Genomic DNA, 186,987 nt, shown 5'->3' with positions numbered 1-186,987 from the left:
AACACAAAAAAACCGCAGAGTCAGCGCCAGCCTTCCTTCAACACTCAAATATTAAGGAAATATCATCAGGCAACGTCTCAACAACGGCCACCTCGCTATTACTTAGGTGTGCATTCACCGCCTGCTGCACATTGCTCGATCTGAGCAATCGTTTTCGGTTCTGGGTTGGCGAATGCAAACGCGTAGCACGGGTCGACACTGAAAATCAGTTCGTCCTTCGTTTGCAGCACATAAGCCAGATAATCCGTGTTTGGCGATAAACGTGCGCACCATGGCCCGGCACAGCTTAGCGAAACGGTCACCGGAACCTTAATCTCATCCGTAAAGCCACCTCCTGTTAGTAGCTTACCATTGAAAATCGTTGCAATTTCAACATCCACTGGCGGGCCGCTCACGTCTGGTAATTTTTTAGAGCTAAAATCGAACTCCCCATGGAGGACGACGAAGCTTTCCTTAGCCTCAGACACGGCATTAAAAGCCGCAACAGCATGAGGCCGCTGACAAGAAAGAGCACTGGCGGGACCGGCGGCAATGGCAAAAGCCAATGCTGCAAAGGCGATAGGTTTAATCATACAAGAAGCCTATAGGAATGGACGGAAAGCCTCGATAACTTTTTGGTAAACATCTTGCTTAAACGGCACGATATTGCCGAGTAATGTTTCAGCGTCCAACCAACGCCATTCTGAAAACTCAGGAATTTCAGTAGCAATGTTAATATCGGCATCGGTTCCGTGAAACCGCAGAAGGAACCACTTCTGCTCCTGTCCACGATAACGCCCTTTCCACAACTTGGGCACCAGATGGTGCGGCAAATCATAAGGAAGCCAGTCATCGGTTTGGGTTTTTACCGTGACTAACTTGGCAGGCACACCCGTTTCTTCCTCAAGCTCGCGCAGTGCCGCAACTTGCGGATCCTCGCCTTTTTCAATGCCACCTTGGGGCATTTGCCATGCAGGGATATCACTATCAATGCGTTGAGCGGCAAAGATAAGGCCCGCGTCATTTACCAACATTACGCCAACGCAGGGGCGATAAGGCAGCTTCAAAATTTCATCAGGTGTCATGTGTAAATGGAGGGCGGGTTGCCCCGCCCCATTCCTTATTTTTGAGCTGGCGCAAGCGCGCTAAGACCCTTTAGCACGTCAAGCGCATAGGCCAATTGGTAGTCTTTCTTACGCAATTTGGCGACTTCTTCCGCCTTTTTCTGCTCGATTTCGAGTTGAGCACGCTCATCCTCGGAGATGGCATCATTATTGCTGAGCGACCCGCGAAGGTCTGCCTCGGAACGACGCTTGATAAGCGCCTCTTCCTCTGTGTCTTCCACCTCGGGAAGCCGCGGAGGCTGGACAACAATAATATCAGGGGCAACACCAAGGGCCTGAATAGAACGACCCGATGGCGTAAAGTACCGCGAAGTCGTCAGCCGCATGGCCCCGTCACCGCGCACGGGCACAACAGTTTGCACCGAGCCTTTACCGAAGGATTTAGTCCCGATAACCACGGCACGGCGGTGGTCTTGCAGCGCGCCCGCAACGATCTCCGACGCGGAGGCAGAACCGCCGTTGATCAACACAACCAGCGGCTTGCCATTCGACAAATCGCCCTCCGTCGCGTTGTAGCGTTCACTGTCGCGAGAATTACGACCACGGGTCGAGACGATCTCACCCTTATCCAAAAACGCATCCGATACCGCGATGGCTTGGGTTAACAAACCACCGGGGTTATTGCGCAGATCCAACACGATACCGTTAACCTTATCTTCGCCACCAGCCTCTTCAATCTGTTTGGCCAACCCGTCTTTAAGGTTCGGATATGTTTGGCGGTTGAAAGTACTGACCCGCAATACAACGCTATCACCCTCCAAACGCGACCGAACAGCCGTCAGTTTGATGGTGTCGCGAACGATCGACACATCAAAAGGCTCGTCCACGCCTTCGCGCACAACCGTCAAAATGATCTCCGAACCAACCGGACCGCGCATCAAATCGACCGCTTCCTCTAGGTTCAGCCCCAACAGGCTGCTGCCATCGACGGCGGTGATGAAATCGCCTGACTCCATGCCTGCCTCGTCGGCGGGGGTGCCATCCATGGGCGAAACCACTTTGACGTAGCCGTCCTCTTGCGTAACCTCAATGCCAAGGCCGCCAAACTCACCCGAAGTTTGGGTGCGCATGTCGTCAAAATCTTTAGGCGGGAGGTAGGAAGAGTGCGGATCAAGAGACGTCAGCATCCCGTTGATCGCAGCCTCAATCAAATCGGCCTCGTCGACCTCTTCCACGTATTGCGCGCGGATACGCTCGAAGATGTCGCCGAACAGGTCAAGCTGTTCATAAACACTGGACTTCTTTTCCGCCTCCTGCGCGATCAAAGGGCCTGCGAATTGGGTCGTCACCAGCACGCTTGCGGCGGTGCCCAATGTTGCTGCCATCAGAAATTTTCTCATACGCGTGTTATTCCTTGTTCGTGGCGAACCAAATGGCCGGATCGACCGGATCGTCGCCTTGTCTAAGTTCTATATAAAGCGACTCTTGCTGATTGCCGCCACCACCTTTGGCTGCTGCGATCAAAAAAGCGTCAGTATTTGGGGGCAAACCGCCCATTAAGCCGACTGGCGCACCTTGATCGAGGACTTCACCGACTTCACCAAAGGTTTGGCCTAGCCCAGCCAGAATCAGTAAGTGGCCTTTTCCGGGCTCTAGAATGACCACATTTCCATACTCAAGAAGCGGACCAGAGTAGCGCAACGTGGCGGGCCAAGGTGTGGTCACCAATGTTTGAGCGCGCGTTGCCAAGACAAGACCGGGGCGCTTCACACCAGCAGCATCTATATCATTAAAGTGATGCAGGATCGTCCCAGAAGCCGGCAATTGAAGATCGCCCTTTGCGGCTTCAAAATCTGCGGGATTGCTAAGATCAGACGGATTAAGAGCAGACAGACCAGACGCAAAGCCTTGCAACGTGTCACTGCTTTGTATCAGTGCCAGCATTTTCTCTGAATCAGCCGTAAAGCTACGTGGCAATTCCACACGATCTGCTATCGCCTTTGACAGCGACGATCTGGCAATTTGAACCTCGCTTAGGGATTGGGTCAGTTGCGTTGCTGCACTTTGTTGTAGGCTGCGAATGTCGCGCACCTGTTCAAGCTGTTTGCGCAGGATTAGAGCCTCATTTTGCAAAGCGGGTGTGACTTCCGACAAGATCATGCCTGAGCGCGCAGTGCCAATGGCGCCTGTCGGGTGCATCATAAGAAGCGGGGCCGGGGACGTACCAATGGTTTGCAGTATTCCCAAGAGACGCGATAAGCGATCCCGCTTTGCCTCGAACACCAAAGCAATGCTGCGTTCCTGAATAGCGGCGCGGCGTAATCCCTCACGCAGGGCGGATAAGCCCTCCTCATAAGCACGAACAGTCTCGGTAAGCGCAGCAACCCGATCGGCAGCATTTTGCGCCTCGGTCAACGTGGTTGCCGCAGCCTCCAACATCTGGCTGGCACGTTTTGCAGTCGTCACCGGATCACTTTGCGCAAAAGTGGGCGTGGTGAACGCTAGCAAGACCATGAGGATGAATAAGTGCTTCATATGTGGATCAAAGACGCCCCGGTCATCTCTTTGGGTTGAGGCAGTCCCATCAATTGCAGCAAAGTCGGTGCCAAATCAGCGAGCCTGCCGTGATCCAATTGAGCGCCAACTGGCCCTCCGAATAGAATAACGGGCACGGGATTAAGTGTGTGCGCAGTGTGCGGACCGCCAGTTTCAGGGTCGATCATAGTCTCGCAGTTGCCATGATCAGCAGTCACGATCATCGCCCCGCCAGTGGCTTTCAGGGCTTCAATAGCCTTGCCTAGACCCAAATCCACGGCCTCACAGGCCGCGATTGCAGCGCTTAAGTCACCGGTATGACCAACCATGTCGGGGTTTGCGAAATTAACCACGATAAGATCGTATTGTGCATTAATTGCCCCAACCAAATCGGCAGTTACCTCATCCGCCGACATCTCGGGCTGCATGTCGTAAGTTGCGACCATAGGGCTTTTGGGCATATGGCGATCTTCGCCAGTTTCCGGGGCTTCCGCGCCCCCGTTCAGAAAGAAGGTCACATGGGGATACTTCTCGGTCTCAGCCACGCGAAACTGGCGCAAACCATGCTGCGCGACCCATGCCCCTAACGTGTTCGTAATCTTTTGCTTGGGGAATACTGCTTCCATGAATGCATTATGCGCGGCCGAGTAATCGACCATGCCAAGGCATTGCGCCAACTGCGGACGGCCAGTGACGTCAAACGCCTCAAAACTTGGATCAGCAATTGCTGACAAAATTTCACGCGCCCGATCAGCCCGGAAATTAAGGCAAAAAATACCGTCCCCGTCCTGCACTCCTTGAAAGCTTCCAATAACCGTAGGAAGCACAAATTCGTCCGACTTACCGTCTGCGTAGGATGCCTCAACCGCAGCGCGCGGGTCATTGGCAGCATTCCCTTGGCCAAGGATCATGGCACGATAAGCCAATTCCACACGATCCCAGCGCGTATCTCGGTCCATCGCATAGTAGCGGCCTGAAACTGTTACGATGTTAACAGCTTCAGGTAGCTTTGCTTCCAAAGCCTCAAGGTAATTTAGCGCAGACTTGGGGGAAACATCCCTGCCATCCGTGATTGCGTGTAAAACAGTATCTATTCCTGCATGATTTAATGCATTTGCAGCAGCGGCTATATGTTCGATATGGCCATGGACGCCCCCATCGGACACGACGCCCATCAAATGCGCAGTGCCACCAGTTTTTTTCAACTTACCGATGAACGCTTGAAGCGCATCTTCTGTTTGAAAGGTACCTTCCTCAATAGCGAGATCAATCTGACCTAGATCCATCGCAACAACACGGCCAGCACCAATATTGGTATGCCCAACCTCAGAGTTTCCCATCTGCCCTTTTGGCAGCCCCACATCTGGCCCATGAGTGATCAAGGTCGCATTCGGGCAGGTTGCCATAAGCCAATCGAAAGTCGGCGTCTTTGCCTGAACTGGCGCGTTGCCTTCAACCGCATCAGACAGCCCCCAACCATCAAGAATACAAAGGACAACGGGTTTTGGAGTGGGCATGAATACGCTCGCTTTAGGTTTACCTTCTATTAAGGTGAGTGACGCGGGTCTTCAACCACCGGCCCGTCTGGTCGGCATGTTTCTGCGGCACATCCAACGGCCACGCGCACCATTTCTGCCGCCCTCCACAACCGAAGGCGGGCCAATATGACTATCCCTCCCCATCGCTCTTGGGGTGAACTAAGGGACGAGGACACAAGGATGCGGGGAATATGGTAAGCAATAGAAACAGGCATCAACGCCGCACGAAGATACCACATAACGTCCGGGGCTGCTGCTGCGCAGTGAACTCCGTAGCTTTCCGAGGTGATCCGGCGCCATTTATCGCGCAACTGTGGCCAGGTTTCGCGGGCCGGATGAAAGACGCCTAGACCGGGCTCAAATACAAGCTTGAAACCAAGTTTGATCGCCCTGTGACACCAGTCGAGATCCTCGGACACCCCCGTTTGAAACGGGCCGGTTTTGGCGAAAACTGCTCGTGTTGTGACAAGGTTGGCAGTCACGGAGAACCCTTTCTTCGCAACATACTCTTGCTGGTTAAAGGCAAACACATGCTCAAAAGCTTGAATTCCGTTTTTCTGACCCTCAATCGGGGAAGAAAGCGTGATGGCCCCGCCGATGATATCATGGGTCAACCCTGCCTTAATTGCACGCTCTAAAAACTCAGGACCTACAATGCAATCACTATCTGTAAAGATCAGAATTGGACCCTTGGCAGAGGCAACACCCGTGTTTCGCGCGTGGGCTGCTCCTTGGCGGCTCTCATGAAAGAACCGGACGTTGGGGTGCCTCCCAACGAACGAAGCGCCAAGCGTCCGTGGGCCATTATCAACCACGATAATTTCAACCAATGCGCGCCCTACACTCTGCCCTAAGGACATCAAACAACGATCCAACCGGCAAGCATCGCGGTAATGCGGAATAACTACCGATGCCTCGGGGGCGGATTTCATCGTCGCCCGATCACGCGGGCTGGGACACCTGCAAATACCTCGCCAGCACCGATATTTCTGCTCACGACAGCCCCCGCAGCGACGACAGCCCCATCCCCAATTTGCACACCAGGCAAAATAATCGCCCGAGCACCGATCCAGACATTGCGCCCGATCCGGATACTTGCCTCCTCCATGCTTTGGTCCGTTGTTGGGCTTCCATCTCGGAACCGATAGCTGGCGGCCGTAATCATCACATCTGGGCCAAGCAAAAGGTCGTCACCAGCCTCAATCAACCCATACTTCGGACCTGCCCAAAGATAGCAGCCAGACCCAACATGCGCACGCGCACCTAAACGAATGCGGCTGGCGTTGGCGAATTGACATGTCGGACTGATGGCGGCATCGGGGCCAAGTGATAACTCACGGCGCGGAATGACATGGGTTTGATTGTAATGGTTCAGCAGCCGAAACCCATGCAGATATACCCGCGGATCAAGAATTGACTGTAGGAACCTCGCAACACGCCGCCGCGCGGTCAGCGTGGGCTTGAACGCGGGTTCTAGCGTAGTACAGTCTGCTTCATTCATCAGGCGAAAGTCCTGCGCCGTGGGGGAACCGGCACGCATTTAAGACCACTCCAAGGCAGGTTGTATTTTCTGCAATTGCACGCTCTGCCATGTCAATTTCAGCTATAGTTGACTTATCAGCACGCGCGACCAGCAAGGCGCAATCTGCCAAAAACAGCCCAGAGATAGCGTCATCCATCGGATGCAACGGTGGCAAATCAAACAACATCAAATCAGGGGAAAAGTCTCTCTCGATCTGATCCAACAGGGCAACTGTCTTGGCATGTGCCAGATGTTCGGCAGCATCCGCAATGGGCGTCGCATTCAAGCTAAGGGCCAGATTTTTTCCAACCCGCAGGCAAGTGCTGTCAAAGTTGCGCCTATGCCCAGTAAGAGCCGAGAACCGCGGACCATGTTCTCTCAGCCCCAATGTGTGAATAAGCTGTGGGTCGCGCAAGTTCAGGTCAATAACCATAATTCGAAGGTCACTTTGCCGGGCCAGACTAAGCGCAAGGTTGGCAACCAACGTCGAGCTACCGCAGCCCACAGTAGGAGCCGTGATCGCAATTCGCTTGTGATTTGCAGCACGCATATGAGCCAGCATTCGCGTGCGAAGCCTATCAAATGGCGCGGATTGCGGGCTGGGTGCCTCGGTCAAAACATGATGGCGTTTCAGCACCACCGGATCAAGCGTGGTTTCGGTCAATCGCGCCCAGCTTTTTGCCGGATCGCCAATGTCTTTCAAGCCCAGCTTTGCATCAATCTGTTCAAGCTCATCTTGCGCAGAGCGAATGATTTCATCAGGGTTTTTAATCTGTTCCAAAAAAATCTCCTAGCCAAGACTCGGGCCGAGATCCGGCAATGTTGCGAATGGAGTTATCCCTAAGGTCCGTTTCAAATCCACGGGACGGCGTAGGCGTTGATCGGTCCTGATCCGCAGCCAAATGGCACCCATCGTAACCAGCAGCGCAGCGAGCGCCAAAACAACAAATAAGGCCATACGCTTACGCGCACCCCCATCATTCTCCAAAGTCGCGGTTTGCACTTCTTTCAGGTGCATCGAATTTGCCTCAGCCCGAAGCTGCGCGGCATTTAGCATTGTTAGGGCTTGATTGCGCCCCGTGGTCGCAACGGCAACATCTTGCTCCAAAGATTTCTGGATCAAAAATGCAGCATCCGCCGTCTCGATACGGACCTCTATCTGGGAAAGCCGCGCCGCAAGCGCAAACCTCGTCGCATCATCCAACTCCGAAGATTTTTGTTGCGACAGCTCTTGTGAAATGCGTGACCGGATCAACCGCACCTTCGGATGTAGATCCGAGTACAACCCCTTCGCAACAGCAAGGTCGACATTCAGCTTTGCCAAAACAGGGCTTTCAGGCAATCTCTCAACAGCCAGTGACGAGGCCTGCGAACGCAACTGTGCTGCCAGAACCCTTAGCTCTGACGGCGTGTGAGAAGGAACATTTGCACCATATGCAGACACCTCTTGCTGCGCGCGTTTCAACCCGTCCTTCTGGGCCACCAATTGATCACGCAGCTTAGCGAGAGAGACCTCAACACGAGCTTGTTGCAACATGGCACTATGTTCGATCGCTTGGTCGGATATTTGAGTTGCCAGCGCAGTGGCAAGGATCGGGTCAGAGGCCTCAGCCTTGATTTCAAGGTAGGTAGGTTTGCCGCGATCAGACTCAATTTTCAGGGCGAAACCTTCATTAGCAGCAGGGGGCGCACTTGGGTGTTCCGGCGCCATAACCGTTTCAGGCCGGATCTTAGACTTCAGGCTATGACTGACGATCTGTAGATGCTGAATGTCCTCTGCATTGCGCTGCAACTTTGGTGTTTCTGACACCCCGATCGGGCGCTCCAACACTAACCGCGCTGTCGCATAATGTCGGCTAGGCATGGCGCTTACCGCCGACCAAATAGCAAAACTGAAGCCCGCAAGTAAAACCATTGCAAGCGGAAGGTTTCGTAGTACTTGCCAACGCCAGTACCCCCAATCCATCATAATCATCTCCTGCCAAGATTCCCGAGCTTAAATTACCTAAGCCTATTCAGACCCTTGAAAACTTAAGACATAATTAATTCATCTAGGTTTTTGTTAACCCTACCCCTTTGTACTGGGCCAACAGGTTCAGATTGCCTCAAATGTCGAGGGCGGGATTGTAGGAGTAGACATGAATGCACAGCTGAAGACCCCGTATGATGACGCACGACCTGCCGGGCAAAGCACAGCCTGGAGAGCAAAGCGCTCCCTTAGCGCAAAGCAAGGCTACCGCGTTTCATGGAAGCGTCTGCTCGACATTGTGTTGGTGATTGCAACCGCCCCAATTTCAGTTCCGCTTGTAGTATTAGGCGGCTTTCTAGCGATGCTCGACGGTGAAACGCCTATATTTTTACAACCCCGTGTTGGGCAAAACGGGCGCGTGTTCCAAATGGTTAAACTGCGTACAATGCGGCGAAATGCAGAACAGCTTTTAAACGACATACTCATGCACGATTTCCGGGCAGCCGCAGAGTGGCAAAATACGCAAAAGTTGCGCCACGATCCAAGAATAACCCGTGCGGGTCGTTTTTTACGCAAGTCCTCGCTTGATGAGCTGCCGCAACTTTGGAATGTGCTGCGCGGCGACATGTCTCTGGTCGGGCCGCGCCCGATGTTACAAGAACAAGCAATCCTATATCCGGGCACTGCGTATTTTCGTTTGCGTCCCGGCTTAACCGGCCCGTGGCAAGTCTTTGCTCGCAACGAGGAAAGCTTCACCTCACGCGCAAAATATGACGCCATGTACGAGCGGGAAATAGGGCTTACATACGACCTCTCTTTGATTGCCCGAACCTTTTGGGTAGTCCTTTGGGGGACCGGACATTGAAACTATTTCAACGAATAATATGCATGATAGCAATTGCTGTTGCAGGCCCTCTCTTAGCCAAACCCTACGTCCTGAAACCTGGTGATTTACTAAGAATCGAAGTCATTGAAGACACTAGCCTGAATAGAAACGCGCTGATTTTACCAGATGGAACCATCGCATTTCCAATGGTCGGCCTCGTGCAGGCAGCGGGCTTAACTCTGTCACAAGTCCGCAAAGAGCTAACCACTGGCCTTGCTCCGAACTTCGCGCAAAAGCCAAGTTTACACGTCGCGGTTGCCGCCGTCGCGCAACGAAAATCTCAAACAGCAAGGGCGCGCACAGTGGTCCCATCAAAAGCCAAGGATAAATCCATTTCCGTTTTTGGCATGGGGGAATTGAGCAGGCCGGGAAAGTTGCAAGTCGCCCCCGACACAACATTGCTTCAATTTCTATCTCAAGCAGGTGGCACCACAGCGTACGCCGCCTTAAAGCGGGTGCAAATTCGTCGTACCGACCCTGTTAAAGGAAGCGTAATATCCTACCAAGTTAATCTCAAACAGTTGATGCGCGACGGAAGCGGAAAGAGCTTTCTACTCGCACCGGGAGACGTGGTAATCATCCCAGAACGAAAGCTATTTGAGTGAACGCCTTTACAACCGCTTTCATTATAGCGCTGTGGCTAGCGTTCCCAGCCGTGGCTGATGAAAAAGGTGGAGCCAATGTAGGGCTAACGCTTGGGTTTGGCGGAACTTGGGACAAGGATCCCAACTTATCCGGCGCAAAAGGGTCAAGCCTTCATGCCCTAACATCCCTAAACTTTAACCTGTCCTCGATCACCCGAACGCAAGCATTGAAATTCAACCTATCGACCAAGAAAATTGGGACGTTTACCGCCCGAACAGGCATTGGTCTGGAGTATGAAAAACAGTCCAGAAACGCTAAACTGCACGCCTCTATCTCGAGACAAGCCCTACCGGCCGGCGTTCTGGACTTCACCCAAAGTGAGAAATCCGATGAGCGTTTTAGTGACGCATTTGACCTCTCTCCTCGTTTATCGAAAACGCGAAAAACTGCTGCTACATTGCGCTTCCAAAGCGGTCTTGAGCGGCCGGTTGGAATAGATTTTCGCTATGGAATTCACCGCCAAAAAGTAGATGCCTTGGCGGCAACAGGCGCTTTATGGACCGATAGACAAGCCCTTAAAGCGAAACTGAAACTACGCTTGGACGCACGAACAAAAGGCAATATTGCACTTGAAGCCGTGAAGTTGAGAACCTCCGGATCTTCCTTTCTCCATCAAGACAGCCATAGGCTAGGGGCTGGTTTTGAGAGGGGTTTTTCTCAAACCACCAAAATTGATTTTCAACTCGGCTGGAAAGAAATCGAGGCTCAGCGCACCACCACAGTGATCAAAACATCCGGGTTTGAATGGCAAGGCACGCTCTCTCACAGGCAAAAGGGGAGCCATTGGTTTGCACAAATAGCCGGAGAGCCGGTGATACAGGGGCGCGTGACTGAGTTGCAGTTCGGATATGGCCGCACAGCCAAGAAGAGAAACCTAAATATCGCCGTGGGAGTCGCAAAGGTTTCCGGGGGCAGTGCCAAGCCAACATTCACGCTTGGCTACCGCGAAGAGTTGGACACCGGAATCGTTCTGGCGACGGTTAAGCGAAGGTTTGTTGGATCAGACGAGACCGGAGAAACCCGCATGGTGACAAAAGCCGCACTTAGTTACCAACATGATTTTGGCATAAAAAGCCGATTGGACCTAAGTCTCGACTATCAAAAAACAGATGCAACTCCGCTCACTACTTCAAGAAAGGCAGGACGTTTAAGGGCCGCCTATCACCACCATATAAAACGCGACTGGAGCATGGTTTCTGGCGCTCAAAGACGCCTGCGCCAAAATGCTACGGGGCGCAAAATTGGCTCAACATCTGTGTTTGTCACCTTCGAGCATAAGTTCTCAGGAGGTTTATAAAATGACCCATGTTCTCGCCGTCTCCTCGGGAGGAGGTCATTGGCAGCAACTCATGCTGCTCGCGCCCTCATTGGCAGACGTAAATGTGACATTCGCTTGCAGCGCCGAGGTCAGCGACCCATCTGTTATCCGCCTACCCGACTGCAATGCCCGCGCGCCCTTTCGGCTGATCGTGAGCGCGACTACTATCGTCAAAACATTGTGGGTAATCCGCCCGGATGTGGTAATATCTACCGGTGCAGCCCCCGGAGCTTTGGCGTTGATCTTCGGTAAATTTATGGGATGCCGCACCATATGGATTGACTCGATCGCCAATGTTGATCGGATGTCACTCTCAGGACGACTAACCCGCCGGTTTTCTAATTTATGGATAACCCAATGGCCTAGCGTGGCGGATCAAACCGGAGCTACCTACGCAGGGTCCGTATTGTGATATTCATCACAGTTGGCACACAACTCCCGTTTCCCCGATTACTTCGACATATGGAGAGCCTTTCAGTCGGCTCCTCTGAGAGAATTGTTGCGCAAACTGGCGACACCTGTAGTTGGGAAGGGCTAGAAGCGCGCGCCAACTTCTCAAAAAGTCACTTTGAAAAGGTCATGTCTGAATCCCGCCTAGTGATCTCTCACGCAGGAATAGGGTCTATTATTTCTGCCAAGCAGGCACAAAAGCCCATAATAGTCGTTCCGCGCAGAGCTTCTTTTGGGGAACATCGCAACGATCATCAATTGGCAACAGCGGCAGCATTTGAGGGGCGTTGCGGATTGCGCGTCGCATGGGATCTCGAGAGTATCGCGCTGCTTATAAAAGGAGAAATTGAAATGCCAGACATTAACAACGACCCGGCCACAGTGCCGCTTTTGGACGCAATCAGACAGTTTGTAGCAGCCTAACCCGATGTAGAAATTGCAGAAGCAACTGATTTTCCCGGGGGCAATCCGTGAAGTGCGCGCAAGATTGCAGGGGCCACAGATACTTGGCCACGCAACAGGTGTTGCACCAACTTACCCCACCCAAACAGATAGGCTATAGGCAAGCGCTTCGGGTGATATATGGCCATAAACCGCATCCGTGCACGATGCTTGAAATACGCGGAAACCTGCGATGGCCCGCGCGATAATGTGGGCGAGCCTATAGACGCACCCGCACTGTGAAAGACCTGCGCCTGATCACAAACCTTCATGGGTAGATGCTCCCGGCATTGGGCCCAATCCACCTCCTCATAGTACAGGAAATAATGCTCCGGCATTGGCCCCGCCAACTCAAGAAAGGCACGGGATGCCACCATGCTGGCCCCCGAAATAAAGTCCAGATCTACAGCTTCAGGAAGTGGCGTCTCGATAGCAGGTTTTCCGATGTTAATGTTTTGTGTTGCCCCAGTCCAACGGTTGATCCGGCCCCCGTCAATTTGAATGCTATCCCTAGGGCCGTCATACATTATCCGCCCGCCTAGTAACGAGAACGGAAGCGCAGCTTTGGCCAGTGCAACTGGTGTTGTAGAGGGAACAATACAGTCCGGGTTTAGAACCCAGAACCTATCCAATACTGGATTTTCACAAAGCCACTTTAAGCCGATGTTCACGCCTGCCGCAAAGCCAGAATTCTTGCCGGTTTCAAGGATTTCAACCTGAAGGTCATGATCTTCAACCCAGCTGTATACCCGCTCTATGGTATCGTCCCGGGAACCATTATCGACAACGACAATATGCAACCTTACGCCTTTCGCCAGCGACAAGCTTTGCAGGCAGTCAATAATTTGCCCGGCAGAATTAAAGGTGACAATAACGCATCCCATTTCCAACCTCATACGGGCACCGCTGGAAAGCGTGTATGCTGGGCTAGATCGCGGGTTAAATCAGGTGTCTTTGATGCGCGTGGCGTATCCAGCATCCACAAACCAGCCCCAAATAGGAAAAATACAAATGAGAAAATAGATGTCCAAATATGGACAGTACATAGCGTGAAGGTCAGCCCGATGAAGCATATAACCCACCCCCTACGCAAATCGCGATAATCGCGTGGAAGGGTCGCAAACGCGACCCGTACGAGACCTGACAAATATGCAGCGGCAAACAGTGCGAACCCCGGAATTCCGTACCTGACGGCCAGAACCAGCCAGTAGTTATCCATACTCCCAGACCGCATATAATGAGGCCGTACCCAGTCGTTTAGCCCGATACCGAAAACGGGATTTTGCCAGACATTGATCATCCCCCACTCGAAAATTATCCCCCGCCAATAAGCGTTATGAGCCGAGAATGTTGCATAGCTAAAAAATACCCTGACAGGCGTTCGGTTGGAGGCAAAATCGATGAATATGTATGAGGCCACACAAACGGCCAACAACATGATCCAGCGCGACTGAACGCGCAGGAAAACCAACGCCCAAGCAATTAAAAACAGCTGTAAAATGACCGATAGAAACGCTCCGCTTGAAAGGGCCAGAAAGCTGGCTGTTACCCCTGTGGCCAGCCCGATTAACCGTGCTGTGAATGACCATCGACCAGCGGTTCCAATATAGATCAGCGCAGTCAGGGTTGAGCCGAACAAACCGTAATGAATTGGATGCGCGAACATGACTTGCACACGCTCAAGGCCTAACCGTGGCTCAATATTAACCGTGGCAACAGAATTTAGGCCCGGTATCGCATTAATCGAAGCAATAAACGGTGGATACCCAGTTTGGCTCTCAACAACTGCGAAAGGAAGCGAGAAAAGCACGACAATCAAAGTGAACTTGATGACTGCAACAAGCTGGTCGGCTGTGCGAATATAACAGCGCGCCAAAAAGAAGCCCCCTAACAATTCAAGGGCCAAGGCTCCGCCATTTTCCAATGCATGTGACGGCGAGGTTTGGGACAAGGCAACACCAGCCCACATCACAAACAGCACCATTAAAATATCGATGCTCAGCCCTCGCTGAGGCAGTTTGCGAAGGTAGATGACCACCAGCGGAATGAATATGATTGCAAGATAGGTTCGAAGCCCCGTCATCTGCACCGGACCAAGAGAGTAGCGAACTGGCAAGGCAACGGCCACGATATACAGGGCCACCAAAAGAGGCAGTTGGCTACGTGGTTTTGCTGGGGGAAAAGACCGGCTGTTCATTTGTCCACTGAATTCATCTGGCGCTCAGGATCGGTGGGATTGGATAACGATAGGTTAACAAGTGGGCATCGATTATGCTTAAGCAGCAATTAACCTCGGATTCATAAATTTCGATGTAAATTAAAGACGGCCCTGAGGCCCTGCCCTAAAACGGGGCATTTGCGTGGGTGGAGAGACATATCGCATGGAACACCTCTATGACGACCAGCCTCCCGTCCAGTCCTGTCAAAATGCAGGCGCAGCTATCACAGACCCGGTTCAGGCCTCGATGCCCACGTTGTCAAAAGCGCGGCGGCGAGGTCTGAACCGGTTGTTCTGGCTGCGAAATACACTCGTTTGGTGCAAGCTATTTATATGTCGGCGCGTGTTTGGCATGGACCTACATCCAAGCGTGCAACTGTCGCTCTCGGCACGGCTTGACCGGACTTTCCCCATTGGCATCCATATCGGCGAAGCTAGTTATGTCGCCTTTGAAGCCTGCATCCTAACCCACGACCGAACGCGCGGGCTATATTTGCACACATGGGTTGGCCGCCACTGTTTCATCGGCGCGCGCTCAATCATATTGCCGGGGATTCGTGTCGGGGATGGCTCTATTATAGCCGCCGGTGCTGTTGTCACCAAAGACATTCCCGCAGGCAGTATTGCAGCGGGAAACCCAGCGCACATCATCAGGCAAAATATCCAGGCCGGTCCTTATGGGCGCTTGGATGCCGCCGACATAAATGAGGCGAAATTAGCGCAAGCCGGGCTTACCTAAAGCCAGCGCCCGCAAATCCATGACTGCGGCAACACCCGCGCCTCTTGTGTTATGGGCAAAGCCACGACGCGGCAGGGGAACCTGTCAAGATTGAATGCAGGAGAAGCTTCGCATCCTTAGGGGAGGCGCTCTGCTGTGGCTATCGCTCCGGTGCTTGGCCCCTTTCTCCGCAGGGTGGTTGCACGGGAAAGGTGACCAATGACGATTTTTCTAGGACTAGGTATCGGGACGGCCCCAATTCGTGACAGCGCACCAGTGGTTGCGCAAACGACAATCACGCTAAACCCGTTTTCACGGGACCGTACATTATTTGACAGCGGCGCGGCTTTTGGGCGCGACGAAGCCCTAATCTCGCTCAGCGGAACCGGTACAGAGGGTGAAACGGTGCAACTGCGTTTCCTATGCGAGAACGGGACAGTAACGGGCTGGGCCGACGCGACAACCATTCCATCCGGTGGGGTGTGGCAGACAACGGCCCCACATTCCCGCCGCGCTGACTGGATCAAAGCAGAGGTTCGCATCAAGTCCGAGCCCTTCACCCGCGCCCTTAGCTCCAACAGGTTTGGCGTCGGGCACGTCATTGCCTTATGGGGCCAGTCTGAAATCGTCAGGATCAGATCAACCGCCCATAACCTAATTCCCGCCGAGGCCCTGCTAACTGATGACATGGTGCAAGCCATTTGGAATGACGGCACGCCCACGGTGAAACATTTAACCAATGCCGATTCACACACCGCAGCACTTGCAGCAATGGCCAATGTGTTCCTTGCAGAGCGGCCAAACGACAAGATCGCACTGGTCTTTCAGGCCACCTCTGGCACAGGTTTTCGCGAGTTGGTAGATGACAGCAACGCGGGCCGAAACTGGAGCGACGACGCAGCTTTGCATGGGTTTTCCACAGCAGATGGGCAGCACGTCGGGATGCCCTCAGTGTCATGGTTCGCCTCTCCCGGATCCCTATCAGACAGCTATGACGACGCCCTATTCCCGCTGTTCACTGGCAAGCAACTGAATGGCAGCGCGGTAACATTTCCCGCGACCATTACCTATGGCGCGGCCAGCAGCTTCACTGCAAATCACTGGTTTGGCGAGCTATACGACCCCGCTCACACCCGCTGGGTGCCCTATGGCCCGCATCGGTTCGACATCAGCACAGACATGCAAAACGCAACGGTCACCTCACTTGGCGCAATACACGACAACCTCAGCAACAAACAAACCGCACGAGAGGCCTGGCGCGATATGGTCGCCAACCCCAACGCCGGAACATGGTTCTTGCCTTTGGGGTTAGAGCCACTGTCCTACCGAAACGGGGTATCCGACGGGCTTGGCAGCTGGACTGACCACAGCCATCCCTCCGGCGACAGCGACGACGGAACCGCCCTCTTTGCACGCCTGATTGCCTATGCCATTTTGCAATCCAGCGGATTGGTCACATGGGCTGTGCCAGAGTTTGACCAGTGCCTCTGGGAGCCATCCGGCGCTTATGTCGAGGCGTGGTCAAGCACCGGCCCAATCACCACATTGCGCGCCGCTCGAAGCGAAGCAGCCCTTGGCGGCGGCTACCCGCATTGGACCGACGTCTTTGGCTGGCAGATCAACGGCGCACCCGCCTCGCGGGCAGAATTGGTGTCAGGTCGGGTTCGCATTTACCCACAATCCGGCGTGTTCAGCGCCTCTGATCTGATCAGTTTCGGCGAAGGCGGCGCGACAGGGGCCGTGAAATTCCCCGAGGATTTCTACGCCCAGACTTACAAAAACACACCAATCGTCGATGTCGGCGCTGCGCGCGTTGCCGGTATCTCGGTACGGCCTTTGCCGTCCGATCTGGTCTTGGCCAACACCTTGCCTGCCGTAGATCCCAGCTTTGTGACCGGAGCCACGGGGCCGCATTTCAAGGATACAGTGTCGCTCGGGACTGGGGTCGCAAACCTCCAGGTTGCGCTTGATCTCGCTATTACAATTCCAGTCTCAGGCGCACGCACCTTGGCCACCACCACGGGCAATTACCTCAAGCTTGAGGTTCTTCCCAGCAGCACTCTACGCGTTCGCGTTCGCGACAATGACGGCGTGGTAAAGGTGAATAACGTGCAAACCGCATCAGGTGTCGTGACCTCCATGGCGCGCATGAGAATTGTTCTCGCAGTCGATATGGTCATCGGCTTCGCCCGCATTTGGGTGGATGGCACACAGGTCATGAATGAGGCATTCACACCGGGCTCGGGTGTGCTGCCCAACAACCGGATTTTATTACTCATGGCCACCGCCAATGGGTCTTACCAGATCGAGGGTACAACATATCAACTCGACGTTTGGAAATCCGCAACCACAGATGGCAGCGATCCCGTTAGCGCGCCATATAAGACCATAACCGGGCCTGCGGCTGTGGTAAATTCCGATCCATGGAAGCTTGGGAGCGATGCAACTTAAGGGTAGTTTGAAAGGTCTAAACCCTTCCCTGTGAGTGCATCAAGGCGGCGATTACTTTCAGTGAAACGGCCTTTGAATTCAGACTTAACATAGTCCGTTATAGACGTCCGGCCTGCCAAGATTACCTTGGCGGGTCGGCTCTTCGCACCAGCACAGATTGCGCGGTACAGCCAACCCTGCTCCTTTGAAAGTGCGATAACCGGACTGGGGTTCAATGTGCTTTGGCGCAGGTGATTTGCCCGCCGCAAGAGCGGGGCCATTCCTTGAGACAGCGACGGCGAAACGCGTGCCTTGCGCGACTTATCTAGCGGACCAATCATGCGCCCCATAACTGGGCTAAACAGGGCCAAGGCCTCATTCGGATTGCTCGACAGGTGTTCGTAAGTTGTCACATGAACTGTATCAAATAGGCTCTGATACAGCGCAACTAGCCTATCATAGAAGAAATGCTCCACCTCAAATCCGGGGTATCCAAAGCCTCCGACCCCCTTGAAAAACTCCTGCATTCTCAGCGTCCCGCCACGCTGAAGGTACTGCATATAGACCGATGGCAGCATGGTTTCTTGTGACCGGACAGAGATCAAGATTTTCGCATCCGGGGCTACCTGTTGGAGTCTATGTGCCAATGTGGCACTCTGTTTTCCGCCAAAAAATGGATGCCCAGATAGGTTCTCCGAGGACACTATATGACATGTATTTGGCGGCGCAACGACACGGCTGGCCTGAATGGCCACGCGCGCAAATTCGGGATCGAAATCCAAATCATGCGGTTGGATAATAAGCTGGTCAACCTCTGCGTGATCCAGCAATTGTCGACACCCCATCTCCGGCACAAAGACCTGCCGTTGCAGCCATGTCGTTGCCGTTTTGTGATACCCAATGTGAATACAAAAACTCATGCGAACGGCCTCATTGGTGAAAATTTCTCGCGGCGCGCCCACGCGCCCAAACATAGCCCCAGAAATTCGGCGCTGATGGCAATCGTAATCAGTGTCTCGATAGAGCCCCCGCGCGACAGCGCCACCCAGACAATTGGCGCGGCCAAAAGTCGTGGGATGTTTGCCAAAATGGGCAGGTATGTACGCCCTTCCGCCAGCGCTAAAGTAGCAAGGGCAGACTTGGGAACCCGCAGGGCCGCAAGGCAACTTAACGCGGGCAACAAGGGCAGAATGGCCTCAAATCGTACCCCAACAATTGGCAGCACAAGCGGGGCAATCAAGGACAGTGTAACCGCCAATGCCACGCCTAAAATCACCCCTTGAGCCAGCACTTGCGACGCGACGCCGCCCTTTCGAAGTCTGGGAAGATGATAGGCCTGAAAGCTCCGCGCCAAGATCAACGCCGGGGTCATCGTTAGCGTCCCTCCCATGGCCAGTAGTCCCATGTCGGACAGGCCCAAAACAGACCCTGAAATTAGCTTTTCGGCGTGCAGGACCATGAACAACAACACCCCGTTTGCGGCCAGGGGCAGTCCGTATTTGAAAGCAATCGAAGTGTATAAACCTTCAATCTGAAAGCGGTACGCGCGGCGGGCTACTAGATGCGATATGATCATGGTTGCAGTGGCTTGAAAGACCAGAAGGTATATCATTACCTCAGGGCCGGTTTTCCAATTCACTATCGCCAAAAGCACCAGCAACGACAGCACCGCAGGCACCGCCAAAACCAGCACTTGCGGGCGGTGTTTTCGGTGGCGTTGTGCCCGAGCCATGTCAAGATGGGTGGCGCTTAAAATCAGTGGCACCAAAGCTGCCGTTCGCAAGGTATCAGCCGCGCCCGGCGCATCCAACGCCATAGCCAAAGGCTGTGCCACCAACAAAATCATCACAGCCCCAAGAATGCCGCGCATAATCTGCAAACCATGTAGGGTAGCCTGAAAAGCCCGCGTGCCACCTTTAGCATGGCTAACGATAAGTTGCGGCAGGCCCAGCGTGGTTGTCATCTCGGCGGCAGCCACAAGGACAACAAGCGTTATCGCCAGCCCATAGTCTTGCGGCCCCAACAGCCGAGCCAAAACCAAGTTTCGCACCAATGCTGCCAACGCGGTCAGCGCATGGCCAGATAATAGGGTTGTGATGCGGGTCAAGGGGGGCACTCCGGCTCAGATTTACGGCCCATTAACCACTCTGGTGTTTAACGGTTGGTAAATGCGTGAGCGAAAATTAGGAAAGCAGGCCCTCGATTGCCCGACCAAATAACCCAAGTGCTGGATGCGGGGCTGTGTTCCGGGTGCGGTGGCTGCGCTGCAATCGCCCCAAATGCAGCGCAGATGAAAATGACGCAAAGTGGTTTTCTACGGCCTCATTTCTCCCGCGCGCTACAAGCCTCCGAGGCCCGAAACCTAGCACAAATTTGCCCCGGAATGTCCCAAACTCTCGACGCTGAAGACCGCCGACTTGATCCCCTCTGGGGTCCGTATATTACCGCGCGCACAGGTTTCGCCTCAGATCCCAAGGCCCGCCATCACGGCGCATCAGGTGCTGCACTATCAGCGATGCTGACCCACTTGCTGAAAAGCGCACAAATCGACGGGGTTATTCACGTCACCGCCAACCCCGATGCCCCGTTAGAAAATATCACCACCGTGTCGCACACTGCCGACCAAGTTCTTAATGCGGCGGGGTCGCGATACGCGCCCTCCAGCCCGCTGGACATGCTCCAAAACCTACACGATGATGGCCGCCGCTATGCTTTTGTTGGCAAGCCCTGCGATGTCTCCGCATTGCATGCCTTGCGCCGTATCGACCAGCAAACCGCGCAGATGGTGCCAATACTTCTGTCGTTCTTTTGCGCCGGCGTGCCCGCGCTCAAAGGGGGCCAAGAGATCACCCGCCAGATGGGCGTCGCCACCACTGATCTGGCCCAATTCCAACACCGCGGCGAAGGCTGGCCCGGGCGCGCAACCGCCACCCTAAAAGACGGCTCCAAACGCACCATGAGTTACGCAGACAGCTGGGGCAATATCTTGTCTAAACAGATACAACACCGTTGCAAAATTTGCGCCGATGGCAGCGGGGTCTTTGCTGATGTGGTCTTTGCTGATGTGTGGGAAACCGACGCCGCCGGATACCCTGATTTCGGTGACCGCCCGGGCCAAAGCCTGGTCCTTAGCCGTACGTCATTGGGCGAGCAACTGGTCCGTGACGCACAGGCCTCACATCATCTCACCGCGCGCCCCTACGACCTCAGCGCCCTAATGCGGGTTCAACCCGGTCAAACCCGCCGCCGCCGCGCATTACTGGCGCGTTTGGCCGCACTTTGGGTCATGGGCCAGCCAATTCCACGCTATCGAGGCATGGGGCTTTTAACCATGGCACGCGCTGCATCTTTCCATGACAACTTGCGCAATTTTGCGGGCATGGCCCGGCGAATATGGCGCACTCCCAGCACACACATAAAGGAAGAACGCTCATGCTGACAGTTGGGCTGCTGTTTCATTCGTCAAATTCTGACAACTTGGGCGTCGGAGCCTTAACCGTGTCACAGGTTGAAATTCTGCGTAGCATTGCCCGTGCCACTGGAATCGAAATATCCATAACGCTGTTCGATTGGGTCGGGCCTCGCACCCCTTACATCGAGGGGGCAGACATCTCAATTACCCCCCTAAGCGGTGAAATCATGAAAGACCCGCGGCGCGTCATAGCAATGTTTCGAACATGCGATTTAATTGTCGACATCGGCGCAGGAGATAGCTTCACAGACATCTACGGCCCAAAACGGTTGCAGCGGATGATCTACCTTAAATATCTGGCACATCTGGCGCGCCGCCCGGTAGTGCTAGCTCCACAAACCTTTGGACCATTCTCTTCTTGGTTAACGCGCCCTTTCGCGCGGGACTTACTCCGGCGGGCAACCCTAATCGCAACCCGAGATGACATCTCGACCTCAACATTGCGCAAGCTGGGTGTAACCCGGCCAATCACCACAGCCAGTGATGTAGCGCTACGCCTGCCACCTATCGGCGGCAAACCGGTTTGGGCGCGGCCCACGATCGGACTAAATGTATCAGGGCTGTTAATGGCAGGTGGCTACACTGGGAAAAATCAATTCCACCTCAAGGATGATTACCCGTCCGTAATGCGAACGCTCATCGCACGACTTTTAGCATTACCGAACCGCCCCGAAGTGGTTTTGGTGCCGCATGTAATCAGCCCCACCGTGCCGCAAGAGGACGACATGGCCGCCGCGCTGAACCTGCAAAAGGAATTCCCCGAAGTCATCGCCGCTCCGGCCTTCCAATCACCGGGTCAGGCAAAAGCGTATATTTCCAGCATGGACTTTTTTGCGGGCGCACGGATGCACGCCTGCATCGCCGCATTTTCCTCAGATGTGCCGGTCGTACCCCTCGCCTATAGTGGTAAATTCGCGGGGATGTTCAACTCACTTGGCTATGAGGCCACCGCCGAGTGCCGAACTTTAGATCTAGAGGGTTTGGTCAGTGCCGTGGTTAACGGATACCAACAGCGCGATATTCTAAAACGGCAAGTCATGGTGGCGCGCCATATGGGCGAAGATCGCCTGCGTGAGTATTCCGACGCCTTAGCAAGCGTGATCAGCGGGGTGGCCTTACGCAAACGATCCGAAGGCCAGAACATGCTTAAAGCTGGCCCTCGGTTGCGTGCTCTGGATGAGCGACTTTAGAGGGCTACCATAAGGCCAGAATAGAGGCCGCAGTCGTTTCTGTCGCCATCACTTTACTGGCGCGAATAGGCAGCAAGCTACCAGCCGGGACACCCTCGAATGTCACAACGTCGCCGTCTGCCAACTCGACAGCCAACGCGCCAGCCTGCCCCACATAGATTGCGCGGCTGATGTGAGGCAGATCAGTGCCGTCATTTGGCACCACTACCGAGGCAGAGCGGGCCGGAGAAATAGGGGTCGTCGGGAAGGCGGAAAAGCTGTCCATGGGAATATCCTGTCATGCGATTAAGTCGGCACTGGTTGTCACAGGATGGCGTTAAAGATAGGTAACCCCACCGCTCGCAGGGGTGCCCACAGAGCTTACTCAAACGCGGTGATAGGGCGAGCCTGAAAGGATCGACGCCGCGCGGTATAGCTGCTCGGTCAGCATAACGCGGGCCAGCATATGCGGCCAAACCATTTTGCCAAATGATAGAGACGTATCCGCTTGCGCGCGCAGTTCTTTGGCCAACCCATCGGCACCGCCAATGATAAAAGCCAGGTCGCTGGTGCCGCTGTCACGCCAACCGCCCAGCATCTTGGCAAACTCTGGCGACGTCATCACCTTGCCACGCTCGTCCATGGCGCAAATCGTAGCCCCTTTGGGCAGAGCGCGTTGTAGCAACACAGCCTCCGCCGCCATGCCGCCACCCTTCTTGTCCTCCAACTCAACAACTTGCGCAGGCCCCAACCCAAGGTTGCGGCCCGTGCGGTCAAATCGCTGTAGGTAGTCTTTGATCAAATCCAGCTCTGGGCCTGCCCGCAGGCGGCCAATCGCGCAGATCGTGACCCTCACCGCGCCGCCTTAGGTATCAGTGTCGGCACTGGTGCGAATGTCGGCACTGACTATGACATCGTCATGCGCACCGGGCAGCCACATCTTTTCCAACTGGTAGAATTCGCGGACTTCAGGGCGGAAAATGTGGACAATCACGTCGCCTGCATCCAGCAAAACCCAATCGCCAGAGGCCTTGCCTTCCAGCTTGGAAAACCTGCCAAAGTCCAACTTGATCGTATCCGACAACTTCTCTGCCAGTGCCGTAACCTGACGGGTCGAGCGGCCGGAGCAGATCACCATGTAATCGCCAATCTGAGAGCGCCCGCGCAGATCAATCTGCACCAGTTCTTCAGCTTTTTCACTGTCGAGAAATTCCACGATCCGCGCCAGCAATTGCTCGCTGGTGCCAGAATCAATTGCGGGATCATTCCCGGGGGCTGGTTTGGCCGTCATTTCAACGGACTCGTCAGCTTCATTTGCATGTTGAGACAGAGCTCAAACCTCCTGTGCAGGGCGCCACGTGCAGACAATCATAAACATATGATAGCAGCGTAACGTAAAAATCTCAAACCGCGCGCTTACAGGGCTATGACCATATGTACAAGCCACTGATCAATGTTCCGCTGCGGCCATACAAAAACTGGGACCAATTGGCGCATATTTACCAACACCCTCAGCTATGGACCAAACTGCCAAAAATCCAGTCCGAATGTTCCCGCAGGTAAATCAACAACCACGCAGTATAGCGCTCCGGATGACGCTCCACATCTTGCGCCAACTCAAAAACAGGCACCCACTTCGTCGCCATAACCTCGTCAGGGTTCAACGCCAACGCCAAATCAGTCGCGGCATCCGCAAGGAACACATCCACCAGCTCATGCTCGATCAGTCCCTCCCCTACATCAGCGCGATATTCCAACTGATCACGAAAAATTGGCTGCAACCCCTCAATCCCCAGTTCCTCAAGCAAACGCCGCTGAACGCAATCCGCCGGGGCCTCGTCCCAAAGCGGGTGGGTGCAGCAGGTGTTCGCCCACAAACCGGGGCTGTGATATTTACTCATCGCACGCTGCTGAATCAGCACCTTGTCGCGGTGCATCACAAACACCGACACCGCCTTATGGCGCAGCCCCTCGCGGTGCACCTGCATCTTCTCAACAGGCGCAAGACTGCCCTCAACCCATGCCGGAATCATGTCGTGGTTGGTGCTCATCCGCACAATTCCCTAGCTACGCAAGGCGGGCAAACCCACGCCTGTGCATTCGAATCCCCCATCTGCTGCGATCGTCTGCCCGGTCACAAAACTTGCCTTGGGCGAGCATAAAAACGCGATGACATTGGCAATCTCCACCTCCGACCCATACCGGTTCAGCGGGATAGCATCATGATATGCATCAATAATCTCTTGGCTGTGCACCGCCATCGCCAATTTGGTGCGCACCGGGCCGGGGGCCACGCAATTGGCCCGAACGCCAAATTCGCCCAGCTCGACCGCTTGCTGCTGCGTCAGTTGAATAACCCCCGCCTTCGAAGTGCCATAAGCAACCCGCAGGGTTGAAGCTCGCAAGCCGGAAATCGAGGCAATATTCACGATGCTCCCCTGAGTTTTCTTCAGGGCGGGGGCCGCCGCTTGCGTGCACAAAAACACCCCGTCAAGGTTCACAGTCATGACCGCGCGCCAGCGTTCAAAATCAGTCTCGGCCATCGGGCCAAAATCAGCCACACCCGCATTATTCACCAAATGGTCAATGCGCCCATATTTCTTCAGCGCCTCGGCGACCATCACGTCAACATCCTCTGGCTTCGAAATATCCAGATCCAACGCCAACACATCCCCAAGCCCTTCGGCAGCTTGCATCAATGTCTCACCGTCCCAATCAACCATGACAACAGACACACCTTCCTCAAGGAATACTTTGGTGGTGGCAAGACCGATGCCGCGGGCGGCTCCGGTGACAATAGCAACTCGTTTCGACACGTTGGATTCTCCGTTAAATCAAGGGTTTCCCAAGACGTAGCGCAAAGCGTTCCCTTTGGCGAGGCATGTCAATTTGACACCCCTGCGGCGTCAAATTGACCCGCTCACGCAAAAGTAACAACTAATTGGAGGTATTCTAACTCTGCATAAGGTACTAAACTAAAAGAATAGATTTTCGAAATGGAGCCACATACATGAAATTTACAATGATTGCCGCTGTAACCACCGCCCTTTTTGCAGCCCCTGCGTTTGCTGATGGCCACGCATCCGGGGACGCCGAAGCCGGTGTGAAGGTCTTTAAAAAATGCAAGTCCTGCCACATGATCGTGGACGGGGATAACGTTATTCAAAAGGGCGGCAAAACAGGGCCAAACCTGTTTGGTATCAACAACCGTGTGATCGGGGCTCAAGAAGGTTTCAAATATTCCAAATCTATGGGCAGCTTGGCCGATAACCCGGAAAACGTCTGGAACGAGGCCGAATTCATTGCATGGGTGGCAAACCCTAAGGGATACCTCAAAGAAAAAACTGGCGATAGCAAAGCCAAATCCAAGATGTCGTTCAAACTGAAAAAAGAAGAAGACGCAGCCAACCTGTGGGCCTATTTGGTCTCGGTCGGCCCCGCGGAATAACTCTCTGCTACATTAAGATATTTAACGGCGGCTCCAGCATGTGGGCCGTCGTTTTTATGTCAGCTGCCAACTCTAGCAGGCCGTCTACATCTGCGGGTGATGCCGGATCCAGTCCGTTGCCTGCTCGTACGCACGCCCCAAGGCCAACACCTTAGCATCTGCGCCCCGGTGCCCGATCAGTTGCATCCCCATCGGCGTGCCGCCAAGGCCAAACCCTACGGGCACCGACAAGGATGGCAATCCGGTCAGCGAAGCGGGAACCACCACTTCCATCCAGCGGTGATACGTGTCCATCGAGGCGCCAGCGATGTCTTTCGGCCAATCCCAATCCGCAGGGAACGCAAACATTTGCGCCGAGGGCAGCGCCATCACATCAACGTTCAGCGATGCGGTTTTGCGAAACCAGTCTGATCGTATCTCGCTGGCTTTGAAAACCTCATGCGCTAACATGCCCAAGCCACGCTCGATCTCCCAAATAGCCTCGGGTTTTAGCATCGCGCGCTTTGCTGGGTCATCATATAGCGGGCGCATTTTCTCGGCCACGGCCCAGCTTCGCAAAGTGGTCCATGACTGCCAAAGCGCCGCCGCCGAGAACGGCGCATCAAGTTCTACGATCTCGTGGCCCAGCCCATCCAGCACCGCCAAACCGCTCTGGCATAACTCCAGCACTCCGTCCTCCATCGCGTACGCGCCGCCCCAATCGCCCAGCCAGCCAATCCGCAGTTGGCCAAGGTTTTGTACGCGCTCAAATGGCCCGCAGGAGTGTGGATGCGCCGGATCAAATCCCGCCTGCACTCCCAGCAATAACTCCAAATCATCCATATGCCGCGCCATCGGGCCATTGGTGGAAAGTTGGTTGAAAAACACCTCCCCCGGCCCGCTATTGGCAACGACACCATAGGACGGACGGAAGCCGAAAACATTGTTCCACCCCGCCGGGTTTCTCAGCGACCCCATCATGTCGGACCCATCCGCCAAGGCCACCATGCGCGTGGCCAGTGCCACCCCCGCGCCACCGGACGATCCGCCCGCGGATTTATCCAAATCATACGGGTTACGCGTGACGCCATAGACCGGGTTGTAGCTGTGCGACCCCAAGCCAAATTCTGGCGTGTTGGTCTTGCCAATAACAATCGCCCCCGCGCGCTTCAATGCCGCCACCATCGGCGCGTCAACCTCCGGCTTAAAGTGCTCGAATATTGGCGACCCAAAGGCAGTCGTAATCCCCGCCGTTTCCGCTAAATCTTTGATTGCAATCGGCAAACCCGCCAAAGGTCCGGCTGCCTTAACATCCGCCTCTGCCAGTAAAGCATCGCGATCTCTCAGGGCAACGATAGCATTTACCCGCCCGTTCCGCGCCTCGATCCGGTCCAGCGTTAGGCCCATCAATTCACGCGGTGACACCTCGCCTGACGCCAAAGCTGCAATCTGCGCCGTGGCGCTTTGGTCCAGTAAATCAGTCGAGGGCAATTGCCTTCTCCTTCCCCAGAACCTTCACTTCCCGTTGCGGGAACGGGATCGAAATGTCGTTCTCTTTAAACGCATCCCATAGCGCCAAATACACATTACCGCGAATGTTGGTCAGACCTTGCGTCGGATCCCTGATCCAGAACCGCAAAATGTAATCCACAGAGCTGTCCCCGAACCCCACAATATGGCAAACGGGCGCCTTAAAACTCAGCACGCGGTCCACAGATTTCGCCGCCTCAATTGCCAGCTCACGCACGACATGCGGATCGTCGCCATAAGCGGTCCCAAAGAAAATATCGAGCCGCACAAAATCATTCGAATGCGACCAGTTCACCACTTGGTTCGTGATCAAATCCTCGTTCGGGATCAGGTACTCCTTGCCGTCGCGCGTCACCACCGAGGCATAGCGCGCCCCAAGCGTGTTGATCCACCCAAAGGTCTCGCCCAGTGAAATCACATCGCCGGGCTTGATCGACTTGTCGAGCAGAATAATAACCCCCGACACAAGGTTCGACACCACCTTTTGCAAACCAAAACCAAGGCCCACACCGATGGCACCCGACAAGACTGCCAACCCCGTCAAATCCAAGCCGATGGCCTGTATGCCGACGTAAAACGCTAACCCGTAAAAGCTGATCTGTATCACTTTAACGATCAAAACCCGCATCGACGGCGAGATGTCATCATTGGTTTGGATGCGCTTTGACGTCGCCGCGGTCATGACCCGAGCCAAGGCCACCAACCCGCCCACGATCACGATCGCCTGCACAACTAACAACAAGGACAAGCGGAATTCTCCGGCCTCCAACGCGGCGCTGTCCAACACCCGTGCTGCCTCAGACGTCAGCCCCAAAATATGCAACGCGCCATAGGTCCACGCGCCGTATCGTACAACGCGGCGTAGCAGCTTCGAGCGGATCAGCCGCGTTGCAAACACCACCACCAGCCACGCGATTGCCAATGTGGCAATGACCCCCAAAAAGTAAGATCTGCTCGGCCAGGTAAGCTCGCGCATAACCGCCACAGTGATCCACAATAGCAGCACAAAAAAGATCGGACGCAACCGCTGATGCACCACCACAAGAATACGCATCCGCCACTTGGGCCAGCCGTCACGGGTCGCCATCCATGCACGGATATAGGGGCCAAGACCGGCCCGCAAAATATGCGCGACCACCCAAAGACCAATCGCAATGGCAATCTGGTAGGCGTTCCACGGGCGCAACAAAGACGTCATCAACGCGTCTGCCTGCCCAATCAAAGATTGGCCAACATCAATCAACTCTGCAACGGGCTCTGTCCCAATATCTGGCACTAGATCAGGCACCAATTCTGGCCCCTCACCTGTGCCGGCTCCATCCCCTAGGGACGAATCCATCGCGCCGTCTATTGCGCCAAGTTCATCCGCGCCTGTGCCACTATGATTTGCCATGCTGCTCCTTGGTGCACATTTTGACCCAGACTTGCATGACACAAGCCCCTCCCGCAAGCACACGCTCTTGCGGGAACAGCCCTGCGCGTGTATCCAGCCCACATGACACTTGTGTTCGACATTGATGACCGTGCCCGCCTTCGCGAACGCTTCTTCGGCGCGCGCTTTGCGGCTTTTGCTCATCAATAGGGCCTGCGCGCCCGTCAACACACCCATCACACCTAATTACGGGAGAGGACCATCATGTCCCCCAAAACACTCTACGATAAAATCTGGGATGCTCATGTCGCCCATGAAGCCGAAGACGGCACTTGCTTGCTCTACATTGACCGCCACCTTGTTCACGAGGTAACCAGTCCGCAGGCTTTTGAAGGCCTGCGTATGGCAAACCGTCCGGTTCACTCGCCCGATAAAACCATCGCGGTGCCTGATCACAACGTGCCAACCACGCTCGATCGCGCCGATGCGTCCAGCATGACCGAGGACAGCCGCATTCAAGTCGAGGCCCTCGACAAGAACGCCAAGGAATTCGGCATTCACTACTATCCTGTGTCTGACGTGCGCCAAGGTATCGTGCATATTGTTGGCCCGGAACAGGGTTGGACCCTGCCCGGCATGACCGTTGTGTGCGGCGACAGCCACACCGCCACCCACGGCGCTTTTGGCTCGCTCGCCCATGGCATCGGCACCTCCGAGGTGGAGCACGTTCTGGCAACACAAACGCTGATCCAGCAGAAGTCCAAAAACATGAAGGTGGAAATCACCGGCAAGCTACGCCCCGGCGTCACCGCCAAAGATATCACCATGACCGTTATCGGCAAAACCGGCACCGCTGGCGGCACGGGTTTCGTGATCGAATATTGCGGCGAGGCCATTCGTGATCTGTCCATGGAAGGCCGCATGACCGTCTGCAACATGGCAATTGAGGGCGGCGCGCGCGCTGGCCTGATCGCCCCCGACGAGAAAACCTTTGAATACTGCATGGGTCGCCCGCACGCCCCAAAAGGCGCCCAGTGGGAAGCCGCTTTGACATGGTGGAAAACTCTGTTCACCGACGAAGGCGCGCATTTTGATGAGGTCATCACCATCAAAGGTGAAGACATCGCGCCCTCCGTCACTTGGGGCACATCCCCCGAAGACGTCTTGCCAATCACCAGCCTTGTGCCGTCACCGTCAGATTTTGAAGGCGGCAAGGTAGACGCGGTTCAGCGCTCGCTTGACTACATGGGCCTGACACCGGGCATGGCCTTGTCCGATATCAAAATCGACACCGTGTTCATCGGCTCTTGTACCAATGGCCGGATTGAAGATTTGCGCGCCGCAGCGGAAATCCTGAAGGGCAAGAAAGTCAAAGACGGGATGCGCGCTATGGTCGTTCCCGGCTCTGGCCTAGTCCGCGCGCAAGCCGAGGAAGAGGGCTTGGCCCAGATTTTCCAAGACGCCGGATTTGAGTGGCGTCTTGCTGGCTGCTCCATGTGCCTCGCGATGAACCCCGACCAATTGGCACCGGGCGAGCGCTGCGCCGCAACATCGAACCGTAACTTTGAAGGCCGCCAAGGTCGTGGTGGGCGCACACATTTGCTGTCCCCGCAAATGGCTGCTGCTGCCGCAATCTCCGGCCACCTAACCGACGTGCGCGACGTGATGTAACTGGCACTTTGTACGCTGTGAGGTAAATAGCGTACCTCATGTACAAAATTAGCCCGGCGCAATCACTTGCGCCGGGCTTTTTCATAGTTTCGGGTCAGCTTAGGTCGCCTGCATCGCAACCGGCTTGGCACCGCGTTTGAAATGCTTGGCATTCAAGATTACCAGCAACGCAATCGTGGCGAATTGCAGCACCAGCGCAGGGGTGCTCAGCAACCAGTAAGCTGTTGAAAATTTTGCAACTAACCCCATGCCAACCAGACCTTTATTCACAAAGAACTGCAACATCACTGACATCGCCACACCAGGGCAGATCAGCGCGTAGCTACCGGGCGATAGGTGCTCACCAGTAACATATTTGCCAAAGTAGCCCTGAGCGCGCAGTACCACGATCCCAAACAGCGCAAAGGCAAATTGCACCATCACAATTGGGGTAAGCAAATTGAAATTATCCGCCACCGAGCCATGAGCACCAAAGTGTACATGCAGGCCATGTGCTTGACGCATAAGGGCAATTCCGATCACCGTAAGCAGTGGAATACCGATCAACAAGGTCGGTGCAGAGTCCTCATTCGCCCCGTGATCCATCATCGAATGCACCCCCAAGATCATCGCAACACCCGAAATCAGCGCCGCAACAATGATGAAGAAAGACGAGATCACCAGACTAATCCCAACAGTCGTCGGGTTCATACTCATCGCCGCTGGTGCCGCCATACCAACGCCAACCATGGCAAATGCAAAGCCCGGCAGCACTTGCGCGAAGGAGTTATTCTTAGAGTTCTCAAACCCACCCGACGTCAGGATGCGTCCTAAAAATTTGCCGTAAAGGCGCAACGCATAAAGACCAATGGCCGCGAATGTCAGCAGCGCCAGCGGGAATAAGTACTCGACGACCCCCCAAAGGCCCGGCACAAAAACCAGCCCAAGAATAAAGCCACCATTGACCAACATCGCCAAAGCCAATGGAACCGCCATCATCTGTGACTCGGCATTTCCCGTGTGAAGCGCTTGAAATGCTGCGCTTTTTTTGAATTCCCCCATCTCGCGAAGGTTCCAGATGATCATCTGGATCATCAGTGCCGCAAAGATCGCAATGCCAGCCCACGCGACCACAACCATCGCCTTAGCGACGAGCGACCCTGACGCCAAGACCGCAAGCATGTCTTCAAACACAGGCACAGGGCGGCCTGCATGCGGCACCCAAAATAACAGGTACAAAAAGAACGTCACGGTAAGGCCCCCGGCCCCCAGTGACGCGAGAAAGTAAAGCGGCCCATAGGTTGGCCGTGAACCTGTTTGTTGTGTCGACATCGACTCAGCTCCTATCATATTTCATTTCTTGAATATGATAGGAGCTGCAAGCTCGGTTTGATTCAGATCAATCAGCTTAAAAGCTAGCCACATCAATGCGCGCACAGCGATATACCGATGATGCCTAGACTGTGGGCGACCACTGAGCTGCACGAGTGCGACAAAACTCAAGATGAAATCCGCGAGGAACTGAACGAGGATTTGGCCACTATCGGCGTCAAACGGCCATCCGCAGCGCTTGCAGAACAAGGTCAGTATATTGGCGGCGAGCCCTTGGCATCATTTATAAAGATGGCGATTGCGGCAAGAATATCGCGGGTTAGAACCTGGCAAAGATTGTGCCTGACGTGATGCTGTACTGCTTTGCGTAACCTTTGCACTTATATAATCGCCACTGACCACTAGCATCATCGTATGTGGTGAATTTACTCCATAATGGCGCACTTTTAGGGAAGAAGGTGTCTACAAATCTAGAGGATATTCATATATTCTTGTCGCGACGATTACACGCTCTATCAAATAACCCCAAAGACCCGCGTATCGGGCTATTAACGGGTGCAGGTTTTCTAAGTATTTCGTGACGCGAGGCTGACATCGCTGTCCGCAATAAAACACCAGATCTGCAAGGCTTAACCAACAAGCGGATCGGTCAAGTTAGTTTCGTGATCTATGGCGGAATTGGATATTGCACCTCTCGCCCCGGCACATTTACCGAAAACAGATACTCGTGCGAGCTTTAAGGCGCGCCGTCCCAACTCATACTGGCCCTAAGTAATCGAAAACTAAGGCCGAAACATCATCATCAAATTCTGAAGTCTTTGTATGGGTTTCAAGCTCAGTCAGAATACTACTCAATGTATCCGGACCATTTAGACTGCGGGCCTTTGCAAGTATTGCGCAGAACCCTTCTTCTTCCAGCATTTGTTCTTGCGGATCTTCAGCTTCAGTTATTCCATCCGAGTAGAGGACAACTCTGTCTCCCGGGTAAAGTCGCGTTTCAAAGCTCTCGAATGGGGCCTCCGGTATCAAGCCAACTGGCATCCCCCCCTCGCCAAGCATTCTTGGTGCCTCACCGGGGCGCTGTAAAACTGGATGTGGATGACCCGCCTGTACCGTCCGCATGACGCCAGTGGTGAGATCTACAATACTAAGCGCAATCGTAAAATAATGTTCCGTTTCCAGCTCTCGGAGCAACAATTCATTCAAGTTGCTAACAGTTTCAGCCGGGTCTCGTGCGACATAACTGTCATCATTCAAACGACGAAGAGCCATGTTTTGCGCAGGAGTTAGACCACTCAAATAACCCGCCAGCCGAGCGGTCATCAACGCCGAGGTGACACCATGCCCAGACACATCAAGGGAAAATATACCAATCTGATGTTCATTTACGCGAAACTTCCCGACAAGATCTCCACCGACATGCCCGCTGGGTGTCAAGTTAAGCGCAACCCGACCTTCCGGCAGCTGAATATCAGTTTCCCGTACAAGCGATTGCTGCAAATGCCGAGCTTCGGATAAATCATGGTTCAACGCGTCGTAAAGGGTTTCGATCCTTTGAAGTGCTGCATTAACAACTTCATTTCTGTCGACCAAGGCAGCTTGCATTTGCAGCACACGCTCCCCAGCCCGAAGGCGAGCACGCAATTCACCAGAGTTTACCGGCTTCGTTAAAAAGTCATCCGCTCCAGAATTCAACCCTTCGGTAATTTCAGTGCTAGACCCTTTGCTGGTAAGCAAAATGAAATACCCGTAGTCCTCTCGGCCCAAGGATCGGAAAGCATGGCAAAACTCAGGGCCTGACATGCCCGGCATCATCCAGTCACTTAATATAAGCGACACATCATGCCGCGCACACATCTCCAATCCTTCGGCCCCAGACGCGGCTTCCAGAACATCATACCCCCACTTGCGCAGACTGGCCGTGAGAAGCTTGCGCTGCATCCGACTGTCGTCAACCACCAAGATTTGCAAAGGATGTGCAGGATTCGTATCGGAAGCATCCTCCCAGTCAGGGTGGTGAGACTGCTTTTCTTGCAGGCTTTCTGGCAACAATGGAATAGGGCGTAACATGGGCTCAGTAAGACATCGCGACACATTAAGGAGAGATGAAAGATCAACTTGTAGAAATTACAATTGGACAGGTTACACTTCCTTAACTCACACCCCAAAGAATAGGCCTATGAGACAACTTCTAAGGACTAGAAGATGATAAACTGGTCGCGTGTTACAGAACTGCAAGAAGACCTTGGCGTCGAGGATTTTGAGGAAATAACAAGTTTATTTCTGGAGGAAGTAGAAGAAAAACTAGGTACACTTATCAACAAGGAAAGTGATTCCATAGCCGACGATCTACATTTCATCAAAGGCAGCGCAGCTAACTTAGGATTCGAAGAATTACGTGCATTATGTGAGCACATGGAGAACGACATGAACACGGCCCCTGTCGAAGACTTGGTGGCTGTGTACCAACAATCGAAGATTGTTTTCTTCAAAGGAATACCTAAGCAATCGGTAGCCTAGATCAGAAACTCCGCCAAAACATCATCATTCGTGATATCACGGTGCTCAAAACCACCCTCATCCATAGCCTTAAAGAGACGGGCAAAGGCCTTTGGTTCTTTTGTTTCAATCCCAATCAAAACCGAGCCAAAATTGCGGGCAGACTTCTTCAAATACTCAAACCGCGCGATATCATCATCTGGGCCTAATAGAGCCAGAAAGTCTTTCAACGCCCCTGGTCGCTGCGGCATTCGGAGTATCAAATACTTCTTAAGACCAGCATATCTTTGTGCCCGCTCCTTCACTTCTGGCAAGCGTTCAAAGTCAAAATTTCCACCGGAGGTCACACAAACAATCGACTTTCCCTTGACCTGATCTGCCAATTGATCCAGCGCGTCAATAACAAGGGCGCCAGCAGGTTCCAACACAATGCCTTCGACATTTAGCAGCCGCAACATTGTTCCACATATACGATTTTCCGGCGCAAGAAGAACATGATCCGGGTTCACATTTTTCAACACATCAAAGGTGTGAACCCCTATTTGGGCGACCGCAGCACCATCAACAAACGTATCCACATAGGGTAGCTTTGTTGGCTCCCCCTTCTCCAATGCCGCAGTTAAGGAAGCGCCCCCTTCCGGTTCAATATACCTAAATGAAATATCGGACCCGCTTTCGGTAAAGTAGCGTGTCATTCCTGATGAAAGCCCGCCCCCGCCAACCGGCAAAACAATCATGTCTGGCAAAACCGCCAATTCCATCTCAATTTCCACGGCAACCGAGGCCTGCCCAACAATGACATCAAGGTCATCAAAGGGTGACAAAAAATGTGCACCTATATCCGCACAGTGATCTTGCGCAGCGCGCAATGTCTGATCGAAGTAATCACCTATCAACCTAATTTTTACATGATCGGAACCGAATACTTTGGTCTTTTCGATTTTCTGTTGAGGGGTGGTAATTGGCATGAACACTTCGCCCGTTACACCAAAGTAGCCACAGGCGTACGCAAAGCCCTGAGCGTGATTGCCCGCGCTTGCACACACGAAATTGGTTTGCTCTGGATGAGAGGCACGACGCTTCGACATCGCATTGAACGCCCCTCGGATTTTATAAGATCTAACCGGTGATAAATCTTCCCGCTTAAGGTATATTTTGGCGTCATATTTCTTTGACAGGTAATCACTAAGTTGCAGTGGAGTTGGCTCAAAAAGACAACGCATTGCCCCTGTCGCAGCACGGGCTGCGGTCGTAAATTCAGTCATTTTGCACCGTTGGACAAAGACGGAGAATAGCAACAAGCCAGCCAGTCCCCATTAGCAATAGAAACCAAGACGCAACCATGCCCCCTATTGCCCCGGGGATGAGAAGACCCGATAGAAAAATAGACGGCAAGAATAACAAAGCCGCAGTAATAAACGCCAAAACGGAGGCAAACCACAGCCCATTACCACCCGAACCGGACCATGCTTGTGTAAGTGACATGACTTGGCCTGCCGCTGCGCCGGGAATAGCGGCCCCTAATCTGAACAAGAACCAAATCAATAATACGCCCACCAACATCGGATAGGCAAAAAGGCCTACAAGCAAAGGCATAACCGGCAACGCAAATGACCCGATGAGGGACAGAATAAAGCCGAATGCACCGACAGATGCCGTTACCAAAACCACAGTTAGCAAGTGACCACCGAACGAGGCCCCCTTAAGCGAAGGGAATATCCCGGATGGAACGTCAGCCCCTAAACAAAATCGGCTCCAAATCAAAGTAACCCAACTTACAGCGAAGAGGTTTATAGTAAGTGCGACCATGGAGAACGTCGCAGACAAATCAGGCATCTGCCCCTCCGCATCGGGCCGAAGTCCCGTTAATCCGACTGGTTGACCAACCATGAAATAGCCAAAACCGTAAATAACCAAACTAGCGGCTAACCAGACTAACCCAGTTAGTCGCAGAGCTGCACCAAAGTTGGTAAACAGCTGCGTTATCCCGTAGCTGAAAATGTCGATTGCGTGCTTCATAATGCCCAGCGCCCGTCTGTTTTTTCTTTCATACGACCCTGCGACCAAAAGAGCCTAGGGTCAATCGCAGCTACACCTGCACTTGCGTCCCTGTGACATTGGCGCTATCGCCCGAGGCGACCTTACGTTCAGCCGGAGACACCTGATATGTCCGCCCCTAAAAAAGTAGTGCTCGCCTATTCTGGTGGCCTTGATACCTCGATCATCCTGAAATGGCTTCAGACCGAATATGGCTGTGAAGTGGTGACATTCACTGCCGATCTTGGCCAAGGTGAAGAACTAGAGCCTGCCCGCAAAAAAGCCGAACTTCTGGGGATCGCGCCCGAGAACATCTATATTGAGGATGTGCGCGAAGAATTTGTGCGCGATTTTGTCTTTCCGATGTTCCGCGCCAATGCGGTTTATGAAGGGCTATATTTACTGGGCACCTCGATTGCCCGCCCCTTGATTTCCAAGCGCCTGGTAGAGATTGCGAAGGAAGTCGGCGCCGATGCGGTGGCTCATGGGGCGACTGGCAAAGGCAATGATCAGGTTCGTTTCGAGCTGGCCGCCTACGCACTGAACCCTGACATCAAGGTGATCGCACCTTGGCGCGAGTGGGAATTATCATCGCGTACTAAGCTTTTGGAATTTGCCGAAGAGAACCAAATCCCGATCGCAAAAGACAAGCGCGGCGAAGCACCGTTCTCGGTAGATGCGAACCTTTTGCACACTTCCTCTGAGGGTAAAGTACTGGAAGATCCAGCCGATGAAGCGCCAGATTATGTGTATCAGCGGACAGTGAACCCAGAAGATGCTCCGGACGAGCCAGAAATGGTGGAAATCGGGTTTGAACGCGGCGATGCCGCCTCAATTAATGGCGTGGCAATGAGCCCGGCTGAAATCCTAACCAAGCTGAACGAGCTTGGTGGCAAGCACGGGTGCGGACGCCTTGACCTTGTCGAGGGTCGCTTCGTTGGCATGAAATCACGTGGTGTCTACGAGACGCCGGGTGGCACATTACTGCTAGAAGCGCATCGCGGGATCGAATCAATCACGTTGGATCGCGGCGCTGCGCATCTGAAAGATGAGCTGATGCCAAAATATGCAGAGCTGATCTACAACGGGTTTTGGTATTCCCCAGAGCGCGAAATGTTGCAGGCCATGATCAACAAGTCACAAGAGCATGTCACCGGGACCGTGCGCTTGAAGCTGTATAAAGGTCTGGCGCGGACTGTGGCACGTTGGTCGGATCACTCGCTTTATTCCGAGGCCCACGTGACCTTTGAAGATGATGCAGGCGCATATGATCAGACCGATGCAGCAGGCTTCATTCAACTGAATGCCTTGCGGTTGAAGCTTTTGGCCGCCCGCGACATTCGATTGAAAAAGTAGAACGACCTCACAGGCTTCTATGTATACGATTTGGGGTAAGCTTTGAATGAAGGCTTACCCCTTTTTCTACTCCGCTCGTAGGCGTTGGCTGCGCAGGATCGAATAGCTGGGCATGGCATCTTCACACAGCTCGGCCAGATCATCCGCCAAATCAGGCAACGGACCCTCGGCACCCGCGAAACCAGTGCTCGCGTGAACCGCACGATACCAGTGGCGCGCCCAGATACCGTCAGCAGCATGACCACCCGCAGGCCAACTTAACATCTCAGTGCGAAAATCAAGATCAAGTGCGGTGCATAAGGCCCGCAGCATCCCTTCAGGGTTGTCGCGGATATCGGCGCTATCAATAACAATGCCACCTAATGCTTGATAGAGATCGATCTGCTGCTCCACCCCGATATCATCAAGCGAAACTTCTTCATGCTTAGCCGCGTAACTGGCAAGCACGCGCGCGGGGTGGCGGATTAAAAAGACATGCGCGCAATCACTGGCCCACTCCATCGGGATCGTATCGAGAATATGGTGACACATATGCTTTTGATAAACATGCGGCGCACCATCGGCGGCACAGGCCGCAGCGATTTTGTCGGCATCAGTTTCATGGGCCGAGATTATTTCACTGTGCATCGGATGCTCAAGCCCGGTTTCGGCTAAGAAATTGCCGTAAAACGGCTCGTCCATAACGGTAAAATCGGGGCGGTTACCAAAGCTGTACATCATAGCGGTGGACAGGTTTCTTGGGCCAGACCAGCAAGCAATTTTCATGTGGTAACGCTTTCAATCAGCTCTTTGTAGAGCGCGCGGATGTGTGTCGTGACAGGGCCAAGTTTGCCAGCCCCAATAATGCGCCCGTCGATTTCCGACACCGGGGTTTGCGCGCCAAATGTTCCCGTCAGAAACGCCTCATCCGCCGAATAAGTATCAACGAGGGAGAAATTCCGTTCATGGCATGGAATTCCGTTGGCGTGGCACAGATCAATGACCTTCTGGCGGGTAATCCCGTTCATGCAATAATCGCCAGTCGAGGTCCAAACCGCACCTTTTTTGACAATGAAAAAGTTGCACGCGTTCGTGGTATTCACAAAGCCATGCAAGTCCAGCATCAGGGCCTCGTCTGCGCCAGCTTTCTCGGCGGCGATACAGGCCAAAATACAGTTCAACTTGGAATGCGAGTTCAGTTTGGGATCTTGGGTCATTGGCAACCCGCGCAAATGCGGCACCGTGGCAAGGCGGATGGGGCGTGGCAACTTAGGCTGGGAATGCTCCATGATGATCACAAAGGTCGGGCCGGATCGGCTAAGCGCCGGATGTTGGAACGGGCGGTGCTTAACGCCCCGCGTCACCATCAAACGGGCATGCGCATCGGTGCGCATCTCATTGGCTACGCGTGTTGCTTCAAGGGCTGCAATAACCCCCGCACGATCTAAGCCGATATTAAGGTCGATAGCTTTAGCAGCCTCGAATAGACGGTCGAGATGCTCATCAAGGAAGGCCCAAGTGCCATCATAAAGACGTAACCCCTCCCAAACACCATCGCCCAGCATGAAGCCGCTATCATAGACGGAAACCGTGGCCTCGGCCTTGGGTTTGATCTGACCATTCACATAAATGAGGATCGCGTCATTGCGCGCGTCTTCTTCAGCTTGGTGGGTAGTTTGATGATCTGACATGAGTGCCTCCTGCGCAACCATAGACCCATAATTCACACCAGAGGCCAGCGAAATTCACTGGCACTGAAAGGGATTCACAAATAGGCGTAGTTTAGTTAATGATTACGAATAGATGATATTCATTGAGTTGAAGGAATTTACAATGAGTGAGAGTTTACCCGCAGACGCGAAGCCGTTTGAATTTAAAGGCAACGCCAAGGAGTGGTTCGGGATTTGGATCGTAAACTTGTTGCTGAGCATTGTCACACTGGGGATTTATTCCGCGTGGGCCAAGGTGCGCAGCAAGAAATATTTCTACAATCATACTTACGTTGAAGGTCGGAACTTTGACTACCACGCAACCGGCAAGCAAATCTTGATCGGGCGCTTGATCGTTGTTGCAGCGTTCATCGTACTTCAGTTTATGACAGCTTTACTGCCCGTTTTGGGCATTGTTTTGCTGATTGCACTACTGTTGGCTTATCCATGGCTGATCGTGCGCTCAATGATGTTTAACGCACGCATGTCCAGCTTCTCGAATGTGCGCTTTAGCTTTGTCGGGACTGTGGGGCAGGCCTTCATGGTCTTCTTTATATACCCGATTGCAACAGCCCTGACACTTTACACAACCTTTCCTTTCCTTGATCGCGCACTGAAAAAGTTTTCGATCAACAACCACAAGTTGGGGCAAGCTAAGTTTAACATGGAAACCAGTATCGGGCCCTTCTACAAGGCACTTTTGATCGCATTGGCATGGATCATTGTAGTCGGCTTAATTGGCATAGTCGTAACCGGGTTTAGTTTCTCGGAGATGGCCTATGCGATGGACAGTGCGGATGCGAATCCCAGCGCCGCGCTGAAAATAATGGCACTGTTCTACCTGATGTTTTTCGCCGCGTTCTTGCCGGCGGCATTCATCTACCAAGCGCTGACACGCAATGTTGTGTACAACAATACCACGCTGGACGGCGGCCACCGCTTTGCCTCCAACGTAACTGCGCCACAACTTTTGTGGTTGGCAGTGTCCAACATGGTTGTCGTGGTCTGCACTTTATTCTTGATGCTGCCTTGGGCGGAAGTGCGCATGGCCAAGTATCTGGCATCGCATACCGGGTTCATTCCGGGCGGTTCAATGGATGACTTCATGAGCCAGCAACAAGATGCCAGTGGCCCGATCGGAGACGCATTCACCGACCTGGAATCCATCGACATCGGATTGCCGATCTAAACCAATGGGTAACGCGCCGCACCTTCGAGGCCTGCAAGGCCATGCTTACGCGGCGCGTTCCTCGTACCGCCAACCCGCACGTCTTTTGACGCGCGAGGCTGGTGAGGACTTTTGGGTCGATATTCATGGCGAGGAGCATGCCGTTTTGGGCAGCGCCTATCTGCGTGACATTGTGGTCGACCCACCGCTGGGGCAGGCCCCGCGGAAAATAACATTTCCAGACGGTACAGTCTTTGAAACCGATGATCACGCTGCCATTGAGGAGCTAACAGGAGCAACACGCGGCTCTTTGTTGCACCACTATGAAAGCTTCAAGCCCCGGTTGGTTGGGGTGGTTGCAGTATGTCTTGCTGCGGCATGGCTGATGTGGCGCTATGGGTTGGATATTATGGCCGCGGTCGCGATCGCCTTTACACCGCCTGTGATCATCGAGCAAATCGACAAAGGCTCAATGCAGACCATCGACTTCTCAATGTCGAAACCGTCACAATTGAGCGACGAACAAAAAGCAGATGTTGAAAGTATTTATCGGCGGATGGTGCGCTCTCTCCCCGATGAGGTTCAGGAGAAACACAGCTTCGAGCTGTTGTTCCGCGACATGCCCGGGATGGGACCAAACGCATTTGCCTTGCCGGGCGGCACCATGGTGATGACTGACGCATTCGTGAAACAATTCCCAGACCCGAATGTAATGGCAGGGGTCTTGGGCCACGAGATCGGGCATGTGGTCGAAGAACATGGCCTGAAGCGGATTTACCGCTCACTAAGCACCTATATTCTAATCGCGTTTCTTGCAGGTGATACTGGTCCAATCTTGGAAGATATCGTTCTGGAAGGAAACCTGCTGCTGTCTTTGTCATTTAGTCGCGCGCAAGAAACTTCAGCGGATGAGTTCGGGCTGACGCTTTCTAATGAGGCGGGGTTTGACCCTGCTGGGTTGAAGGTGTTCTTCAACAAGCTGCACGAGGAATACGGGGATAAAGAGCCTGCACAATGGATGTCCACCCACCCATCCAGCGACCAGCGCGCAAAGGCAATCGACGCCTTCATTGATAAGCTCTAATCACACTCCCTCACGCGGACTTTAATTGCGTCTCCATGTATGGTCGGTATTTCTTACCCATCAGCCGCAAGGAGAGACATCATGAAGCCTGCCACAATGACCTACCATCGACTGGCAATTTTAACCTTCACCGTTCTAGGCGGGTTAGCAGCCCAGACAGAGCGCGCAGACGCCGCAAAGATCACAGTAGCGGGAGGGTGTTTTTGGTGTGTGGAAAGTGATTTCGAAAATGTCTCGGGGGTTTCTGAGGTGGTATCCGGCTTCACCGGCGGTAAAGTTAAAGACCCGACTTACAAGCAGGTCGTAAAAGGTGGAACCGGCCATCTTGAGGCAGCGCAGATCGACTATGACCCTGCAAAGATAAGCCTCAAAACACTGTATAGTCTGTTTTTTCGCTCCATTGACCCAACAGATGCCGGCGGGCAGTTTTGTGACCGTGGTGCCAGCTACACTTCTGCAATCTTCGTGAGCACTGATGCTGAGCGCAAAGCCGCAGAGGCCGCCAAAGTCAAAGCTGAGGCCGCATTAGGCCAAAAAATCGTAACCCCTATTCGCAACGCGGGAGAGTTTTACCCCGCTGATGCGGGGCATCAAAATTACTACAAGCAAAGCAGCACCGTGCTGACGCGCTTTGGCCTCATCAGCAAGGCTAAGGCATACAAAAAGTACCGCAAAGCCTGCGGCCGCGACCAACGAGTAAAACAGCTATGGGGCGTAGACATGCACGGGCGTTCGGGCCATTCCCTGTAAACTCCCTACCTACAATAGAGAGCGCTTTGGGCGTCCGGAACTTGCCCCGCCACACATGCGGCGAGGCGCTTAGCCTATTCCTCTTTCTTAGGGCACTCTTCGACCAAAGGCAGGGCCTTATTGGCAGCGCCAGATAAGGTAGGCACCTGCGCAGAGCCGGAGCCCCCCATAGACACCATGCCTTTGAGGTCGATTTTAGCAGCCTTCAACTCAATCCCTGAAGCGCTGATCGTAATCGAGCCGCCGGGACCTTTGATGGTGAATTTATCGAAGGCCATCAAGGTGTGCTTGCCGGTATTATTGGTAATGCTATCGACCACGTTCAGGGTGTATTTCCCCGAAACTTCCTGTTCCACGTTACGGCCCACTTCAACTAAGTGATCGGCGTAAATGGTTTGCTTGTGGATGTTGCCGACGTTGACAACATGGTCTTTACCATAATTCTCGATCTGGTTCGCACCAACCTTGTAGTCGACGTTATTGCCAATAACATGCCGAGCATCATTGCCGACGCTTTCCGTGTGATCATGGCCAACCGAGATTGTCTTGTCATTTCCAACGGTCTCAAACTGATCATGATCCACCCGTTTTTCGCGGTCATTTTCAATGTGGATTTCTTGGTCTTTCTGACCATGCATATAGATCTTTTCTTGATCTTTCTGGTCCTCAAAGGTCAGCTCGTTGAAACCGCTGCCTTGGTGAGTGTCGGTCTTAAACACGGATTTGGTCTTGTTGGATGGCAATGAATAAGGGGCATTGTTTTTACCGTTATAAACGCAGCCAGTAACCAACGGTTGATCAGGGTCACCCTCAAGAAACTCGACCACAACTTCCATGCCGATACGCGGAATAATCATGCCGCCCCAGCCTTTGCCTGCCCAATTTTGAGATACGCGGCACCGCATCGAATACGCTTTGTCACGATCCCAGTGAAAGTGGACCCAGATGCGGCCATATTCATCGCAATCAATCTCGCCTTCGCCGACAACTGTTGCGGTTTGGGGGCCGTGCACGATGGCGCGTGGAGTGACACGCTCCGGCTCAAAGGGTTCTTCTACGGGGGTCATGACATAGCTGGCCGTATAGGCATAGCCATCGTCTTTTTGCCCGCCGGACCCATAGGCCTGCGAGCGGAAACTGTAATCCACGCGCGCACACAAGAATGACTCGTCCAGGATGCCAGGCACTTGTTGGCCACCAACCTTAACGATGCACCCGGCATTCAATGACACCACATCGCCTACCGCCGAATGGAAGTGGTCGTTGGAGCGTTCTTGCAGCGTACGAAGCTTTACAACCTCTGTGCCCTGACCACCGTCTGGATAAACGCCGGGGTAATCAAAGCTCTCGATCTGGCCATGTTCATAGGCGGCATCGCCGACTTGCTCCGTCAACATTTGCGACACTGGCGTTTTAAAGTTGTAATCTGTCAATGTGACAGCACCAGTGGTCAAGAGGCGACGAGGCTGCCAATGCCAGAAGTGCTCTTCCGGCGGGCGGTGTTGGCCGTCGATCGGATAGAACGGCACCGTCACTTGATCAACCACCGGGAAGTTATCCATATCGTCATTCAGGACAAGCTTGTGAGAGCCGTCTTCATGCACAAAGAAGTAGTGGATACCAAAGCGTTCCAGCATGCGGGTCACAAAGGTAAAATCGCTCTCGCGATATTGCACCGTGTATTCCAGATCAGGATAAGACTTACTGAGGTTAATCTCGTAAGGCGTACCGCCGTGACCTGAATAGTCACCGAAAACTTCCTCAACAATGTCGACTACGGTCATGTTGTGGAAAATGCGCTGGTTGCGGCGACGTGTGGCCAACCAGAACCAAGGCCGCAACACCAGATTGTAAGTGTTGCCGTTCTCTTGGACACCAGTCCATTCGGCCTCGGTCACGACGCCATCAAAGAAGGATTTTTCGCCTGACATGGAATCAAGCTCAACAGTAGCGTGAGTACCGATCAGATCATTGAAGTCGATGTTTGCCTCGTGGGACAAAGCCTCGACGGTGAATTCAAACAGGTCGTTAATACTGCTATGTCCGTCGAATCGCAGCAGAACTAAATGGTCTGCGCCAAGCGACGTATGGAGTTTACCGGCCTTGTTGTCTTGGGAAAATGGCTTGTTCATAAAAATAGAACCCGATTAAAAAATGAAATATGTACCATGACGGTACTCTTGTCGCGGCAATTTGCCAAGAATTGATGCGCAGTAGGCGCGTATTTACAGGGTTTTGATCGCAAAAAAGTAGTAGATAAGCTCTTTGGAACGACTTTCAGGCCCCATCCGAAGTCCAATATGGGGAAACTTCGGGGCCCTTACTGCGCACCAGCAATATTATCATAGAAGCAACACCTACATCGAAATGCCGAATATAGAGTGCAACTTGCGTCGGCCTACCCTCGAGGATTTACGAGCTTTGCAAGCACCGTATCGCGGGTAACTTGGCCGATAAGTTCGCCATCGCGAGTAACGCCTATAACGGGGGTGTCGCTCATCAGATCCATGATGGATTTTACATCGGTGTCGGCGTCAACGGTTACCTTGGGCTTCCCCTGCACCGGCTCCACCATATCGCGGGCACATAAAACCCCAAGTGGATTCATATGCGCTACAAAATCGGCCACGTAATCGTTCTGTGGGCTGGTAAAAATCTCTTGTGGTGTACCACATTGCACGATCCGCCCGCCTTCCATAATGGCGATGCGATTGCCAATTTTGAACGCTTCATCCAGATCGTGAGAAACAAAGATGATCGTGCGTTTGAGTTTTTGTTGCAGCTCCAGCAACTCGTCTTGCAAGCGGGTGCGGATCAGCGGATCAAGCGCTGAAAACGGCTCGTCCATCAGCAAAATCGGCGCGTCAGTAACGAAGGCGCGCGCAAGGCCCACGCGTTGCTGCATACCGCCTGACAAATCACCAACTTTGCGGTCCGCCCAGTCAGCCAGCCCCACAAGATCAAGTTGCTCCTCAACCTTAGTGTTTCGCTCTGCCAGCGGCATGCCGCCCAACTCCAGCCCAAGGCCCACGTTTTCGCGCACACTGCGCCACGGCAGCAGCCCGAATTGCTGGAACACCATCGCAATGGTGCCAAGACGCATGCGGCGCAGAGTCTTAGAGTCGGTATTGGTGATGTCCACCATGACGCCATTGTCGTTCACTTCGACTTGACCGCGCACAACAGGGTTCAACCCGTTTACCGCGCGCAACAGGGTCGATTTGCCTGAGCCAGAAAGCCCCATGAGGACCAAAATTTCGCCCTCTTCCACCGTGAGGGAGCAGTCATGCACACCCAATATTTGGCCAGTGGCTTCTTGAATTTCAGCGCGCGTTTTGCCCTCGTCCATCAGGGCCAGCGCGCTTTGTGGTTTATCACCAAAAACAATCGAGACGTTTTGGAAATCTACGGCGCTCATTCGGTATACTCCTGTGGCTCAAAACGAAGCACCCCGATCACGCCGGAATGGCCAGTATCAGTGGGGTGGTTTTGACCGTCATTCACAATCACTTCGCGCAAGAATGGCGTCTCGCCCTCAAGACATGCGAGACTTATGCCCAACTCATCAGGGTTCGAGCGGCGTTTATGGTGGGTATAGATGCCACAGGTTTTACAGAAGTAGTGCTCTGCTTGCATCGTGTTGAATTGGTAAAGTGACAGATTGTCCGCACCCTTGGTGTAGGTGATTGCCCCGGCCGAGGCGGTTACAGCTACCGCGCCACGGCGCGCGCATAGCGAGCAATCGCATCGCCGTGCTGTTGCAATCCCGTCGGTTAGCGTCACTTCGAACTGCACAGCGCCGCAGTGGCAGGCCCCTTTTACAACGCTCATTTATCGCCTACCCGCAGCATCCGGTCGAGCATGATAGCCACGACAACAATCACAAAACCAGCCTCAAACCCAAGGGCGGGGTTCACTTGGTTCAAGGCGCGCACCACCGGCACGCCAAGCCCATCCGCCCCGACCAGTGCCGCGATAACGACCATGGACAGCGACAACATAATGGTTTGGTTCAAGCCAGCCATAATCTGGGGCAAAGCATAGGGTAGCTCTACCTTCCACAGGGTTTGGCTGGGGGTCGCCCCAAAAGCTTGGGCCGCCTCCAGCAAGGGTTTCGGGGTGGAGGACACGCCCAAATGCGTGAGCCGGATCGGCGCAGGAAGCACGAAAATCACCGTGGCAATCAGACCCGGGACCATACCGATACCAAAGAACACAATGGCAGGGATCAGGTAGACAAAGGTTGGCAGGGTCTGCATCAAGTCCAAAATGGGGCGCATGGCGGCAAACAGGCGGGGCCTATGAGCGGCGGCGATACCAATCGGGGTGCCTACGGCCATGCAAACCACGCAGGCCGATAACACAAGTGTCAGGCTTTCCGTGGTTTCTTCCCAATAGTCTTGGTTGAGAATGAAGAGGAAACCCAAGGTCACAAACAAGCAAGTTTTCCAACTCCGTTGCAGCACCCAAGTCAGGGCGACAAAGGCCGCAATAGTAATAAACGGATGCGGAGATTGCAGCACCCATAGAATGGCGTCAATCAACGCCTCCATCACAAGTGAAAGGCTGTCAAAGAATGGCTCGCCCGCGTCTTTAAGCCACTCGAAAAGTGATTTTGCGGTCTTCCCGATCGGGATTTTGGTGTCTGTAAGCCAGTCCATGATATCTTTCCAAATAGGTGTGGCGATCATGACCGCAATCAGCCGCGACCGGAAGTCGAATTATTACGGCTATTTGGGGGTAAGGTGCCAAATAGCCTCGCGCGCGGCCACGACCCCCTTCAACCCACCCAAGACGTCAACGCACTTAAGGCATCTTAAGTGGAAACCCGCATCATAGTGGCCACGTATCTCGGCCTCGGACACTGAAAACGGGGGGCCATTTATTTGGGACTGGTCATATTCGAATGAGATCAGGAGCTGAGGTGCTTTCTCTGTGATGACAGAAAGGTGCTCCGCATAATCAGCACGCATAGCAGCCGGCATAGCAACCATGGCTGCCCGGTCATAAACAGCATCTACAGGGCCGAACATATCCTTGGTAACTTCAAAGAAATCACCGACAAGGATGTCGATATTAGGGGAGCTGAACCGCTTTATCAGCCCTAGGTCTTCAATCTCTGGCGTCAGCTTCATTTCAAGGAATAACTGCTCTATTGCCAATGTGCTTAGCTCCACCCCTGTGACACGAAACCCCTCCGACACCAGCCATGCAATATCGCGTGTTTTTCCACACAGAGGCAAGAAAACATGACTTCCCGGTGAAAGAGCCAACTGCGCGAGCTGTGTGCGCAAAAGTACATTAGGTTGGCCCTCGTGAAACGCTATTTTTCCAGCATCCCAGCGTGCGTGCCAAAAGTCAGCGTCCATATGTGTTCTCCTTCGGGATGCAAAAAAGGCCCAAGCGTGAAACGCTCAGGCCTTTGATTTTTTACAAAGCGCTCACAGGTTAGAGACCCAATGCAGCTTTCGCAGCTGCAACAGCATCGCCACCGTCTTTGGTTGTCACACCATCGAGCCAGCTCATAACAACGTCAGGATTTGCAGCCATCCATGCAGTAGCTGCATCATCTGCATCTTCACCATCATTCAGGATGGCACCCATGATCTCGTTTTCCATTGCCAATGTGAATTTTAGATTGCCAAGCAGTGCGCCGACATTCGGGCAATCCTCAACCAAGCCCTTACGCGTGTTGGTGTAGATAGTTGCCCCGCCTAAATCTGGGCCGAAGAACTCGTCACCACCGCTTAGATAGCCCATATCAAAGTTGGCATTCATCGGGTGAGGCTCCCAACCAAGAAAAATCATCGGCTCGCCCTTCTTGGTGGCGCGCTCTACTTGTGCCAGCATCCCTTGCTCGGACGATTCCACGACCTCGAAGCCTTTCAGGCCGAAACTATCACCGTCAATCATGGACTGGATCAGGCGGTTACCGTCATTGCCAGGCTCAATGCCGTAAATCTTACCCTCAAGCGCATCTGAATTGGCGGCGATATCTGCAAAGGTTTTAATACCTAGCTCCTTGGCCACAGAATTCACTGCCAGAGTGTATTTTGCGCCTTCCAAGTTTTCGCGAAGCGTAACCACCGTGCCAGCTTCACGGTAGGATGCAATGTCACCCTCCATGGTTGGCATCCAATTGCCCAAGAACACATCAATATCGCCTTCAGCCATAGACGTATAAGTGACGGGAACCGATAGTAGTTTAATGTCTGTTTCATAACCCAGCGCATCCAGCAGCACAGTGGTTGCAGCAGTGGTGGCTGTAATATCCGTCCAACCTACATCAGAAAACGTGATTTCTTCGCATGCGGCGAATGCAGGTCCGGCAATTGCAGTGATTGCTAGTGCGGAAAGGGTGGTTTTGATGGACATTTGGTAGTCTCCCAGTTCATGTTTTAATTTGTGCGCAAGGCTATACCGCTCGTGGCGGGTGTAAAGCCGGAAGTGGTAGGAGAACGACATGGGCAAGGTAGCAGTCTTGGGGATTTTCGTAGCAGACGCGGCCTTTCGGGCCAATCGAATGCCGCTGATTGGGGAGACAATTTTAGGGAACTCCTTTGCTCTGGGACCGGGCGGTAAAGGGTCTAATCAGGCGGTAGCGGCCGCCAAAATGGGGACGGAAGTGGCATTTATATCGGCTCTTGGGGTTGATCCGTTTGCTCAGATGGCACGCGACATGTGGGCCGAGGCAGGTGTGACGCCAGTGATCCGTGAGATCAGCGATAGCTACACTGGTGCGGCGTTTATCTATGTGAATGAAGAAACGGGAGACAACGCAATCATTGTGTCCCCGGGTGCAGCCGGATTGATTGGCCTTGAAGACATTGAGCGTGCGCGAAGCGAAATTGAGAGCGCTGACGTATTTATGACTCAGCTGGAGCAACCAATGAATGCGGCTTTGGAGGGCTTGCGCGTGGCGCGCGCAGCGGGTGTAACCACCTTGTTAAATCCGGCTCCGGCAGCTGAACTTTCGGGCGAAATGTTGGCATTATGCGACTACATCACCCCGAATGAGACCGAGACAGAAGCGGTAACAGGGGTTGCTGTGACCGATGCCGCCAGCGCTGCGATAGCCTGTGCGGTATTGAAAGATATGGGTGTTGGCACGCCAATTATCACCATGGGCGGGCAAGGGGTTTACTTAGAGGGACACGGCATGGTGCCTGCTATCAACGCGGGCACGGTGGTCGAAACCACGGGTGCAGGGGATGCATTCAATGGCGGGTTTGCCAGTGCGTTGGCGCGTGGCTTGCCGCCGTTGGAGGCCGCACAATTTGGCTGTGTCGTCGCAGGAATATCAGTGACCCGCCCCGGTGCAGCATCGTCAATGCCCACCCGCGACGAAGTAGATGCGTTGCTAAGTTAGTAGGACGCTGTTGGAAACAGCGAGACGAAACTAGTCCAGCGGTGGAAGGGGGCGCTTGAGCCCGGACGCTTTAATCGCAACGAAAGTGAAGTCGCCCTCAGTCACCATGAGCAACTCACTCGTGCGTTGACGGCGAACCCATGTTTCCACATGCATAGTGATGGAGGTATGCCCGGTTTTAACGATCTGGGTGTAAACAGACACTAAATCCCCCACCAAGATCGGCGCATGAAACCGCATGGCCTCAATAGCAACCGTTGCGACACGGCCTTTGGCGCGTTGCTGTGCAGTGGTGCCTGCCGCAATGTCCATTTGCGAGATCACCCACCCCCCGAAGATATCACCACCTGAGTTGGTATCCTTGGGAAAGGCCACCGTTTGCAAGGTCAGATCACCTTCGGGAGAGGGGTTGTTCAGGGCCATCAGACGATAGCGGCCTCAGTAGCGTTACGCAGGTCTTCCTCGGTTACGCCCTCGGCGCATTCGACGATGCGCAAACCGCCTTCTACCACGTCCAGCACGCCAAGGTTGGTGATGATGCGGTCTACCACTTTTTGGCCGGTTAGCGGCAAGGTGCAGGCTTTCAACAGCTTGCTGACGCCGTGCTTGTTGGTGTGATCCATGACCACCACAACGCGGCCGACACCTGCCACCAGATCCATCGCGCCACCCATGCCTTTGACCAGCTTGCCGGGGATCATCCAGTTGGCGAGGTCACCATTTTCCGCCACTTCCATCGCGCCTAGAATTGCCATGGCAATCTTGCCACCACGGATCATCCCGAAGCTTTGCGCGCTATCGAAATACGCGGTTTGTGGCAGCTCGGTGATGGTCTGCTTGCCCGCGTTAATCAGGTCGGCGTCGATGTCTTCCTCAAGCGGGAAAGGCCCCATGCCAAGCATCCCATTCTCCGATTGCAACGTGACTTCCACGCCTTCGGGAATGTAGTTGGACACCAGCGTCGGGATGCCGATGCCGAGGTTCACATAGGTGCCGTCTTGCAGCTCTTGCGCGGCCCGTTCGGCCATTTGATTGCGATCCCACATGTTATGCGCTCCTCGTCGTGCGTTGCTCAATTCGCTTCTCGTGGTCGCCTTGAATAATGCGATGCACATAGATGCCGGGCAGGTGGATGGTGTCGGGATCAAGCGAGCCAGTTGGCACGATTTCCTCGACCTCCACCACGCAGGTCTTGCCGCACATGGCAGCCGGAGGATTGAAGTTGCGGGCGGTTTTGCGGAACACCAGATTGCCCGTCTCGTCAGCTTTCCACGCTTTCACAATCGCGAGGTCGGCAACGATGCCTTCCTCCATGATGTAGGTCTCGCCGTTGAAGTCTTTGTGCTCTTTGCCCTCGGCAATCACGGTGCCAACGCCGGTCTTCGTGTAAAACCCGGGGATGCCGCAACCGCCTGCACGCATACGCTCGGCCAAGGTGCCTTGAGGGTTGAATTCCAGTTCCAACTCGCCAGACAAATACTGGCGCATGAACTCGGCGTTTTCGCCCACATAGGAGGAGATCATCTTCTTGACCTGCTTAGTTTGCAGCAAGATGCCGATGCCAAAATCATCCACGCCCGCGTTGTTGGACGCAAAGACCAAATCTTTGGTGCCCGCGTCCTTAATTGCACTCAACAATAGCTCGGGAATGCCGCAAAGCCCGAAGCCGCCAGCGGCAATAAACATGCCATCATGGAGCAACCCGTCGAGCGCCTCGGATGCGGAGGGGTAGATTTTCTTCATGGAGGATTCCTCTGAAACTTGCCGTTGATCGGCTGTTGCCGCCATTTGTTGCGTGGATTTGCTGCGGTTGCAACATCGTTTGAGGAAACATTGGTGCGCAATTGGCAATATCTGTCCCATTCAAACTGCCGAAGCTTCGAGTTGCGCGTCATGACTTGTCGCTTCGAATGACGCACGATAGGTCTGCTTCAACACCCAACAACAAAGGACGCCACCTTATGCCCGATGTTTTTCTGGTAATGAACGCTGGCTCATCCAGCCTCAAGTTCGCAGTCTACACCGCCAGTTCTGATACCCCCGTTTTGAAGGGTAAGGTCTCTGGGATCGGGCGCGCGCCAGAATTTTCTGCGACCGGGGCACAAAGCGATGCGCTTGGCACGCTCACCCCGGAAACACCGCACAGTGAAGTCGTCCAGCGGGTGCTAGGTTGGCTGACGGCTCATTCTGATTTCGGGCATATTGCAGCAGTTGGTCACCGCGTAGTGCACGGGGGGCAAAACTTTTCCAAGCCAGTTCTCATTTCCGATGACGTGCTGGAGCAATTGTCCGCGTTAGAACCACTGGCCCCCTCCCACCAGCCCCATAACCTAGGCGCTGTTCGGGCTGTTCGCGGGTGGAAAGAAGACCTCCCCCAAGTGGCCTGCTTCGACACCGGGTTTCATGCCAGCCAGCCAATCGTCAACCGCATGTTTGGATTGCCACGCACGCTGACCGAGCAAGGCATTATTCGTTACGGGTTTCACGGGCTATCTTACGAGTATATCGCCCGAATTTTGCCCCGCCATTTAGGGCAGCTCTCTGATGGGAAAATTGTTGTGGCACACCTTGGAAACGGGGCCAGCATGTGCGCCATGCAAGCACGACGCAGCGTTGCCACGACGATGGGGTTTTCAGCCCTTGATGGGCTGGTTATGGGCAGGCGGTGCGGCAGTCTTGACCCCGGTGTGCTCATCTACATGCAGCAAAGCATGGGACTATCAATCGAGCAAATCGAAACGCTACTTTACAAAGAATCCGGGCTGTTAGGGGTGTCCGGCGTGTCCAACGCCATGCAAGTCTTGCAAGACAGCCCAACCCCAGAAGCAAACCAAGCAATCGAGTTATTTTGTCTGCGTGCAGCACAAGAGTTGGCACGAATGCTACCGTGTATTGGCGGATTGGACGCTTTGGTGTTTACGGCGGGCATCGGTGAGAACTCGGCTCGAGTTCGGTCAGGCATTTGTGCACATCTAGAATGGCTTGGCATACATCTGGATTCGGAGGCCAACAGAAAGGGGCAAACAATGCTCCATGCCAAAGACAGCACCGTTCAAGTTTGTGTATTACCCACCGACGAAGAGGGCGTAATTGCTGGGCATCTACGTGATTTAGTACAATAATCGATCTAAAAGCATGCTTTTAGGCCAGTAAAGTCACGCGGCGATTGACGTGCCATGGTGTTTTGGTTTTGAATAGGCAAATCGCCTAATTTTATTTCTTTTGAAGCGACGTCGAATGTATTTTATTGAATTATCCCATTGCCAGCTCTTGAGGCAGGCATGACTTCCAGTACCACAAACACAGACCGGGGACCCGGTCTCATGGACGGTGACCGCACGGTTCCGCCCTCATCAAATCTGCGCACAATCATTGCACCAGACCTATATGCAATGATGCCAGAACTGAAAGAAGACATTCAGCTTCAGCCGCGTGCAAACGAAACCGTGTCGTTCCTGTTAGCGCGGTTACGATCTTCGACTACTCCCGAAGAAGCTGTGACCCTAGCCGCCTACGCGTTCCAGCCGCGAATTGCCGTCTGGTGGGCGCATGAATGTATAGCCACCATGCGCGAGCATCTAACACCTGTAGACCACCAGTTATTAGACATGATCAGCACATGGGCGCATGACCCGTCAGACAGCAATCGCCAAGCCATCTATGACATCGCCCTGCAAGCTCCGTCAAAGACACCCGGTGTCTGGCTTGGTTTGGCCACAGGTGCCTCTGGGGGAGGCTCTAGAGGCGAGCGGATTGACCTAAGCACCCCTCGTGCGGCAAACGCTGGTGTCCTGTCTTGCCTAGCGCGTGGTGGACTACAACAACGCTCCATCAACCTCGCGCGGTTCATTACTCTCGCGCAAACCCTAGTCGGCGACTAAAAATTACCTTATCTATTTCTACCAAGCCTCGCGATGCGGGACTCACAATGATATCTGATTCTCTCAACTATTTACCCAAAGCCGAAGACCGCCATGAAACTAACTTTGAAAATAGAGAACCATGATTTCCTCGAAGATGGAGGTCCTTTAGAGATCGCCGTTGAAGATCGCGGAATTTTGGTGGGTCGTGATGGAGCCATGGATTGGACGCTACCCGATCCTGCACGTCATATTTCTAGCCAGCATTTTGAGATTACTTTCCAAAATGGCGCCTACTGGCTCAATGACACCTCGACCAATGGCACGTTTTTGCAAGGTTATTCGCATAGGGTCGAAAGCCCATACCAGTTAGCACACATGGACCGCTTACAGGTTGGTCACTACATAATAGTCGTCGTTTTGGACACTGCAGAAGCTGGGTGGCAAGCACCTGCCCCGGCCTCGCCAGTAGCAGCGCCTCCAGCAGCCGGCGCTGACCCTTGGTCAATGGGCGGCGGGCCGGCTGAACCCATCAATGTTACCCCTACTGAAGAAAACGAATGGCGTGGTGACTTTGGCGACAACTTTATTGTGAACCCCACTCCACCTCCGACACCGACACCACCCCCTAGCGCGCCAGCGGCACCGCCTGCGGCAGGCGGATCTCCTTTCGCCGCAGCGACGCCCCCCGCACCTGCACCTGCACCTGCACCTGCACCTGCACCTGCACCTGCACCTGCACCTGCACCTGCACCTGCACCTGCACCTGCACCTGAAGGATTCGCACCTGCACCTGTTGCACCACCTATTTCGGCCCCTCCCCCTCCAGCCCCCCCCGCAGCAGCCCCTCCGGCCCCCGCAGTCCCCATGGCTCAAGCTGGTCCTAGCGCCGACGCTATACTGCGGGCTTTTTGCGAAGGTGCCGGCCTGCCCGTGCAAAATTTGCCAGCGAAAGATTCGATGGAAATGGCCCGTGAGTTGGGCCAGTCTTTGCGGGTAGCCACTGAAGAGCTAAAGGCCCTTCTTGGGGCTCGTGCTGCAACTAAACAATTCGTCAAAAGTGGCTCTCGAACTATGATGGAGCAAACCGACAACAACCCCCTGAAGTTTATGCCAGACGCCATTCAGGCGATGGATGTCATGTATATCAACCCCCGCGCTGGGTATTTGAACGGCACCGCCACACTGGTCGAGGCCTTTGGCGACATCAAACGCCATCAAACGGCCGTATATTCTGCAATCCAACCGGCACTTGCCCGATTACTAGAAGACCTGTCGCCCGAAGCTATTGAAAAGCGGTCAGGGGGATCCGGGGCGCTTGCCGTGGTTGGCGGCGGCAAGAAGGGCCGCAACTGGGAAGTTTTTGTAGAGCGCTGGGATGCCAAGACCCACCCCTATGAAAACGGCATGCTCGACGTATTTCTCGCGTATTTTGCCGAAGCATACGACGCCTCTATCAAGGCAAGTGGCGGCAATAGATAAGGCCCCTGACCTGTGCGACAGGAATATACACAGTTTATTCACAAACGTGAAATCGACACCTAACTAGAGTGTGCTCACCCTGCGCTCATTGACCAAAGGTCATCTAATTGGTATATTGAGCGCAGTATTTTATTGAAGGGTCTTATAATGAAACGCCTCTTTGCGATCGCCGCTGTGTTTGCGGCACTCTCAGTTCCAGCGTCTGCTCAGTCGGCCTATACCACCGAGGAACTTGTTGATTTCTACATTAACTCTCTCGATATGGGTGGAACTCGTGGCATCTGTATTGGCACCGCTCAGGAGTGCGATACGCAAGCCGCACCGTCCATCCCGCAAGGCTTGGATATGCGAATCAACTTCGAGCTGGATTCAGCTAAATTGACTTCTGAGGCCCGTGAAAGCTTAAAGATTTTCTCACGGATGATGAAAGATGAGCGCCTGGAAATTGCTCGTTTCGTTGTTGAGGGCCATACCGATGCTCGCGGCACCGAAGGTTATAATCTGGATTTATCGGAAGCGCGTGCCGCTTCTGTTTCCAAGTTTTTGACTGAACAAGGTATTTCCGAGCAACGTCTGTCAGCCATCGGGCTTGGCAAAGCGCAACCTCGTGTTGACGATGAGTTCGACCCAGAAAACCGCCGCGTAGAACTACGCATTGACCTGCGCTAAACGCACGTCAAAGCTAGCCACGATTTGACACGAGCAACCATCCGCCCTTTGGTTTGGGCGGGTGGTTGTTTGCTTTTCAGGACCTCGCATGAATTACGCTAAGATTACGGACCCTATCTCCCCCGATGCCCCTTGTGGCCCCGACCTGCTGGCAGAAGATGATCCGGCCTTTCTGGATTACTTTTTCGAAGCGCCAGAACGAATGCCAACTAAGTATTACGACTTGGTGCGAGAGCAACTATTCGACCCGAAGTCGATCGACTTTAAGGCAGAAGATAAGCTGGTCGAGGGACTGTTGAACCGGACGCGGGATCTACGTTTGCTAGGCATTCAAGCGCGCTTCCAAATTTTAGCTGGGCGGCTGCATGGGTTTTGCGATGCTTTTGTCGCTATGGCCGATGTTCTTGAGCAACACCCTGTAGATACCCATCCACAAGTGAATGGCGACAACAATGAGCGCCGCAACGCACTTGAAGAACTGAACACGCTGGCGACAGTAACTATGCCGCTGCAATATGCGACATTGGTTGAAGACCGACGCGCAGGCGTGGTGAATCAGCGAATGTATCTTCTGGCGACAGGGCAGGTGGAACCCCGCGAAGATGAAGTGGCCGGAGATGCGGGAACTTTACTTGGAGCGCTCAGCAATGAGACCAACCAGAAGGATGTAGACAAAACTCACGAAAAATTACTGGCCGCCAAGCAAGCCGTGACACGCATTATTGCCGTGACCAAAGCGCAAGAGGACAGCCCCTTTACTCCCGACATCGAAAAACTGAACTCCCGCCTGGGAGAGTTGGTTGAATTTGTTGAGCAAGCCCGACCCGATTTAGGTGGAGCTGATGAAGAAGAGGAAGCCGAAGGTGATGGCGCGCCACTACCCGGCGACGAAGGTGCGCAACTTGAAGGTGATGTACCAGCAGCGGCGCAGGCTACCACCTTGTCTGGACCGGTAGTGATCCCGACATATTCCGTCGCCCGTATGGCGTTGGAGGTTGTGGAACAGTATTTCGCCACCAAAGAGCCGTCGGCGGCAGCCTTGCTACTGGTAACTCAGGCGCGCTTGTTGATTGGAAAACCTTTGGTCGAGGCGCTAGATACGCTACTTCCAGAACACTCCGGGCAAGCCAAGATCGACTTTGGGTCTGAAACTGGATTCGTCATTTCCATGGACCGCCTGCGGACCTTATCCGGAGAGATGCGTGCAGCAGCCGGCCCTGACGCCAGCGAGGCGCAAGGCCAAGTGCCCGATTCGATATCTACGCGCCCTGATGCAGCCGCAGTCATCAAAGCCGTGGAGGATTTCTATCGCCGAAGCGAGCCAGTCAGTCCGATTCCAATACTTCTGTTGAAAGCACGGGGGTTTATGGATAAAGATTTCCATGCTATCGTTAAAGAATTGATGCCCTCACCTGAGGGAGACGGCTCGTAAATCTGACCTAAGGTCACGAACAACGGGTTTATTTGGATTTGAACGTGAAGGAAGAGTGAAAAATCACCTAAATGCGTTGACAGCAAAAGGTGATTGAGGCTTTCTTATCGCGTAGATTTTAGGGAGAGGGAATATGGCCTCAGATTCAGCGACAGGTTTTATCAAACGGAATCGCCCACCTCGGGTGAACATTTCTTACGCCGACCCCTACGAATCCGACAAGATGGTAGAGTTACCATTCGTGATGGGCGTTATGTCAGACTTAAGCGGCAATGCCTCCGAAGTCGAAAAAGAGCCCGTTGCCGATCGTGAGTTCACTCGCGTCGATCAGGACAGCCTTGATGACTATATGGAATCTGTGTCTCCGGGTCTGTCTATGCGCGTAGAGAATACGCTTGATCCCGAGTCCGACAGCAAATTAGGCGTGAGCTTAAATTTTAAAAAAATGGATGATCTCTCACCTGGTGAAATTGCTCGTCAGGTTCCCGCACTTGCTAAATTGCTGGAGGCACGCACTCAACTTGCAAACCTGCAGCGTTACATGAACGGTAAGTCCGCAGCTCAGGACCAGATCAAAGCGTTGCTAGAAGATCCCGAATTAATGGCAGCACTTGCCGAGCGTACGCCTAATCCGGATAGCACCGAAGAAGAAGACTAATATATTCACCGCGCTCAAGACTGATTGCGCGGGCACAAAAGATTGTAAGGGGATGCGATAATGGCGACAGAAGCCCAACAGGAAGGCGCCCAAGCTGGTGGTGCTCTTAGTGAGCTCGACGAGTTTTCTGATGTTTTAAAGCAGAATTTCAAGCCGCGCTCAGACGTCGCTGCAAAAGAAGTTGAAAATGCTGTTACCACTCTTGTGGCAGCTGCGATGCAAGACCAAGATTTGGTCGCCGATGACATCATTGATACAATAGATCAAATGATCGCCGCCATTGATGAAAAACTGACCTCGCAGGTCAATGCCATCATCCATGATGAAGAATATCAAAAACTGGAAGCCTCTTGGCGTGGGTTGGCCTATACGGTCAATAATTCCGAGACGGATGCATCCTTAAAAATCAACGTCATGAACGTCTCCAAGGCCGAGCTGGAGCGCGAATTGCGCTCCTACCCCGGCGCCAAATGGGACCAATCCCCACTATTCAAGCAAATCTACGAAGCCGAATTCGGTCAATTAGGTGGCCAGCCGTACGGTTGCTTGATCGGGGACTTCTACTTTGATCAATCCGCATCTGATGTGCGCTTGCTACGTGATATGGGCAAAATCGCAGCTTCTTCCATGGCTCCGTTTGTGTCTTCGGTTGCGCCAACCTTAATGGGTATGGACAGCTGGAACGAGCTGAACAATCCGCGCGACCTATCCACCGTATTCGACACGCCTGATTACGCGGCATGGAATTCACTACGCGACAGTGAAAACTCCCGTTATATTGGCCTTACTATGCCACGCGTCTTGTCACGCGAGCCGTATGGCCAAAACTCCCTGCCAGTTGATGAATTCAACTTCGAGGAGGAAACCGATGGGCATGAAGGCACCAAGTATGCATGGATGAATGCGGCGCATGCAATGGCTACGAACATCAACCGTGCTCATAAGGAGTATGGCTGGACCGTCCAAATTCGTGGCGTGCAATCAGGCGGCGAAGTCACCAACCTACCGGCCCACACATTTGACACTGGTGACGGGTCCACCGACCTGAAATGCCCTACCGAGATTGCTATCTCTGATCGCCGTGAAGGCGAGTTGACCAAAGCAGGTCTCATCGGGCTAGTTCACCGTAAGAACACTGACAAAGCGGCTTTTATCGGCGCGCAGTCTATCTACAAACCGAAGGTCTACAAAGATGAACAAGCCACGGCGTCTGACAATATGTCAGCCCGCCTACCCTACATCTTTGCGGTCTCGCGTTTCAGCCACTACCTGAAATGCATGGTCCGTGACCAAATCGGCATGTCCCGGTCTCGCGACCAGATTGAGCGCGAGCTACAAAGCTGGATCATGAAATACGTACACCTGAACCCTGACAACGCGACAGAGTCTGAAAAAGCTCTCAAACCGCTTGCTGGGGCTACGGTCAAAGTTATTGAGGACGAAGAAAACCCAGGCTACTATATGGGTAAGTTCTTCCTCAAACCGCACTTCCAAATGGAAGGAATGGATATCGGGATGAGCCTCGTATCCAAACTACCCGGTGGGAAATAAGTGATTTCATTAGAGAAATTTTTCACCGTTTTATTTTAACCAAGGAGAAGACACATGGCTGTCGATATTTTTCTGAAACTGTCGAGCATCAAAGGCGAATCTCAGGACGCCGCACACAAAGAAGAGATTGATATTCTGAACTGGGGTTTGGGCATGTCCCAATCCGGCACCACCCACATGGGCGGCGGCGGCGGCGGCGGTAAAGTCGACGTTCAAGACATCAACATCATCAAATATGTTGACCAGTCCTCCAACGATCTGATCAAAAAATGTACTGCTGGTAAGCACATCGACGCTGGCCTGCTGACTGTACGTAAATCTGGCGGCGACGCTCCGGTTGAGTACTTCAAGCTGCACATGGAAATGATCATCGTATCCAGCTATTCGACTGGCGGTTCCAAAGACGGTCTTGACCGTATCGAAGAATCACTGACCCTGAACTTCCGTCGTTTCAACATCGAATACACGATGCAAGACGACAAAGGTGCAGACGCTGGTACAACAACCGCTGGTTGGGATATCGCAGAGAACAAACCATGGGATGGCACAGTTTCCCCGGCATAAGCCGAAAACAAACCATCACTATAAATTCAAGGGGGCGCCGCGACATGTGGCGCCTTCTATTCCCCCGGACCGCAGCCGGAGATATGCTGCTTCGCGGATTACCGCGTTCACCCTTCGGGCGATGGTCTGACAGATACATCGCCAGAGTGTGCCAAATCCAATGAACCCTCCTCGCTCCTCCAACTCATCTAAACGCAAGCCTGGCCAACAAAACCAGGTGTCGTTGATGCATGTGTTCCGGGAAGCAGCGCGTCACAAAGATGCGAAAAAGGATGGAGCCGTTTACAAAGAAGGTGAGCGAGAGCTGACCACCCGCACAATGCAACGCCGGCAAGGTGGGGATCAGACCTCGCTGAAGGCACATTTGAACGAAGACTTATCCAACCTGCTTCATACAATTCGCCTCGATGCGGCGGTTGATTTGGGCAAGCACAAACATGTGGCAAAGTCAGTCTTGAATTTTGGCATGGATGACATGGCAAACATGTCTGCCAATTATGAGAACCGTGGCCTATTAGAACGCCGCTTACGGCAGGCTTTAATCGACCACGAGCCGCGCTTAATTCCAGAAAGTATTGAGGTCACCATTCGGGAACAAGATCACGAATTAACCCAAAAAGTAGCCTTTGACATCTCCGCTGATCTGGCCGCCAACCCCATTGATGTGCCGCTGGAATTCGTTGCCGAGATTGACGTCGGAGCTGGCAAAGTTAGCCTTGCAAAACTGAAGGTCAACCGATGAAAAAGGCCTTTCTAGATGCCTACGAGCGCGAGTTGTCACTACTGTACGAACGCTCTCAAGAATTTGCAGCGGATTACCCCGGCATTGCTGAGCGCCTTGGCGGCTTGGTGCAAGACAACATGGACCCGGCTGTTGCTGGACTGCTGGAAGGCACCGCCTTTATGGCCGCCCGCGTTCAGTTGAAAATGCAGCAGGAATTCCGCACCTTTACCAATGAGTTGTTGGAACAATTACTCCCTGACATGCTTGCGCCAACACCCGCCGTGATGCTCGTGCAGGCACACCCGCCCTACGACAATCAAGACTTGCTTGATGGCATGTCCTTTCCCGCCGGCTCCTACATGGATGCCCGCTATCTGGATCGAGAAAAGCGTATTTCTGCACGGTTCCGCCTGTCGGCACCCTTGAAGCTATGGCCCCTAAAAATCACAGATGCCGCCTATCTGAGCGGCCCTGCCCCATTGCAGGCTCTTGGCTTTGACGTGGCACCCGGCACGGTCAGTGGATTGAAAATTTCATTCATGCGCCCCTCGATGGAGGACGCAGAAAAGGCTGACGGGCCAATGTCCGAGTTAGAACTCGACACGATGCCCATTCATTTGATCGGGGATATGAGCGAAACTGTTGCCCTCTACGAGCAGTTGTTTTGCAATGTAAACCGCATCACCCTGCGCTACCTAGATAACAACGGCGACCCTGCATTTATTCGCCTCGACCCCAATGTGATCGAGCAGATAGGCTTTGACGACAACGAGGCATTGTTTCCCGAGGATATCCGCGTTTTCCGTGGCTACACAACCCTGCGTGAAGCCTTCCTTTTCCCACAAAAATTCCTTGGATTTCGACTGGCTGGTATTAACAGCGCTCTAAAACGTATCGCAGCCAGTGAGTTTGATCTGATCATCGAGTTAGACACTCTTAAGCAAACATTGCCCGCACGCGTCGGGCCACAACATTTTGCATTATTCGCCGTGCCTGCAATCAATCTGTTTGAGGAAAACTCCTCTCAGGTGAAGGTCGACCCGCTGCGCCACGAATACATTGTAACGCCCGACAGCAGCCCATCATCACACTACGAGGTGCATCGGATCACTGATGTTTTCGCCTATTACGCAGGCGTGCAAACCAAGGTTCCGGTTCATCCGCTTTATGGCGTGCCAGCCGAACAGATTAATCCACACGAGGCCCTGTACTACACATATGCACGCAAAGAACGCAGGCTCACTCCCAACGAGCGGCGTTTTGGCGTGCAGCACAATTACAAGGGAACCGAGACCTTCATTTCAGTCTACGAGCCTGAGGGGTTGGACGACGATCAGCGGGTGCGCCGCCTTCAAGTTAAAACCCTGTGTTCTAATCGGCATTTGCCGGAATATTTACCCCTGAACCAAAAGGGTACCGATTTCAATCTAAACGACGATCTGACCGTGGACCTTAGCTGCATCGCGGGGCCTACTGCCCCTCGCGAGGCCGTGGCAGAAATGGAAAGTGACGCGCCACACCGTGCGCAATCCGGAGACGTGTATTGGCGCTTGATTAGCCACTTGTCATTGAACCAATTTGGCCTATCGGATCGTGGCAGCCGCGATCAAGCGGCGGGTCTGCGTGAGATGTTGCAACTTTTCTCCGACCTGACCAACAAGGTCACGGAGAAGCAATTACAGGCCATCAAGGGTATTGAAACCCGCCCGGTTGTGCGCTCAGTTAAACGCGATGGTGGTTTCCATGCGGCCCGTGGGATTGAGGTTCGCGTGACCTTCGACGAACGCGGCTTCGAGGGCTCCGGCATCATGTTTCTGGGGGCTATATTGGACCGATTTTTTGCTGATTATTCTGCAATTAACAGCTTTACCCAAACAGTTATCGTCTCGGAGCAACGTGGCGAAATCAAATCATGGCCGCCTCGTTCCGGCTCCGGCCCCCTCCTATGACCAAAATCCCTAAAAAGAAAAAACCCGAGATGATGGGGCCACCTCCGCCACCCCCTGCGGATATTCTTGAGGGTATGAACCGGCGCGCGATGCTGAAGGCCACACCTTGGCGCTTTGGCTTTCTTGCCACGCTGCGCGAGATGGAACGCACCCATCCTGAAAAACCGCGCATTGGGCAAAATGCAACCATCAAAGAAGAAGTTGTCTCCCTAAGCCAAGACCCCTTCATGGATTTCCCGGCCTCTAATATCACCGCATTTGAGCAAAAATCCGGCGGTAAACCGGGGCGGCTCAATACTAAATTTCTAGGCTTTTATGGCCCTCAAGGCGCATTGCCGCTCAATACCACGGCTGAGGTGCAGGGATGGATGAATGCCCGTGACCCAAGTTTTGCGCGCTTCACCGACATTTTTGCCAACCGCTTCTTGCAACTATTCTACCGTGCATGGGCCGACGCCCGCGCCATTTCACAGTTTGACCATCCCACCGGCGACCGCTTTCAAGCCTATGTTGGCTCGCTTGCGGGGCTCGGCACCCCTGCCTTCAAGGATCGTGACCACATCCCAGATGTAGCGAAACTGCCTCTGGTAGCGTTGTTTTCAGGACGCATTAAATCGGCTGTTCGCCTGCGCCAAATGCTAGAGCTTTTGCTTAAAGTGCATATTGTGATCGAAGAACACGTCCCCAGCTGGATGAGTTTTGAGCCGCAGGATTTAACCCGTATGGGCGTTTCCGGCAGCCATCTAGGTCAAAACGTGCACCTTGGCAGCCGCGTGCCGGCAGTGAATGAAAAAGTCTGCATTCATGTGCGCACGGAAAGTCTTGAAGAGTACCGCAGCTACTTACCCGGCGGCGATAACTTTACCCGTCTGACTGATATCGTGATCTGGTACTTGGGCGTAACCATCGAGGTGGATGTGTCCTTGTCTCTACCCGCCGATCAAGTGCCCGCCGCCAAACTTGGGGCGCAAACCGCCCTCGGGTGGACGGGTTGGATCGACCCAGAAATACCCAAAGACGACGCACCACGACGCTACGTGCAAGCGGCGCAATTTTCAACTGACCGCGCCCCGGCAAAGGTCGCGGCATGAACCAATTAAATTTTCGATAATGGGGAAAGAATTATGAGTGACATTTCAATGGAAACCGTAGCTGGCAAACTCAACCGAGTTGGCTACGACGCATTTGTGCAATCGCTGCGCCACGCAAAAGGCGAAGGAAACCGGCACGTAGAGCTAGCCCACTGGCTGTTCCATGTCGTCTCCAATAAAAACTCCGACATTTCCAAAACTTTGAACCACTTCAAGCTGGATCGCGGCCAAGTGCTCAAGGATTTAGGTGTCATCATTGATGGCATGAAGAAGAATGCGACTGATATGCCATCGGTCTCGGATCATGTCACCGACCTGCTGGACCGCGGTTGGCACTACGCCACTTTGCTGTTTGCCGAGACCCAAATCAGGACAGGCCATGCGCTGGTCGCCTGCCTGAAATCAAAAGAATTGAAACGAGCGTTGTTCCAATGCTCGCCAGTATTTCAAAAATTGAACGCTGAATCTCTGGTATCTGAGGCCCGCTCCGCATGGTCTGAATCCGATGAGGAAGACATGCGCCCGATGGATGGGTCCGGCCTTGTGGCCCCGTCCGGTGGAGCAGCAGGAACCGAAGGCGGTGGCGGCACGACAGCGCTTGATCGCTTCTCCATCGACATGACCGCCGACGCCGCATCTGGTAAAATGGACCCAATAGTTGGCCGTGACGAAGAAATTCGCCAAATCATCGACGTACTTTTGCGCCGCCGCCAGAACAACCCGATCCTAACAGGCGAGGCCGGCGTCGGTAAAACCGCCGTGGTCGAAGGATTCGCCCAACGCCTTGCTTCCGGCGACGTTCCGCCAAAACTCCGCGGCACAAAATTGCATTCCCTCGACATCGGATTGATGCAAGCGGGTGCCTCCATGAAGGGTGAGTTCGAGCAGCGTTTACGCTCTGTTATTGACCAAGTACAAGCGTCGCCAACCCCAATCATCTTGTTCATCGACGAGGCGCACACATTGATCGGCGCGGGCGGCGCCGCTGGCACAGGTGATGCTGCCAACCTGCTGAAGCCCGCACTTGCACGCGGCACATTACGCACCGTCGCCGCGACCACCTTCGCCGAATACCGCACCCACTTCGAAAAAGATCCGGCCCTAACTCGCCGCTTCCAGCCAGTAGATGTAGAAGAGCCGGAAATTGAGCAATGCTGCTACATGATGCGCGGCATTATGGCCCCAATGGAGAAGCACCATGGCGTGCGAATTTCCGACGAAGCCATCGTCGCCGCCGTGTCGCTATCACACCGCTATATCCCGTCACGGCAATTGCCCGACAAAGCGGTGTCACTGTTGGACACGGCCTGTGCACGGGTGGCAATCAGCCAGTCGTCAACCCCTGCCCGCCTTGCAGATGTGAAAGAAAGCATCGCCGCATTGGTTTCTGAGATCAAAGCCAAAACCGCGCAACGTGATCTTGGGGAAGAGAACGAGGACCGGATCAAAGAGGCCGAGGAAGATAAGGCAAAAGCCGAGGTCGAGTTGGCCGAATTGCAAGTAAAGTATGACGCCGAGAAAATCCTTGTTGATGAGATACTAGAACTGCGCAAAAATCTTGTACCTGAAGGTGAAGATCCTGAGGAGGAAGAAGCCGTCAAGGCAGAAGAGGCCGCTCCTGAGGATGACAGCGAGGCCGAACCAACTGAGGGCGAAGCCACTGAACCTGAAGCCGAGGCCGAGGCAGGAGAAGACCCTGAAGCCATTCGCCTCAAACTGCATGAGAAAATTTCTGAACTAGAGGAAGGCGACCCCGACGACCGCATGGTCTATGCGCACGTGGATGAGCAGGCTGTCGCCTCGGTGATCTCAGACTGGACGGGCATCCCCGCGGGCCGCATGGTCACCGACGAATTGCAGGCCATTCTTACCCTTGCTGACCGCCTGAAAGAGCGCGTTATCGGGCAAGACCACGGGCTGCAAATGATCTCCAAGCGTATCGAGACCAGCCGCGCCAAACTAGCCAACCCGAACAAACCTATCGGTGTGTTCATGCTGTGTGGTCCATCCGGCGTTGGTAAAACGGAAACTGCTTTAGCGCTGGCCGAAAGCCTATATGGCGGCGAGCAAAACATCATCACCATCAACATGTCCGAGTTCCAAGAGGCGCACTCTGTGTCGCTTCTCAAAGGGGCACCTCCCGGTTATGTCGGCTACGGCGAAGGCGGCCGATTAACTGAGGCCGTGCGCCGCAAGCCGTATTCTGTGGTGCTCCTTGACGAGGTGGAAAAAGCCCACTCGGATGTGCATGAGCTGTTCTTTCAGGTCTTCGACAAAGGCATCATGGAGGACGGCACAGGTCGCTCTATCGACTTCAAAAACACGCTGATCTTGCTAACGTCGAATGTTGGCACGGATGCGATCATGGACGTTGCCAAATCCGGCGAAGAAAACCCCGACCTTGAGGCGTTAGAAGAAGCAATGAAACCTGCGCTACAATCGGTCTTCCCGCCTGCACTATTGGGTCGGATCGTCAACATTCCGTACTTCCCCCTCAACACCGAGGTACTGACCGGGATCACCAAACTCAAGCTTGGCTCGATCGTGAAGCGGATGAAGCAGAACCATGGCGCGACCATGACCTATGCCGACGACGTTATCGCGCATATCGTCGATCAATGCCGCGACCCCGACAGCGGTGGGCGTATGGTGGACAATATCATCACCAACTCGATCCTGCCGGACTTGTCGCGTGCAGTTCTGTCCAAGATGGTAGCTGGTGATGAGATCGAAACGGTCGAAGTGACGCTTAAAGATGGCGCGTTCGAGTATAAATTCGCGTAGCACCAACCTTATAAATCGTGAAACCTATGGGCCTTGCTGTGAAAAGTAGGGCCCATTGTCATTTTGCATTAGATTTCTTTAGACCGCACCTCATGAGAAGGTTAAGTTGACGGGATTTCAGTGAAGAGGGTCAATTTCAGGCCCGCATTACCTAAAGGATTTTAAAATGCCAATTAACATGACCATTGCTATTCGTGCCGCCGTTGGTGCCACCAATCGCGCGACCAATTCCGCCGCTGACGTCAAAGCAGTTCAACAACAACTTAACGGACATATGGGACCTTCACGGACCAAACTTGCGGTGGACGGTAAAATCGGCCCTAAAACTATCGGCACGATCCGTGACTTCCAAAAAGCGGCTGCTGGCATTCGTAACCCAGATGGGCGCGTGGACCCTCGCGGTAAAACCGAAGGTGCGCTGAATGACCCTGCCTCCAGCGCCAAGTTCGCCCGTATGACGCCCTCGGCGCCCGCCCCCACGACGCCCGGAACCCCAACGCCCCCCGGCGTGCCAGTTCCTTATCCAACCACCGCCAGCCCAACCGAGCGTAAGGGCGCAGACAATTTACAGGCCGCTATCAAACTATTGCCCAATCCCGGCCCTGCCCAAGAAACCCTAGATATTTTGATCAAGGATTACTTCCCTGCATTCAAGGGCGTATTGGCGACTTTGGCTTCATCTGCGGATGCCGCCAAAATGGCAAAGGGATTTTCTGCTCTGCGCACTATGGGCATGTCTGCCAAAGAGGCCGCCGAGTTGGCCACTCATTTCCTGAAATACCAGCGCGTTGGCGTGTTTACGAAGTTTATGGATAATATCGGCACTGGTAGCTCCAAGCTGGCAAAATCATTGAAAGCGCTTGGTAAAGGCGCGGTCATTCTCGCAGTTGTCATCACGGCGGTGGAGGTCGGAAATCACTGGAACAAAGGTCGTTACGGCGCCGCTGCCGGTGAAGTTTATAAACTCGGCATGGGTCTCGCGATCCCATGGGCTGGCTTGCTTGATGCGGTGCAAACCATGGCCGAAGCTATGATGCCAAGCCTGAAAGGCAACACATTCTTTGAGGGCATGTTCATGATGCTACGCGCAATCAATCCGTTGGCAGCGGGTGCAGTTGCCGTAGATGCGGTTATCTCCTCGATTCAAATTACAATCGAGACCATGAGGAGCGGCAGGCTTGATATGAAAGGCTTAGACGCCCTGTGCGACCGGATGCGGGCCAGCCCGTTGCAGGTATTTACCAAAATTGGTGACGGTTTGGGTGACTGGATTTACGACACCTTCATGGCCGACTAACCCGCCAGTTCTAGCACGTCTTTAATGGTCTTTTTGTATCCCACCACTTCTGGTGGGATACGCACAATCGCCGGGGCGGTATTTGTCACCAAAACCTTGCCGCCGCGCTTGCTCATCTTGCGCTCGGCCCAATTCTTGACCCACGCGATATTGCGCCCTTTCAGGAATGGGTTCGCCTTGATGACCCCTGCCCCCATGACATCCAAGATCAACGCGCCATCCTGCGCCGACAACGCCACATGTGCGCCCTGCGCCCCTAGGAAGTGGCACAGATACAGTCGGCCTGCGCTAATCGCATGCCCCCGCGCACGCAAATAAGCTTCGCCTTCGCGCGCGAGATTGGTCACCATCTCGCGGCTTAGTGTCGGATCAAAACGAAGCTTCAACAGCTCTTCGCGGCTCATGGTCGAGGCCAGATCAGGACGATAAGTTTTCATCATCCTAATCCACGTACTCGAGATGAACTGCCCCAACCCAGTGGCCGAGGACCGCGAATTCTTGGCCTTTGCATTGCCTGCACTCTCGACCCGAATGATCTGATTTACCAAACTTTCCACCGCGTTCGATGCCGACCCCACAATAACCGGAGTGGCCCCCACGGGAGGAGCTGTAAACGGGTCCATACTCACGCCCGCCTGCCGCAACTCGAAATGCAAATGCGGCCCAGTTGAGCGTCCTGTAGTTCCCACAAAACCAATCACATCGCCTGCGCGCACAACCGTGCCAACCTTGCCCAAAGGCGAAAACTTCGACATATGCGCATAGCGCGTTTCGCGTCCGCCAGCATGGGCGACCTTGATCACATTGCCATAGCCGCCCCCATTACCGGCAAAACTTACCCGGCCATCAAATGCCGCCAGAATTGGCGTGCCAGAGGGCGCGGCCCAATCTACGCCATGGTGTACTTTTACCTTCTTCAAAATAGGATGGAACCTAGGCCCGAATGGGGAGGTCAAAACACCTGATACTGGCGTCACCATACCATTGCTACCCGCCCCCGAAGAGGCCGCTTCGCCCTTCTCTGCAAAGCATTTATATTCCTTGCCCGGCACTTGCGCGACGTAGCACACCTTTTCCCCGGATGGTCCGGTGATAGAGGCAAACAAAACCTGGCCCGGTCCGACCCCATTCGGCCCCGGCTCACGAGCGTACAGCAATGTCATGCGATCACCGGTGCTGGAAAAGGCTTCTAAATCGTAGTCTTGGCTTAGTAAGACTATCGTTTCACCGATGACCGACGTGGGGACACTGTTGCGAATCCCTGCCGAGTAGAACGCATCAAGAAGGCGGTATTTTCTGGCCGAAACCGTGCCGGTATCCTTGTCATCCTCAACGTAAGAAAATAGCTCATCCTGCACCCATGGGTCAGCCGCAGGTACCACATCACCGTTATCCTCTAGCGCCACCGATCCAAGGTAAGTGTCGCGCGTATAAACCGATAGCTGAACTGGCCTTGCCCCCTTGTCTGATGGCACCGATCGTACGGCCAGAACATGATCTGAAGGCAGCTCCTTGAGCACCGAAATATGCACTTCACCCTTTTCTTGAAAGCTCTGCGCGGCTGCCGGATCAAAGCCATTGTCCGACAGAATATCCACCAATGCCCGCGTATCCTTGAGCCGCAAGAACAAGTCATTATACGCGATTGCGCGCTTATCTTCACGCTTTACAATTGTCAGGCTTGTGGTGTTTTCAATCACTGTTTGAGTATAGGTATCTTCTTCCCCTACATCTTCCCCGCCAATGCTTTCACCCCAGCTGTCACCATCCAAACTGTCGCTTTGCGCGCTGTCCTCTTCCAAATCGGGTACATCAAAAGCCACCTGTGTCGCCGCGGCAGGGGTTTGCGATTGAGTGCGGCGCGCCTGAAAGAACGCAAACTCCTCACGGCTGGAAGGCAACGTGGTGATCAGTTTTTCTTGCCGGGTAATCATGTCGTCTTGCACCAACACCAAAGTGTCGAGGGCGAACTTACCAACCCTCACTAATGGTAAATCCGGGTGACTGGGCAATGGGCGGGCCTTGGTTGTCAGGCTGGCGTCAAAGCGCAATACCATCGGGTCACCAGCCACATCAATGAATGCTGAAGCATAAGCCAAAGCGTCAGCAGTTGAGGTGGCCGTTATATCATCCTCGGAGTCCAACTCTAGGTCCTCAAGGTTTTGAGCGAAGTCATCACCTGCCCCTGCCTCGTCTACATACTCAGGCGGAGCAGATATGGTAATAAACCCGCTCATGGCAACCCAAGCCACCACACCCAAGGCAGCAACAATACCACCGGCAACCATCAAGGCCCCGCCGTGGCTTTGCCGAAACTTACGGCGCGACGACTTTTTCTTGGCTTGTTTAAAACGAGGATCAATTTCCATAAGCGTTGCCTAAGTCTGCCTTACCGGAACACGCCAGTGCTCAACTTAGTAATACGCTTTTTCTTGGTCCCCGACGATGTCTTTGCTGCGGGTTTGGAAATCTTGCGTATAGTCCGTTTTTTCTTCACGGCCTTCTTCGCAACTTTTTTCTTGGCAACCGCCTTCTTGGTCTTCTTTTTCACCGTCTTCGGCTTGGCGCGAGCCACTTGAACCTTACAGATAACTTTGCCCTCAGACTTCAACTGACGCAGCAATGGTACGCTAGGCTCAAGGCTTTCGGGCACGATCCGTTTATTCAAGAAATAGCTGGTGAGGGCACGGCGCGAGCCATTGCCCCAATCCCCGTCAATGCGCATCCGGTAACACCCCAGTCGGGACAGTTCTGATTGCACACTGGAAGCCATCTCTTTTGGATCAACTTCTGGAACGACAGGTTCTACAACGCCCGGCTCTGTTGGTTTGGTCAACTCTTCAAGCAAGGACGGATCAATGCTGGCCAGTATCGCACGACTTTCATCCGTGTCCGGCAATACTTCCCGGCCTTCTATAACCGGAGACTGAAACACTGTAGAGGGCAGGCTGCGCGTACGGGAAGTCAACGCTGCGATCCGCAATACCTCACCTTGCGCCCGCGCTGCAATCGCTGTGCCAGCACGTTCAAGAGCCGCCGAGTTGGGTGCTGTTGCTGATAATGCGCCACCAGCAGACGCAGTGGCTGAAATTGCTCCACTTGCAGCCGCGATTGCGGCCGACCCTGTTGGGCCCGATGCTTCAATATTCTCAACTGAAATCGCGCCACTTGCAGTTGCTGATGGTGCAGGAGCTGCAACCACACCGGAAGCCGCAGGGGCCGCACCAGATGTAAAAGTATCAATCGTCTGGACATTCAACGCATTACCAGACGTCGGATCCAGTGACGCAAGTTCAATCACCACCGGCCCAACATTCTCAGCAATACCACTTGTTGCTTTGGCTGTTTCCGTCGACTTAACGGGGTCAGGAACTGAGAAGATCAGCCCCGCATCATCAACCACTGCCACGTCTTCAGGGCGGATTGCCTCTGTAATTTCAACACTCGTCGGGGGGACTTCTTTAGGCAAGTTAACTGGGATCGGTGCCGCAATAATCAACGAGTTTTCATCCGCAACCGCCAACTCCAAACTTGCCCCCTCAATCAATTCAGCCGGGGCATCAACGGCGATGCCACTGTCGGCAAGCAAAGCCAGAAACCGCTCCCGGCCCTTTGGATCGAGCTGTGCCAACATCTCGTAATCCGCCGCCGTCAGGGTTGGCGCGTTTTCAAATTCTGGCTGAAAATAAAACTGAGACCTTAGAGAAGATTGATCCCACGGAGTTTGACGGCGAAAGGTACTTTCTTCCACCTCATTACGCACACGGATCATCATGTCAGAAATCGAAATAGACGGTGTTTCGAGGTGATTTAACAATGCTGTGGTAAACGGGCTATTTTCGCCCGTCCCATCAAATGTTACGGCTCCCGGCTCGGTCGCAAAGGCCACAAATGTGCCAATGCCAGTGTTCAGCCGCGCCAAACCTCCGCCATTAGCGGTTATGTTTTTGGGCAACGGGCTGTCACGGCAAGCATCAAGAAAAATCAGGGTCTGGCGGTTCCGCGCCTGAAGCCGTTGAATAATCCCATCAAGGCTCCAAGTCTCATTAAAGATCGCCTCCCGCGACTTCAGTTGTGCATTGACCGGAACCAGATAATTGGCCCCTTCCAGCTGGAACGCGTGACCAGAGTAGAAAAACAACGTCGTCTCAGCGTGTTCAGCACGTTTCACAAAGTCGTCAAGTTTCAACCAAAACTGATCTGAGGTGGCATCAGTTAAAAGCGTCACATCAAAACCAAGGTTAGTTAGCGCATCACTCACGGCATTGGCGTCATTTTGTGGGTTTTTCAGAGCCGGGATGACCTCGTAGCCAGAGTTCCCGATGATTAATGCCAGACGTTCCTGCGCGCGGGCACCACCCACGGCAGCAAAAGCGGCAACCACCATAAGGGTGATAAGCCGTCCTGATAGCCGCCTAAAGATGTCGAATATGCGCGACATGGGACCCGTGACAAACCGTTTTCTACAAAATCTTACCGTGACGTTACCCTGAAATTGACCCTGCGGGCGAGTCACAACTTAGAATTTTACAGCACAATTCACGCCAAACTCACAATGAAGGCTGAATATACTGGGTGACTGTTAGTTTGGGGTGGCCAAAAATAGCGACCACCGCTGGGTTTTCTCAGTGTCCACCTCAATGAACCGCGCCTGAATATGACCACGCGACCAGCAACTAGATATGCCGCGAATCGTAAACCGCTTGGTTTCTATGCACATTGTAGTTGTTCCATTCAGCATAGGCTTGCCGAACACGTCTTGCGCGTAGACGTATATATAGCGGCTCTCTAACTCATCTCGTATGACGTTGGCGCATTGATTGGTTCCGATCGTCCACCAGCCTTCGGTCTGGAAGTCACCGTCCACATCCCACCCGATTGCAACATTCACCACGTCAAAGCTTTGGTTGCACACAGCAAATTCAGCACGCGCTACTCCTGCGCTAAGCAATAATCCGCCCAAACCCAGCGCCCCAAACGCTGCGATGCAGCGCACAGCGTAACTCAATGATGCAACAATAAATTTCATGCCAAACACGCTACCCTGATTTGCAAAAAAGCAAAAGGGACACACTAAATTTGCCGAAAGCCTTGAAATACTGGAAAAACACACACATTTCTGTCATACAGCTCGTAGGCTAGGGCCTTATTTTATTCGGAGCAATTTATTATGTCGATCCAGAAACTCCTCAAAACTAGTGCGTGCATGGTAATTATTGGCGTTTCTGCCGGTGTATCCTACGGTCAATTTCAGCGCCTAACAGCACAAGTAGAACCTTCTGAAGTCGCTCAAACCAGCGAAATAGTAGCCCCAAATAGCAGCCCCAAATCTGCCAGATTTCTTGCTGCCAGCGTCACCACATGGACGCCTGCCGCACCTTCCGGAGTTGACGCCCTCGTGTTGAGCAAGCCGAACCAAGCCGCACAACCCGAGCCACCACTTCTACGCTATGCTGCGGTTAAATCCGATGTAAACTCTTCTACGGCACCAGTGCTCCCACTTTATGCACATGCATCCGAGACCGTTATACTTCAGCCTTCGCCCGACACTGATACGAAGGCCGCAAGCGCGGCTTCCTCCGTGGCGAAGTCTACACGCGGTCCGAAACTGGAAAGCTCAACTGCGGGACGCAGCTTTTCTGTCGCCTCCGCACCACGCTCAACTGTGGCGCCTGGCACTTTACGCCGGTTCCGCGGCACAGATGAAAATGAAACGGGCAACACTGATCAGGGAGGCGATTCCGATGGCATTTTTGAGCATCAGTTTCAAAATCGGACCGTCTTAATTCCCCACCGCCCTACTGTTTCTACTGGCACGCGTGCTACGCGCCGTGCTGCGGTCCGATTTCGCAAAACATGGTCAACTGGCGTCTACCGCTAATTTGGCGTCATTGAGGCATGATTGCCTTAGCTAATGCCCGATCTTCCGTTGACAGCCGCGTCTCATTGCGCCCTTCTAGAGTCCAACGACCCTGCGTGAATATGTGGGGCGACTTGGACTGACATTTGGGGGATCATCCGCGTGAGACAGATTACAAAAACAATCCTTAACGCAACCGCGACAATTGCGGCCACTGGGATATTGGCGCTGGCCAACCCTGCATTCGCGCAAAGCGGGAACTTCGCGTTAGAATTGAACACCGCCACAGATATTGGCGATGGCTGCCAACTGACCTATGTGGCGACGAATAATACCGGCATTGCATTGATTGAAACCGCCTATCAGGTTGCCTTGTTCGATGAGAACAGCCTTGTCTCTGGCACGCTAGTGTTGGAGTTTGGCGCACTCCCCGTGGGAAAAACTAAGGTGGTTCAGTTCAATTTAGCTGGTAAGAAATGCGCCACAATCTCGCGCATCCTGATCAACGACGTCTCGGCTTGCAAATCCGCCGACGGCGACCATGATTTTTGCATGTCTGGCTTGATCACAAATTCTCGCGGCGACATTCAACTCGGCCTTTGACCTTTTGATCTAAAAGGCCCCCGGCCAGCGTATTGATTATTGTCGGGGGCGGAGCATTACCCATGAACTCCCCCGATTTTTCTACCCTGAACCCCATAACGATTGCAGTCTTCACCTCGTTGGCGATCTTATCAATGGTTGCCACCACTGTGACGCTTTACAAGATAGCCCAGTTTATGACGTTGGGTGTTGGAAAGCGAAAAAAGGCTGAAGCGGTCGTATCAGACTGGCTCTCCGGCAAATCCGATACCGCGCTGCGCGAGGCCTCTTCGCGCAAAACAACTTTGCTGCGCGTTCTTCAAGCAACATTTTCCGGTCTCCAAGCCCGCCCTGGCGATCAAGCATATGCAGAAGAACTAGGACGCCAAACCGCTCTGATTGAGTTGGCCGCAATGTCGCGCCGCATGCGGATTCTAGAGGCTGTCGTCCAAGCTGCGCCCATGCTTGGCCTGCTTGGCACGGTCATCGGGATGATCGATGCTTTCGGTAATTTAGCGCAAGCAGAAGGTGCCGTTGACCCCGCACTTTTGGCAGGAGGTATCTGGACTGCGTTGACCACCACCGCCGTCGGGTTGGTCATCGCCCTAGTTTTTTACTTCGTTGCCATCTGGCTTGAGGGCCGAATTGACGGAGAGCGGCATTCCATGGAAACCCTCATGTCGGCGGCCATTTACGGACGTGTAACCGGCACCTCTGGGCGCAGTTGAGGCCCCGCCATGAGTATGATCCGCAGCTTGCCTCAGTCAAATCGAGCGCGCCGCTACGGCTTTTCCTTTACCCCGTTGGCTGACGCAATGTTCCAATTGTTAGTGTTTTTCATGCTGACCTCATCATTGGCCCCTTACTCTTTAATGACGCTTACCCCCGGTGCATCTGGCAACATCGCCGCTGCCGGAGAAGCCTCACAGATAGAGCAGAAATCCTCTGACCAAGAACAAGTGGCCATTTGGTCCGTTGAGCGCGGCGCATTGCGTGCGGGGGGACAAAAAGTGGTGCTTGATGATTTGACAAGCTTGGTCACACCCCTGAGCGAAGCAGGCATTGACCGCGTTGTCTTGCTAACCGGACGGTCTGCAACAGTTCAAGATGTGGCCACCGTTCTTGAGGCGCTTACACTAGCGCGAGTTCCCACAGTCCAAGTCGTTGCAGGGAGCGCCCAATGACCCCTGCCAAGCGTAATACCTTGCCAAAAATCACCCGTAAAATCCCGCTGGATTTTTCGCTGACAACGGTAAACATTGTACTGCTGCTAATCTTTTTCTTCCTTGTCTCTGGTTCAATGGTCGAAACAGAGGAATTAACCGTCGACCTTGCCCAAACCTCGGAACTCCCGCTTGACCGACTACCGCGACCGCTGCTGCTGATGGATGTCGGCGGAAAACTACGGCTGAATGGTCAACCCGTGACCGCCTCTACACTACGCCAAGCACTCGATCCGCTGCTCCACACCGACACCCCCCGTTTACATATTCTGGCAGATCGAGACGTGGCAGCAGGGGCGCTTGTTTCACTCATTCAACAGCCAGATCTCACTGGCATCCAAATCAAACTCGTGACTCTGCGCCAGTTCAAAACTTCGCCATGAGCGTAAATGATACCGACATATGGCAAAGCCCTGACGCGAACCCTCTGTTGTGGATGTCCACTGGCGGGCTGGCCCTAGTTGCACATCTGGCTTTGCTACAGCTTGGCATTTCCACCTATCAGTCCCAATTAAATGTGCCCAATACCCCTTCGTCACCGACGATGATCATCGCAACGGCCCTGCAAGTCGCTGGCAAAGAAACTCCGCCACCACCTCAAGCAAGCCCACCTCCAGAACCTCCTGCTACAGTAGAGACGCTTGAGGCCATACCTCTCCAACCCAGCAAGGTCATATCAGCCACGATCACCCCGAACACCGTCACACTGCCCGCTACATCGGTGTCACCTACTGCTAAGCTGGCCCCTACAAACGCGCCCCAAATCGTCAACTCGCCTTCCGCAATAGTGGCCACCACGACCCGGCCCACACTCACCAAACCTACCCCCCTTGCCCCAGCAATCACAAAACCCGTTCCAGAGATCACCCCACTCAACCAGCCCGGCGTAGCACCTATTCCCACGGCCACTGTGACCCCGCCTCCCGCGGCAGAAATCGAGGCCTCCAAACCCGTAGAGAGCTTGCAGACTGCGACCGTAAGCACACCACTTGCTTCAGCGCCGATACCCGAAGCTCCCGCAGAAGACCCAACACCCCCAGCACCGGCCCCAACTCCTTTGCCTGACCTTGCTAGTTCACTGCCACCTCAACCTTCCGACGTGACCGAAGACCAGCCGGGCGTGGCCTCAGCCAATGCACCAACGCAAACCACTCAAGAGGCCCAACAAACTTACAATGTAGTTCTGGACTTCCTGCGTGGTTATGATGGTGGGCCCTGCTTCTCGGCCTTGCCTGTTCTCGCTGAAAATGGAGCCTTTCAGTTTGAGACCTTTGCCAACAGTCGTGGCGACCTTAACCGCTTCCGCAACGGTCTTGAAAAAGAGACCGGCACATTACCCGGTACAGTGATGAAGCCTGTAAGCGACGCGCAATGTCAGGCGCTGCCCTTTGTAACTGCTGCTGCGCGATACCCCGAGTTTCAAATCTATTTCGACCTACCCGTTCGCAATATTTCCAGTGGTGAAGTTTTATCTGGAAAACTTGGCAATACCTCAGGCGGGTTCGTGTCTTTACTGTTGATTGACGACGAGGGCGTCGTACAAGATTTGGGAAGCTTCCTAAAATTCCGCCCGGGATTCGCAGGGTTTGACATCCCCATGACCCTAAAAGGCTCTCCTGTGGAAACGCATCAACTGCTGATGGCGCTTTCCACAAGGGCGCGACTCAAGACGTTAAAATCATTGTCAGGGCAGCAAGCAGAAGATTTCTTTCAAAAACTTTCCATTGAAATCTTACAGCAAGGTGGCGGCGAGGATGTCGCTCTTGTTGCTTTCTCTGTGCACTAATTATCCAGCCGGAAATACTGAACTGACGCCGCAGCATCTGAGCCACTGGTCTGAATTTCTGTCTCAACAATAGGCATCAGCGCCCGCACATCAGCCCCGTTTCTGGCCGCATTGGCTGTCACCAACCGTGAGCGCGTCGTAACCGCAACGATCATCTGTGGCACGCTGCTATCCTTGTCCGTACTGTTCATACCAAACCGGAACGACTGCGAGCCATCCGGTTCAGGCTGCAACAAAGATGTCAGGTTAAACGCGCCGCCTTTACCGGACACAAGGAACAGATACACTGGCCGCCCCAGCACCCCGGTTAGTTTTCCGCGCAGCGTATCGCCACTTTTCAACACATCCGTGTCCAGCTCCAATACTGGCGCAACTGCGTCAGAGCGATCAAGACGGCTTACAAAATCAACCACCGGACATTGGTTTTCCAGCACGACTCTGACGCCGATATCAGGCTCCACCCCATGGGCAGCCTCGAAGTCCTTCAGCAACACCTCAAACGGAGCTGGCGATGTCGCAAACCCTTCGATCGTGACTGTATCACCATCGGTAGAACGGATTGCCTGATAGACGCAATCATCCGTGATGTAGTCTTTCAACCAAGCCAATTGCGTCCCGATTGCCCCCAAAGCTTGGTCGGGCGTGGGAACCGGATCGGGGGCTGGTTCTGGGTCAGGCGTAGGGTTAGGAGTTGGATCAGGGGTCGGTTCTGGGTCCACAGGGTCAGGATCAGGGGTGGGAACTGGATCGGGGGTCGGGATCGGGTCAGGTGTTGCGGGGATAGGCTCCACCACCGCAATCTCTTCTCCCTCAACTTCACCGATGTCACCGCCCGCAAACGGCCCAAGGCCAAGCACCGCCGCCAGCCCAACGCCACCGGCAACAACAACAGCGGCTGCAATCCCGATGGCCATGCCTTTGCTACCGCTTTTCTCAGGCGCGGGCTCGGAGTGAGGTGCATATGTTTGCGTTGGTGCGGTCGTCACCGGAGCGGCCCCGAAAGGGCTTTCGCCACTTGGCGCGGCGCTGGTTTGAGCGATCGCAGCCGGATCAGGCGGCAAACTCAATCCGGCTCCCGTCGCGGCTACACCCGTCGCATTACCCGGATATGGCACCGCCGATGTCTGCGGAGCAACGCTACCCGGTGTGCCAGTTGGCAATTGCGGAGGGGCCGAAATCATCGGGCTAATAACCGTGCGGCCTGCATCTTGAGGCACGGCATCAACCGCCGGCTCCTCGCCGCCATCAAGACGATACTTAGCTGGCACAGTTTCAGGCTTGTCCACCATCTGAGCCACATCCGCCATACTAGCAGGACGATTAGCCGGATCAGGCTCCAGCATATTGGACAGCAAAGGTCGCAGCTCAGGGTAGACGGCAGATAAATCCGGAATACTCGCGCGCGAGGTCACCGCATCCACAATGGACGCGCCCATCGGCACCGCTTTACCAATCGCAGCACCCGCAGCCAGCAAGCCCAGCGAATAAATATCAGAGCGCCCGTCGATATGCCCGTCAAAGTGGCCCAGTTGTTCTGGCGACACAAAGTTGAATTTGCCCGCAAATTGGCCGTGCAACGTGCCTTCAGTAATATTCGTGGATTTGGCAATGCCAAAGTCGATCAGCTTGGCTTGGTTAAGCTTTCCCCCTTCGACAATAATGTTATCTGGAGATAAGTCGCGGTGGGTAATTTCCAGCTCATGCGCCCGGTTCAAACCAATCGCCAAGCGGCGGATCAACAGCTTGGTATCCTCGATCGACAGCGCGCCAGTTTGCTCCATCATGTCCGACAGCGGAATGCCGTCGACAAATTCCATGATCAGGCAAAACCGCCCCAAGCCTTCGTCTTTCACGAAGTTGAGATACCGCACGATGGCTTCGTCATACAGCTTGCCCAGAATGCGAGCCTCGCGGCGGAACAGCTTCATGATCTTCTCGTCATGAGCCAGCGCCGGCAGCACGATCTTGATCGCGACTTGATCCCCGGTATGATAGTTTACGCCTTTGTAAACTTCACCCATACCACCGGCCGAGATCAGTTGTTCAATCTCATAGTTGTTGTTAATCCGTGTGCCTACTGGCACCGCAGTGGATGGCGAGCCTTCCCCGTCACCGCTTTTTACCGGGGCCTCTTCTACTGGCTCCGCGGCGACTGCATCCTCAAAGCTCTCGGCTTTTGGCTCCGCATCTTTTTGCAAAGCCGACGGTGCTATTTCAGTCTTGTCAGACGCAGGCGCGCTTGACACAGCAGGCACAGCTTCGCCAGCCGGTGCCTCCTTGGCAGCCTCTACATCGGTTTGCTCCGCGTCAGGCTGCTGAGCGCCTTCAGGAGTTTCCGGCTCGTCTGGGATGTCGTCAATGCTCATCCGCGTCTAAAATCCTTGGGTCCAGTCCAGCGGGTCGCCCACAACGGTTCGGTCCTGTTGTTGGCGTTCACTGCACCGCACAACAATTACCGTGACGTTGTCCCGGGCGCCACGCGACAATGTGGTCTGTATCAACGCATCACAGGCAGCTTGCGGCTCATGGGCAGCAATAGCCTCGGCCATCTCATGATCTTCCACATGTTCCGTCAGCCCATCCGAGCACAACAAAAATACATCGCCTGCTTGCAGGCCCCCGAAAGTCTCGTCGGTGTTTGGCGTGTCTGACACCCCAATGGCACGGGTGATGACATTTTTGCGTGGCCAGTGCTCGGCCTGTTCCTCGTTGATTGCACCCGAATTTAGCAACTCCTGTACCTCGGTGTGGTCTGTCGTCACTTGGCGGTATTCCCCGGCGCGCAGCAAATAGATGCGGCTGTCACCAGACCAGATGCAGGCAAACAGCTCTTCATGGATCAACAATGCAACCAAAGTGGCCCCAATGGTGGTGCCACCTAATGCTTGCGATTTTTCAACGATCACCCCATGAGCCCGGGTCAGGCGCTCCATGAACCGCGCTTGCAGGTCAGGGGCCGATGCTGGGCGGCCAATAGAGGCGATCCCCTCCACAATGGCCTGCGATGCGAAGTCTCCAGCCTCATGCCCACCCATGCCGTCAGCGACAACCCAGACGCCGCTCTCCGGCTTGGACAAATAGCTGTCCTCGTTGTGATCACGCACAACGCCGGTGTCGCTGCCTGCGCCTGTCTCGAAGATAAATTGGCTCGTCCCCATGACGACTCCTGCTTAAAATACGTTGCCTACGATCTAATTCCCCCGCCTAGTGCCAGTGCTGTGGCATCCCCCAAGGCGCGGGGTTCTAATTTATTTAGCTAACCTAGTCTTTTTCAGCCTCATCTGCCAAGGCATCGTGTGTTGGTTTGCCTGTATCGGTGTCTTTGTCGTCATTCTCTGACTTGCTATCGTCGTCTACGTCATCCGATTTTACACTAAACGGCGACTCTGGGCCGTCGCTAACTTCACGCTCCGGTTCCGGTTCATAAAGCGCGGACGGCACAGCGCGTGCACCTTCCCCCGACCAAGGGTCGGACACTGCCGCAAACATGATCTCCCGCTCCAAGTCTTGATCCACCTCGGGTTCCGGCTCGGATACAGGCTCCGGTTCCACCTCAAGTACAGGCTCTGGCACAAATTCAACCGGCTCTGGTTCCGGCGCGACCTCATCGGCTGGATTACCAGCAAGCAGCCATTGAAATACTGCCTCGTCAGGCCAGCCCTCAGTCGAGTGGAACGTCGCCGTGCGCGATGCATCCCCCGCGCTCCACCAATAGCTTCGGTTAGAAACCGCCCGGCGGTGATCGGTTGGGGCCACATTCACAAGCAACTCTTCCACAGCTCCCGCGCCATGAACTGCCCAAAACCCGGCATCACCCCCCTCAAACGGGGCAGGTAAAAACCCGTCCGCCAAGACAAACATCTGAGCAAGATCGGCAGCGGTATCCGGTGTATCATGCTCCAACATTAAAGACTGCAAAGCGTCGTACCACCGTTGATCCGGTATCAGTGTCGGAGGTGGAAATTGCATGCCTTCCACCAAGGCAATCAGCGGAAAGCGGCGGCCAACCTTGTCGTGGCTAAACACCATTACCCCCGCAACAGGCCCACCGACAGCACGCGGCACAACCCCTTCGCCCAGCCAAAATCGCAGCGGCAAAGCAATGTCGTAAAATGGCTGCCAGACATTGCCAAGGTTGTCACGCACACGGGGCAAAACTGCGCCCATCCATTCCTCTAGCGCGACCTGCATCGGCTTGGACATACCCGCCCCAATGAAATCCCCGAACGCCGGGTGTTTACCGAAAATTCCTATTCTTGCCATATTCAGGTCACAGGCCCTGAGGGCATTTGAACTCGGACAACTCGCGTAACGTGAACGGGTTATAAAGCGCGTTCACCCGCACCGAATAGCTAACGTAACGCCCGCCAATCGTGTAGCGAACCTGTGTCGCATCCCCTTGCTGACGCGGCGAGCCAGCGCGGATAAATTGCATGAACGCCCAAGGACCTTGGTCAAACTGAATAGAGCTTTGACGCCCGTTCAACCCCGGCAAAAATTGCAATGTCGTGGACGCACCAGCCGAGGGCCACTTGATCGTTTGTGGCACGTTCCCCACCTGCCGAGTGGTGATCACTTGCCCGTTCACCTCCAGCACCGCTTGGCGCACCTGATCGTGGGCCGATGCTTGGCTGACTGTCACTTCCAGCTCGGGGTTCGACCCACCGGCAGGGAAGAACGCATCACGAATACGGGCCGCGCGCTGGAACTGACGCAAGGCGCCCAGTGACAAACGATCCCCCAATTGGCTCTCGGAAGACCAAGACCACGTCTCGCTGCCTTGGTCTGCGTGCGGGCTGAGATGCTGCAAGAAGAAGCGGTCCATAATCCCGTCAGGCGCAAAAATGCGCGCAAACTGTGCCATCGGCACTTGGCGCGAGGTTGGGCCATTAAACGGGTAGCGACCAGTAATGATATCATTGCACACACGGGTCACTTGGTTGGTTAGGTCTTGGTTCAACTGCGCAATTGTCGTGTTCGCCGCATCGCCCTCAAAGTCCTCTACTGCCTCGTTAATCATGCGCGCCAAAGGCGTGGGCAGCCGTGACGCAGTAGAGCGCAGAATGCCAATTTGCACAGGCAATTGCGCCGCTGCTTGCGTGGCATTAAAGCCCGCAGCAATCACCAGGTTTTGCTGCACCTGACCAAGGTTGCCCAGAAGAGCCTCGATCGGGCGACCAGTTCCGGCAGAGCCAGCCTCCATCAACGCGTGCCACTCAGCAAATTGCGCCTCAATCGCGGCACCGGGGATAAGCGCTTGACCACCCCCTCCGCCACCGCCGCCAGCTACACCAGCACGGCGTTGCGATTTGTTGCCACTCAGTGCAATCGACAGACCAATCCGTGTCAGACCGTTGGTCCGCGCGATCAGACGGTTTTTCAGCGCATTCGAGACACGCCCGCCAGCTTCGCCCTCAGTCGCACCACTCAGTGCTCCGGCAATACCGTCACCGCCCTCGCCCAACAAACCCGCATCTGGGTCCGCTGTCAGTTTGGTTTCACGACTGACCGCCTCCACCAATTTCAACAAAGGCGAAGTCGTCGGTGAAGACGCCGCCGCCAGCGCTGAATAAGCCGGTTTATCCGCCGACATCGGCGCCAGTTTGATCTGGTTTAACAGCCCTTCCCACGCGGAGAGGTAATCCTCGCGGTACTTGCCCAGCAACGTCCGACCCAAGCCACTTAGCTGCGCATCGACATTGGCCGTCTCGGCGTAATCGCCCATGACCCATTGCTCGCGCTCCAACTTGCCAGCCACCTCGGACAGTTGATCAAGGAAGAAATCTTGAAAGCCGCTATAGGTATAAAGTGGCTCAACCCCTAAATCCCCAATGTCAGATCCATCAACAGTTTCGAACACCAGATAGGCGTCTTGGCCCACGCGGTCGACCAAATTGAATTCGAAAATTCCGGAAAATTCAGACGTCGCTTTGATCAACGCATAGGCTTGATCGGCCACGGACATACGGGCCAGAATACGCTCGCCGGCATCCACCAGCTCGCTGTCAAGATCGACGCGCACATCGCGGTCACCGTCCATCTCCAACATAGCCAGCAGATGCGCCTCTAAGTCTTGGCGCGTCGCACGATTGGTCGGTCCGGGGTACAGCAGGTCAAAGTCTTGGCGGAACCAGCCCACCACCAGATCATCCTCTGGCGCGGGAGCAACGCCACCCAGCAGTTTGTAAACTTTCAAACCTTCATAAATCGCCAGCGTCTCGTTGGTTTGCACAAATTGCGCCAACTGCTCTTCCAACCGCAGCACAAGACGAGGCCGGAACATCCGCTCCAGCCCATCCGCATAAGAGGCGCGCGAAGCAATCTGTAGCTGCTCACGGCGCGACAGGCCGAAGCCCTCAAATATGCCGTAGTCATCACCACCACCTTCGGCCACAGCGTCAAGAACACCATCGCCATCTGTATCAATTTCCTCAGGCACCTCTTGGGTCGAGGCAAAGCCCGTCGGCATGTCGCGCAGCAGTTGCAGATAGCCAGAGATCGTCTGGAAATCAGTGTCATCCACCACAACTTCTGACAGTTCTTCACGCGCGGCCAACTCATAATCCGACATCGCCGCCTGCGCGGAGCGCACCAGTGATGTATTCGCCCAGTAGGAATACCCCCAAGCCCCCAACATGCCGACAGTCGCCAGCCCGACAAGCGTGAACCCGGCGTAACGAAGGCCAGCCGAACGGTTCACCGCCTTGCGGTCATACGTCACCCATCCCTGTTCGGGAAAGATCACATGTTTCAGCAAATCATGCAGGAAGAAGCTTTTGCCTTTGCCCGACATAAAGCCGCCAGCCATCGCATCATCACCGCCGAAACTGCGCCCCATAGCCCCCAAAACTTGGTCAATAGGCGTGCCTTCTTGGGTGCCTGATGAGAAATAGAACCCTCGCAACAGCGCGTTAGTTTTATAGCGAGTCGGCTCGAATACTTGGCCAAGGAACGAGGTAATGTTTTCGCGCATCATCGCCATTTGGCCCGGCAGCCCAAAAATGGCGATACGATTCACGCCGTCGGGCTCTTCCGACAAACGGTCCATAACCTCGTCAGACAGCCGCGCCACCAATGTGTCAAACTCTTCGCCAACTTGAGTGTGGGTTTGCTCTTTGCGGCTCTTGGTTTGGAATGTGGTGCCCCAAACCTTTTTACGGCGAGACGCGCTGAAGCTGGAAAAATACTCGCGGAAACCAGCAATCAGATCAGACTTGGTGAAAACCACGTACACTGGAAAATCAATCTTCAGCGTCTCATGAATTTCAGCCAATCGTGCACGCACAACTTCCGCATGACGCGTCAGCGAGGCTGCGTCGCCATTCATGATATCCTCAACCGAAAACGCCAAAATAACACCGTTGATCGGCTGCTTTGTGCGCCCGCGCTTCAGCAACTCCAGGAAACTCTGCCAGCTGGTTTTATCCGCTTCCGCATCGCTGTCTTGTGAAGTGTAGCGCCCGGCCGTGTCGATTAGCACCGCCTCCTCAGAAAACCACCAGTCGCAGTACCGCGTACCGCCGAAGCCTTCCATCGAGGCGCCGGTTTTTTCCGCCAGCGGGAACTTAATGCCAGAGTTCAACAACGCCGTTGTTTTGCCCGCACCCGGTGGCCCGATGATCACATACCACGGCAAATCATACAGGTAGGACTTGCCCCCCGATGCCTTCAATGTGCTTAGCGCTTCGGTCATGCGTTCCGACAAGACTGCGCCGTCTCCGGTCGGCTCGTCAGGGATCAAAGCCTCTTCCAGCTCTTGTGCGCCTTTACGTGCGCGCCGCCAGCGCAGGAACCAGACAATCGCAAATATCAGAAATACGCCGACAATGATCGACACCCGCACCCAAACGCTGGAGAACGGTCGGGCCTCGCCAAAGCCCAACAGCGGGCCGCCGACCCACACAACCACTGCGAACAGGATAAACGATAAAATCAACAGTGGAATACGCATCCACGGCTTTTTAAAGAAGGCTCCGATTTTGACAAAATAGCGCATTATTGAAGCGTCTCTTCACGTTGAATCATAATTTCCACCCGGCGGTTTTGTGCCCGGCCATCTTTGGTTTTATTGCTGGCAATCGGGTCAACTTCACCCTTGCCCTCGATCTGCAAGCGACCGGGAACGGCGAGCGCATCCGACAAAACGCCGCCCACAGATTTGGCCCGCGCCTCCGAGAGAGACTGGTTGGTCTTAAAGCGCCCCCTGCCCGACATTGGAATGTTGTCAGTGTAGCCTAAAACCCTGACCGGTCCCGGCTCGTCGTCCAACGCTTTGGCGACTTCAATCGCAATCAAAGAAAACTCCGGCTTCACATCAGCCGAACCGGACCCGAACAACACAAGATTGTTCACCCGCACGAAAATAAAGTCACCCTTGGTGTCCACCGCGACCGAGCCATCAGCGATTGGTCCCTTTAGCTTTTCGCGAAGATTATCAAGCTGCGTGGTGACAATCTCAGGTGGGATATACGCCTCAAACGCTTGGGCGCGTTGCAACCCGACCAATTCTTCGGGGTGAATTTCCAACAGACGCGTCACCACCGAGGAGCTGTCATTCGAGATTAGCATGTTCAGCGTCAGGTAGACCCCCAGCAAAATCGCAGCCGAGGCAGACGCCAATATCCATAGCGGATTCGCCCCAAACCGTTTACGGCCGCCCAATTCAACTGGCGCCCACCGCACCGAAATATCCTCGTCCGGGCGGCCCTGCACGCGACGCAGGCTTTCGTAAATCGAGGCCCGAATACGTGCCAGTTCCTGTGCGCCACCCGCCGCTGTGCGGTACTTGCCCTCAAAGCCAAGCGACAGGCACATTAGCATCAGCTCCAACACATTGAAGCGCTGTGCGGGGGCCTGCATGGCCTTGTCGACCTCTTCAAAGAAACCCACACCCGAGGTCCGCACGTTGTAGAACCGCGCCACCATAGAGTATTGAATCCACACATCCCGATCAGTACCGGGGATGTTTTGCACAATGTCATCCGCGGTGCCGCACAAACAATAGCGAGCCACATCAGCCTCGTGTTGTTCGATACCTGCTTCCATGCAATTGGCGTGAAATGTCTCCATCTCGCGGGTGACGTGCTCCATCAAAGGGATCGCGTCCATTTCGACCATTTGCGTGCGCAAACGACCAAATAAGATCAGTAGGTTTGCGGCGGCGGCAATGATTGGATTAGTCGGGCCGCCCTTGCCCAATCCGGTAGCGCGCAGGGCTTCGTGCAACGCAATTTTGGGGCCAGTGTGAACCATCTGCTCCGGCTCACGCGTCTGCATTTGCGGAAAGAAGCCGTCTTGTGTGGTGCCGCTGATCCCCGCGCCCGGCGCAGGGGTGCTTGAAGGAGACGGCGCACCGCCCCCCATCCACGCATCTGCGGCACCTTGGCTGGTGCCAAAACCCTGAGGGGGTTGAGGTGTGGGCTGATACGCAGGTTGCTGCGGGGGAGCTGGTGAATAAGGGGCTGCCGGTGGCGGGGTTTGCGGCAACGCGCCACCGATAACTGTGCGCTGTCCGCCCCCGACCGGGGCCACTGGCGGGGCCGCACGGGGTGCGGCAGGGGGTTGTTGCAAGCCCGCTGGCGGCGAGGCCGGACGCCCGGCGGACAAGTTGCGCAGCTCCTCAGCAGTGGGAAGCTTGCCGCCAATAACTGTCTTGTCCTTGTCATTTGCCATTAGGCTTTCTCCGCAATCGCCCAAAGCTCAAGCTTCAAGTCCGGCCAGTCGCCAGCGAAGTGCATCGCCAGTGCCGGGGCCGTCGAGAACTCGCGCCACATCGGCGTATTCTTATCGAGGATAAAATAGACATTCGACGATACCGCCCGGATTTGACGCGGTGGCGTCGGGGTGTGGCGCAACTCAATCCCCGGTAGATTGTTGTTCACAATCTCATTCATGCGGGTGTTCGGACCAACCTTGCACAGGTCAGGGAACTGTTGCTGAATTTGAGTGAGCGACTTGGATGAAGTAACCTCCACCACAAACGTCGCCTCGCGGAACAAGTTCCGGTCCATGACCTCCGCAATGTAGGAATTCTGGCGCACCATCTTCAGGTCAAGACGGGTAGCGCGACCCACGTCACGACTTAGCAAGCGCTGAATATCACGCACCAGCGGCGCAAAGGTTTCCTTTGGGTTGTCGTGGTCATAGTCTGGATATTCTTGCGCCATCCGCTTGTCATTGTCGAATGTCCAAAGCTCTCCCACGATACGAAGCAACTCCACATAAAGCCGTTCAGGGTGAACATAGCGAGACGCCCGCAAATGGCGCAACCCGCCTATTTCCCGGTTCAGCAGCAGGAGCATAAAGTAGTCGGTCGCCTGCAACCCGCCGCCAGCCGTTGGGTCAGCGGCATAACGCGCCAACCCCTCTTGCTTGGTCTCGACCCAGCCAATCACCCGGTCCAGCCAGCCAGTGAAGACCGGATGCGCCCCGATCACCATAGCGGGTGGAGCAAAAGTATCATCCATCGAAATCACACCATCACGCACCTCTTGAATGCGCCCGATTTGCATACATTGATAGCCGGGCTTGGCAGTCTTACGAATGTCGATTTCCAGCCGCGGCTGCGCCAACTCAATGTCCTGCTCCAACCGCATTGCAGACGCACTATCGGCGACCATCTCATTGCCCAGCAAATACCGCGTCGCAGCGGTGGTTTCTGTGTCGGGCGCCAACTCGCGCCCGTTCATCGCCGCGTCTGGCAAGGTCAGCCACACCGCCATGCCGTCAGCTTTCTCCGGCACTTCTTTAGGCGTCGGCAACGGGTTAATATTTGGCGCATCAAACGGCATTCCGTCAGGCATGATCCCAACCGCCGACCGCAAGCCAATCCGCCCCTGCTGTGCCATGTCGCGGTCTAGCTTCAGCTCGGCCATACCCCAGGGATACGGCGTGATCGTACGGGTGCGATTGTCCACCAGTTTTTCAAGATACCGGTCCTGCTGTTGCAGGTGGTGAGGCTGCAAAAACAGACCCTCTTTCCAAGCGACTTTGCTATACCAAGACATATCTTTTCCAACCTGTCGTCATATCTCGCAGCCTTGCTGCGCCTGTAAATATTGAAAGCCCAGCTAATGCTAGGTAAATTCCCTAGCGTGAACAATGCGGTGTGAGTGCCATCCGGTCAAGACCTGCGACTCGTGATCACCTTTATTTCACGGCTATTTTGCCAAGCCAACGCAGTTAATGAAACTGTCACTAGCTACACGCATCGCAGCAACAACCAGATTCTTGTAAAACAGCCCTATTCGCCTCGAACTACAATTCTTTACGCTCACGACTCCATCTCGCCATACCCTTCACTCAGAGCAGATGGTTTCAACCTTTGGGACAGCCATCCATTGCTCACGGCGTTCTATCAGGCGACCTAAACCGGGAATTTCATTGACCCGCAAACCATAGTTTTGATCTCTATTAGCTGCGCGTACTCCACACTCCTGAGCAACTAATCGGCCGTTATATTGACCCGTTTTCGGATCAGGGTCAGCATTGGTGAACAATGTGAACTCCCCATTCCTGCCGTATGCAAGGGTCATATAAGCAGTCGTACTCACCACATCGTCAACATACAGTGCATCCCAAGGAATGCTGATTTCCACGCGGTACGCACGTCCAGTTACGATTTCTGTCCACTCAGAATAGATATCGACAACCTGATCACCTTCATTATCCCATGGGAGAGTTGTTAACGTCGTACTACCACCTCGGGGATTCAACCAACGCGAAGAGGCTAATGTTGGGAAGCTCCCCATATTCTCACCATTAACTGTCAGCGCATCCAGCATAACTGGCGTGCTTTGGTGTGACGCATCATTAAAAATCAGGTGAGTCGGGCGACTTTGACTAAACAAGCCCATGGCCCCAGCTTCACCAATAAGTTGGGAAGCAATCATCGCTATACCCAATAAATATAATCCTAAATGGCGCATTTTTACACCTCTAGCTTCTGATCATCCGCAGCTAGAACAGTTGGCGGAATAGCATTCATCCGGTCGCGTAGTGCTTCAATCTTGCGATCCTCTTGCACCTCAGACATGCAAATTTTTCGAAGCAAATCCTCGGGGTCTTTTTGCTCGAATCCAGGCCCATAGAAAACTTCCCAACAGGCCAAGAGGTAGAGGTGGTCCATCTGTTTAATTCCCACAGGCATCATACGGTCAAATAGACCCTGCACACGACGAAGAACCATATCTTTCGGCCTATCCTCGTTTAGATGTTCAGCGAAAGTGCGCTCAATTCGGCGCGTCACCTCTTCCATATCACGATCCAACCGCGCGCGCCTAATGGCCCCAACCTCTCCCGCTGTCAGAATAAAGGGTTTACCCTCCAAACTCCGCGGTCTCATGTATTTTTCCGGCTCTGCCTCAATCTCGGTAAGACACCATTGAGAAGGACGGTTTTCCAGCAAAAACATACGGTTAATGCAAGCGCTCTCACGGCAAAACCAATGTGCAACGCGGGACTCATCATCCTTAATATGTGTAAGGTATGCGGCCATCGGGGCCGGCTCCCAGAAGCGGAAGTAATAGGCCTCACCAGAATCATATTTCATCCGGTAAAATCGATTCCAATGTTGCCACACTGCGTCAAAATCCGAACTGGCTCGAAAGAAAATCCCCGGCTCAAGGCGGGCAATATTCCACGGGGTATCCTCCCCCTCTAAGTGAGTGAATAATAGCCGGGTTAGCGTATCAACCTCACTTAGCACCACAAGCCACGGCGCCACGTAGCCGTATCCGTCTTGTGCCTCGCCCTTAAAGAGGCGCCGATGCGGCAACACATCGTCCTCCAACATGGTTTGCAGATTATCGACCTTGGCCGCGTCAAGAATGGCATAGAGGACAGTGTCCGTCTCCCCTTGCGGGAAGATCAACTCTTGCAGATCTTCAGGAACAAACCGGCGCGGATGAACCCCACGCTGATTGTCCAAAAGTTGAATCCTCTCATGGACTGTCAACCGTAACCCGAGAACAGGTCCGCCACCGGATTTCGCCGTCGGCTTGCCGGAGGCAGACCCACCTGCCACCGGTCTAGAACTGCAACCTGATCTGAGCCGTAAGGCCGTAGCTGTTGATGCTACCCGAAAAGCGCCCATCAGCCCGAACCGAAGCGTTCAACTGCTTGGCGGCCCCGATTTTACCTTCGTCGAGGATTTTCACGTAGTTCACACCCAAGCTAAGCTCTGCATAGGCCCCAAGGTTCTCGGAGGTCAGGTTTTGGGTCGTCCCAGAAGTATCCGTATAAATTGACCGGCGCTCTTTACCAAAGTCATTATAATAGGTCCCGGTCGCAAAGACATTGGTGGCCGATGTACCATCTTCCCCGAAGAATGTCTTGGCAAGGGTGCCCCCAACAAAACCGATGGCCGTAGTGCTGTCCAACGTCTGGAGCGTCGCCCCATTTGTAAACGTCAACGTCGCACCAGAAGTCTGGGTGATCCCAAAGCCTGCTGTTGGCACGAAAGTCCAACCGCCCTCTTGTAGCGGGATAGCGTAGCTAAGTGCACCCGACACTGTATAGGCTTTCGTCTTCAACTTAGACCCGTTCAATGAAAGGCCAGCATTCGTGCCAACAGCAGTGTTGGTGAACGTATACTCTGTCTGCTCACCGCGAACCTGCAAGTCAGCCGACAATGCGCCTTTCGCGGCGGCAACATAAAGGCCTGCGTAAGTTTGGCGGAAGTCGCCGTCGGTAATAGAGGTAACATTCCCTGTCACCTGCGTTGCATTATTCTGGTTCACAGCAAACACTGGCTGCGAGGTTGAGCCTTGGTTGATCCCGAGGATACCACCAAAGGCTAGGTCCCAGCCGCCGAAAGTACCGTTAAAGCAACCCCAGTCGCCGCCTATCTGAAGGCCTCCATAAGTTGCATCGACAGTAGAGGAGATGTTGGAAACGGCGTTTGACGTAGCCCCAGTAACCTCTGCCGTACCGCCAACAACGCGACCCCATGCGCCAGTGCCACAACTGTCCTCGTCCTCATATGCAAGACCAGAAACAAACGGGCTGGAAGGCCGGTTGATCACGGTGCCGATCAAAGATTGCGTCAAGACCACATTGCCCGCGATTGCGCCAATACCTGGGTTAGGTTGAGCCGCCAAGCTCAAGTCTCCAGTAACCGGATTTTGGATCAAGCCCAGAACAATATCGCCACCTGCGCCAGGAAGACCTGTAGCGTTGAAACTGAAGTTGTTCCCGCCCAATCCGAAGGCATTATCAACATCAAATACCAAAGCTGCTGGGTCACCAATCGCAGGAGTCGTGGAACCCGCAGGGAAGGTAAACACCAGAGAATGCGACCCTGTAGTCGCTCCCCCCGTGACAACGACACTATCACTAGCCAATCCACCAACCGTTGCGGCATCCATGTTGAATGTACCGCTGCCGCTCAGGCCACCGGCGATATTAATCACGTCAGTTGTCGCCCCATTTTGCGTATCAATCGTACCGTTGTTAGTCAGCCCGCCAGAACCGACTGTAAAGCCGCCTGTTGTGGTGACAGTACCGGAGTTGGTCAGGCCACCATTGAACGTACCCGCATTAGAAACCAGATTAGTCGCGGCATTGTCGAAGCCACCATTCACGGTGCCCTCAATGTTAACCACACCCGCGCTTGCAGCGTTGGTTGCTCCTGTCCCTGTCGTAAGGGTCTCGCCCGCGGCCACATCGAACGTACCGCCACCAGAGTTGGTCAGCCCGCCGGTCACCGCCAACGCAGTTGCAATATCCAGCGTCGCCGTGTTGCTCACAGCGCCTACGGTCCCCGAAAGGGTCGCAACATTCGTGTTCGTTACAGTCCCGGTCACCGTACCAGTGCTGGTCAAAGTCCCCGCATTCGTCACGCTGCCGCCGACAGTGCCGGAGTTGGTGGCCGTTGTGCCTGCCGCTGTCGTCACGTTGCCGTTGATCGCGTTTTGGTTGTCCAAGGTGCCACCGTTGATCGTCACGTCACCCGACACTGTTGCGCCGGTGTTCGTCGTGTCACCCCCGCTTTGTGTCACGCTCGCCACGGTGCCCGTGTTCAGGTCAAGGTCCGCCGCATTCGTAATCGCGCCAACCGTACCGCCGTTCACGTCAACCGTGCCCGCTTGGTTGTCCAAAGTGTCCAAAGTGCCCGAGGTATCCAGCGTACCGCCAGTGTTAATCGTCGCACCCGTCACCGAACCAGTTGTGCTCACCACGGCTGTCGCGGAGTTGCTTAGCGAGGCCAGTTGGCCGTCCGCCTGCAAAGTGCCGGAGTTGGTAACCGCGCCGACCATGGTGCCTGCGTCGATGTTAGCGATGTTGCTGTTCGTGATCGCACCTGCGGTACCACCATCAACATTCAACGTCCCCGCATTCGTTACATCAGCCAAAGTCCCGGTGCTGTCCACCTGAGCCCCAGCAGCAATCGTCGTCGTGCCACCAATGGAGCCAGCATTCGTCACCGTGCCGCCTGTAACTCCGGCCGTGGCGTTCACAGTACCGTCCGTGCCAATAGTAGTGCTCCCGGCAGAAACGCTCAGCGATGCCACCGATGCCGCAGCCCCTGCACCATTACCGATAACGGTCGTGCCTGCGCTCGTCACCACGCCAGCGGTGCCATCATTGATATTCAAGATGCCACCCGTGTTGCCCACATCGGCCAAAGTGCCCGTCGAGTTTACAGTGCCACCGGCAACGGTGGTCGTGCCAGTAACAATGCCCGTAGTGCCTATTGTAAAGGTTCCGGTGTTATTTAGCAGCGTGGTCGTAATCGTCGCTCCGTCCAGCGTGCCTAAGCCACCATCATTGACAACCGAGGCGACAGTCCCGCCGTTAACGTCCAAGACCCCATCAGAGTTAATCGTAACCGCGCCATTCAGCGCGCCAGTCGATATGACTGTGGCCGTTGTCGCATCGGAGTTACCCACGGTCGTCGCACCCGTCACAACACCGTTCGACGCAACTGTCGTCGTCGCATCAGTGACCGTCAGAGCCTCAACCGTAGCGGCTGGCACGCCGCCATCGCCAATCAACGTCGTGCTTGCACTTGTAATCTCCCCAGCCGTCCCGCTGTTCACGTTCAAAGTACCCGCGCTGTTATTCACCGTGCTGCCGACCGACAAAGCACCCGTCGAGTTCAGCGTCCCGCCAGTCACACTCGTCGTGCCGTCCACCGTGCCAGCGTTATTGGTCGTACCACCAGCATTTAGGAAATTACCTGTCGTACCGGAAGCGAGGTTGTTGAACGTGCCTCCTAATCCATTGGTCGTCAGTGCAAGGTTGTCCGCCACACCACCTGTACTGTTGATCCGGCCCCCATTGTTGATGATAGCCGCTGTAGTATTTGTCAAAGAACCGACTTGAAGGATTGAATTTGCGCCAATATCAATCTGCGCCCCTGCACCAGTATTGTTCAGCGTAACAGCCGCACCGCCGAAGGTGTCACCTGCGCCAATGTTTATCGTACCAGCAACCGAGTTGTTCAAAATATCCGCAGTGCCGTCACCCACAGTAATTACGCTGCCAGTGCCCGCCGTAGTGATCGAGCCGGTGTTGTTAAGCGCCTCGCCGCCTACGTTGTCATTGTCCGCGTTGATCGTGCCGCCACCAGCAAAGGCAATCACACCACCGCCAGCATTATTATTGATCGCGCCAGCATCCTCCACGGACCCACCATCGGCCACATTAATAGTCGCGTTATTATCATGGGTATTGCCCGTACCAACAAGGCTCGCACCAGTGCCGATAGCAATAGTGCCGCTCTCATTGGTAATGCTATCCGCAGTTAATACCGCATTGGCGCCAAGGGTCGTATTGCCCGCATTGGTAAACTCACCCACCGCATTGCCATTGGTCGTTGGCCCCGCATTAGCAGTATCCACGGTGACGGATGCGTTATCCTCAAGCACCAAATCACCGTTATTATCCAACGATCGCACGCCAGTTACAGCATTGCCGGTTTCGACAGTCAGCCCGCCCGCTGGACCGACAATGGTCGAGTCGTTGGTAATGTCAAAGCCGCCCGCATCAATAGAGGCTACAACGTCAGTGTCACCACCAGCGCCGACCGTCAGATTACCCGTAAGGTTCGCTGCAATGTCTTGAATACCCGCGTTGGTGATATTGCCGTCCAAGGTGACGCCCGCACTCACGTTGGAGGCCGCACCAAGCACAATGTCGTTAGCTGTCACCGTCAGGCCATTGCCCGAACTGTCATTGAGTGCTGCGTTATTGGTAAAGGTCTGGTCTTCACCAAGCGCACCCTCAACAGTCAAAACAACCGCAGCACCAGCGCCCGTATTATCAACTGTACCGTCGTTTGTTACGTCGCCATTAACCGTCGTGTTTGACGCAATGGTGAAAACCGCGCTGGCTCCGCCATCCACAGTCACATCGTCACCAAAACTAGCGCCACTTGCAACGACCGTACCATCATTAATGGTAGTAGTCCCGTCAATCGTACCGCTGTTGGCTGTAAACGTACCGGCCGTATTGGTCAGATTACCCCCGATGGAGCCGCCTCCAATGCTACCGCCTGCCGTGCTCAAATTACCCGTAATGTTACCCGTGGTGACCGTCGTCCCTGTGGTCGTCAGCGACCCGTTGATGGTCCCGCCAGTGTTGCTCACATCGCCTGTCGCATCATGCGCGTTCGCCGTCGTGGTCCCCAGCGTGCCTGTGTTGGTAATCGTCGTCGCACCCGTCACGTTGCCCGTCACGGTATTCGCGTTGGTCAGCGCAGCGGCAGTGGTGAACGTCACGTTCCCACCGATAGAACCTGTGCCATTATTCGTAACAGCAGCAGCGGTGCTCACATCGCCAGTAATCGTGCCATCTGTGTTATCAAGCGTGCTCGCAGCGCCTGTGATCGTCAGGTCGCCGTTGATCGTGCTGGTACCAGAATTGTTAAGCACAATACCGCCCGCAGTATGAGCGTTCGTCCCATCCGTCCCGATCGTGCCACCGGTATTGGTCAGCGCGCCTGCGGTACTTACATCCCCAGTTATACTACCAGTGGTGTTGTCGAGAACAGTTGTACTCAAGGAGGCAACATCACCGAAAATCGTCCCTGTATTCGTCAAGGTGCCGCCATTCATCGTGATGTCGGTATCAGCCGAACCCGACCCGATTGTACCAGCATTAGTAATGGTCGACGTATCGTTATTGGTGATCGACGCGGCCTCTAGAACCTCGCCCGAGCCCACAACAATAGAACTGGCCAGAAGCCCGCCATTGACCACCGCACCCACATTGGTCATCGAACCTACACTCAGGTCCAACACACCGCCACCGGGCGTCGCCGCAGCGCCATCCGTGCCGTTGTTGAACGCCGATCCATCGGCATCTACCGAGCCAGCAGAAACCGTAATCGTGCCCGTGTTGTTCACGCCCACAGCCGACGACAAAGTACCACCATTGGCAAAGGTAATAGATGCCCCTGCGTTATTATTGATGGTCACCGCCTCTAGGGTTTGCCCAGCGGCGACAGTTACCGTCAGATTGTTGTCCAACGCACCGATATTGGTGATCCCACCAGTCCCAACCGCCAAAACACCGTCATTGGTGACGTCATTGCCGCTGAAATCAACAGCAGCGGTATTTGAGAAGTTACCATTAGTTTGGTTTGTTAGCGCGTAAGTCAACGTGCCTGCTTGGCTCAGCGTAATATCAGATGTCAGTTGCGCCATTTGGAAGTTAACGGCTGAAAGCCCCGAGAAATCAGCACCGCTAGCAAGTGTAACGGAGCCGCCAGCCCCAAAGGTCAGCGCATTCCCGCCGCCAACCGAGCCATTCCCGCTATACGTATACGCACCCGTTAAAGTCGTATCAGACGACAATGTCACCGTGCCTGTATTCGTAAACACACCGCCAACCGTATTGGTCCCACCAACCGTCAGGCCACCTGCGTTCACAACGCCTGATGCACCAACAGTTGCACCATCCAGCGTCCCCGTTGCGCCCAATGCGATGTCCAAGCCACCGACCGACGCCCCTGTATCCACAGAAACCGAGCCCGCATCTACATCCACAAGATTGGTCACGGATGAGGTTGCACCAGAAATAGTAGTAGACCCACCAAGCGTCTGGTCAACATTTCCGACCGCCACATCGTCAATAATCACTGTGCCGCCAGCATTGTTCAGATCGGTCACGTTACTGCCCGCATTCAGCGTCACATTGATACCGCTCGCGACCGTTAGATCGGCAGAAACAAAGTCCACATCACCTGTGATGTTTGTCCCGGCATTTAAATCAACATCCGCCGAAGAGATCGTCAGCGTGCCGCCATTCGCGTTCAAGTCATCAGAGTTGATAACCTGATCCGCGCTCACCGTGTGAGTGCCGCCATCACCTATAATGTCGCCAGAGTTAGTCAAAACCCCCGTTGCAGTCGTATCCGCCGTTACATTGGCAGTTCCGGTATTCGTCAGCCCGCCCCCGAAAGAGCCACCATTCATGTTCAACGTACCCGCATTTGTCGCGAGGCCAGTCACGCTGGCACCAGAGGCAACATTCATCGTTCCGCTGGTATTATCCGCGGCCGAAGCGACGCTGGCACCTGAATCCAAGCTCAGAATCCCGCCACCAGAATTGACTACGCCACCAGTTACCGCACCACTTAGTGCAAGTGTGCCAGCGCCAGTATGTGTGACAGTATCCGTCGAAAGAGCCGTCGTGATGTCGCCGGAAATGGTTAAATCCCCACCCCCTGAAACCACGATACTGTCCGCTGCCGCGATCCCCCCTTGGATCTCGACCACAGCATCCGTTCCGACTGAAATCGCTTCATCTGTTCCATCAAGGACAAACGACAACGATTGTGCCGTAGCGTCGATGATGACATCAGCGTCGCTACCAAAGCTCAGATCGCCAACAGTAACACCACTCACGAGCGTAACGGTATACGGCGTGCCTACCCCGGAATCTTCAAAGGTTGCATCATCGTTGTCATTGAAAATTGTATTACTGGCACCCCCATCAGAGGTCCAAGTTCCCGGCAAGGCCCCTGAGTTCCAACTCCCATCCGCACTTTGTATACCCGCAGCAACATCGGTATCCCAAGTCAGATCGGCCTGCGCATGGGCACTTCCTACCGAGTAAAGACTTCCCATCGCCAGAAGCGTTGTGACCGCGAGCACCGAGGTGGTAGAGCGTAAAGTCAGCTTCTTATAGGGCGCGAAAGAAGCAGGGAACTGGGCATTAAAAGCAAACATGTAAAATAACTCCGGGAAATTCGGTTTGCGCATAGCTTACACAGATGAGTGTGCCATTCAACACTTTGGCGAAAACTTGCCTAAATTAAGTCATAGTTAATAAAATATGTTGACGTCAGGACACACGCCTAAATAGCTAATACTTATCAGTGCCTTACGAAAAGCGTTTAGGATTTTATTGAACTTAGACACCTAAAATCCCCAGTGAAACAGGTGTTCTGAAACCTTCCACCTCAACAACAAAGGCAATCCAGCCTTGGTGCAGCGAATGCATTACAATACACTTCGCCACAAAAGCGCTGAGCTCGGCGCCCTATAAACTGGCCAAAATTGGCCCCTGAAAATGATATTCAGACAGCCGAAACTTCACCGCTAGACAGCGCCTCTAGTAGAAGAACGCGGCGTTATTCCCAAGGATAATTTGCAGCGCATAGATCCCAAGCAAGGCCACTACAGGGCTAAGATCCACTCCGCTCATCTGAGGTAACATTCGGCGGATTGGACCATAAAGCGGCTCTAACAAGAGATTCAAACCATCCCAAATTTGAGCAACCAGAGGTTGACGCAAATTAAGCACTCCGAAACTGACGAGCCAGCTCATAACAAAGTGGATCAAGATGACTGTTCGGGCCAAGCCAAGCACCATCATTAAGATTTCGTAAAGGGACGTCATTGAAGCTCTCCAGTCGCAACTCCCGCTTAGGTAAGGCGCAAGCCACCTGCGCGCAAGGTATGACGCCATATCATTGTAAAACATATCTGGAATGGGGCAGCCAGCATAAGGGCCACCGGGGCTCTATCGCAAAGCTTTTCTAGGTATGAAGAATGCTGTTAATAATCTGCATCATGGCATTTTGTATCCTTCGGGGAAGACGACATGGCGGGCTGGAGTGCTATTTTTCTTGCTCACGCCACCGAAGCAACAGCGGCGACGGATATTGCTAAAAACTACTTCCTGCCCGGCTATCTCGAAGCCCCGATCAAAGCCTTCGTCGATCACTACAATCACCAGCGCTACCACGAGAGCCTGAACAACGTCACGCTCGCCGGCGCCCACTTCGGCCGCGACAAAGACACTCTAAAGCAAAGGGAAAAGATCAAACGAAAGACGCTCGAAACGCGATGCTTGCATCACAGACAACGCGCCGCATAATGAAACCAACCAGATGTGCCAACCCCTCTCTTAGTTTAAGCTGCCATTGGTTCCAAAAATTCTAACAACGGACAGATAAGTGTTAAAAGCACCACGTACTTTAACTAGGATTAGAAAAGATTTTCCATCCCTTTGTAGGCATACGAAATACCGGATGATAAAGGGTATAATGTGGCCTGAATCGAATGGTAGATGTCCGGCTTGCCCACGAACTGTGTCTCTGTTGGCTGGCCAGATGCGTCAATTTCCGGGAACCATCCTCCCCTTTCATGATCAATAAAATACTGGTCTGCGAACGTCCAAAGCTTACGATAGCATTCTTCATCGCGTTTAGATGGATCGCATTTCAACAGGGCCGCAAGTACCCCGATTGCCTCGGTCACTGGCCACCAATAACGGTTGGAAATTGCAGGCGTCCTATCAAAGTTCAACGTGTAAACAAGCCCTCCTCGCGGCTGATCCCACGCATCCGTCAAAGCGCGATATGTGATGTTGCGGGCCGTTTGCACTGAAGTGTCGTCTGGCCGGCCTTTCAGGTCCCAATACTGAAGCAGCAACCGAGCCCACTCAAAAGAATGCCCCGGTGTTGTACCCGCAGGACGAAACATTGAGTTTCCACTGTAAGTGCGGTCAATTTCCCAGGTTTCTGTATAATGCTCTGGAAGGCACCAATCCTCTGCGGGGGCAATTTTATTCAGGAAGAAATCTAAAATACGTCCGGCGCGATTCAGAAATTTCTCACGTCCGGTCGCCTCATAGGCAGCTAACAGAGCTTCTACCCCGTGCATGTTGGCATTCATACCACGATACTTAGAAAATGGCGTCCAGTCCCTGTTCCATTCATCACAGAACAACCCATGTTCGTCGTCCCAGAAATAGGCATCCAGAATAGCATTCACATCATTGAGCAGCTTCTCAGCGTCCGGGTGACCTGCGGCAAGAGCGCTGGACCCAGCAAGCAATACGAACACGTGACCATAGGCAAGTTTGCGATCATCATGGATGCCGGTTTCATCAAGTGCCCATAGATACCCGCCATGCTGTGGATCTTGATGGTGACCAAAAAGATAACGCACACCTTGGTCAATGATACCGTCGCAATTTGTTATGCCTGCCAACTTTCCCAAGGCATAAGAGTGCACCAAACGGCTTGTTGTGTGAAGCTCTTGCACCGTACTCGCAAGGGGTGACCCATCATGCTTTAGAGTGTGGAAACCTGCCTTCGGATGCAGGCTGGACTGAAAGAAATCAAACTGCTTTTGAACGCCGGCCAGCAGGTATTCTTTATGGAGGTTTGTCTCCAACCAACGATCACAATGAGTGTCCGGTCCGAGAGTTAAAATGCTCATTGCAAAATACCTTTTGGGGTTTGGGCCACGTTCAATCCTCGAAGGATGTGGACACTGGTTGAATGTATTGAAGAGAGTCCGCAGGTTCGCCGTTAATTCGACGCATCAGTAACGATGCCATTCTTCTGCCTGCTGTGGGCAGATCTTCGAATAGGCTTTCAATCCGCGGGCGCACTAACCCGAAAAGACCGGTGGTTTGTTTTACTACTAGGCGGACATCGCGCCAAGGAACCAAAGTAACGAGCATCGCCCCGTTTTGATCCATGCGATGTATCGTTGATTGCCCATTCATCCCAGTAGTTTCCATGCCTATCTAAAGAGCTCTCTTAGTAAACGAGTTGCCTAGGACAGCTAGGGGCAATTTAGGATCGCACAATTTTTCTAACCGAGAAATTTAGGTAATTGGCCTGAGTGAAGCCCCCAGAGCATGTTTAAGTCACGTCACTTCTTCAATTAATGAAGCTCTAGATTCAGATCAGAGAATCACGTCTACGAGCGTCTTTTCGTTACTAATTTACGTTGACGTCAATAAAACAAGGTAAGATATTCCTTGCTTCGCCGAGGCCGAAGGCCCTAGGTCAGGGAGACCTCTGCTGGGAAGAACACGATTATGACGACCACTGCCAAAAAGCGTATATGGGGCTGGTTTATGTTTGACTGGGCCACCCAGCCATACAATTCCTTGCTGCTTACCTTTTTATTTGGCCCCTATTTTGCGGAAATTATTTCTGCCAGATACATCGCATCCGGCATGGATATGGGCCTCGCAAAGGCCAACGCGCAGGCTATGTGGGGATGGGGGCTTACAATATCAGGTCTAGCCATCGCTTTATGTGCACCTATTTTAGGGGCTCTAGCCGATAGTTATGGACGGAAATTACCCTACATGTGGGTGTTTTCTATTTTCTACATACTTGGGGCTATAGCGACGTGGTTCGCTGTTCCTGAAACATTTAATCTAGTTTTAGTAATGGGGTTATTCATAGTCGGTTTAATCGGCATGGAGTTCGCCACTATTTTCACGAATGCAATGCTGCCAGAGCTTGGCACTAAAAATGAAATCGGGCGTATCTCCGGATCGGGATGGGCCATGGGCTACTGGGGCGGGCTTGCCGCATTGGTCTTCGCACTATTATTTCTGGCAGAAAACAACGAGGGCAAGACACTCATCGGCATTTCACCCTTAGGCGGTTTGGACGCGGAAATGCGCGAAGGAACTCGGTTCGTTGGTATATTTTCAGCAATTTGGTTCGTAGTTTTCATGGTTCCATTTTTCATGTGGGTGCATGATCCTAAGGATCGCCCTGCGCGCACAAAAGGTGTCGTTAAAGAGGCCCTTCGCAACTTGAAATCCACCATCCGCAAGTTACCCCGAACCCCCAGTCTTGCATGCTATCTTGGCTCTTCCATGTTGTACCGAGATGCACTGAATGGAATGTATACGTTCGGAGGCATCTATGCAGGCGGCGTATTGGGCTGGAGTGTCGTTGATATCGGAGTGTTTGGAATACTGGCGATGGTTTTTGGGGCCATCGCGGCCTTTCTTGGGGGTCGAGCGGATAGCTATTTTGGCCCAAAACCCGTAATACTGGTATCAATTGTTGCATTGATTATAGCCGCAGTTTCCATTGTTTCGATCACACCAACATCGTTGTTCGGCATTCCCGTGTTGGACGAAGCAATGCTTGCGGGCCGCACCGCATCCGACATCGCCTTCTATCTTGCAGGGTGCTTAGTTGGGGCTGCCGGCGGTACAATCCAGACGGCATCTCGCACCATGATGGTGCGCCAAGCGAACCCCGCCCACATGACCGAAGCTTTTGGTTTATACGCGCTGGCGGGCAAGGCGACATCTTTCCTAGCTCCATTTCTAATTGGGGTGGTAACTTTACTGTCCGGCTCTCAGCGGATTGGCGTCACTCCGCTGATCGCGCTCTTTCTTTTGGGGCTAGTCCTGTTAATCTGGGTAAAACCAGACGGAGAGGACGACGCAGTATGGGCATCCGACACCTGATAGCCACGGCTTTGACGCTGGCTTGTATCGCCAGCACTGCCAATGCCGAAAAATTGGCCAAGCAACATTTTGGGGCCAAGCGGGATGGCTCGCATCAAAAGGCCGCATCTTTTGGCTCTTACGCCAAAGGCTGTGGCGCAGGGTTGGTTCAAATGCCGCAATCCGGCCCAACGTGGCAATCCATGCGCCTGTCTCGAAACCGCAATTGGGGCCACCCAGAGCTAATAGACTTCGCCCAAAACCTAAGCCGAACGGCAGTCAAGCAAGGCTGGAAAGGTCTCTATTTCGGGGACTTTTCACAACCGCGTGGCGGCCCGATGCTATCAGGGCATCGCAGCCATCAAATTGGACTAGATGCAGACATCTGGATGAATCCGGTTGGCTCCGTTGATTTAGGCCGCAAGAAACGGGAAAATATCTCGGCCATCTCAATGCGCCGCGCCAAAGGGGCCTTTGTGAATGACAAATGGACCCGCGCGCACCATGAGATTTTGAAAGCTGCTGCAAGCGACCCGCGCGTTGCGCGCATCTTTGTGTTTCCCGGTGCCAAAGTTCAAATGTGCAAGGATGAAAAGGGGCGCAGCAAGAGAAAGCGGGCTTGGCTGCGCAAGCTGCGTCCTTGGTGGGGACATCACTACCATTTCCATGTGCGCTTGGCTTGCCCAAAAGGATCGCGCGGATGCGTGAACCAAAACCCGCCGCCCGCAGGTGACGGATGTGCTGATGCCCAAAAGTGGGTTGATGATATTTTGAACCCGCCCCCTCCGCCTCCACGCCCTAAAAACCCACCGAAGGTTAAGAAACGTCGTGAACTGGTGTTATCTGATTTGCCAAAAGCATGTGTTGGCGTATTAAACTCCAACTAGCGCTCGCAGCCTTTGTGCTGTCAGCAGGGGGCGCTTGTGCGCAATCCCTTGAGTTCATGAGCCGGTATACATGGCGAAACCCCATAGACGGGTTTGGCGGATTTTCATCTATTGAGCTAAGCCGTGACGGTGAAGCCTTCGTTGCGACAACAGATAAAGGGTTGTTCGCCGAGGGGCGTATCCTACGCGAAGGCGGGCGTATTCGTGGGATCGATAATCAGCGATTTAACACCATTCTGAACCCCAAAGGTGCCCCATTACGTAGCTACCGTACCGATGCCGAAGGTCTGGCGATTTCAGCGGATGGTACAATTTACGTCTCGTTCGAGGGAACGCATCGTGTAATGGGGTATGACAGCCCAAAAGGGGCTGCTATCCCCTTACCCAACCTCCCGTGGCGCAATGACTTGCAGGGGAATTCATCATTAGAATCTTTGGCTATTGATGAGGCGGGTGTGCTCTACAGCCTGCCTGAACGCTCCGGTGATTTGAATCGCCCTTTTCCAGTGTATCGCTACAGAAATGGACACTGGGACCAAGCATTGCGTATTCCACGCCGTGGTGGGTTTTTACCAGTTGGGGCGGATTTTGGCCCTGATGGGCGATTTTATCTGTTGGAACGAGAGCTGACCGGATTGAGCGGTTTTGCAACCCGCGTGCGTAGTTTCAAACTTAGCCACAACGAACTGACTAACGAGCGTGAATTACTACGCACGACAGGCGGAACCCATGACAACCTAGAGGGCATAGCGGTTTGGGCCACCCCCGAAGGCGCAATCCGGGTAACCATGATCTCGGACGATAACTTCCGGTTTTTCCAACGCACAGAGCTGGTGGAATACCGTCTAGCGCAATAGCGCGCCCTCTATTTATGCCCGTCGATAACTGCAATTGCCTCTTCGGCAGTCTCAACGAAATGAAATAGTTTAAGATCTTCAGCAGCAATCGTGCCAGCCTCGGACAGAGCTTCCCAATTGATGATCGAGCGCCAAAAGGCCTCGCCAAATAGCACGAAGGGGATAGGCTCCATGCGGCCCGTTTGAATCAGCGTCAAGGCCTCGAACAGCTCATCCAAAGTTCCGAACCCGCCCGGGAAGACTGCGACCGCGCGTGCACGCATCAGAAAGTGCATTTTTCGGATCGCGAAATAGTGGAAGTTGAAACACAACTCCGGCGTGACATAAGAATTAGGTGCCTGCTCATGTGGAAGTACAATATTAAGCCCAATGGAGCGCCCGCCAGCATCTTGTGCACCGCGGTTCCCCGCTTCCATCACACCCGGGCCCCCGCCCGTGACAATAACATTATGGTGCCCGTCAGAGCGCTCTGTCATCATCTGTGCGAACTTGCGTGCCTCTTCATAATACTTAGACAAATCAGCCAACGTCGAGGTGCGCGCGCTATCCTTTTTAGCAGGCTCAGGTATCCGGGCACCCCCAAAAAGAACGATCGTACTTTCGATCCCGGCCTCATCCATCATCAGTTCTGTCTTAAGCAGTTCCAACTGCAAGCGCACAGGGCGCAACTCATCGCGGCACATGAAATCATCATCGGTGAACGCCAATGCATACGCAGGTGAACGCGTCTGCGGCGTATCGGGGGTCTGCTTAACCTCTTCCATATCCTGACGGGAATGGCGCATAGGGTGTTTGCGATTGATATCTGTCATAGCTCTGCCTCTTGATTGCGCGTGCGTATCGTTTCGGTCTATAGGCGTTTAACATTTGAAACCAGACACGAATGAGGGAGGCAACCATGTCCAATGCCCAACTAGAGACCGCTATTGAGGCCGCGTGGGAATCCCGCGATACAATTACGTCTGCCACCACGGGTGAGCAACGTGATGCGATCGAGGATACGTTGAGTGCCTTGGACAGTGGTGCATTGCGGGTGGCTGAAAAGCAAGCGGACGGGTCGTGGCATGTAAACCAATGGGCCAAGAAGGCCGTGTTGCTGGGATTTCGCATTAGCGACATGGAGCAACAATCAGGTGGGCCGCAAGGCTCTGGTTGGTGGGACAAGGTCGACAGCAAGTTCAAAGGCTGGGGCGATAATCAGTGGAAAGCCGCAGGATTTCGCGCTGTTCCAAACGCGATTGTGCGCAAATCTGCCTATATCGCACCGGGCGTGGTGTTGATGCCTTCCTTTGTGAACCTCGGGGCGCATGTAGGCGAAGGTACGATGGTTGATACATGGGCGACGGTCGGCTCTTGTGCGCAGATCGGCAAGCATGTGCACCTATCAGGCGGTGTGGGCATTGGCGGCGTATTGGAGCCGATGCAAGCAGGGCCAACGATCATTGAAGATAACTGCTTTATTGGCGCGCGTTCTGAGGTCGTTGAAGGGTGCATTATCCGTGAAGGCTCGGTGCTGGGTATGGGTGTGTTCATCGGGCAATCAACTAAGATTTTGGACCGCGACACTGGTGAAGTGACATATGGTGAAGTGCCACCTTATTCGGTGGTCGTGTCGGGCTCGATGCCCTCCAAGAATGGCGTGAACTTGTATTGCGCGGTGATTGTGAAGCGGGTGGACGAGCGTACGCGGTCCAAAACTGGCATCAATGAATTACTCCGAGATTAACGCGTAAAGCTTCGCCAACACAAATTCGTTTAGCCGTGCCTTAAGCGTTATATGCGCTCTTTTGGACGTGCATTTCGATACCAACAGGGGCCATCCGATGGCAAAAGAAAAGTCAAAACACCAAGTTTACACGTTGCTCATGGAAGTCGGGCGACGTGATGGTGACGGGCTGCCGGAGCATGCCTCCGGTGCAGCACTGATGTGTTATGCAAGCGGTGTCGACGAAGCCGAAGCAGTGCGTGAAACCGTCGCGTTGATGAAGCAAGCAGGGCTGGCACCGCTCGATGTGACAGGCTACGGCTCGCTCAATGACCGACTTGCCGAAGGCCACGACATAGACGACGAAGAGCGCGGCCTTATGCAACGCGCCCTTGATGAAAACTCCGTGGTCGTGGCTCAAACAACAGCGTTTTATGAAGGTGGTGAATAGGTTTTCAGCCCTAAAATCTAGCGGTACCGCGGCAACCTAAGCGGATGATAATAGTTTGTATTTCCCCGCATCTCTGCCAGATCGCGTGAAGGGTTGCTCGATATATCGGTAACTCAATGCCGCCAAAATTAGGCTTAAACCTAAAGTTACAATCATAGCAGAAATTGGCGGCAACTCGGTTCGAGCTATCCGCGCGATTGGGTAATGCCAAAGATAAATTCCAAAAGACAAAACCCCCAACCGCTGCAAAATAGGATGCGCTAAAAGTTGCGAAATTGGGTCTTTTTGCTGCCCGGCCATAGCAAGAATAAGAATCGAGCCTGAAATTTCAGTTCCCAAAACTCCTAAAAACAACGACCCACGGCTCATATAGTATGATTGCGTCAGAACCCAAACCAACCCCACAAGCGCCACTGCAATCCACAAACCACCATTTCGTACAATCCGAACATTCATGCTCCCCAGCAAAAACCCAAGAAGCAATCCACTGCCGCGAAACGCAGGAGAGGCATAGATCGTCCACCAGCTAAGGTCAGATTGAACCGCATTAAGGCGCGCGTATGTACTGGCGAGGTATGCCACAAGAAGCAGTGCGCCAATCTGGCTCTTAGGAGCTGCCCGAAAGAAATATGCAAATAAACCAAACGCCAGATAATACTGCATCTCGGTTGAAATGCTCCAAAAATGCCCCAAAAACCGTGGATCATTCCACACACCAGAGAAAATATTTTGGGTAAGGCTCAATGCCGCAAAAAAGTAACGCAGAGTTTCATCCACGCCCGCCATCCCCACAGTCGCAACCGCAATCACGCCAGCCACAAAGAAGGTTAACGGCAATACGCGACGCGCGCGACGGGTCATGAACAGTTGAAGGTCCATAACGCCCATTGGCGTCGCCTCAGCCATCAGAATTCGACCACACAGGTACCCACTAAGCAGGAAAAACAAATCCACACCCAAGAATCCCCCTTGGAATCCCGGAAGGTCCAAGTGAAACGCGAGGACCAGTAAACAGGCCAATCCGCGCAAGCCAGTCAAAGCAGGAACATGTGTCATATTTCGATGCCATTCTATCTTTGCAAACCTCGCTACCCCGAGATTTCGGCAAAAATGAGAAGATCAATAAAACTATGATCAGTTCAATGCAGTTTGTGGCTCAATCGCTATTTAAGCCACGTCGGATATCACCGTTTTTGTCGTCTCAAGCCACTCAACTAGCTTAGTAGCCTCCGCATCAATCTGAACGGCCGTTCCCTCTGAGAACTCCATGAATGCTGCCAAGTTAAGTGTATTAACCCCCGCGATGACTGGAATATCATGACCGATTGCTTGTGCGATTGCATTGCGAAAACCTCGGCCATCGGCCTCGTGTTTTCCAAACTTATTGATGATCAAAACATCAACACCTTCCCCTAGCCGCTTTGCAACTTCCTCAACCGCGGTCTCCAAAGCTGCCGGGTCAAGCCTGCATCCTTTCGCCTCTTTTCCAAGAAACTGAGAGATGCGGATCACCGGGCCATCAGGTAAAACCTGAACGTCCATGTCACAAGCATGGCAGTCTTCTCGGTCAGAATTAACCTGAACCACCCCAGCGGTTTTCCAACCTGCATCCGCGAGGATGTTGGCGAGGTCATAAAGCACCCGATCAAGATCACCGGTGGTCTGCGTCATAGTATAAGCAAGGTTCATATCGACCTCATAATTCCATAAATTACGTTGAAATCCATCTGTCCTATTACCGTCGATGCGCTAAGCCAATGGAGCACCCGAGGTCGCGCAACCGCCCGTCTTTCAGACCATAGATTAACCCGTGAACAGAAATTTCAGCTCCGCGTGCCCATGCCCGTTGCAAGATTGGTGTCTCGGAAACCCGGCGCACACCTTCAACGACATTCAACTCGGCCAGCCGATCTTGTTTATCTTCCAGCTGACCGAGTGAGGCCAAATCCAGAGCATATTGACGTGCTGTTCGGCGGATCGGCTCCAGCCAATGATCTGCCAATCCATGCGCAACCTCTTCAGTCGCGGCCTTCACGCCACCACACCCATAATGCCCACAAACAATCACCTCCCGGATGTTCAGCACATCAATCGCAAACTCCAATGCGCTCAGAAGGTTCAAATCGGTCGAATGTATTACGTTCGCCACGTTCCGATGAACAAAAACCTCACCCGGATCTAGGCCAGCCACAACATTCGCCGGAACCCGGCTATCAGAACAACCGATCCAGAAATATTCTGGCGCCTGCTGTGTCGCAAGCCGCTTAAAATACCCGGGCTCATCAAGCGTTCGCTTGTCTGACCAGACCGCGTTTTGCTCGAGAATATCACTCAGCATCATAAACCTCCGAAATATCGAGCCACACCCTGACCGCACCGTAACGCTTGCGCATATCCGCTACCTTTCTCAAATCGCGTTCAGGTCAATTCCAACGATCTCTGCTTTTTGCACAAGACCCTGAGTGAACAGTTGTACCCCTTTGGTCCAAGACGCCTTTTCCATTGCCGCAGAGAGTTTTGGTTCAACGGCAGAAAAGGGTAGAGGTTGCCCAATCGCAACAGCATCCATGCGAATGATGTGAAATCCAAACCGTGAACCAACTGGTTCTGAGGTTATTTCTTCGGGATCTAAAACTCGTAAAACTGCCTCAAACTCTGGCACTGTGTCACCGGGGCTAAGCTGGCCTAGTGCACCCCCATTAGATTTGGATCCACAATCACTATTTTCTTTGGCTATTCTAACAAAATTTTTCGGGGATTTTTGCACCATTTCAGACAAGGTTTGCGCACGAAGTTGCGCCTTTTCACGGGCCGCAGGATCGCTCGGGTCCGCCGCACATAAAATATGCGACACTTCCCACAGTGGTGGCGAACGATACCGGTCCGGATCCTCGGACCACATCTTTTCAACCTCCCCAGCTGTAGGGGCAGAAACCTCAACAGCCGCGTCAATAACGCCACGGATTAACGCTTCGTCCTCAGTCTCGCGACGGCCCTCTCCAAGATTTCGTGGACTCTCGGAGATATTGCGCTTGCCGCCTTCCTCTAGCAGCAGGTGGCGAATGATCAATGCTCGCGCAGCCTTCCGCCAAGCCAAACCTGGCTTTCCCTGCGGTGCTTCGTGGTTTTGTGCCTCAGCCGCAATCGCGGCTGAGGGAATAGTTGTACCATTAACTATAATGTCAGGAAAAAACGCTTTGTTCATTCATCTCACTCCGCCGGATGCTTGCTGCGACGCGACCGGACAATCTGGTAGCCCGGACGCACGAGATAGCGCAGCGGAGCCGAGAACATGTGAACCAGCCGTGTGAACGGGAACAGCAAGAAGATCGTCAAACCCAACACAAGGTGTATTTTAAAGACCAGCGCCACATCAGCGATATGATTGGCAGCCCCCTCCTCAAAGGTCGCGATTCCTTGCGCCCATGACATGAACTTGGTCATCTCATGGCCATCAAGGTGCTGAAGCGACACGATAATGGTTAGCAAGCCAAGTGTCAGTTGAAGCATCAATAAGACCAGAATTCCGGTATCCGCAAAGCTAGAGTTCACCCGGATACGTGGATCCATCAGGCGACGATGCAACAGCATTAAGCCGCCGACCATCGCCATGCTGCCAGCAACACCACCGGCTAAAACAGCCAGAAGTTGCTTAGCCCCATGGCTGATACCTAGCGCATCAAAAATCCAGATCGGGGTCAATAAGCCCCCCATATGGCCAAAGAAAATGATCAAGATGCCCACGTGAAACAGCACCGAGCCCATGACTAATTGCTTACGGCGCAAGAGCTGGGAGGAGGAGGATTTCCACGTAAACGGATCACGCTCATAGCGCGCAATTGACCCGATGATTAGCACCGCAGTCGCAATATAGGGGTATAGTCCGAAGAAAAAATTGTTCATCTGAGCCTCTATTATTCGGCCGCAACGGGTGCGGGGTTAATCGGAGTGTCCATATTTGACAGCATATCGCGAACTTGCGGGCAGCCGGCATTCGGATCTGGACCGAAAGTAACTTCCGAGTCCTCCCAAACTGCATCCAGCGCTTCCAAATCGTTCGGATCATCCTCTGGTTGCTCTAACAATTCGGCCACAGCTTCCTTGTTCACCTTGGCGCCCGAGAGCTGAACCAAAGCAGAAAACACACCAGCATAAGGGCTTTCACGACGTATCAAACGCTCGTTCAGCGTCTCGAAGATATGCGCGGCATCGGCCAAAGTATCACGCGATTGCGCAAATGGCTGTGTGGCCAAAAACTCCAGCAAAACCGGCAAGTGATCTGGTAGCTCGGAGGTTGCCGGATCAAAGCCACCCTCGCGATAAGTTTCTACCAGTGACACCATTGCGCCACCACGATCCCGGCTTTCACCGTGAACATGCTCAAACAGGTTCAGAGACAGGGTACGTGAGCGATCAAAGATCAGAACGAATTGCTCTTCCAGCTCGTAGATATCACGGTCTGTCAGCTCTTGAACTATCGGGCGCAATGCTCGACGCGCCGCAGATGTCAGCCGAGTGTCAGAGGCAAGAACACCCCCAATCTCTGGCATAGCTTCTTGAAGTTCCGTCGTCGGGTAGCTCAGGATCAAGGATATTGCCTTTAAAGTACGGTCCATTACACAGCCCCCGTCGGAATTTTCAATGCACGTTTCTTGCCGCCAAACAGCGAACCCTTGCTGGTGCCGGTTGAGCATCCGTTGCCATCTGTAAACCCACAACCACCCCGCATATCATAAGCATCTTCGACCTGCTCACGGTGGGTTGTTGGGATAACAAACCGGTCCTCATAGTCAGCCAAAGCCATGATTTTATACATGTCCTCGATCATGTCACTCGTCAGGCCAACCTTCTCAGCGATGCCTTCATCAATAACACCATCCACAGTTTTGGACCGCATGTAGGACCGCATCGCCATCATCCGCTCTAGGGCTGTGACCACGGGGGCCTCGTCCCCAGCAGTCAGCATGTTGGCCAGATATTTGACTGGAATGCGCAGGCTGGAGACGTCCGGCATTGCGCCATTCATCCCAATTTTACCTGCCTCAGCGGCATTCTGAATCGGTGACAGCGGCGGGATGTACCAAACCATCGGAAGTGTGCGGTATTCTGGGTGCAACGGGAAGGCCACTTTCCAGTCCATCGCCATCTTCCAGATCGGGCTTTCCTGCGCGCCTTTAATCCAATCCTGCGGTACACCATCACGAGCCGCGGCTTTGATTACCTCGGGATCATTCGGATCAAGAAACACACCCAACTGCGCATCATACAGGTCGGTTGTCTCTGGCGCATTTGCGGCCTCTTCGATCTTGTCGGCATCATAAAGCATCACGCCAAGATAGCGGATACGGCCAACGCAAGTTTCCGAACACACCGTCGGGTTGCCAGATTCGATCCGTGGGTAGCACAGGGTGCACTTCTCGGATTTACCGGATTCCCAGTTGTAGTAGACCTTTTTGTAAGGGCAGCCACTGACGCACATACGCCAACCGCGACACTTCTCTTGGTCAATCAAAACAATGCCATCTTCTTCACGCTTGTAGATCGCACCAGACGGGCAGGAAGCAACACAAGCCGGGTTAAGGCAGTGCTCACACAACCGAGGGAGATACATCATAAAGGTGTTCTCGTACTCGCCGTAAATTTCCTTTTGAATGCCCTCAAAATTGTAATCACCAGAGCGTTTCGAGAATTCACCGCCAAGGATTTCTTCCCAGTTCGGGCCCTTGGTAATTTTCTCCATCCGCTCGCCGGTAATCTTGGACCTTGGGCGTGCCGTCGGGAACGCGGTCATTTCAGGCGCGGACTTCAGGTGGTCATAGTCAAAATCAAACGGCTCGTAGTAGTCGTCGATTTCCGGCAAATCTGGGTTGCCGAAAATATTCGCTAGAATGCGCCACTTGCTACCCTGCTTAGGATGCAGCTTGCCCGATTTGGACCGCTCCCAACCGCCATTCCAGCGGTTCTGGTTTTCCCAATCAGTAGGGTAGCCAAGGCCCGGTTTGGTTTCAACATTGTTAAACCAAGCGTATTCAACACCTTCACGGCTGGTCCAAACGTTTTTACATGTGACAGAGCATGTGTGGCACCCGATGCATTTATCGAGATTCAGCACCATGCCGATTTGTGCGCGAACCTTCATTCTGCGGCCTCCACTTTGGTCGCGGGTGTATCGAGCCAATCGACTTTCCGCATTTTTCTGACAATGACAAACTCGTCACGGTTGGACCCCACGGTGCCGTAATAGTTGAAGCCGTAGGACTGGTGGGCATAAGCACCGATCATGTGTGTCGGCTTAACTGTGGTGCGGGTCACAGAGTTGTGGATACCGCCACGGTTACCGGTCTTCTCAGAACCCGGCGTATTCACGATCTTTTCCTGTGCGTGATACATGAACAACGTGCCGTCTTTCATGCGTTGGCTGACAACCGCACGGGCCGTAAGCGCCCCGTTGGTGTTGTAAACCTCTACCCAGTCATTATCGACAATATCCGCTTTCGCAGCGTCGGTTTCCGATAGCCAAACCACTGGACCACCCCGGTTAAGGGTCAGCATCAACAGGTTATCCGAATAGGTTGAGTGGATACCCCATTTCTGGTGCGGCGTGATGAAGTTCAACACAAGGTTATCACCATCATCTTGCACATCCTTGGTGATCGTTTTCAGATCAACCGGAGGCCGGTAAGTGCAAAACCCCTCGCCGAAGGCACGCATCCACAGGTGATCTTGGTACAACTGTTGGCGACCAGTCAGGGTGCGCCACGGGATAAGTTCGTGCACATTGGTATAGCCCGCGTTGTAGCAAACCTCTTCACTCTCGATACCCGACCAAGTCGGTGACGAGATGATCTTACGAGGCTGTGCGGCAATATCGCGGAAGCGGATTTTCTCGTCTTCCTTCGGCAATGCCAGATGTGCGTGCTCACGACCCGTTGCTTTCTCAAGCTCGTGCCAAGCCTTCACGGCCACTTCGCCGTTGGTCTCAGGAGCAAGCATCAAGATCATCTCAGCCGCGTCAATATCCGTGACGATTTTCGCACAGCCTTTAGCCGGGCCGTCTTTCCACTCGCCATTAAGGTCACGCAAATGCTGGACCTCAATTTCGGTCTTCCAGTTGATGCCTTTACCGCCATTACCCAGCTTATCAAGCAGTGGTCCGACAGCCACAAAGCGATCGTAGATCGCAGTGTAATCCCGCTCCACAGTGATATAATTTGGCGCGGTCTTGCCGGGGATTAAATCACACTCGCCTTTCTTCCAGTCAAGCACCTGATCCTGCGCAATTTCGGCAGGGGTGTCATGCAGGATAGGCAAGGCCACCACATCAGTCTCTACACCCAGAATTTCCGGCGCGACTTCTTGGACCTTCTTCGCAATCGACTTGAAAATCTCCCAATCCGATTTGGACTCATACGCCGGATCAACGGCCGCCTGAAGTGGGTGAATAAACGGGTGCATATCCGACGTGTTCAGGTCGTTCTTCTCGTACCAACTTGCCGTTGGCAAAACGATATCGGAGTAAACACAGGTGGTCGACATGCGGAAGTCGATGGTCACCAACAGATCAAGTTTACCTTCCGGTGCCTCGTCGTGCCACACGGCTTCTTTAGGCATTTGACCGCCTTCAACACCCAAGTCATGACCAAGAACACCGTGATCTGTACCCAGAAGGTGCTTGAGGAAATACTCGTGGCCTTTGCCCGAAGACCCCAACAGGTTAGAGCGCCAAATAAACAAGTTACGCGGCCAGTTTTCTGGTGCATCAGGGTCTTCACAAGACATCTGAAGGTCGCCAGATTTCAATTGCTTCGCGATATAGTCTTTAACCTCCACACCCTCAGCCTTAGCCGCTTTGGCAACCTCCAGAGGATTAGTTTTTAACTGCGGTGCAGACGGCAACCAACCCATGCGCTCGGCGCGAATGTTGTAATCAACAAGGTTAATGTCCCAATCCCCATCAGGGGCCGTTGGTGACAGTATTTCTTTCGCAGTTAGCGTCTCGTAACGCCATTGATCCGTGTGCGCATACCAAGCAGAGGTCGCATTCATGTGGCGCGGCGGACGTTGCCAATCAAGCGCGAATGCCAGCGGCTGCCAACCCGTTTGTGGACGCAGCTTTTCTTGGCCAACATAGTGGCTCCAACCACCACCCGATTGCCCAACACACCCACACATCACCAACATATTGATGATGCCACGGTAGTTCATATCCATGTGATACCAGTGGTTCAGACCGGCGCCCAAAATAACCATGGATTTGCCGTTGGTCTTCTCGGCATTGTCGGCAAACTCACGGGCAACGGCAACGATTTTATCAGCCGCCACACCTGTAATTCTCTCTGCCCAAGCTGGGGTGTATGGCTTGTCCTCGGCGTAGTCATTGGCAACCCAATCGCCACCCAAACCACGATCCAGGCCATAGTTGGCACAGAACAGATCAAACACGGTTGCGACAAGCACTTCGCCGTCTGCCGTTTTCACCTTTTTGACCGGAATATTGTGAGTCATCACCTCTGGGTGATCACATTGCGCAAAGTGTTCAGTCGCTTGACCGCCAAAGTATGGGAAGTCCACACCCACGACGTCGTCGTGGTCTTCCTCCAAGATTAGCGATGTCTTCAGGTCGGTATCTTTACCCTTGGCGCGCTCCTCAAGGTTCCACTCGCCGTCTTCTCCCCAGCGATAGCCGACCGAACCATTTGGCGCAACCAAACCTGCTTTTACATCAAGCGCGACTGTTTTCCATTCAGGATTGTTCTTCTCACCAAGCTTGTTGGCCAGATCATCAGCGCGCAAGAAACGGCCCGCCACATATTTTCCGTCTTTTTCATCCAAGCGAACTAGCATCGGAAAGTCAGAATACTTGCGCGTGTAATCCTCGAAGTACTCAGTCTGCCGATCGAGGTGGAATTCGCGCAAAATCACATGGCCCATCGCCATTGCCAATGCCGCGTCGGTGCCCTGTTTAGGGGCCAACCAGACATCACCAAACTTAGCAGCTTCCGAATAGTCAGGGCAAATAACCGCCGATTTAGTGCCGCGATACCGCGCTTCAGTATAGAAGTGCGCATCTGGCGTCCGCGTTTGCGGAACATTAGAGCCCCACAGCAACAAGAAGCCGGCGTTGTACCAATCCGCGCTCTCAGGCACGTCTGTTTGCTCGCCCCAAGTCATTGGCGAGGCAGGTGGCAAATCGCAGTACCAATCGTAGAATGACATGCAAACGCCACCCATCAGGCTCAGATAGCGTGACCCGGCCGCATAGCTGACCATCGACATTGCCGGGATCGGCGAGAAACCGAAGATACGGTCTGGGCCATAAGTTTTGACCGTATAGGCGTTAGCTGCCGCAATAATCTCGGTCGACTCATCCCAGCTGGCGCGCACAAAGCCGCCCATACCACGGGACTTCACATAATTGGCGCGCAGGATCGGATCATTTTGTAGCTTGGTCCAAGCCTCGATCGGGCTCAGGGTTTTGCGCATCTCACGCCAAACCTTCATCAACTTGCCGCGGATCAGCGGATTTTTCACCCGGTTCGCGGAATACAGATACCAGCTGTAAGACGCCCCACGCGCACATCCGCGTGGCTCGTGATTGGGTAGGTCTGATCTTGTGCGTGGGTAGTCAGTTTGCTGAGTTTCCCAAGTCACAATTCCTGATTTAACATAAATTTTCCAGCTACAAGACCCAGTGCAATTCACCCCATGGGTCGAGCGGACGATTTTATCGTGACGCCAGCGATTACGGTAAGTGTCTTCCCAATCGCGGTTCTCACGGGTCACTTGCCCATGTCCATTCGAGAACTGTTCCAGTTCTTTCGACTGAAGGAAGTTCAATCTATCGAGCAAGTGGCTCATCTGTGTATCTCCTGTTGGCTGGCTGCGCCCGGACTACCCGGGCGCAGTGGCGATTATCGGATCAGCAAGGAACCGGTGCAGATTTGCGGCTGTAGAAAATCCAGCAGATCACAGCGCAGATCGCATAGAAGCAGAGGAAGGCCCATAGTGCGCCATTCGGTGCCCCGGTCAGCGCAATCGACGTCCCGTAACTTTTCGGGATGAAGAATGCACCGTAAGCCGCGATGGCCGACGTGAAGGCAATGATCGCCGCGCTCTCGCGCTCGGATTGTTTCAACGTTGCGGCCTCATCTAGCTGTGGCATCAAGCGTGGTACTTCTTGACGCATGATAGACGGGATCATCTGGAAGGTCGATGCGTTGCCCACACCAGTCAGGAAGAACAACGCCATGAAGCAAGCGAAGAAGCCCCAGAAGTTGCCACCCGGTGTTGCCTCAGAGGGCAAGAATTGCAACACGCCATACACGGCCACAATCATTCCAAGGAAGCTCCAAAAGGTCACACGACCGCCGCCAAATTTATCCGAAACCCAACCGGTTGCCGCACGAGAAAGCGCGCCAACAAGAGGGCCAAGGAAGGCGTATTGCAGCACGTTTACGTCTGGAAACTGTGTCTTCATCAACAGTGGGAAACCAGCGGCGTAGCCAATAAAGCTACCAAACGTGCCAGTATAAAGGATGCACATGATCCAGTTATGCTTGCGGCTAAAGATGATCGACTGCTCGGCAAACGAAGATTTCGCATCATCGATATCGTTCATACCAAACCAGGCAGCTATCGCGCTAAGCGCAATAAACGGCACCCAGATGAAGCCTGCGTTTTGAATGAACAACTTGCTGCCGTCGCTCAGCACTTGTGGCTCGCCAGCCATGGCGCCAAACACGCTCATGGTAATAACCATCGGCACAACAAATTGCATGACCGACACACCAAGATTGCCCAAACCAGCATTCAGAGCCAGCGCATTCCCTTTTGTTGCTTTTGGGTAAAAGAACGCAATGTTGGCCATCGACGACGCAAAGTTACCGCCACCAAAGCCACACATCAGAGCCAATATCAGAAACGTAGAGTAGCTGGTTGTAGGATCCTGAACCGCAAAACCGATACCAATGGCTGGCAAAAGCAAAGAGGCCGTTGAGATGGCAGTCCAACGGCGGCCACCAAAGATTGGAACCATAAAGCTATAGAAAATACGCAGCGTCGCGCCGGACAGGCCAGGAAGTGCCGCGAGCCAGAACCGCTGGCCAACTGTGAAGTCAAACCCGATGGCGGGCATCTTTGCCACAACCACCGACCATACCATCCAGACTGAAAAAGCCAGAAGCAGGTTCGGGATCGAAATCCAAAGGTTCTTAGTTGCAATAGATTTGCCCGTTGTTGCCCAGAATTCTGGGTCTTCAGGGCGCCAGTCGGCTAGCGTGTAGCCACTGTTTGGTGAAGTTGCCATGTGGGGTCTCCCTTGCTGGCGATATGCGATTGGACGAGCCGCAGAAGTGCGACCCGCCTTTTTGATAATTACTCAGGTGTTGCGGCCTGCTCGCTTTTGCGAGCCACCGCGGTCAGCCCTTCTTCAAGAGCCGCATTTGCTCGGTTCGCTTTGGCTTTCAGTGTATCGATATTTGCCGCTGCGAAATTAGCGCGCTCTTCATCTTCTTCCCGTGTTGAGAAGCGAACAAAGAAGGCCATGAAGGATGCGCAAGTCACGATGACACCAAGGATGAAAAACGCCTCGGACCAGTCAATTGTGTTCTTGAACAAGAAGCCCGCGAGGACCGCACCTGCGTTGCCGCCTGCACCGACCACACCAGCCACCGCGCCCAGCGCTTTTTTGTTAATGAACGGCACGACCGAGTATGTTGCACCCTCCGCCATCTGAGTGAACAGCGAGAAGACGATAAGCGCTGGCAAGGCTAGGAACAGCACTTGCATTTGACTGAACATCATCAGCGCCAAACCTTCACAGAAGATGCATACGAAGAGCCAGAACGACCGCCCCTTCAAACCCCAAAGTGAGCCGAAGTTGTCGCCGAACAGGCCACCCAATGTACGGGCGAACATATTCATCAAGCCAAAGGATGCAGCCACCAAACCGGCCGTGACCAGCGTCAGGTCAAAATAATCCATGAAGTAAAGCGCAGCGACGTTGTTCACAGTCAACTCAATGCCGAAACACGCGCCGTAAATTACGAACAGCACCCAAACCCGCGGGTCCGCAAGTGCAGCCATATAGTTGCCGGTTACTTTTTTCTTCTCGCCCATCAAACCCTTGGCGCGCAACTCGTCAAAGTTACCATCAGGGGCATCTTGGGTGAGGAAGTAATAAGCAAAACCGGTCAAAAAGATAATTACGCCAACAACAACCATTGCAGCACGCCAACCAACGGCCTCAGAAAGCCCGAACCCGACCACGAAAACCGAGAACAGCAAGGGCATGACAAACTGTGTAACGCCGCCACCAAGGTTGCCCCAACCTGCCGAAGTCGCGTTGGCTTGGCCAACCACATTGGGCGCGAACATCACCGAAGTGTGGTACTGGGTAATCACGAAGGACGCCCCGATACAGCCAATCAAAACGCGGAATAGTAAGAAGGTCTCGAAGCTGTGTGCAAAGCCGATGCCCATCACTGGCAGCGAGCCGAAGATCAGCAACCATGTATATGATTTCCTTGGCCCGATGCGGTCACATAGCCACCCGATGAATAATCGCGCGAAGATTGTCATCGAGACCGAACCGATAATGATCCAGCCGATTTGATCTTTTGTCAGCTGCAATTCGTCGCGCACGACTGACATTAACGGTGCAATACCAAACCATGCGAAGAAACACGCAAAGAACGCAAACCACGTCATGTGGAAGGTTCTAATTTGTACCATTCTTACATTGAAAAAATTGCCCCAAAGACTTGTGGCTTTATTTTGAAGTTCCATTCCGGGCCCCCTCCGATTCCGTAGCAACAGCTCGAGCTGCGTTTTCTGGCTTGGTGGACAAATGACGATTTATGCCAGCCAGACTCTTGATCTGTGTCAAAAACAGATATTTAATCAATAAAATAAACAAGTTACTGAATTATGTCGTGTTAAAGCAATGCTTTAAGCAACCTTAGAAAGCGGATATGCAAACACACTCTTGACAAAGATCAAGTCACTCCATGATAAACATCAAACGAAAACACATGGACGGTGAGAGCATGATCGAGTCAGAAATTCCGAGCATCAGAGCGCTGCCTCTTTTCGCAAATCTAAATGACGATCATTTTCAGGCACTTATGCGTGGTGCTTACGTTCAAAACTTTCCACCACAAATCGAACTCATTACAGAAGGTGAGCCCAGCGACTTTCTTCACATTGTCTTAACTGGATCAGTCGAGTTGTTTTCATCATGGAACACCCGCGAAACCACTATGGCCATCATTCGCCCGATTTCGACTTTTATTCTGGCAGCCACAGTGAAGGACGCCCCTTATTTGATGTCTGCGCGCACATTAGAAAAAAGTCGTGTGGTCTTATTACCATCCTCCGATGTGCGGGATGTCTTTGAGATAGACAACGCCTTTGCCCGGAATGTGGTGACAGAATTGGCGTATTGTTATCGTTCTGTGGTGAAGAATACCAAGGATTTAAAGCTGCGCACTTCAATCGAGCGGCTGGCAAACTACCTTTTACGCCATCAGGACTCTGCCGGAGGCATGGATAGCTTCCCCCTACTCATCGAGAAACGCAAGTTAGCCTCCCAGCTTGGTATGACACCGGAAAACCTATCTCGGGCGATCAAAGCATTAAAGCCCTATGGCGCGACAATTAAGGGCACTACCGTGACAATTATAGACCGCCATGATCTAAAGGTTCTGGCCAAACCAACGGCATTAATTGACGACCCTCGTACCTAAGGTTTCATTCCGCCCAGCCGAATGAACGTGCAACCGGGAAACAGCACTTATGATTTCAGTTTTTGATCAGTCCCACTTGGGTGGCTTATTTGGGGACCCCGAATTGCGCGAGATTTTATCCGAAGACGCAAACCTAGCTCGCTGTCTAAACATAGAAGCCACCTATGCCCTGTGTCTGGGGCAAACTGGGGTCGTGTCTGAAGACATCTCGAAGCGCGCCAAGTCCGCCATTGAAGAAGCGCAAATTATTTCCGATTCACTCCACCATGCAAGTGGAGTTGATGGAATGATCATCCCCGATTTGATCCGCCAAATTAGAAGCCAGACCGACGAATGCTTGCATCCTGCGATCCACACCGGATTGACATCGCAAGATGTGTTGGACACGGCCTTGGTACTCGGGTTGAAACAGGTCACCACCCTTCTTTCAAGGCGGGTTGAGGCAGTCGGCCAAGCCCTAAGTGGGCTACACATGTCATTCGGGCAAAACGAGCTTATGGGTTACACTCGCATGCAAGCGGCGCTTCCAATTACTGTAGGTAACAGAATCGACGCATGGGGAATGCCCTTTGATGACCACCAGCAGCGACTAACAGAATTAAAGCCCCGCCTATTACGCTTACAGTTTGGTGGCCCCGTGGGTCTGCGAAACATGCCACAAGCCAATGAGCTTAACGAAGCTATGGCAAACGCTCTTAATCTCGCGCCTTCCTCCAAGGCTTGGCACGCTATGCGTGACGGCTTGGGGGAATTCGCTAGCTGGTTGTCTCTGGTCACCGGGACTTTGGGGAAAATGGGGCAAGACATAGCCCTAATGGCACAGCTGCGCGATATTACCTTGTCCGGCGGCGGCGCCTCGTCGGCAATGAGCCATAAGAAAAACCCCGTGAAAGCCGAGCTACTGGTAACCCTTGCAGCATTTAACGCCACACAGCTATCGGGAATGCACCACGCGCTTCGCCATGAACAGGAACGGTCGGGGGCTATGTGGGCCCTCGAATGGATGATTTTGCCGCAAATGATCATGGCAACAGGGCTTGCCCTGAAGTCCGCCCGCACCCTTCTAGGGCAGATCGAGACCATCGGCCAAGCCGATTAGCAACCGCTGTTATTGAATATCAAACCCAAAAAGCCTATTCCGCTGGTGAAACCAAAAGGGATCTATACGCGTGGCCAACTTTCTGTACCAAGGTGACTTGCCTGATGACCTAGACCTAGGCTCTGCCGTCGCCATTGATTGTGAAACGATGGGATTGCATCCCCATCGTGACCGCCTGTGTGTAGTCCAGCTATCTGGCGGCGACGGAAATGCGCATCTTGTGCAGATCGCACTAGGTCAAACCGAAGCCCCGAACCTATGCCGCCTTCTGGAAGACCCCGAGGTCTTGAAGATTTTCCATTTTGGTCGTTTTGACATCGCAGCAATGCTGAATGCATTTGGGGTGCTCACTGCGCCAGTTTATTGCACCAAAATCGCCTCCAAATTGGTGCGCACCTATACGGATCGTCACGGGTTGAAAAACTTGTTGCAAGAACAACTCAGCGTGGATGTCTCTAAGCAGCAGCAATCCAGTGATTGGGGCGCGCCCAAACTGACAAAGGCGCAACAAGACTACGCGGCCTCTGATGTCTTGTATTTGCACCGGCTGCGCAAAGAACTGAACCGCATGCTAGAGCGTGAAGGCCGAATGGCGCTCGCTCAATCCTGTTTTGACTTCCTTCCGACCCGCGCTCGGTTGGATTTGGCTGGTTGGCCTGAAATTGACATTTTCGCGCATTAGATAGAGCAGATGAAAAACAAAACCACATCAGAAGAATTTCTTGCAATCGGGCGCCGCGTTATCGCACGCGAAGCGGCTGCATTGGACCTTTTAGGCACCGCGATCGACGCTAGTTTCGCCGAAGCAGTGGAGCTAATGCTGGCGGCGACCGGCCGTGTCATCATTTGTGGCATGGGAAAGTCCGGTCATGTGGCGCGCAAAATTGCAGCCACCTTAGCCTCAACCGGCACCCCCGCCCACTTCGTCCATCCTGCCGAAGCAAGCCACGGCGATCTCGGCATGATGGCGCAAGGCGATGTGGCGCTCATTTTGTCGAATTCTGGGGAAACCCCGGAGCTGGCCGACGTGATTGCGTACACCCGCCGCTTTAATATTCCAATGATTGCAGTCGCCAGCCGCGCCAATAGCACGCTGATGAAACAATGCGACGTTGCCCTACTTTTGCCAAAAGCCGAGGAAGCCTGTGATACTGGCGTGGTTCCAACGACTTCTACCACGATGACCTTGGCGTTGGGTGATGCGCTCGCAATTGCGCTGATGGAGCATCGCCAATTCACACCAGAAAACTTTCGCGACTTCCACCCCGGCGGTAAACTGGGGGCGCGCCTGTCTAAGGTTTCCGACTTAATGCATGTGGGAGATGATCTGCCGATCACCCCCTTAGATACACCGATGTCAGATGTCTTGATCGCAATCAGCCAAAAAGGCTTCGGTGTCGTTGGTGTCACAAACGACGATGGCAATCTTGTCGGCATAATCACGGACGGGGACTTGCGCCGCAACATGAGTGGGCTGCTAGACATGACAGCCGCGCAAGTCATGACAGCCGCACCCACCACAATCCCCCCAGATGCACTGGCCGAGCAGGCCGTAGCGACAATGAATGACCGCAAAATTACCTGCTTGTTCGTAACTAAGGCGGCCAATAGCGGCGCACCGCTAGGCATTTTGCACATTCATGATTGCCTACGTGCGGGCGTGGCATAAGCAATGGCTGCGGTTGACAATAGATACTCGCGCTTTGTGCAATGGGCGAAAATCATCTTCCCACTGGCCGCGCTTGGCCTGCTCTCGACCATGTTTCTATTTTCACGCAGCCTTGATCCATCCGACGCTATCCCGTTTGCTGACATAGATGTCGAAAAAATAGCCCGAGACCAGAAACTTACCTCTCCGAAGCTTTCAGGGGCAACCAAAGATGGCTCCGCCATCACCGTAGACGCCAAAAGTGCAACTCCCGACCTCACCAATCCTAGAAGGTTACACCTTCAAGATGTGGTTGCCAGAATTGAAACGACAGACGGCCCATCCTATGGGATCGTGGCAAACGACGCCTACTATGACGGCACCGACGAGACACTCGACTTGACGGGAAAAGTCCGCCTTTCCACATCGACTGGCTACACACTCATCACTGACACATTGTCCGCTGACTTAGCCACAGCTAACATCACGGCTTCTAACCATGTTACAGGAACTGGCCCAGCAGGACGGCTGGATGCGGGGTCAATGACGTTGACCAAAAATGGCACCACGCAGGTTCTTGTTTTCAACAATGGTGTGAAGCTGATATACGATCCTAAAGAGTAGAGGGTGATATGACAGTACTTTCCAAATTGGTCGGCATCGCGGCGCTAACAGTCTTCTTAATATCTGGTAGCGCTTTCGCTCAGGGCGCTTCTGTTGCCTTTGGCGGATTAAAGCACGACGCTTCTCTGCCAGTTGAAATTACCGCCGATGAATTGACCGTAGACCAAGCAACTGGCTCTGCTGTTTTCATTGGCAATGTTGTAGCAGGTCAAGGGGAAATGCGTCTCAGCGCAGCGCGCGTCCGTGTGGAGTACGCCACGGAAAATGGACAAGTTACAGGCCGCATCAACCAACTGATCGCGACTGGTGGTGTGACCCTAGTGAACGGGGCCGAAGCCGCCGAAGCTGCAAAGGCCATCTACTCAGTTGCAGGCGCTAATATCGTCATGACGGGGGACGTAATCCTCACCCAAGGCGTCAACGCATTATCCGGTGAAAAGCTGACCGTTGATCTGAAGACAGGAAGTGGACGCATGGAAGGCCGAGTCCGCACGATCTTTCAAACCGGCGGAAACTAGCCATGGCCGACGCACCAAACCTTAGCGTACAAGATGGCTCGTCCGGGCTAAAAGTTCTTGGGTTGCGCAAAAACTATAAGCGTCGACCCGTTATCCGCGATGTCTCGATGGAGCTATCGCGCGGTGAAGTCGTCGCACTTTTGGGGCCAAACGGGTCTGGCAAAACAACATGTTTTTACGCAATTGCCGGGTTAGTCACCCCAGAAGCCGGGACCGTGACAATCGAAGGCCGCGACGTAACCTTGTTGCCAATGTATCGCCGGGCAAAGCTGGGAATCGGCTATCTGCCGCAAGAAATGTCAATTTTTCGCGGCCTCAGCGTCGAGGATAACATTCTCGCAATTCTTGAAATTGCCATTAAAGATCGCACAAAGCGGCGAGAGCGCCTCGAAGAACTCCTAAACGAGTTTTCCATTGGCCATCTACGCCGTGCACCGGCGCTGTCCCTTTCTGGCGGTGAAAGACGGCGCGCTGAAATCGCACGCTGCCTTGCAGCCGACCCTAAGTATTTGCTGCTGGATGAACCCTTTGCAGGTGTTGACCCTATTGCAGTTGGTGAAATTCGCGGGCTGGTTTCTGACCTTAAAAAACGCGGAATTGGCATCCTAATTACCGACCACAACGTGCGTGAAACACTCGAAATCGTCGACCGCGCCTATATTCTGCATGACGGCCACGTCTTGATGAGCGGCACAACCGAAGAAGTCGTTCAAGACGAAAACGTGCGCCGTGTATACCTTGGTCAAAACTTTCGGATCAGCTGATATCGGGTAAGTCATTCCCGACCCATACATCTCTTTTGTTGACACAGACGTCCCATTTAGCGCCAAATAGGATCAATGAGTGATCAAAAGTCCCATGCTTTGGTCTTGCCCAGCGCAACACCTATAGGACACGTTCCGAGAATTCGGGCGATACGAGACACTCAACCCAAACCCGGCCAATTTTACGCTATTTGGTCGGTTTTCCCCCAACTATAACTAAGGAGACGCCATGCGGTATCAGATCACGGGCAAACAAATTGACATTGGTGAAGCACTGCAAATCCACGTTAAGGCTGAACTCGGAGCAATTTTGGAGAAATATTCAGGCCGTCCGACAGATGCGACGGTCATCTTTTCCAAAGACGCCCATGAATTCGTTTGCGAAGCGATCATCCACCTAAGTACAGGCCTGACAGCACAAGCGCGCGGCCATAATACAGACATTTACGCAGCCCTCGATCAATGCGGCGAAAAGATGGATAAACAACTGAGGCGCTATAAGCGTCGGTTAAAGGACCACCACAAGACACGACCACAACCGGTTGAACTCTCCGATGCATCCTCATATATCCTTGCCGGAAGTAACGAGACTGAGGATTCAGAGCCAGAATCACTGCAACCGATAATTATTGCAGAAATGGCGGCTAAAATTCCATTGCTATCGGTTGGGGAGGCCGTAATGCAGATGGAGATTGCAGGAGTGCCAGCCTTGGTATTTCGCAATGAGAGAAACAAAAACGTCAATGTCGTCTATCGCAGAGATGACGAAAACATAGGTTGGATCGACCCAACCGACTAATTATATGGCTCATCACGAGCCTACCTATTTAGAGAGCGAACCCATGCAGATTTCAGAAATTCTGACACAGACCGCAGTGAAAACGGTCTCTGCGGTAACCAGCAAGAAGCGGCTCTTTCAAAAAGTCGCTGAAATTGCGGCTTCTGCGCATGGAATCCCTGCGGACATGGCTCTTGAAGCCCTCATGGAGCGTGAATCCCTTGGCCCAACTGGTGTGGGCCATGGGGTCGCTTTACCCCACGCACGTTTAACGTCACTTGAAAACGTGGTTGCCGTGTTCTTGCGGCTGGAGCGGCCAATTGATTTCGACGCAGCAGACCGCCAGCCCGTTGACTTATTTTTTGCGCTGTTTGCCCCGGAAACGGCTGGGGTCAATCACCTCAAGGCGCTCGCGCTGGTGTCTCGCACCATGCGCAATGGCGACACTTGCACCAAACTTCGGTCAAACTCCGCGCCCACAGCATTACATGCGATTTTGACAGAGGCCCAAGAACCAAAGGCTGCTTAGCTCTTGTTCCACGCAGTAAACCCAAAGCTGATGTAGTCCTTTCGGTATACTGCGGTAGCAAGCTTTTCTAATTCTTCATCATAGATTTCGGCCAAACAAAATGGACCAGACTCTGCGTCTATCTCTACCGCCACATCCTCAAGATTAAGCGACGCTGACAGAGCCTGAAAACCCGTTACAAGTTCATCTTCACGCAAGATCACGTCTGGCAATACAACATTCGCTGCGCCCTCAAGCAATGCAGTCTGTGTGGCCCAGACTGCATCTATTCGAACGCTTGTCTGCCCCGCCAAGTTGCCCTTTAGAAACTTTAGAAAGTTGGCAAAGGCTGCGCGGTGATCCGTTTTAGTGTACTCACTCAGATCACCTTGGTTGGGTACAGAAACACCGTATTTATTTCGCATAACCTTTCTAGGGTCTGCAAACTTATCATCCCTTTTAGGTACGATATATCGGCAAAATACTTCATGCGCCCGCGCAAGAGGATGTCTAATCACCGTAAAGCTTCTATGGCCTGGCTGGGATCGTTTCCACTGTCGCAGTATCTTTTGAGACAAATCAGTTTGCAATTCATCGCATTCAACACCGTCTAGTTTCGCAAGCCATTCAAGGACATTTTCCTTTGGGGATCCCGCCACTGGAATGAACAAAATCGGCGCTTCCGCCGCAAGGTAAAACCCTGGCACCCCCGGACCTCGCCGAGGCTCAAAATTAGGTGTCGTAGACAAAGCAAAGTAGTCTACCCCGGCCAAATCTTTCGCCATTTGACTGTAGTTAGTGACTTTCTCTTCCAAGGAGCTTGGGTTTTGTTTTTTGACAGAGTTTGGCGTTGAGCTAATCTGCTCCCGGGACCCTATAAACTGGGCCAACCCATTCAGCACATCAACATCCGAGATATCCTCGTAGGCAACATAAAAACCTGTTTGCCCTGAAACCTGCATTGCCCTCAAAATATCAAGCTGAAAAGCCTGTTTAGCCTCGAGATGGGACACGAATTCATCACGGTCAAAATTCACCATGGCAGAGCGACGTTGCTTCATATCAGACAACTTCCATTGTCCGGTTTGCGCTGCAATTTTCAGTGAAACATAGCTATCCAACGGGTTGCGAGTCAGGATTATCTTAGCACATTTCGGGTCCGAAAGGACGTGCTCCATAACCCGCGGGTCGTGGTCGTTGAAAAAGCGAAAGCCCGGAAAGCCGTCTGTATTTTCCTTCATTCTCTCAATCAAAGACAGTGGAGAAATCTCACGTTGAGCCATATCTATGCCGAACATAGCATCCTTGTTGTGGTGTCCGACAAAGTGCGGATTATAGGCTTCGCCATAACAATGGAGGTCCCCGTACTCGTTCAGACTAGCCTCCAGAAAATTGGAACCAGTCCGCATTTCAGCAAAAATAACAAAGTATTCAAACGGTTTGATCATGATCTATTTCACCAAATACGGGCGACTGCCCCGGGGTTTAATTGAGGTATCGTCAATCACAGGAAAATCACCCATTAGATGCGGACTCATACCGCGGTTTTTTAGACTCTGCAAAAATTGACCGAACCCGGTTAAGTCAGCCATAACAGGTACTTCTGTCAAACGACGCTGGCCTATCCCCCCAATCTGGTCGAGGATAGATTGAAGGTTTTCCATCGGATCTTCGATAAATTCCGCGAGACTCCAAATTCGAACCCGGGCCTTTGTTTTCGCCATCCGAAGCAATTCCAAATGCGCCGCTTCCACCCGCTGTAGTTGAGCAGCAGTTTTGCGCAACTCCGAGAAATTCTGATTAGAATGGAACAAAGGAATAGCCCATGCTCCTGATATAATCGAAATCTGCGCGTTACGGTCTGTTGCTAGAAACTCGGAAACTTTCTGATCATCCGCAGGCCCAAACTGAAAACACTGGTGCTCCCCCCTTGTGTTCCAGATCAAGTTTGAAAGGAACGCGCGCGGATTGTATTCTCGCAATGGAGCACTATCCGACAGCGCCCCATTATAGACCTCATCACCCCCAGCAAAGTGAACCCTATCTTTGGCGAATAAATTTCCATGAACTCGATTGCCGGTTCGCCGTGCGATCCATGCATCAAAGTCCTCAAACAAATCCGTAAACCCTTCAAAGACAGAATACCGACTGCTTGTTCTGCCGTTTTCCCAGCCCTCGTTCGGAAACCGACCTTGCATGTACAAGCCGGCGCGCCCTCGGGTTCGGCGCTCTGTGGCCCTGCTAAATAATCGGTCGATTTTTAATGGGTTCGGCTCTGCCATGACAAGTGCGCGAGACGCAGGCGCCAAAAACTCACGATACAAGCGTTCTGCCCGGGGCCACATTTTCCGCGCAACAAAGCAATCTGACCGCCTCAATAGTTGCAGGTGGTCATCGTAGAAAACATGCGGCTTGCCTTGGAAGTCAAACTTGGAAAGGGTTAAAGACCGGCTCTCAATCTGCGTTGAATAAAGCCTTGCTAGGCTCTGAAAATAACTCTCATCCGGGATCCAGACGCGGCGGAAGTAGCGGTCATATTCTTCCCGGCGTGGATCTTGCAGAATTGCGGATAAAGTCTGGCGCGTCAGGCACCACCACTGTGAGCCAAGATGAGGCAGCACCCCTTCTGGAATTCGGCGTTTCATCTTAAGGCGGCGCTGCAAATCCACGTAGCCGTCGAAAAACCTCCGCTGACGCTTCCATGAAAACGGGAACCGCAGCGTGAACCGCTCCTGATCCAACCCCCCCACAGTCCAATCAACTTCGTCCGTTGTAACCGATTCAATAAAGTCCGTACGCGGCCGTTCATCCAAATATGTCTGCATCTCCTCCACGGGTCTGAGTGGGATGCAGGAACCGCTGGCCAAATATACGTGACGAACCTCTGTGAAGCTCTCCAACATCAACTCGCAAGCAGACTGCGTTGCTCCAACGATGGACCAATTCCCCCACTCACAAGCATGCCGCTCTGAAAATATCACATTCTCTAGATCAGCCAGCTTACCCGTGAAATAATCGTACGTTTCGGCCTCAACCCGTTTATCGACATGTATCACAACAGGCTTGCCATGCTCCGCCCAATGGCGCGCCAACTGCGCGGCACGATCTAGCGCCTCATGCACCAACAAGACAAACCCAACACTCATGCCCAGTTTCCCTTAGACATCAGGCCCAAAATCTCTAATTGACGCCAGTTGATATATTTCTCGGACCACTTGCACCACAAATCGGGATTTTCCGACAGCCCGGCATGATACGCACGGTACTCATGACTGTTGGCGAAATGCTCTTTTCGTTGCAACTCTTCTGCGGATTTTTCAGAAAATGTATCAAGGAACTTTGCATGAAGGAGGCATCCGGACGTCTTTTCGCCTCCCCACTCATCGTAGACTAGATTCAAACCACGCGGCAAAAGCATATGTGTTGAGCTGACATACGCATAGCTTCGATCCCAGCGGACCAGAGGCACTTTGTTCAGGGCCGGAGCACGCTCAGGCTTGTCTGCAAAGAACGCACGAGCCCGCGGCCCGCCCTGGATCCACAAATTACCGTACTTGCTATTCTTTTGGATGGTATAATTGCCACTGTCGAACCAATGCACATGCTCGAATGGATTCTCTCCTGCCTCATAAGGCACAGAGTCAATCGGCCCCTTGGGATACATATCTATCAGCATCGTTCCAAAGGATTTCACCGATGACGCGTCTAACCAATCCGTTAATGCCTTGATTGGGCGCGTATCACTAAACGGGTAGACTAGAAACTCATCAACATCGAGCACCAGAGACCAATGGCCATGACCATATTTACGCAGCAACCAATTCAACCAATCCACACCAAATCGGGATCGCTTATAACTGTCTACAGTACGAAACACCGAAACATCGGGTTGGTTGGATAGGTATTCAGACGTGCCATCATCTGAGCCGTTATCAACAAAAATAAAATGATCTACGCCGAGGTCGCGATAGTATTTCAAAAAAAATGGTGTCCGCACAACTTCATTTCGCAAGGTACAGAACACCAAAATGTCCGACGATCCAATTTGAGCGGTTCGGTCCTTCAGCGCAGCAAGTTGGTGCCGCTTGCGGAGAGCCCGCATGCGCCATCGTCTCCGTTCAACACGAAGCTGGTATGATTGTAGGACACCCATGTTGTGTCACCTCTTACCCGCATAATTAGAGAAGCTTCGTCACCGCAGCGTTAACGATCTCGAAGTGCTCTGGCCAAGTTGGAAGTATTGGCTTTTTTTTCTTATGCGCGTCGACGAGGTCTTTCTGCCTCTGCTCTGCCTGCTCAAGTATTATTTTTTTCCAAAGGTAGCGGTCTTGCAGGTCTGCGTAAACGGGGTAGTCACCCAACACTTCATGATGAATGGCAAGATCGCCACAGATAACCGGAACACCCAGTTGAGCCGCCTCGATCAAAGGCAGCCCAAACCCCTCAGCAAACGTGGGGAACAACAAGCCATGCGCACCAGCCAAAAGACCCGTCATCTCTGTGTCAGTCATATCATTTCGTTCATGCAGCCACGTAGAGTTCCGGTGCTTGTCTAGCCGGGAGAAAACTGCGTCATTGTTCCATCCACGTCGCCCAATGACATAAAGGTCAGGAATGTCATCACGCGTCATAACTTGCTGCATGTCCTCCCAAACGTCCAACAATAGCGCATGGTTTTTGCGCGGCTCAATAGTGCCAAGCACAACAAAATAGGGCCTAACATGGCCTAAATCTTGAAAGTCGGTGCAAGGCTGAGGCGCCCCTAAATGCGCACTCACATAGGAAGGGCTATGCGCCCATGAGCTAAAATAATGCTGAACTCGGTCTTTTGTATCCTTTGAGTTTGCGATGATAAGGTCGCTGTAAGACGCCACTGCACGCATTTTTTTCTCAAACTTAGGCACACTTCCAGCGCGCTGGAAATCAGGCCAATCTAGCGGAATCATATCATGGATAAGCGTTGCAACCTTAAAGCCAGCGCTGACCATACCAGACAATGTGGTCTCGCTTAAATTTGAGTGGCCAGTGTTAAAATAAACTCCATTTGGAGCCGGTATTTCAGGAAGTACGTCTTTCCCCGATATTGCAATCGCTAAGCGGCGCAAATCTGATTCTGCCGCCCCTCTCTTCTTTGAGGTCCGCAAACCGATCCTAGCCCGCCAATCCGGCTTGCCCCAAGCAGTATCTCCGCCCATCTTTGCGCGAAAGGCAACAGCCCCACTTCTATCCAAGAGCACATAACCGCTGGCCACCCGCGCGAGACAGAAAAACAAACTATTTGGCGTAGAGAGGCACCAATCCAGATAGGCCATCTCGACCCGGTCCACACCAGTCAAAGGCCCCTGCCCCACACGCGACACAAGTCGCGTAATGTCTAGAACGACGGTATAGGGCCTATTTATCGTAGTGCCCGGACTGATGCCAACGCCATGCATCGGTGATCATCTCCTTCAAAGTTGAGCGGTGCGGGGCCCACCCTAACTCTGTCTTGGCACGATCGCTTCCAGAAACCAACTTGGTGCAATCACCCGCACGACGCTCACCTTCTATAATTGGAACGTCCCTATTCGTCACAGCCCGACTGTGATCGACAACTTCCCGCACTGAAAACCCGCTGCCAGTCCCCAAATTGAAAACTCTTGGCGCGTGACCATCAAGCAGCCAGTTGATCCCTTTTACATGTGCATCAGCCAAGTCCATCACATGTACATAATCCCGGATGCATGTACCATCAGGGGTGTCATAATCGCTGCCAAAGACCGTCAAAGCCGAGCGTTTTTCGTCAATCGCATCCAGCATCAACGGAATCAAATGCGTCTCGGGCTGGTGAAACTCACCAACCTCACCAGCCGGATCCGCGCCTGCCACATTGAAGTAACGGAAAATCACATGGCGCATGCCGTGGCTCTGCTCAAAGCTTGCCAGAATGTCCTCAACTGCACGCTTTGAGGCGCCGTAAGCATTGATCGGATGCTGCTCACTCTCTTCAGTTAAGGTGACCCCATCCTGATCGCCATAAGTGGCACAGGTTGAAGAAAACACGAAGTTCAGGCACCCAGCCTCGGCAGCAGCTTCAATAAGGTTCAGCGAGCCGCCCACGTTATTGCGCCAATAGAGTCCAGGGTTATCCATGGACTCGCCCACCTGGCTCAAGGCGGCAAAATGCATAACCGCAACTGGCGCGTATTTCGCAAAAACTTCGTCTAGCCGCGCCCTATCCAGCAAATCCCCTTGCTCAAATGGGCCAAATTTCACCGCATCCTGCCATCCGGTACAAAGGTTATCGAATGTAACCGGGGTGAACCCAGCCGCCGACAAAACCTTACACGCATGCGATCCAATGTAGCCCGCCCCGCCAGTAACCAGTACATTCGCCATAGTGCGCCCTTAACTACTGAACCACACTTCGCGCGGCCGCCAATTCATCTAGATAACCCGACAACTCTTCCTTCAAATCATCTCGCGCAAGGCCAAATGCAACTGTCGCCTGCAAATACCCAGCCTTTGATCCACAATCAAAGCGCTGTCCACGGAACCGGTAACCAAATACATCACGGTCAGCTTCGATTTCCTGAGCAATTGCATCCGTCAGCTGAACTTCTCCACCAGCGCCTCGTTTAATTTTATTCAAATTTTGCAATACTTTTGGCGTAAGAATATAGCGCCCAATTACCGCAAGGTTCGATGGCGCAGAGTCAACAGTTGGCTTCTCAATCATCCCGCGAACGGAGACCAGCGACCCCATATCTTCCTTCACGTCCAACACGCCGTATAAATTTGTTTTTTCCGTAGGGACTTCCATTGCCGCAACCATACAACCCCCGGTCTCCGAGTAGGCTTCGACCATTTGCTGAAGGCATGGCTTTTCGGCAGCGATTACATCATCAGGCAAGATCACTGCAAACGGTTCATTCCCAATAAGACGCCGTGCACACCACACCGCATGACCAAGACCCAGCGCTTTGTGCTGACGGATGTAAGCAATAGCACCGCTGTCCATATTGGTGCTCTTAAGTGTGCTCAAAAGCTCCGTTTTGTTCTTTTTCCGAAGGGATGCTTCTAGCTCTGGCGCGTGATCGAAATAATCTTCCAGCGCGCCTTTTCCACGCGAGGTCACAAAGATAAATTCTTTGATCCCGGCAGCTCGAGCCTCATCAATTGCGTATTGAATAAGAGGTCTGTCGACGAGCGTCATAATCTCTTTCGGAATGGATTTGGTCGCAGGCAAAAACCGCGTACCCAGTCCGGCAACCGGAAATACTGCTTTGGTAACTTTACGCTTCATTTTCTTTGCCTCATTACTTTTCTCAACACCTAAACCGTAAGCGGATGAACTGCTACACAATGGCCGCTTAGTCTTTCAAAACTGTGTCCCGAAAGCCGATCGATTGAAAGGCTACATTTTGCAACATCAACGCCTTAATTTAACGCGTCCCACTGAGTAATAGTCGCTCCCGGAGATAGCGATTTGCGCGTCGATACCATGCCCAAACTGGGTCGTTACGGGTTGATTTTCCGAATATTCCCCCCGACTGCACCCAGAACCCTCCATCATGGAACCAGCGTCGGTGAAACAATGCCGTCAAACTCAGCACTATGACGCTACACGGCACCCCGCCAGCAGCCATTGCTTGAGCTTTTGAAAAGGCCCTCTTCCGAAACAACCAACTGCTGCTTAAAAACACATGTTCCGGAGTTAAGAGCTGAGCTGTAAATCGTTTGAATGGAGTGGGTTGCGGCCAGCTTGTGCTTTCCATAAGGATCCGCACAGCCCCATTCTCCAGTCCAGAATCCAACTCATTTTGCAGCTTAACAACATCTCGCGGCTCCAACTGCCCCCCCAATAATGCCTTGTCCAAACGCTGCAATTGCTGACCTCGAAACGTCTTCAGGTTTCCGCCAGACACCCCATGCTTTTTATGAAAATATGCTTGGCTAGCCCCAATCTCGAATAGCGATTTTGGGCGGCGGTCGCGCCCGCGAAGAGCGGATGCACTATAGCCGTGTTGAACTTCCGCATCGGGAACAATTGCAGTTGAAAGCCCCGCTTCGCCAATTCGAATATTCAGGTCAGTCTCATCAAGAAAAAAGTGAAAGTTTTCATCAAACCCGCCCAGCTTATGTAGAGTAGATCGCCGAAAGGCGCAGTTGGTTCCTTGTGTCTTTATATAGCGATGCTGCACCACATCCGGCACGGTAGTCTTATGCACCTCGATTGAAATCGCACTGCCATCAGGCGCAACTTCTTCCGCCTTCCATTGGAAAGAAATACCATTACGCCCGCGCACGAACCCCCCCGCCGCAACGATGGTCAGGCTTTGGAAAGGAGCAGTCAGCCGTTCAAGCCATGTGGGTTCGGCAATCGAATCATCATCAATGAAAGCAACCAAATCGCCCGATGCCAGCCCAACCCCGATATTGCGAGCCTGTGAAATGTTTGCCGCGCCGCAGGTGGCATGTTTGATACGACTTGGATCGGTGATCGTGCTTAGCACTTTGGCCGTCTGCGGGTCCGAAACCAAAACAACCTCAAAACCGCGTAGAGTTTGAAACTCCAAGGCGCGCAAACAACGGCGTAATTCTTCCGGCCGGTGGCGGCTGACAACAACCACACTGACCGAAAGCCCCGTCATGGGTGCCCCATCTCCGCAAGCATGGCCTCAAGCCTCGGCACATCTTCAGGGTTATTTAACTCCCAAAACTGTCTTCCGCGTGCTTCCACTTCGACACATAGAACCTTGCGATCATTTTCCAAAAACCGAAGCTGTTCTAAACCTTCTAACGTCTCCAATGGCCCGACCGGCCACCCGCCATATTCCCGCAACGCATCAGGACGGTAAGCATAGACGCCGACATGGTGAAAAACAGGTGTTTTGGCTGTGTTAGAGTATACTTCAGAGGTGAACGGGATCACTTCCTTAGAGAAATACAACGCCGACATATCCTGACTAAACACAGCGGTTGTCCCGCCTACTCGGCCATTCTTTCGGTCCTCTAAAAACCCATTTAGGGCCCGCCCATCGCACCGCAACACAGGCGTTGCACATGACGCATCCCCAGAGGTCCTTAAACCAGCGATTAGATCTTCCACAAACCAAGCTGGCGTCAAAGGCGCGTCGCCTTGAAGATTCACAACAATTTCTGGATCTGCCCCCAACTTTGGCAACGCCTCAGCGCAACGCTCTGTGCCATTGAAGCAATCTGAGGATGTCATGACAACTTCTGCACCAAAGGCCTCTGACGCCAGCTTGATACGCTCATCATCAGTCGCAACCACAACCCGATCAACACCAGAAACAGATTTAGCAGCCCGCCAAGACCGCTCAATCAAACTGCGGGCTTCCCCAGTCGCGCCGATCAAGGAAACAAGCGGCTTCCCGGGGTAGCGCGTGGACGCATATCGCGCTGGAATTACAATCGTGACCGACATCAAGCAGGCTTCAAATCAACGCCCGGTGCATAGGCGATAAAAAACGGGTTCTCATAAATCGGCTTGCCATACGTTAGCGGTGTGTGATCATCAAATCGCACGACCGAGCCGCCCGCGCCGTTTAGCACGGCATGCCCTGCTGCCGTGTCCCACTCCATTGTTCGACCAACGCGTGGATAAATATCGGCCTCACCAGCGGCAACCAAACAGAACTTCAGCGAAGACCCTGCGCCAGTCATATCCGACGTCTTGTACTTCGAAATATAGTCATCAGTTGCCTGATCACGATGGGATTTTGACGCCACAACAACAAGCGCATCATTGTCCGGTGATTTAACGCGAATAGGCCTTGTTAGACCCTGTTTTTGCCGGTCGAATGGCCCGATTTCTTCAAGCGATACCCCATCCGAGTTCGTGAAGAACATACGTTCCTTGGCCGGAGCATAAACGACACCGCGTGTTGGCGTTCCATTCTCGATAAACGCGATGTTCACTGTGAAATCGCCACGGCGTTTTATGAACTCTTTAGTGCCATCTAATGGGTCGACAATAATGAAGTTTGCGGCACTCTCGGAATGTGTGGCCGCTTGCTCTTCTGTGACCAACAACACATCGGGGAACGCAGCCCGTATGCCCGCAGATATAATCGCATCCGCCGCCTCATCGGCCGCTGTTACGGGGCTATCATCCGACTTTGAACGTACATCAAAATCATCCGCACCATAGATCTCCATGATTTTGTCTCCAGCCTCTAGGGCCAGTTCCCGAAACACCGTTGCCATCTTGTTATAGTCCAAAGCCACTCTCCTGCCGGAATATTGATTTACCACTTTGGACTTCTTATGATGCCTTGATAACAGATCGGCAAGTTTTCTAGCGTTTAATGACCAGAACACCGACCTAAACGGCAAAGCAGGTTTGCACGATGTTCAGAACCGAAGAGCGTACTACCCATTTTCGGTCAGCTATCGGGCTGATGGACCTGATCTACGTTGCCACAGTTAGGCACGTCAGAAAATCGCACAGCAACGCGATCATCGGCTTGGCAATGAACATGATGACCACCGTGATCATGGTTGGCGCATTCTACCTCATGTTCTCAGTGCTTGGACTTAAAGGTAACGCCATCCGTGGTGACTTTATTTTATACCTTCTGTCGGGCATTTTTCTGTTTTTGACCCACACAAAGGCCGTTGGCGCGATAATGGGGTCCGAGGGGCCTACATCGGCAATGATGAAGCACGCGCCGATGAATACTGCGATCGCAATTGCCTCTGCCGCACTGTCCGCACTCTATCTTCAGACCCTATCCGCAGCATTAATCTTATTTGTAGTGCACGTTGCTTGGCACCCCATTGTAATTGACGATACGATCGGCACCATTGCGATGTTTCTTTTAGCATGGTTTTCAGGCGTAGCTGTTGGAATGGTGTTCCTCGCACTCAAGCCTTGGTTTCCGGGCTTCGCCTCAATCGCCTCAACCGTCTATAGTCGCGCCAACATGGTGGCGTCTGGCAAAATGTTCGTCGCGAACACTATGCCCGGCTATATTCTGGCGTTCTTCGACTGGAACCCGCTCTTCCATTGCATCGATCAGGCACGCGGCTTCGCATTTATCAACTATAGCCCGCATTTCAGCTCAATTTCCTACCCGGTAATTGTTTCGGTAACCTTGATCATGGTTGGATTGATGGGCGAATTCCAAGCGCGGCGCTATGCATCCATCAGTTGGAGCGCGGGGCGTTAAGCCAAGTTATACTGCGATCCACAATCCTGTTGCGTTTGACCTTCAAGTTGCGAGCCGTCCTTCATAGGCTTAAGTAGGTTTCAAACCAAAAAGGATGCCACCGTGACCGACCTGACTCCCCGCGAAATCGTATCCGAGCTAGATCGCTTTATTATCGGCCAAAATGACGCCAAGCGCGCTGTTGCAGTCGCGCTGCGAAACCGTTGGCGGCGCAAACAACTACCTGACGATCTGCGCGACGAGGTTTATCCCAAAAACATCTTGATGATCGGCCCAACAGGTGTCGGCAAAACTGAGATATCTCGACGGTTAGCAAAACTAGCGCGTGCTCCCTTTTTAAAGGTAGAAGCCACCAAGTTCACCGAAGTTGGATATGTTGGACGAGATGTTGAACAAATCGTCCGTGATCTGGTCGACGCCGCGATACTTATGACCCGCGAACACATGCGCGACGACGTTAAAAGTGCTGCGCATAAAGCTGCTGAAGAACGGGTAATTGATGCGTTAGCTGGGACTGGGTCCCGTGAAAGCACGCGTGATATGTTCCGCAAAAAACTACGCGACGGCGTGCTCGACGACAAAGAAATAGAGCTAGACTTAGCAGACTCCGGCGGGGGGAATCCGTTTCAGATGTTCGAGGTTCCCGGACAACCCGGAATGGGTGACAGCCCAGGGATGATGAATTTAGGGGATTTGTTTGGTAAGGCTATGGGTGGCAAAACAACCAAACGCAAAATGCGTGTCGCTGACAGCTATGCCATGTTGATTACTGAAGAGGCAGACAAACTTCTGGACCAAGAGACTGTAACCCAAGCCGCCATTGAAGCTGTTGAACAAAATGGCATCGTCTTTCTAGATGAGATCGACAAGGTTTGTGCCCGCGCGGATGCCCGCGGAGCAGATGTTAGCCGCGAAGGGGTGCAGCGTGACTTACTCCCCTTAATCGAAGGGACAACTGTCTCAACAAAACACGGGCCTGTGAAAACGGACCACGTGCTATTTATCGCATCGGGCGCGTTTCATATCGCCAAACCGTCAGACTTATTACCGGAACTGCAAGGCCGCCTGCCGATCCGGGTAGAACTACGCGCGCTCACCGAAGATGATTTTGTACGCATTTTGACCGAAACTGATAATGCCCTCACATTGCAATACACCGCATTGATGGGAACCGAGGGCGTCACCGTCAACTTCACCCAAGATGGGATTGCCGCCTTGGCGCGCATCGCCGCCGAAGTGAACTTGTCCGTAGAAAACATCGGCGCGCGGCGCCTCTATACCGTCATGGAGCGCGTTTTCGAAGAACTGAGCTTTACCGCCCCCGACCGTGCCGGAGACGAAGTTACCCTAAATGCAGAATTCGTCGAAACTCATCTCGGCGCGCTCAGCAGATCATCCGATCTTAGTCGCTATGTCCTTTAGCACCACAAAAACTAGGCTGCTCTTTTGCAGCCTAGTGCTGCTCTTGGCCGCCTGTGCTTTTCGCGGCGAACTGGTTCGCGTTCCAGAGGGCCTTGCCGCGGCCACAAGCCGACCAATTTTCTTTGCGACAAGCCGCCAAGTCGATACACAGCTCTTCGGGACACAACGCTCGCGCAAAGTAACATATGGCGTGGCCGAAGTTTCAATTCCGCCCAATCACAAACCGGGTCAAATTGAGTGGCCTAGGGGCAAACCTGACCCACAAAAGCACTTCTTACTGTCGCGCACACTAACCTATCCCGATGGGGCAGGAATGCGGGCGACCCTAGACAAGGTTCTGTCTAAGCGAAAAGTTGAAGATCGGGATGTCGTAATTTTTATCCATGGTTTCAACAACCAGTTTGGCGACGGAATATACCGCATTGCACAGATGGGGTATGATCTGGGTGTTCCCGGAATTGCAGTTACATATTCGTGGCCCTCTGCGGGAAATCCTCTGAATTATGCCTACGACCGCGATAGCGCTTTGTTTGCTCGCGATGGTTTGCGCCAGTTGATTGAGGAAATCTCCAAGTCCAAGGCGCGTGAAGTCATTTTGGTCGCTCACTCCCTTGGCTCACTGGTCACTATGGAAACCCTTCGTGAGCTACACGTTTCTGGTAAAAAGCACACATTGGATCGCATTGGTGGGGTAGTTTTAATGTCCCCTGACGTTGACCTTGATGTGTTTCGTTCGCAAGCTGACGCTATCGGAAAACTCCCCGATCCGTTTATCATCTTCTCTTCGCGCAAAGACCGAGCCTTGCGGCTTGTCGAGCGGCTAACAGGGCAGAAAAACAGGCTTGGGCGGCTTAGCGATGTAAGCGAAATTGCTAAGTATAATATCACCTACATCGACGTGACCGCCTACGGAGAGGGAGGCTCAAATCACTTCGTGACTGCGACCTCGCCAGCATTATTAAAAATTCTTAGCCGCGTTCCAGACCTCGAAGCCGCACTGTCTGGGGATGGGGGGCGAACCGGGATACTTCCGGGAACGATCCTATCTGTTCAAAATGCTACCAACTTAATTTTGGCCCCAGCAACAGCTCGGTAACCGCTGCACTTTAATCAGCACTGTCGGACATCGAAGCAGCACAAGTTTTTTCATGCGCCGCTCTAAAAATCACATTTTAGTTCGCCTTAATTGACCAATGTCAAAGAGAGGCCAGTTGCGGCTGGTTACACATCCAAGACAGAATAGTCTTCGAGACGCGCACACCCATGAAATTCAACTTTGCCACTCTTCTTTCCTCAGCCCTGCGGAGCTGCGCCGCTCGGCTGCGTTGGGTGCTACCTACACTGCTGTGCCTTAGCTTCATTTTGGGGCAAAGCTTGCCGATGTCCGCAGCCCAAAATGGTGCTGTCTGGATGGAGATTTGCGGCGAACACGGACCAAAGTTGGTTCAGGTGGAAGCCGATGGATCAGCCCCGGCATCAGAACCCGATCCAACATGCGCCCATTGCTCATATTGCCTTGCTCAGGTCACAGGCACTTCCGGGGTTTTGCCCGCCTTTGAAACAAAAACTCCCAACCTTGCTCTTACAAAATCCTTTTCACCATGCCCGCAGGTGCGCGTTGTGAACGAGCCTGAACACTATTGGTCCCTGTGCCGGGGGCCCCCGAATGGAAACGAATATTACAAAATGATTTCAGCACTATACGTAAAAACCGTTGATACTTCTATGATGCCCAATACGCGATTGGGGGCATCATGAAACGCCTCCAAAGCCTCCCCAAAACTCTCTGCTCGATGCTGCACAAATCTGTGCGCCTGATTGCGATATTGCAAATTGCGCTGGTAATCTTAGCAATCGAGGCCCTACCGGGCATGGCGCAAAATGCGCCGGTTCTGCAAAAGTACATTTCCAAAATTCCAGCAAGCACCTTCGTCGAAGATGCCACCGGTTATGGGCCGATCCGCGAGGACGTGGCTGCGGCCCCAATTCTACACGGCAGTGATGTCGTCGGATACGCGTATATCACCTCGGATTTTGTCAGCACCACGGGATATTCTGGCAAGCCAATTCACGTCATGGTCGCGATTGACGAGGATGCTAAATTGCTTGGCGCAAAGCTGGTTAAGCACTCTGAACCTATCGTTCTGATTGGCATTCCAGAGCGCGAAATTACCGCGATGATCGAAAGCTACATCGGCCTTGATATCGTGGCGGAGGCCGCCGCCGGTGGCACCGGACATGATGTTGATATCATCTCGGGTGCGACGGTTACCATTATGATCATTGACGATTCCCTTGTCAGATCAAGCATCAAAGTGGCGCGGGTTTTGGGGTTAGGTGGCCTGAATAATGATGCCGCCAACTCTGGGCCAACGCATGAGTTAAACATGGATGCGCAGGGTATCACTGACTGGAACACAATGGCCGGTGATGGCACGTTGCGTCGCCTGACCCTTGATATTGGCCAGATCAACCAAGCCTTTGTGGAGACCGGCGATACGCGGGTGCTGCGCCACGAAGAAAAAGGCGAGGCAGGCGACACGTTCATCGACATGCATGTGGCACTTGTCTCGGTCCCGTCGATTGGCCGCAGCCTGCTGGGCGAAAACGAATACGGCAATCTCGTTGAGTGGATGGAGGAGGGAGAGCAGGCGATCTTTATGATGGGTCGTGGGGTGTTCTCTTATAAGGGATCGGGCTATGTTCGTGGCGGAATTTTTGATCGTATCCAGCTGATTCAAGGCGATATTTCTGTACGCTTTCAAGATAAAGGCCAGCGCCGGATAGGCGAGGTTGCCGCTGAAGGCGCGCCTGAATTTATTGAAAAAGATGTGTTTAAAATCCCAGCGGATGCAGGGTTTGACCCGACCAAACCCTGGCGCATCCAATTGCTGGCGCAACGTGCTGTTGGGCCAATCGAGAAAATTTTCCTGACCTATGATCTAGGGTACAATATCCCGCCGCAATATTTGACCGCACTGGCGCCGCCTGTTGCTGTTGCCTCGATCGAGAGTGACGAAGATGTTGCTGCACGCACGGCGCTATGGCAGCGGATGTGGAAGGGTAAAAAGGTCGAAATTGGCATCCTGATTGCCATGCTGACCGTCCTGACTGGCGTGTTTTTCTTCCAAATGCAGGCCACTCGTCACAAGCGCGCATTCTATTGGTTCCGCATGGGTTTCTTGGTGCTGACCTTGGTGTTCTTGGGGTGGATGGAAAACGCCCAGCTTTCGATTGTGAATTTGATGGCGCTTGGGGCGTCCCTAGCCAACGGCTTTAGCTGGGATGCCTTTTTGATGGATCCGCTGGTGTTTATTTTGTGGACATCGGTTGCCGTCACCTTGCTGTTTTGGGGCCGTGGAGGATTTTGTGGCTGGCTGTGCCCGTTTGGAGCGCTCCAAGAAATATCCAACCAAATTGCGCGGTTTTTCAAAGTGCCACAATGGACCCTGCCTTGGGGGCTTCACGAGCGCCTGTGGCCACTGAAGTACATGATTTTCCTCGGCCTGTTCGGCCTGTCACTGGTGTCTATCCCCGTGGCCGAACATTACGCCGAAGTAGAGCCGTTCAAAACTTCAATCATCCTGAAATTTGCGCGGGAATGGCCATACGTGCTGTTTGCCACAGCTCTTTTGGGTGCGGGTCTTTTTGTTGAACGGTTCTACTGCCGCTATCTTTGCCCGTTGGGGGCTGCATTGGCGATCCCCGGGCGGATACGCATGTTTGATTGGTTAAAACGCTACAAAGAATGTGGCTCCCCGTGCCAGACATGCTCAAACGAGTGCTTTGTTCAGGCGATCCATCCAACCGGAGAGATTAACCCAAACGAATGCCTGTCCTGCCTGCACTGTCAGGTACTTTATCAAGATCACGACAAGTGTCCCGTCATCATTAGAATCGACAAAAGACGGGCCAAGGCGGCAGTAAGTTCTGCTTCTGTTGACCACCTTGTCAATCATCCGAACCATAAACCAACTAAGGAGACTAATCATGTCTGACGACCTTAAGAAAAATGCGGGCCTCACACGCCGCGCCGTTTTGACCGGCCCGGTCAAGGGTGCTGTTGCTGCGGGTACGCTGATGGCCGCGGGCGGCCTTGCGACCACGGCAGAAGCCAAAGGTGCTGCCGAAGTTGCACCAGGTGAACTTGATGAATATTACGGCTTCTGGTCCTCTGGGCAGGCTGGCGAAGTCCGCGTTATGGGCGTTCCGTCCATGCGTGAATTGATGCGTATTCCAGTATTTAACCGCTGCTCTGCTACGGGTTGGGGTGATACCAACGAATCCAAGAAAATTCTGACTGAAGGCCTGATGCCGGAGACCAAGGAATTCTTGGCCAAGCGCGGCATGGAAACCTATCACAACGGCGATTTGCACCACCCGCACATGTCCTTCACTGATGGCACCTATGATGGCCGCTATTTGTTCATGAACGATAAGGCCAACACCCGTGTTGCGCGTATTCGTCTAGACGTGATGAAAGCTGACAAGATCATCGAGATCCCAAATGCGTCAGACATCCACGGCCTGCGCCCACAAAAATTCCCACGCACAGGGTATATTTTTGCGAATGGCGAGCACCGCGTACCTTTGGTAAACGACGGCACGAACATGGATGCAGTCGAAGACTATGTCTCGATCTTTACCGCGATTGACGGCGACACCATGGAGATCGCTTGGCAGATCATCGTGACTGGTAACCTTGATAACACCGATTGTGATTACCAAGGTAAATATGCGGTTTCGACCTCGTACAACTCCGAGGGCGCAATCGAATTGGCCGGTATGATGGAAGCAGAATTGGACCATGTTGTTGTTTTCAACATCGCCCGCATTGAGGCTGCTGTCGCCGCTGGCGAATACAAAGAGTACAACGGTGTCAAAGTTCTGGATGGCAAAAAAGGCTCGAAACTGACGGCCTATATTCCGATCCCGAACAGCCCACATGGCGTTAACTCATCCCCGGATGGCAAATACGTCATGATCAATGGTAAACTGTCGCCAACAGTTTCAATCATTGAATACGCAAAGCTAGACGCAGTATTTGAAGGCGCGGAGCCACGCTCTGCGGTTGTTGCTGAACCAGAACTGGGTCTTGGTCCACTTCACACCGCGTTCAACGGCAAAGGCGAGGCCTACACCACGTTGTTCCTCGACAGCCAAATTGTGCACTGGAACATCGACAAAGCTATTCGTCTGTTTAACGGCGAAGATGTTGATCCGATCATCCAGAAAACTGATGTGATGTATCAGCCAGGCCACAACCACACCTCGATGGGTGAAACCAAAGAAGCCGACGGTAAGTGGTTGGTGTCGCTGAATAAATTCTCGAAAGATCGGTTCCTTAATGTTGGGCCGTTGAAACCCGAGAATGATCAGTTGATCGACATCACCAATGGCAACCTTGAGGTTGTTCATGATGGCCCGACATTTGCCGAGCCGCATGACTGTATCATCGTGCGTCGTGACATTGTGAACCCGGTAAATGTTTGGGACCGCAATGATGTGACTTGGGAAGATGCCCGCAAACAGGCCGAAGCCGATGGCGTCGATCTGGAAGAGGGCAGCGAAGAGGTCATCCGTGACGGCAACAAAGTGCGGGTCTATATGTACTCCGCCGCGCCGACGTTCTCGATGGAGCAGTTCACAGTCAAGCAAGGTGATGAAGTGACTATCTACATCACCAATATTGACGATGTAGATGATCTGACCCACGGCTTTACCCTAGGCAATCACGGTATCTGTATGGAAGTCGCCCCACAGGCAACTGCCTCGGTTACTTTCACTGCCGATCGCCCGGGCGTTCACTGGTATTATTGCCAATGGTTCTGCCACGCACTCCACATGGAAATGCGCGGCCGGATGCTGGTTGAACCTGCGTAAGGACGAAAACATGTTGCGCGCTTTGTCTTTGTTGGCTGCCCTGATTGTACCGGTTCAAGCCGGTGCAGCAGAGCATGCTGTGACACCGACAAAGGGCGCACTTGTTGAAGCTTTGAAAATTGCGCAGGCGGGGGATATTCTCCGCCTGTCGCAGGGCACCTATGAGGGGCCAATTTCTATTGATATTCCCCTCACTTTAAGCGGTGAGGATGCGGTGATTGATGGCCATGGAGATGGCTCTGTCATCACAGTTAATGCGCCTGATGTAGTCGTGCGTGGCTTTACTGTGATTGGCTCTGGCTCGGGCGGTGATGGCCTTGATGCCGGGATCACATTGACCAAAAAAGCGCGCGGCGCGGTGGTCGAGAAAAACCGCCTGTTGGGCAATCTGATAGGCATTGATGTGCATGGGGCCAAAGATGCCTTGATTGCGCGCAATACCATCGAGGGTCGTCAAGATCACCGGATGAATGCTCGCGGCAACGGCATCTATATCTGGAATGCACCCGGTGCGCGGGTAATTGGCAATGACGTGCGTTGGGGGCGCGACGGGGTGTTTGTGAATACCTCTAAAAACAATACATTTATCGGCAACCGGTTCCGCGATCTGCGGTTTGCGGTGCATTATATGTACGCCAATAACTCGGTAGTTTCAGGGAATTCCTCCGAGAACAATCACCTTGGGTTTGCCATTATGTATTCTGATAACGTGCTGATTGAAGGTAATATTTCGCGCAATGATCGCGATCACGGCATTATGATGAACTACACCAACAAAAGCCGTGTTATTGAAAATCGTATTATCGCGGGGGGTGATAAATGTGTGTTTATCTACAACGCGCATAAGAACTCTCTGAGTGGAAATTTGTTTGAGCGCTGTAAAATCGGCGTGCATTTCACCGCTGGATCAGAGCGCAACGCAATCTATGGGAACGCCTTTGTCGCCAATCGCACGCAGGTTAAATATGTAGGCTCAAAATGGATAGATTGGACTAAAGACGGGATTGGAAATTATTGGTCTGACCACGCGGCTTTTGATCTAAATGGGGACAACATTGCCGATGCTGCATATCGCCCGAATGACATTATGGATCATATTTTATGGACGCAGCCCGCGGCCAAATCTTTGCTCGGATCGCCTGCGGTACAACTTATCCGATGGTCACAATCTGCCTTTCCGGCAACATTGCCCGGTGGCGTAATTGACAGCGCCCCGATGATGCATCCGCCAACACTTGAAATCCCAGACTGGGAAGCACCTCAATGACCAACCTGATGATTGAAAACGTGGTAAAGCGCTATGGCAATATGGAAACCGTGTGCGAGGTTTCCATGTCCGTTGCAGCCGGCGAGCGCGTGGCGCTTTTGGGTCATAATGGCGCGGGTAAAACCACGCTGATGCGGATGATCCTTGGTTTAACCCCCATCTCAAGCGGCACGATCAGGGTCTTAAATGCGGCCCCCGGTACACGCTCGGCACGCACTGGCACGGGTTTTTTGCCGGAAAACGTAGCCTTTCTGGGTGCCTTGTCGGGGCGCGAGCAATTGCACCATTTTGCGCGCCTTAAATCAGAGCCGCTCAAGGCTGCTGATGTCCTGCTAGAGAGAGTAGGCCTGTTTGAGGCTGCCGACCGTAAAATACGCACATATTCCAAAGGAATGCGTCAACGGGTAGGCCTTGCTCAGGCGCTTTTGGGTCGACCAAAACTGGCGCTACTTGATGAGCCGACCAGCGGGCTTGACCCGATTTCACGGCATGAATTTTATGACATTGTCGATGACTTAGCGGCTCAGGGCACAGCTGTTTTGCTGTCATCACACGCCTTGACCGACCTTGAAACCCGCACAGACCGCATCGCCATTATGAGCAAAGGCGCGCTGGTGGCGGATGATACTTTAACCAACTTGCGGCGAGGCGCATTGATGCCCATCCATATCGAAATCAGCGTTGATCCCGATGCTGCGGACCAAGTTGCCCATGAGATCGGTGGGACGCGCAGCAATGGACATTCCGTCTCTCTGACATGCTCTACGGATGACAAAATGACCTTGCTGGGACGTATCACAGGTTTCGGATCAGTGATACGGGATGTCGAAGTGACCCCGGCTAGCCTTGAAGATCTATATCGTCATTACAGCACCAATAAGGGGGTGAGCTGATGTCGATCCTGATTATTGCTAGATTAGAATTACTCATCGCGCGGCGCAATATGTGGGTTGCAACGTCGGTAATTTTGATGGGACTGTTTACCGTGGTTTTGACCCTGACGGGGGGGGCGCCCACCGGTGCTCTTGGGGTTGATCCACTGGTGATTACGGCCACTTCAATTACTACATTGTCGGTCTATCTGATTCCGTTGATCGGGCTATTGTTGTCATTCGATGCAATCGTGGGCGAGTCTGAGCGCGGCACGCTGGCCCTTGGGCTTAGCTACCCGGTGTCGCGCGCCGAAATACTGATTGGCAAATTTTTGGCACACCTCAGCGTGTTGGGTTTTGCGGTAGCCGTAGGTCTTGTGCTGGCCGCCGTGTTGACCACATGGCAACATGGAGCAGCTGATCTGTCATATTGGCCATTGGTCAAGCTTTTTGTGACCTCACTGGCGCTAGGTGCGGCCTTCCTTGGCATCGGCTATCTGGTGTCCAGCATGGTCCCCCAAACCAGTGTTGCCTCTGGGATCGTTATCCTGATTTGGCTAATCTGTGTGGTTCTTTATGATCTGGGTCTGCTGGGGGCTTTGGTGGCCGATGATGGGGGTGCGTTTACCAAAACAGTGTTCCCGTGGCTGCTTGTTGCTAATCCGGCAGATGCTTTTCGGATGATCAATATGCCTGATGTTTCTGTCGCAGTTTTGACCACAGGAATTGGGGCTGCGAGCGGGGCCTCTAGCAACCTTAGCCAAATCATTTCCCTCTTATTATGGCCAGTTCTGGCGCTGTTTTTCGCGTGGGCTGCTTTTCGGAAAGTTGAACCATGAAAATGTTAATGGTCGCCGTCATGCCGCTAGTTTTAATGGCCATGACGGGATGCAAAGAAGACAGCGCCACGCTTATGGTCCCCGAGGCCGTTGCCCTTACAGAAGAGGCGGCTGGACATTATTGCCAGATGGTTATTCTTGAACATCAAGGGCCAAAAGCACAGGTTCACCTTTCCGGCTATCTAGCCCCTTTGTGGTTTAGTCAGGTGCGCGATGGCTTGGCCTACATAATTTCGCCAGAGCAAGAGGCTGAAATTTTGGTGCTTTATGTGAATGACATGGGGCAAGCGCTCAATTGGAGTACGCCAGGATTCGACAACTGGATCATGGCAAAAGACGCCTTTTTTGTTGTCGGATCTGACGCGATTGGTGGAATGGGTGCGCCAGAAATTGCACCCTTCGGAACACAAGAACAAGCGCAGAGTTTTGCGCAGGAACATGGTGGAGAGGTTTTGCGGCTGGATGAAATTCCGAGCCAATCTGTCCTGGCCCCCATTGAATTTGAAGCAGCCACGCTGGAGTTATCAAAGTGATCAATCGTCGACGCGCAATTACAATTCTGGCAGGGGCTGCATCCCTTCCGATCTTTGGGGCGCAGGCCAATGCTGCGTCAACCGCCAGTATAGCCCAGTGGCGTGGGATCGCGCTTGGGGCGCAGGCGCATATTATCTTGGACCATCCCGATGCAGAACGCCTACTTGCGCGCTCTGTTGCCGAGATTCATAGGCTAGAAAAAATCTTTAGCCTCTATCAGGCTGACAGCCAAATTTCTCAACTTAATGCTACAGGAATATTGGAAAACCCCGCGTTTGAAATGGTAGAACTGCTCTCTATTTGCTCTGGCCTACATGCGCGAACAGGTGGTGCGTTTGATCCAACAGTACAGGGATTGTGGGCACTTTACGCGCGGCAATATTCTCGCGGCAGCGCACCTAGCGAAGCGCAAATTGCAAAGGCGCTCGTGATAACAGGTTGGCAACATCTGCGGATTTCACCACAACGCATTAACTTTGATAAGGCGGGCGTTCAGGTAACACTGAACGGGATCGCGCAGGGGTATATCGCCGATAAAGTGACCGCAATTTTGCGCGCCCAAGGCGTGCAGAATGTCATGGTAAATACGGGTGAGATCAGCGCGATGGGACGCTCTGGCGTAGCAGATTTCTGGCCCGTCACTTTGGCAAATACCGATGACGAACAGGTGCAGCTGAAAGACCAATCTATCGCCACATCGGCCCCCTTAGGCACCAGCTTTGACGCAGCAAAAACGCATGGGCATATCCTTGACCCGCGTAGCGGTAAGCCAAACGGGAAATGGGCTCAAGTGAGCGTGATCAGTAAAACCGCGGCGATAGCCGATGGGTTGTCTACGGCGTTCTGCCTCATGGAGGCTGATGAAATTACTAAAGCAAAGGGGCGTGATGAAGTGCGCCTAATTGGCTAAACAAAGGCCACGGAAGTGCGGTATTCAACCCGATACTTATAGGAATCCCCACGCTTTCAGGGCACATTCTTTACTTATTGTACGCCCTGCACCGCAATTTCAGCCATTTTCAAGATCGCCTCGCGGGTATTGGCAACCGCAATAAATCGCGCGTTGTGGCAGAATTTAGCCCCTTTAACACCGCTCGCATCTTCGAGGGCGCTATCCGTCAGGCCAGCCCAAGTAGCAGGTAGATCAGCGCGTTGCTCAAAGGTCTCATTCGAGAGCTTGATACCGTTAAGCGTCCAGTCACCGCCGCGCGGATTGATCACGAACAAGATGTGATCTGCCCTGACCTGATCAAGCGCAGAGCGGTAAGGCATGCCCATCGGAAGCTCGAGTACCGCAGATGTACCCGCTTTGGCGATTGCTTCAAGCACAATTTCCTTTGACCGAGATTTCGCCGCTAAATTGCGAATTTGGGCTTCGACGAAACTGCGCGCGATGGGCAAGGCCGCGAAGAATGCATCATCGTCAGCCGTTGGTGATGTATCGTCAAACACCGGCTTCAAGCTGCCCAACAGCGCTGGCAACGTCAGATTTGACAGCGGCCCCGCAACGGAAGGCTCCATAGCGCCATTGTCCAGCAAATCAATTGACAGCACAAAGTTGGTGTCAAATTTAGCATGGATAGGGTCAATATCTTCATCTGGCACATTCATCGCCGCCAGATATGACCGCCCATAATGCGCCCAAATCAAACCAAAGGAACTGAACGGCTGACTGTCTTCTCTCAGTGGGCCGGGGCGCTGGTGATGGTCAAAGATTTGCGCCTCAGTGTCATGAGTGCCGCCCACATCAAAAATGATCTTATCAGCTGCAGGTGTCACCCATTGCTTGTCTCGACTGCGCAACAGCTCTGCCAGTGGAAACAAACGCGTAAGCACAACAGAGGACAGCAGCTCATCCGCATGAAAACCGCCGGAATGAGTGACAAGGTAGGTGATAGTCATGGGCATATTCCAAGTAAAATATAGATGAAGGGGCGGGCGGATCACCCACATTTAGCAGTTCGTCATGGGTCGTGTGTCAAAGCTGTTCGCTCAGATCAAGATTAAAGTGGCGCGCCGGATCTGGAGGACTTCATCCAGATCCACCCCGGCTTGGTCAACCGCATGCCACACCCAAAGCGAGCCCCCGATCACCAAACAACCTCATCAAACCAGATATCTCTGGGCTGGGGCGGCAACGCGAAACACTTGTAACAAGACCAATTGAGACACTACCGCTTAGGCTTTCATGTCGCCCCAGAAGGATTTCACTTTTGTAAAGAAGTTCGACAAAAGCGGATTGTTCTCTTCGCTAAGCTTTTCAAACTCACGCAGCAGCTCTTTTTGCTTGCTGGTTAAGTTAACTGGCGTTTCAACCGCCAATTCAATGAACATATCTCCGGTACCAGCCCCTCGCAATGCAGGCATTCCTTTAGATCTTAACCGCATTTGGCGACCAGACTGGCTTCCGGCGGGTATTTTCACACGCGAACGGCCACCATCAATGGTCGGTACTTCCACCTCACCGCCGATGGCGGCATTTGTCATGGTAACAGGAACACGGCAAAAAAGGTCAACGCCTTCGCGCTGGAATAGCTCGTGTTCTTTAACCTCAATGAAAATATAAAGGTCACCAGATGGCCCGCCACGCAAACCAGCTTCACCCTCGCCGGACAGGCGAATGCGAGTGCCAGTTTCGACCCCGCTTGGAATATTAACACTTAGAGAGCGTTGCTTTTCTTCACGGCCCGAGCCACCACATGTTCGGCAGGGGTTTTTGATTATTTGACCAATCCCAGAGCATGTTGGACATGTGCGCTCAACGGTGAAGAAACCTTGTTGAGCACGCACTTTCCCCATGCCTGAGCATGTCGGGCAAGTCTGGGGTTCTGCGCCACCTTCCGCGCCAGAGCCACTACATCCCTCACACGAAATAGATGTTGGCACTGTGATGGCTTTTTGTAACCCAGCGAATGCATCCTCAAGAGAAATGTGTAAATTGTAACGCAAATCCGAGCCACGGGTCGCGCGCTGCCGGCCACCTCGCTGTCCACCACCCCCCATAAAGTCGCCGAAGAGGTCCTCGAAAACATCTGAGAATGCCGATGAAAAATCACCGCCGCCGCCAGGATGCTGACCACCGCCGCCACCTTCAAAAGCTGCATGACCATAACGATCATAAGCGGCTTTTTTCTCAGGGTTCTTTAGAACTTCGTATGCTTCATTGGCTTCTTTAAACTGGGATTCAGCATCAGGATTGTCGGAGTTGCGGTCGGGATGCAACTCCTTAGCCTTTGTGCGGTAGGCTTTTTTTAGCTCATCTGCCGAGGCTCCGCGTGCGGCTCCCAGTACTTCATAATAATCGCGTTTAGCCATGGATCAACCTTCCAAAAACTTGATCTCTGAAACATCGAGACCGGCCCGAGATACAGGGCCGGTCTTTACTTTCAGGACTTGGCACCCTTAGGTGCGGTTGTTTTCGTCCAGATCCTCAAAATCAGCATCCACGATGTCTTCATCAACACCGCGCATATCATCAGGCTCTTCTGATGGCTCAGCGGCAGATGCTTCATCTTGTTGCGATTTATAGATCGCTTCGCCAAGCTTCATAGCTGCGTCGGTCAGGTTTTGAATGCCGCCTTTAATCTTGCCGGCATCTTCAGTCTCCATAGTTTCTTCGAGGGCTTTAAGCGCCAGCTCAATCACCTCAACTGTGGAACCATCAACCTTATCACCATGCTCTTCCAACGATTTGTTGGTGCTGTGGATCAAGCTTTCAGCTTGGTTAGTTGCTTCTACCAGCTCGCGACGTTCAGCATCCGCATCCGCATTTTCTTCTGCGTCTTTAACCATTTGCTCAATGTCTGAATCTGATAGGCCGCCAGAAGCCTGGATCGTGATTTTTTGCTCTTTGCCAGTGCCTTTATCTTTGGCACCGACCTCAACGATACCGTTGGCATCGATGTCAAAAGTCACCTCGATTTGAGGCAACCCGCGTGGTGCAGGTGGGATGCTTTCAAGGTTGAACTGACCCAGAACTTTGTTGTCCGCAGCCATCTCACGCTCGCCTTGGAACACCCGCAACGTCACAGCGTTTTGGTTGTCTTCGGCAGTCGAGAAGATTTGCGACTTCTTGGTCGGGATCGTTGTGTTGCGGTCGATCAAACGGGTGAACACACCACCAAGAGTTTCAATCCCTAGTGACAACGGGGTCACGTCAAGAAGAACAACGTCCTTCACGTCACCTTGCAAAACACCCGCTTGAATAGCGGCACCCATCGCAACCACTTCGTCCGGGTTCACACCTTTGTTCGCGTCGCGCCCAAAGAACTTGGAAACTTCTTCAACCACTTTAGGCATACGAGTCATGCCACCAACAAGAACAACCTCGTCGATGTCTGATGTGGACAGGCCCGCGTCTTTTAGGGCCGCTTGGCAGGGTTTGATTGACGCTTTGATCAGGTCAGCGACAAGGCTTTCCAGTTTAGCGCGCGTTAGTTTCATAACCATGTGCAACGGCTGACCACCATTTGGGTCCATCGAGATAAACGGCTGATTGATCTCGGTTTGCTGCGTAGAAGACAGCTCGATTTTGGCTTTTTCAGCGGCTTCTTTCAGCCGTTGCAGCGCCATCTTGTCTTTCTTCAGGTCAACGCCGTTCTCTTTTTTGAACTCGGAGGCCAGGTAGTCAACGATGCGCATATCAAAGTCTTCCCCGCCAAGGAACGTGTCCCCGTTGGTGGATTTTACTTCAAAGAGACCGTCATCAATTTCCAAAATAGTGACATCGAATGTACCGCCACCAAGGTCATAGACCGCGATGGTTTGGGTTTCTTTGCGTTCTAGGCCGTAAGCCAGCGCTGCCGCAGTCGGCTCATTGATGATGCGCAGCACTTCTAGGCCCGCGATTTTGCCGGCATCTTTAGTCGCTTGACGTTGTGCGTCGTTGAAGTAAGCGGGAACCGTGATGACAGCTTGCGTTACTTCTTCGCCCAAATAGCTCTCGGCCGTTTCTTTCATCTTTTGCAAAATGAACGCTGAGATTTGGCTGGGGCTATACTTTTCATCTTTAGCGGAAACCCACGCGTCACCATTGCCGCCATCGACCAGCTTAAACGGCAGGTTTTTCTTATCTTTGGCCAGACGCTTATCGTCGGCGCGACGGCCGATCAGGCGCTTTACACCAAAAATGGTGTTCTCCGGGTTGGTAACAGCCTGCCGTTTGGCAGCTTGTCCAACAAGGCGCTCGTTGTCTGTAAAGGCAACGATAGATGGGGTTGTGCGTGCACCCTCGGCGTTCTCAATAACGCGGGGTTGCGAGCCATCCATGATGGCAACGCAGGAGTTTGTTGTACCAAGGTCGATACCAATGACTTTAGCCATAAGCTAGGTCCTTTCTTCGCGGCGATAATATAGAGAGTAGGCCCATTATGGCCCCTACTCTCCGATCCCAAAATTGACCGGGGGCATAGCCCCATCGGAACTCGATGGGTATATAAGGCTGGGTTATTGGTGCTGCAAGACACTGAGCCTCTGGAATCTCTCAAAAATGTGAGAAAAGCGACTGAATAGGGGCCTGATGTGAATATAAGTGACGGGCTGAACCTAAATGGCAGCGCAGCTCCTCAAAGTCTCTACAAGCAGCAAAGACAATTCGGGCTACAATGCTGGGTTCAATTGTGCACTTATAGCGTTGAGCGTAGGCATCGACACACCTCCCTAAAATGCAAAAAACCCGAGCACTGCCCGGGGTCTCTTGCAACCAATAAAACTGGCATTAGTTTTCGTTGATATCTTTGTCCCAGATTTTGACCTGCGCATTGCGGCGGCCAAAATAGTAGCGCAGCGTCAACCATATCCCCAAGGACACAACCCCAAAAATTGCCAACGTAATCGGCAGGGACGCCACCATCACACTTGCTGGCCAAATGCCGCTTGCAAAGATCAACCCAATCCCCGCCCCAGCCAGTGCAAAGCCCAGCAAGATATAGCCTGGCATTAATATCTCTAGGATGCCCAACACCAAGGCCAGCGCGAACCAGACCCAATATTGGTTCCAAAGAATGAACTGCTCCATTAGCTCTTCCCTTTGAACAATTTGAACGCGTCACCGAATGCATCCAGCGCCGATGTCGGCAACAAAACCGTCTGCTTACCCGCACCTTTTGCCACCTCCGACAAGGCTTCGACCTGCTTCAGCGCCACTTGGTACTGCGCCGCCTCGATGCCGTTTTCCTTGATCGCCACCGCAACCACACTCGTGGCATAGGCTTCTGCATCAGCCCCGATACGGCGCGCTTTGGCGGACTGCTCGGCGGCATATAACTCTGCATCCGCGTTCAGTTCGACCGAGCGTTTCGACCCCTCAGCCTCGGTAACCTGCGCACGACGCGCACGTTCCGCATTCAACTGCTGCAACATGGCCGAGCGCGTCGCGTCATCTAGGTTAACGTCCAAAATTTCGGCGCGAGTCACTTCGATACCCCAATCATCCACAACTTTTTCAAGCGATCCTTGAATGCGCGTAATAAGCTGCGAGCGGTTTGACTGAACCTGATCCAGCTCCAGCGTACCAATCTCAGAGCGTACAATACCCGTCACAGTCGTGGAAATCGCCGCATCAACGTCGCGGATCCGGTACACGGTCTTTTCCGGCTCGATAATGCGGTAAAAAACGCTGCTTTCGACCTGAACCAGCACGTTATCACTGGTAATCGCATCTTGACGATTGGTTGGAAGCTGACGTTCCAAAATGGATATCTTATGTGCCACCCGGTCAAGGAATGGCACGATAAAGTTGATCCCGGCAGGCAACACAGAACGCAACCGCCCAAACCGCTCCACCACATGCTTCTCACTTTGCGGCACAATTCGCACACCCGCGAGAACAAGAACGACTAAGAACACAAATAACAGCAAGAATGCTACGTTCCCGCCGCTCAAAAAATCAATCAAAATATCTTCCATAATGTAAATTCCTTTTTACTGCCCTATACAGCATATGGGGACTAATAGACCACTTTTAAAGGCTAAATCGAACATACGGCCCCAGTAACAGCCCTCAGAGCTGCTCCAAATACACCGTAAGCTGCCTTTGCAAATGCCCGATTGCGTCCGTGTATGCCAAGTAGGCTTCCGGCTTGATCAGCGCCCATCTCTGGCCTTCATCGCCAAAGCGAATGTCCACCTGCGCACTCGGTTCCAAATGGGCTGCAAAGAAGAATGCACACCCCGGCGGTGTCTGCGTCCTATATGCGGCCTTGCCCACCAATTGATCCCGGCGCAGCACCAAGCCAAACTCTTCGCTCACCTCGCGCAACGCGCACTCCTCAGGGTCCTCGCCCGCTTCGCGCCCGCCACCCGCAAAATCCCAACACGCAGGATACGGAATATGCGCAAAATCATCGCGCAACGCGACCAACAACTGCGGGCCGATGAACACCGCCACTTTTGCACCATGAAATTCCATGCCCTCACCCCTACCATAAGATTGCCGCCCCCGCGCGCCTCCCGTATCATCACCCCATGCCTTCGCTCTGCCGCACATGTTTTCATCAGTTTGACCAAGGCGCACGCTGTCCGGCCTGCGCCTCGCCACGCATCATGGCCCACCCTGAATTATTCGACCTCACCATCGCCCATATGGATTGCGATGCTTTCTATGCCAGTGTGGAAAAGCGCGACAACCCCGCCCTGCGCGACAAGCCGGTGATCATCGGAGGCGGTCGGCGTGGCGTCGTCTCAACGGCATGCTATATCGCGCGCATCAAAGGTGTGCGCTCTGCCATGCCGATGTTCCAGGCCCTTAAACTCTGCCCCGAGGCCGAAGTCGTGCATGGCCGCATGGAGGTCTATGTCCAAGTCTCGCGCCAAATCCGCGCCTTGATGGAAGAGCTCACCCCCGCGATTGAGCCACTTTCACTCGACGAGGCCTTCCTCGACCTCACCGGCACCCAAAAGCTGCACCACGCACCGCCTGCGGTGATGATGGCGCGCCTTGTTAGCCGCGTGGAATCTGAGATCGGCATTTCCGGCTCTGTCGGCCTCAGCCACAATAAATTCCTTGCCAAAATCGCCTCGGACTTGGACAAACCGCGCGGCTTCTCAATAATCGGCAAGGCGGAAACCGACGATTTCCTGCGCGATCGCCCTGTGTCCCTGATTTGGGGCGTCGGCGCGGTATCGCGCGAAGCCTTGGCAAAGGCGGGCATCCGCACCTTTAAGGATTTGCTGCGTTGGGAACGCCAAGACCTGCACGCCCGCTTCGGCTCCATGGGGGACCGCCTGTGGCACCTTGCCCGCGGCCAAGACAAACGCCGCGTCTCCGCCCACGAGCCAATCAAAAGCGTCTCGAATGAAACCACCTTCAACGAGGATACAGCCAACAGCGAACTGCTCGACGGCCACCTCTGGCGCATGTCCGAAAAAGTCGCCGACCGCCTCAAGGCCAAACAGATCGCGGGTCGCGTCGTCACCCTGAAACTCAAAACCGCCAAGTTCAAACTGATCACCCGGCGCCTCTCCCTGCGCGATCCAACGCAGCTGGCCGACCGCATCTACCGCACCGCGCGCGATCTGATGGCGACAATCAAGGAAGGCCCATACCGCCTGCTTGGTATCGGCGTCTCTCACCTGCTGCCTGAAGCTGGCGCCGACCGTACCCCAGACCTGCTTGACCCCGACGCCTTAAAACGGACCGACGCCGAGCGCGCCACGGATGCAATCCGCAAGAAATTCGGACCAGACGCCATCCGTAAAGGCCGCGCCCTGCGCTAACCCCAAATCACGACAGGTTTCTTTTTGCCAAAAATACTCCCGCCGGAGGCTTTTTCTATTCCGCAGCCAAAGGCACCGCACGTCGACCAATATCTGCGATCTCCCCCACAACCCGTTCCATCAACTTTTGAAAACTGTCAAAGTTGTCGTTGGGCCGAACATGCTGCTCATCCATATATAGCGCCCGATCAATCTCGATCTGTACCGCATGATGCCCACGCGACGGGCGCCCGTAAGTCTGCACGATATAAGCCCCGGCAAAAGGCGCGTTACGACTGACGCTCAGCCCCGCCTCTAGGAATATTTCCTCAATCCGGTCCACAATTTCAACACCCGCTGACGCCCCAAACCGGTCCCCCAAAACAACTTCAGGCCGCCGATGCCCCAGCCTCTCCACCGCTTGTACCGCCTCATGCGGCATCGAATGGAAATCCACCAGAACTGCACGCCCAAAATCACGCTTCGTAGCCGCCATCACCTTCGCTAAGGCCGCGTGATATGGTCGCCAGTAAGCTTCCACACGCGCCTCGGCCTCCGCCAAAGACAGCTTACCCGAATATATCGCGCGCCCATTTGCCACCACACGGGGGATCACCCCCAAACCCGAAGAAATCCGTGGATTATGGCCAGAGCGCGACGCCCCCTCAATCACTGCTGGGTCCATTTCATCACTGGCACGATTTAAATCTAGAAACGCCCGCGGTACATGCGCGGCCAAAAACGGGGCCCCAAAGCCTGTCGCCCTGCCCACCAACTGATCGACAAAAGCATCCTCAGAAGACCTAATCTGCACACCATCCAAAACCGTTTGGCGTAAGAAGTCATGGCTATAATCCCGCCCACTATGAGGGCTGGCGAAGACGACGCAGCTGCTCTGCGTGCTTGGTAAAGACAATGTATAGGCGGCTGAGATCATGTCCTCTCCTGTTGCACAGACTATAAAGGAAAAAGTTCCGCAATCAAAAGCCCTTGAACCGCATTCCGACTCCTTCTATAGAGCGCGGACCGACGTGCTTTGGCTGCGTCCCCTTTGCTGTGGGATCGGTTCGGAAATCGTAGGCCAGATGGGCGCTTAGCTCAGCGGTAGAGCACTTCGTTGACATCGAAGTGGTCACTGGTTCGATCCCAGTAGTGCCCACCATCTGATGATTTTAACTGAAGGCGCCCCGCCGCGCTGGACTATAGGAGAAGAGACATGAAGGTTAAGAACTCACTTCGCTCCCTGAAGTCGCGCCACCGGGACTGCCGGATTGTGCGCCGCAAGGGCCGCGTCTACGTGATCAACAAAACCCAGCCTCGCTTTAAAGCCCGCCAAGGCTAAAGCTCGAGCGCTTTGCGTTTTGCAAAAATATAAAGGCCGCTCCTTCGGGGGCGGCCTTTTTCTTTGCTCTGTTAACATGCTCAGCCCGCAGGCGGCATCTCGGGAAATGTTGGCAATTTGTCATCAATGAAATGCCAAGATGGTGCGGATTTAGTAAAAATATGCATTTGCGGGGCAAGATCAGCACTCTCATCTAGCACCCCCAACTTGACCGTCAGAAACGGCTCATGCGCTGGAACACCCCATAAAGGCGTGCCGCAATTCCCACAGAATGCACGTCCAACCATGGACCCGCTATCACCCTCCGCCTGAAAAGTTTTCACCTTCCCCGACAACACTTTGACAGCCGCTTTGGGAGCCAATGCAACATAATTTGCCCCTCCGCCCGATGCCTTTTGACAATTGGTACAATGACATGCCCCCGTCCCAATGAACGGTGCATCAATTTCAAATTGAATAGCCCCGCATGCGCATCTTCCAGTCCGGTTCATAACGTCTCTCCTGAGTGTTTAATTTCTCTTGCTCTACGACCTCCCTGCTGACAGCGTTATGGCAGCAGTCTGGCAGGAGAGGGAGATATAATCATGCGGCGAACAGAACGTCTCTTCCAAATTATACAAATCCTGCGTTCAAGCCAGACCCCCAAAACCGGGCGCGCATTGGCAGATGAATTGGAAATATCATTACGCACCCTTTATCGGGACATGGCAGAATTAATTGCACAACGTGTCCCCATAATCGGCGAGGCCGGGACCGGCTACGTGCTATCTGATGGCTACGACATGCCGCCCCTGATGTTGACCGCTGACGAGTTGGAAGTCGCAGTCCTTGGCGCAGCGTGGGTTGCCTCGCGTGGCGATCCGTCTCTTGCCCGCAGTGCACGCGATCTTGTCACCAAGCTAATGCAAGCTGTGCCGTCAGAATTGCAACCAGTCATACTAGACGCAGGCTTAAAACCCGTCTCATTCAGACCGGTTGTGTTGGACACGATAGATAGCGGCAAGCTTCGGCGCGCTATCCGCGAGCGGCAAAAAATCGTCATCACTTACAAAACCCAATCCGGTCAGATCTCCACACGCGTAGTCTGGCCACTCTTCCTCGCATATATGGAAGAGGTTCGCCTCATCGTATCTTGGTGCGAAAAAAGGCGCGACTTCCGCCATTTTAGAACTGACCGCGTACAATCCCTTGAAGATCTGCCCGAGAAATACCCTGAACACCGCGCCACTTTATTAAAGAGATGGAAAGACGTGCAATCCAAGTCAAATTCCATGTCGCAGAAGTGCTAGTTACCACCCCTTATCGCAGCACCGAATCTGCCAGCAACCTGATCAAAGTCTGTTGGTTCAAATACCCCGTTTTCGGCAGGTTCCGCGTGCCTTGATAGCGCCGAACGGCGCGGCGGGTGTCTTTATCAAACACGCCATCCACCGCACCGGGCTTCAGCCCTAGTTTACGCAACCGATCCTCAATCAACCGCTTGGTATTCGCATTCAACCCCAGCCGTTCTTCGTTGCGCAACGCCGCACGCAACGCATCCGCATTTTCCGCTTCAAACTCCAACTCCGCGACCTGCACGCGGGCTTGTTCCGCAAACGCACCTTCCGGATTAGCCTGTAGATACCCGCGGTATCCCGCCACCGTTCCAAGCGACATCGCGGCATCCCAATCCGCACGATCTTGGGCTTCTGCCGCGTCATGACGTGCCGCCTCAAACGGCTCTAACCGTGCGTGCGCAATCTCGGCGAATACCCCATCCGGATACCGCTCCAGATAGGCTCGAAGCCCCGCCTCATCGCCCCGCTGCCCGCTGGCCCGCCAATAGCCGCGGTCCTTGCGTTCCAACTCAAGTTGGCGCAATCGCGCCTCTTCTTCCAGCTCGCGCGCGCGTCGATCCGCCTGCGCACCAAGCCGCTCGATCTGGGCACGACTCACAAAGCCCGTGGCCACCTCGCCGTTAATACTTTGCCATTTGCTTATCGCCGCCCGCGAACCACGCCCGAAAATGCCGTCAATTCCCTTGGTGTTGTAGTCTAGCAAAGACAAATCACGCTGGATTTCACGTCGGCTATCGCGGCTCAGTCTCAACGCCTTCTCACCCGCTTCCGCCAACAGCGCTGGCTGCGCCTTGATCCGTACCACCTCGTCGCGTGCGTCTTTGGCAAACAGTCCCTTGGGATGCCGCCGCAGATACGCCTCAAAGGCCTCTAACGTGCCAATATCTTGCGTCGCGCCCCACAACGCCTTCTGCGCTGCGTTAGGGTCGATTTCTGGAACCACTGAGACGATCGGAGCCACCTCTCCCTCGCCCGGCAAAAACGCCACCAACGGCGCCATGAACCCCGCGCCCGTTAGCGTCGGCCAGCTTGCCAAAGCATTCGCCACCGACTGCCCCCGCACCTGCAACACGTCCTTGGCAAAATTTGCAGCATCTGCCGCAGGCCCGCTCACAACGCTCACCCCTTGCGGAATGTCCAATACACCTAGGCCCGCAGTCACGCCTGCACCAAACTCAAACGGCTCAGCCTCATACCCCAACACCAGCACAGCGCCCCCCGGCGCGCGCGCAGCAATCTCTAGCAGCACGTTCAACGACACCGACCGCAGCCCCAAGCCGCCCAGATCAGGCCCATCCGCATCCGCCGCTATGAACCAACTGCCCGCGCCTGTATGTCCAAAATGGCCCGCCAAAGCGATCACCACCCGGCCAGAGCCGTCAACTTTTGTATTCAATGTAGAAATCAGCGCCCGTAGCGGCTCCGCCGTCAAATCAGCGCCGCTCAGCACCTCAAACCCCGCCTCTTCCAGCGGGGCAACCGCGTCTAGCATCTCGTCCGCCGCCACCAAGTCGCGGCCATGGGCGTAGTCCTCAATGCCAGCAATCAGCGCTATATCCCCTGCCCAAACTGGCCCCATCATCATAAACAAAGCAGCAATACGGGCGCGGGTTTTCATGGCATATCCTTTTAATCGTAGGAGCGTTGGTCCTCTATCACCAGCCCATCATTAGGCAGACTGCCCACTGATACAAGCTCCACCGCGCCTTTCAGCTTCAGCACCTCCGCGACCGAGGCCGCATATGTCGCTGCCTCGCCGCCCTCGACCTCCAACTGTACACGCATCACATCCATCTCACCGTCACGCGATGCAATCACCCGCGCGCGCGCAATCTCTGGGTGACGTGCCACCAAATCTGCCACCTGTTCGGGGCGTACAAACATGCCCTTGATCTTGGTCGTCTGGTCCGCACGACCCATCCAGCCCTTGATGCGCGTGTTGGTGCGCCCACATGGCGATGTGCCCTCCATCACGGCGCTCATATCGCCCGTGCCAAACCGGATCAGCGGGTAGTCAGGGTTAAGCGAGCTCACAACGATCTCGCCCACCTGCCCCGGTGCCACCAAATCGCCCGTGCCCGGCGTCACAATCTCCACGATCACACCCTCATCCACGATCATGCCCTCCATCGCATCGCTCTCATAGGCGACATGGCCCAAATCGGCCGTCGCATAGCACTGCAAACACGTAATCGCGCGATCCGCATAAGCTTGACGCAGCGACGGGAACAACGCGCCACCAGAAACGGCAGCCTTGGTAAAGCCCAACGCCACGCCCATCTCATCCGCCTTTTGTAAAATCACGTTCAGATAATCCGGCGTCCCCGCATAAGCGCTCGCCCCCACATCTTTAGCCGCACGCACCTGCAACTCGGTCTGCCCGGTGCCAGCAGGCAAAACCCGCGCCCCAACAGCGCGCGCACCGTTCTCAAACATCATGCCAGCAGGCGTCAGATGATAGCCAAAACAGTTTTGAACTACATCATCGCGGCCAATCCCACACGCATGCAAAAACCGCCCAAAACGCCACCAATCATGGCTCACCCCGCCCGGCTCATAAATCGGCCCCGGCGATTGAAACACATGCGCCACATCGCCCACATGCATGCCCCCAAAAGGCGGCTTCTCTTTCTGCCACGCAGCCAAATCCGATTTACGCAACACTGGCAACTTCGCCAAATCACCCAAACCCGTCACAGCCACATCCGGCAAACAAGCCCCTGGCACTGCACGCACCAGCGCCAATTGCGCGCGCAAAGCCGCCAGTTGCGCCGCCTCGCGCGCATCCGCACTGCGCACCTCTAAGTCATCAAAATAGGCCACACCGCATCTCCAAATTTCATCTTGGTATAAATATTCGCGCCCCGCAGGGCCTTAGCTCAACCAGCGCTTACGACGCCGATAACTGCGCACATCACGGAACGATTTACGCCCCTCTTCCGACATCCCCAGATAGAATTCCTTCACATCAGGGTTCTCACGCAACTCCGCCGCAGGCCCGTCCATCACAACGCGGCCACTCTCCAAAATGTAGCCGTAATGCGCAAAGCGCAGCGCCACATTGGTGTTCTGCTCTGCCAGTAAAAACGACACACCCTCTTGCTCATTTAGCTCTTTTACGATGCCGAAAATCTCTTCAACCAGTTGCGGTGCCAATCCCATAGACGGCTCGTCCAACAAAATCGTCTCGGGCTTCGCCATCATCGCGCGTCCAATCGCAACCATCTGCTGCTCGCCCCCAGACGTATAGCCAGCCTGCGACATGCGCCGCTCGCGAAGCCGTGGGAAATAAGCGTAAACCTTCTCCAGATCCGCCGCCACCGCGCCACGCCCATCACTGCGCGTATAAGCTCCCGTCATCAGGTTTTCTTCAACGGTCAGGTGCTCAAAACAATGACGCCCCTCCATCACCTGAATAACACCACGCTTCACCATCTCAGCCGGATCTTGCCCCGCAATGTTGTTGCCGCGGTAAATGATAGACCCCTTAGTAACCTCGCCACGCTCAGATCGCAGCAAGTTCGAGACCGCCTTCAACGTCGTCGACTTCCCCGCGCCATTGCCACCCAGCAACGCAGTGATCCCACCTTGGGCAACCTTCAAAGACACGCCCTTCAAGACCAAAATGACGTGATTATAAATCACCTCAATATTGTTGACCTCCAAGAGGGTCTCGGTCTTCGTCTCATTCCCAGAACCATCCAGCATCTCAACATCCCATTAAGGTTAACGCACGCGCTCTAAATCAAGCACACACAGGCTTCTTTTTGCCAAAAATACTCAAAATTTCCCGGCCAGCCATCACAGACCAGCCGGGAAAAATTATCGCTTACTTACAGCCGTCAGTGATGCTGTTCTCAGATGCAAACGCAGCCGAATCCTCATCAATCAAACCTTGGATAACTTCTTGGTCAGACTGCTCATAGCCCGTGATCATGTTCCACTTACCAGCGGCAGAATCCCATTGCGCAACTGCGCCAAGACCGTCGCCACCGTGGTTTTCACATGACACTTTGAAGGCTGGACCAAAGCTTGGCAGACCCAAAGCCGCCATCTTCTCTTCGGTGATTTCCAAAGCTTCCATGCCATCACGCATCATTGCCGGGGTAAGGTTCTTCTCACCTGACAACTCTTGCGCTGTTTTAGCAGCCTCAGATGCCAACATCGCCGCATACATGCCACGGTTATAAAGCGCGGTGCCCAACTGGTCACCAGCACCGGCAGCTTTGCCCGCATCAACCACGTATTTACGCAGATCATCATATAGCGGGAAGTCATCGCCAAGGCTGTGGAATGTCAGCGCTTTATAGCCATTGGCCTTGTCGCCAGCAGGCAGCACGTCATTCTCGGAACCAGACCACCAGATACCAATGAAGTTCTCCATTGGATAACGGATATTCGCCGCTTCTTGGATCGCCACTTGGTTCATAACGCCCCAGCCATACATGATGACATTGTCAGGCTTCTCGCGGCGAATTTGCAGCCATTGCGATTTTTGCTCTTGGCCCGGGTGATCAACAGGGATCAACACCAACTCAAAACCATGCTTCTTGGACAGCTCTTCCAACGTGCGGATCGGCTCCTTACCATAGGCAGAGTTGTGGTAAACAAGTGCGATCTTTTTGCCCTTGATATCGCCAAGGCTCATGATGTGGTTCACAGCATGCGACGCGCCATCCCAGTAGTTGGCAGGGTAGTTGAACACGTTCGAGAACACTTTACCGTTCTTAGCAGACGTCCGGCCATAGCCCATCGTGTGCAGCGGAATACCATCTGCCGTCACTTTCGGGATCAGCTGATACGTAATACCAGTAGATAGCGGCTGATACACCAACGCGCCTTCGCCTTTGGTGGACTCATAGCACTCAACACCCTTCTCGGTGTTATAGCCAGTTTCGCACTCAATCACTTTGATCGGAACGCCACCAATGCCGCCATCACGCTCGTTGAGCAGGGCAAAGTAATCTGCATAGCCATCCGCAAACGGAATGCCGTTGGCCGCATAAGGCCCAGTCCGGTAGCTTAGCGATGGGAACACAAGGTCCGCCATCACAGGGCTCGCTGCCATAATGGCCGCCACTGCTAAAGTTGTTAGTTTCATCGTATATATCCTCCCATTGGATTTCGAATTGTAGGGCGGGGTTTACCCCCACCACACCGTTAATGCGGGAACGGCCATAGCCGTAACTTCTCTTTCGCCAAGCGCCATAGCTGCGCCAAACCATGCGGCTCTAAAATCAAGAACATGATGATTAAGCCCCCCGCCACAATAAATTGCAAATGCGCCGCAATATCCGTGGGCCAGCCCAGCATGCCAACAAAGACGTTCTTCAAGAACACCGGAAGCAACACCATAAACGCAGCCCCCGCGAATGAGCCAAAGATCGAGCCAAGCCCGCCAATGATCACCATGAACAACACCAGAAACGATTTCTCGATGCCAAAGCTCTCGCCCACCTCAGCCGCGCCCAAGTAAACACTAAAGAACAGCGCACCAGAGATACCGATAAAGAAGCCCGACACCGCAAAGGCCGTCAACTTGGCCGACATCGGGTTCACCCCAATAATTTCAGCCGCAATGTCCATATCGCGAATAGCCATCCATTTGCGCCCAACAGAGCCGCGCGTCAAATTGCGCGCAATCACCGCCGCCAATGTCACAAAGATCAAACAAATCATGTACTTCGCCCAAGCATCCGTATTCGGACCCGTCACAATGATCCCAAACACAGAGCGCTCTGGCGATGATATCTGCCCAGAGGCCGAGTAATTGTAAAACCACGGCACCTTATTGAACAACCACACCAAAAAGAACTGCGCCGCCAGTGTCGCCACCGCCAGATAGAACCCCTTGATGCGCAGTGACGGCAAGCCAAACATCGTCACCACAACAGCCGTAATCAGCCCCGCCAATGGCACATGCACCAGCATCGACACCTCTGGGAACGCCGTCATTAACTTGTAGACAGCATAAGCTCCCACCGCCATGAAACCGCCCGTCCCAAGGCTCAACTGTCCGCAATATCCGGTCAAGATATTCAACCCAATCGCGGCAATTGCATAAATCAGGAACGGCACAAATACTGCGTTGGTCCAGTAGTCGTTAATGATGAACGGAATGACCAAAAACGCCACCGCCAACACCACATAGTAACGATACCGGTCAAACTTGATCGGAAATGTCTGCGTATCCTCGGGATAGCTCGACTTGAAATCACCTGCTTCACGGTAAAACATCAGACAACACCCCCATTTTGTGCGCGTAGATTATTAGCCACCCGGTTGCGCGGCTTTGCATAGCCTGTCACCTCAGAATGGCGCACCAGATGCAGGTAGCTAAACATGCCAATCGCCCCGCCAATAACCGCCAGCACAGCGGCCGTCATGACCTGTGTTGTGTCGGCGCTATTGGCCGTAACCGCCAGATAGCCAAAGGCCCAAAACCCAGACCACGCGACAACATTCATAATTGCGATAATCTTGCTCATACTCACACCCGCTCGATTATTTTTTCGCCGAACAGCCCTTGCGGACGGAACACCAAAAACAACAGCGCCAACACATAGGCAAACCAGTTTTCTGTTGCGCCACCAACCATTGGCCCGATCAGGAATTCAAACAATTTCTCGCCCACGCCGATAATCAAGCCACCAACGATGGCACCCGGAATAGACGTAAACCCGCCCAGCATCAGCACCGGCAACGCCTTTAGCGCGATCAATGACAGCGAGAACTGAACGCCAGATTTCGCCCCCCACATGATCCCGGCAACCAGCGCCACAAAGCCCGCAATCGACCAGACCAGCACCCAGATAAAGTTCAGCGAGATACCAACCGACAGCGCCGCTTGGTGGTCATCGGCCACCGCGCGCATCGCACGGCCCTGCTTGGTATATTGCGAGAACGCGATCAGCGCCCCCACCAAGAAAACCGCCACAATCGTGGCCGAGATATCTAGGTTATCAATGAAGAAGCCGTAAAACCCGTCAGTGCCCCAAGATGCCGTTGCCTCTTCCAGCCATATGTTGCCCCCCTGCGGCAAGCCCACAGCCATTTTCTTGATGTCGGATCCCCACATCAAATCGCCCACACCTTCAAGGAAGTAGGCCAGTCCAATGGTTGCCATGAACAAGATGATCGGCTCTTGATTGACCAAATGTCGGAACACCAGCTTTTGCACCAGCCAGGCGAATACAACCATCACCCCCGTGGTCAAAAGGATCGCCAGCAGCGCGGGTACATGCCAGCCAAAGTGGTGCACATCAGTGCCAAAGAGCGCATTAATCAGATGCGCAAACGGCACCTGCCCCTCCATGATCCCCACCAAGGTCAGCGCCGCAAACAAGGCCATCACGCCCTGCGCATAGTTGAAAATGCCCGAGGCCTTGAAGATCAGCACAAAGCCCAAGGCCACCAATGCATAAAGCACGCCCGCCATCAGCCCGTTTAAGGTGACTTCCATCGCATAAAGAAACTGGTCAGGCATCGCGGCCTCCATTCATAAGGTTACGATTCATAGCCGTTCTCCTGCGCCTATAACGAGGCTCGAGGTGTGCCCGACACATAGCCGACGTGAAGCCGACAGATATCCGACGTGTATTTTAGGGGCGTGTATTTTAGTCATGGCTAACCCCCAGATACGCATCAATCACCTCTTGATTGTTGCGCACTTCATCCGGTGTCCCGTCGCCGATCTTTTTGCCGTAATCCATCACAACAACCCGGTCAGACAGGTCCATAACCACGCCCATATCATGCTCGATCAGGGCAATGGTGGTGCCAAATTCATCATTAACATCAAGGATAAAGCGGCTCATATCCTCTTTTTCCTCGACGTTCATTCCCGCCATAGGCTCATCCAACAGCAGCAATTTCGGCTCCGCCGCCAATGCCCGCGCCAGCTCTACCCGCTTTTTCAACCCGTAAGGCAACCGCCCCACAGGGGTTTTACGAATGGCCTGAATTTCTAGAAAATCGATAATCTTTTCAACAACTTCACGGTTTTCAGTCTCTTCTTTCTCAGCCTTACCCTTCCAGAGTATCTGGCTCAGCATTCCCGAATTCATATGCGTCAACCGCCCGGTCATCACGTTATCCAAAACGCTCATACCCTCAAATAAAGCAATGTTTTGAAACGTCCGAGCAATCCCTTGCTGCGCAACCTTATAGGGCCGCATCGCTGGGCGCTTCTTGCCGTGGAACCAAACCTCACCCTCTTGCGGATTGTAGAACCCCGAGATCACATTCAGCATTGAAGATTTACCGGCCCCGTTTGGCCCGATAATAGCACGAATTTCGCCCTCGTTGATGTCAAACGAGATATCCTTAATGGCCACCACCCCGCCAAAGCGTAGAGTGATATTCTTCATTTCCATCATGGTGTTACCGATCTTCCGGCCATCGGAAGTCGTGTAGTTTCCGCCAGTCAAAGCGTTCATAATGCTACCTCATGGGATGGCGGGCGGGGCGATGATGAAATCGAGCGTCGTACCGTCATTTTGCAGCTCCCGTAATTTCAACAACAGCCGCATTGCTCACAGCCAACGTCGCTTTAATCGCGCCTTTGCGCCCATCTTCATACGTCACTTCTGTCTCGGTAGAGATGCTCTCAGAGCCGTCATAAAGCGCCCCAATCAAGTCCGAGAACTTGTTTTCAATGATCCGCCGACGCACTTTCAACGTCCGCGTCAGCTCCCCATCATCTGCATCCAGTTGCTTATGCAGCACGATGAAACGATGCACTTGGCACCCCGACAACATAGGGTCCGCCGCGACCGAGATATTCACCTCTTCCACATGCGCTTTCATCGCTTCCAAAACCTGCGGATGACCCGCCAATTCTTGGTAGCTGGAATAGGCAATATTATTGCGCTCTGCCCAATTGCCGACAGCCGTCAGGTCAATATTCAAAAACGCGGTGCAATAGTCTTTACCATTGCCCATCACCACGGCTTCCAAAATATTGGGGAAGAATTTCAGTTTGTTTTCAACGTATTTCGGCGCAAACATAGAACCGTCAGCCATTTTGCCAACGTCTTTGGCACGGTCGATAATACGTAAATGCCCGCTGCTTTCCTCGATAAAGCCCGCGTCACCTGTGGCCACCCAGCCCTCCGCATCTTTAGTCGAGGCAGTACTTTCCTCGTTTTTATAATAGCGCACAAACACGCCCGCAGAGCGGTAGAACACTTCGCCATCATCCGCGATCCGCAGCTCAACACCGGGCGATGGAACGCCAACCGTATCAGCGCGCACCTGCCCATCAGGTTGCTGCGTAATAAACACACAGGCTTCCGTCTGGCCGTAAAGTTGCTTCAGGTTAATCCCAAGCGAGCGATAGAACGCAAAAATCTCCGGCCCAATCGCTTCGCCAGCAGTGTAGCCCACCCGCACACGGCTAAAGCCCAGCGTGTTTTTCAACGGGCCATATATCATTAACTCGCCCAGTTGATATTTCAGCCTATCCGCAAGCCCGACAGAGTTACCGTCCAATACATCCGGACCCACTTTTTTGGCATGCGCCATAAACATGTAGAACAACCATTTCTTAAATCGCCCTGCATCCTCCATCCGGATCATCACATCCGTCAGTTGCGTCTCGAATACGCGCGGTGGCGCGAAGTAATAAGTCGGCCCAATTTCGCGCAGATCACTATGCATCGTTGATGGGCTTTCAGGGCAGTTCACACAGAACCCTGTCCAGTATGCTTGCCCAACCGAGAAGATAAAATCACCGACCCAAGCCATTGGCAGGTAAGCTAAAATTTCTTCATTCATGCTTAGATGATCAAACTCGGAAGACGCTTTAGACGTCTCAATGACATTGCGGTTCGATAACACCACCCCCTTGGGTTTGCCCGTCGTCCCCGATGTATAAAGCATCACACAAGTATCATCATAACCAAGCTTGGCGCCGCGCCGCTCCATCTCGGCACGGTCCCCATCAGCAAGGCCATTGGCTTGCAAATCAGTGTATTTAATTAGTGCTTCATGGTCGTATTTGCGCAAACCGCGTGGGTCCAAATACACCACATGCTCGATGTCATGCAGCTGGTCTTGGATCTCTGATACTTTATCAACTTGCTCTTGATCTTGAACGATCACATAGCGCGCACCGCAATGATCCAGCACATATGCCATCTCGTCTGCGCTCGCGTCTTGGTAAAGAGGCACAGGAACCGCGCCCACCATTTGAGCGGCAACAAAGCTCCAGTAGAAGTAAGGTCGATTACGGCCAACGATGGCAATATGGTCGCCCTCGGCAACGCCAATGGTCAGCAAACCTAACGCCAGCGCTTCCACCTCTTTCGAGACCTCCGCCCACGTCCAGCTTTGCCAGATGCCAAACTCTTTTTCCCGATAGGCAACCTTATCGCCAAAGCGCGCTACATTGCGCGCCAAAAGGCGCGGTAGCGTTTCCAGACCAGCCGAAGCAGATGTCGCGTGAACCAAATTTTCCTCCCAGTGCCGAGCAGCCCGGCGTTGAGGCTTTGCGCCCCTCTTGAAGTGATATTGGGCGGCGGTTGGGTGATACGTCAATCGTTTTTTTGAACAATCGTTCAGATAGCGCAAACAACGTAGTTTTCATCCCTCCCCGCAATGAAGAACCCTTCAAAACCCCCTATTTTGCTGCAATTATAGGCTCCACCTTTTCCACCCGGACCGCCGAAAATTTAAACTCCGGAATTTTGCCAAAGGGATCAACAGCGGGATTCGTCAAAATATTGGCTGCAGCCTCCACATAAGCGAAGGGTAAAAACACCATATCAGGCGACACGGCACGATCCGCTCGTGCCATCACGTCTATGGTGCCGCGCCGCGTCGTCAGGCGTAGCACCCCACCCGGATCAACGCCCAATTTGCGCAGAGTTGAAGGGTGTAGAGAGCAATTCGCTTCCGGTTCCAACCCGTCTAAAACCAATGAGCGCCGCGTCATTGACCCCGTGTGCCAGTGCTCCAACTGGCGCCCAGTGGTCAGGATCATCGGGTAGTCCGCATCGGGGCTTTCATCGGGCGCGATCACACTCGCCGGAGTGAACTTGGCGCGACCATCCGCGCGGGGAAAACCATCGCCAAATACAATCGCCTGCCCCGGATCCTCCGGCGACAACGACGGATATGTCACCACGTTCTCGCTCATCAAACGGTCCCATGTGATGTTGTTCAGCGAATTCATATTCAGCTTCATCTCCGCGAACACATCGGCGGGGCTCTCGTAGGTCCAACCTAGGCCCAGGCGTTTTGCCAGCTCCACTTCGATCCACCAATCTGCCCGCGCATCGCCCGGGGGCGGCACCGCAGGGCGACCCATCTGAACTTGGCGGTTGGTGTTGGTTACCGTGCCTGACTTCTCGGCAAACGCCGAGGCGGGCAGGATCACATCCGCAAAGTTTGCCGTTTCTGTCAGGAAAATATCCTGCACAACAAGGTGATCCAGTTTCGCTAAAGCATCGCGTGCATGTTCCACATCGGGGTCAGACATGGCCGGATTCTCACCCAAGATATACATCGACTTGATGTCACCATCATGCACCGCGTCCAGAATTTCAGTAACCGTCAGGCCTTTCTCGTTTGAGAAATCTTCCGAACCCCAAACGTCCGTGAAGGCCGAGCGCACACCATCATCCATGACGCTTTGATAATCAGGTAGGAACATCGGGATCATCCCCGCATCAGACGCGCCTTGCACGTTGTTTTGCCCGCGCAGCGGATGCAAACCCGCACCGGGGCGCCCCACTTGCCCCGTCATCAATGCCAGTGAAATAAGACAGCGTGCATTGTCCGTGCCGTGAATATGTTGACTGACACCCATGCCCCAGAAAATCATACCTGCTTGCGCGCCAGCAAAGGTCCGCGCCACATCACGCAACATCTCTGGTTCAATGCCGCAAATCTTGCTCATTTTCTCTGGCGTGAAATCGGCGAGGTGGGATTTTTCGGCTTCCCAGTTTTCCGTGTAAGCGTCGATATATTGTTTGTCGTAAAGTTCCTCTTCCACGATCACATGCATGATCGCGTTCAACATCGACACATCTGCGCCGGGACGGAATTGCAGCATATGCGACGCGTGCCGCTTCAACGCTTGGCCGCGCGGATCCATCACGATCAGCTTGCCGCCGCGCTTGGTGAACTGCTTGAAATACGTCGCCGCGACCGGATGATTTTCCGTCGGATTGCAGCCGATCACGATGGCCACGTCCGAGTTCTCAATCTCGTTAAATGTCGCAGTCACCGCCGCTGATCCCACGTTTTCCATCAGCGCCGCCACCGAGGATGCGTGGCACAAGCGCGTGCAGTGATCCACATTGTTATGGCCAAACCCCTGCCGGATGATCTTTTGAAACAGGTAGGCTTCCTCATTGGTGCACTTGGCGGACCCAAAACCCGCGACCTCGCGCCCGCGTCCCTTCATGCCGCCTGCCGCCAAATTCAGCGCCTCATCCCACGTCGCCTCGTAGAAGACTTCCTGCCAGTTTCCGGGGTCCACGTTCAGCCCTTTGGCTGGCGCATCATCGCGGCGGATTAACGGTTTGGTCAGGCGATGTTCATGATGAATATAGTCAAACCCAAAGCGCCCTTTAACACACAGACGCCCCTCGTTAGCGGGGCCATTGATGCCCTCGACATACTTCACTTTGCCGTCTTTAACTTTCAACGAGACCTGGCACCCAACGCCACAGAATGGGCAGATACTCTCGACCTCGCTGTCAAAATCCTTGCTATCACCAACTTGGTTTTCATCCGTCACCGTTGCGGGCATCAACGCGCCGGTTGGGCAGGCCTGCACGCATTCACCGCATGCCACGCAAGTGCTTTCACCCATCGGGTCCGCGAAATCAAAGGACGGGTAGGCATCTTGGCCCCGCCCCGCCATGCCGATCACATCATTGACCTGAACCTCGCGGCACGCCCGCACACATAGCCCGCATTGGATGCAGGCGTCTAAGTTCACCGACATCGCTACATGGCTGTCATCCAACAAAGGAATACGGCCCTGCTCCAGCTTGGGAAACCGGCTTTCTGACACACCTTGCATCGCCGCCATATCCCACAGATGGGACGATTTATCATGCGCCACATCAGGCGCGGGTTGATCCGCAACCAGCATCTCAATAACCATTTTGCGGGCGGTCTTGGCGCGGTTGGAGTTGGTCGTCACGACCATGCCCTCAGCAGGGTCACGAATACACGAGGCGGCCAGAACACGCTCGCCCTCGATCTCGACCATGCAGGCACGACAATTGCCATCAGGGCGATATCCCGGCGCAGGCTTGTGACACAAATGCGGGATCACAAGACCCCGGCCGTTGGCAACTTCCCAAATTGTGTCGCCCGCACGGGCTTCTACCTGCTCACCGTCGAGCGTGAATTTGATCGTGTCAGTCATTGGCGTGTCTCCCTGCGTGAACAGTTTAAACCATCTACACCGATATTTTAGCGCGTCATGCGCGACCTCAAACACCGTATTTGCGTCAGGCACGTTTCCCATTGGCAACCCTGCGCCGCCTCGCGTAAGCCTTGTCTTAACACAAAAAGGGACGCCGCTATGACACATCTTTGGGTACGTGCCGAGAGCAGAGATCACGAACAACGCGTTGGGATCACACCCGAAGGGATTCGCGCGCTAATGGCCAAAGGCCTGCGTGTAACAGTCGAGCAAAGCGCCTCGCGCGCGCTGCCAATTCAAGGATACGTCAACAGCGGATGCGACATCGCCCCCGAGGGCAGTTGGACCAGCGCCCCCGATGACGCCATCATTTTTGGCCTGAAAGAGTTGCCCGCCGACGGCACTCCCCTGCCACATCGCCACATCATGTTCGGCCACGCTTTTAAGGGCCAACCTGATGGCCGCATTCTGTTGGACCGGTTCAAGGCAGGCGGTGGCGCGCTTTACGACTTAGAATACTTGGTCGAAGACAATGGCCGCCGTGTCGCGGCTTTTGGCTATTGGGCAGGCTTTGCGGGGGCCGCTGTCAGCCTGTTGTGCTGGATCGCGCAACAACATGGCTCCATCGCCCAACCGGTTGGCGTCTACACTTCCGCGCAAGCCTTGCAAGACGCGCTTCAAGCGAAGCTGGCGCCGCTTGGCAATAAGCGCCCGACTGCGCTGATCATCGGCGCACTGGGTCGTGTCGGCACGGGGGCTGCGGACCTTTGCGCATCAATGGATATACCCATCACCAAATGGGACATGGCCGAAACCGCACACGGCGGCCCGTTCCCTGAAGTGTTGGAGCATGACATTTTGATCAACTCGATCCTCGCGCGCCCCGGCTCGCCGGTGTTCGTCCCCGCATCGGCGAAAACTGCGCCGCGCAACTTGTCGGTGATCGGTGATGTTGCCTGCGACCCTGATAGCGCGTTTTCCCCGATCAAGGTTTATGACCGCGTAACAACATGGGACCAGCCCGCTTTACGCGTGCACGACACCCCCGTACTAGACGTCACTGCCATCGACAATCTGCCGTCAATGCTGCCTGCGGAATCGTCTGATGATTACGCCCAGCAACTGCTACCTACCTTGCTAGCTCTTGGCAGCATCAACGTCGGCGTTTGGGGCCGTGCCCGCGACACGTTTGAAGCGCACCTCTAGAGCAGCTCTTCCTCGGCATTTGTCAAATCAAGGCCCAGCATTTCTGCCCCTGCCTCAAGGTGGTCGGCGAAATGCGGCAACCCCAATAGGTAATCATCTGTCGGGGCCACCGCCTCTTGACGCGCCATCATCAGTGCATCGCTAAACTCATTGGCATCGAAGCTGCCGCGCCCGACCCAAGTCAGCGCCACGAGGGCGATTTGCTCATCCTCGTTCAGCCCCTTGATGAAGGCGCGCAACTCACCCTCTGCACGGCCAAGTTCATGGCCGAACAACACTATCTGTGCGATCTTGTGGAGTGAAATATCCATGTGTGCCATTCCTTTGCTTTGCAAACGCAATTTAGGCCGCGTCGGCATCGCGCCCCATGACATGGATCAAACGGTAACTTAGTCTTTGGGCTGCTCAAGCGGGACAACATTACTCGCCTCTGGGGCCAATTCCTCAAAATCAAAGTTGTCCAAACGGTCCGCCCGTTTGCCTGCACGCGTTGCCGCCGTTAGCACTCCAGCCACATCATCGCCTGCTTGGCGCAAATGTGTTTCCAGCTTACCGGCTTTCTCGCCGATGATCTCTACATCGCGGTGCAGTTGGCGCAGTGCTTTGCGTATCTCGCCGGTTTGCTCGCGCATCCGCGCATCTTTCAAAATAGCGCGCATCGTGTGCAACGTGGCCATACAGGTCGTCGGTGACACGATCCAAACCCGCGCCGCAAACCCTTCGCGGATGATCTTGGGCAGACGCGCGTGCAACTCCGCGTAAACCGCCTCTGACGGCAAGAACATCAACGCACCATCCGCTGTTTCACCCTCGATCAAATAGCTCTCGGAGATCTTCTTGATATGGACCCGCACCGTTTGGCCCAACGCCGTCAACGCACGGGCTTGATCCTCTTTAGTGTCAGCATTCACCAACAACTCGTAAGCTTCCAGCGGGAATTTGGCATCGATCACAATTGGACCGGGCGGGTTCGGCAAATTAATCAAGCAATCCGCCCGCCGCCCATTCGACAGCGTATGCTGGAAGGAATAGCTGTCCGGCGGCAACGCCTTGGATACGATATCATTGAGCTGAATTTCCCCAAAAGCCCCGCGCGTCTGCTTGTTGGACAGAATATCCTGCAAGGACAAAACATCGCCCGACAGCTTCTCGATATTAGTCTGCGCGCGGTCGATCGTCGCCAGCCGTTCTTGCAATTGGGTCAGTGATTTGGTGGTTTTCTCAGACGAGCCATGCAGCGTGTCATTCATCCGTTCCTGCATATCCGACATGGAGCGCGCGGACTTCATCGCGTTCTCGTGCAGCCGCTCCGCCATCTTTTGCTGCACTTCGGCAAGGCGCACTTCCATGGTTTGCAACGTCATGCTCTGGTTTTTCGATAGGCCCTCCAGCCCGCCAGACAATTGCGCCTGCCCCGTGCCGAGATTATGCACCGTCTGGTTCAACTGCCCCATCTGCATCATCATTGGCTGAGCCATTTGCGCCGCGCGCCCTGCGGACCTGACCACCGTGATCAACAACACAATCACCAATGACAACACCGCCACGCCCACAAGGCCAGCAATCACCAGCGGGTCATCCCACTGCAAAACCATATCGCCAATTTGGATCATGTGCGCCCAAACAACCGTTCAATATCTGTCAATTTCAGCTCCACATAAGTTGGCCGACCATGGTTGCATTGCCCTGAATGCGGCGTTGCTTCCATCTCGCGCAGCAGCGCGTTCATCTCATCGGCGCGCATCCAGCGCCCAGACCTGATCGAGCCATGGCACGCCACCCGACTTAGCACCGCCTCGATCTTGTCCGCGACCAATTGCGTGTCACCCAGATCATCCAATTCGTCTAAAATATCGCGCACCATGGCTTCCGCGTTTACCTCGCCCAAAATGGCAGGCGTTTCGCGCACAGCTATCGCACCGGGGCCAAATGGCTCCAGCGTTAGGCCCAGCTTCGACAGCGCATCTGCATGGGTCAACAACACCGCGACATCCGCTTCTGACATCTCGACAATCTCAGGGATCAACAACGCCTGCGCCGCCACGCCATTTTCCGCCATTTGACGTTTTAGCTTCTCGTAAACCAGCCGCTCATGCGCTGCGTGCTGGTCCACGATGACCATCCCATCAGCTGTTTGCGCGATAATATAATTCTCATGCACCTGCCCACGCGCCGCCCCTAGCGGGAAGTTTTCCAAAGGCGTGGCTTCCGGCTCCACCACATCAACGCGGCTATAAACTGCCTGCGTCTCCGAGAACCCCGGTGTCGAGGAACCATCCGTTAAAAACCCAGGCGCCTGCGCCTGATAAGATGCCCTCAATGCACCCTGAGACGCCCCATCCATCTGATAAATCGGCCGGTCCACGCGCTCGGGCTGGAACGCCCCCAGCGTCGCATTTGCCACGGTGGTCGAAGCACGGTGCCCCGCCTCTGCCAGCGCATGTTTCAACGCCGATACAATCAAGCCGCGCGCCAATCCCGGCTCGCGAAACCGCACTTCGGCTTTGGCGGGATGCACATTAACGTCAACGCGCGTCGGCTCGACCTCTAGGAACAGCGCCACAACTGGGTGGCGATCACGGCTCAGAAAATCCGAATACGCCCCACGCAACGCACCTATTAACAGCTTGTCACGTACTGGGCGCCCATTCACAAACAAGAACTGCGCCACACTAGAGCCACGCGAGTAGGTCGGCAAAGCCGCATAACCCGTCAGCGTCATACCCTCGCGCTCGGCATCAATCGCCAGCGCATTATCAGCAAATTCCGCCCCAAGGATCGAGCGTAACCGCCCCCCTAACGCATCGAACATATCGCCCGTCTGTGCATCTGCGCGAAACGTCACACGCCCCTTATCGTCACGCGATAAATCGCGCACGGTAAAGCCCACATAAGGCTCCGCCATCGCCAAGCGTTTCACCACATCAGAAATCGCACCCATCTCTGCGCGGTCCGTGCGCAGAAACTTCAACCGGGCAGGCGTCGCGTAAAACAGGTTGCGCAGCTCAACCACAGTGCCTTTGCTCAGCGCCGCCGGGCTTACTTGCCCCATAACGCCGCCATCCACCGTGATCCGCGCCGCATCTTCACCCGCTATGCGCGATGTTATTGTCATGCGCCCAACGGCGGCCATTGACGGCAATGCCTCGCCGCGAAACCCGAATGTATGGATGTTCAACAAATCCGAGCCGTCAATCTTCGACGTTGCATGGCGCGACAATGCCAATGGCAAATCTTGCGCAGGAATACCGTGACCATCATCCGTGACACGGATCAGCGTTTTGCCACCATCTTTCACGCATAACTCAATACGCGTAGCCCCTGCATCCAGCGCATTCTCAATCAGCTCTTTCACGGCCGAGGCAGGGCGCTCCACCACCTCGCCAGCAGCAATGCGATTGACCGCCACCTCGTCCAATTGCTTGATCTGAGACCGTTTTGCGGGCTGGCTATCGCCTATGTTGGGGTTTGGGGCATTCATACCCCAAATTGTAGCACGCAAGCCGCCGATTCGGCCATGTAACTTTGACTATTGGTTAGCACTCAAACCCACAGGCTTTCCGACCACCACAAAATGCAAATCATCTGGCTTCAACAAGGTGCCGGCAACACGCTTAATGTCTTCCAGCGTTACCGCTTCCACCTTAGAATTTCGCGTATCGATGTAGTCAATTGCCAAGTCATCAAATTGCATCGCCACAAGGATCGTCGCAATCCGGCCATTACCATCAAAGCGCAAAGGATACGCGCCTGTCAGATAGGTTTTAGCCGTATCCAGCTCTTCTTGCGTCACGCCATCCTTGGCCAGTTTCGACCACTCATCACGGATCACCGAGATCGCTTCGGCCACGCTTTCATTTGATGATGACACACGCCCCATCATTAAATCCACATGCTCTCGCAGGGCCAGATAGGAATATACCCCATATGTCAGTCCGCGTTTTTCGCGAACCTCATCCATCAAACGAGACCCAAAACCGCCCGCGCCCAGCACTTGGTTCATCACAAAAGCCGCAAAGAAATCCGGGTCGTCACGCTCGATCCCACTATGCACAAACAGCGCCACAGATTGCGGTGTGTCATACTCAACAACCGTCTCGCCACCCTTTAACAAGAACGGCGCACGCCCCGGCATATCGGGCCCGGTTGCGGGTAAATCGCCCAACAAATCATCCAGCAAAACGCCCAATTCTTCGGGGGTGATATCACCGACAACACCAACATGAACGCGGTCCAACGCCAATAGGTCTGTGTAAGAGGCCAGCAAATCATCACGGCTCAGCGCCGCGACGCTCTCTGCGGTGCCTTCAATTTTAGTCGCATAAGGGTGGTCGCCATAGGCAAGCCTCGCAAGGGTTTTACTTGCGATATCATTGGTGTCTTCCTCATCAGAGGCAATGATCGACAACACCTGACCACGCACACGCTCCACCGCATCCCCGTCAAAGCGCGGCGCATTAATAGCCGAGCGCAAAAGCGCTAGTGACGGCGCGCGATTTTCCGTCAAAAACTGCGCCGATACTGAAAAGCTATCCGGGCTAACATCAAAATCAAACTGCAACGCCAAAGCCTCGGCTGCGGCGGCAAACTCGATCGAGCGCAACTCCCCCGCGCCCTCATCCAGTAAGCCCGACATCAAGTAAGCGGCCCCACGCTTGCCCTCGCGGTCCAGTGATGCACCGCCCTTAAAGCGGATTTCTAACGCGGTGAACGGGATCGATGGCTCTTGAACTAGCCATGCCTTGATCCCCCCCGGTGACGTCACTTCCTTGATATCGAGCGCCATAGCAGGCAGCGAAATTATTGCAAAACAGGCGACAAGCACAACACGTATCATGGGGCGCATCATTGGCTGACCTCCTTGGTCACAGGCTTGCGGAACCATCCGGTCACCGCCTTTTTGCGGTCAAAAACCAACCGGGCAGCATCCATGATATCATCCTCAGTGACCGCATCTAAAATTGACGGCCATTCTTGCACATCTTCAACCGTCAATCCCGATGTTAGCGCCGCACCATATTGGCGACCAAGACCTGCCACATCATCTTGCCCGTAAATTAACGATGCACGAATTTGCGACTTCACCCGCGCCAGATGCGCAGCATCCACACCGTCTTCCATGAACTGCGCCACCACAGCATCCATCGCATCTTCACCCTCTTGCAGGCTCAGATCTGGGCTGGGCACCATATACATGCCAAAAGTTGTGTCATCATAATTAACGCCGGAATAGTACACTGAGGTATAGACCGCCTTATTCGTATCCACCTGCAACGCGCGCCCCAGAACCGAGGTCGAGCCACTGCCGCCTAGTATCTCTGCCAACATCGTCAATGCCGCAGCCGTTTTTTGCTCACCCGCATCACGCTCCGGTGCCAAATAGGACCGGATAACATAAGGCTGCGCCACACGCTCATCCTCAAACACAATCCGACGCTCGGCCAATTGTGGTGGCTCAATAGTGCGCACCCGATCTGTTAGGCCAACCGTAGGCTTTAGCGGGCCGTAATAAGTCTTTGCCAGCGCCTCGACCTGTGCGGGATCAACATCACCGGCCACAATCAAAACAGCGGCATTCGGCGCGTAGTATTTTTGGTAAAACTCCAGCGTATCAGTTCGGCTTAGCTCTTCCATCTCGTGGCGCCAGCCAATAATCGGCGTGCCATAAGGGTGGTTTAGATACTGCGCCGCATTGCGCTGCTCGCCAAACAAAGCACCCGGATCGCTATCCGTGCGCTGAGCGCGTTCTTCAAGGATCACTTTACGCTCGGTAGTAACGTCTTCCTCGGTCAGCCGGATATTGCGCATCCGGTCGGCTTCCATCTTCATCATCAGCTCTAAACGATCAGCGGCAATACGCTGGTAATAGGCCGTATAATCCCAAGAGGTGAACGCATTGTCAGAGCCGCCATTGGCCTCGACCACAGCAGAAAACTCTCCCGCTTCCATCTCCTCGGTCGCCTTAAACAACAAATGCTCCAGGAAATGCGCCACACCCGACACCCCCTGCGCCTCGTCCGCAGCACCCGCTTTATACCAAAGCATATGCACCACTACCGGCGCGCGGTGGTCTTCCAACACAACCGCTTGAAGGCCGTTTTCTAAGGTGAACGTGGTAACTTTTTCAGCCGCCAAAACGGGCGTAGCCAACATAATCGGGGCAAACAAACAGGCAATCAGGCCGCGCATACGCATCCTCTCCATAAAATTAGTTAGAAAACACATGGCATGGGATGCGGAAAAAACAACCGCCCCCAACGAAGCTGTGATTGGCTTAATAGTCGACGCCTTCAGGCGGGGCCGAGTTTGTGCGAACCCCAAGGCGACGCAGGCGTTCCAGCTCTGCATATTGGTCCAGAGACTGCTTGCGGTAGGCTTTGAAATAAACGTTCACGTTGAACAAACGCTCCAGCAGACGGCCATCGTTCTTGCGGCGATATTCCAGGTCTTCCGATGCCAAAGCCGAGCGGATGCCGGGCGATACGCCAAAGCGCGACGCATGATTAACCAATCCCCCATCGCGAATGCCACCGCTGGGATTGCCACCAAGGGCAATCACCGCGTCCTCCAGTGGCGTCACGTCGGTGCGGTTTTTGCCACCCTTTGTCGGCGCGGGCAGGGCTGCGTAATCATCGGGCAATGTCAGGGGTTTACTTGGCAAAACCGCAAACTCATCCGGGCCTTCTTCTTGCGATTTAATGTTCAACAGCTGTGGCGTTTTATTGCGATCACATGCCGACAGCGCCATCGAAGCACAGACCATGCCCACAAGGATTATCGTTTTATGTTGCATGAAAGCCCACTCCTGCTCTTCTTTTGATGCCGTTTTAACGCAAACGAGCGCGGTCGTCACGGGGTTCTTTACCCCTGTGCATCTTCGGCCTTGGTATCGTCAAACGCCACCAACGCAAATGCCCCTGCAAAGATAAAAATATCGGCGACATTAAAGGTAAACGGATTATTGATCCCGCAGCATGACATGTTCAGAAAATCCGCCACCGCGCCGTAGATCACGCGGTCCAGCGCATTGGCCAAGGCCCCGCCGATAATCGCCCCTGCCCCCATGCGCGTGATCAGGCGTCCAAGGTTGCGATTACCCCACCAGAGCAGGAACCCGGAAATCACCACCGCCAATATGACCAAAACATAACGCATGATCTCCGGGCTATCAGAGAAAAACCCGAAATTGATGCCCGCGTTCCATCCCATGCGGAAATTCAACAAAGGCGGCAGCACATCAATCGCGCCGATATTTATCAAGTCCAGTTTGTGCACAACTGCCCATTTGGACAACTGATCCACCCCGAAGGTCGCCAATGCGGTAAGAAGCATGATCCTCATAATTAATGCCGGAAATGCCGCATGCCGGTGAAGACCATGGCCAGCCCCAACTCGTCCGCCGCCGCGATCACTTCTGCGTCACGCATGGAGCCGCCGGGTTGGATCAACGCGGTCGCCCCTGCCTCAGCCGCACTAACCAAGCCATCCGCGAACGGGAAGAACGCATCAGACGCCACCGCTGATCCAATCGTGCGCGGCTCTGCCAGCCCCAGTAAATCCGCCACATCTTGCGCTTTGCGCGCGGCAATGCGCGAGCTATCCACCCGGCTCATCTGCCCAGCGCCAATACCAACGGTCGCGCCATCTTTGACGTAGACAATCGCATTAGATTTAACATGTTTCGCAACCCGCCATGCAAACAGCATGTCAGCCAATTCTTGCTCGCTCGGTGCGCGTTTGGTGACAACCTTCAAGTCCGCCAACTCAATGCGCCCATTATCTTTGTCTTGTACCAGCAAACCGCCCGACACTTGGCGCACCGTCAGCGCGGCGCTCAAAATATTCGGTAACCCATCGGTGGTTAGCAGCCGAAGGTTCTTCTTTTTGCTAAAAATACTCATAGCGTCCGCGTCAGCACCGGGCGCAATCACCACTTCTGTGAAAATCCCACTGATGGCTTCAGCCGTTTCACCATCCAGCGGTTGGTTAACCGCAATAATCCCACCAAAAGCCGAGGTCTGATCGCATTGGAATGCATTATTATAAGCCTCAGCCACCGTCGCACCACGTGCCACACCACATGGGTTAGCATGCTTGATAATCGCCACTGCTGGGCCGTCTTTTGGGTCAAATTCTGCGACCAATTCAAACGCTGCATCGGTGTCGTTGATGTTGTTATAGGACAGCTCTTTACCTTGATGCTGCGTTGCAGTCGCCACGCCTGGGCGCGCTGATCCATCCGTATAAAACGCCGCTTGTTGATGCGGGTTTTCGCCATAACGCAGGGTTTGCGCCAAAGTGCCCGCGAACGATTTGCGCCGCGGCGTCTCGCCCAGCGCGCTTGCCATCCAGCTAGACACGGCCGTGTCATAGGCGGCGGTGCGCGAATAGGCCGTCAAAGCCAAAACCTGACGGAACGCATAAGATGTAGCACCGCTATTGGCTTCCATCTCAGCCAAAATACCCGCGTAATCCTGCACATCTGTCACCACATTCACAAATTTGTGGTTCTTCGCCGCAGAGCGCAGCATCGCTGGCCCGCCAATATCAATATTCTCAATACACGTCGCGTAATCCGCGCCCTTAGCCACTGTTTCTTCAAACGGGTAAAGGTTCACCACCAGCAGATCAATCACGCCAATTGCGTGCTCGCTCATCGAGGCCACATGCCCCTCATCATCGCGCAGCGCCAACAGGCCGCCATGCACAATCGGGTGCAACGTCTTCACCCGGCCATCCATCATTTCGGGAAATCCCGTAACCTCGGACACATCCTTCACCGGCAGACCCGCATCACGGATCGCCGCAGCAGTGCCACCCGTAGATAGCAACTCGACCCCATGGCCCACCAGCGCACGGGCAAAATCAATCAGGCCGGATTTGTCAGATACAGAAAGCAGTGCGCGGCGCACGGGTACAAGATCAGTCATAATGGTCCTCAAAACAGCTTGGCAGCAAAATTCATTTCAACGCCAGCTCAAGGTCCTCATCCACATCGCGCACATAGGACGGAGTGTCCTGCGCCTTGGCCAATGACCAGCTGACTTGGCTCGCATACTCCATCACGCGCGCAGATAAAACGATCTGTTTGGACGCACGGGGCTTTAATCGCCCTTTTTCCAAATAAACACTCGGCTCGATGCTCATTTTTGCAGCAACTGAGGGCCGGAAGACCCAAACCTCACCGCTTTTCAACTCAAGCGATACCGCCGTGCCGCCCATATCCAGCGACACATCCACCTCTGGATGCAGATGAAACCGGATCGAATACGCCACACCTTGCAGTGAAACCTTGTCCATATGCGCCTCGAAACGCACCCGGTCTGGGTCCGACAATGCCGCCAGCGTATCTTCGCCAGTAACGCGCCGCCCGTCTAAACTTACCTCTAATTTGCGCACATGGGTCAGGCCGTATTCCACGCAATAGCTGTCATGGCTCGCCATCAGCTCCGAGCGATCTTTGCCCGCCACCCGCTGCTCTGTGACCCGACGCGGGCCAGCAGTCAGGAACTCACCATGCGGCTGGCTTACCAGTTTGGCCGAGGACACACCGTCAATGCACAGCGTTGAGTGTGATGGCGTGGCCCGCCCAGCCCGGCGCCATTCCGCGCCGAAAGGCGCGCCAGAGCCGCAATTCACAATCAAAGCCCGCCGTCCCGAAGTTAGCTCAAACGCCAGTGTGCTGGCATGTGCTGCGCGCGATACATTGCGCGCAGGTGGCGCACTTGCATCCACAACCACCGTCGTGCGCCCGCCTTGCAATCGCGCATAGCCCATTGCCAAGCCGTCCAGATGACTGGCCTTCACGCCGGAGTGCGCCAACGCATGATCCAAACGCCCCTCCAACCCGCGTCCACCGCCATGGAATCGCGCCAAATCACCATCGGCATGACGTAGCGCGCGCAATGTAGGGGCTATCCGCTCAATCGCATCTAGGTGCGCCGAAAGCGGTTCGCGCCCGGCCTCACGCAAGGCAGCTGCCGCCCATGTCAGCAGGGTGAAAACCTCTAGCAATTCCTCAGGATTGCGAGTTGGAATGCCGCCTTCAGCATCAATCTGGTCAGCACATTCGCGCGCCAAGGCCTTCATGGAAGGGCTCGCGAACCGCTCCATCCCGCCCAAACTAAGCGAGGCATATAACAGCCCCGTCAACGCCTCGAAACGCGGCAACCCATGCGAGGCCGCAGACCAGCGCCGCCCCAAATACGCCGTTTGGTGCGCCAGTGATTTATAGTAAATATCGTTAACTTCGGACGACTGCCCGCTCATCAAAAATAGCGCATGGTTAATCCAGCGAATTAACCTGCGCCCGGTTAAATCAGGTGACCACCCAATGCCGCGCCCTCGCCCATAGGTTTTGATCCATTCCTGCACCCAAGCTTGCGCCAATTGGCGCGCATCCCGATCGCCCACGGATGCCAAATCATCCAACCAAGTGAACCCGTTCAACTCGGCCTCATACATCGCATCAGGTGGCGTTATCGCCCATAAGGATTGCCCCTCGGCTTGCACCAAATGTCCGCCAAACTGGAAATTACCCGCCACAAGCTGCTTGCCCTTGGCATAAGATCCTATTGTGCGTGGCTCTGGCTGCGACACAAACCCCGTCGCTTGCGCTCCCATAGAGCACAGCCGGACATGCACTCGGTCCATAAATGTTACGTTGCGCTCCAACCCTTGAGTTGGCACGACTTTGTTGGCCTCAATGCCCATATCACCGACTTTTCGTCTGTTTCTTTTGTCGGTGATTCTACGCGTTCAATGCCGTCCTGTCACCGATTATTCCGGCTTGCGTAACGCAATCATGAAAAAGCCGTCCATTCCGCCACGATCCGGCCAGTAGCTTGGTGACAGACGCAGCCCGCCAACCCGACCACGCCATGCCGCGTCAACACCCGCCATTTCAACCTCAACCTCGGTCAAACCATGGCGCGCCATTGCCGCTTTCGCCTGCCGCTCGCCCTCGTCAAACAGCAGCGAGCAAGTACAATAGACCAACCGACCACCGGGTTTAAGCACACTCACAGCAGCATCGATCATATCCGATTGCAGCGCAAACAGCTCGTCCAAGTGCTTGCCATCTTTGACATATGGCAGATCAGGATGGCGGCGAATTGTGCCTGTGGCGGAGCATGGCGCATCCAGCAAAACCGCGTCATACAGCACGTCATCAGCCATATTCAACGCATCCTCGACCACCAACTTGGCGCTCATGCCCAGACGTTGCAGGTTTTCCTCGACCAGCCCCATCCGTTCGCGCGAAATATCCAGCGCTGTGATCTGCGCACCTGTTGCAACCAGTTGCATCGTTTTGCCACCCGGCGCGGCGCACATATCCAGCACTGCCTCGCCCGACTTCACATCTAGCATCCGCGCAGCCATCGCAGCGGCCGCATCTTGTACCCACCACGCGCCCTCGGAAAATCCGGGCAATTCAGACACTTGAACAGATCGCGATATCCGCAACGACCCTGTCGGTAGCACGTCCGCGCCCAATTGTTCCGCCCAGTGATCAGCCGTGGCCTCATCGCGCAGGGTAATATCCAACGGCGCGCCCGCCAAATGTGCTTGCTCGATTGCCTGCACTGTTTCCTCATCAAGCAAATGCACCACGCGCGCGCGCATCCATTTAGGCAATGTCGAAGGTGGCATATCAGGCCACATCTGTGGGCCTTCCGTGGCCACCTTACGCAACACAGCATTCGCCAAACCCGCCATCTTGGGCGATTGCCCAGAGCGCTTCATCAAATTCACCGCGCTATCAACCACACCGTGCGGGGCCTCGCCCTCGACACACAGCTCTACCACCGCAAGGCGCAGGATATTCAGCGCCACTTCGGGCGGCGTCTTTTCCACGAATTGCGAGATCACCACATCGGCGCGCCCCAGCTCACGCAGGGTCGTTGTCGCCAAACGCTGCGCACGGGCACGATCAGATGGCTCTAGGCGATCCAACACACCACTGCCCAACAAAATGGACAGGGGTTCTTTATCCTCCAACACGCCTCGCAGCAGATGAACCGCCGCACGTCGAGCGTGAAGTCCAGATGAAGGTGGGGTCTCTTGATGCGCCATGCTTGTCTCCTTGCCCATGGGCCGTATATCAAGCGGGTGAGCGGAACAAGGACACACGAACATGAGCCATGACAAAGAGCAGCCCAAAAACCTACCTCCAGCGGCCATTCGCGCCCTAGAGGAAGCAGCCGCGCGCAAGAAAGCCGCCAAAGAGTTGGAATTGGCCCCAGAGCTAGGTGGCCGCGACGGCCCCGAGCCGGTGCGCTACGGCGATTGGGAGCGTAAGGGGATTGCGGTGGATTTTTGAGGGCGAAGTGCAAATTTAGCTAAGTGAAGCCACCGCGACTATCTAAAAACATCAGGCACCATGCCGAACGCACCTCAGCCAAAAGTATCAAAAACTGCTTTGATTTGATCCGTCGTTGGTTTGGGCCCCTGTCCTGTTACATACATCAATGTAATTCCGTCGATCAAACCGGCACATGTATCAATCGGGGCATCAGAGCGCCCATCCGAAATCAGCTCAAAAAAGAACGCAATCGGCCTGCGCGCAGCGGCCGTTAACTGATCCCCGACACCTGCCAGTTCCTCTCGACGAGAGGACGCGACTGTCAGTTCTAATCGAGCAAGAAACAAGTTTCGTTTTTGGTCAGCATAGGCGACCGTCACGTCCCCGACAAATTCAATTGCCGCATCCATACCTTGCTGTGCTGCTCGCTCGGCGAAGCCTAGCTGAAGTTCCTCGCAATCCTTTCCAAGAAGATCCGCAAGATGGTTGGCGGCGGCCACAAGAAGCGCGGCCTTCTTGGGGAAATAGTAAGTCGTTGAACCTTGTGGCAACTCAGCAATTTGATCAACCGCACGATGCGTCACGCCCTCCAAGCCGCGTGTGCCAAGAAGCTCGATAACACCATCCAAAATGGCGCTCTTACGGTTCGTCGGTTTCGTCATTAATTTTGCGCCTATACAAATGTAGAGCTTAACTCTACAATCAAAATGAATTACACATCAAACATAAGAGCAAGCATGACACAAACCATCACCCGCATGAACCCCTCGACGATGCCCGATGCCTCAAAAATAAGGTACTCTCAAATTTCAATCGTTGAGCCGGGTCGCATGGCCTACATTTCCGGACAGGTCGCAGAACGCGTGACCGGAGAACCGGTTCCAGCCAATCTGGTCGAACAGGCCATGATTGTCGCCGCGAATGCAAAAGCAGCGCTAGATGCACTCGGCGCAACACCCGAAAATATTGTAATCGCACGTTGCTTCATGACCGACCTAACTCCAGAGACGTTGGAGCAGGCGTTCCCACCAATTCTAGAGTTCTTTGGCGGAGCGATGCCCTGCATAACCGGTGTCGGCGTTACGGCATTAGCATCGCCAGAGTTAAAAATCGAGTTGGAGCTCACCGTCCGTTTACCAAACTAATAACGCGCGCCTCACGCTTATCGCTAAGACATGGTTGTTTATGTGGGGCGCAGCATTTCAAGATTCAGCACGCTTTGGAGATTGGGAGCGTAAGGGGATTGCGGTGGATTTTTGAGGGGATGTCCGCTTTGAGCCCACTTTGACTATTGCCACAGATTGTATGCATGAATAGCTAACCATACGCCCCGCCTGAA

Annotated in this window: 166 protein-coding genes, 1 tRNA gene and 1 pseudogene; 70 read left to right on the top strand and 98 right to left on the bottom strand. The window is 53.8% G+C overall.

The features are described 5' to 3' along the window. Positions 1–98: 98 nt before the first annotated feature. Genes AC3Y7R_RS08375 through AC3Y7R_RS08335 form a run of 9 tightly spaced genes read right to left on the bottom strand, consistent with a single transcriptional unit; the run spans position 99 to position 8,607 of the window. A complete protein-coding gene (locus AC3Y7R_RS08375; protein WP_490041578.1) occupies positions 99–572 on the bottom strand; it encodes a hypothetical protein in 474 nt (157 codons plus the stop codon). A gap of 9 nt (positions 573–581) precedes the next feature. Continuing rightward, the gene (locus AC3Y7R_RS08370; RefSeq protein ID WP_490041577.1) at positions 582–1,064 is read right to left on the bottom strand and encodes an RNA pyrophosphohydrolase; all 483 of its coding nucleotides are present in this window, start codon (positions 1,062–1,064) and stop codon (positions 582–584) included. Between the two features lie 35 nt (positions 1,065–1,099). Next, on the bottom strand, positions 1,100–2,443 hold the full coding sequence (locus AC3Y7R_RS08365) for a S41 family peptidase (RefSeq protein WP_490041576.1): 1,344 nt from the start codon (positions 2,441–2,443) through the stop codon (positions 1,100–1,102). Between the two features lie 7 nt (positions 2,444–2,450). After that, on the bottom strand, positions 2,451–3,578 hold the full coding sequence (locus AC3Y7R_RS08360) for a murein hydrolase activator EnvC family protein (protein ID WP_490041575.1): 1,128 nt from the start codon (positions 3,576–3,578) through the stop codon (positions 2,451–2,453). Further along, a complete protein-coding gene (gpmI, locus tag AC3Y7R_RS08355) occupies positions 3,575–5,095 on the bottom strand; it encodes a 2,3-bisphosphoglycerate-independent phosphoglycerate mutase (protein WP_490041574.1) in 1,521 nt (506 codons plus the stop codon). Before gpmI ends, AC3Y7R_RS08360 begins: the two co-directional genes overlap by 4 nt. 29 nt (positions 5,096–5,124) lie before the next feature. Next, positions 5,125–6,048: a glycosyltransferase family 2 protein gene (locus AC3Y7R_RS08350; RefSeq protein WP_490041573.1), complete on the bottom strand. Its 924-nt coding sequence runs from the start codon at positions 6,046–6,048 to the stop codon at positions 5,125–5,127. Further along, the gene (locus AC3Y7R_RS08345) at positions 6,045–6,617 is read right to left on the bottom strand and encodes an acyltransferase (protein ID WP_490041572.1); all 573 of its coding nucleotides are present in this window, start codon (positions 6,615–6,617) and stop codon (positions 6,045–6,047) included. The genes AC3Y7R_RS08350 and AC3Y7R_RS08345 overlap by 4 nt, the downstream gene beginning before the upstream one ends. Then, entirely contained in the window at positions 6,610–7,419 is an 810-nt protein-coding gene (locus AC3Y7R_RS08340; RefSeq protein ID WP_490041571.1) for a P-loop NTPase family protein, read from the bottom strand. The genes AC3Y7R_RS08345 and AC3Y7R_RS08340 overlap by 8 nt, the downstream gene beginning before the upstream one ends. 9 nt (positions 7,420–7,428) lie before the next feature. Beyond that, positions 7,429–8,607 (bottom strand): GumC domain-containing protein, encoded by a 1,179-nt coding sequence (locus AC3Y7R_RS08335; RefSeq protein ID WP_490041570.1) that lies wholly within the window; start codon positions 8,605–8,607, stop codon positions 7,429–7,431. Between the two features lie 169 nt (positions 8,608–8,776). Between AC3Y7R_RS08335 and AC3Y7R_RS08330 the strand changes: the two genes are divergently transcribed. Genes AC3Y7R_RS08330 through AC3Y7R_RS08310 form a run of 5 tightly spaced genes read left to right on the top strand, consistent with a single transcriptional unit; the run spans position 8,777 to position 12,329 of the window. Continuing rightward, entirely contained in the window at positions 8,777–9,472 is a 696-nt protein-coding gene (locus tag AC3Y7R_RS08330) for a sugar transferase (RefSeq protein WP_490041569.1), read from the top strand. Next, positions 9,469–10,098, top strand: a complete 630-nt coding sequence (locus AC3Y7R_RS08325) for a polysaccharide biosynthesis/export family protein (protein ID WP_490041568.1) — start codon at positions 9,469–9,471, stop codon at positions 10,096–10,098. The genes AC3Y7R_RS08330 and AC3Y7R_RS08325 overlap by 4 nt, the downstream gene beginning before the upstream one ends. Before the next feature lie 50 nt (positions 10,099–10,148). Next, positions 10,149–11,435, top strand: a complete 1,287-nt coding sequence (locus AC3Y7R_RS08320) for a hypothetical protein (RefSeq protein ID WP_490041567.1) — start codon at positions 10,149–10,151, stop codon at positions 11,433–11,435. 1 nt (position 11,436) lies between these two features. Next, the gene (locus tag AC3Y7R_RS08315; protein ID WP_490041566.1) at positions 11,437–11,868 is read left to right on the top strand and encodes a UDP-N-acetylglucosamine--LPS N-acetylglucosamine transferase; all 432 of its coding nucleotides are present in this window, start codon (positions 11,437–11,439) and stop codon (positions 11,866–11,868) included. A gap of 50 nt (positions 11,869–11,918) precedes the next feature. Beyond that, on the top strand, positions 11,919–12,329 hold the full coding sequence (locus tag AC3Y7R_RS08310; RefSeq protein ID WP_490041565.1) for a glycosyltransferase: 411 nt from the start codon (positions 11,919–11,921) through the stop codon (positions 12,327–12,329). Here the strand turns inward: AC3Y7R_RS08310 and AC3Y7R_RS08305 are convergent. Together AC3Y7R_RS08305 and AC3Y7R_RS08300 are read right to left on the bottom strand one after the other, a co-directional pair. After that, positions 12,326–13,243: a glycosyltransferase family 2 protein gene (locus tag AC3Y7R_RS08305; RefSeq protein WP_490041564.1), complete on the bottom strand. Its 918-nt coding sequence runs from the start codon at positions 13,241–13,243 to the stop codon at positions 12,326–12,328. The two genes, AC3Y7R_RS08310 and AC3Y7R_RS08305, sit on opposite strands and share 4 nt — an antisense overlap. Further along, the gene (locus AC3Y7R_RS08300; protein ID WP_490041563.1) at positions 13,240–14,490 is read right to left on the bottom strand and encodes an O-antigen ligase family protein; all 1,251 of its coding nucleotides are present in this window, start codon (positions 14,488–14,490) and stop codon (positions 13,240–13,242) included. The genes AC3Y7R_RS08305 and AC3Y7R_RS08300 overlap by 4 nt, the downstream gene beginning before the upstream one ends. A 238-nt stretch (positions 14,491–14,728) precedes the next feature. Here AC3Y7R_RS08300 and AC3Y7R_RS08295 point away from each other — a divergent pair, with 238 nt between their 5' ends. Continuing rightward, positions 14,729–15,304 carry an acyltransferase gene (locus AC3Y7R_RS08295; protein WP_490041562.1) on the top strand — a complete coding sequence of 192 codons (576 nt, stop codon included), beginning with the start codon at positions 14,729–14,731 and terminating at the stop codon, positions 15,302–15,304. A 198-nt stretch (positions 15,305–15,502) separates the two neighbouring features. Further along, the gene (locus tag AC3Y7R_RS08290) at positions 15,503–17,734 is read left to right on the top strand and encodes a hypothetical protein (protein WP_490041561.1); all 2,232 of its coding nucleotides are present in this window, start codon (positions 15,503–15,505) and stop codon (positions 17,732–17,734) included. Here AC3Y7R_RS08290 and AC3Y7R_RS08285 read toward each other — a convergent pair. After that, the gene (locus AC3Y7R_RS08285; protein ID WP_490041560.1) at positions 17,731–18,633 is read right to left on the bottom strand and encodes a hypothetical protein; all 903 of its coding nucleotides are present in this window, start codon (positions 18,631–18,633) and stop codon (positions 17,731–17,733) included. The genes AC3Y7R_RS08290 and AC3Y7R_RS08285 overlap by 4 nt on opposite strands. Continuing rightward, positions 18,630–19,820: an oligosaccharide flippase family protein gene (locus AC3Y7R_RS08280; protein WP_490041559.1), complete on the bottom strand. Its 1,191-nt coding sequence runs from the start codon at positions 19,818–19,820 to the stop codon at positions 18,630–18,632. Before AC3Y7R_RS08280 ends, AC3Y7R_RS08285 begins: the two co-directional genes overlap by 4 nt. Before the next feature lie 96 nt (positions 19,821–19,916). Between AC3Y7R_RS08280 and AC3Y7R_RS08275 the strand changes: the two genes are divergently transcribed. Both AC3Y7R_RS08275 and AC3Y7R_RS08270 read left to right on the top strand, forming a co-directional pair. Beyond that, positions 19,917–21,152 (top strand): Coenzyme F420 hydrogenase/dehydrogenase, beta subunit C-terminal domain, encoded by a 1,236-nt coding sequence (locus tag AC3Y7R_RS08275; RefSeq protein WP_490041558.1) that lies wholly within the window; start codon positions 19,917–19,919, stop codon positions 21,150–21,152. Continuing rightward, positions 21,146–22,375, top strand: coding sequence for a polysaccharide pyruvyl transferase family protein (locus AC3Y7R_RS08270; RefSeq protein ID WP_490041557.1), 1,230 nt, complete (start codon positions 21,146–21,148; stop codon positions 22,373–22,375). Before AC3Y7R_RS08275 ends, AC3Y7R_RS08270 begins: the two co-directional genes overlap by 7 nt. Before the next feature lie 4 nt (positions 22,376–22,379). Here the strand turns inward: AC3Y7R_RS08270 and AC3Y7R_RS08265 are convergent, their stop codons facing one another. From AC3Y7R_RS08265 to AC3Y7R_RS08245, 5 genes are all read right to left on the bottom strand, one after another. Then, positions 22,380–22,640: a spike base protein, RCAP_Rcc01079 family gene (locus tag AC3Y7R_RS08265; protein WP_490041556.1), complete on the bottom strand. Its 261-nt coding sequence runs from the start codon at positions 22,638–22,640 to the stop codon at positions 22,380–22,382. A 99-nt stretch (positions 22,641–22,739) separates the two neighbouring features. Next, positions 22,740–23,210: a 23S rRNA (pseudouridine(1915)-N(3))-methyltransferase RlmH gene (gene rlmH / locus AC3Y7R_RS08260; protein WP_490041555.1), complete on the bottom strand. Its 471-nt coding sequence runs from the start codon at positions 23,208–23,210 to the stop codon at positions 22,740–22,742. 9 nt (positions 23,211–23,219) lie between these two features. Then, a complete protein-coding gene (rsfS, locus tag AC3Y7R_RS08255) occupies positions 23,220–23,645 on the bottom strand; it encodes a ribosome silencing factor (RefSeq protein ID WP_490041554.1) in 426 nt (141 codons plus the stop codon). 220 nt (positions 23,646–23,865) lie between these two features. Next, entirely contained in the window at positions 23,866–24,405 is a 540-nt protein-coding gene (gene idi / locus AC3Y7R_RS08250) for an isopentenyl-diphosphate Delta-isomerase (protein ID WP_490041553.1), read from the bottom strand. A 12-nt stretch (positions 24,406–24,417) separates the two neighbouring features. Further along, positions 24,418–25,170 carry an SDR family NAD(P)-dependent oxidoreductase gene (locus AC3Y7R_RS08245; protein ID WP_490041552.1) on the bottom strand — a complete coding sequence of 251 codons (753 nt, stop codon included), beginning with the start codon at positions 25,168–25,170 and terminating at the stop codon, positions 24,418–24,420. A 194-nt stretch (positions 25,171–25,364) separates the two neighbouring features. Between AC3Y7R_RS08245 and AC3Y7R_RS08240 the strand changes: the two genes are divergently transcribed. Continuing rightward, entirely contained in the window at positions 25,365–25,802 is a 438-nt protein-coding gene (locus tag AC3Y7R_RS08240) for a c-type cytochrome (RefSeq protein WP_490041551.1), read from the top strand. A gap of 84 nt (positions 25,803–25,886) precedes the next feature. Here AC3Y7R_RS08240 and AC3Y7R_RS08235 read toward each other — a convergent pair whose 3' ends face one another. Together AC3Y7R_RS08235 and AC3Y7R_RS08230 are read right to left on the bottom strand one after the other, a co-directional pair. Then, complete coding sequence (locus AC3Y7R_RS08235; RefSeq protein ID WP_490041550.1) at positions 25,887–27,272, bottom strand: amidase; 1,386 nt, start codon at positions 27,270–27,272, stop codon at positions 25,887–25,889. Continuing rightward, positions 27,259–28,650: a mechanosensitive ion channel family protein gene (locus tag AC3Y7R_RS08230; RefSeq protein WP_490041583.1), complete on the bottom strand. Its 1,392-nt coding sequence runs from the start codon at positions 28,648–28,650 to the stop codon at positions 27,259–27,261. Before AC3Y7R_RS08230 ends, AC3Y7R_RS08235 begins: the two co-directional genes overlap by 14 nt. Before the next feature lie 297 nt (positions 28,651–28,947). Between AC3Y7R_RS08230 and leuC the strand changes: the two genes are divergently transcribed. Further along, positions 28,948–30,354, top strand: a complete 1,407-nt coding sequence (gene leuC, locus AC3Y7R_RS08225) for a 3-isopropylmalate dehydratase large subunit (RefSeq protein WP_490041549.1) — start codon at positions 28,948–28,950, stop codon at positions 30,352–30,354. Between the two features lie 99 nt (positions 30,355–30,453). Here the strand turns inward: leuC and AC3Y7R_RS08220 are convergent, their stop codons facing one another. Then, on the bottom strand, positions 30,454–31,665 hold the full coding sequence (locus AC3Y7R_RS08220) for a TsoY family (seleno)protein (protein WP_490041548.1): 1,212 nt from the start codon (positions 31,663–31,665) through the stop codon (positions 30,454–30,456). A 120-nt stretch (positions 31,666–31,785) separates the two neighbouring features. On the opposite strand from AC3Y7R_RS08220, the gene AC3Y7R_RS08215 reads away from it, so the two are divergent. Beyond that, positions 31,786–32,016, top strand: a complete 231-nt coding sequence (locus tag AC3Y7R_RS08215) for a hypothetical protein (protein WP_490041547.1) — start codon at positions 31,786–31,788, stop codon at positions 32,014–32,016. Positions 32,017–32,421: 405 nt separating this feature from the next. Here AC3Y7R_RS08215 and AC3Y7R_RS08210 read toward each other — a convergent pair whose 3' ends face one another. Continuing rightward, positions 32,422–33,735 (bottom strand): PP2C family protein-serine/threonine phosphatase, encoded by a 1,314-nt coding sequence (locus AC3Y7R_RS08210; protein WP_490041546.1) that lies wholly within the window; start codon positions 33,733–33,735, stop codon positions 32,422–32,424. A gap of 135 nt (positions 33,736–33,870) precedes the next feature. Between AC3Y7R_RS08210 and AC3Y7R_RS08205 the strand changes: the two genes are divergently transcribed. Beyond that, positions 33,871–34,185, top strand: coding sequence for an Hpt domain-containing protein (locus tag AC3Y7R_RS08205; RefSeq protein ID WP_490041545.1), 315 nt, complete (start codon positions 33,871–33,873; stop codon positions 34,183–34,185). Here the strand turns inward: AC3Y7R_RS08205 and ilvA are convergent. Next, positions 34,182–35,429: a threonine ammonia-lyase IlvA gene (gene ilvA, locus AC3Y7R_RS08200; protein WP_490041544.1), complete on the bottom strand. Its 1,248-nt coding sequence runs from the start codon at positions 35,427–35,429 to the stop codon at positions 34,182–34,184. The two genes, AC3Y7R_RS08205 and ilvA, sit on opposite strands and share 4 nt — an antisense overlap. Continuing rightward, positions 35,422–36,183 carry a hypothetical protein gene (locus tag AC3Y7R_RS08195; RefSeq protein WP_490041543.1) on the bottom strand — a complete coding sequence of 254 codons (762 nt, stop codon included), beginning with the start codon at positions 36,181–36,183 and terminating at the stop codon, positions 35,422–35,424. Before AC3Y7R_RS08195 ends, ilvA begins: the two co-directional genes overlap by 8 nt. Positions 36,184–36,330: 147 nt before the next feature. Here AC3Y7R_RS08195 and AC3Y7R_RS08190 point away from each other — a divergent pair, with 147 nt between their 5' ends. Further along, positions 36,331–37,557, top strand: coding sequence for an argininosuccinate synthase (locus AC3Y7R_RS08190; RefSeq protein WP_490041542.1), 1,227 nt, complete (start codon positions 36,331–36,333; stop codon positions 37,555–37,557). Positions 37,558–37,623: 66 nt separating this feature from the next. Here the strand turns inward: AC3Y7R_RS08190 and AC3Y7R_RS08185 are convergent, their stop codons facing one another. Together AC3Y7R_RS08185 and AC3Y7R_RS08180 are read right to left on the bottom strand one after the other, a co-directional pair. Then, positions 37,624–38,322: a sulfotransferase-like domain-containing protein gene (locus AC3Y7R_RS08185; RefSeq protein ID WP_490041541.1), complete on the bottom strand. Its 699-nt coding sequence runs from the start codon at positions 38,320–38,322 to the stop codon at positions 37,624–37,626. Next, positions 38,319–39,227 carry a D-amino acid aminotransferase gene (locus AC3Y7R_RS08180; RefSeq protein ID WP_490041540.1) on the bottom strand — a complete coding sequence of 303 codons (909 nt, stop codon included), beginning with the start codon at positions 39,225–39,227 and terminating at the stop codon, positions 38,319–38,321. Before AC3Y7R_RS08180 ends, AC3Y7R_RS08185 begins: the two co-directional genes overlap by 4 nt. Before the next feature lie 142 nt (positions 39,228–39,369). On the opposite strand from AC3Y7R_RS08180, the gene AC3Y7R_RS08175 reads away from it, so the two are divergent. The 3 genes from AC3Y7R_RS08175 to msrA all read left to right on the top strand — a co-directional run bounded on the left by AC3Y7R_RS08175 (position 39,370) and on the right by msrA (position 42,247). Next, positions 39,370–40,434, top strand: a complete 1,065-nt coding sequence (locus AC3Y7R_RS08175) for a YjgN family protein (RefSeq protein ID WP_490041539.1) — start codon at positions 39,370–39,372, stop codon at positions 40,432–40,434. Positions 40,435–40,438: 4 nt separating this feature from the next. Further along, complete coding sequence (locus AC3Y7R_RS08170) at positions 40,439–41,497, top strand: M48 family metallopeptidase (protein ID WP_490041538.1); 1,059 nt, start codon at positions 40,439–40,441, stop codon at positions 41,495–41,497. Between the two features lie 81 nt (positions 41,498–41,578). Further along, complete coding sequence (msrA, locus tag AC3Y7R_RS08165; protein WP_490041537.1) at positions 41,579–42,247, top strand: peptide-methionine (S)-S-oxide reductase MsrA; 669 nt, start codon at positions 41,579–41,581, stop codon at positions 42,245–42,247. A 74-nt stretch (positions 42,248–42,321) separates the two neighbouring features. Here msrA and AC3Y7R_RS08160 read toward each other — a convergent pair whose 3' ends face one another. The 6 genes from AC3Y7R_RS08160 to choX all read right to left on the bottom strand — a co-directional run bounded on the left by AC3Y7R_RS08160 (position 42,322) and on the right by choX (position 48,622). Further along, positions 42,322–44,379: a type VI secretion system Vgr family protein gene (locus tag AC3Y7R_RS08160; protein WP_490041536.1), complete on the bottom strand. Its 2,058-nt coding sequence runs from the start codon at positions 44,377–44,379 to the stop codon at positions 42,322–42,324. 266 nt (positions 44,380–44,645) lie between these two features. Beyond that, positions 44,646–45,665, bottom strand: a complete 1,020-nt coding sequence (choV, locus tag AC3Y7R_RS08155) for a choline ABC transporter ATP-binding protein (RefSeq protein ID WP_490041535.1) — start codon at positions 45,663–45,665, stop codon at positions 44,646–44,648. Further along, positions 45,662–46,078 carry a GFA family protein gene (locus AC3Y7R_RS08150; RefSeq protein ID WP_490041534.1) on the bottom strand — a complete coding sequence of 139 codons (417 nt, stop codon included), beginning with the start codon at positions 46,076–46,078 and terminating at the stop codon, positions 45,662–45,664. The genes choV and AC3Y7R_RS08150 overlap by 4 nt, the downstream gene beginning before the upstream one ends. After that, positions 46,075–46,908 (bottom strand): choline ABC transporter permease subunit, encoded by an 834-nt coding sequence (gene choW, locus AC3Y7R_RS08145; RefSeq protein WP_490041533.1) that lies wholly within the window; start codon positions 46,906–46,908, stop codon positions 46,075–46,077. Before choW ends, AC3Y7R_RS08150 begins: the two co-directional genes overlap by 4 nt. 69 nt (positions 46,909–46,977) lie before the next feature. Continuing rightward, positions 46,978–47,616, bottom strand: a complete 639-nt coding sequence (gene tmpT, locus AC3Y7R_RS08140) for a thiopurine S-methyltransferase (RefSeq protein WP_490041532.1) — start codon at positions 47,614–47,616, stop codon at positions 46,978–46,980. Positions 47,617–47,695: 79 nt separating this feature from the next. Beyond that, positions 47,696–48,622: a choline ABC transporter substrate-binding protein gene (choX, locus tag AC3Y7R_RS08135; RefSeq protein WP_490041531.1), complete on the bottom strand. Its 927-nt coding sequence runs from the start codon at positions 48,620–48,622 to the stop codon at positions 47,696–47,698. 88 nt (positions 48,623–48,710) lie between these two features. Between choX and AC3Y7R_RS08130 the strand changes: the two genes are divergently transcribed. Further along, positions 48,711–49,616 (top strand): ribokinase, encoded by a 906-nt coding sequence (locus AC3Y7R_RS08130; RefSeq protein WP_490041530.1) that lies wholly within the window; start codon positions 48,711–48,713, stop codon positions 49,614–49,616. A 30-nt stretch (positions 49,617–49,646) separates the two neighbouring features. On the opposite strand, the gene AC3Y7R_RS08125 is transcribed toward AC3Y7R_RS08130, so the two are convergent. The 3 genes from AC3Y7R_RS08125 to AC3Y7R_RS08115 are packed head-to-tail and all read right to left on the bottom strand — an operon-like array spanning position 49,647 to position 51,359. Further along, on the bottom strand, positions 49,647–50,039 hold the full coding sequence (locus AC3Y7R_RS08125) for an acyl-CoA thioesterase (protein WP_490041529.1): 393 nt from the start codon (positions 50,037–50,039) through the stop codon (positions 49,647–49,649). Further along, positions 50,039–50,662 (bottom strand): 3-oxoacid CoA-transferase subunit B, encoded by a 624-nt coding sequence (locus AC3Y7R_RS08120; protein ID WP_490041528.1) that lies wholly within the window; start codon positions 50,660–50,662, stop codon positions 50,039–50,041. The genes AC3Y7R_RS08125 and AC3Y7R_RS08120 overlap by 1 nt, the downstream gene beginning before the upstream one ends. A gap of 1 nt (position 50,663) precedes the next feature. Further along, a complete protein-coding gene (locus AC3Y7R_RS08115) occupies positions 50,664–51,359 on the bottom strand; it encodes a CoA transferase subunit A (RefSeq protein ID WP_490041527.1) in 696 nt (231 codons plus the stop codon). A 218-nt stretch (positions 51,360–51,577) separates the two neighbouring features. Here AC3Y7R_RS08115 and AC3Y7R_RS08110 point away from each other — a divergent pair, with 218 nt between their 5' ends. From AC3Y7R_RS08110 to AC3Y7R_RS08050, 13 genes are all read left to right on the top strand, one after another. Continuing rightward, complete coding sequence (locus tag AC3Y7R_RS08110; RefSeq protein ID WP_490041526.1) at positions 51,578–52,738, top strand: acetate/propionate family kinase; 1,161 nt, start codon at positions 51,578–51,580, stop codon at positions 52,736–52,738. 201 nt (positions 52,739–52,939) lie between these two features. Further along, a complete protein-coding gene (locus AC3Y7R_RS08105) occupies positions 52,940–53,497 on the top strand; it encodes a DUF6931 family protein (protein ID WP_490041525.1) in 558 nt (185 codons plus the stop codon). Between the two features lie 93 nt (positions 53,498–53,590). Continuing rightward, the gene (gene tagH / locus AC3Y7R_RS08100) at positions 53,591–54,958 is read left to right on the top strand and encodes a type VI secretion system-associated FHA domain protein TagH (protein ID WP_490041524.1); all 1,368 of its coding nucleotides are present in this window, start codon (positions 53,591–53,593) and stop codon (positions 54,956–54,958) included. A gap of 147 nt (positions 54,959–55,105) precedes the next feature. Further along, complete coding sequence (locus AC3Y7R_RS08095) at positions 55,106–55,627, top strand: OmpA family protein (RefSeq protein ID WP_490041523.1); 522 nt, start codon at positions 55,106–55,108, stop codon at positions 55,625–55,627. 88 nt (positions 55,628–55,715) lie between these two features. Beyond that, positions 55,716–57,059 carry a type VI secretion system protein TssA gene (locus AC3Y7R_RS08090; RefSeq protein ID WP_490041522.1) on the top strand — a complete coding sequence of 448 codons (1,344 nt, stop codon included), beginning with the start codon at positions 55,716–55,718 and terminating at the stop codon, positions 57,057–57,059. 133 nt (positions 57,060–57,192) lie between these two features. Beyond that, complete coding sequence (gene tssB / locus AC3Y7R_RS08085; RefSeq protein ID WP_490041521.1) at positions 57,193–57,717, top strand: type VI secretion system contractile sheath small subunit; 525 nt, start codon at positions 57,193–57,195, stop codon at positions 57,715–57,717. 60 nt (positions 57,718–57,777) lie between these two features. Next, positions 57,778–59,268: a type VI secretion system contractile sheath large subunit gene (gene tssC / locus AC3Y7R_RS08080; RefSeq protein ID WP_490041520.1), complete on the top strand. Its 1,491-nt coding sequence runs from the start codon at positions 57,778–57,780 to the stop codon at positions 59,266–59,268. 54 nt (positions 59,269–59,322) lie between these two features. Then, positions 59,323–59,832, top strand: a complete 510-nt coding sequence (locus AC3Y7R_RS08075; RefSeq protein WP_490041519.1) for an Hcp family type VI secretion system effector — start codon at positions 59,323–59,325, stop codon at positions 59,830–59,832. Between the two features lie 226 nt (positions 59,833–60,058). After that, positions 60,059–60,574 carry a type VI secretion system baseplate subunit TssE gene (gene tssE, locus AC3Y7R_RS08070; RefSeq protein WP_490041518.1) on the top strand — a complete coding sequence of 172 codons (516 nt, stop codon included), beginning with the start codon at positions 60,059–60,061 and terminating at the stop codon, positions 60,572–60,574. Continuing rightward, on the top strand, positions 60,571–62,505 hold the full coding sequence (gene tssF, locus AC3Y7R_RS08065) for a type VI secretion system baseplate subunit TssF (protein WP_490041517.1): 1,935 nt from the start codon (positions 60,571–60,573) through the stop codon (positions 62,503–62,505). The genes tssE and tssF overlap by 4 nt, the downstream gene beginning before the upstream one ends. Continuing rightward, complete coding sequence (gene tssG, locus AC3Y7R_RS08060) at positions 62,502–63,596, top strand: type VI secretion system baseplate subunit TssG (protein WP_490041516.1); 1,095 nt, start codon at positions 62,502–62,504, stop codon at positions 63,594–63,596. The genes tssF and tssG overlap by 4 nt, the downstream gene beginning before the upstream one ends. A gap of 33 nt (positions 63,597–63,629) precedes the next feature. Beyond that, positions 63,630–66,380: a type VI secretion system ATPase TssH gene (gene tssH, locus AC3Y7R_RS08055; RefSeq protein ID WP_490041515.1), complete on the top strand. Its 2,751-nt coding sequence runs from the start codon at positions 63,630–63,632 to the stop codon at positions 66,378–66,380. Positions 66,381–66,546: 166 nt separating this feature from the next. Then, positions 66,547–67,677, top strand: a complete 1,131-nt coding sequence (locus AC3Y7R_RS08050; RefSeq protein WP_490041514.1) for a peptidoglycan-binding domain-containing protein — start codon at positions 66,547–66,549, stop codon at positions 67,675–67,677. Here AC3Y7R_RS08050 and AC3Y7R_RS08045 read toward each other — a convergent pair. The 3 genes from AC3Y7R_RS08045 to AC3Y7R_RS08035 all read right to left on the bottom strand — a co-directional run bounded on the left by AC3Y7R_RS08045 (position 67,674) and on the right by AC3Y7R_RS08035 (position 72,706). After that, complete coding sequence (locus tag AC3Y7R_RS08045) at positions 67,674–70,046, bottom strand: peptidoglycan DD-metalloendopeptidase family protein (RefSeq protein WP_490041513.1); 2,373 nt, start codon at positions 70,044–70,046, stop codon at positions 67,674–67,676. The two genes, AC3Y7R_RS08050 and AC3Y7R_RS08045, sit on opposite strands and share 4 nt — an antisense overlap. 20 nt (positions 70,047–70,066) lie before the next feature. After that, complete coding sequence (locus tag AC3Y7R_RS08040) at positions 70,067–72,118, bottom strand: caspase family protein (RefSeq protein ID WP_490041512.1); 2,052 nt, start codon at positions 72,116–72,118, stop codon at positions 70,067–70,069. 141 nt (positions 72,119–72,259) lie between these two features. Continuing rightward, on the bottom strand, positions 72,260–72,706 hold the full coding sequence (locus AC3Y7R_RS08035; RefSeq protein ID WP_490041511.1) for a DUF1036 domain-containing protein: 447 nt from the start codon (positions 72,704–72,706) through the stop codon (positions 72,260–72,262). A gap of 141 nt (positions 72,707–72,847) precedes the next feature. Here AC3Y7R_RS08035 and AC3Y7R_RS08030 point away from each other — a divergent pair, with 141 nt between their 5' ends. The 6 genes from AC3Y7R_RS08030 to AC3Y7R_RS08005 all read left to right on the top strand — a co-directional run bounded on the left by AC3Y7R_RS08030 (position 72,848) and on the right by AC3Y7R_RS08005 (position 77,128). Beyond that, entirely contained in the window at positions 72,848–73,558 is a 711-nt protein-coding gene (locus AC3Y7R_RS08030) for a hypothetical protein (RefSeq protein ID WP_490041510.1), read from the top strand. A gap of 141 nt (positions 73,559–73,699) precedes the next feature. After that, positions 73,700–74,140, top strand: a complete 441-nt coding sequence (locus AC3Y7R_RS08025; protein ID WP_490041509.1) for a hypothetical protein — start codon at positions 73,700–73,702, stop codon at positions 74,138–74,140. Between the two features lie 62 nt (positions 74,141–74,202). Then, positions 74,203–74,847, top strand: a complete 645-nt coding sequence (locus tag AC3Y7R_RS08020) for a MotA/TolQ/ExbB proton channel family protein (RefSeq protein ID WP_490041508.1) — start codon at positions 74,203–74,205, stop codon at positions 74,845–74,847. A gap of 9 nt (positions 74,848–74,856) precedes the next feature. Continuing rightward, positions 74,857–75,303, top strand: coding sequence for an ExbD/TolR family protein (locus AC3Y7R_RS08015; RefSeq protein WP_490041507.1), 447 nt, complete (start codon positions 74,857–74,859; stop codon positions 75,301–75,303). Continuing rightward, complete coding sequence (locus AC3Y7R_RS08010) at positions 75,300–75,725, top strand: ExbD/TolR family protein (RefSeq protein ID WP_490041506.1); 426 nt, start codon at positions 75,300–75,302, stop codon at positions 75,723–75,725. The genes AC3Y7R_RS08015 and AC3Y7R_RS08010 overlap by 4 nt, the downstream gene beginning before the upstream one ends. After that, on the top strand, positions 75,722–77,128 hold the full coding sequence (locus AC3Y7R_RS08005) for a hypothetical protein (RefSeq protein WP_490041505.1): 1,407 nt from the start codon (positions 75,722–75,724) through the stop codon (positions 77,126–77,128). The genes AC3Y7R_RS08010 and AC3Y7R_RS08005 overlap by 4 nt, the downstream gene beginning before the upstream one ends. Here the strand turns inward: AC3Y7R_RS08005 and AC3Y7R_RS08000 are convergent. The 10 genes from AC3Y7R_RS08000 to AC3Y7R_RS07955 form a co-directional block, all read right to left on the bottom strand. Next, positions 77,125–79,494, bottom strand: a complete 2,370-nt coding sequence (locus tag AC3Y7R_RS08000; RefSeq protein ID WP_490041504.1) for a serine/threonine protein kinase — start codon at positions 79,492–79,494, stop codon at positions 77,125–77,127. The two genes, AC3Y7R_RS08005 and AC3Y7R_RS08000, sit on opposite strands and share 4 nt — an antisense overlap. A gap of 6 nt (positions 79,495–79,500) precedes the next feature. After that, positions 79,501–80,286, bottom strand: a complete 786-nt coding sequence (locus AC3Y7R_RS07995) for a PP2C family protein-serine/threonine phosphatase (protein ID WP_490041503.1) — start codon at positions 80,284–80,286, stop codon at positions 79,501–79,503. 103 nt (positions 80,287–80,389) lie between these two features. Further along, positions 80,390–81,391: a type VI secretion system-associated protein TagF gene (tagF, locus tag AC3Y7R_RS07990; protein ID WP_490041502.1), complete on the bottom strand. Its 1,002-nt coding sequence runs from the start codon at positions 81,389–81,391 to the stop codon at positions 80,390–80,392. A 7-nt stretch (positions 81,392–81,398) separates the two neighbouring features. Then, a complete protein-coding gene (gene tssM, locus AC3Y7R_RS07985) occupies positions 81,399–85,124 on the bottom strand; it encodes a type VI secretion system membrane subunit TssM (protein WP_490041501.1) in 3,726 nt (1,241 codons plus the stop codon). After that, complete coding sequence (gene icmH / locus AC3Y7R_RS07980) at positions 85,124–86,800, bottom strand: type IVB secretion system protein IcmH/DotU (protein ID WP_490041500.1); 1,677 nt, start codon at positions 86,798–86,800, stop codon at positions 85,124–85,126. The genes tssM and icmH overlap by 1 nt, the downstream gene beginning before the upstream one ends. Continuing rightward, positions 86,800–88,134, bottom strand: a complete 1,335-nt coding sequence (gene tssK, locus AC3Y7R_RS07975) for a type VI secretion system baseplate subunit TssK (protein WP_490041499.1) — start codon at positions 88,132–88,134, stop codon at positions 86,800–86,802. The genes icmH and tssK overlap by 1 nt, the downstream gene beginning before the upstream one ends. Positions 88,135–88,425: 291 nt before the next feature. Continuing rightward, entirely contained in the window at positions 88,426–89,055 is a 630-nt protein-coding gene (locus AC3Y7R_RS07970) for a hypothetical protein (protein WP_490041498.1), read from the bottom strand. Positions 89,056–89,057: 2 nt separating this feature from the next. After that, positions 89,058–90,056, bottom strand: coding sequence for a DUF4123 domain-containing protein (locus AC3Y7R_RS07965; protein WP_490041497.1), 999 nt, complete (start codon positions 90,054–90,056; stop codon positions 89,058–89,060). A 100-nt stretch (positions 90,057–90,156) separates the two neighbouring features. Further along, complete coding sequence (locus AC3Y7R_RS07960; protein ID WP_490041496.1) at positions 90,157–97,305, bottom strand: hypothetical protein; 7,149 nt, start codon at positions 97,303–97,305, stop codon at positions 90,157–90,159. Positions 97,306–97,690: 385 nt separating this feature from the next. Next, entirely contained in the window at positions 97,691–97,978 is a 288-nt protein-coding gene (locus AC3Y7R_RS07955) for a YggT family protein (RefSeq protein ID WP_490041495.1), read from the bottom strand. Positions 97,979–98,242: 264 nt separating this feature from the next. Here AC3Y7R_RS07955 and AC3Y7R_RS07950 point away from each other — a divergent pair. Next, positions 98,243–98,458, top strand: a pseudogene (locus tag AC3Y7R_RS07950) (integrase core domain-containing protein); the annotation flags it as partial. A gap of 110 nt (positions 98,459–98,568) precedes the next feature. Here the strand turns inward: AC3Y7R_RS07950 and AC3Y7R_RS07945 are convergent. Further along, entirely contained in the window at positions 98,569–99,807 is a 1,239-nt protein-coding gene (locus AC3Y7R_RS07945; protein WP_490041494.1) for an AGE family epimerase/isomerase, read from the bottom strand. A gap of 610 nt (positions 99,808–100,417) precedes the next feature. On the opposite strand from AC3Y7R_RS07945, the gene AC3Y7R_RS07940 reads away from it, so the two are divergent. Genes AC3Y7R_RS07940 through AC3Y7R_RS07930 form a run of 3 tightly spaced genes read left to right on the top strand, consistent with a single transcriptional unit; the run spans position 100,418 to position 103,544 of the window. After that, on the top strand, positions 100,418–101,821 hold the full coding sequence (locus tag AC3Y7R_RS07940; protein ID WP_490041493.1) for an MFS transporter: 1,404 nt from the start codon (positions 100,418–100,420) through the stop codon (positions 101,819–101,821). Next, positions 101,803–102,687 (top strand): penicillin-insensitive murein endopeptidase, encoded by an 885-nt coding sequence (gene mepA / locus AC3Y7R_RS07935; protein WP_490041492.1) that lies wholly within the window; start codon positions 101,803–101,805, stop codon positions 102,685–102,687. Before AC3Y7R_RS07940 ends, mepA begins: the two co-directional genes overlap by 19 nt. A 56-nt stretch (positions 102,688–102,743) precedes the next feature. Continuing rightward, positions 102,744–103,544, top strand: a complete 801-nt coding sequence (locus tag AC3Y7R_RS07930) for an esterase-like activity of phytase family protein (protein WP_490041491.1) — start codon at positions 102,744–102,746, stop codon at positions 103,542–103,544. Between the two features lie 8 nt (positions 103,545–103,552). On the opposite strand, the gene AC3Y7R_RS07925 is transcribed toward AC3Y7R_RS07930, so the two are convergent. After that, entirely contained in the window at positions 103,553–104,329 is a 777-nt protein-coding gene (locus tag AC3Y7R_RS07925; protein WP_490041582.1) for an LOG family protein, read from the bottom strand. Positions 104,330–104,442: 113 nt separating this feature from the next. Between AC3Y7R_RS07925 and dapD the strand changes: the two genes are divergently transcribed. Together dapD and AC3Y7R_RS07915 are read left to right on the top strand one after the other, a co-directional pair. Further along, positions 104,443–105,270, top strand: coding sequence for a 2,3,4,5-tetrahydropyridine-2,6-dicarboxylate N-succinyltransferase (gene dapD / locus AC3Y7R_RS07920; protein WP_490041490.1), 828 nt, complete (start codon positions 104,443–104,445; stop codon positions 105,268–105,270). A gap of 97 nt (positions 105,271–105,367) precedes the next feature. Then, complete coding sequence (locus tag AC3Y7R_RS07915; protein WP_490041489.1) at positions 105,368–105,700, top strand: DUF8846 family protein; 333 nt, start codon at positions 105,368–105,370, stop codon at positions 105,698–105,700. A 36-nt stretch (positions 105,701–105,736) separates the two neighbouring features. Here the strand turns inward: AC3Y7R_RS07915 and AC3Y7R_RS07910 are convergent, their stop codons facing one another. From AC3Y7R_RS07910 to AC3Y7R_RS07865, 10 genes are all read right to left on the bottom strand, one after another. Further along, positions 105,737–106,756, bottom strand: coding sequence for an acyltransferase family protein (locus AC3Y7R_RS07910; protein WP_490041488.1), 1,020 nt, complete (start codon positions 106,754–106,756; stop codon positions 105,737–105,739). Between the two features lie 111 nt (positions 106,757–106,867). Then, complete coding sequence (locus tag AC3Y7R_RS07905) at positions 106,868–107,371, bottom strand: DUF2478 domain-containing protein (protein ID WP_490041487.1); 504 nt, start codon at positions 107,369–107,371, stop codon at positions 106,868–106,870. Between the two features lie 64 nt (positions 107,372–107,435). Beyond that, a complete protein-coding gene (locus tag AC3Y7R_RS07900) occupies positions 107,436–108,038 on the bottom strand; it encodes a carbonic anhydrase (RefSeq protein ID WP_490041486.1) in 603 nt (200 codons plus the stop codon). 69 nt (positions 108,039–108,107) lie between these two features. After that, positions 108,108–108,905, bottom strand: coding sequence for a peptidylprolyl isomerase (locus tag AC3Y7R_RS07895; protein WP_490041485.1), 798 nt, complete (start codon positions 108,903–108,905; stop codon positions 108,108–108,110). Between the two features lie 5 nt (positions 108,906–108,910). Next, positions 108,911–109,603 carry a respiratory nitrate reductase subunit gamma gene (narI, locus tag AC3Y7R_RS07890; protein WP_490041484.1) on the bottom strand — a complete coding sequence of 231 codons (693 nt, stop codon included), beginning with the start codon at positions 109,601–109,603 and terminating at the stop codon, positions 108,911–108,913. A gap of 11 nt (positions 109,604–109,614) precedes the next feature. Continuing rightward, positions 109,615–110,316, bottom strand: a complete 702-nt coding sequence (gene narJ, locus AC3Y7R_RS07885) for a nitrate reductase molybdenum cofactor assembly chaperone (RefSeq protein WP_490041483.1) — start codon at positions 110,314–110,316, stop codon at positions 109,615–109,617. Beyond that, a complete protein-coding gene (gene narH / locus AC3Y7R_RS07880) occupies positions 110,316–111,839 on the bottom strand; it encodes a nitrate reductase subunit beta (protein WP_490041482.1) in 1,524 nt (507 codons plus the stop codon). The genes narJ and narH overlap by 1 nt, the downstream gene beginning before the upstream one ends. After that, positions 111,836–115,558, bottom strand: a complete 3,723-nt coding sequence (locus AC3Y7R_RS07875) for a nitrate reductase subunit alpha (RefSeq protein ID WP_490041481.1) — start codon at positions 115,556–115,558, stop codon at positions 111,836–111,838. The genes narH and AC3Y7R_RS07875 overlap by 4 nt, the downstream gene beginning before the upstream one ends. Positions 115,559–115,619: 61 nt before the next feature. Then, positions 115,620–117,005 (bottom strand): NarK family nitrate/nitrite MFS transporter, encoded by a 1,386-nt coding sequence (locus AC3Y7R_RS07870; protein ID WP_490041480.1) that lies wholly within the window; start codon positions 117,003–117,005, stop codon positions 115,620–115,622. 68 nt (positions 117,006–117,073) lie between these two features. Further along, a complete protein-coding gene (locus AC3Y7R_RS07865) occupies positions 117,074–118,408 on the bottom strand; it encodes an MFS transporter (protein WP_490041479.1) in 1,335 nt (444 codons plus the stop codon). A 299-nt stretch (positions 118,409–118,707) separates the two neighbouring features. Here AC3Y7R_RS07865 and AC3Y7R_RS07860 point away from each other — a divergent pair, with 299 nt between their 5' ends. From AC3Y7R_RS07860 to AC3Y7R_RS07820, 9 genes are all read left to right on the top strand, one after another. Next, positions 118,708–119,445 (top strand): cyclic nucleotide-binding domain-containing protein, encoded by a 738-nt coding sequence (locus AC3Y7R_RS07860; RefSeq protein WP_490041478.1) that lies wholly within the window; start codon positions 118,708–118,710, stop codon positions 119,443–119,445. Between the two features lie 49 nt (positions 119,446–119,494). Continuing rightward, positions 119,495–120,544 carry a 3-carboxy-cis,cis-muconate cycloisomerase gene (locus tag AC3Y7R_RS07855; protein WP_490041477.1) on the top strand — a complete coding sequence of 350 codons (1,050 nt, stop codon included), beginning with the start codon at positions 119,495–119,497 and terminating at the stop codon, positions 120,542–120,544. A 70-nt stretch (positions 120,545–120,614) separates the two neighbouring features. Then, the gene (locus tag AC3Y7R_RS07850; protein WP_490041476.1) at positions 120,615–121,226 is read left to right on the top strand and encodes a ribonuclease D; all 612 of its coding nucleotides are present in this window, start codon (positions 120,615–120,617) and stop codon (positions 121,224–121,226) included. Positions 121,227–121,235: 9 nt separating this feature from the next. Beyond that, positions 121,236–122,213: a KpsF/GutQ family sugar-phosphate isomerase gene (locus AC3Y7R_RS07845; protein WP_490041475.1), complete on the top strand. Its 978-nt coding sequence runs from the start codon at positions 121,236–121,238 to the stop codon at positions 122,211–122,213. A gap of 3 nt (positions 122,214–122,216) precedes the next feature. Next, the gene (gene lptC / locus AC3Y7R_RS07840) at positions 122,217–122,816 is read left to right on the top strand and encodes an LPS export ABC transporter periplasmic protein LptC (protein ID WP_490041474.1); all 600 of its coding nucleotides are present in this window, start codon (positions 122,217–122,219) and stop codon (positions 122,814–122,816) included. Positions 122,817–122,824: 8 nt separating this feature from the next. After that, positions 122,825–123,334, top strand: coding sequence for an LptA/OstA family protein (locus AC3Y7R_RS07835; RefSeq protein WP_490041473.1), 510 nt, complete (start codon positions 122,825–122,827; stop codon positions 123,332–123,334). A gap of 2 nt (positions 123,335–123,336) precedes the next feature. Further along, entirely contained in the window at positions 123,337–124,098 is a 762-nt protein-coding gene (gene lptB, locus AC3Y7R_RS07830; protein ID WP_490041472.1) for an LPS export ABC transporter ATP-binding protein, read from the top strand. A 229-nt stretch (positions 124,099–124,327) separates the two neighbouring features. Further along, positions 124,328–124,897 carry a ribosome hibernation-promoting factor, HPF/YfiA family gene (gene hpf, locus AC3Y7R_RS07825; RefSeq protein WP_490041471.1) on the top strand — a complete coding sequence of 190 codons (570 nt, stop codon included), beginning with the start codon at positions 124,328–124,330 and terminating at the stop codon, positions 124,895–124,897. 43 nt (positions 124,898–124,940) lie between these two features. After that, entirely contained in the window at positions 124,941–125,405 is a 465-nt protein-coding gene (locus AC3Y7R_RS07820; RefSeq protein ID WP_490041470.1) for a PTS sugar transporter subunit IIA, read from the top strand. Here the strand turns inward: AC3Y7R_RS07820 and AC3Y7R_RS07815 are convergent. The 9 genes from AC3Y7R_RS07815 to cysQ form a co-directional block, all read right to left on the bottom strand. Further along, the gene (locus AC3Y7R_RS07815; RefSeq protein WP_490041469.1) at positions 125,402–126,832 is read right to left on the bottom strand and encodes a nodulation protein NodH; all 1,431 of its coding nucleotides are present in this window, start codon (positions 126,830–126,832) and stop codon (positions 125,402–125,404) included. The genes AC3Y7R_RS07820 and AC3Y7R_RS07815 overlap by 4 nt on opposite strands. A gap of 3 nt (positions 126,833–126,835) precedes the next feature. After that, a complete protein-coding gene (locus AC3Y7R_RS07810; protein ID WP_490041468.1) occupies positions 126,836–128,530 on the bottom strand; it encodes a DUF5927 domain-containing protein in 1,695 nt (564 codons plus the stop codon). Next, complete coding sequence (locus tag AC3Y7R_RS07805; protein WP_490041467.1) at positions 128,527–129,537, bottom strand: glycosyltransferase family 2 protein; 1,011 nt, start codon at positions 129,535–129,537, stop codon at positions 128,527–128,529. Before AC3Y7R_RS07805 ends, AC3Y7R_RS07810 begins: the two co-directional genes overlap by 4 nt. A gap of 25 nt (positions 129,538–129,562) precedes the next feature. After that, entirely contained in the window at positions 129,563–130,819 is a 1,257-nt protein-coding gene (locus tag AC3Y7R_RS07800; RefSeq protein WP_490041466.1) for a glycosyltransferase, read from the bottom strand. Next, on the bottom strand, positions 130,779–131,762 hold the full coding sequence (gene galE, locus AC3Y7R_RS07795; protein WP_490041465.1) for a UDP-glucose 4-epimerase GalE: 984 nt from the start codon (positions 131,760–131,762) through the stop codon (positions 130,779–130,781). The genes AC3Y7R_RS07800 and galE overlap by 41 nt, the downstream gene beginning before the upstream one ends. 13 nt (positions 131,763–131,775) lie before the next feature. Beyond that, positions 131,776–132,669, bottom strand: a complete 894-nt coding sequence (galU, locus tag AC3Y7R_RS07790; RefSeq protein WP_490041464.1) for a UTP--glucose-1-phosphate uridylyltransferase GalU — start codon at positions 132,667–132,669, stop codon at positions 131,776–131,778. 139 nt (positions 132,670–132,808) lie between these two features. Continuing rightward, positions 132,809–134,017 (bottom strand): glycosyltransferase family 2 protein, encoded by a 1,209-nt coding sequence (locus tag AC3Y7R_RS07785; RefSeq protein ID WP_490041463.1) that lies wholly within the window; start codon positions 134,015–134,017, stop codon positions 132,809–132,811. After that, positions 134,014–134,814 (bottom strand): 3-deoxy-manno-octulosonate cytidylyltransferase, encoded by an 801-nt coding sequence (locus tag AC3Y7R_RS07780; RefSeq protein ID WP_490041462.1) that lies wholly within the window; start codon positions 134,812–134,814, stop codon positions 134,014–134,016. Before AC3Y7R_RS07780 ends, AC3Y7R_RS07785 begins: the two co-directional genes overlap by 4 nt. Further along, positions 134,814–135,596, bottom strand: a complete 783-nt coding sequence (gene cysQ, locus AC3Y7R_RS07775) for a 3'(2'),5'-bisphosphate nucleotidase CysQ (protein WP_490041581.1) — start codon at positions 135,594–135,596, stop codon at positions 134,814–134,816. Before cysQ ends, AC3Y7R_RS07780 begins: the two co-directional genes overlap by 1 nt. A 143-nt stretch (positions 135,597–135,739) precedes the next feature. Here cysQ and AC3Y7R_RS07770 point away from each other — a divergent pair, with 143 nt between their 5' ends. From AC3Y7R_RS07770 to AC3Y7R_RS07725, 10 genes are all read left to right on the top strand, one after another. Beyond that, positions 135,740–136,561 (top strand): ABC transporter permease, encoded by an 822-nt coding sequence (locus AC3Y7R_RS07770; RefSeq protein ID WP_490041461.1) that lies wholly within the window; start codon positions 135,740–135,742, stop codon positions 136,559–136,561. Positions 136,562–136,663: 102 nt separating this feature from the next. Next, positions 136,664–137,983 carry an ATP-dependent protease ATPase subunit HslU gene (gene hslU / locus AC3Y7R_RS07765; RefSeq protein ID WP_490041460.1) on the top strand — a complete coding sequence of 440 codons (1,320 nt, stop codon included), beginning with the start codon at positions 136,664–136,666 and terminating at the stop codon, positions 137,981–137,983. Between the two features lie 34 nt (positions 137,984–138,017). Further along, positions 138,018–139,079, top strand: coding sequence for an alpha/beta hydrolase (locus AC3Y7R_RS07760; protein WP_490041459.1), 1,062 nt, complete (start codon positions 138,018–138,020; stop codon positions 139,077–139,079). Between the two features lie 697 nt (positions 139,080–139,776). Next, a complete protein-coding gene (locus AC3Y7R_RS07755; RefSeq protein ID WP_490041580.1) occupies positions 139,777–141,981 on the top strand; it encodes a 4Fe-4S binding protein in 2,205 nt (734 codons plus the stop codon). After that, positions 141,974–143,866 carry a TAT-dependent nitrous-oxide reductase gene (nosZ, locus tag AC3Y7R_RS07750; RefSeq protein WP_490041458.1) on the top strand — a complete coding sequence of 631 codons (1,893 nt, stop codon included), beginning with the start codon at positions 141,974–141,976 and terminating at the stop codon, positions 143,864–143,866. Before AC3Y7R_RS07755 ends, nosZ begins: the two co-directional genes overlap by 8 nt. Before the next feature lie 10 nt (positions 143,867–143,876). Further along, a complete protein-coding gene (locus AC3Y7R_RS07745; RefSeq protein ID WP_490041457.1) occupies positions 143,877–145,133 on the top strand; it encodes a nitrous oxide reductase family maturation protein NosD in 1,257 nt (418 codons plus the stop codon). After that, the gene (locus AC3Y7R_RS07740) at positions 145,130–146,026 is read left to right on the top strand and encodes an ABC transporter ATP-binding protein (protein WP_490041456.1); all 897 of its coding nucleotides are present in this window, start codon (positions 145,130–145,132) and stop codon (positions 146,024–146,026) included. The genes AC3Y7R_RS07745 and AC3Y7R_RS07740 overlap by 4 nt, the downstream gene beginning before the upstream one ends. Next, positions 146,026–146,844: an ABC transporter permease gene (locus AC3Y7R_RS07735; RefSeq protein WP_490041455.1), complete on the top strand. Its 819-nt coding sequence runs from the start codon at positions 146,026–146,028 to the stop codon at positions 146,842–146,844. The genes AC3Y7R_RS07740 and AC3Y7R_RS07735 overlap by 1 nt, the downstream gene beginning before the upstream one ends. After that, positions 146,841–147,377 (top strand): nitrous oxide reductase accessory protein NosL, encoded by a 537-nt coding sequence (locus AC3Y7R_RS07730; RefSeq protein ID WP_490041454.1) that lies wholly within the window; start codon positions 146,841–146,843, stop codon positions 147,375–147,377. Before AC3Y7R_RS07735 ends, AC3Y7R_RS07730 begins: the two co-directional genes overlap by 4 nt. Then, a complete protein-coding gene (locus AC3Y7R_RS07725) occupies positions 147,374–148,288 on the top strand; it encodes an FAD:protein FMN transferase (RefSeq protein ID WP_490041453.1) in 915 nt (304 codons plus the stop codon). The genes AC3Y7R_RS07730 and AC3Y7R_RS07725 overlap by 4 nt, the downstream gene beginning before the upstream one ends. 74 nt (positions 148,289–148,362) lie before the next feature. Here AC3Y7R_RS07725 and AC3Y7R_RS07720 read toward each other — a convergent pair whose 3' ends face one another. The 6 genes from AC3Y7R_RS07720 to AC3Y7R_RS07695 form a co-directional block, all read right to left on the bottom strand. After that, on the bottom strand, positions 148,363–149,280 hold the full coding sequence (locus tag AC3Y7R_RS07720; protein ID WP_490041452.1) for an MYG1 family protein: 918 nt from the start codon (positions 149,278–149,280) through the stop codon (positions 148,363–148,365). Between the two features lie 276 nt (positions 149,281–149,556). Further along, positions 149,557–150,693, bottom strand: a complete 1,137-nt coding sequence (gene dnaJ, locus AC3Y7R_RS07715; RefSeq protein WP_490041451.1) for a molecular chaperone DnaJ — start codon at positions 150,691–150,693, stop codon at positions 149,557–149,559. Between the two features lie 87 nt (positions 150,694–150,780). Beyond that, entirely contained in the window at positions 150,781–152,700 is a 1,920-nt protein-coding gene (dnaK, locus tag AC3Y7R_RS07710; RefSeq protein ID WP_490041450.1) for a molecular chaperone DnaK, read from the bottom strand. A gap of 394 nt (positions 152,701–153,094) precedes the next feature. Beyond that, the gene (locus AC3Y7R_RS07705; RefSeq protein ID WP_490041449.1) at positions 153,095–153,394 is read right to left on the bottom strand and encodes an NfeD family protein; all 300 of its coding nucleotides are present in this window, start codon (positions 153,392–153,394) and stop codon (positions 153,095–153,097) included. Further along, positions 153,394–154,284 carry an SPFH domain-containing protein gene (locus tag AC3Y7R_RS07700; RefSeq protein ID WP_490041448.1) on the bottom strand — a complete coding sequence of 297 codons (891 nt, stop codon included), beginning with the start codon at positions 154,282–154,284 and terminating at the stop codon, positions 153,394–153,396. The genes AC3Y7R_RS07705 and AC3Y7R_RS07700 overlap by 1 nt, the downstream gene beginning before the upstream one ends. A gap of 94 nt (positions 154,285–154,378) precedes the next feature. Beyond that, positions 154,379–154,786 carry an NUDIX domain-containing protein gene (locus AC3Y7R_RS07695; RefSeq protein ID WP_490041447.1) on the bottom strand — a complete coding sequence of 136 codons (408 nt, stop codon included), beginning with the start codon at positions 154,784–154,786 and terminating at the stop codon, positions 154,379–154,381. A gap of 56 nt (positions 154,787–154,842) precedes the next feature. Here AC3Y7R_RS07695 and AC3Y7R_RS07690 point away from each other — a divergent pair, with 56 nt between their 5' ends. Then, the gene (locus AC3Y7R_RS07690; protein WP_490041446.1) at positions 154,843–156,093 is read left to right on the top strand and encodes a DNA polymerase IV; all 1,251 of its coding nucleotides are present in this window, start codon (positions 154,843–154,845) and stop codon (positions 156,091–156,093) included. A gap of 55 nt (positions 156,094–156,148) precedes the next feature. Here the strand turns inward: AC3Y7R_RS07690 and AC3Y7R_RS07685 are convergent, their stop codons facing one another. Further along, complete coding sequence (locus tag AC3Y7R_RS07685) at positions 156,149–157,009, bottom strand: N-formylglutamate amidohydrolase (RefSeq protein ID WP_490041445.1); 861 nt, start codon at positions 157,007–157,009, stop codon at positions 156,149–156,151. A gap of 150 nt (positions 157,010–157,159) precedes the next feature. Between AC3Y7R_RS07685 and AC3Y7R_RS07680 the strand changes: the two genes are divergently transcribed. Both AC3Y7R_RS07680 and ykgO read left to right on the top strand, forming a co-directional pair. After that, positions 157,160–157,234: transfer RNA gene (locus AC3Y7R_RS07680), tRNA-Val, on the top strand. Positions 157,235–157,288: 54 nt separating this feature from the next. Further along, a complete protein-coding gene (ykgO, locus tag AC3Y7R_RS07675; RefSeq protein ID WP_009828855.1) occupies positions 157,289–157,414 on the top strand; it encodes a type B 50S ribosomal protein L36 in 126 nt (41 codons plus the stop codon). A gap of 80 nt (positions 157,415–157,494) precedes the next feature. Here ykgO and AC3Y7R_RS07670 read toward each other — a convergent pair whose 3' ends face one another. Continuing rightward, on the bottom strand, positions 157,495–157,905 hold the full coding sequence (locus tag AC3Y7R_RS07670; protein ID WP_490041444.1) for a GFA family protein: 411 nt from the start codon (positions 157,903–157,905) through the stop codon (positions 157,495–157,497). A 93-nt stretch (positions 157,906–157,998) separates the two neighbouring features. Here AC3Y7R_RS07670 and AC3Y7R_RS07665 point away from each other — a divergent pair, with 93 nt between their 5' ends. Next, a complete protein-coding gene (locus tag AC3Y7R_RS07665) occupies positions 157,999–158,703 on the top strand; it encodes a helix-turn-helix transcriptional regulator (RefSeq protein WP_490041443.1) in 705 nt (234 codons plus the stop codon). Between the two features lie 10 nt (positions 158,704–158,713). On the opposite strand, the gene AC3Y7R_RS07660 is transcribed toward AC3Y7R_RS07665, so the two are convergent. The 10 genes from AC3Y7R_RS07660 to fdhF all read right to left on the bottom strand — a co-directional run bounded on the left by AC3Y7R_RS07660 (position 158,714) and on the right by fdhF (position 172,138). After that, on the bottom strand, positions 158,714–160,369 hold the full coding sequence (locus tag AC3Y7R_RS07660) for a peptidoglycan-binding domain-containing protein (protein WP_490041442.1): 1,656 nt from the start codon (positions 160,367–160,369) through the stop codon (positions 158,714–158,716). A gap of 11 nt (positions 160,370–160,380) precedes the next feature. Then, positions 160,381–161,574, bottom strand: a complete 1,194-nt coding sequence (locus tag AC3Y7R_RS07655; protein WP_490041441.1) for a phenylacetate--CoA ligase family protein — start codon at positions 161,572–161,574, stop codon at positions 160,381–160,383. 51 nt (positions 161,575–161,625) lie between these two features. Beyond that, positions 161,626–162,459, bottom strand: a complete 834-nt coding sequence (locus AC3Y7R_RS07650) for an ABC transporter ATP-binding protein (RefSeq protein WP_490041440.1) — start codon at positions 162,457–162,459, stop codon at positions 161,626–161,628. A gap of 121 nt (positions 162,460–162,580) precedes the next feature. Continuing rightward, the gene (locus tag AC3Y7R_RS07645) at positions 162,581–163,852 is read right to left on the bottom strand and encodes an ABC transporter substrate-binding protein (RefSeq protein ID WP_490041439.1); all 1,272 of its coding nucleotides are present in this window, start codon (positions 163,850–163,852) and stop codon (positions 162,581–162,583) included. Between the two features lie 59 nt (positions 163,853–163,911). Then, positions 163,912–164,988, bottom strand: coding sequence for a branched-chain amino acid ABC transporter permease (locus AC3Y7R_RS07640; protein ID WP_490041438.1), 1,077 nt, complete (start codon positions 164,986–164,988; stop codon positions 163,912–163,914). Further along, positions 164,988–165,239 (bottom strand): hypothetical protein, encoded by a 252-nt coding sequence (locus AC3Y7R_RS07635; RefSeq protein WP_490041437.1) that lies wholly within the window; start codon positions 165,237–165,239, stop codon positions 164,988–164,990. The genes AC3Y7R_RS07640 and AC3Y7R_RS07635 overlap by 1 nt, the downstream gene beginning before the upstream one ends. A 2-nt stretch (positions 165,240–165,241) precedes the next feature. Continuing rightward, complete coding sequence (locus AC3Y7R_RS07630; RefSeq protein WP_490041436.1) at positions 165,242–166,237, bottom strand: branched-chain amino acid ABC transporter permease; 996 nt, start codon at positions 166,235–166,237, stop codon at positions 165,242–165,244. Between the two features lie 130 nt (positions 166,238–166,367). Continuing rightward, complete coding sequence (locus tag AC3Y7R_RS07625) at positions 166,368–167,189, bottom strand: ABC transporter ATP-binding protein (protein ID WP_490041435.1); 822 nt, start codon at positions 167,187–167,189, stop codon at positions 166,368–166,370. 55 nt (positions 167,190–167,244) lie between these two features. Next, positions 167,245–169,203, bottom strand: coding sequence for an AMP-binding protein (locus AC3Y7R_RS07620; RefSeq protein ID WP_490041434.1), 1,959 nt, complete (start codon positions 169,201–169,203; stop codon positions 167,245–167,247). A 169-nt stretch (positions 169,204–169,372) separates the two neighbouring features. Further along, on the bottom strand, positions 169,373–172,138 hold the full coding sequence (fdhF, locus tag AC3Y7R_RS07615) for a formate dehydrogenase subunit alpha (protein ID WP_490041433.1): 2,766 nt from the start codon (positions 172,136–172,138) through the stop codon (positions 169,373–169,375). 159 nt (positions 172,139–172,297) lie between these two features. Here fdhF and AC3Y7R_RS07610 point away from each other — a divergent pair, with 159 nt between their 5' ends. Further along, complete coding sequence (locus AC3Y7R_RS07610) at positions 172,298–173,344, top strand: saccharopine dehydrogenase (RefSeq protein WP_490041432.1); 1,047 nt, start codon at positions 172,298–172,300, stop codon at positions 173,342–173,344. On the opposite strand, the gene AC3Y7R_RS07605 is transcribed toward AC3Y7R_RS07610, so the two are convergent. From AC3Y7R_RS07605 to AC3Y7R_RS07560, 10 genes are all read right to left on the bottom strand, one after another. Next, on the bottom strand, positions 173,341–173,655 hold the full coding sequence (locus AC3Y7R_RS07605) for a DUF3775 domain-containing protein (protein ID WP_490041431.1): 315 nt from the start codon (positions 173,653–173,655) through the stop codon (positions 173,341–173,343). The genes AC3Y7R_RS07610 and AC3Y7R_RS07605 overlap by 4 nt on opposite strands. 78 nt (positions 173,656–173,733) lie before the next feature. Then, entirely contained in the window at positions 173,734–174,957 is a 1,224-nt protein-coding gene (locus tag AC3Y7R_RS07600; RefSeq protein WP_490041430.1) for a DNA recombination protein RmuC, read from the bottom strand. Continuing rightward, a complete protein-coding gene (gene mutL, locus AC3Y7R_RS07595) occupies positions 174,954–176,825 on the bottom strand; it encodes a DNA mismatch repair endonuclease MutL (protein WP_490041429.1) in 1,872 nt (623 codons plus the stop codon). The genes AC3Y7R_RS07600 and mutL overlap by 4 nt, the downstream gene beginning before the upstream one ends. A 48-nt stretch (positions 176,826–176,873) precedes the next feature. Next, positions 176,874–178,193 (bottom strand): M16 family metallopeptidase, encoded by a 1,320-nt coding sequence (locus AC3Y7R_RS07590; RefSeq protein WP_490041428.1) that lies wholly within the window; start codon positions 178,191–178,193, stop codon positions 176,874–176,876. After that, positions 178,190–179,539, bottom strand: a complete 1,350-nt coding sequence (locus AC3Y7R_RS07585; RefSeq protein ID WP_490041427.1) for a M16 family metallopeptidase — start codon at positions 179,537–179,539, stop codon at positions 178,190–178,192. The genes AC3Y7R_RS07590 and AC3Y7R_RS07585 overlap by 4 nt, the downstream gene beginning before the upstream one ends. A 79-nt stretch (positions 179,540–179,618) precedes the next feature. Continuing rightward, positions 179,619–180,137 carry a DUF3035 domain-containing protein gene (locus AC3Y7R_RS07580; protein WP_490041426.1) on the bottom strand — a complete coding sequence of 173 codons (519 nt, stop codon included), beginning with the start codon at positions 180,135–180,137 and terminating at the stop codon, positions 179,619–179,621. 68 nt (positions 180,138–180,205) lie between these two features. Further along, entirely contained in the window at positions 180,206–180,685 is a 480-nt protein-coding gene (gene lspA, locus AC3Y7R_RS07575) for a signal peptidase II (protein WP_490041425.1), read from the bottom strand. Between the two features lie 2 nt (positions 180,686–180,687). Then, positions 180,688–182,274, bottom strand: a complete 1,587-nt coding sequence (gene purH / locus AC3Y7R_RS07570; RefSeq protein WP_490041424.1) for a bifunctional phosphoribosylaminoimidazolecarboxamide formyltransferase/IMP cyclohydrolase — start codon at positions 182,272–182,274, stop codon at positions 180,688–180,690. Positions 182,275–182,305: 31 nt separating this feature from the next. Next, positions 182,306–184,057 (bottom strand): heparinase II/III family protein, encoded by a 1,752-nt coding sequence (locus AC3Y7R_RS07565; protein ID WP_490041423.1) that lies wholly within the window; start codon positions 184,055–184,057, stop codon positions 182,306–182,308. Positions 184,058–184,123: 66 nt separating this feature from the next. Beyond that, the gene (locus tag AC3Y7R_RS07560) at positions 184,124–185,419 is read right to left on the bottom strand and encodes an RsmB/NOP family class I SAM-dependent RNA methyltransferase (protein WP_490041422.1); all 1,296 of its coding nucleotides are present in this window, start codon (positions 185,417–185,419) and stop codon (positions 184,124–184,126) included. 61 nt (positions 185,420–185,480) lie between these two features. Between AC3Y7R_RS07560 and AC3Y7R_RS07555 the strand changes: the two genes are divergently transcribed. Beyond that, positions 185,481–185,666, top strand: a complete 186-nt coding sequence (locus tag AC3Y7R_RS07555; RefSeq protein WP_490041421.1) for a DUF1674 domain-containing protein — start codon at positions 185,481–185,483, stop codon at positions 185,664–185,666. A 74-nt stretch (positions 185,667–185,740) separates the two neighbouring features. Here the strand turns inward: AC3Y7R_RS07555 and AC3Y7R_RS07550 are convergent, their stop codons facing one another. Beyond that, positions 185,741–186,310 (bottom strand): TetR/AcrR family transcriptional regulator, encoded by a 570-nt coding sequence (locus AC3Y7R_RS07550; protein ID WP_490041420.1) that lies wholly within the window; start codon positions 186,308–186,310, stop codon positions 185,741–185,743. Positions 186,311–186,385: 75 nt separating this feature from the next. On the opposite strand from AC3Y7R_RS07550, the gene AC3Y7R_RS07545 reads away from it, so the two are divergent. Together AC3Y7R_RS07545 and AC3Y7R_RS07540 are read left to right on the top strand one after the other, a co-directional pair. Continuing rightward, complete coding sequence (locus tag AC3Y7R_RS07545) at positions 186,386–186,793, top strand: RidA family protein (RefSeq protein WP_490041419.1); 408 nt, start codon at positions 186,386–186,388, stop codon at positions 186,791–186,793. A gap of 40 nt (positions 186,794–186,833) precedes the next feature. Then, the gene (locus AC3Y7R_RS07540) at positions 186,834–186,908 is read left to right on the top strand and encodes a DUF1674 domain-containing protein (protein ID WP_490041579.1); all 75 of its coding nucleotides are present in this window, start codon (positions 186,834–186,836) and stop codon (positions 186,906–186,908) included. Positions 186,909–186,987: the final 79 nt, after the last annotated feature.

Source organism: Litoreibacter sp., assembly GCF_058136045.1.
The sequence above is the reverse complement of the archived record's forward strand: the minus strand, read 5'-3'. Positions and strand labels throughout refer to the sequence as shown.

Coding starts and splice junctions, on each gene's coding strand:
- AC3Y7R_RS08375 (WP_490041578.1), bottom strand. CDS start 572: ATGATTAAACCTATCGCCTTTGCAGCATTGGCTTTTGCCATTGCCGCC.
- AC3Y7R_RS08370 (WP_490041577.1), bottom strand. CDS start 1,064: ATGACACCTGATGAAATTTTGAAGCTGCCTTATCGCCCCTGCGTTGGC.
- AC3Y7R_RS08365 (WP_490041576.1), bottom strand. CDS start 2,443: ATGAGAAAATTTCTGATGGCAGCAACATTGGGCACCGCCGCAAGCGTG.
- AC3Y7R_RS08360 (WP_490041575.1), bottom strand. CDS start 3,578: ATGAAGCACTTATTCATCCTCATGGTCTTGCTAGCGTTCACCACGCCC.
- gpmI (WP_490041574.1), bottom strand. CDS start 5,095: ATGCCCACTCCAAAACCCGTTGTCCTTTGTATTCTTGATGGTTGGGGG.
- AC3Y7R_RS08350 (WP_490041573.1), bottom strand. CDS start 6,048: ATGAAATCCGCCCCCGAGGCATCGGTAGTTATTCCGCATTACCGCGAT.
- AC3Y7R_RS08345 (WP_490041572.1), bottom strand. CDS start 6,617: ATGAATGAAGCAGACTGTACTACGCTAGAACCCGCGTTCAAGCCCACG.
- AC3Y7R_RS08335 (WP_490041570.1), bottom strand. CDS start 8,607: ATGATGGATTGGGGGTACTGGCGTTGGCAAGTACTACGAAACCTTCCG.
- AC3Y7R_RS08330 (WP_490041569.1), top strand. CDS start 8,777: ATGAATGCACAGCTGAAGACCCCGTATGATGACGCACGACCTGCCGGG.
- AC3Y7R_RS08315 (WP_490041566.1), top strand. CDS start 11,437: ATGACCCATGTTCTCGCCGTCTCCTCGGGAGGAGGTCATTGGCAGCAA.
- AC3Y7R_RS08310 (WP_490041565.1), top strand. CDS start 11,919: ATGGAGAGCCTTTCAGTCGGCTCCTCTGAGAGAATTGTTGCGCAAACT.
- AC3Y7R_RS08305 (WP_490041564.1), bottom strand. CDS start 13,243: ATGAGGTTGGAAATGGGATGCGTTATTGTCACCTTTAATTCTGCCGGG.
- AC3Y7R_RS08295 (WP_490041562.1), top strand. CDS start 14,729: ATGGAACACCTCTATGACGACCAGCCTCCCGTCCAGTCCTGTCAAAAT.
- AC3Y7R_RS08290 (WP_490041561.1), top strand. CDS start 15,503: ATGACGATTTTTCTAGGACTAGGTATCGGGACGGCCCCAATTCGTGAC.
- AC3Y7R_RS08285 (WP_490041560.1), bottom strand. CDS start 18,633: ATGAGTTTTTGTATTCACATTGGGTATCACAAAACGGCAACGACATGG.
- AC3Y7R_RS08270 (WP_490041557.1), top strand. CDS start 21,146: ATGCTGACAGTTGGGCTGCTGTTTCATTCGTCAAATTCTGACAACTTG.
- AC3Y7R_RS08265 (WP_490041556.1), bottom strand. CDS start 22,640: ATGGACAGCTTTTCCGCCTTCCCGACGACCCCTATTTCTCCGGCCCGC.
- rsfS (WP_490041554.1), bottom strand. CDS start 23,645: ATGACGGCCAAACCAGCCCCCGGGAATGATCCCGCAATTGATTCTGGC.
- idi (WP_490041553.1), bottom strand. CDS start 24,405: ATGAGCACCAACCACGACATGATTCCGGCATGGGTTGAGGGCAGTCTT.
- AC3Y7R_RS08240 (WP_490041551.1), top strand. CDS start 25,365: ATGAAATTTACAATGATTGCCGCTGTAACCACCGCCCTTTTTGCAGCC.
- AC3Y7R_RS08230 (WP_490041583.1), bottom strand. CDS start 28,650: ATGGATTCGTCCCTAGGGGATGGAGCCGGCACAGGTGAGGGGCCAGAA.
- leuC (WP_490041549.1), top strand. CDS start 28,948: ATGTCCCCCAAAACACTCTACGATAAAATCTGGGATGCTCATGTCGCC.
- AC3Y7R_RS08220 (WP_490041548.1), bottom strand. CDS start 31,665: ATGTCGACACAACAAACAGGTTCACGGCCAACCTATGGGCCGCTTTAC.
- AC3Y7R_RS08215 (WP_490041547.1), top strand. CDS start 31,786: ATGCCTAGACTGTGGGCGACCACTGAGCTGCACGAGTGCGACAAAACT.
- AC3Y7R_RS08210 (WP_490041546.1), bottom strand. CDS start 33,735: ATGTTACGCCCTATTCCATTGTTGCCAGAAAGCCTGCAAGAAAAGCAG.
- AC3Y7R_RS08205 (WP_490041545.1), top strand. CDS start 33,871: ATGATAAACTGGTCGCGTGTTACAGAACTGCAAGAAGACCTTGGCGTC.
- ilvA (WP_490041544.1), bottom strand. CDS start 35,429: ATGACTGAATTTACGACCGCAGCCCGTGCTGCGACAGGGGCAATGCGT.
- AC3Y7R_RS08195 (WP_490041543.1), bottom strand. CDS start 36,183: ATGAAGCACGCAATCGACATTTTCAGCTACGGGATAACGCAGCTGTTT.
- AC3Y7R_RS08190 (WP_490041542.1), top strand. CDS start 36,331: ATGTCCGCCCCTAAAAAAGTAGTGCTCGCCTATTCTGGTGGCCTTGAT.
- AC3Y7R_RS08185 (WP_490041541.1), bottom strand. CDS start 38,322: ATGAAAATTGCTTGCTGGTCTGGCCCAAGAAACCTGTCCACCGCTATG.
- AC3Y7R_RS08180 (WP_490041540.1), bottom strand. CDS start 39,227: ATGTCAGATCATCAAACTACCCACCAAGCTGAAGAAGACGCGCGCAAT.
- AC3Y7R_RS08175 (WP_490041539.1), top strand. CDS start 39,370: ATGAGTGAGAGTTTACCCGCAGACGCGAAGCCGTTTGAATTTAAAGGC.
- AC3Y7R_RS08170 (WP_490041538.1), top strand. CDS start 40,439: ATGGGTAACGCGCCGCACCTTCGAGGCCTGCAAGGCCATGCTTACGCG.
- msrA (WP_490041537.1), top strand. CDS start 41,579: ATGAAGCCTGCCACAATGACCTACCATCGACTGGCAATTTTAACCTTC.
- AC3Y7R_RS08160 (WP_490041536.1), bottom strand. CDS start 44,379: ATGAACAAGCCATTTTCCCAAGACAACAAGGCCGGTAAACTCCATACG.
- choV (WP_490041535.1), bottom strand. CDS start 45,665: ATGAGCGCCGTAGATTTCCAAAACGTCTCGATTGTTTTTGGTGATAAA.
- AC3Y7R_RS08150 (WP_490041534.1), bottom strand. CDS start 46,078: ATGAGCGTTGTAAAAGGGGCCTGCCACTGCGGCGCTGTGCAGTTCGAA.
- choW (WP_490041533.1), bottom strand. CDS start 46,908: ATGGACTGGCTTACAGACACCAAAATCCCGATCGGGAAGACCGCAAAA.
- tmpT (WP_490041532.1), bottom strand. CDS start 47,616: ATGGACGCTGACTTTTGGCACGCACGCTGGGATGCTGGAAAAATAGCG.
- choX (WP_490041531.1), bottom strand. CDS start 48,622: ATGTCCATCAAAACCACCCTTTCCGCACTAGCAATCACTGCAATTGCC.
- AC3Y7R_RS08130 (WP_490041530.1), top strand. CDS start 48,711: ATGGGCAAGGTAGCAGTCTTGGGGATTTTCGTAGCAGACGCGGCCTTT.
- AC3Y7R_RS08125 (WP_490041529.1), bottom strand. CDS start 50,039: ATGGCCCTGAACAACCCCTCTCCCGAAGGTGATCTGACCTTGCAAACG.
- AC3Y7R_RS08120 (WP_490041528.1), bottom strand. CDS start 50,662: ATGTGGGATCGCAATCAAATGGCCGAACGGGCCGCGCAAGAGCTGCAA.
- AC3Y7R_RS08115 (WP_490041527.1), bottom strand. CDS start 51,359: ATGAAGAAAATCTACCCCTCCGCATCCGAGGCGCTCGACGGGTTGCTC.
- AC3Y7R_RS08110 (WP_490041526.1), top strand. CDS start 51,578: ATGCCCGATGTTTTTCTGGTAATGAACGCTGGCTCATCCAGCCTCAAG.
- AC3Y7R_RS08105 (WP_490041525.1), top strand. CDS start 52,940: ATGGACGGTGACCGCACGGTTCCGCCCTCATCAAATCTGCGCACAATC.
- tagH (WP_490041524.1), top strand. CDS start 53,591: ATGAAACTAACTTTGAAAATAGAGAACCATGATTTCCTCGAAGATGGA.
- AC3Y7R_RS08095 (WP_490041523.1), top strand. CDS start 55,106: ATGAAACGCCTCTTTGCGATCGCCGCTGTGTTTGCGGCACTCTCAGTT.
- AC3Y7R_RS08090 (WP_490041522.1), top strand. CDS start 55,716: ATGAATTACGCTAAGATTACGGACCCTATCTCCCCCGATGCCCCTTGT.
- tssB (WP_490041521.1), top strand. CDS start 57,193: ATGGCCTCAGATTCAGCGACAGGTTTTATCAAACGGAATCGCCCACCT.
- tssC (WP_490041520.1), top strand. CDS start 57,778: ATGGCGACAGAAGCCCAACAGGAAGGCGCCCAAGCTGGTGGTGCTCTT.
- AC3Y7R_RS08075 (WP_490041519.1), top strand. CDS start 59,323: ATGGCTGTCGATATTTTTCTGAAACTGTCGAGCATCAAAGGCGAATCT.
- tssE (WP_490041518.1), top strand. CDS start 60,059: ATGCATGTGTTCCGGGAAGCAGCGCGTCACAAAGATGCGAAAAAGGAT.
- tssF (WP_490041517.1), top strand. CDS start 60,571: ATGAAAAAGGCCTTTCTAGATGCCTACGAGCGCGAGTTGTCACTACTG.
- tssG (WP_490041516.1), top strand. CDS start 62,502: ATGACCAAAATCCCTAAAAAGAAAAAACCCGAGATGATGGGGCCACCT.
- tssH (WP_490041515.1), top strand. CDS start 63,630: ATGAGTGACATTTCAATGGAAACCGTAGCTGGCAAACTCAACCGAGTT.
- AC3Y7R_RS08050 (WP_490041514.1), top strand. CDS start 66,547: ATGCCAATTAACATGACCATTGCTATTCGTGCCGCCGTTGGTGCCACC.
- AC3Y7R_RS08045 (WP_490041513.1), bottom strand. CDS start 70,046: ATGGAAATTGATCCTCGTTTTAAACAAGCCAAGAAAAAGTCGTCGCGC.
- AC3Y7R_RS08040 (WP_490041512.1), bottom strand. CDS start 72,118: ATGTCGCGCATATTCGACATCTTTAGGCGGCTATCAGGACGGCTTATC.
- AC3Y7R_RS08035 (WP_490041511.1), bottom strand. CDS start 72,706: ATGAAATTTATTGTTGCATCATTGAGTTACGCTGTGCGCTGCATCGCA.
- AC3Y7R_RS08030 (WP_490041510.1), top strand. CDS start 72,848: ATGTCGATCCAGAAACTCCTCAAAACTAGTGCGTGCATGGTAATTATT.
- AC3Y7R_RS08020 (WP_490041508.1), top strand. CDS start 74,203: ATGAACTCCCCCGATTTTTCTACCCTGAACCCCATAACGATTGCAGTC.
- AC3Y7R_RS08015 (WP_490041507.1), top strand. CDS start 74,857: ATGAGTATGATCCGCAGCTTGCCTCAGTCAAATCGAGCGCGCCGCTAC.
- AC3Y7R_RS08010 (WP_490041506.1), top strand. CDS start 75,300: ATGACCCCTGCCAAGCGTAATACCTTGCCAAAAATCACCCGTAAAATC.
- AC3Y7R_RS08005 (WP_490041505.1), top strand. CDS start 75,722: ATGAGCGTAAATGATACCGACATATGGCAAAGCCCTGACGCGAACCCT.
- AC3Y7R_RS08000 (WP_490041504.1), bottom strand. CDS start 79,494: ATGAGCATTGACGACATCCCAGACGAGCCGGAAACTCCTGAAGGCGCT.
- AC3Y7R_RS07995 (WP_490041503.1), bottom strand. CDS start 80,286: ATGGGGACGAGCCAATTTATCTTCGAGACAGGCGCAGGCAGCGACACC.
- tagF (WP_490041502.1), bottom strand. CDS start 81,391: ATGGCAAGAATAGGAATTTTCGGTAAACACCCGGCGTTCGGGGATTTC.
- tssM (WP_490041501.1), bottom strand. CDS start 85,124: ATGCGCTATTTTGTCAAAATCGGAGCCTTCTTTAAAAAGCCGTGGATG.
- icmH (WP_490041500.1), bottom strand. CDS start 86,800: ATGGCAAATGACAAGGACAAGACAGTTATTGGCGGCAAGCTTCCCACT.
- tssK (WP_490041499.1), bottom strand. CDS start 88,134: ATGTCTTGGTATAGCAAAGTCGCTTGGAAAGAGGGTCTGTTTTTGCAG.
- AC3Y7R_RS07970 (WP_490041498.1), bottom strand. CDS start 89,055: ATGCGCCATTTAGGATTATATTTATTGGGTATAGCGATGATTGCTTCC.
- AC3Y7R_RS07960 (WP_490041496.1), bottom strand. CDS start 97,305: ATGTTTGCTTTTAATGCCCAGTTCCCTGCTTCTTTCGCGCCCTATAAG.
- AC3Y7R_RS07955 (WP_490041495.1), bottom strand. CDS start 97,978: ATGACGTCCCTTTACGAAATCTTAATGATGGTGCTTGGCTTGGCCCGA.
- AC3Y7R_RS07945 (WP_490041494.1), bottom strand. CDS start 99,807: ATGAGCATTTTAACTCTCGGACCGGACACTCATTGTGATCGTTGGTTG.
- AC3Y7R_RS07940 (WP_490041493.1), top strand. CDS start 100,418: ATGACGACCACTGCCAAAAAGCGTATATGGGGCTGGTTTATGTTTGAC.
- mepA (WP_490041492.1), top strand. CDS start 101,803: ATGGGCATCCGACACCTGATAGCCACGGCTTTGACGCTGGCTTGTATC.
- AC3Y7R_RS07930 (WP_490041491.1), top strand. CDS start 102,744: ATGAGCCGGTATACATGGCGAAACCCCATAGACGGGTTTGGCGGATTT.
- AC3Y7R_RS07925 (WP_490041582.1), bottom strand. CDS start 104,329: ATGCGCCATTCCCGTCAGGATATGGAAGAGGTTAAGCAGACCCCCGAT.
- dapD (WP_490041490.1), top strand. CDS start 104,443: ATGTCCAATGCCCAACTAGAGACCGCTATTGAGGCCGCGTGGGAATCC.
- AC3Y7R_RS07915 (WP_490041489.1), top strand. CDS start 105,368: ATGGCAAAAGAAAAGTCAAAACACCAAGTTTACACGTTGCTCATGGAA.
- AC3Y7R_RS07910 (WP_490041488.1), bottom strand. CDS start 106,756: ATGACACATGTTCCTGCTTTGACTGGCTTGCGCGGATTGGCCTGTTTA.
- AC3Y7R_RS07905 (WP_490041487.1), bottom strand. CDS start 107,371: ATGACGCAGACCACCGGTGATCTTGATCGGGTGCTTTATGACCTCGCC.
- AC3Y7R_RS07900 (WP_490041486.1), bottom strand. CDS start 108,038: ATGCTGAGTGATATTCTCGAGCAAAACGCGGTCTGGTCAGACAAGCGA.
- AC3Y7R_RS07895 (WP_490041485.1), bottom strand. CDS start 108,905: ATGAACAAAGCGTTTTTTCCTGACATTATAGTTAATGGTACAACTATT.
- narI (WP_490041484.1), bottom strand. CDS start 109,603: ATGAACAATTTTTTCTTCGGACTATACCCCTATATTGCGACTGCGGTG.
- narJ (WP_490041483.1), bottom strand. CDS start 110,316: ATGGACCGTACTTTAAAGGCAATATCCTTGATCCTGAGCTACCCGACG.
- narH (WP_490041482.1), bottom strand. CDS start 111,839: ATGAAGGTTCGCGCACAAATCGGCATGGTGCTGAATCTCGATAAATGC.
- AC3Y7R_RS07875 (WP_490041481.1), bottom strand. CDS start 115,558: ATGAGCCACTTGCTCGATAGATTGAACTTCCTTCAGTCGAAAGAACTG.
- AC3Y7R_RS07870 (WP_490041480.1), bottom strand. CDS start 117,005: ATGGCAACTTCACCAAACAGTGGCTACACGCTAGCCGACTGGCGCCCT.
- AC3Y7R_RS07865 (WP_490041479.1), bottom strand. CDS start 118,408: ATGACGTGGTTTGCGTTCTTTGCGTGTTTCTTCGCATGGTTTGGTATT.
- AC3Y7R_RS07860 (WP_490041478.1), top strand. CDS start 118,708: ATGATAAACATCAAACGAAAACACATGGACGGTGAGAGCATGATCGAG.
- AC3Y7R_RS07855 (WP_490041477.1), top strand. CDS start 119,495: ATGATTTCAGTTTTTGATCAGTCCCACTTGGGTGGCTTATTTGGGGAC.
- AC3Y7R_RS07845 (WP_490041475.1), top strand. CDS start 121,236: ATGAAAAACAAAACCACATCAGAAGAATTTCTTGCAATCGGGCGCCGC.
- lptC (WP_490041474.1), top strand. CDS start 122,217: ATGGCTGCGGTTGACAATAGATACTCGCGCTTTGTGCAATGGGCGAAA.
- AC3Y7R_RS07835 (WP_490041473.1), top strand. CDS start 122,825: ATGACAGTACTTTCCAAATTGGTCGGCATCGCGGCGCTAACAGTCTTC.
- lptB (WP_490041472.1), top strand. CDS start 123,337: ATGGCCGACGCACCAAACCTTAGCGTACAAGATGGCTCGTCCGGGCTA.
- hpf (WP_490041471.1), top strand. CDS start 124,328: ATGCGGTATCAGATCACGGGCAAACAAATTGACATTGGTGAAGCACTG.
- AC3Y7R_RS07820 (WP_490041470.1), top strand. CDS start 124,941: ATGCAGATTTCAGAAATTCTGACACAGACCGCAGTGAAAACGGTCTCT.
- AC3Y7R_RS07815 (WP_490041469.1), bottom strand. CDS start 126,832: ATGATCAAACCGTTTGAATACTTTGTTATTTTTGCTGAAATGCGGACT.
- AC3Y7R_RS07810 (WP_490041468.1), bottom strand. CDS start 128,530: ATGAGTGTTGGGTTTGTCTTGTTGGTGCATGAGGCGCTAGATCGTGCC.
- AC3Y7R_RS07805 (WP_490041467.1), bottom strand. CDS start 129,537: ATGGGTGTCCTACAATCATACCAGCTTCGTGTTGAACGGAGACGATGG.
- AC3Y7R_RS07800 (WP_490041466.1), bottom strand. CDS start 130,819: ATGCATGGCGTTGGCATCAGTCCGGGCACTACGATAAATAGGCCCTAT.
- galE (WP_490041465.1), bottom strand. CDS start 131,762: ATGGCGAATGTACTGGTTACTGGCGGGGCGGGCTACATTGGATCGCAT.
- galU (WP_490041464.1), bottom strand. CDS start 132,669: ATGAAGCGTAAAGTTACCAAAGCAGTATTTCCGGTTGCCGGACTGGGT.
- AC3Y7R_RS07785 (WP_490041463.1), bottom strand. CDS start 134,017: ATGACGGGGCTTTCGGTCAGTGTGGTTGTTGTCAGCCGCCACCGGCCG.
- AC3Y7R_RS07780 (WP_490041462.1), bottom strand. CDS start 134,814: ATGTCGGTCACGATTGTAATTCCAGCGCGATATGCGTCCACGCGCTAC.
- cysQ (WP_490041581.1), bottom strand. CDS start 135,596: ATGGCAACGGTGTTTCGGGAACTGGCCCTAGAGGCTGGAGACAAAATC.
- AC3Y7R_RS07770 (WP_490041461.1), top strand. CDS start 135,740: ATGTTCAGAACCGAAGAGCGTACTACCCATTTTCGGTCAGCTATCGGG.
- AC3Y7R_RS07755 (WP_490041580.1), top strand. CDS start 139,777: ATGCTGCACAAATCTGTGCGCCTGATTGCGATATTGCAAATTGCGCTG.
- nosZ (WP_490041458.1), top strand. CDS start 141,974: ATGTCTGACGACCTTAAGAAAAATGCGGGCCTCACACGCCGCGCCGTT.
- AC3Y7R_RS07745 (WP_490041457.1), top strand. CDS start 143,877: ATGTTGCGCGCTTTGTCTTTGTTGGCTGCCCTGATTGTACCGGTTCAA.
- AC3Y7R_RS07740 (WP_490041456.1), top strand. CDS start 145,130: ATGACCAACCTGATGATTGAAAACGTGGTAAAGCGCTATGGCAATATG.
- AC3Y7R_RS07735 (WP_490041455.1), top strand. CDS start 146,026: ATGTCGATCCTGATTATTGCTAGATTAGAATTACTCATCGCGCGGCGC.
- AC3Y7R_RS07730 (WP_490041454.1), top strand. CDS start 146,841: ATGAAAATGTTAATGGTCGCCGTCATGCCGCTAGTTTTAATGGCCATG.
- AC3Y7R_RS07720 (WP_490041452.1), bottom strand. CDS start 149,280: ATGACTATCACCTACCTTGTCACTCATTCCGGCGGTTTTCATGCGGAT.
- dnaJ (WP_490041451.1), bottom strand. CDS start 150,693: ATGGCTAAACGCGATTATTATGAAGTACTGGGAGCCGCACGCGGAGCC.
- dnaK (WP_490041450.1), bottom strand. CDS start 152,700: ATGGCTAAAGTCATTGGTATCGACCTTGGTACAACAAACTCCTGCGTT.
- AC3Y7R_RS07705 (WP_490041449.1), bottom strand. CDS start 153,394: ATGGAGCAGTTCATTCTTTGGAACCAATATTGGGTCTGGTTCGCGCTG.
- AC3Y7R_RS07700 (WP_490041448.1), bottom strand. CDS start 154,284: ATGGAAGATATTTTGATTGATTTTTTGAGCGGCGGGAACGTAGCATTC.
- AC3Y7R_RS07695 (WP_490041447.1), bottom strand. CDS start 154,786: ATGGAATTTCATGGTGCAAAAGTGGCGGTGTTCATCGGCCCGCAGTTG.
- AC3Y7R_RS07690 (WP_490041446.1), top strand. CDS start 154,843: ATGCCTTCGCTCTGCCGCACATGTTTTCATCAGTTTGACCAAGGCGCA.
- AC3Y7R_RS07685 (WP_490041445.1), bottom strand. CDS start 157,009: ATGATCTCAGCCGCCTATACATTGTCTTTACCAAGCACGCAGAGCAGC.
- ykgO (WP_009828855.1), top strand. CDS start 157,289: ATGAAGGTTAAGAACTCACTTCGCTCCCTGAAGTCGCGCCACCGGGAC.
- AC3Y7R_RS07670 (WP_490041444.1), bottom strand. CDS start 157,905: ATGAACCGGACTGGAAGATGCGCATGCGGGGCTATTCAATTTGAAATT.
- AC3Y7R_RS07665 (WP_490041443.1), top strand. CDS start 157,999: ATGCGGCGAACAGAACGTCTCTTCCAAATTATACAAATCCTGCGTTCA.
- AC3Y7R_RS07660 (WP_490041442.1), bottom strand. CDS start 160,369: ATGAAAACCCGCGCCCGTATTGCTGCTTTGTTTATGATGATGGGGCCA.
- AC3Y7R_RS07650 (WP_490041440.1), bottom strand. CDS start 162,459: ATGCTGGATGGTTCTGGGAATGAGACGAAGACCGAGACCCTCTTGGAG.
- AC3Y7R_RS07645 (WP_490041439.1), bottom strand. CDS start 163,852: ATGAAACTAACAACTTTAGCAGTGGCGGCCATTATGGCAGCGAGCCCT.
- AC3Y7R_RS07640 (WP_490041438.1), bottom strand. CDS start 164,988: ATGTTTTACCGTGAAGCAGGTGATTTCAAGTCGAGCTATCCCGAGGAT.
- AC3Y7R_RS07635 (WP_490041437.1), bottom strand. CDS start 165,239: ATGAGCAAGATTATCGCAATTATGAATGTTGTCGCGTGGTCTGGGTTT.
- AC3Y7R_RS07630 (WP_490041436.1), bottom strand. CDS start 166,237: ATGCCTGACCAGTTTCTTTATGCGATGGAAGTCACCTTAAACGGGCTG.
- AC3Y7R_RS07625 (WP_490041435.1), bottom strand. CDS start 167,189: ATGAACGCTTTGACTGGCGGAAACTACACGACTTCCGATGGCCGGAAG.
- fdhF (WP_490041433.1), bottom strand. CDS start 172,138: ATGACTGACACGATCAAATTCACGCTCGACGGTGAGCAGGTAGAAGCC.
- AC3Y7R_RS07610 (WP_490041432.1), top strand. CDS start 172,298: ATGACACATCTTTGGGTACGTGCCGAGAGCAGAGATCACGAACAACGC.
- AC3Y7R_RS07605 (WP_490041431.1), bottom strand. CDS start 173,655: ATGGATATTTCACTCCACAAGATCGCACAGATAGTGTTGTTCGGCCAT.
- AC3Y7R_RS07600 (WP_490041430.1), bottom strand. CDS start 174,957: ATGATCCAAATTGGCGATATGGTTTTGCAGTGGGATGACCCGCTGGTG.
- mutL (WP_490041429.1), bottom strand. CDS start 176,825: ATGAATGCCCCAAACCCCAACATAGGCGATAGCCAGCCCGCAAAACGG.
- AC3Y7R_RS07590 (WP_490041428.1), bottom strand. CDS start 178,193: ATGATGCGCCCCATGATACGTGTTGTGCTTGTCGCCTGTTTTGCAATA.
- AC3Y7R_RS07585 (WP_490041427.1), bottom strand. CDS start 179,539: ATGCGTATGCGCGGCCTGATTGCCTGTTTGTTTGCCCCGATTATGTTG.
- AC3Y7R_RS07580 (WP_490041426.1), bottom strand. CDS start 180,137: ATGCAACATAAAACGATAATCCTTGTGGGCATGGTCTGTGCTTCGATG.
- lspA (WP_490041425.1), bottom strand. CDS start 180,685: ATGAGGATCATGCTTCTTACCGCATTGGCGACCTTCGGGGTGGATCAG.
- purH (WP_490041424.1), bottom strand. CDS start 182,274: ATGACTGATCTTGTACCCGTGCGCCGCGCACTGCTTTCTGTATCTGAC.
- AC3Y7R_RS07565 (WP_490041423.1), bottom strand. CDS start 184,057: ATGGGCATTGAGGCCAACAAAGTCGTGCCAACTCAAGGGTTGGAGCGC.
- AC3Y7R_RS07560 (WP_490041422.1), bottom strand. CDS start 185,419: ATGGCGCATCAAGAGACCCCACCTTCATCTGGACTTCACGCTCGACGT.
- AC3Y7R_RS07555 (WP_490041421.1), top strand. CDS start 185,481: ATGAGCCATGACAAAGAGCAGCCCAAAAACCTACCTCCAGCGGCCATT.
- AC3Y7R_RS07550 (WP_490041420.1), bottom strand. CDS start 186,310: ATGACGAAACCGACGAACCGTAAGAGCGCCATTTTGGATGGTGTTATC.
- AC3Y7R_RS07545 (WP_490041419.1), top strand. CDS start 186,386: ATGACACAAACCATCACCCGCATGAACCCCTCGACGATGCCCGATGCC.